Origin of the sequence: Pedobacter polysacchareus (genome assembly GCF_019802255.1) — a bacterium.
Classification (GTDB): domain Bacteria; phylum Bacteroidota; class Bacteroidia; order Sphingobacteriales; family Sphingobacteriaceae; genus Pedobacter; species Pedobacter polysacchareus.
The window spans coordinates 474,492-666,603 of the sequence record NZ_JAHYSS010000006.1 but is presented as its reverse complement, the minus strand read 5'-3'; the positions used below and the strand labels follow the sequence as shown (position 1 = coordinate 666,603).

General features: G+C 40.5%; 161 protein-coding genes (1 of these 161 running past the window's edge). 104 read left to right on the top strand and 57 right to left on the bottom strand.

Annotated elements, in window-relative coordinates; all coding sequences use genetic code 11:
• Positions 1 to 527: 527 nt before the first annotated feature.
• From K7X70_RS20335 to K7X70_RS20200, 27 genes are all read left to right on the top strand, one after another.
• Positions 528 to 1,568, top strand: a complete 1,041-nt coding sequence (locus K7X70_RS20335) for a DNA cytosine methyltransferase (protein WP_222538748.1) — start codon at positions 528 to 530, stop codon at positions 1,566 to 1,568.
• A 9-nt stretch (positions 1,569 to 1,577) separates the two neighbouring features.
• Positions 1,578 to 1,979, top strand: a complete 402-nt coding sequence (locus K7X70_RS20330; protein ID WP_068402283.1) for a ribbon-helix-helix domain-containing protein — start codon at positions 1,578 to 1,580, stop codon at positions 1,977 to 1,979.
• 2 nt (positions 1,980 to 1,981) lie between these two features.
• On the top strand, positions 1,982 to 3,250 hold the full coding sequence (locus K7X70_RS20325) for a relaxase/mobilization nuclease domain-containing protein (RefSeq protein WP_222538747.1): 1,269 nt from the start codon (positions 1,982 to 1,984) through the stop codon (positions 3,248 to 3,250).
• 68 nt (positions 3,251 to 3,318) lie between these two features.
• Positions 3,319 to 3,954 carry a ParA family protein gene (locus K7X70_RS20320; RefSeq protein ID WP_068402279.1) on the top strand — a complete coding sequence of 212 codons (636 nt, stop codon included), beginning with the start codon at positions 3,319 to 3,321 and terminating at the stop codon, positions 3,952 to 3,954.
• Positions 3,951 to 4,316, top strand: coding sequence for a hypothetical protein (locus K7X70_RS20315; protein WP_110829276.1), 366 nt, complete (start codon positions 3,951 to 3,953; stop codon positions 4,314 to 4,316). Before K7X70_RS20320 ends, K7X70_RS20315 begins: the two co-directional genes overlap by 4 nt.
• Complete coding sequence (locus K7X70_RS20310; RefSeq protein WP_110829278.1) at positions 4,313 to 4,618, top strand: hypothetical protein; 306 nt, start codon at positions 4,313 to 4,315, stop codon at positions 4,616 to 4,618. Before K7X70_RS20315 ends, K7X70_RS20310 begins: the two co-directional genes overlap by 4 nt.
• A 7-nt stretch (positions 4,619 to 4,625) precedes the next feature.
• A complete protein-coding gene (locus K7X70_RS20305; protein ID WP_068402273.1) occupies positions 4,626 to 4,946 on the top strand; it encodes a DUF4134 domain-containing protein in 321 nt (106 codons plus the stop codon).
• A gap of 43 nt (positions 4,947 to 4,989) precedes the next feature.
• The gene (locus K7X70_RS20300) at positions 4,990 to 5,301 is read left to right on the top strand and encodes a DUF4134 domain-containing protein (protein ID WP_068402271.1); all 312 of its coding nucleotides are present in this window, start codon (positions 4,990 to 4,992) and stop codon (positions 5,299 to 5,301) included.
• Positions 5,302 to 5,580: 279 nt separating this feature from the next.
• On the top strand, positions 5,581 to 8,322 hold the full coding sequence (locus tag K7X70_RS24480; RefSeq protein WP_073233020.1) for a TraG family conjugative transposon ATPase: 2,742 nt from the start codon (positions 5,581 to 5,583) through the stop codon (positions 8,320 to 8,322).
• Positions 8,319 to 8,981 (top strand): hypothetical protein, encoded by a 663-nt coding sequence (locus K7X70_RS20285; RefSeq protein ID WP_068402265.1) that lies wholly within the window; start codon positions 8,319 to 8,321, stop codon positions 8,979 to 8,981. Before K7X70_RS24480 ends, K7X70_RS20285 begins: the two co-directional genes overlap by 4 nt.
• A 5-nt stretch (positions 8,982 to 8,986) precedes the next feature.
• Positions 8,987 to 9,637 (top strand): hypothetical protein, encoded by a 651-nt coding sequence (locus K7X70_RS20280; RefSeq protein ID WP_124558629.1) that lies wholly within the window; start codon positions 8,987 to 8,989, stop codon positions 9,635 to 9,637.
• On the top strand, positions 9,634 to 10,305 hold the full coding sequence (locus K7X70_RS20275) for a hypothetical protein (RefSeq protein ID WP_073233019.1): 672 nt from the start codon (positions 9,634 to 9,636) through the stop codon (positions 10,303 to 10,305). The genes K7X70_RS20280 and K7X70_RS20275 overlap by 4 nt, the downstream gene beginning before the upstream one ends.
• A 3-nt stretch (positions 10,306 to 10,308) precedes the next feature.
• Positions 10,309 to 11,088 (top strand): hypothetical protein, encoded by a 780-nt coding sequence (locus tag K7X70_RS20270; RefSeq protein WP_073233018.1) that lies wholly within the window; start codon positions 10,309 to 10,311, stop codon positions 11,086 to 11,088.
• A 1-nt stretch (position 11,089) separates the two neighbouring features.
• On the top strand, positions 11,090 to 12,229 hold the full coding sequence (locus K7X70_RS20265; RefSeq protein ID WP_233603806.1) for a TraJ family protein: 1,140 nt from the start codon (positions 11,090 to 11,092) through the stop codon (positions 12,227 to 12,229).
• The gene (gene traK / locus K7X70_RS20260; protein WP_199748275.1) at positions 12,229 to 12,849 is read left to right on the top strand and encodes a conjugative transposon protein TraK; all 621 of its coding nucleotides are present in this window, start codon (positions 12,229 to 12,231) and stop codon (positions 12,847 to 12,849) included. Before K7X70_RS20265 ends, traK begins: the two co-directional genes overlap by 1 nt.
• 115 nt (positions 12,850 to 12,964) lie before the next feature.
• Positions 12,965 to 13,252 (top strand): hypothetical protein, encoded by a 288-nt coding sequence (locus K7X70_RS20255; protein ID WP_068402256.1) that lies wholly within the window; start codon positions 12,965 to 12,967, stop codon positions 13,250 to 13,252.
• Between the two features lie 2 nt (positions 13,253 to 13,254).
• Entirely contained in the window at positions 13,255 to 14,475 is a 1,221-nt protein-coding gene (traM, locus tag K7X70_RS20250; RefSeq protein ID WP_073233017.1) for a conjugative transposon protein TraM, read from the top strand.
• A 12-nt stretch (positions 14,476 to 14,487) separates the two neighbouring features.
• A complete protein-coding gene (gene traN, locus K7X70_RS20245) occupies positions 14,488 to 15,318 on the top strand; it encodes a conjugative transposon protein TraN (RefSeq protein ID WP_073233016.1) in 831 nt (276 codons plus the stop codon).
• Positions 15,319 to 15,381: 63 nt separating this feature from the next.
• A complete protein-coding gene (locus tag K7X70_RS20240; RefSeq protein ID WP_073233015.1) occupies positions 15,382 to 17,421 on the top strand; it encodes a TraM recognition domain-containing protein in 2,040 nt (679 codons plus the stop codon).
• 28 nt (positions 17,422 to 17,449) lie between these two features.
• Positions 17,450 to 17,875, top strand: a complete 426-nt coding sequence (locus K7X70_RS20235) for a hypothetical protein (RefSeq protein WP_073233014.1) — start codon at positions 17,450 to 17,452, stop codon at positions 17,873 to 17,875.
• Positions 17,847 to 18,305 (top strand): hypothetical protein, encoded by a 459-nt coding sequence (locus K7X70_RS20230; RefSeq protein WP_222538746.1) that lies wholly within the window; start codon positions 17,847 to 17,849, stop codon positions 18,303 to 18,305. Before K7X70_RS20235 ends, K7X70_RS20230 begins: the two co-directional genes overlap by 29 nt.
• A 116-nt stretch (positions 18,306 to 18,421) precedes the next feature.
• Positions 18,422 to 18,808, top strand: a complete 387-nt coding sequence (locus K7X70_RS20225; protein WP_159441139.1) for a M23 family metallopeptidase — start codon at positions 18,422 to 18,424, stop codon at positions 18,806 to 18,808.
• A gap of 6 nt (positions 18,809 to 18,814) precedes the next feature.
• Positions 18,815 to 18,976 carry a hypothetical protein gene (locus K7X70_RS20220; protein WP_158673985.1) on the top strand — a complete coding sequence of 54 codons (162 nt, stop codon included), beginning with the start codon at positions 18,815 to 18,817 and terminating at the stop codon, positions 18,974 to 18,976.
• Positions 18,966 to 20,192: an ArdC family protein gene (locus K7X70_RS20215; protein WP_073233011.1), complete on the top strand. Its 1,227-nt coding sequence runs from the start codon at positions 18,966 to 18,968 to the stop codon at positions 20,190 to 20,192. The genes K7X70_RS20220 and K7X70_RS20215 overlap by 11 nt, the downstream gene beginning before the upstream one ends.
• 28 nt (positions 20,193 to 20,220) lie before the next feature.
• A complete protein-coding gene (locus K7X70_RS20210; RefSeq protein ID WP_073233010.1) occupies positions 20,221 to 21,027 on the top strand; it encodes a DUF4099 domain-containing protein in 807 nt (268 codons plus the stop codon).
• Between the two features lie 47 nt (positions 21,028 to 21,074).
• Positions 21,075 to 21,662 carry a hypothetical protein gene (locus K7X70_RS20205; RefSeq protein WP_124558627.1) on the top strand — a complete coding sequence of 196 codons (588 nt, stop codon included), beginning with the start codon at positions 21,075 to 21,077 and terminating at the stop codon, positions 21,660 to 21,662.
• A gap of 147 nt (positions 21,663 to 21,809) precedes the next feature.
• Positions 21,810 to 22,469, top strand: coding sequence for a hypothetical protein (locus K7X70_RS20200; protein WP_068402237.1), 660 nt, complete (start codon positions 21,810 to 21,812; stop codon positions 22,467 to 22,469).
• 977 nt (positions 22,470 to 23,446) lie between these two features.
• Here K7X70_RS20200 and K7X70_RS20195 read toward each other — a convergent pair.
• From K7X70_RS20195 to K7X70_RS24585, 10 genes are all read right to left on the bottom strand, one after another.
• Entirely contained in the window at positions 23,447 to 24,241 is a 795-nt protein-coding gene (locus K7X70_RS20195; protein WP_068402233.1) for a phosphatase PAP2 family protein, read from the bottom strand.
• Positions 24,242 to 24,483: 242 nt separating this feature from the next.
• On the bottom strand, positions 24,484 to 24,966 hold the full coding sequence (locus tag K7X70_RS20190; RefSeq protein WP_198163530.1) for an MgtC/SapB family protein: 483 nt from the start codon (positions 24,964 to 24,966) through the stop codon (positions 24,484 to 24,486).
• A gap of 3 nt (positions 24,967 to 24,969) precedes the next feature.
• Entirely contained in the window at positions 24,970 to 25,146 is a 177-nt protein-coding gene (locus tag K7X70_RS20185; protein WP_170123288.1) for a DUF2188 domain-containing protein, read from the bottom strand.
• Positions 25,147 to 25,177: 31 nt separating this feature from the next.
• Positions 25,178 to 25,876 (bottom strand): DUF1345 domain-containing protein, encoded by a 699-nt coding sequence (locus K7X70_RS20180; protein ID WP_073233008.1) that lies wholly within the window; start codon positions 25,874 to 25,876, stop codon positions 25,178 to 25,180.
• Positions 25,870 to 26,529, bottom strand: coding sequence for a hypothetical protein (locus K7X70_RS20175; protein ID WP_124558626.1), 660 nt, complete (start codon positions 26,527 to 26,529; stop codon positions 25,870 to 25,872). The genes K7X70_RS20180 and K7X70_RS20175 overlap by 7 nt, the downstream gene beginning before the upstream one ends.
• Positions 26,530 to 26,665: 136 nt before the next feature.
• The gene (locus K7X70_RS20170; RefSeq protein ID WP_084359278.1) at positions 26,666 to 28,768 is read right to left on the bottom strand and encodes a heavy metal translocating P-type ATPase; all 2,103 of its coding nucleotides are present in this window, start codon (positions 28,766 to 28,768) and stop codon (positions 26,666 to 26,668) included.
• Between the two features lie 46 nt (positions 28,769 to 28,814).
• The gene (locus K7X70_RS20165; protein WP_068402227.1) at positions 28,815 to 30,773 is read right to left on the bottom strand and encodes an LTA synthase family protein; all 1,959 of its coding nucleotides are present in this window, start codon (positions 30,771 to 30,773) and stop codon (positions 28,815 to 28,817) included.
• A 94-nt stretch (positions 30,774 to 30,867) separates the two neighbouring features.
• Entirely contained in the window at positions 30,868 to 32,145 is a 1,278-nt protein-coding gene (locus tag K7X70_RS20160) for an efflux RND transporter periplasmic adaptor subunit (RefSeq protein ID WP_073233007.1), read from the bottom strand.
• A gap of 10 nt (positions 32,146 to 32,155) precedes the next feature.
• Entirely contained in the window at positions 32,156 to 36,529 is a 4,374-nt protein-coding gene (locus K7X70_RS20155) for a CusA/CzcA family heavy metal efflux RND transporter (RefSeq protein WP_068402223.1), read from the bottom strand.
• Between the two features lie 93 nt (positions 36,530 to 36,622).
• Positions 36,623 to 36,940 carry a DUF6660 family protein gene (locus K7X70_RS24585; RefSeq protein ID WP_368388870.1) on the bottom strand — a complete coding sequence of 106 codons (318 nt, stop codon included), beginning with the start codon at positions 36,938 to 36,940 and terminating at the stop codon, positions 36,623 to 36,625.
• Positions 36,941 to 37,211: 271 nt separating this feature from the next.
• Here K7X70_RS24585 and K7X70_RS24505 point away from each other — a divergent pair, with 271 nt between their 5' ends.
• Positions 37,212 to 37,427 carry a GDCCVxC domain-containing (seleno)protein gene (locus K7X70_RS24505; RefSeq protein WP_073233006.1) on the top strand — a complete coding sequence of 72 codons (216 nt, stop codon included), beginning with the start codon at positions 37,212 to 37,214 and terminating at the stop codon, positions 37,425 to 37,427.
• Positions 37,428 to 37,651: 224 nt separating this feature from the next.
• Here K7X70_RS24505 and K7X70_RS20150 read toward each other — a convergent pair whose 3' ends face one another.
• From K7X70_RS20150 to K7X70_RS20140, 3 genes are read right to left on the bottom strand one after another with little or no spacing between them, the layout of a single operon-like run.
• Positions 37,652 to 38,881: a hypothetical protein gene (locus tag K7X70_RS20150; protein ID WP_068402219.1), complete on the bottom strand. Its 1,230-nt coding sequence runs from the start codon at positions 38,879 to 38,881 to the stop codon at positions 37,652 to 37,654.
• Positions 38,878 to 39,321, bottom strand: coding sequence for a QcrA and Rieske domain-containing protein (locus K7X70_RS20145; protein WP_068402217.1), 444 nt, complete (start codon positions 39,319 to 39,321; stop codon positions 38,878 to 38,880). The genes K7X70_RS20150 and K7X70_RS20145 overlap by 4 nt, the downstream gene beginning before the upstream one ends.
• Positions 39,322 to 39,323: 2 nt before the next feature.
• Positions 39,324 to 40,523 (bottom strand): di-heme oxidoredictase family protein, encoded by a 1,200-nt coding sequence (locus tag K7X70_RS20140; protein WP_068402215.1) that lies wholly within the window; start codon positions 40,521 to 40,523, stop codon positions 39,324 to 39,326.
• A 121-nt stretch (positions 40,524 to 40,644) separates the two neighbouring features.
• Here K7X70_RS20140 and K7X70_RS20135 point away from each other — a divergent pair, with 121 nt between their 5' ends.
• The 15 genes from K7X70_RS20135 (at position 40,645) to K7X70_RS24605 (ending at position 58,979) form a co-directional block, all read left to right on the top strand.
• Positions 40,645 to 41,310: a metal-dependent transcriptional regulator gene (locus tag K7X70_RS20135; RefSeq protein ID WP_222538745.1), complete on the top strand. Its 666-nt coding sequence runs from the start codon at positions 40,645 to 40,647 to the stop codon at positions 41,308 to 41,310.
• 395 nt (positions 41,311 to 41,705) lie between these two features.
• A complete protein-coding gene (locus tag K7X70_RS20130) occupies positions 41,706 to 42,077 on the top strand; it encodes a hypothetical protein (protein ID WP_222538744.1) in 372 nt (123 codons plus the stop codon).
• Positions 42,078 to 42,162: 85 nt separating this feature from the next.
• The gene (locus tag K7X70_RS20125; RefSeq protein ID WP_222538743.1) at positions 42,163 to 46,548 is read left to right on the top strand and encodes a CusA/CzcA family heavy metal efflux RND transporter; all 4,386 of its coding nucleotides are present in this window, start codon (positions 42,163 to 42,165) and stop codon (positions 46,546 to 46,548) included.
• A gap of 17 nt (positions 46,549 to 46,565) precedes the next feature.
• Complete coding sequence (locus K7X70_RS20120) at positions 46,566 to 47,729, top strand: efflux RND transporter periplasmic adaptor subunit (protein ID WP_222538742.1); 1,164 nt, start codon at positions 46,566 to 46,568, stop codon at positions 47,727 to 47,729.
• Positions 47,730 to 48,962 carry an MFS transporter gene (locus K7X70_RS20115; protein WP_222538741.1) on the top strand — a complete coding sequence of 411 codons (1,233 nt, stop codon included), beginning with the start codon at positions 47,730 to 47,732 and terminating at the stop codon, positions 48,960 to 48,962.
• 33 nt (positions 48,963 to 48,995) lie between these two features.
• Positions 48,996 to 49,205 (top strand): hypothetical protein, encoded by a 210-nt coding sequence (locus K7X70_RS20110; RefSeq protein WP_068402203.1) that lies wholly within the window; start codon positions 48,996 to 48,998, stop codon positions 49,203 to 49,205.
• A 54-nt stretch (positions 49,206 to 49,259) separates the two neighbouring features.
• On the top strand, positions 49,260 to 49,958 hold the full coding sequence (locus K7X70_RS20105) for a HupE/UreJ family protein (RefSeq protein WP_255607461.1): 699 nt from the start codon (positions 49,260 to 49,262) through the stop codon (positions 49,956 to 49,958).
• A gap of 21 nt (positions 49,959 to 49,979) precedes the next feature.
• Entirely contained in the window at positions 49,980 to 50,600 is a 621-nt protein-coding gene (locus tag K7X70_RS20100; protein ID WP_255607460.1) for a hypothetical protein, read from the top strand.
• A gap of 200 nt (positions 50,601 to 50,800) precedes the next feature.
• Positions 50,801 to 51,238 carry a hypothetical protein gene (locus K7X70_RS20095; RefSeq protein WP_068402200.1) on the top strand — a complete coding sequence of 146 codons (438 nt, stop codon included), beginning with the start codon at positions 50,801 to 50,803 and terminating at the stop codon, positions 51,236 to 51,238.
• Between the two features lie 111 nt (positions 51,239 to 51,349).
• Entirely contained in the window at positions 51,350 to 51,838 is a 489-nt protein-coding gene (locus K7X70_RS20090) for a DUF3347 domain-containing protein (protein ID WP_068402198.1), read from the top strand.
• A gap of 157 nt (positions 51,839 to 51,995) precedes the next feature.
• Positions 51,996 to 52,568 carry a DUF3347 domain-containing protein gene (locus tag K7X70_RS20085; protein WP_068402196.1) on the top strand — a complete coding sequence of 191 codons (573 nt, stop codon included), beginning with the start codon at positions 51,996 to 51,998 and terminating at the stop codon, positions 52,566 to 52,568.
• A gap of 5 nt (positions 52,569 to 52,573) precedes the next feature.
• Positions 52,574 to 53,041 carry a heme-binding domain-containing protein gene (locus K7X70_RS20080; protein ID WP_068402194.1) on the top strand — a complete coding sequence of 156 codons (468 nt, stop codon included), beginning with the start codon at positions 52,574 to 52,576 and terminating at the stop codon, positions 53,039 to 53,041.
• Between the two features lie 22 nt (positions 53,042 to 53,063).
• Positions 53,064 to 55,859 carry a multicopper oxidase domain-containing protein gene (locus tag K7X70_RS20075; RefSeq protein ID WP_222538739.1) on the top strand — a complete coding sequence of 932 codons (2,796 nt, stop codon included), beginning with the start codon at positions 53,064 to 53,066 and terminating at the stop codon, positions 55,857 to 55,859.
• A gap of 20 nt (positions 55,860 to 55,879) precedes the next feature.
• Positions 55,880 to 58,432 (top strand): heavy metal translocating P-type ATPase, encoded by a 2,553-nt coding sequence (locus K7X70_RS20070; RefSeq protein WP_222538738.1) that lies wholly within the window; start codon positions 55,880 to 55,882, stop codon positions 58,430 to 58,432.
• A gap of 109 nt (positions 58,433 to 58,541) precedes the next feature.
• Entirely contained in the window at positions 58,542 to 58,979 is a 438-nt protein-coding gene (locus K7X70_RS24605; protein ID WP_432443868.1) for a DUF3945 domain-containing protein, read from the top strand.
• Between the two features lie 100 nt (positions 58,980 to 59,079).
• Here the strand turns inward: K7X70_RS24605 and merA are convergent, their stop codons facing one another.
• The 4 genes from merA to K7X70_RS20040 are packed head-to-tail and all read right to left on the bottom strand — an operon-like array spanning position 59,080 to position 62,117.
• Positions 59,080 to 60,735, bottom strand: coding sequence for a mercury(II) reductase (gene merA / locus K7X70_RS20055; RefSeq protein ID WP_222538737.1), 1,656 nt, complete (start codon positions 60,733 to 60,735; stop codon positions 59,080 to 59,082).
• Positions 60,736 to 60,793: 58 nt separating this feature from the next.
• Positions 60,794 to 61,090 carry a cation transporter gene (locus K7X70_RS20050; protein ID WP_232324601.1) on the bottom strand — a complete coding sequence of 99 codons (297 nt, stop codon included), beginning with the start codon at positions 61,088 to 61,090 and terminating at the stop codon, positions 60,794 to 60,796.
• Between the two features lie 47 nt (positions 61,091 to 61,137).
• Positions 61,138 to 61,743, bottom strand: a complete 606-nt coding sequence (gene merTP / locus K7X70_RS20045; protein WP_068402185.1) for a mercuric transport protein MerTP — start codon at positions 61,741 to 61,743, stop codon at positions 61,138 to 61,140.
• Positions 61,740 to 62,117: an ArsR/SmtB family transcription factor gene (locus K7X70_RS20040; RefSeq protein WP_068402182.1), complete on the bottom strand. Its 378-nt coding sequence runs from the start codon at positions 62,115 to 62,117 to the stop codon at positions 61,740 to 61,742. Before K7X70_RS20040 ends, merTP begins: the two co-directional genes overlap by 4 nt.
• Positions 62,118 to 62,749: 632 nt before the next feature.
• Here K7X70_RS20040 and K7X70_RS20035 point away from each other — a divergent pair.
• The 4 genes from K7X70_RS20035 to K7X70_RS20020 all read left to right on the top strand — a co-directional run bounded on the left by K7X70_RS20035 (position 62,750) and on the right by K7X70_RS20020 (position 65,779).
• Positions 62,750 to 63,268: a DUF4143 domain-containing protein gene (locus K7X70_RS20035; protein WP_255607459.1), complete on the top strand. Its 519-nt coding sequence runs from the start codon at positions 62,750 to 62,752 to the stop codon at positions 63,266 to 63,268.
• Between the two features lie 342 nt (positions 63,269 to 63,610).
• Positions 63,611 to 64,480 carry a helix-turn-helix domain-containing protein gene (locus tag K7X70_RS20030; RefSeq protein WP_222538736.1) on the top strand — a complete coding sequence of 290 codons (870 nt, stop codon included), beginning with the start codon at positions 63,611 to 63,613 and terminating at the stop codon, positions 64,478 to 64,480.
• Positions 64,481 to 64,529: 49 nt separating this feature from the next.
• The gene (locus tag K7X70_RS20025) at positions 64,530 to 65,096 is read left to right on the top strand and encodes a YbhB/YbcL family Raf kinase inhibitor-like protein (RefSeq protein WP_255607457.1); all 567 of its coding nucleotides are present in this window, start codon (positions 64,530 to 64,532) and stop codon (positions 65,094 to 65,096) included.
• Positions 65,097 to 65,101: 5 nt separating this feature from the next.
• Positions 65,102 to 65,779 (top strand): class I SAM-dependent methyltransferase, encoded by a 678-nt coding sequence (locus tag K7X70_RS20020; RefSeq protein ID WP_222538735.1) that lies wholly within the window; start codon positions 65,102 to 65,104, stop codon positions 65,777 to 65,779.
• A 21-nt stretch (positions 65,780 to 65,800) separates the two neighbouring features.
• Here K7X70_RS20020 and K7X70_RS20015 read toward each other — a convergent pair whose 3' ends face one another.
• Entirely contained in the window at positions 65,801 to 66,211 is a 411-nt protein-coding gene (locus K7X70_RS20015) for a VOC family protein (protein WP_222538734.1), read from the bottom strand.
• Between the two features lie 383 nt (positions 66,212 to 66,594).
• Between K7X70_RS20015 and K7X70_RS20010 the strand changes: the two genes are divergently transcribed.
• Together K7X70_RS20010 and K7X70_RS20005 are read left to right on the top strand one after the other, a co-directional pair.
• Positions 66,595 to 66,786, top strand: a complete 192-nt coding sequence (locus K7X70_RS20010; protein WP_048905418.1) for a cold-shock protein — start codon at positions 66,595 to 66,597, stop codon at positions 66,784 to 66,786.
• A gap of 283 nt (positions 66,787 to 67,069) precedes the next feature.
• Complete coding sequence (locus tag K7X70_RS20005; RefSeq protein ID WP_222538733.1) at positions 67,070 to 67,363, top strand: hypothetical protein; 294 nt, start codon at positions 67,070 to 67,072, stop codon at positions 67,361 to 67,363.
• A gap of 159 nt (positions 67,364 to 67,522) precedes the next feature.
• On the opposite strand, the gene K7X70_RS20000 is transcribed toward K7X70_RS20005, so the two are convergent.
• Positions 67,523 to 68,053 carry a putative antibiotic biosynthesis monooxygenase gene (locus K7X70_RS20000; RefSeq protein WP_222538732.1) on the bottom strand — a complete coding sequence of 177 codons (531 nt, stop codon included), beginning with the start codon at positions 68,051 to 68,053 and terminating at the stop codon, positions 67,523 to 67,525.
• A 60-nt stretch (positions 68,054 to 68,113) separates the two neighbouring features.
• Entirely contained in the window at positions 68,114 to 69,082 is a 969-nt protein-coding gene (locus tag K7X70_RS19995; RefSeq protein WP_222538731.1) for a hypothetical protein, read from the bottom strand.
• 295 nt (positions 69,083 to 69,377) lie between these two features.
• Here K7X70_RS19995 and K7X70_RS19990 point away from each other — a divergent pair, with 295 nt between their 5' ends.
• The 4 genes from K7X70_RS19990 to K7X70_RS19975 all read left to right on the top strand — a co-directional run bounded on the left by K7X70_RS19990 (position 69,378) and on the right by K7X70_RS19975 (position 73,452).
• A complete protein-coding gene (locus tag K7X70_RS19990) occupies positions 69,378 to 70,358 on the top strand; it encodes a PAS domain S-box protein (RefSeq protein WP_222538730.1) in 981 nt (326 codons plus the stop codon).
• A 423-nt stretch (positions 70,359 to 70,781) separates the two neighbouring features.
• Positions 70,782 to 71,519: a CPBP family intramembrane glutamic endopeptidase gene (locus K7X70_RS19985; RefSeq protein WP_222538729.1), complete on the top strand. Its 738-nt coding sequence runs from the start codon at positions 70,782 to 70,784 to the stop codon at positions 71,517 to 71,519.
• Positions 71,520 to 71,575: 56 nt separating this feature from the next.
• Positions 71,576 to 72,745: a sensor histidine kinase gene (locus K7X70_RS19980; RefSeq protein ID WP_222538728.1), complete on the top strand. Its 1,170-nt coding sequence runs from the start codon at positions 71,576 to 71,578 to the stop codon at positions 72,743 to 72,745.
• Positions 72,745 to 73,452: a LytR/AlgR family response regulator transcription factor gene (locus K7X70_RS19975; RefSeq protein WP_222538727.1), complete on the top strand. Its 708-nt coding sequence runs from the start codon at positions 72,745 to 72,747 to the stop codon at positions 73,450 to 73,452. Before K7X70_RS19980 ends, K7X70_RS19975 begins: the two co-directional genes overlap by 1 nt.
• A gap of 251 nt (positions 73,453 to 73,703) precedes the next feature.
• Here K7X70_RS19975 and K7X70_RS19970 read toward each other — a convergent pair whose 3' ends face one another.
• Positions 73,704 to 74,447, bottom strand: coding sequence for an SDR family oxidoreductase (locus K7X70_RS19970; protein WP_222538726.1), 744 nt, complete (start codon positions 74,445 to 74,447; stop codon positions 73,704 to 73,706).
• Between the two features lie 146 nt (positions 74,448 to 74,593).
• Here K7X70_RS19970 and K7X70_RS19965 point away from each other — a divergent pair, with 146 nt between their 5' ends.
• Positions 74,594 to 74,902: a winged helix-turn-helix transcriptional regulator gene (locus tag K7X70_RS19965; protein WP_255607454.1), complete on the top strand. Its 309-nt coding sequence runs from the start codon at positions 74,594 to 74,596 to the stop codon at positions 74,900 to 74,902.
• Between the two features lie 57 nt (positions 74,903 to 74,959).
• On the opposite strand, the gene K7X70_RS19960 is transcribed toward K7X70_RS19965, so the two are convergent.
• Positions 74,960 to 75,859, bottom strand: a complete 900-nt coding sequence (locus tag K7X70_RS19960; protein WP_222538724.1) for a winged helix-turn-helix domain-containing protein — start codon at positions 75,857 to 75,859, stop codon at positions 74,960 to 74,962.
• Positions 75,860 to 75,962: 103 nt separating this feature from the next.
• Here K7X70_RS19960 and K7X70_RS19955 point away from each other — a divergent pair, with 103 nt between their 5' ends.
• From K7X70_RS19955 to K7X70_RS19945, 3 genes are all read left to right on the top strand, one after another.
• Complete coding sequence (locus K7X70_RS19955; protein WP_222538723.1) at positions 75,963 to 77,072, top strand: ligand-binding sensor domain-containing protein; 1,110 nt, start codon at positions 75,963 to 75,965, stop codon at positions 77,070 to 77,072.
• Positions 77,073 to 77,270: 198 nt separating this feature from the next.
• Positions 77,271 to 77,903, top strand: a complete 633-nt coding sequence (locus K7X70_RS19950) for a TlpA family protein disulfide reductase (protein WP_255607451.1) — start codon at positions 77,271 to 77,273, stop codon at positions 77,901 to 77,903.
• 8 nt (positions 77,904 to 77,911) lie between these two features.
• Positions 77,912 to 80,158 carry a response regulator gene (locus K7X70_RS19945; protein ID WP_222538722.1) on the top strand — a complete coding sequence of 749 codons (2,247 nt, stop codon included), beginning with the start codon at positions 77,912 to 77,914 and terminating at the stop codon, positions 80,156 to 80,158.
• A gap of 17 nt (positions 80,159 to 80,175) precedes the next feature.
• Here K7X70_RS19945 and K7X70_RS19940 read toward each other — a convergent pair whose 3' ends face one another.
• Positions 80,176 to 80,535: a DUF4180 domain-containing protein gene (locus tag K7X70_RS19940; protein ID WP_222538721.1), complete on the bottom strand. Its 360-nt coding sequence runs from the start codon at positions 80,533 to 80,535 to the stop codon at positions 80,176 to 80,178.
• Positions 80,536 to 80,829: 294 nt separating this feature from the next.
• Between K7X70_RS19940 and K7X70_RS19935 the strand changes: the two genes are divergently transcribed.
• The 7 genes from K7X70_RS19935 to K7X70_RS19905 all read left to right on the top strand — a co-directional run bounded on the left by K7X70_RS19935 (position 80,830) and on the right by K7X70_RS19905 (position 85,164).
• Entirely contained in the window at positions 80,830 to 81,354 is a 525-nt protein-coding gene (locus tag K7X70_RS19935) for a DUF2199 domain-containing protein (protein WP_222538720.1), read from the top strand.
• 5 nt (positions 81,355 to 81,359) lie between these two features.
• Entirely contained in the window at positions 81,360 to 82,133 is a 774-nt protein-coding gene (locus tag K7X70_RS19930; protein ID WP_222538719.1) for a GDSL-type esterase/lipase family protein, read from the top strand.
• A 67-nt stretch (positions 82,134 to 82,200) separates the two neighbouring features.
• Positions 82,201 to 82,668, top strand: coding sequence for a nuclear transport factor 2 family protein (locus tag K7X70_RS19925; protein ID WP_255607450.1), 468 nt, complete (start codon positions 82,201 to 82,203; stop codon positions 82,666 to 82,668).
• A gap of 278 nt (positions 82,669 to 82,946) precedes the next feature.
• Positions 82,947 to 83,786 carry a class I SAM-dependent methyltransferase gene (locus tag K7X70_RS19920; protein WP_222538717.1) on the top strand — a complete coding sequence of 280 codons (840 nt, stop codon included), beginning with the start codon at positions 82,947 to 82,949 and terminating at the stop codon, positions 83,784 to 83,786.
• A complete protein-coding gene (locus K7X70_RS19915) occupies positions 83,776 to 83,991 on the top strand; it encodes a hypothetical protein (RefSeq protein WP_222538716.1) in 216 nt (71 codons plus the stop codon). Before K7X70_RS19920 ends, K7X70_RS19915 begins: the two co-directional genes overlap by 11 nt.
• 99 nt (positions 83,992 to 84,090) lie before the next feature.
• The gene (locus K7X70_RS19910; RefSeq protein ID WP_222538715.1) at positions 84,091 to 84,696 is read left to right on the top strand and encodes a Crp/Fnr family transcriptional regulator; all 606 of its coding nucleotides are present in this window, start codon (positions 84,091 to 84,093) and stop codon (positions 84,694 to 84,696) included.
• A 72-nt stretch (positions 84,697 to 84,768) separates the two neighbouring features.
• The gene (locus tag K7X70_RS19905; protein ID WP_222538714.1) at positions 84,769 to 85,164 is read left to right on the top strand and encodes a YybH family protein; all 396 of its coding nucleotides are present in this window, start codon (positions 84,769 to 84,771) and stop codon (positions 85,162 to 85,164) included.
• Between the two features lie 23 nt (positions 85,165 to 85,187).
• Here the strand turns inward: K7X70_RS19905 and K7X70_RS19900 are convergent, their stop codons facing one another.
• Positions 85,188 to 85,709, bottom strand: a complete 522-nt coding sequence (locus K7X70_RS19900) for a protease (RefSeq protein ID WP_222538713.1) — start codon at positions 85,707 to 85,709, stop codon at positions 85,188 to 85,190.
• A 164-nt stretch (positions 85,710 to 85,873) separates the two neighbouring features.
• On the opposite strand from K7X70_RS19900, the gene K7X70_RS19895 reads away from it, so the two are divergent.
• Positions 85,874 to 86,581 carry an RNA ligase family protein gene (locus K7X70_RS19895; RefSeq protein WP_222538712.1) on the top strand — a complete coding sequence of 236 codons (708 nt, stop codon included), beginning with the start codon at positions 85,874 to 85,876 and terminating at the stop codon, positions 86,579 to 86,581.
• Positions 86,553 to 87,671 (top strand): AAA family ATPase, encoded by a 1,119-nt coding sequence (locus K7X70_RS19890; protein WP_255607447.1) that lies wholly within the window; start codon positions 86,553 to 86,555, stop codon positions 87,669 to 87,671. The genes K7X70_RS19895 and K7X70_RS19890 overlap by 29 nt, the downstream gene beginning before the upstream one ends.
• 26 nt (positions 87,672 to 87,697) lie before the next feature.
• Here K7X70_RS19890 and K7X70_RS19885 read toward each other — a convergent pair whose 3' ends face one another.
• Positions 87,698 to 88,711 (bottom strand): LacI family DNA-binding transcriptional regulator, encoded by a 1,014-nt coding sequence (locus K7X70_RS19885; RefSeq protein ID WP_222538711.1) that lies wholly within the window; start codon positions 88,709 to 88,711, stop codon positions 87,698 to 87,700.
• 142 nt (positions 88,712 to 88,853) lie between these two features.
• Here K7X70_RS19885 and K7X70_RS19880 point away from each other — a divergent pair, with 142 nt between their 5' ends.
• From K7X70_RS19880 to K7X70_RS19830, 11 genes are all read left to right on the top strand, one after another.
• Complete coding sequence (locus K7X70_RS19880) at positions 88,854 to 91,130, top strand: FAD-dependent oxidoreductase (protein WP_222538710.1); 2,277 nt, start codon at positions 88,854 to 88,856, stop codon at positions 91,128 to 91,130.
• Between the two features lie 143 nt (positions 91,131 to 91,273).
• Positions 91,274 to 94,426, top strand: coding sequence for a SusC/RagA family TonB-linked outer membrane protein (locus tag K7X70_RS19875; RefSeq protein WP_222538709.1), 3,153 nt, complete (start codon positions 91,274 to 91,276; stop codon positions 94,424 to 94,426).
• A 48-nt stretch (positions 94,427 to 94,474) separates the two neighbouring features.
• Positions 94,475 to 96,040, top strand: a complete 1,566-nt coding sequence (locus tag K7X70_RS19870) for a RagB/SusD family nutrient uptake outer membrane protein (protein ID WP_222538708.1) — start codon at positions 94,475 to 94,477, stop codon at positions 96,038 to 96,040.
• The gene (locus tag K7X70_RS19865; protein ID WP_255607445.1) at positions 96,030 to 98,633 is read left to right on the top strand and encodes a glycoside hydrolase family protein; all 2,604 of its coding nucleotides are present in this window, start codon (positions 96,030 to 96,032) and stop codon (positions 98,631 to 98,633) included. The genes K7X70_RS19870 and K7X70_RS19865 overlap by 11 nt, the downstream gene beginning before the upstream one ends.
• Positions 98,624 to 102,058, top strand: a complete 3,435-nt coding sequence (locus K7X70_RS19860; protein WP_438268967.1) for a hypothetical protein — start codon at positions 98,624 to 98,626, stop codon at positions 102,056 to 102,058. Before K7X70_RS19865 ends, K7X70_RS19860 begins: the two co-directional genes overlap by 10 nt.
• A gap of 47 nt (positions 102,059 to 102,105) precedes the next feature.
• Positions 102,106 to 103,008 (top strand): DUF4886 domain-containing protein, encoded by a 903-nt coding sequence (locus K7X70_RS19855; protein ID WP_222538706.1) that lies wholly within the window; start codon positions 102,106 to 102,108, stop codon positions 103,006 to 103,008.
• 15 nt (positions 103,009 to 103,023) lie between these two features.
• A complete protein-coding gene (locus K7X70_RS19850; RefSeq protein WP_255607444.1) occupies positions 103,024 to 104,709 on the top strand; it encodes a sodium:solute symporter family protein in 1,686 nt (561 codons plus the stop codon).
• Positions 104,710 to 104,972: 263 nt separating this feature from the next.
• Entirely contained in the window at positions 104,973 to 106,241 is a 1,269-nt protein-coding gene (locus K7X70_RS19845) for a glycoside hydrolase family 2 TIM barrel-domain containing protein (protein WP_222538705.1), read from the top strand.
• Entirely contained in the window at positions 106,238 to 110,047 is a 3,810-nt protein-coding gene (locus K7X70_RS19840; RefSeq protein WP_222538704.1) for a glycosyltransferase, read from the top strand. The genes K7X70_RS19845 and K7X70_RS19840 overlap by 4 nt, the downstream gene beginning before the upstream one ends.
• 159 nt (positions 110,048 to 110,206) lie before the next feature.
• A complete protein-coding gene (locus tag K7X70_RS19835) occupies positions 110,207 to 110,395 on the top strand; it encodes a hypothetical protein (RefSeq protein ID WP_222538703.1) in 189 nt (62 codons plus the stop codon).
• Between the two features lie 3 nt (positions 110,396 to 110,398).
• Positions 110,399 to 111,112 carry an SPFH domain-containing protein gene (locus K7X70_RS19830; RefSeq protein ID WP_222538702.1) on the top strand — a complete coding sequence of 238 codons (714 nt, stop codon included), beginning with the start codon at positions 110,399 to 110,401 and terminating at the stop codon, positions 111,110 to 111,112.
• A gap of 142 nt (positions 111,113 to 111,254) precedes the next feature.
• Here K7X70_RS19830 and K7X70_RS19825 read toward each other — a convergent pair whose 3' ends face one another.
• On the bottom strand, positions 111,255 to 112,565 hold the full coding sequence (locus K7X70_RS19825) for a glucosidase family protein (protein WP_255607443.1): 1,311 nt from the start codon (positions 112,563 to 112,565) through the stop codon (positions 111,255 to 111,257).
• A gap of 2 nt (positions 112,566 to 112,567) precedes the next feature.
• The gene (locus K7X70_RS19820; RefSeq protein WP_222538701.1) at positions 112,568 to 114,904 is read right to left on the bottom strand and encodes a glycoside hydrolase family 3 N-terminal domain-containing protein; all 2,337 of its coding nucleotides are present in this window, start codon (positions 114,902 to 114,904) and stop codon (positions 112,568 to 112,570) included.
• 313 nt (positions 114,905 to 115,217) lie between these two features.
• Between K7X70_RS19820 and K7X70_RS19815 the strand changes: the two genes are divergently transcribed.
• Positions 115,218 to 117,554, top strand: coding sequence for a GH92 family glycosyl hydrolase (locus K7X70_RS19815; RefSeq protein WP_222538700.1), 2,337 nt, complete (start codon positions 115,218 to 115,220; stop codon positions 117,552 to 117,554).
• Here the strand turns inward: K7X70_RS19815 and K7X70_RS19810 are convergent.
• Positions 117,523 to 118,278: a GntR family transcriptional regulator gene (locus K7X70_RS19810; RefSeq protein ID WP_255607441.1), complete on the bottom strand. Its 756-nt coding sequence runs from the start codon at positions 118,276 to 118,278 to the stop codon at positions 117,523 to 117,525. The genes K7X70_RS19815 and K7X70_RS19810 overlap by 32 nt on opposite strands.
• Before the next feature lie 217 nt (positions 118,279 to 118,495).
• On the opposite strand from K7X70_RS19810, the gene K7X70_RS19805 reads away from it, so the two are divergent.
• From K7X70_RS19805 to K7X70_RS19780, 6 genes are all read left to right on the top strand, one after another.
• On the top strand, positions 118,496 to 120,289 hold the full coding sequence (locus K7X70_RS19805) for a class I mannose-6-phosphate isomerase (protein ID WP_255607440.1): 1,794 nt from the start codon (positions 118,496 to 118,498) through the stop codon (positions 120,287 to 120,289).
• A complete protein-coding gene (locus tag K7X70_RS19800) occupies positions 120,289 to 121,674 on the top strand; it encodes a sugar porter family MFS transporter (protein WP_222538699.1) in 1,386 nt (461 codons plus the stop codon). The genes K7X70_RS19805 and K7X70_RS19800 overlap by 1 nt, the downstream gene beginning before the upstream one ends.
• Positions 121,675 to 121,795: 121 nt before the next feature.
• Positions 121,796 to 124,855 carry a SusC/RagA family TonB-linked outer membrane protein gene (locus tag K7X70_RS19795; protein ID WP_222538698.1) on the top strand — a complete coding sequence of 1,020 codons (3,060 nt, stop codon included), beginning with the start codon at positions 121,796 to 121,798 and terminating at the stop codon, positions 124,853 to 124,855.
• A 41-nt stretch (positions 124,856 to 124,896) separates the two neighbouring features.
• Positions 124,897 to 126,486 (top strand): RagB/SusD family nutrient uptake outer membrane protein, encoded by a 1,590-nt coding sequence (locus K7X70_RS19790; RefSeq protein WP_222538697.1) that lies wholly within the window; start codon positions 124,897 to 124,899, stop codon positions 126,484 to 126,486.
• A gap of 63 nt (positions 126,487 to 126,549) precedes the next feature.
• Complete coding sequence (locus tag K7X70_RS19785; protein ID WP_222538696.1) at positions 126,550 to 127,854, top strand: glucosidase family protein; 1,305 nt, start codon at positions 126,550 to 126,552, stop codon at positions 127,852 to 127,854.
• Between the two features lie 49 nt (positions 127,855 to 127,903).
• Positions 127,904 to 131,026: a GH92 family glycosyl hydrolase gene (locus K7X70_RS19780; RefSeq protein WP_255607439.1), complete on the top strand. Its 3,123-nt coding sequence runs from the start codon at positions 127,904 to 127,906 to the stop codon at positions 131,024 to 131,026.
• Between the two features lie 125 nt (positions 131,027 to 131,151).
• Here the strand turns inward: K7X70_RS19780 and K7X70_RS19775 are convergent, their stop codons facing one another.
• The 4 genes from K7X70_RS19775 to K7X70_RS19760 all read right to left on the bottom strand — a co-directional run bounded on the left by K7X70_RS19775 (position 131,152) and on the right by K7X70_RS19760 (position 134,918).
• Entirely contained in the window at positions 131,152 to 131,322 is a 171-nt protein-coding gene (locus K7X70_RS19775) for a hypothetical protein (protein ID WP_222538694.1), read from the bottom strand.
• Positions 131,323 to 131,372: 50 nt separating this feature from the next.
• Entirely contained in the window at positions 131,373 to 131,831 is a 459-nt protein-coding gene (locus tag K7X70_RS19770; RefSeq protein WP_222538693.1) for a VOC family protein, read from the bottom strand.
• A gap of 19 nt (positions 131,832 to 131,850) precedes the next feature.
• On the bottom strand, positions 131,851 to 132,264 hold the full coding sequence (locus K7X70_RS19765; RefSeq protein ID WP_222538692.1) for a VOC family protein: 414 nt from the start codon (positions 132,262 to 132,264) through the stop codon (positions 131,851 to 131,853).
• A 131-nt stretch (positions 132,265 to 132,395) separates the two neighbouring features.
• The gene (locus K7X70_RS19760) at positions 132,396 to 134,918 is read right to left on the bottom strand and encodes a beta-L-arabinofuranosidase domain-containing protein (protein WP_255607438.1); all 2,523 of its coding nucleotides are present in this window, start codon (positions 134,916 to 134,918) and stop codon (positions 132,396 to 132,398) included.
• Positions 134,919 to 135,109: 191 nt separating this feature from the next.
• On the opposite strand from K7X70_RS19760, the gene K7X70_RS19755 reads away from it, so the two are divergent.
• From K7X70_RS19755 to K7X70_RS19735, 5 genes are all read left to right on the top strand, one after another.
• On the top strand, positions 135,110 to 136,201 hold the full coding sequence (locus tag K7X70_RS19755) for a glycoside hydrolase family 76 protein (RefSeq protein ID WP_222538691.1): 1,092 nt from the start codon (positions 135,110 to 135,112) through the stop codon (positions 136,199 to 136,201).
• Between the two features lie 137 nt (positions 136,202 to 136,338).
• Positions 136,339 to 138,171, top strand: a complete 1,833-nt coding sequence (locus tag K7X70_RS19750) for a glycoside hydrolase family 2 protein (protein WP_222538690.1) — start codon at positions 136,339 to 136,341, stop codon at positions 138,169 to 138,171.
• Between the two features lie 197 nt (positions 138,172 to 138,368).
• Positions 138,369 to 140,831, top strand: coding sequence for a glutaminase family protein (locus K7X70_RS19745; RefSeq protein WP_222538689.1), 2,463 nt, complete (start codon positions 138,369 to 138,371; stop codon positions 140,829 to 140,831).
• A complete protein-coding gene (locus K7X70_RS19740; protein ID WP_255607436.1) occupies positions 140,831 to 142,024 on the top strand; it encodes an aldose epimerase family protein in 1,194 nt (397 codons plus the stop codon). The genes K7X70_RS19745 and K7X70_RS19740 overlap by 1 nt, the downstream gene beginning before the upstream one ends.
• A 58-nt stretch (positions 142,025 to 142,082) precedes the next feature.
• Positions 142,083 to 145,103, top strand: coding sequence for a GH92 family glycosyl hydrolase (locus K7X70_RS19735; protein ID WP_222538688.1), 3,021 nt, complete (start codon positions 142,083 to 142,085; stop codon positions 145,101 to 145,103).
• Positions 145,104 to 145,132: 29 nt separating this feature from the next.
• On the opposite strand, the gene K7X70_RS19730 is transcribed toward K7X70_RS19735, so the two are convergent.
• From K7X70_RS19730 to K7X70_RS19720, 3 genes are read right to left on the bottom strand one after another with little or no spacing between them, the layout of a single operon-like run.
• Positions 145,133 to 145,897, bottom strand: coding sequence for a response regulator transcription factor (locus K7X70_RS19730; protein ID WP_222538687.1), 765 nt, complete (start codon positions 145,895 to 145,897; stop codon positions 145,133 to 145,135).
• Positions 145,882 to 148,461 carry a ligand-binding sensor domain-containing protein gene (locus tag K7X70_RS19725; protein WP_222538686.1) on the bottom strand — a complete coding sequence of 860 codons (2,580 nt, stop codon included), beginning with the start codon at positions 148,459 to 148,461 and terminating at the stop codon, positions 145,882 to 145,884. Before K7X70_RS19725 ends, K7X70_RS19730 begins: the two co-directional genes overlap by 16 nt.
• Positions 148,458 to 149,051: a ligand-binding sensor domain-containing protein gene (locus K7X70_RS19720; RefSeq protein WP_222538685.1), complete on the bottom strand. Its 594-nt coding sequence runs from the start codon at positions 149,049 to 149,051 to the stop codon at positions 148,458 to 148,460. The genes K7X70_RS19725 and K7X70_RS19720 overlap by 4 nt, the downstream gene beginning before the upstream one ends.
• 306 nt (positions 149,052 to 149,357) lie before the next feature.
• Between K7X70_RS19720 and K7X70_RS19715 the strand changes: the two genes are divergently transcribed.
• Positions 149,358 to 150,080: a response regulator transcription factor gene (locus tag K7X70_RS19715; protein WP_222538684.1), complete on the top strand. Its 723-nt coding sequence runs from the start codon at positions 149,358 to 149,360 to the stop codon at positions 150,078 to 150,080.
• A gap of 5 nt (positions 150,081 to 150,085) precedes the next feature.
• Here the strand turns inward: K7X70_RS19715 and K7X70_RS19710 are convergent, their stop codons facing one another.
• Positions 150,086 to 151,531 carry a sensor histidine kinase gene (locus K7X70_RS19710; protein ID WP_222538683.1) on the bottom strand — a complete coding sequence of 482 codons (1,446 nt, stop codon included), beginning with the start codon at positions 151,529 to 151,531 and terminating at the stop codon, positions 150,086 to 150,088.
• 210 nt (positions 151,532 to 151,741) lie between these two features.
• Here K7X70_RS19710 and K7X70_RS19705 point away from each other — a divergent pair, with 210 nt between their 5' ends.
• The 5 genes from K7X70_RS19705 to K7X70_RS19685 all read left to right on the top strand — a co-directional run bounded on the left by K7X70_RS19705 (position 151,742) and on the right by K7X70_RS19685 (position 159,701).
• Entirely contained in the window at positions 151,742 to 152,305 is a 564-nt protein-coding gene (locus K7X70_RS19705) for a discoidin/SUN/FTP domain-containing protein (protein WP_222538682.1), read from the top strand.
• 46 nt (positions 152,306 to 152,351) lie between these two features.
• The gene (locus K7X70_RS19700; protein ID WP_222538681.1) at positions 152,352 to 155,558 is read left to right on the top strand and encodes a SusC/RagA family TonB-linked outer membrane protein; all 3,207 of its coding nucleotides are present in this window, start codon (positions 152,352 to 152,354) and stop codon (positions 155,556 to 155,558) included.
• A 5-nt stretch (positions 155,559 to 155,563) separates the two neighbouring features.
• The gene (locus K7X70_RS19695) at positions 155,564 to 157,390 is read left to right on the top strand and encodes a RagB/SusD family nutrient uptake outer membrane protein (RefSeq protein ID WP_222538680.1); all 1,827 of its coding nucleotides are present in this window, start codon (positions 155,564 to 155,566) and stop codon (positions 157,388 to 157,390) included.
• A gap of 70 nt (positions 157,391 to 157,460) precedes the next feature.
• Positions 157,461 to 158,432, top strand: coding sequence for a hypothetical protein (locus K7X70_RS19690; protein WP_222538679.1), 972 nt, complete (start codon positions 157,461 to 157,463; stop codon positions 158,430 to 158,432).
• An 87-nt stretch (positions 158,433 to 158,519) separates the two neighbouring features.
• The gene (locus K7X70_RS19685) at positions 158,520 to 159,701 is read left to right on the top strand and encodes a basic secretory protein-like protein (RefSeq protein ID WP_222538678.1); all 1,182 of its coding nucleotides are present in this window, start codon (positions 158,520 to 158,522) and stop codon (positions 159,699 to 159,701) included.
• A gap of 147 nt (positions 159,702 to 159,848) precedes the next feature.
• On the opposite strand, the gene K7X70_RS19680 is transcribed toward K7X70_RS19685, so the two are convergent.
• Positions 159,849 to 161,024, bottom strand: coding sequence for an MFS transporter (locus K7X70_RS19680; protein ID WP_222538677.1), 1,176 nt, complete (start codon positions 161,022 to 161,024; stop codon positions 159,849 to 159,851).
• Between the two features lie 173 nt (positions 161,025 to 161,197).
• On the opposite strand from K7X70_RS19680, the gene K7X70_RS19675 reads away from it, so the two are divergent.
• Positions 161,198 to 161,947: a DeoR/GlpR family DNA-binding transcription regulator gene (locus tag K7X70_RS19675; RefSeq protein WP_222538676.1), complete on the top strand. Its 750-nt coding sequence runs from the start codon at positions 161,198 to 161,200 to the stop codon at positions 161,945 to 161,947.
• 19 nt (positions 161,948 to 161,966) lie between these two features.
• On the opposite strand, the gene K7X70_RS19670 is transcribed toward K7X70_RS19675, so the two are convergent.
• The 6 genes from K7X70_RS19670 to K7X70_RS19645 all read right to left on the bottom strand — a co-directional run bounded on the left by K7X70_RS19670 (position 161,967) and on the right by K7X70_RS19645 (position 170,053).
• Positions 161,967 to 162,707 (bottom strand): 3-keto-disaccharide hydrolase, encoded by a 741-nt coding sequence (locus K7X70_RS19670; protein WP_222538675.1) that lies wholly within the window; start codon positions 162,705 to 162,707, stop codon positions 161,967 to 161,969.
• A 181-nt stretch (positions 162,708 to 162,888) separates the two neighbouring features.
• Positions 162,889 to 163,683 (bottom strand): hypothetical protein, encoded by a 795-nt coding sequence (locus K7X70_RS19665; RefSeq protein WP_222538674.1) that lies wholly within the window; start codon positions 163,681 to 163,683, stop codon positions 162,889 to 162,891.
• Positions 163,684 to 163,702: 19 nt separating this feature from the next.
• On the bottom strand, positions 163,703 to 165,019 hold the full coding sequence (locus K7X70_RS19660; protein WP_222538673.1) for a beta-barrel domain-containing protein: 1,317 nt from the start codon (positions 165,017 to 165,019) through the stop codon (positions 163,703 to 163,705).
• A gap of 1 nt (position 165,020) precedes the next feature.
• Positions 165,021 to 167,222, bottom strand: a complete 2,202-nt coding sequence (locus tag K7X70_RS19655) for a peptidase domain-containing ABC transporter (RefSeq protein ID WP_222538672.1) — start codon at positions 167,220 to 167,222, stop codon at positions 165,021 to 165,023.
• Positions 167,223 to 167,342: 120 nt separating this feature from the next.
• Positions 167,343 to 168,353 (bottom strand): lanthionine synthetase LanC family protein, encoded by a 1,011-nt coding sequence (locus K7X70_RS19650; protein WP_222538671.1) that lies wholly within the window; start codon positions 168,351 to 168,353, stop codon positions 167,343 to 167,345.
• Positions 168,338 to 170,053, bottom strand: coding sequence for a glycosyltransferase family protein (locus K7X70_RS19645; protein ID WP_222538670.1), 1,716 nt, complete (start codon positions 170,051 to 170,053; stop codon positions 168,338 to 168,340). Before K7X70_RS19645 ends, K7X70_RS19650 begins: the two co-directional genes overlap by 16 nt.
• Before the next feature lie 335 nt (positions 170,054 to 170,388).
• Between K7X70_RS19645 and K7X70_RS19640 the strand changes: the two genes are divergently transcribed.
• From K7X70_RS19640 to K7X70_RS19610, 7 genes are all read left to right on the top strand, one after another.
• A complete protein-coding gene (locus K7X70_RS19640) occupies positions 170,389 to 170,574 on the top strand; it encodes a class I lanthipeptide (protein WP_222538669.1) in 186 nt (61 codons plus the stop codon).
• Positions 170,575 to 170,692: 118 nt separating this feature from the next.
• On the top strand, positions 170,693 to 171,946 hold the full coding sequence (locus K7X70_RS19635) for a lanthionine synthetase LanC family protein (RefSeq protein WP_222538668.1): 1,254 nt from the start codon (positions 170,693 to 170,695) through the stop codon (positions 171,944 to 171,946).
• Positions 171,919 to 172,857 carry an LLM class flavin-dependent oxidoreductase gene (locus K7X70_RS19630; protein WP_222538667.1) on the top strand — a complete coding sequence of 313 codons (939 nt, stop codon included), beginning with the start codon at positions 171,919 to 171,921 and terminating at the stop codon, positions 172,855 to 172,857. Before K7X70_RS19635 ends, K7X70_RS19630 begins: the two co-directional genes overlap by 28 nt.
• On the top strand, positions 172,838 to 175,984 hold the full coding sequence (locus tag K7X70_RS19625) for a lantibiotic dehydratase (RefSeq protein ID WP_222538666.1): 3,147 nt from the start codon (positions 172,838 to 172,840) through the stop codon (positions 175,982 to 175,984). Before K7X70_RS19630 ends, K7X70_RS19625 begins: the two co-directional genes overlap by 20 nt.
• A 22-nt stretch (positions 175,985 to 176,006) precedes the next feature.
• Positions 176,007 to 177,074, top strand: coding sequence for a hypothetical protein (locus tag K7X70_RS19620; protein WP_222538665.1), 1,068 nt, complete (start codon positions 176,007 to 176,009; stop codon positions 177,072 to 177,074).
• 1 nt (position 177,075) lies between these two features.
• A complete protein-coding gene (locus K7X70_RS19615; RefSeq protein ID WP_222538664.1) occupies positions 177,076 to 177,801 on the top strand; it encodes a glycosyltransferase family 92 protein in 726 nt (241 codons plus the stop codon).
• Positions 177,802 to 177,936: 135 nt separating this feature from the next.
• Positions 177,937 to 178,398: a DinB family protein gene (locus K7X70_RS19610; protein WP_222538663.1), complete on the top strand. Its 462-nt coding sequence runs from the start codon at positions 177,937 to 177,939 to the stop codon at positions 178,396 to 178,398.
• Positions 178,399 to 178,421: 23 nt separating this feature from the next.
• On the opposite strand, the gene K7X70_RS19605 is transcribed toward K7X70_RS19610, so the two are convergent.
• The gene (locus K7X70_RS19605; protein ID WP_222538662.1) at positions 178,422 to 178,679 is read right to left on the bottom strand and encodes an NAD(P)H-dependent oxidoreductase; all 258 of its coding nucleotides are present in this window, start codon (positions 178,677 to 178,679) and stop codon (positions 178,422 to 178,424) included.
• Between the two features lie 281 nt (positions 178,680 to 178,960).
• Between K7X70_RS19605 and K7X70_RS19600 the strand changes: the two genes are divergently transcribed.
• Entirely contained in the window at positions 178,961 to 179,842 is an 882-nt protein-coding gene (locus K7X70_RS19600; protein WP_222538661.1) for a DUF808 domain-containing protein, read from the top strand.
• A 74-nt stretch (positions 179,843 to 179,916) separates the two neighbouring features.
• Here K7X70_RS19600 and K7X70_RS19595 read toward each other — a convergent pair whose 3' ends face one another.
• From K7X70_RS19595 to K7X70_RS19535, 13 genes are all read right to left on the bottom strand, one after another.
• Positions 179,917 to 182,361 (bottom strand): TonB-dependent receptor, encoded by a 2,445-nt coding sequence (locus tag K7X70_RS19595; protein WP_222538660.1) that lies wholly within the window; start codon positions 182,359 to 182,361, stop codon positions 179,917 to 179,919.
• Between the two features lie 306 nt (positions 182,362 to 182,667).
• Positions 182,668 to 183,075: a Dabb family protein gene (locus K7X70_RS19590; protein WP_222538659.1), complete on the bottom strand. Its 408-nt coding sequence runs from the start codon at positions 183,073 to 183,075 to the stop codon at positions 182,668 to 182,670.
• Between the two features lie 36 nt (positions 183,076 to 183,111).
• Positions 183,112 to 183,606, bottom strand: coding sequence for an SRPBCC family protein (locus tag K7X70_RS19585; protein WP_222538658.1), 495 nt, complete (start codon positions 183,604 to 183,606; stop codon positions 183,112 to 183,114).
• An 82-nt stretch (positions 183,607 to 183,688) separates the two neighbouring features.
• Positions 183,689 to 184,558 (bottom strand): ATP-grasp domain-containing protein, encoded by an 870-nt coding sequence (locus K7X70_RS19580; RefSeq protein WP_222538657.1) that lies wholly within the window; start codon positions 184,556 to 184,558, stop codon positions 183,689 to 183,691.
• 48 nt (positions 184,559 to 184,606) lie between these two features.
• Positions 184,607 to 185,542, bottom strand: a complete 936-nt coding sequence (locus K7X70_RS19575) for a glycosyltransferase family 2 protein (RefSeq protein WP_222538656.1) — start codon at positions 185,540 to 185,542, stop codon at positions 184,607 to 184,609.
• A gap of 157 nt (positions 185,543 to 185,699) precedes the next feature.
• Positions 185,700 to 186,479, bottom strand: a complete 780-nt coding sequence (locus K7X70_RS19570) for a hypothetical protein (RefSeq protein WP_222538655.1) — start codon at positions 186,477 to 186,479, stop codon at positions 185,700 to 185,702.
• Positions 186,480 to 186,733: 254 nt separating this feature from the next.
• Complete coding sequence (locus K7X70_RS19565) at positions 186,734 to 186,994, bottom strand: hypothetical protein (RefSeq protein WP_222538654.1); 261 nt, start codon at positions 186,992 to 186,994, stop codon at positions 186,734 to 186,736.
• A 4-nt stretch (positions 186,995 to 186,998) separates the two neighbouring features.
• Positions 186,999 to 187,742, bottom strand: a complete 744-nt coding sequence (locus K7X70_RS19560; RefSeq protein ID WP_062549774.1) for a ParA family protein — start codon at positions 187,740 to 187,742, stop codon at positions 186,999 to 187,001.
• Between the two features lie 210 nt (positions 187,743 to 187,952).
• Positions 187,953 to 189,482 (bottom strand): sensor histidine kinase, encoded by a 1,530-nt coding sequence (locus K7X70_RS19555; RefSeq protein WP_222538653.1) that lies wholly within the window; start codon positions 189,480 to 189,482, stop codon positions 187,953 to 187,955.
• 43 nt (positions 189,483 to 189,525) lie between these two features.
• Entirely contained in the window at positions 189,526 to 189,966 is a 441-nt protein-coding gene (locus K7X70_RS19550) for a response regulator (protein WP_222538652.1), read from the bottom strand.
• 11 nt (positions 189,967 to 189,977) lie between these two features.
• A complete protein-coding gene (locus K7X70_RS19545) occupies positions 189,978 to 191,102 on the bottom strand; it encodes a sensor histidine kinase (RefSeq protein ID WP_222538651.1) in 1,125 nt (374 codons plus the stop codon).
• Positions 191,103 to 191,271: 169 nt separating this feature from the next.
• Complete coding sequence (locus K7X70_RS19540; RefSeq protein WP_222538650.1) at positions 191,272 to 191,748, bottom strand: tetratricopeptide repeat protein; 477 nt, start codon at positions 191,746 to 191,748, stop codon at positions 191,272 to 191,274.
• 18 nt (positions 191,749 to 191,766) lie between these two features.
• Positions 191,767 to 192,112, bottom strand: the 3' portion of a protein-coding gene (locus K7X70_RS19535) for a hypothetical protein (protein ID WP_222538649.1). Its footprint extends 2 nt past the window's final position; the window shows 346 of its 348 coding nt (coding positions 3-348); only part of the start codon is in view: it crosses the right edge, with 1 base visible at position 192,112; its stop codon occupies positions 191,767 to 191,769.

Below are 192,112 nucleotides of genomic sequence, written 5' to 3'. Positions count from 1 at the left end.
AATAACGGTTTACAATTTTCATAATTTAATTTATTTAAAATCATTCAAAAACTGTAAAGCTATTTCCGGACAAGACAGTATCCTTATATGTATCTAAACCAATATGCAACAATAAAGGGTTTTGTCTATACAACAATCTGTTTATACATCCTGGAATTACCCCCACATTTCATTGCATTCGTCCCAATTTTCATCGAAATGGTATAACTGCCTTTTTTTGTTTGTTATTGGGCAAGTTGTGTTTTTGTCCGTACAGCCCGCCTTCGGCTGGTCTGTGGACAAAAACGAACTTGCCTTAACTGCCTAACCCCTTTGGGGAAAGGTAGTTAAGGAAGAAAAAAGGTCGCAACTCCCTTTTTTTCCGGCAAAGCGTTCATACCACCGCACTAAGACAATCGCCCAAATCCAATTTCTAACCCTAAATATTTAGCCTATGCTGTTAAGCAATTCTATCATGACGAAGGTCGTCAGGGCTTCACCGTGCCCACTTCTCCCAACGCTTAGCCACAAATTTAAAGTAGCCGCTTATGTTTAGACATGGCAGCCTTTTTAGTGGAATCGGCGGTTTTGATATCGCCGCTACATGGCTTGGATGGCAGAATGTTTTTTCCTGCGAAAGGAATCCTTTTTGCCAGACCATTTTAAAACATTACTGGCCAAACACCCATCATTATGACGACATCTTTCAATTCAGCGCAGCTCAGTATAGAGGACACATTGACATCATCTCCGGGGGATTTCCCTGCCAGCCATTCAGTCAGGCCGGAAAGCGAAAGGGCAAAGCGGATGACCGTTATCTCTTCCCAGAGGCTTGCAGAATTATTAAAGAATCACGACCCAAGTGGATTGTTCTTGAAAACGTTGCTGGCCTCTTCAGCATTCTCGAACCAGACAGTCTTTCTGAAATGGAAATTAAAGCGGTTGAGCTTTTTTGTCAGGACAGTAACTTGCAAGCGGACAGTACCATTATCAGACTCCAGCGAAGAGTTATCGGAAGCATTATTTCAGAAATCAGCGCAGCAGGATATGTATTACCGCAGCTTAAAGATGGCACACCAGTCGTTTGTTGTATTCCGGCTGCTGCCCTTAACGCCCCGCACCAGAGAGACCGGGTCTGGTTTGTTGCCCACACCAACAGCTACAGAGATCAGCAATATGGGAGTTACACTGGCGCAGGTAAAAGAAGGCAGACAATTGGCGAACCGCAAAAACGCGAAGGGAAACGGAGGTCAAGTATCTTTGACAGATTTTCTGGTCTACTACACACTTCAAACCCAATCGAAACGGTACAAACAGAAACCGGGGAATTTGCCAGCCTCCATATTGGAACGCCTGATCCGAATTTTACCCACCGCAGCACAGATTGGCAACACCAAATTCCCAGCTGGGAGGCATGGCCAGTTGAACCCCCGTTTTGTGGCGGCGATGATGGGCTTCCCAGCGAATTGGACGGAATTACCTTTTCAGCATGGAGAGCCGAAAGTGTAAAAGCTTACGGTAATGCAATTGTACCACAAGTCGCACTAGAAATATTCCGCGCTATCCAGTCCATTGAGCAAAAGCCTTAATTATTAACTATGGGGAACAGCAAGAAGCCTACTGACAAGGGGTTTGTACTTAAAACCCGCCGTTTTGAATTAAGATTAAGCGAGCAGGAATTGCAGCAACTCATAGAGTTAGAAAAATCACTAGGTATCAGTCGTGCCGATATAGTTCGCATTCGGGTACTACAAAATGCAACCAAAATGCTTGTGAACAGTAAAGAACTGATGAAACAACTGGATGACATCGGAACAGAACTTGGCCGATCAGGTAATAATATAAATCAATTAGCCAGGCACGCTAATATACTTCACAAACAGGGCATGCTAAGTCAAAGTATTTCTACTGAATTTAATAGTCTTTTAGGCAAATACATCCACGTACAGCAGGAGCTCGAAAAAAGTATTCGCCAAGTTATCCGCTTAATGAAAGGTTAACCATGATTGTAAAAATCCTTCTGCCCTCTGCTACGTTTAGAGGCGTAAGTTACAACACAACCAAAATAGAAAACGATAAAGGAGAATTAATGAAGGTGGAAAATTTCGGTGCCTTGCAAGCCCTGGAACATCTCAAACCAAAAGATTATATTAATTACCTCGAAGCTCGATCGAAAACAAGCGCAAGGATTAAATTTCCGCAGTTCCACGCGGTCATTTCCTGTAAAGGAAAATCACATAGCAAGGAACAACTCACTGAAATTGCTACTGCTTGGTTAAAAGGGATGGGTTATGAAAATCAGCCTTACTTATTGGTCTTTCATAAAGACACGGACAATAATCATATTCATATTGTCTCTACCCGCGTAGATGAAAATGGAAAAAAGATAAATGACAGCTACGAAAAAATCCGCGCTTACCAGGTTTTAAATCAAGTAATGGGACTCGATGAAAAAGAGACAGTAAACAAAGACCTGGAAAAGGCAATGAGTTACAATTTTTCAACCCGTCCCCAGTTTATGATGCTATTGGAATGCCAAGGTTACTCCCTGAAATTGACGGGAGGGCAATATCAGCTTTTTAAGTATGGTAAGTTGCAGGGAAACATTGATGTTTCTGAAGTTGATGCTAAGATTAGTCTTTACAATCAAAACATCGATCGCTTAGCGCAGCTAAGAGCAATAACTGAAAAATACCGACTAAGTCATAGTCCAGTTGCTGTTCCATTAATAACACCACTCCCCGGAGGCAATGCAGCCAAACCGACAGGATATACTTCAGAGCTCGCAGAAGTACTTTCTTCAAAGTTTGGTTTACAGATCCTTTATCATGGAAAGCCGGGATTGCCTCCCTACGGTTACACTGTAATAGACCATGCAAGAACGACCGTTTACAAAGGCGGCGAACTGATGCCAATTGCCGAATTTCTTAAGCCATCAAGCGATCTTCAGCAAGAAAATGAGTCACCTGTCGAAAGTGAAACTGTCAAACCGGATAATTCTGATTTCTATGTTGCACCAGATCAGTCGGCCGGGGATTTCAATAATAATGATATAATCCCAACCCTACAAAGCGAAACGGTCAAACAAGATGATACCGATTCTTCAATTCCCCCAGACAAGTCTTCAGAGGTTTCAGGATTTACAGAAGAACCAGCACCTACAACCTGGTTCCCAGAAATCAATTTGGATATTGCCGATGACATCGACGATGAAGCTATACTTGGTCGTAACAGGCAGCGTAAGCGCAAAGCCAGAACCAATACCCGATAACTTAACGCGACCTGGTTCTTTAACCTTTCTAAAATAACACCCCTAAAAAAACTTAAAAAACTATTATTATGCTAATACTATTAGGCAATCAAAAAGGTGGTGCGGGCAAAAGTACGCTTACGCTACTTTTGGCCAATTACCTTACTCAAATCAAAAAGCGTAACGTCACTGTCTTGGATATGGATTATCAACAGTCGTTGGCCACAAAAGCTCAAAAGGCAAAAATTTTGGAAAATGAGCCACTTTATGAAATTGTTCCAGCTGATCTTAAACATTTTCCATCCCTACACAATGCACTGAGCAACCGATCTGGCGAAATCATATTGATCGACCTCCCCGGAAAAATGGATGATGACGGATTGCTGCCTTTGTTTGCTGCATGTGACCTTATCCTTTGTCCTTTCGCCTATGATGAATTTTCTGTGGATTCGACCTTACTGTTTGCAATGGTGCTACGGAAGATCAATGATAAGGCCCCATTCATATTTATTCCTAACCGTGTTAAAAATACAGTGAAATATGAAACAAAGACTGAAATTGAAAATGTACTGCGGCGTTTTGGGGTGGTTGCTCCAAGCCTTGCTGACCGCGTGGATTTTCAGCGGATCAGCACTTTCCAAACACCACTGATTTTATACCCGGTCGTATTGCCATTGCTTGATCTTATCTATAACCAGTATCTAGATTGGGAGGACCATACATGAGCCAGATAAAATCATTAGCCGACGAGCTAAGAGAAACGATTAAAAAAGATGGACATCCCGACAAGGAAATAGAGGACGGCGAGATATCTTTTAAACTGAAACCTATAAATAAATTAACTAAAAAGCCTCCTGACATAAAGCTCGACACCCTGTTTGAAAGTATCCTGACTTTTGAACTGATAGGAACGGAAAAACTGCTGATCCGCCTGGATGACCGCACAGTATTTCTATTGAAGCAACTGAAAATTGCCAAGGCAATTGATATGAACAAACTAATCGCATTCAGCTTGCAACATTTTCTTCTTACCCACCCTGAACTTATAGAATACGTCAAAGAAAACATTAAAACCATCAAATTATGAATTGGACACAATTTCTACTCAGCATTGCCGCTGTCTATTCCCTTTATTACCTGTTTAACATCCTCTTTGACATGATAAAGTCACGAGGCCAACCGATCACAGGCACGAGCCAGGACGAACTCGTATTCTCTGAAGAAACACAACCCAAACAGGTCGGCTCTGATGAAGTAGCACCCGAACCCAAAAGCCGGCAGGTTATATCTTCTGGCCCACTTATTAGCACTGGAGGAGTAAGACTTCAACAACTTTTCGCTCTGGCCCAGTCCGAGGTCATCGAGTACACCAAAGCCATACCTTATTAAGGCAACGATGAAATTCAAGTATCCACTTTTAAAGACAACTCCGGTTGTCTTTTTTTTTGCCCTGCCTTTTTTGGCAACGGCCCAGTCACCGCCAGGTATCAGTGAATTTTATGAGGTCAGTGGAGAAATGCATCGTTGGTATTTCAGCCTTTCTGACTTAGTACTTGTCCTCGGTGCCATCAGTGGCATACTGGGCGGTCTTCGGGTATATGCCAATTGGCAATCCGGCAAACATCATATAGACGCCCAAGTGATGGGTTGGTTCTTTTCCTGCCTCTTCCTTTCTATCATCGGGGCAGCCCTCAAAGCCCTGTTCGGGGTGCATTAAACAGCCTTTTCAATTTTTCATTCACCATTTAATTTCTCAATTCATGACAGTAAACAACAAAAAACTGTTTGCAATCGCTGCATTTTCAATGCTTGCAGCTCAATCTTCGTTTGCCCAAGGCGGAGGTTCCATCGGTATAAACGCCGCCACTTCTTCGCTGACGAGTTACGTAGATCCAGTATCTACGCTGATTTTGGCTATCGGTGCGGTAGTTGGATTGATCGGTGGGGTTCGCGTGTACATCAAATGGAACGCGGGGGACCAGGACATCAACAAGGAACTTATGTCTTGGGGCGGTTCCTGTTTATTCCTGGTACTCGTATCGGTGGTAATCAAAGCATTTTTCGGCGTATAATGATCGCCAAGTATGCAATCTATAAGGGGCTTCAAAAGCCCCTTATTTACCGGGGGTTCAAAGGAAAATTCATTTATTGGGGATTAGGTTCCTTAGTTGGAGGTCTGATAATCGGAGGCCTTATTGGAGCCCTCACCAGTATGTACTTAGGTGGTTTTTTGACCATTGCCCTGATCTCAGCTGGGCTCACCTATACCTTTTTTCGACAGAAAGACGGCCTCCACTCCAAAACCCGAAACACAGGGATTTTTATCCATCCAGTCCACTTAAAACTAAACTATGCAGCGAGAAAGAAAAACAGGATTTAAAATTCCTTTTGCTGGGATCGATACCTATAATGGCTTACAGCTATTGTACGGCGAGAATGGTGATTTCTCCATGATCCTGCACATTAGTAACCCGGTGCCGCAATACGGCGCCGACCCTGATGCTTACAATGCTTATCAAAGTGTATTGCTAAACATCATTAAGATTCTAGGCGAAGGACACATAATACAAAAGCAGGATGTTTTCATCCGCAGGAAATATAAGGGTGTAAATCAGAGCGAATTTTTACAACAGAAGTATCACGCACATTTTGAAGGACGAGAATATACAGACATTAAATCCTACCTGATTATTACCAAGCAGGTTAAACGCGGTGCTTTCTATACTTATGATAAAAAAGTATTGTCAGATTTCTTTCAGAACGTGATTAAAATTTCAGATTTGCTAGCCAATGCCGGATTCAACCCAAGCTTTTTGAATGAGGTTGAAATCAACCGATACATAAGTAAGGTGCTTAGCATGGAGTTTGCCTCGCCCCATACCACTCTTAATAATATGCGTTGTGGGGATGAACAATTGAATTTGGGTAATCTGGCCATCCGTTGTATCAGCATGGTCAATACCGATTCGGTGGATCTACCGGAAAAGTTAGGCCCCTACACCGAAAAGCAGGATAACAAAGGAATGCGGGATTTTCCGGTAGATAACCTTTCTTTTTTACATCAGGTTCCTGGATATCGTGTTATCATTTATAACCAATTGTTAGAGATACCACCACAACAGCTAACACTCAATAAACTAGAGCTGAAACGTAAACGCCATTCAGGCGTTCCCGATCCGGCCAACCTCATCTGCGTTGAGGATATAGATATGTTGCTGGTTGATGTAGCAAGAGAAAATCAAATGCTCGTCAATGCCCATTATTCCATGATCGTATGTGCAGAGGAAGAACAAATCAGGAAGGCTGTTAATTATATTGATGCAGCACTTTTTCAGCAGGGAATTATCCCATCACGAAACGCCTATAATCAGTTAGAACTTTTCCGCTGCGCATTGCCTGGCAATGGTGTAGAACTAAAAAAATACGACTGGTTTTTGACAACCGCCGATGCTGCCCTCTGCTTCTTTTTTAAGGAATCTCTGTTAAAAGATGAACCCTCGGACTTCCTGGTTCGCTTTACCGACCGCCAAGGTATTCCCGTGGGGATAGACCCCGCAGACCTGCCCATGCGCACCAACCGGATCAATAACCGAAATAAATTTGTGCTCGGCCCATCAGGCAGCGGGAAGAGTTTTTTTATGAACGCCTTGATTGAGCAGTATATGCTCTATAACATGGATGTGGTGATCGTGGATACCGGGCATTCCTATTCCGGGATGTGCGATTATTTCCGGGGCAAGTACATTACCTGGTCGGACAGCAAGCCGATTACGATGAACCCCTTTGCCATTGCTGAAAGTGAATACAATATAGAAAAAAAGGATTTTCTGATTACCCTGGTCAGCCTGTTGTGGAAGGGTGCCGAAGGGACCATAAGCTCGGTTGAGCGTGATGTCATTTCCAATGTAATCTCCGCCTACTATAGCCGATATTTCAATCCGGGGTATCCCGGCCTATCCCATAAACAGCTTTTCAGCATACGCAAACGTGTCTTTGAAAGCATGAAGGAGAACCCTCTTTTTGATATGGACTTCGATGTGATCGATGATAATCTGCTTAACCTGGAAATCAGTGATTTAGATGAAGTCCTGCTGGCAGAAGATCCTGATACGACTCCGTTTAAGGCTGCTTTCAATCAAAAATATTTTTCCGCAGTAAACGAGGAAAAGAAACTGGGCAGTATCAGGCATGAACGGACGGGAATTACCGCTCTTGATTTTAATAGTTTTTATGAGTTCGCACTCGGGAAAATACCGGAGATCAAAATCGAGGAAAGGATTGCGTTCGACCTGGACGAGTTCAGGTACGTGTTAAAGAAATTTTACCGTGGCGGAGAGTTTGAAAGTATCCTCAACGAGCCTGCCGACGCATCCCTTTTTTCCGAGCGGTTCATTGTCTTTGAAATTGATGCCATTAAGGAGAACCGTATTCTGTTTCCCATAGTGACACTGATCATTATGGATGTGTTCATCCAGAAGATGAGACATCGTAAGGATCAGCGAAAGGCCCTCATAATTGAAGAGGCGTGGAAGGCAATCGCCTCACCTTTAATGGCAGGGTACATTTTGTACCTCTATAAGACTGTCCGTAAATTTTGGGGCGAGGCCATCGTGGTCACCCAGGAATTGGGGGATATTATCGGCAATGCAGTGGTCAAGGATAGTATACTGAACAATTCGGATACCATTTGCCTGCTAGACCAGAGCAAGTTCAAAGAGAATTACAAGGAGATCGGCAAACTCCTGGCCATTACTGAAATCGAGCAAAAGAAGATATTTACCATTAATAAACTGGGCAACACCGATAACAGGGGGCGCTTTAAAGAGGTATATATCCGAAGGGGTGCTTCGGGGGAAGTGTACGGCGTGGAGGTCTCTATTTTTCAGTATTTGGCCTATACTACCGAAAAACCGGAAAAAAGTGCGGTGGAAATCTATACCCGCACCTACGGGACCTATCAAAGCGGATTGGAAGCTTTTGTCTCCGATATGGAAAAAAGCGGATTGCCTTTGGATGCCTTTATCCGCCAGATTAATAAGGATGGTATACCCATCCCAAGTTCAACTGAATATTTTAAACCCGATTTTGTATGAAACGATCACTTCTAATTGCAGGACTTTTTATTACAGCCTGTCCTGTTTTTGCCCAGATTTATGTGGACCCAACCACGGCGGGTGCTATGGCTGCACACTCAGGAATTATCAACGGGCAGCTCAATAGAACGAATGATAACCTTACATTGATCCAACGTGGTCAATTGGCAGTAACTGGCCAGCTGGTCATCGTAAATGATTTGCAGCAACAAATCTACCGAGGGTTAAGTGAGGTATCTGCCGCCGTACGATCCTTGTTGGCCATTCAGGATATTGCCGACATCAGCATGGATATTGTTTCCGATGTAAACAAGGCTATTTCAATTGCTCAAAGTAACCCGGTTCTGCTGCTCTTTGCTGAAGGTGGTGCTCGCGAGTTCAAACGAAGGGGAACGGCATTGGCTGCGGAAGTCAGCTCCTTTGTATTGCAGGGTGGCATAAACAACCTGATGGATTCTGGCGAAAGAGCAAAATTATTAAACCGCATCAGGACCGAACTGATGATCTTACGGGGTGTTGCTTATGGAATGCATCGCACGATGTTTTGGGCGAAACAGCGCGGTATTCTTAATTCTCTTAATCCTTATTCCGGTTATATAAATATTGATGTAAGGATTGCTAATGATATCATCAGAAACGCTAAATACCTAAAAAAATGAAAGGAATGATTATCCTAATCTTCCTGCTTTTCGGGATACTACAACATGCTTTTTGCCAGCTCAATGTAGAACTAATTCACCAGTTGGTAGCCGAAAGTAAAAGCGAAAATAGCAGACAGGAAGAAGCTAAAAATAAACAGGCAGTTACTTCTGCAAACGAAGAGGTAAATAAAACACAAATGAGCAAACTTAAGACGAAGTACAGGGAATTACAAAGCCGTTTTCATACTGTGGGACTGGCTATTGATGCCGCACAGATCGGACTGGAAGCCAGCCCAGTTGTTTCAGAGATCATCCGACAGCAAAATATAATCTACCAGCTGGCTAGTGATAATCCTATTCTGATTTCACTAGCGTTCCAGACTGAAAAAGACCTTGCAGACAGAGCGAGAATGTTGGTGAATTATATTATTGGTCTGGCCCTAAGTATCGGCGACATCAACCAGATGAAAGCAAGCGACCGCAAAATTCTTTTTTCACATGCATTAACTGAACTCCGCTTGATAGAAGGGGCTAGTAAAGGTTTGGCCACGGCCATGTTCCATGCTAACCGAAAACGCTCGTTGAACCCCTTTGCCAATTTTATTGAGCAAGATAAACAGCTTGTTGATAATATATTACGTAATGCCTCTATTCTTAAAGCAACAACGCCATGAGGTGCCAACTATTTATCGCAGGTTTTTTGCTGCTCGTTTGTACAGAAAGTTCAAATGCGCAAAAATTAGTTTTCGACCGCGGTCATTTTGCGATTGTTAATGAGAACGGCAGCGTGCGTTTGGCAGCAGAAAATACCCATAACAATTATCTAAGCACCATTAACAATCGTTTGGATGACATAAATCTGAATATCTCTTCAGTGGTGATGGTGCAGAACTTGATTTATAATTCACTTACCCAGGTCAATCAAGCATTGAGAAGCGGTATAGCCGCCACACAGATTGCTCGAATCAGTACAGAGATTATTAAGGAAAGCAATACCATGATCTCTATTGCAGGCAGCGAGCCCTATTTATTGCTGTTTGCCGAGGATGTTGCAAGGCAACTGAAATCCCGTGGAATTACCCTGGTTAGCGAAGTATCTGATTTTATTTTAAAAGAAGGCGGCAATGTGTTGATGGACTACGACAAACGAGATGCTTTACTACGTAAGGTCATCCTGGAATTAAAAGTCATGAGGGCACTATGTTATAGTATGGGTAGATCTATGTATTGGGCAAAAATGAACGGGGTGTTAAAAACGGCTAATCCTTATAGAGATTTTATAAATCAAGATACTCGGATGGCCAATGATATCATCCGTAATTATCAAATTTTAAAACAATAAACGATGAAACATTATATTCTAGCCATACTTATTTTGGGGATGGCCGCTTCTGCAGGAGCCCAGCGTATCATTCGAGACCAGTCTATTGTTAACCAGCAAGAACGTATGGTTTTCAAACAATGGGACAGGAAGAAATTTACCCCAACTAGCGGCTTTTTAGGACTTAATCCAAACTACTGGCTTACCTGGGCGTGGCACCCGAACTACCCTAAAAAAGACCTCCGTCCATTGGGACCTGTCGGACCACAAACTCAGCGTCTGGCTTTTGCCGCGGCCATGCAAAATACCGAAAACGCCTATAAACTGCATGCTGATACTTTAAGAAATACTGCAATAACCGAAGCGGTAAACTATTCAGCTGTTTTTTCTACTGCCGATCCATTGTGGATGCTATACTACCGTCATGAATTTGAACCTCTTTTAAACGAACAAGATGCAAATTTGATGTCTGGAATTCCCGCAAAAGAAATTGACTACCTGGTTCGCAACGGCGTTTACGAGTGGTATCGCGAAGAGTCCTCAGGAATTAAGGAACGCCTGGACGGTGCAATGACTACAACACTTGACCGTGGTTCAAGGCTACTGACCTACCACAGGCTGCTTTTGGAATATCGTCGGTTAAATACTTCCTGGGAGGCAAAAAAACAGTACGCCAGAAAATTCCTAGCTCTTAGTGAATCTACAAACAAAATGAAGTCCAGGGACCAGCCCATTGTAGAAAGGCAAGGTTTCAGAACCGATCAGCAAATCGCTGACGAAATTTTAAGGAAATCCAAACTCTAACATGATGAACATAACCAATTTACTGACCGGCACTGCCGGTTTTTTTATGCAATCAGGTTCCGGAAATGTGCCAGACTCATTTAAAAAAACTTTCAATTTTTTGCAAGGCAACGGGGTCTACGAAGAAGGTATGATGCATTTTTTAAAGGAAATGAAAAATACACTGTGGACGCACTATGATGCATTTATTGCAGATGCACAGGCACTATCGGCCATTTTCATGCTCATTTTTTTTGCCGTTAAGTCATATGAAATGATGTCGGGTGATAAAAAAATGGAAATTATGCCACTGCTTCGTCCGTTTGGTCTGGTCATGGTAATTCTTTGGTGGTCTCCTTTTACCAGAGTGGTCTCCTTTCCCACAGATATAATTGCAAATAAGACTGAGATTATGTTTAATAGCAGCCAAACAGAAGTCAATAACTTACGACTGGAAAGAGCCCAGCTGATGGTACAGGTAGCAGATAATCTGCTCACTGTGCAGGCCCAAACAGAAACAGCTAAACAGGAGGCAGATACCTGGTACCAAAATGCCTGGGAATCGGTGAAGTCTACTGTTAAGGAAGGTTTTGCTGAGGTTTGGAACCCAATTGTGGAGTTACGTAACCGTATGCAAGTCGGTCTGCAACTCCTTGCCACTTCCATTCTGGAAACATTGGCTTTATGGGTACTTCGGATCTGTGTATATCTCATCTTCATTATCCAGATTATCTTTTCTACGATACTGATTATACTGGGGCCATTCTCAGTCGCAATCAGCATCCTTCCTGCATTCAGGGACAGTTTTACTACATGGGTTGCAAGGTTCATTTCGGTTAATCTTTATACAGGTATCGGTTTTCTGGTTCTGTACGTCGCTTCTTTATTCCAGCATTATGCTATGGAAGCGGAGATAAGCCGCTACAAAGAGCTTGTCGGCACCTCTGCCGACCGCTTGGAAAAACTTGGGTGGCTTGCCGGAAATGGCCTGCTCTCTTTCGGGATGGTAATCGTAACCTTTTTGATTGGAGGTCTTACCATGTTAGCAGTTCCCAGCATTAGTACATGGATCGTGTCTACATCCGGTATAAGCTCTGCTGCTTCCACGATGGGTCGAGGTGCTTCAAATATGTCCAGAATCTTAAGCAAAATGATGAAATAATGATTGTAAAAAATATCGAAGCCAAAGTACGCCTTGCCACATTTTTGTCCGCAGGAAGTTTTATCCTGGCCGTTGTCATCGTCCTGATCGTTTCCCTGTTTGCTTACAAACAGGTTGCAGACGCTCGAAAAAGCGTCTACGTGCTAGATGCAAACAGCGTACCGCTGCTAGCCAGGCAAACTGATCTTCAAATGAACCGCGCTGCGGAATATCGTTCGCACGTCAACCTTTTCCACAGTCTTTTCTTTTCGCTTACGCCTGATGATAAGTATATCGAATATCAGATGAAAAGAGCGATGTACCTGGTCGATGAAAGTGGTGCACTTCAGTATAACAACCTTAAAGAAAAAGGATTTTTCAATTCAATTCTCTCCTCCAGTGCTGTGTTGACACTTCAGACCGATTCAATTTTTATTGATGAGGGTCTTAAGTATTTCCGTTACTACGGTCGCCAGAAAATAGACCGTCGCAGCTCCACGATTATTCGTTCGCTCGTCACTGAAGGTTATCTAAAAGACCTGAAAATCCGCTCTGATAACAATCCCCATGCGGTACTTATTACCCGTTGGAAAACATTGGAAAATAAAGACATTGAAAATGTACAGAAAAACTCATTTTAAACCCCGCCCAAATCTTTTATACGAGCTCAGAAAAGAGTTCGGAGGGTACTTTCTCCGCTTGTCGGCTCTTTGGAAACTCGTCAGCTCCAGATACCCAACGCAAATATTTGCCCTCATGCTGGCGTCTATACTGTTTTCAGGCGTATTCGCCTTTACGGTTATGAGGGTAAAAGAACCCAAGTCATTGCCATCGCTTTCCAGCTCAGGCACCAATGTAGCCCAGGGGTTCGGACAGATCATAGGTGCCGGGCAGGCATTTCAGAAAGTGCTTGATCTGCAAAATCAGATCAACACAGTACTGCACAAAGAAAAGCTGACTGCTGCCGATAGCCTTTTTGTCAAAGATGCAATTCAGCAGTTGGAAATCATCCATAATGAGCTAAATATTAAACCAACACCCTAATTATGAAGATCAATTTCAAGCAACCGCGATATGTGCTACCACTGATCCTACTTCCTTTCCTATGCTTATTTTTTTACGCATGGAAAAGCAGCTTTGGAAAAGATGCACCCGTACAACAAAATGGAAATACGCTACAGGAAACATTGGTGGATGTTTCCGAAGAGGTTAAAAACAAAGGTATTGAAGATAAGTTGGACGCTTACCGTAAGCAATACAAGGATGCCGATGGTTACACAGCAGTCGGTGGGATCGCAGACGAACAAACCAACAGGCAAAAAGTTCCAGACCTGTACAATCAAATGGAAAAAAGGATGTTGGATTCCATCGACCGGGAAATGAAAAGGAAATATGGTAACACAGCCGCCGAACCACGCACATCACATTCAACCTTTCCCAACGCAGTCCCTAAAACACAGCCACCAAAAACTTACGATACAGACCGAGACTTGGCAACTGCACTTTCCAAATTAAAGCAGCAACAATCGGCACCTACCACATCAGAGGTGCCTGGTAATAAGGGACAAACGGACCCCATGAAAATTTTTCGGGAACAAATGTCACTGATCGACAGCATGGGCAAAGCAAACGACCCCGATTACAAATCAGAACAAGCCAGAGAAAAAGAGATGGCCCTTGCTGAACGGGAGCTTAAAAATCAAAAAAAACTCAGCGTTTCTAAAACTTCGGCGTCCACGGCACTTTTCAATACCATTTCAGCTAATGGAGAAGATAGTTTTATCCGTGCCATAGTAGATCAGGACATCACTGGCTATGCAGGTTCTCGTCTACGTATCCGTCTGTTAGATGACATGACCGCAGGTCGGTTTTTAGTTAAAAAAGGTACATACCTATATGCCCAGATAACAGGCTTTAGCGGTCAACGGGTAAACCTATCAATTAGCTCCATTTTTCAAAATAACAATATACTACCTGTCCGACTTGACATCTACGATAATGACGGCCTGCCTGGGCTTTATGTCCCCGCATCTGCATTCCGTGAATTTTCAAAAGTACTTGGTAGCGATGCCAGCCAGGGTATGACGATTCAACAGCAAGCTGAAAACAATAACCAGCTAGTCATGAGCATGCTGCAAAAAATGTTTCAATCTACTACAACGGCGGTTAGCAAACTGATCCGTAGCAATAAAGCCAAACTGAAATATAACACCCAGGTCTATCTTATTGACCCGCAAGAACTCAAAAACACTCAGAACAAGTATTAACCCATATTTTTTATGAAAAAATTAATCTTTTTTTTAGTGGCCATCTTATGGGTGGCCCAGGGGCTTTATGCACAAATCCCAGCAGGAGTATACCGCAAAGATCTACCAGATATTCTGATCAGTCGGGATATTTCATTGCACTTTATTTCTCCCGAACCCATTCAATATGTTGACATATCCACCCACGCAGTTGCGGGCGATCTGCCTTTAAAGAATGTATTGCGCTTAAAGATAATTCCAGATGTCAAGATGCCCTTAGATGAGCCTGGTGTAGTAACCATTGTTGGCGAAAGTTTTATTGCTCAATATAACCTGCGCTATGTGGATGACCAATCACTTATCGTCCCCACACAAGTGAATATATTACCGGAACATACCCAGCCGCTGGACGTCCCTGGAATTTCACTAACAACCAGGCAGATGCAGGATTTTGCCATTCAGATTCTACAGAAACCATCTGGTAAGTCTGTGCGAAAGGCAAAGGCTTTCGGTTTAAAGGCCAAACTGAACCATGTGTATGCCGCAGGTGATCACATATTTCTTGATATCACATATTTTAACAATAGCAACTTGCCTTACGATGTGGACGAACAGCGCTTCAAAATCGAAGATAAAAAGATTACAAAAGCAACAAACGTACAATCTGTAGAAATTAAGCCCGTATGGCAACTGTATCCAAACAGCATATTTAAGAAGCAATACCGAAATATCTATGTCCTGAAAAAGGTAACCTTTCCGGGTAATAAGTTGCTAAATATTGAACTGACTGAAAAACAGATTTCCGGGAGGGTGCTTACCCTAGAAATGAAATACAGTGATATTCTGAAAGCAGACAGTTTATAAAATGTCCAAATAATGGGAGTCTCCATTGAGCTCCCTTTATCCATTAAAAGCAAAACTTGATATATGGAAGAAACCAAGGAACAGCAGAGCCTTTACAAGTTCCTGCAATTTGGTATCTATTTGTCCGTCTTGATCGAAGTTTTCCTGTTTTTTTACGCCAGTAAATTTTTAACACAGGATTATACGGACAAATTTAACCTACGCTTTTTTGTAATCAGGCTTGCCAGATTACCATTTTACCACCAGCTCATTTACAGCAAACTATTTACTCTACTGTTGATTTGCCTGGTTTCAGTAGGTACGCTCAGCAGAAAAAACAAAGACCTCAATCCCAAAAATCATATTGTTTATCCACTTGTAGCTGGTCTTATCGTTTTCTTTTCGGGAATCTTGTTTCAGGGAAAACATACACCGGCCATTTGGATGGGTGCTGGCTGGTCTGATCTGCTGTACATCGTCACCGCAATTTTCGGAACCTTACTGATCCATATCGCTATGGATAATGTATCGAAGATCATCAGTTCAAAACTTGGTAAAGATAAATGGAACATTGAGGGGGAATCCTTTATGCAACCCGTCAAACCGATTGAGACACCGTATTCGGTGAATATACCTATGTTATTCTATTATAAAAAGAAGGTACATAAAGGATTCATTCCGCTGGCAAATTTATTCAGAAGCCTGCTTTTAATATCAGTTCCCGGTGGGGGTAAAACTTTTTCAGTTATTATTCCAATAATAAAGCAATTCATCGCCAAATCTTTCACTTTATGCATTTATGATATAAAATATCCTGACTTGGCCAAGGTTGCCTATCACCATTATTTATTGGCAAAACAAAAAGGGAAATGCCTTGATTATAAATTCCACGTTATCAATCTAAATGAAGTTGAAAAAAGCGAACGAGTAAACCCCTGGAAAAGGCAATACCTCAATACTCTTGCCGATGCCTCTGAAACAGCAGAAGCCTTAGTTGAGGCCATGAAAAAAGGTGACCGTTCGGGGGGCAGTGACCAGTTCTTTACACAATCCGCTATCAATTTTCTGGCCGCATGCATTTATTTTTTCAGCAGCTACGAAGATGGTCGGTATTCAAGCCCTCCGCATGTGCTTTCTTTTTTAAACCTTTCCTATGATGACATTTTCAGCGCACTTTTTTCTGAACCGGAACTGGTACCACTACTTTCCCCATTTAAAAGTGCTTATCAGGCCAAAGCTTTCGATCAGTTAGAAGGACAAGTAGGTACCCTTAAAATCTTTATCAGCAGATTGGCTACAAAAGAAACTTTTTGGGTATTCAGCGGGGATGATTTCGAGCTAAAAATAAGTGATCCTAAAAACCCGTCAATTTTGGTGCTCGCCAACGATCCTTTGACACAAAGTACTAATTCAGCCTGCTATTCCCTTGTGCTAAATAGGGTAACTAAACTGGTAAACACTAAAGGCAATTTACCCGTTGGACTTGTCATAGATGAGGCCCCAAGTCTCTATATTTTTCGAATTGAGCAGGTTTTAAGTCAAGCAAGAAGCAATTTGGTTGCGTCTGTACTCGGAATCCAAAGCCTTCAACAATTTCAGCAGCAATATGGTAAAGAAACTGCTGCTACTATCACTTCTGTGGTCGGTAATGTGCTATCTGGATCTGTACAGAACAAGGATACGTTAGATTGGTTGGAACGACTATTTGGCAAGGTAAAACAGGAAGGTGAAAGTCTGAGTATCGACCGGACGAAAGTCTCTGTTTCCCTGAGTGAAAAACTTGAACCGCTGATTCCTGCTGGCAAGATTGCGAACCTCCGAGCTGGCGAAATGGTGGGTTTGATCGCGTCAGATGCCGTTGAAACCTATACAGGGAAATACCAGCCCTCGGCAGTAAACTGTCGGGTAAATCTGGATGTAGAGTCTATCAAAAAAGAAGAACAAAGCTATCGGTCCTTGCCAATCTATTACGATTTCAAAGGCAGAAAAGAGGAAATACTCCGGCAGAACTTTCAAAAGATTAATGAGGAAGTGCAGCAGGTTGTAAAACAGTTCAGAATTGCTCAGACATCAGTTGGTGTACCTCAGCCTAAAGGAATAATGAAGCAAACCTTTAACAAATAACAAATTAATCACCTAACAACTATATTTTATGGAACAACTTCTTGGCACTTATGCGCAGGTGCATCCATTACTAAACGACCCGGCAGGCAAGCAGGGTCAGATTGGTATGATAACAGATATAGATATTGAGGGAGACAATGTTTACATAAGCTTTGAAAAAGGACAACAGGCACTATATAGCAGTAATGCCTTATTTGTCTTGAAAAAATCTGATGAAATAAGCACAAATGCAATTTCAAATTTTCAAAAACTGTCAAAGGAAGATTTTAAAACGCTTTTAGAAATCAGTTTGAAGGCACAGTCAATCTTTCCAATAAACCACAAAACTGCTCTTGAAATGTCAACTACAAATAATGCAGTTAGAGCCCATAGCCAGAATTTACTTCAAGATAAATTGGGCTTAGTCAACAATAATCAGGTTGAAGTTGAACAACGTCCAATTCACAGGCGGTAATAATTTAGAAATGGAAGAACTTTTGAACAAATCAGTAATGGTACATCCATTAACTGATGATCCAATGCGTATGCAAGGTCAGGTCGGGTTAATTGCTCAAATCAACCTCAAAAATGATGAAGTGCATGTACAATTTCCTTACAATAATATTGGGGTTTATAGTACTAACGCCCTACTTTCCTTACAACCAAAAGAAATGGTTTTGGCAACTATACAGACAAAATTGCTCGAACTAGACCCCAAAGATGTAAGGATACTACTGGATATTTACAGACTGCAAAATATTGGACAAACAGGAGCAATTGAAGAAGCACTTCGGTGGGCCATCGGCTTTGAGGAAGTTGGCAAAAATTCCCTTGTTACCTTGGAGGATTTCATCAAATGTGGGCTAGCAGATGAAATCGAAATTCAATCTTCTCGTAGCCGATGAACCCTCGAATATTCGTGTTGCATGTCGTTGTCCATTTTTTACTGACTCATTCAGCTGTAGCTATAGCACAAATTAATGACCAATATCGTAGTAGCTTACCGTTAATAAATTTACGTGTGACCTCTGGTTTTGGATACCGCGTACATCCGGTGACTAATAAGTATGACCTGCATAGAGGCGTTGACTTTGCTGCCCGTTGTGATCCGGTACTAAATATTTTGGACGGAACTGTAACGGATACAGGTTTTAATCCAATCCTGGGCAAATATGTGAGAATTTCTCATGGAGACTTTCAAAGTATTTACGGACACCTTTCCCAGATCTTGGTCATACCAGGTGAGCCTGCAACAGCAGGTCAGGTCATAGGTGTCACCGGAACAACAGGCCGGGTGACCGGAGAACACCTGCATTTCAGCATCAGGTTTAAGGATAAATACATCAACCCATTACATTTTTTAAGGTCACTGTTACTGCCCGAACAGCTAGGCCAAACCATCAATTAATTACTTATGGAACAACATTTAAGAACCCTGCAAGATAAATTAAATACACTTGCAGCTGGCCAGGCTATTGGCCTTACAGCCGCAGAAGCGGCCATTTATGGCGTAGACTATGCAGACGAACTGCCAGAAGAAGATGCCCCTCAGGAGGTAGGAGAAGATGGCGAATGATAAGATTAAGGCCATGCACATACAGGTGGCCGAAAAACTCATTGAACAGCTGAAAGCCGGAACTGCTCCCTGGCAAAAACCTTGGAACAGCGATGATCTTCCATCTTTTGAGCTCCCTTACAATGCCGTCACTGGAAACCGCTATAAAGGTATTAATACCTTTTCCTTGTTGCTTAACGGTTACGAAGATCCTCGATGGATAACCTTTAACCAGGCATCCGCCAACCAGTGGAGTGTCAAGAAAGGTGAAAAGGCTTCTCTAATCCAGTTTGTTAAAACAACTGATTTAGTGGCCAAAAGGGATGAAAGTGGTAAACCTATGTTGAACGATGATGGTAAACCCATCAAGATTTCTATAAAACTGGATCGCCCAATCATTACCACCGCCTGGGTATTCAATGCTGCGCAGGTAAATGGGATTCCCATCCTACAAAAACCAGACATCCAAGAGTTAGGTTGGAAGCCATTAGAACGAGCAGAAAAACTGATTGCGAGTTCTGGCGCCGATATTATCCATCGGGCCGGAGACGATGCATTTTACAGCCCGTTCAAGGATCAGATTACTATGCCGCTGAAAGAGCAGTTTGATGCTCCAGACAAGTATTATGCAACGGCTCTTCATGAACTGGGCCATTGGACTGGACATAAGGACAGATTGGACCGTAGTATAATGAATCAGTTTGGCTCCGAAGCATATGCCCGTGAGGAATTACGTGCAGAAATCGCTTCTCTGCTGATCGGTCAGGAATTGCGGATCGGACATGACCCCAGACAGCACACCGCTTATGTGGATAGTTGGATTAAGGTCTTGCAGGACACACCCTTTGAAATACATGCCGCTGCTACTGACGCTGAGAAAATTCTCAATTACCTCACAGGTTTAGAACAAAAAAGGGAAGTTAAAACTGAGTTGCAAAATATACCGGAGTCGAAGGGATCAAGAAATCAGACAAACTCTAAATATCTGTCATCAGGTGACGAAATTGCTTATAACAATACAATTTACAAAGTAAATGGTCATCTGAAACAGGGTCGTCTACGCATGGAGGACTTGAACTCAGGACACAACTTTGTGCTTTCTAAAAATGATATGCTGTATGGTTCTTTGCTTCAGGTAAAACAGCAATCTCAGGACAAAACCCGCACAATTGATGGGACTGATACTTCCATTTCTCAGGAAGCTGACACAGCAATTGCTATTGTGGCAAGACGCTAAATCATCACAAAATTTCAATCTGTTAATTATGGAAACATTTATCAAGGAAAATGAGTTGCCTATTAAAGAACTCGAAAAGCTAGGACTTTACCAGGAAGGTAAGTTGAATCTAAGCAATGAAGATGTCGACGCATTGCTAGCGGGACGAAGAACAGACATGCGCAGCATGTTTCATTTGAAGATGGATGGTTTTGAAATCCGACAACTGGATGCCAAACTATCCCTTAATCGCAACCCTGATGGCACCGTCACGCTGAACCTGCACCCCATCTATAAGGAGGTCAAACCACATCCATTGCTCAGCGAGGAAGAAGCCAGGGTACTTCTGGACGGTAAACTACAATCGATACAGAAAGTTTATGAGCAGGCCGATAAAAAACTGGCGATGCTGATTATCGAATACGACAAGCAAACCAGAGAATTTGTCTCCTACCATCCTGAGCAGGTTGAAGCTCCTATAAAAATCAACGGGCAAGTGATGTCAGAGGAACAGCAGAAAGCATTTCAACGCGGAGATGTAATAGAATTGGACGAAGGCACTCGCATCCAGCACAGCGCGACCGACAGCAAGGGGATCAGGTCAGACAGAAAGGCATTGATACTTTCGGTATTAATGGACGGCGGTATTTCTTATTTACTGCTCCGTGGTATTCGCAACCTTGCCGGGAATAAGGACGGCCAAAAAGAAGAATACACCAAAGGTTATAATCAGGCCCTAGCTGATAGTATGGTAGGAAAACCTAAAAGAGAAAAGGAAATGACCGTGGGCGAGCATAAAGACTATGAAACAGGTTCACAATATAGTCGAGGATACGGGCGCACCTCATCTCGCTAATGGGTTTGTTAGCCGATCCGTGCCCACTTTCTATTAACCCGGAGACATTGGCTTTTTTTGTGAGCCGCATAACTGTTCAGGATGGCACTATCCTTTTTACCTATCAGGATAATCAACGGGATACAGCGATAGAATTTTGGTCGGACGAGAGGCACCTTGTACCTGTTTCTACTGGAATGTGGTTGGTGTATGAGGGATTACCCGCACAGGTCAGGCATTTGTTTTTAAGCCATTCAGCAACTGATATTCTTTGTTTCTGCCAAAAACGACCAGATTGGCTAAAGATTCCAGGCAGTGTTGCATTTGCTTCTTTAGGGTTGTTGGCCAGTGCGGATCAAATATCTTTTCTGAAACAACACTTTGTCAACGCAAAGGTGCATACGCTATTTGATGCCGAACTTACAGGCAGGGTCACAGATTGTAAAGTCGCATTGTGGAAGTCGGGGAAAGACGCTTTTTTCAAGGTCACCGACGATCTAATACAGATTACTTATCGCAAACGCAAATTCAATATCCCTGCCACTTCTTTTTCACTAAACCGTTTTGAAAAAGTTGTTGGCATACGCTCAGGTATACGCACCCACAAACCTAAAAACGGCTACTGTTCTTTTCGCGAACAGTTTAATCTGATTTAACCACTAAGTACTACGTGTAAGAATCTTAAAAGCAGATAACTAACAGCAATAGAGCCTGGTTCCTACGGACCAGGCTCTATTGCCGTGCTTAAAATTTAACCTAATAAAATCGATACCAAATAAAGAGAATCTTAAAACAACAGCACTATGAACATTGAACTAAAAAATATCAAGTACTACGAATCCTTTAGCGAAGAAACACTTGCTTTCCAGGCGAGTCTATACATCGAAGGCAAACGTGTAGGAACCGCAAAAAACGATGGTCGTGGAGGCCCGACCTATTACGATGGAGATAATAAAGAGGGACGAGAACTTATACATCAGGCAGAGCAATATGCGAAAGCACTTCCTGATAAACATTATCCTAAAGATGATTATATGGAGGCATTTTCTATACCTATGACACTTGAACACCACATTGATGACCTACTTAATGATTACTTAGGTAAAAAAGAGTTGGAAAAAATCCAGAAGAAGGTGGCAAAGGATATGGAAAAAGGTATTGTATTTGGCAAACCCAATGATAATTCATGGAGCGTCCAAACCTACAGTGTGCCACTTAAACAAGTGTTGTCTCATCCCAAAGGCCCCGAGAGCGTAACCAACACCATCGCAAAAAACATATTCAAAGAGCTAAAGGATGGGGTTAAGATCTTAAATACGAACATCCCTGAAAGCATTTTAAAAAACGCTGGACTTTTCGCAGACCAATATGTAAAACCATTGGTTCAGGATATTGGGCAACATGGTATAAATTCAGCGGAAAATACAAACGAACACAACAAGTCACAAGGCAGGTCGCTTTAGGACAAACTGGAATTCAATTATACCGACGTTCACCATCGCATAAAGATAAAGTTTTAAGGAGGCTATCTAGCCTTCTTTTTTGTGTAAAAAGATTATTATAACCAAAAGTAGCTAATAAAGAGTAGTTTACAAGAGTGGGAAACTTTATCGGTAGCGATTTAGTAATGGTGCTTACTGCACTTGATTACCTTGTAAATCAATACTGCAAATATAAAAAAGAAAGAGGGGTCATACCATTGAAAGTGATAAACGGCCTTATTTTATTTTTAATGCATTTTCTGCTTTTTCTACTTTTAGTGATCCTGAAAGTTTTAAATACCTTCTTTAGAGATAAAAAGTGATAAAAGCAGCCTTTTTAAGCTGCTTTCTTTCTTATGTTTTGTGCTATCGCTTAGGGGTTGGATATAGATCAGGTACATATTCATACAGATCTAGGAGATTGCAAAGTTATCTCGATGGCTTTTTCTTCTAACTTCATACATGGACAAAATAAAAAATTAGGAAATTATATAGAAGCCGTTTTTTTTCAAGCACACATTGAGCTTTCTAAGCTACTCTTCAACATGGAATTGATGTAACAGGATTAAATAATTACGGAAAAAAAGTTTGCTTTGAAGCAAGGGAGGGACGAGTTCCAAAGTTGGCTCAAGACGATACGGATTTCCTTTCAACGATAACCTGTGAGTTCGGAATGGCTTTTCCTTTAAACCACGAAATATTAATTTGCAGACTGCTAATTTTATATATCACTGATCATCTATTTCAAGTAATAAATTGAAATATGCGCATAGGCACCAAAGACAACGACCGACATGATCAGTATAAAGAAAAAATAAAATATAATATCCATTAAAGTGATCGCATATTTTTTTCTTTTCTTTTGTTCACGTTTTTTAGGTGCTTTACCTCCTTTCAATTTTGGAGGAACTTGTCTAATGACACCGAGTTTAGATTGACATGGCATATCACCTAATTGATTAAAATGTTTTCACCATCCCGAGTCCGAAAGTACCTGATCTGTAAGTCGGCATAATTAGTGCATTATTTTTAGGTTTGTTGGAGAATATTCTTTTGATTTTGGGGTATAACCAGTACGAGGCCTGGGTTGACAGTACACCAAGTCCAGCTCCCGCCACCACATCACTAAACCAGTGCCTATTGTTGTACATTCTCAAAATCCCTACTGTTGCAGCTGCGGTATAGCCTGAGATCGTGTACCAGACCGATTGGTCACCATATTCTCTGCGAAGAAATTCAGCCGAGGCAAATGCCTCCGCTGCGTGGCCGGAGGGAAATGCTCTCGGAGTTCCATCTGGCCTAGTGACAGCGGTGATCCCCTTAAGGCTTTGGGTAGTTGCATTTAAGATGATATTGGACAATAAATAAACCCCGCTTTGATCTAAGAGGCTATTTTTACCTTTAAGGCCTAATCCATTAAGTGCAAACACTGCTGCCCCAGGTGCAAATTGAAGGTAGTTGTCGACTATAAATTGCTTGTGGGGATGTTCGCTGTAAAATTCATGTTTTGCCTCAACGTCCAAATTTGTCAGCGCATTGTTTCCCAGCTTTACAAATCCATAAGCTAGCGCAACTGAAGGAATGATGATTGACGATACACGAACAGGGTTTTTAAAATTTTGTTGTTGATCTGCTTTCTTTTTACCTGATGTATCAGATATCGATTTGAAAACTACCGGAGGAGATTGACTGAATAAACTTGTAGTCCAAAACATCAAAAGGATTGAAATAGTATATGTAATGTGGTTTTTCATTTTTTAAATTATTTGATCTGATTTTACGACTACCAATGGGTGTTAAAAAAATGGATCATTTTCATGATAATAGCAGCTCCGAGTAAAACTGCCAGTATCCAGAAAAAAATCATCGAATAAAGCCCTGGCCTAATAGTCTTTTTTTTCTTTTTTGTTTTAGGTTTAAGTGAAGGTCTAGGCATATTTATTGTGTTTTTCACCGATTTATCCAGTTTATTTTTATGTGCATTCGACTTCATCCCTCAATCGTCTAAGTCTTCATTCTTATGATATTCCTGCATTTTCTTCTTCCACTTTAAATACCATTGCTGATGGTGAAGGATTAATAAAAAGAAAATCGCCGCCGATGAGGCAAATGCGATAATGAGCATATTCAACCCAACTGCAACACCGATCGCGGCTGTACACCAAATTGTAGCAGCGGTGGTCAACCCCTGAGACTGGTTCCTTTTATCATTTTTATAAATAATTCCTGCACCCAAAAAGCCAATGCCAACAATTACATTAGCTATTATCCTGGAGACAGCAGCCGTATCATTTAAATGCTGTCCAATGGCTGTAAATAAGGTTGCACCCAAACAAACAGCAGCATAGGTCCTTATGCCGGCACTACCTCCGTGTTTTTCCCGGTCGAATCCAATCCATGCACCAAGAAGAAGGGCGATCAAAAGTCGTAAAGCAATGCTTAATTCATTTTCCAAGTCCATTTTTCCAATTAAATCCATAGGTTATCCCTCAAGATTTAAAAACCATTCCTCAGCTTGTTTTATAGCTTCCTCAACAATGGCCAGTTCATTAACCGTTCTTTCCTGTTTTAGCTTGTTAGCGATCTCAATCGCTTTTTCCCTTATAATTGGTTTCAGATCCTGCATTTCGAGCGGAAAGTTTTCTAATGTCCACGTCATAAATATTTCTTTTTAGTATTAAAATTTTGATTTATTTCTGTGTAATGCCTGCGATAATATTAATTGTTAATGCGACAATAAACGTGTTAAAGGCAAAAGCTAAAATGCCGTGCATCCAGGCCAGCCGTCTTATTTTTCTAGAAGTAATCTGCACATCTGAAACCTGAAAGGTCATTCCAATAACAAAAGAGAAGTAAGTGAAATCCATATAGTCGGGTTCTTCTTCATCTGGAAATATTAAGCCTTCCGGTTTTATGTTTTTTCCTCCCTTATGATGGTCCAAATCGCAATAATAAAGATGGGCGTAGCGCAATGTAAATACGGTGTGTAGGAGCCACCAAGAGCCTGCAACGCAAGCAAGAGGGATTATAGCGGTTCCGGAAAATTCCTTTTCGGTTTGGGATGAGGCATTTTCCAAGAGTAAAAGCACAGCCAATAGACTGGCGAATGCCGCTGCGATTACAAAGAAAAAAATCACTGTCCGGCTGGAATCCTGAGCATGAGCCTCATGCTTTACATCGGCAGGATGGGAGCTTAGAATGGTGATCCATGCCAATATTAATGTACTCATAACATACGCTAGCCAAGTCAGCATGTAATGAATCGGATCTTTAAATTTACCTGTAGTAGCTACAAAAAACAGAACTGAAACTCCTATTGAAGTATACAACTTGTGATGTGCATCCACTTGGTTGATGTAATTGGCTATTTTTCTTAGACGGTCTACCATGTTAATTTTCCCCTTCTTAAATAATAGAGGTATAATTTAAAAGTAAAATGGGCAATAACGAGACTGATTACTACCCCAATGAGGATTTCGTGTGGGTAGTTCCAACCACTATGTAAATTAGTATACAAGTTGATAATTGCCCAGGCGACAACCATTGCTTTGAGCGGCCAGTAATGTTTCTTGAAATAAAGACAGCTGAAATAGGCAATTCCCGCTAAGCTTGAAGACATAGGAAGACAACCAAACTGTTTGCCAATCCCGACGGCTTTTACTTGCATGGAACCAGCCATAGTTTCCATATATAATGGACGCAGGTGTGCAAACAATAAGTTGACCGTGAAGATCATTCCATTGCAAACCACAACATACAACCCGATAAAAACTAGTACCTGCATAAATTTCATCTTATCATAAAAAAGTGTCATTAATACCAGGAAACCATAAAAGAGAATTAATAAATAGAAGTTTCCTGATTGTAGCATGAGCTTAGCAATAAATTGGTTATGGTTGTCGTTTGCCCAAAAAAGAATGGTTTCGTCAACTTCTACGATGTCGCTTAAAATGTGATGGTCTGCAAGGATAAATCCAATAAGCAGGGCAGAAAAAACCGTAACCGTCACCATAACGGGAAAATAGGTATCTAGTATTCTCATTGGATAATCAGGTTAAACTTTTGGATTCTTCATCTTTGTAGCGTTTGCTAGAATAGATCCGTTATTCCCAATTGGCCACCGTCGTATGCACGGAAAACGATGGCCAGCCATAAGGCTTTAGGGAATGATATTGTCTTTAAGCTTTCTTCTTTCTTCCAGACTTAATGGTTTGTTTTTGGTTGTTTTTATAGGCAAGGAGGCGAAGTGCATTCCCAACGACGACTAAGGTGGAACCTTCATGTGCCATCACTGCGGGCCCGATAGAGGTCACCCCCAGAATCGTAAGCGGTATCAAAACTGCCACTACACCCAGACTAATCCAAAGGTTTTGCTTAATGATACCCTTTGCCTTGCGGCTTAAGCCTATTGCAAAAGGCAGACTTTCCAGCTTGTCTCCCATTAGGGCAATATCTGCGGTTTCTAAAGCGACATCAGATCCGGCAGCTCCCATAGCAATACCTACCGTACTCTTGGCCATTGCCGGAGCATCATTAACACCATCACCAACCATAGCCACCATTTTTTCCGATTTATCCAGTTTTTGGACAGCTTTAACTTTATCCTCTGGCATGAGGTTACCCATCGCATCAGTGATGCCGATCTGTTTAGCAACAGCTTCAGCCACCTGCTGGTTATCCCCTGTCAGCATGATCATTTTTTTAATACCTAACGCAGAAAGTTCTTTCAGCACATTTTTAGCCTCTTTACGGGGTACATCCATCAGAGATAGAATACCTATGAAATCCTTATCCTGTTTGACCAGCATAGAGGTGTGACCACCCTTTTCCAGGTCTTCCACTTGTTTGATGATCTCCGCTGGTACATTGTCTTTTTCAAACAATGCCTTATTTCCAATGAGTATCTTTTTACCGCCAACTTCCGCTTGTACGCCCCGTCCTGTGATGCCTTTCACTTTACTGGCCTCTGGAATAGATTGCTTTTTAAGTTTTTCAAGACCTCCTTTGACGATAGCCTCTGCAAGGGGATGGTCACTTAGTTTCTCTACTGCAATGGCTACGACCAGTAAATCCTCCTCAGAAATCCCGTTTAACGGGATCACGTTGGTTAACTGAGGTTTTCCTTCAGTCAGCGTGCCGGTTTTATCAAAAGCAATAGCATTCAGAGATCCCAGGTCTTCTAGTGGTCTTCCGCCTTTAATCAAAACCCCACCTCTGGCAGCACGGGCGACACCGCTTAATACCGCACTTGGAGTGGAAATGGCAAGCGCACAAGGACTAGCGGCCACCAATACAGCCATCGCCCGGTAAAAGCTTTTGCTAAATGGTTCGTCGATCACCAGGAAAGCAAAACATAGCGCTGCCACCAGTACCAGTACAACTGGCACGAAGTACTTTTCGAATTTATCTGTAAACAACTGAGTTGGAGATTTTTGTTTCTCCGCCTCATTGACCATTTTTACCAGACGGGAAATGGTTGAATCTTTGGCTTCTTTGATCACCTTAACTTCCAGAACAGCTGCCCCGTTTATGGTACCTGCAAACACACGGTATTGGGGTTTAATGCTTTTTTCATTGGTGTAATCTTTATTTGGATCAGGAACAGGCGATTTGTCGACCGGTACACTTTCCCCGGTTATCGGTGCCTGATTTACGCTTCCTTCGCCTTTGATAACCACACCATCCGCCGGTATTTTACTGTTGGGTTTGATGACAATGAGATCCCCTAAAACCAATTCTTCAATACGAATTTCCTGTTGGCTGCCATCCCTAACCACCAATGCAGTTGGGGGAGCTAGGCTGGTCAGCGCCTCAATGGATTTACGTGCTTTACTCATTGCGTAATGTTCCAGTGCATGTCCCAAACTGAAAAGGAATAGCAACAGGGCACCTTCCATCCATGAACCCAATATGGCAGCCCCGATTGCAGCAACCAGCATCAGGAAATCAATCTCAAACCCGCCTTTCATTATGGTTTGAATTGCTTCCTTGGCCGTAAAGAAGCCCCCAAAGAAATAGGCAATTATATAAAGGATAAGACTGACCAGTTCAGGCATACCTGCCACATAAGATAATCCGAAGCCCGCTCCCAGAGCAGTTCCGCAAATCAATGAAAATATCAGCTCTGTATTTTTTCCGAAAACTCCGCTGTGTTCATGCCCTTTTTCTTCGACATGACTATCCGATTTACCAACGGCCCCGACTTTGGTGCTCGCTGATTTAGCCCCGTTTTTCACAGGTAGGGTTTTTGGTTGATTTCCATTTTTTTTGTCTGTTTTCATAACTATGGGATTGATGTTAGTGTTGAAACTTTGAGCGGCCGAGAGGTTACTCTTTTAGCCCTCCTTTACTATATAAATAATAGGCTGTCTGGTAATAGGCAATCGCCTCATTGATCAGTTGCTGAGAAACTTTTTCCTTCCTTTGTTCGTTTGTTGATCTGTTGTAAAAAGCGGATTCAACTTTCCTGCGAGGACTTAAAATGACCAAACTGTCATTCTTCATAAAACCCAACTTCTGATAAGTGGCAATCATTGTCCTGGGAACATAAGTACTGTCCAGTACATTTTTGCCATAATTATTATTGATGTATGACCAGTTCAGTAAGGAAAATAAAGTGGGATAAAGGTCTATCTGCGAACAGATCTTATCTATACGAGTTGGCCTACTATTCGGTATATTATAGACTAATGCGGGGATATGATATTTCGCTACATCGATCTCGTTCTTACCGGCACTACTTGCACAATGGTCCGCTATAAAAATAAATATGGTATTGGAGAACCATGGCTTTGATTTGGCCTGTTTTAGAAATTGACCAATTGCAAAATCAGTGTATTTTACCGCGCCGTCTCTGCCAGAACCAGAGGGAATGTCAATTTTTCTTTCAGGATAAGTGAACGGCCTATGGTTGGAGGTGGTCATTACAAAATTGTAAAATGACTGCTTAGCCGTAAATTTTGCATCGGCATCCTTAAGTACTGCACCAAATAAATCTTGATCGCAGATTCCCCAGGCATTTTCAAAATTGACCTCGTTGTCGGGTATCATCGTTCTTCTTGTTTTGTAATCATCACCAATGGCGAGTTTCCTGCCCCTGTCCACAATGTCAAACCCATTACTGCCAAAATATTGGTTCATGTTATCGAAATAACCGTCGCCTCCATAAAAGAACGTTGTTTGATAGCCTTTGGTTCTGAAAATGCTGCCAATAGTGCTCAATTGTTTATTCTTTTCCCTCCGGACTATACTGTTTCCGGGGGTTGGGGGTACAGCCAGTGTTAATGCCTCCATTCCCCGTACTGTCCTTGTGCCGGTGGCATACATATTCGTAAAGAATAAGCTATGATCTGCCAGAGAATCCAATACTGGGGTAATTTTCCGTTCATTCCCAAATTTCCCCATAAAATCTGCGCTAAAGCTTTCCAGTACAACCATGATTACATTAGGTAATTGTTGTTCACCGCCTAACGGTTTGATGTTTTTTCTAATCGACTGTAAGTTACCTGTATATCTGGAGCCTGACTCCTTAAGTAAACTCCGGGTAATGGCAAAAGCCTGCTCATTACTCAATAGTGAATAAAACTGTTCATAATTGAGTTCATTGTTTTTGAAAGCCGAAAAGAAGGAATAAATTCCCGCCTTAGATAGTTCATTCTGATATCGGTTTTCACTTTTTTCCGCCCAGCTATTGTTTATGTACAATGCGTAAACAGCAATCAATAAACCCATGATCAGCGAATGGATAAGTCGCCATTTGAACCTTGTGTTGGATTTGAAACTGTCACTAAAATTGTTGGTCCTGATCAGTAGAACCATAACTGCAATAGTAATGGCAACTACACCAGAAATTAGGTAGGGCAAAGGGTAAGATTCATTGATATTATTAACAACCTCATGCGTATAGATCAGATAGTCAACAGCAATAAAATTAAACCTACTTTCAAACTCTCCCCAAAAGGTGAACTCCGCAAAAAAGGAGAACACAGAGATTAAGATCATTAAAAAGACAATTATATAACTGACAACCTTATTAAAAGATGAGCGGTTTAACTTCTGAGGCAGTAATAATAGATAAATTGCATACAAGAGGCCAAAATATAAAACTACTCCAAAGTCAAAAATCAAACCTTTCGTAAATATACTTAAGGCGCTTTTTAAAGTCAATTCGGTATCTTTAAGCGAGACATAAATAAAAGCAATACGTAGCGATATCGATGCGGTTATGAAAAACACCGCAAACGCATAAAGTACCGCATACCGGCTTTTCAACGGGTTAAAAGTCATAAGCCATTTTTTAAATTAGGGTACATAGAAATTATGTGCGCAGATTTGCTGCACATAATTTCATTCTATTTACTTAGTTCTTTTTGAGTATTTTCTAATGCCCCTCATGTTCTTCGCTATTTTTCAATTTCGATAGCAGATCGTAAGCTCCCGTTAAAACAACCTTTCCTTTAAGATCCATACCTTTTGGCAATTCCAACTGTATATATCCGCCATCACTGGTTCCAGTAGTAACTTCCAGAATCTCAAAGTGAAAGGATTCTCCTTCAGCTTCTTTTTCATGCTCTGATTCCTTTGGATCATGCTTATGTCCCGTTTCATTTTTTTCTTTTGCATGGCCGGCCTCTTTTCCTGCCGCTTTTGCAATGAAAATGTATTTTTTATTCTGGAAATCAACTACAGCACTGAGTGGTAAGGCCATAGCTTGGGTGGTACCGGCCTCGATATAAGCTTTTAAATAAGTACCCGGAATAAAATTTTTGCTTCCTTTGGCAATTGCGTGTACAGTAACGGTTTTGTCTGTTGCAATTTCCTTTCCTACCAGCTGAACTACGGCCCGCTGTTGAATGGTATCGGGATCATTCGCTAAGATAAATCTTACGCCTTGTCCCGGTTTCACTTTGTCCACATCTTTTTCAAAGACCTTTAACTCAACGTGCAGGTTTGAATTGTCTACAATTTCAAACATGACATCATTAGGGTTTATGAATTTCCCGCTATTCACATTTACCTTGGTCACATAACCGCTGATTGGTGCGTAGATATTTATCTCACTTCTGATATTCGTAGGAGACAAGCTGCCGGGATTGATGTTGATCAGGCGTAGGCGTTGCTTTAATGCATTTTCTCTGGCCTGGATGATCTGATACTGGGATTTTGCCTGTTGCAGGGTTTTTTGTGAATTTACATTCTGACTTGCAAGCGTCTGCTGACGTTTGTACTCCGAATCGGCTAATTCCAGCTGGCTTTTGCTTTCCAGATAATCTTGCTGAAGCTGTACATATTCCTGGTTTTGAAGCACAGCTATCACTTGTCCTTTGCTAACGCTACTGCCTTGCAAAAGTGGTGTTGACCTTACTATGCCGCCCATTTGGGTGGTGATACTTACTAAATTCTGCGGTGGAACATCGATGTAACCATTAACTTTTAAAAGTCCGCTTAATGACTTCAATTCAGGTGAGCCTAAGGTCACACCAATTGCTTTATATTGTGATTGGGTAATCTCCACTGAATTCTCATTTTCCTCATGGGCTTCTTCTGCCGGGGCTGCTGTTGCCTCAGTTTCCTTCTTATTTCCACCACAAGAGGCGATTAAAATAGCCAAGAGCAGTACTGAAGTGATACGTGTGATATTATGAATTGTCTTTTTCATTTCTTATTGATTATATACCCATAAGGTATTGAAGTGTGTAAACTGATTGATTGTATTGATTGATGGCCTGCAGGTAATTAAACCGGATCTCTGAATAAGTACGTAAGGCCTGCAAGTATTCTACATAACCAATTTCACCATTTTGAAAAGCGATTTGTGATTGCTTTAGAATTAGATTCACATTGGGTAAAGCACTCTTTTTGTAATAGTCAATACTTCTTGCGTTTTTCTGTAAATCCTGATATGCCTGTTTATACTGCCCTTGAAGATTAGTTTCAAATAAGTTAAATTGGCTTTCCGCAACTTGCTTTTCTATTCTTGCTGCTTTGATACGTGATGAAAAAGGTTTAAAGAAAATTGGAAGGGAAATGCCGGCCTGAACGCCTTGAAACCTTTTACTGCCACTAAAATACTGGTCATTTCCGTTGACATTCTGCGTTCCGATAATTGACTGGTTAAAATAACCGACGGTAAAATCAGGGCCTGAACGTGCTTTTTCTAATGCAAGAGCCTTATCTGCGACAACAATCTGCTGTTTTTGCAACGCAAGCAGAGGATTAGCTGAAATTGCACTGTCTAATGCCAAGTTATTGTATTCGTCTTGCTTAAACTGGTCTTTCGCAATTTCAATAATATCCTGTGAATTGAGCAGTCTTTGCAGCTCAGCTGTGTAGGCGAGAATATCAGATCGGTTCTTACTCATCTGGTTTAACACTTCATTATATTGGGTTTCGGCAGTGGTACTTTCCAATAAATTGGTTTCACCTGCTTTGTAGCGCAATGATGCTGCCTTTGCAAAATTACTGTATACAGAATCCTGGCTTTTATATAAGTCCTGTAATGCAACAAAGTATGCCAGTTGCGTATATGCACTTTTCACTTGATAACTCAGTTCTTTTTGGGTAACAGCCAGATTAATTTCGGCACTTTTGATTCGGGCATCGTATAGACCTCTCTGGTTTTTGAATACCCCAGGGTTTGGGATACTTTGGGATACACTGAAATTATTGTCTTTTCGTATGCTGTTAAACTGGCCATATTGGATATCGAAACTTGTTTTGCCCAGGTCAGTTGAACTTCCTCTTAAGGCCTGTTGCTGGTTAATCTGCAATCCTGAAGATTTTACTGCCTGGTTGTTTTTAATGGCCGTTTCAATCGCCTGGGTCATGGTTAAAGTTTGTCCAGGTATCTGCGCTTTTGCAGTTGGGCTAAAGAACAACAGGCAACTGATGATGATTGCAATTGCAGTCGCAGGAATAGACTTTGTTTTGCCCTTCCAGCTTTCAAAATAAGTATATAACACGGGTAATACAATAAGGGTTAAAATTGTTGAGGTAAGCAGACCGCCAATCACAACTGTGGCAAGAGGCTTTTGTACTTCCGCACCTGCGGCTGTTGAAATGGCCATTGGCAGGAATCCAAGGGAAGCCACAGTGGCAGTCATTAGTACTGGCCTTAACCTCAGCTCTGTTCCTTTCAGTACAATTTCGTTCAAGGTATATTTTCCTATTTTTTTGAGCCTGTTAAATTCAGTGATCAGCACGATCCCGTTAAGTACAGCAACCCCAAAAAGTGCAATAAAACCAACACCCGCCGAAATACTGAACGGCATGCCTCTTAGCAGTAGAGCGAAGATGCCACCGATAGCGGCCATTGGGATGGCAGAAAAGATCAGCAAGGACTGTTTAATAGAACCAAAAGAAAAATACAATAACAACAGGATGAGTAACAAAGCTACGGGTACTGCTACTGATAATCTTTTGGTTGCTTCTCTAAGATTTTCAAACTGACCGCCATAGGTAATATAATAACCGGCCGGCAACTTAACCTGCTGCTCTATTTTAGTCTGTATTTCCTCAACCACACTGGCAATATCGCGACCGCGTACATTTAAACCGACAATAATACGTCGCTTGGTGTCCTCACGCTGGATCTGGTTCGGGCCAATTTTAAACTCTACATCAGCAAGTTGCTCCAATGGTACCTGATTGCCATTTGGTGCAGTAACAAATACATTCTTAACGTCATCAATACCCTGACGGTTTTCCTGAGACAGGCGAACTACCATGTCGTAACGCTGTTCTCCCTCGTAAACCAGCCCCGCTGATTGTCCGGCAAATGCTGCATTTAAAGCCTGGTTCACAGTCTCTACACTTAATCCGTATTGTGCAATTCGATCTCTGTTTATTTTAACTACTATCTGGGGAAGACCTTCGGCTTGCTCCAGGTATAAGTCTTTGGCACCTTCGACCGAAGAAACAATGCTCCCGATTTTTTTAGAAAAATCCGTTAATGCAGTCAAGTCATCACCAAATATTTTAATACCAATGTCCTGTCTGACACCAGATATAAGTTCATTGGAGCGTAACTGAATGGGCTGGGAGAAGCCAAAACTCACACCCGCCACCTCTTTGAGGGCGTCACTCATCATTTCAGTTAGTTCTTCGCGGGTCTTAGCACTTGTCCATTCCTTTTTGTCTTTTAGGATGATGGTCAAGTCACAAGCCTCCATCGGCATCGGATCCGTAGGAATCTCAGCAGCGCCAATCTTGCCAACCACTTCTTTTACTTCCGGAAACTTTTTCACTAGAATGGCTGATGCCTGGTTCACTTTATCAATCGTCTGGGATAGGGAACTTCCTGTTAGTAATCTGGTCTCAACTGCAAAATCACCTTCCTCCAGATTTGGGATAAATTCTCCACCCATTCGGCTAAAGACGAATAGACTGACAACCAATAATGCGATAGAGGTAATCGTCACAGCCATTCTGCGTTTTAATGCACCTTTGATCATTGGGTGATAGTATTTGTGGAAGAAATCCATCATACGATCAGAAAAGTTTCTTTTGTGGGTTGGGTTTTTGCTCAAAAATAATGCAGATACCATAGGGACATACGTCATAGAGAGTAAAAATGCACCCAGGATTGCAAAGGAAACCGTTTGGGCCATCGGGCCAAACATTTTACCTTCAATACCTACCAATGCAAGGATAGGGAGGTAAACGATCAAAATGATGATCTCCCCAAAAGCAGCAGCAGACCTGATTTTTACAGCAGATTCATATACTTCTTTGTCCATTTCCTCCTGAGTCATTCTGCCTGCTTTACGCATGCCTAGGTGGTGCATCGTGGCCTCTACAATAATTACGGCTCCATCAACGATCAGACCAAAGTCAATTGCACCCAGGCTCATTAGGTTTCCTGATACCCCGAACAGGTTCATCATGGAAATGGCAAACAGCATCGCCAGCGGAATCACTGAGGCAACGACCAGTCCGGCCCGGAAGTTTCCAAGGAACAGTACCAATACAAAGATTACAATTAACGCACCTTCAATCAGGTTCTTAGCGACTGTGCCCATTGCTCTATCTACCAAAGCGCTCCGGTCAAGGAATGGTTCTACGACCACCCCTTCAGGAAGTGTTTTGCTGATCCTCTCTATTTTGAGCTTAACTTGTTTTACTACGTTATTTGCATTGGCGCCTTTAAGCATCATTACGATACCACCAACCGCTTCTCCTTGTGCCTCAGGTGTAGCACGGGTAAGTGCCCCATAACGAATAGAATTGCCAATCTGGACGTTTGCAATATCCCTGATTAGTACTGGTATACCACTTGGACTATTTTTAACTACGATCTTGTTAATATCAGAGATACTGCCTACGAATCCTTCACTTCGGATGAAGTATGCATTAGGTTTTTTATCAATATAAGCGCCACCCGTGTTTTGATTATTCTGTTCTAATGAAGTGAAGACGTCATTAATACTTAAGTTAAAGCTTCTTAACTTATCAGGATCCAGCGCAATTTCATATTGTTTTAATAAGCCGCCGAAGCTGTTCACCTCTGCAATGCCGGGTGTGCCTAAAAGTTGCTTTCTTACAATCCAGTCCTGAATGCTTCTAAGTTCAAGTGCAGTATATTTTTTCTCAAATCCCGGCTTGGCATGGATCACGTATTGATATATCTCACCAAGACCAGTCGATATAGGTGAGATCTCAGGGTTTCCCAAACCGCCGGGAATATTATTTTTAGCCTCAGCTAACTTTTCATTAACCTGTTGACGTGCCCAGTAAATATCTACGTCATCGTGGAACACAATGGTCACTACGGATAATCCGAACCTTGATATGGAACGAACCTGCTGTATTTCAGGAATAGTAGACATGGACTGTTCTACCGGATAGGATATTAAGCGTTCTATTTCCTGGCTGGCCAGTGAAGGGCTTAAAGTAATAACTTGCACCTGATTGTTTGTAATATCAGGTACTGCATCTATAGGAAGCTGTTTAAGGGAATAAATACCCCAGGCAATTAATGCAAGGGTAAACAGTCCAATAACAAGCTTGTTCTGTATAGAAAACTGAATGATTTTTTTCAGCATCGAATTAAAATTATGTTAGATAAAAAACTAATTAATGCATAGTCGACAACACTTCATGAGAAATGAACCGCAAGCAATAACATGATGATTTAACTAACTTAATTGAGGCGGTTGCCAAATGGAAAGAGAAACGGAAGCTGCATTGGCCGAATATAAATCAACATATTCCTTTTTCAATATTAAGGATATGGTTTTTATATGCACAACTTGATTGATTGGTATAGGTGTATTGCAGCAGGAGCAAGAACAAAATGGAGAACAGGAATCAAGATCAGATTTTGAATGGCCGTCGTCTGCTATAGTTTTAGAAATTCTATTTGTTACAGTAGCTCTGGAATTGTTCATATCCTTACAAGGCACGAAATTCATGACAAGGATGATAATAACAATAAGCCAGTTAACTATTTTCACAAAAAAATATTTTTTCCAAATGTATAAAAATATAATTCAGTATTACAAGAGAAAAATAAAATTTTTGCATCTATTGTTGAAGGTAGGATAAATCGTGTAATTTGAAGACGTATTGAAGAGATCCGGATATTATTTGCTAGGAACTCCAAAAGCATTGCTTATGGGGAAGGACAAGCTGTTGTAAAATTTGATTCTACGCAGATTTCTTTAGCACAATTGGAAGAGGCAGTAGAGAAAGAAACAGGTTATAAAATCATAAATAAATCAACCAATGACAACTAAAGCAATAATACTAGAATCTACCATAACTTGCCCTGTTTGCCAACATCAAAAAATGGAGATAATGCCGACAGATTCTTGCCAGTACTTCTATGAATGCGAAAAATGCAAGACAAGATTAAAACCTCAAGATGGAGACTGCTGTGTGTTCTGTAGCTATGGGACAGTTCCATGTCCCCCAATACAAGAAAACAAATCGTGTTGCTGAAATTCTGTAGAGGTGTAACAAACTCGTAGGAAAAAACAACATGGCGGCGAAGTCAAATCGTGGGGACAAAAAGAAGAATTTAAAAATGTCAATTACTTTCTTAGACATTATTTTTTTATTCTTCTATACCATTTCGATTCAAGTATGGTTTTTGGCGCGTATGCGTACTTCGCCCTGTTAAATAATGTAAATTGATTTTGGCTATTTCATTTTCAAAGTTCCAATTAAAAATAAGTTGATACTCCAAATTGTATTGCGGCAGTTTTGGTTGGTGGGTTGCCTAACAAATCCTTTTGACTTTGAATTCTGTAATTAGCCCTTAGAACGGTTTGTGGTCTTGGTCTAAAGCTAATCCCAGGCATTATGCTCCATAATTCATCACCAATATTTTCGTCTGTTTCTTTGAATTTTCCAACATTCCAATCAACATATTCAAAGCGGCAGGCAAGATTGATGGTGGCATTTTGCCAACCCAGAATTTCTCTTTTTAATATTGGCTGTACAATGTCGGCATATCCTCCTTGTTGTTTATTACCAAATTGTTGCGAATATGTTGTGGGAACATCTATATTGATCCATGCCCATTCTGCGGTAATAAAAGTGTTAAGGTTAGGCAAAGTGGTGTTAAAATCAATAGCAAATATATTTAACCTTCTTTTGTCGTCTATTACAATCCCGTCATCTAGCCATTTGTTATATATCCCGCCCATATAGGATAATCCGATTTCTCCTATTTTATTATGTCGGACTGCAATTTTTCCTGTCAATAGCGGTTGACCGCTGGCCATTTCTTCAAACCTTTCAGTATTCTCTTTTGCAGCTGGTAAAAAGGTCTTATTCTCTTTGTTGGCAATAATCGAATTATCAAACCCACTGGATGCATAAATTTCATAACCAAACATCCAATTTGTATTATAGTGTTTTCCATAAATGCCAAATCCGGCGTTACTCCATGTTGCAGGTAACATTTGTGTCATCGCAATCGGACGATCCGTAAATTCCCATTTTGGCCCATCATGGTTTTGATTGAAGGCACCTATTGGGTTCATAATCATTCCACCTCTTAAATTCAATAGGGGATGAAGCTCAAGATCGAGGGCGGCAAATTCTATTGCAATTTCCTTTTCGGCTGGTTCAAATTCAATTTCAGATAAAAATTTAATGCGTTTGCTAATAGTGGAAGCAACAAATAGCGTCATTCTTCTAAACTGAAATTGATGTCCCTCGGAAACACCATCTGTACCTGAATGTTGCCAGTTTGCTTCCATATACCCCCCTAAAGAAACTGGTAATTTCCCCACAGTGATGAATGGTCGTTCGTAAACGGCATCCATATTTAAGGATTGTTTAGCTGTGTCTAATGTTGATCTTTTAAGAAGTTTCGGGTCAATTTGAGCTTCTGCTATGTAGTATCCAATTAATATAATTGTGAGTGTAGTAATTACTTTTTTCATATCGCTTTAAGGGAGATTTTTAGTTGATTCGTTTCGATAACGATTGCAAATGTTCGCAGGTTGGTATCAGCCGGGCCATTTTGCATTATTCCTTTGTTGTTAAATTCACTACCGTGGGCGGGACATTGCAGTTTGTCTCCAAATACTTGTAATTCTGCTCCTAAGTGAGTGCATTCCATCCATAAAGCGGAATACGTGTTTTCATTAAAGCGGTATATGCATATAGGAAATTTTAGCAGATCATTGGTCACAATGATATATTTCTTAAATTGTTTTTTATTAGACTTGATTATAAAATCTGATATAGGGACAACCAAATTATCATCAGCAATTTCTCCTGATAAAATCTGTAAAGAACTACAACTTTCTAGCAGGGTTGGAATTCCCAGCCCTGCTAAACAAGCATAACCACAGTTTTTTATAAAATCTTTTCTTTTCATGGCTACAGTGACTTTAAAAATTTGATGAGTGCATTTTTATCAGCCGCTGAAAGCTGGATATATTCATTTCTTGCATTAGCAGCCTCGCCACCATGTAAGGTTATAGCCTCTTCAATACTTTTTGCTCTCCCGTCATGTAATAGGTGATATTGTCCGCCTTGAGAGTTTGGTGAAAGACCTAAGCCCCAAAGTGGTGGTGTTCTCCACTCAAAAGTTTTTGCAGTCCCTTCTGTATAAGCATCATCAAGTCCTGCTCCCATGTCATGCAATAATAGATCAGTATAAGGATGGAAAGTTTTGTTAGACAGTGCCTTTGTAGTGGATATGCCTGTTTTTAAAGTGGGTTTATGACAACCTGAACAATTTATCCTGTCAAATATTACCCGACCATTTTTAACTTCAGAGTCATTTTGCTGACGTTGAATGGGGGCTTTAAGCGTTTGCAAATAAAACACAACATCATTTACGGTTTGGGTCGAAATCTCTGGATCAATGGTAAGATGAGTATAAACATCTACCGGATCGTAACTTGAAGTAATTCCTATATCTTGGTTATATGCATTTACAGTTTGATGTAACAGACTATAAGCAGCAGCCTTTTTACCAAATCGATGGATATATTTTCCATCTTTTTGAATTGCATTAGCAAAGGGAATTATATACTGCGGCAGGTTACCATAGTTTGGAACTCCGGAAATCCCATCGTTGTCATTGTCGTCTGGATCTGCCATTGCCAGAATGTCTGCATCAGAAACAAGTTCTAAAAGACCTAATCCAGTATTAGCAGGAGGTGTGAATTTAGAAAAGGTAGCTCCTAAGGGTATTTGTTCTGGCATATATCCAGGTATAGCTCTATTCTGTAATTGAGGGCCACCCTGATTTAGAAACTTGTTACCTGTTTCGTCAATTTGTCCGAAACGGGTAAGTGTGGTAAATGGATGTCCCTTGCCATCCCCTGCATGGCAACTTCCACAACTTGTAGCTACAAAAACTGGCCCTAAGCCTTTTTCAGGAGTAAAGATTTCGTCATTAAATGCTACATCTCCTGATAGAAACCTTCGGCTTTCCTCATAACTTAACCCTTCAACCGGCCCATCTAATAAGTTCTCGTCTTTAGGCGAAGCTGGTTCCAGCTTAGAACAGGATTGTATAATTGTGACAAGTCCAACTAAAATACATGTAACAAGTAAAGATTTTTTCATTGGTCTAATTTTAATATTTCAATATGCAAATATATAAAGTTAGATATCACTAACAAAATTAATTCGACTATTCGATTTTTTATTAGATGATTCGGAAAGGTTTTATGTTTAACTTTGTTCTATGATTTCCCAAACAGAAGAAAACTATCTAAAAGCGCTTTTCATTTTGGCTAATGAAAACGGAGAGACTGGTGTGAATGAATTGAGTAAGTTTTTAGGAATAAAGATGCCAACTGTGACTAGCATGATGAAGGGTCTAGCAGATAAAAATTTAGTTCGGTATATAACCTATAAGCCAGTAATCCTTACGGTGACAGGAAAGAAAGAAGCTGCATCAATTATCCGAAAACACCGTCTTACTGAAATGTATCTAGTGGAAAAAATGGGGTTTGGCTGGGATGAAGTGCATGAGATAGCAGAACAGGTTGAGCATGTAAAGTCAAATGCCTTATTTGATAAAATGGATGAAGCCCTCGATTTCCCAAAATTTGATCCTCATGGTGCGCCTATACCTGATAAAAATGGAAAAATAGATTTTCCTGATCAAAGAAAATTAAGTGAGTGCAAAGTTGGAGAAACTATTCAATTATCTGGTGTTATTCACTCTTCTGATGTTTTTTTGAAGTTTTTAAACAGTAAAAATTTAAAACTAGGAACCATACTTACTGTTCAATTAATAGAAGCATTTGATGGAACAAGGGAGCTTAGCTACGACGAAAGAACAGCAGAAATTCTAAGTGAAATTGCTTGTGAAAAACTATTGGTGCAGAACTTAAAGCATATATGATTAAAGACCTCAGTTGGGCAATTCGTTTGAAGCAAAAAAACATACAATGGAATTAAAATTTTGATATATTTGAAACCATGAAATGGTTCGTTTGCCTTTTTTCATTTTATGTACTCTTTTTAACTGGTGTTCCCTGCAACCTAGAGGATAATTGTTGTACTGATGAGATCTGCTTTGAACGAAATAATAATAAAGAACTAGAAGGTCAAAAGAATCAAGAAAATTGCCCATGACCTTTTTTTGCTTGTGGTGTTTGTTTTGGAGTGCTTCCAGTGACGGCTTTTATAGCATTTTTTTCAGGCCTCACCTGCAATGTCTGAGTTAAATTATTTCTATTTCGATAGCAATTTATACAATTGCACAGGATTTCTAACAGTTAAGTATATATTTGCAACATGAGATTATGGATTGCCCGTGTTTTTATTGGCTTTGCGTTCAGCCTTTTATTGGCTCATAACCTCATTTCGCACCACCATGATGAAGAAGCAATTGAGTATGCCGGAGATCACCACGATCATCAGGATCATCATGAAGACCGCTCAGCGACCCCTTTTGATAATGTAAAACTTGATGGTGACTTTGTTCAGAAACTAGATTTTCAGCACTTAGATGTCAGTGTACCTGTAAATTTGGTTTTGGTGCTATATAATTTTACACAGGAACCCATTGTAATTGTTCAACAGTATTGTACACCACCACCTGAGCATCCCCCGGCGCTATTTCATATAGATGCCGCCTTACTAAGAGGCCCCCCTGTTTATTGTTAATTACCGGAATTATTTGCTGTTGAAGTAAATGAACAGGATTGCCTATGCAATCTCTTTTTCTGATTTTTTACAATAAACTTTCAAAATGCTCAATAAGATCATAGAGTTTTCTATTAAGAATAAGCTTGTTATTGGTTTATTTACCCTTGCATTGATTGCATGGGGTACTTATTCCATTACCCGATTACCTATTGATGCCGTACCTGATATTACAGATAATCAGGTTATGGTCATCACTGTCACCCCAAGTCTGGCCGCCCAGGAAGCCGAAAGGTTAATTACTTTTCCGGTAGAGCAAACAATGGCCAGCATTCCTGGCATTAGTCAAATCCGTTCATTTTCCCGTTTTGGCCTGTCCATCGTTACTGTTGTTTTCAAAGAAGATGTAGATATCTATTGGGCACGTCAGCAGATTGGAGAACGTTTAAATGATGCCGCCAAACAAATTCCTGAAGGTGTGGGTAAACCTGAAATGGCCCCTCTTACCACAGGTCTGGGTGAAATATACCAGTATGTAATCCACCCTAAAAAAGGTTATGAAAAGAAATACGATGCCACTGAATTACGTACTATTCAGGACTGGATCGTTAAACGCCAGTTATTGGGTACTCCGGGAGTTGCCGAGGTCAGCGGCTTTGGTGGTTATGTCAAACAGTATGAAATTGCTGTAAATCCTGATCGCTTGCGTAGTGTAAATGTGAGTATTGCCGACATATTTAAAGCGCTGGAAACCAATAATCAAAATACTGGAGGTGCTTACATTAATAAATCACCAAATGCCTACTTTATCAGGAGTGAAGGCTTAGTGGGTGGTTTGGACGATATTGGAAAGATCGTGATCAAAATCAACAACAGAATCCCAGTACTAATCCGGGATGTGGCTACTGTTCAGTTTGGAAACAGTGTGCGTTATGGTGCTGCAACACGAAATGGAGAAGGTGAAACAGTTACAGGTATTGTGATGATGCTGAAAGGTGCCAACTCTTCTGAAGTGATCAATAACGTTAAGGAAAGAATTGAGCAGATCAAAAAGACCTTACCTGAAGGGGTAACCATTGAGCCTTTTTTAGACCGTAAAAAGTTGGTTGATAATGCGATTGGTACGGTATCCAAAAACCTGATTGAAGGAGCATTGATTGTGATCTTCATTTTAATCCTGTTTTTGGGGAACCTACGTGCTGGCTTGGTAGTGGCTTCTGTAATTCCATTATCTATGCTGTTTGCCATCTGTATGATGAACCTGTTCGGGGTTTCGGGCAATTTAATGAGCTTGGGGGCGATAGATTTTGGACTTATTGTGGATGGGGCAGTAATTATAGTGGAAAGTATCGTTCACCGTATTGCCATAGGAAGCTTTGCCGCAAAAGGAATTGCCCGGCTCAATCAGCAGCAAATGGATGAAGAGGTTTATCAGGCTTCCTCTAAGATCAGAACAAGTGCTGCATTTGGGGAAATCATAATCCTAATTGTATACCTGCCTTTATTGGTATTGGTGGGTATTGAGGGTAAGATGTTCAGGCCTATGGCGGAAACGGTGATGTTTGCAATTCTAGGTGCATTTATTCTGTCACTTACCTATGTGCCGATGATGGCTGCTTTAGGTTTAAGCAAGAACACTACCCATAAGCGTAATTTTTCAGATAAGATGATGGATTACTTCCAGAGATTATACAGTCCGCTAATCAAAAAGGCTATTCAGCACAAGGCAGTTGTGGTCATCACGGCAATTGTTCTTTTTGTGATCAGCGTAATAACTTTTAATCGTTTGGGCGGTGAGTTTATCCCTCAATTGGATGAAGGAGATTTTGCGGTGGAAACAAGGGTCCTGACCGGAAGTTCTATTGACCAGATGATCGAGGTATCCAGAAAGGCGCAAAAGATCATTCTTGGCTTTCCTGAAGTCAAACAGGTGGTGAATAAAATCGGATCAGGAGAGATCCCAACCGACCCTATGCCCATTGAAGCGGGTGATATGATGGTGATCCTGAAGGATAAAAGCGAGTGGACAAGTGCCAAGACCAGAGAGGAACTGGCCGATACGATGCAGAAGGCGCTTGCGGTAATACCAGGGGCTACCTTTGGCTTTCAGCAGCCTATCCAGATGCGTTTTAATGAGCTGATCACTGGTGCAAAACAGGATGTGGTGCTGAAGGTTTACGGAGAAGACCTGGATGTACTGACCGCTGAGGCAGGAAAGATCGGTAAACTGATCAAGCCTATTCAGGGGGTGTATGATACTTATGTAGAAGAAGTGACGGGTTTGCCTCAGATACAGGTGAAGTTTAACCGGGATAAAATTGCCCAATATGGATTAAATATCGAAGAGATCAACCGAACCATTAAAACCGCATTTGCAGGTGAAACCGCAGGTTTGGTTTACGAGGGGGAAAAACGGTTTGATATGGTTGTACGCTTAGACAAACAAGATAGACAGGATATTGGTAATGTTAGAGGACTATATATTTCTACACCAACAGGTCAGCAAATTCCTTTGGAGGAAGTCGCTTCAGTGGAATTTAAAAATGGCCCAAATCAAATTCAACGGGACGATACCAAGAGAAGGATCACCATTGGTTTTAATGTCCGTGACCGTGATGTGGCCAGCATTGTAGAAGAAATTCAATCTAAGATTGATCAGAAAATAAAGTTTCCTGCTGGTTACTATGTTACCTATGGCGGCCAATTTGAAAACCTTCAGGCAGCCAACAAACGATTGGCGTTTGCGCTTCCGGTGGCGTTGTTGCTCATCCTTTGCTTACTCTATTTTACTTTCAATTCAATCAAACAGACCTTGCTTATTTTTACCGCTATCCCGCTTTCTGCTATTGGTGGTGTCTTTGCCCTGTTGATCCGGGATATGCCTTTCAGTATTTCAGCAGGGGTTGGTTTTATTGCACTCTTTGGTGTTGCGGTATTAAATGGAATTGTATTGATCTCCGAGTTTAACCGCTTAAAAGAAGAAGGAATGACCGATATTAACGAACGTGTACTCATAGGAACTAAAATAAGGTTACGTCCGGTACTCATGACTGCGGCTGTTGCTTCATTGGGCTTTCTTCCTATGGCTATCTCTAATTCATCAGGAGCAGAAATTCAGCGTCCTTTGGCTACAGTGGTGATCGGTGGTCTGCTTACCGCTACATTGCTTACGCTGTTGGTACTCCCTGTGTTATATATCTTTTTTGAGAAAAAATTTAACAAACCAAAAACAGGTACTGCCTTGAACACACTTATTGTTCTGGCATTGTCATCTATTTTGTTCATGCCTTCTGGTGCTTTTGCCCAAGATGGCCCGGTAGAAAAGTTGAGCCTTCAACAAGCGATTGATCTAGCCTTGAAAAATAATAATGGTGTTAAGGCTGCGGCATTTGGAGTTGATTATCAAAAGGAACTAAAAAAAGGCAGCCTTACGCTTGAACGCACCAATGTGATCTTTCAGCAGGGACAGATCAATAGTAATACAAGGGACAACCACATTAGTGTCAGCCAAAAAATAGAATTTCCAACCGTTTATTCAGGACAGTCCAAGTTAGCATCAGAGAATGTAACAAAGGCACAGGGGCAATTTGATGTTCAGGCATTGATATTGATTAATAAGGTTAAAAGTGTTTACTATAAGCTGGTATATCTGGACGAAAAAAAGACCCTGATACATTATCAGGATAGCCTATATACCAATTTGCTAAAGGCGAGTGACCTGCGTTACCGTACAGGAGAAAGTAACCGATTGGAAAAGGTAACCTCGGAAACCCAATTAATGGAACTTAAAAATGCGGGTAGACAAGTTGAAGCAGATATTCATATTGCTCAAAAAGAACTGCAAACATTACTCAATACCGACCAGCAGATTATTGCCCTTGAAAATAAACTTCAGAGAAAGCCTGTTAAGGTTAATCAGGATAGCGCCATACTAGCGGGTAATCCTTACCTGAATTATTTGAAACAGGAATTGAGGGTTAAGCAACAGGAAACCCAGGTTCAAAAAGCAAAAGGATTGCCTGATTTTTCGGTTGGATATTTCAACCAGTCTTTTAATGGGCTGCAAAACTTTAACGGGATGACACAGAACTATACGGGCTCGGATCGGTTTAGTGGTTTTCAGGTAGGTATCGGTATTCCATTGTTGCCTGGGGGAAACAGGGCAAAGGTAAATGCGGCTAAAGTAAGTCAGCAGATTGCATCAGCAAATCTACAGTATCAGCGAAGTATTTTGCATGGCAATTTTAGTCAGCTTTTACAACAGAGTCAGAAACATGCCAGCACACTGGACTATTATGAACAAGGCGCGTTAAAACAAGCTGATCTGATCATTAAGAATGCAGAAGCAGGGTTTAAAGGAGGAGAAATTGCTTACCTGCAATACTTGCAAAGTTTAGCCTTAGCCATTAAAATTAAATCTGATTACCTGGATGAGCTGTTTGCTTATAACCAGAATCTATTGGATATAGAAAATATCACAGGTAAAAAGTAAAAATAGGAAATAGCAAAATGAAGACACTTAATTATATCGCAGCTTTCACGCTGTCACTTTTAACCATTACAGCCTGTAATCAGGCTTCCACAGAAGAAAAGAAAGAGGAGGCGGCCACCGCTAAATCTAGTGATGAAGTAACCTTGTCTAAAGACCAGTACAAGGTTGCCGCACTACAAATAGGTAAATTAGAAATGCGTTCATTGAGTGATGTCATTAAAGCAAATGGCGCTATTGATGTACCCCCAGAGAATATGGTTTCTATATCTGCTCCTTTAGGAGGGTATATCAAAAGCGCTGGTTTATTATTAGGTCAGCAAATCAGCAAAGGACAAGTGATTGCCACTATTGAAAATCCTGAATTTATTGATATTCAGCAGGAATATTTGGAAAGCAAAAGCCGTTTTGAGTTTTTGGCCCTGGAATACAAGAGGCAGGAACAACTTAGGCGAGAAGATGTAAACTCGGCAAAAACTTTTCAGCAGGTAAATTCTGAATATAAAATAATCCAGGCGCGAATGAATGGGTTGGAGCAGAAACTGTCGCTGATAGGGATTAATGCGAAAAGCCTTCAATCTGGAAAGATTTCTAAAACCAGTAATTTGTATTCACCTATTAACGGATATGTAACGCTCAACAACGCAACTACCGGAAAATATGTCAATCCAACGGACGTAATATTTGAATTGGCCAATAAAAGTCAAATGCACCTCGCATTGAATGTTTACGAAAGAGATGCTTCTAAAATTAAAGTAGGTCAATCAATTAAATTCGCATTGGCGAATGAAACCGGATACAATCGCAATGCGAGAGTTTTTCTGATTGGAAAATCGACTGGTAATGAGGGGACTGTACCTGTTCATTGCCGTTTGCTTAATACCGAAAACGCAGCTTTGTTCCCGGGTATGTATGCCAAAGCAATGATTGAAACTACAAATCAGTCTGTACCAGCCTTACCTCACGAAGCTATTGTGCAATCCGATGGTCTGGATTACATATTTATTCAGATTACCTCTTCAGATGCAAAAAGATCTACATTCAAAATGATCCCGGTGAAAAAAGGTATTGAACAGGAAGGATATACAGAGGTTATCCTGCCAGAGGATTTTGACCATAATTCTGCTGTTGTACTTAAAGGAGCTTACACCCTTCTTTCAGCAATGAAAAATGTAGAGGAATAAATGGCACAGGCAAAACTCATAACGGTGTTAAAGGAGCCTTTTCAGGCACTAAGACATAAAGCATTTGCTATCTTGTATTTCGCACAAACTATCAGTTTGTTAGGTGATGCATTTACCTGGGTAGGGCTTGCATTGTTATCCTATCAGTTTGGTAAGGAAAATTCAGCGGTAATTCTAGCCTCTGCATTAACTCTTAGAGTGGTTGCCTTCATCATTTTTTCCCCCTTTGCCGGAGTACTAGCGGATCGGGTTGACCGAAAAAATATATTGTATATCACACATTTTATCAGAATGGCAATTATCTGTTGTTTGCCTTTTGTAAATGCCGAATGGCAGATTTATGTGCTGGTTTTTCTTTTAAATGTGTTCAATGCTTTTTTTACGCCAACTTATAAATCCATAATTCCACAGGTTGTTGACCAACGGAATTACAGGCAGGCGATTGGTCTATCTACCGCAACATTTCAATTGTTAGGAGTACTTGGGCCAGGATTAGCCGGAATTATAGCCGTATGGTTTGGACCAAGGGATATATTCTTTGTTGATGCCGCATCGTTTATTCTTGCAGGTATATTGATCCTGATGCTTCCAGCTCAACTGATCAGTAGACCTGCTCATCCAATATCAGAGAAGCCTTTATCTGCATGGGCAGATGTAGTCAAAGGAGCAAAACTACTCTTTGGAAATAAGTTGATCCGATTTGCCCTGGCCATTGAATTTATTTCTGCAATTGCAGGGGCACAAATCTTAGTAAACACAGTTGGCCATATCAAAAGCGGGCTTTTACTCGGTGATAAACAATACGGTTGGGCTATGGCTGCCTTTGGTATCGGCGCAGCGGTAGCGGCTTTTGTTGCGGGCAATCTGGATAAGTCTAAAAGCAGACGTGTATCGCTGATCGTCGGTGTATTGCTACTTGGACTAGCTATAGCAGGAGCAAATTATGTCAGCTATACTGTTTTGTTAGTCCTTTGGCTGTTTGCCGGATTAGGTCAAAGTTTAGCAGAGATGCCTTCCGAAACGTTGATAGGAGAAAATATAGCCTCAGTGGAACAAGGGAAAGTATTCGGCTCTCATTTTGCCTTTTCCCACTTATGGTGGGCGATTGCCTACCCCATTGCTGGATTCACCGGAAGCTATTTCCCAGGAAATGACTTCCTTTATGGGGGCGTCATTTCATTGGGGATATTGGCGATTGCGCTTCTTCTTATATCAAAAACAAATAAACAATAAATTCTATAATCCATTAATCATTAAAAAAATCAAATGAAAAAAACACTAATTATTGCAGCCATGTCTTCGATGTTATTTGCGGCTTGTTCAAATGAAACTAAGAAAGAAGCAACTACAGATTCTTCAGCTACAGAAACGGCACCAGCAGTAGATACTACAGCTATTAAGACTGATAGTGCAACTGTAGCTAAAGATACGGTAGCAATGGATAGCGCAGAGGCCGCTCATGGTCACAAACACTAATTAATCACAAAATTGGTCTATCCTGATCTCAGATTAGGGTAGACCTGTTTTTAAATGGAAAATATGAATTTTAAAAAAATAATTACGCTTGCTGTACTATTCATTTTATGTGGTGTCAGCAACCAGCTTTTTGCGCATGGTGTAGACGGTGATACCCAAACCTTTTTAACAGGTAATAACGGCGTAGCCTTTGGCCCTTTTCTTTACATCGGAGCCAAACACATGCTTACCGGATATGATCACCTGCTTTTCCTGGTTGGGGTTATTTTCTTTCTATATAAACCAAAAGAAGTCCTGCTTTATGTCAGCTTCTTTACCATAGGTCACAGTATCACTTTGTTACTTGGAGTGATGTGTAATATTGCTATCAATGCTTATCTTATAGATGCAATTATCGCACTTTCTATTGTTTACAAGGGATTTGACAATCTTGGAGGTTTTCAACGTTTCTTTGGTAAACAGCCAAACACTAAAGCAGCAGTTCTGATCTTTGGTTTATTTCACGGTTTTGGTCTGGCGAGTAAGTTGCAGGACTTTAATTTCGGTAAGGAGGGTTTATTTACCAATTTACTAGGTTTCAATATTGGTGTGGAAATAGGTCAGTTTATTGCCCTCGCTCTGGTTCTTACGTTGATTACCGTGTGGCGTAAATACCCAAGCTTTATGAAATTTTCCACTTTTACAAATACCATGCTCATGGCAGCAGGGTTCCTATTATTAGGGTTTCAGTTAACAGGTTATTTTACATCTTAAATAAAACATACAATGGCAGAAATGAGTCATCAAATCATAGAAAAAAGTAAAATTATAAAGGCGGTATTGATAGCAATAGTAGTCGCCGCTATCTTATTGGTTACAGCAATCTTACCTGCTGAATACGGTCTTGACCCATTAGGAACAGGGAAGGCTTTTGGTTTTGGAAAACTATATGTTCCAGATAATGGTATGGGTGAAGAGTCTCAAATGACGGTAAAAAAAAACAACCCTGTTATCAAATTGGAAAAGGCCGGTTCAGGGCCAGATGTAAAAAGGCCAGCGGAGGCCGACCTACCTGCTCCGGTACAACAATATACACATAGGGAAGATACTGTTAGGGTAACCATTCCTGCCGGAAAGGGTATTGAATATAAGATACGGATGTTGAAATATGGGCAATTGAAATACGAGTGGTTAACTAGTAAAGGAGACCTTTATTTTGATTTTCATGGTGAACCAAAGGAGCTTAAACCAAGTAAGAATACTTATTTTGATAGCTATACCATTGCTTATTCAAATAACATGGTAGGTACTTTTCTATCCCCATTTGAAGGGAAACATGGATGGTATTTCAGAAATGAAGAAGGTAAAGATATCTTAGTTACCTTGAGATTAAAGGGAGAGTACGAGTTGCTATAAGATCATTTAACTAGTGAATATTTTTTATTCACTAGTTTCAAGCTTGATAGAAGTTATTTTTTACCTCAAAATAGATTATTATAAACCGTATATCACGATTTTTTTGCTTAGACGAACTTTAATGTGAAACCAATAGATGTAAAAAAAGCTCGGAATTATGTAAATTTATTTTTGCATCTTTATACTAGATTTGCCTAGTCATGAAAAGTAAAGCTATCTTTCTGTTAGTTATATTTTTGCTCAATACTGTTGTAGGTTTTGGCTGTGCTTTAGGAATGGAGGAGGATCATCATGAAGATCATTTTCATTCTGAATCTCCTCATCATGTTCATATGGCGAATAATCACCATCATTCAGATGGGCATGAACACAAAACTAGCCCAATATCTGGTCAGAATTTCTCAAAGGAAGATCCTTGTTGTAAAACTTTAGTAAATGATTTGGTTACTCAAAGCAAATTAGTTCCTGAAAATGGCAAGGTGCAAGTAGTTTTACCTATAATTTGGCTTCCTGATTATTCTTATGCCTTATTAGTTCCCGTAACGGATGTTGAACTTGATCAAAGCGTCTATGTAGACCATAGAGAAAGGCCGCCTAACGAGGACATTCGCATTGTCATTCAAAGTTTTCAGATATAAGATTTAATGTGAGTTGCTAAACAGCAAGCTTATTGCTGTTAGCGTCTACAAATACATTCACATAGCTATTGCTATGACTAAGAATAAGTATAAACATTAAATTATTACATCATGAAAAAGATATTTTTGGTAGTTGCTTTAATTGCAACTGCATGGATCAAACCTGGTTTTGCTCAAAGCAGCCAGACACAATCATTATTAACTTCTTACTACGACATCAAAAATGCGTTAGTAAACTCCGATGCAACAGCGGCTGCATCAAAAGCAAGTGAGTTTTCTAAAGCTTTAGCAAGTATAGATATGAAATCAATGCCAAAGGCAGAAATGACTGCTTTCATGGGATTTCAGGATAAACTTGCATTTGATGCCAAGCATATCTCGGAAACAAAAGAGATTTCCCATCAAAGAGAGCATTTCGCTAATTTTTCTACTAATCTTTTCAAGCTGGCCAAAGCTGTAAAGCTTACTAAAGACCCAGTCTATTATGACTATTGCCCAATGAAAAAGAGTTATTGGCTTTCTGATAACGCAGCGATTAAAAATCCTTATTTCGGTAAACAAATGTTAACCTGCGGGGAAGTAAAGGAAACTTTAAAGTAATTCTGTTTGTTGATTGTACAGCCTCACCTTTACTGGGGTCGTGACTGTACAATTGACTCTCAGATTTTATCAAATAATTCTACTAAAGGATAACGGAAATACGCTTTTGTCCTTAAGTAGGTAATCAACCATTTAAAAATATTTTAATTAAAATAAGATGAAAACATTAATTTATAGCATGGCTTTTTCTTTACTATTTCTAGCTGCTTGTTCTAATGGTAGTAATAAAACTGAAACTGCTGCTACTTCAGAGGCTACATCAACTAAGTCCGCTGTAACAGAATCTTCAGAAAAAGGCACTTCTACTGCCGCATTGTTAAGTTCATATCTAAAATTAAAAAATGCCTTTACAAATGATAATGATAAAGACGCAGCAGCAGCAGGAAATGAAATGGTTGCTGGCTTCGCTTCTTTTGATAAGAAATCTTTAACACCAGAACAAAGTAAAGCCTATACTGATATACAAGATGATGCTAAAGAGCATGCTGAACATATTGGTGCCAATACAGGAAACATAGCGCATCAGCGAGAACATTTTGATATGTTGAGTAAGGATATGTACGACCTTGTTAAACTACTTGGAACCAATCAACCTTTATATGTTGACCACTGTCCGATGTACAATAACAATAAGGGGGCAATCTGGTTGAGCGAAGTGAAGGATATTAAAAACCCTTATCTTGGAAAGGCTATGCCAACTTGCGGTACTGTTAAAGAAGAATTAAAATAATAGCCATGAACGGCATAAAGAAATTACCTCTTGGGTTATTGGTAATCCTTATAATTATCCAGTTTGTACACCCTGCCCGCAATAAAAGTGGGCAGGCTATGCCAAATGACATTTCCAAAATGGTTACCATGCCACCTGATGTACAGGGAATCTTGAAGAAAGCCTGCTATGATTGCCATAGTAATAATACCGACTATCCATGGTATACTTATGTGCAGCCCTTCCACTGGTTTATGGATTACCATATACAATCTGGTAAAGAAGAATTAAATTTTAATGAATTTGGCACCTATACTCCAAGAAGACAGCAGAGTAAATTACGCTCCATAGAGAACAGTTTAAAAGATGGCACTATGCCCTTGTCGTCATATACCTTGATCCATAGAAATGCCATTTTGAGCGAAGCGGAGAAATCGTTAATTATCAGCTGGGTTCAAAATTCAAAGGATAGTTTAAACAAAAAGAATCTTTAACTAACCCTTAATCACCAAAGAAATGAAAAACATATTAACGGCCTTTTTATTGATTCTATACTCTACGGTTTCTGCCCAGGAGATGAAAGGAATGAAAATGCCAAAAAAAGAAAGTAATAAGCAGGCAGAGACTATTTATACTTGTCCCATGCATCCGGAAATACAATCTAGTAAACCTGGAAATTGCCCAAAATGCGGTATGAAGCTAGTTGTTAAAAAAACAACAGCTCCTAAACAGAAGGTTTCTGTCCCAGATCAAAAGTCCCAACCTGTAAAGGCATCAGATATGGGTGATATGAATATGCCGATGAAAAAACAAGGAGACAATGAACCAACGCAAACGGTAACCTATACCTGTCCGATGCATCCTGAAATCCATGCGACAAAGCCCGGCAATTGCCCTAAGTGTGGAATGAAACTGGTGCCGGAAAAAGCTAAGGCGACTAAACCTAAGCATGACCAAATGGAAATGCCTGTAAAAGATCATTCCAAAAAGAATGACGGAATGGATGACATGGGGGGGATGGACATGGGAGATAATACTGCCACAATGGAAAACATCAAAAGGGCAAAGTTAAATTTAGGGCCAATTAAAACCATTTCAAATAGTGCGCCGCCTCGTACTGTTCGCTATGATCTTTACATTGCAGATACAACAGTAACTTATGGAAAGAAAACAAAGCGGGCAATTGCTGTAAATGGACAGATACCAATGCCAACTCTAACATTTACGCAAGGTGATACGGCATTGATATATGTGCATAATAATCTGAATGAGGAGACATCCCTGCACTGGCATGGTCTATTTTTACCAAACAAAATGGATGGGGTTCCTTTCCTTACGCAAATGCCTATTAAACCTCATTCAACCTATATCTATAAATTCCCCATCGTTCAGAATGGTACACACTGGTATCATAGTCATTTCGAACTCCAGGAGCAAATTGGAATGTACGGTGCTTTCATTATGAACAAAAGAAAAGAATGGGAGATTCCAACTCTTCCAGTGGTCATCAGTGAATGGACTGATATGAAACCAGAGGAAGTACACCGAAGTCTGAAGAATGCAAACGATTGGTTTGCAATTAAAAAAGGAACTACCCAAAGTTATGCGGAGGCGATCAGAACAGGACATTTCAAAACCAAAGTGACTAATGAGTGGAAGCGTATGAATGCGATGGATGTGAGTGATGTCTATTATGATACATTTTTGATCAACGGCAAGAATCAGAATGTCCAGCCACAGTTTAAAGGAGGTGATAAGGTAAGGCTACGAATTGCCAATGGTGGGGCATCTGATTATTTCTGGTTGACTTATTCTGGTGGTAAAATAACTGTTGTAGCTACGGATGGAAATGATGTAGAGCCTGTAGAAGTGGACAGATTAATTATAGCTGTGTCCGAAACGTATGATGTGGTAGTAACCATTCCAGAAAATAAGAGTTACGAATTTCTGGTGACACCTGAAGACCGTACAAAATCGGCATCACTCTGGTTGGGTAAAGGAGAAAAAGTCCCGGCTCAGAAACTACCAAAACTGAAATATTTTGCCGGAATGAAAATGATGAATGACATGATGGATATGAACGGTAACATGGTAGAAATGGAAGGCATGAAAATGCAGAATCAGGTCATGGACATGAATACTGTGATGTATCCGGAAGTAACAGGTGAAGAGAATTCTAAGGTAGAAAATAAAAAAGCAGCGATGTCAGGTATGCAAATGCCAAACGATAAAAGCATGGCAGGAATGAACATGGCCGCTGATAACCCCGACATCGTTACTTTAAATTATGGAATGCTCCGTGATCCAAAGAAAACAACTTTACCTAATGGCCCATGGAAAGAGTTAAAGTTTGATCTCACAGGGAATATGAATCGTTATGTATGGACTTTGGATAACAAAACGGTTTCAGAAAGTGATAAAATCCTGATTAAGAAAGGCGAAAATGTGAGGATCATCTTATTCAACAATAGTATGATGCGTCATCCTATGCACTTACATGGTCATGATTTCAGAGTAGTGAATGGACAAGGTGAAAATGCACCTATGAAAAACATCATAGACATTATGCCAATGGAGAGGGATACCATCGAATTTGCGGCTACAGAACCTGGAGGTGATTGGTTTTTTCATTGCCATATCCTTTACCACATGATCAGTGGAATGGGAAGGGTATTCAGTTATGAAAACTCGCCACCTAATCCCGAAATCCCTAACCCTAAATTAGCGCAACGCAAATTGTTCAGTGATGATAGGGAATTTCATCCAATGGCAAGAATTGGAATAGAAACAAATGGTAGTGATGGTGAGATTATGTTGGCTAACACACGCTACCGCTTTACAACCGAATGGAGAATTGGCTTTGATAAAGAAATGGGCTATGAAAGCGAAAGTCATTTTGGAAGGTACATCGGGCGAAATCAATGGCTCTTCCCTTATGTGGGATGGGATTTTCGTAAAAGAACGATTGATCTAATGGACAAAAATATTTTTGGACAATCATTATCACCCGGAGACAACCTTTTTGGACAAAAAAATACCAAAAACTTTAGACAGGTGTTTCATTTAGGGGTGCAATACACTTTGCCGATGTTAGTTGTAGCTGATGCTTCTGTTGATCATAAAGGTAATGTTAGATTTCAGTTGATGAGAGAAGATGTTCCTATCTCCAAAAGATTACGCTTTCAATTTATGGTTAACACAGATAAGGAATACATGGCAGGTTTTAGATATATAGTTACAAAATATTTTGGTCTATCTACCCACTATGATAGTGACATGGGCTATGGTGCCGGACTAACCTTAAACTATTAACTTATTAAAATCATCACCTTATGAAACATACTTATAAAATAACCGGAATGACCTGCCAAGGTTGTCAAACTAAAGTTGAGAATGCCTTGAATGCAATTGATGGGATTTCTGCTAAGGTTACTTTGGAGCCTGCTGAAGCAATAATCACAATGGATAAGCACATTCCAACCGAAAAGTTGCAGGAAGTTCTTTCGGTTGCTGGAAATTACAAGATTCACATGTCTGGATTCCATAAGACTGCGGAGGATAAACAAATACATAATCACGACCATCAGGAACATTCTGCTTCTGCTCATTCCCATCATGATAATGCCCCATTAAAGGCTCATAAAAATGAAACTGGTGGTGTATATTATTGCCCTATGCATTGTGAAGGGGATAAAACCTATGACAAACCAGGAAATTGTCCTGTTTGTGGGATGGATTTACTAAAACAGCCTGAATTAAAACAAACAACACAATTTACCTGCCCTATGCATCCCGAAATTATTAGAGATCAACCAGGTTCATGCCCAATATGTGGGATGGACTTGGTACCTACGGGCGTGAACTTGGAAGCGGAAGATAAAACTTATGACACCTTGTTGCGTAAATTTAAGATTGCTACAATTTTTACTATTCCCATTTTTACCATAGCAATGACGGAAATGATTCCAAATAATCCGTTGTTTAACTTGATGGAACTGAAATATTGGAACTGGGTTCAGTTTGCTTTTTCCATTCCGGTAGTTTTTTATGCAACATGGATGTTCTTTCAGCGTGCATGGCAATCGCTAATAACCTGGAAACTAAATATGTTTACGTTGATAGGAATTGGTGCGGGGGTGGCTTGGCTTTTTAGCCTTGTCGCCCTGCTTTTTCCTGATGTTTTTCCAGATCAGTTTAAAACCCACCATGGTACAGTCTACGTTTATTTTGAAGCTGCAACAGTTATTCTTACCCTGGTATTGCTTGGGCAGCTCTTAGAAGCACGAGCGCATGGTAAGACTAATAGTGCCATTAAAGAACTATTGAAATTAGCGCCTAATACGGCGACAAAGGTTGTGGGAGATAAAGAAATATCAGTTTCCATTGACGATATCCAAAAGGGAGATTTATTAAGGGTGAAACCTGGGGAAAAAATACCTGTTGATGGCAGTATTAAAACAGGAGAAGCCATAATTGATGAATCCATGATCTCTGGTGAACCTGTCCCGGTTGAAAAAAAGACGGGAGATAACGTAAGTTCAGGTACAATTAACGGTAATAAAACTTTTGTAATGCTTGCCGAAAAAGTGGGTTCGGAAACTTTGCTGTCCCAGATCATCGAAATGGTAAACTCGGCAAGCCGATCGAAAGCCCCCATTCAAAAGATGGCTGATAAGATTTCAGGATATTTTGTTCCTGTAGTGGTGTTGATTGCAATAGCTACATTTGTGGTATGGGCAATCTATGGGCCTGAACCATCTTATGTTTATGCATTCGTTAATTCTATTGCAGTATTGATCATTGCTTGCCCATGTGCGCTTGGTCTTGCTACGCCTATGTCGGTAATGGTAGGTGTAGGAAAAGGCGCACAATCTGGTGTGCTTATCAAAAATGCAGAATCCTTAGAGAAAATGAATGTCATTGATGTTGTCATCATTGATAAGACTGGAACGGTTACAGAGGGAAAGCCATCGGTTGAAAAGGTCGTTAGTGCAAATCCGGATTTTGATGAAAAGAAAGTCCTTGAAAGAATAGTAGCGTTAAATAGTAGCAGTGAACATCCTTTAGCACAGGCGACATTACGTTATGGGGAAGAAAACAAAGTAAAAGTTCAACCAATTTCAAATTTTGAAGCTGTAACAGGTAAAGGTGTAACGGGTACTTTAAAAGACGAAAAACTTGCTTTAGGTAACCAGAAACTAATGGAACACGTTAAAGCCAAGATTAATCCCGAATTGGAAGAACTAGTTAAGTCTGCGCAAAAACAAGGAAAGACAGTTTCTTATTTGGCCGTCGGGGATGAAGCTGTTGGTTTTGTGGTTATTTCAGATAAAATCAAGCCCTCTAGTGCAACCGCTATCAAAAAGCTTCAGGAAGAAGGTTTAAAAGTAATCATGTTCACTGGCGATAATGAAGATACAGCAAGAGCCGTTAGCCGAACCTTGAATTTAGATGGTTTTAAAGCAGGAATGCTTCCAGAGGACAAGCTAAATGAAATCAAAAAACTGCAGGCTGAAGGTAAAAAGGTTGCTATGGCAGGTGATGGTATAAATGATGCCCCTGCCTTGTCACAGGCAGATATTGGCATTGCTATGGGTACAGGAACAGATGTCGCCATTGAAAGTGCAGCAGTAACATTAGTGAAAGGAGACCTCAATGGAATTGCAAAAGCGAGGTTTTTGAGCCATAAAGTAATGGACAATATAAAGGGTAATCTATTTTTCGCTCTTGGTTATAATGTTTTAGGTATACCAGTTGCAGCAGGTCTTTTATATCCATTTTTTGGGATTTTATTATCACCAATGATAGCTGCGCTTGCCATGAGTTTCAGTTCAGTATCCGTTATTCTAAACTCTTTAAGACTTAGAAGTGCCAAGATCGACTAGTTTTTAATTAAAGACAATAAAATCACAGTATTATGGAACATAAAGATCATAAACAAATGGAAATGCGACAAAATCATGGTAATCATTACAATCTATTATCAGTGTGGACATGCTTACCAATGAACTTGTTGCATTACGGACAGATTTCATAAAAATTCCCGATGAAATTAAGGGCGTGAAATTAGAGGATGCCAAGAAACAAATCTTAATGGAAGGTAAACCGTTAAAGTTAGAGGGTATGATTTCCACGAAAGGAACTGAATTTTTGGCAATGGACGATGTTTTCAGAAATATGCCTGATTTAAAGGAAGAGGAAGAAGAATGGAACAGGTACGGAATATCCGGTGGCGATGATAGTCTTGCTCAAGGGGTTACCTATGACGAACCAAGCTCCGTAGGGGCGTTATTCCAAAATGGAAAATTTGGAGCAAGCCCAAAAGGAAATGGCGATTACGATAGTTCAAAGATTGCAGGGTGCCGAATTATTCAGCCTGCTGGAAAATTCCATCAAAGGTGCTTCCCGAAAAATTGCCGAGCTTTTGGATAGCACACTTTCATCTGAAACAGAAGCCAGTTCTTCCACTTTGATGAATAATGATTTGAGTGATTTTGATATTGTATAGGCAAACTTCCGTTATTGTTAAATATTAACTTGCACAGCAACTCAATTTCGATACGTCTTTACCAAAAGTTATTGCTGCTAATTTGATGCCTTCTCCCAAAGTCAGATAAGGGTAGAAACTGTCTGCCAAGTCTTTTACAGTTATTCCGTGTTTGATTGACATACTTAATAGTTGGATAAGTTCTCCGCCTTCAGGTGCAACTACTCTTGCACCTATCAATTTGTCAGTTTCGGTGTTGCGAATGAGTTTGATAAAACCCCTTGTGTCGTTTGCTGCTATGGCTCTCGGTACGTCTTTAAGTTCCAATTTTGAAATTTCAAACGGAATGCCTTTGGCTTCTGCCTGTACTTCGTCTAAACCTGCACCTGCAATTTGTGGGTCAGTAAAAACCACCCAAGGCAAGGAAGTATAATCTGCTTTATTTTCAGCTCCTGAAAAAGAATTTTCTACAGCAATTTTTCCTTCAAAGGCGGCTGTGTAAACAAATGCAGGTGTATTGGCAACATCGCCTACTGCATAGATGTTAGGTAAATTAGTTTCCATTTTTTCGTTCACCAAAACATGACCCCTTTTGTTCAATTCTATGCCTATGTTTTGCAATCCCAGCCTTTGTGTATTGGGTTTTGTTCCTGACGCAACTACTATTCTCCCTTTTTCTGTGATTTGCGTAAAAGAACCGTCCGGACATTTGCAATGAATGATTGTCTCACTTCCTTTTTTCTCGAATTTAACAGCACGGAAATTAGGGAGGAGCTCAATACCTTCTTTTCGCATTTGAGTTTCCAATACTTCACTAATGTCAGGGGTTTGTTTCCGCAATACTCGGTCTGTAAATTCTATAATACGTACCTTTACACCTAAACGATTATATGCCATAGCTATTTCCAAACCAATGTAACCTGCTCCCATAATAGTGATGCTTTCGAGTTTTTCTTCTAAATCAAAAAGCGAAACATTGGTCAGATAGCCAATTTCATTCAATCCTTCAATGCTTGGAATATTTGTAGTGGCACCAGTGGCAATGATAAATTTCAAAGCTGTATACTCTGTTTTATTATCAACAACAATTGTTTTGTTGTCTTTAAACTCCGCCCAACCTGTAATCATTTTTAAATTTATAAAATCGCTCACCACATCCATATATTTCTTTTCTTGAAGTACGGCAACCAATTTTTTCTTGTCTTTGATAACTTGTGGAAAATCAATATCAACACCTTTTGGTTTTATACCTGCAAAGTTGGAATGTGTAGCGTGATAAGCATTTTCTCCTGCACGGATTAAATTCTTAGATGGCACACAACCTACATTTACGCAAGTTCCGCCAAAATCCAATCCACCGTTTACCATTAAGGTTGATAATCCTAAACTTTCGGCTTTTATGGCTGCTGAAAATGCTGCCGAACCACCACCGATGATAATCAGGTCAAAATGGTTGTTGTTACAACTTCCTGTTTCTGAAATTTCACCTTTTACACGATAGTTTTTCATGCCGTTGATGGTGTTGATGATTTCTTCTTTGCTGGTTTTTGAAGGGTCATAAGAACATTCGCAACTGGCCTTCGGATAGTTTACCTTAGCTTCTGTTACTCCTTCATTTTTTGAAAGAAGTTTTTCAATGCCTGTGGCACAATGGTCGCAGGTCATACCTGTGATGTCAAGTTTTATGGTTTCTTTGTTCATTACGCTTTCTTTTTTTGAGTTTCTTTGATGATTTCAGCTTTATAGCCTGTTTTTTCAATTATCCTAATGATAGGATCAGGATTTGTTTTCTTCGGGTCGTATTGAATAGTTGCCAAATCGCCGGATATTCCACTTTGTGTTCATTAATGCCGTCCACTTTTTTAAGGGCATTTGAAATGTGGTTGGAACAACCTGCACAAGTCATCCCCGTAATTTTCAGTTTCACGGTCTTACCTACTTGTTGTGTTACATTTTCTGTTTGTGCTTTACTGTCATTCGGTTTGCAACATTGGGCTTTGACCTGAGTAATTCCAATTAGGAACAAAGCACTCAATAAAATCAAATTCTTTTTCATTGTGTAATTATTTAATAAGATTCTTAAATAAAAAAAACAAAAAAATACTATTTCTTGCCAACCACTTTGTAACCTGTACCGTTGATGGCTTCTTCAATTTGAGCCAAGCTCACTTTGGTTTGGTCAAATTCCACTTTGGTAGTTGCTTCTTCGTAACTCGCATCTATCTTAACAATACCCGGCAACTTATTTACGGCATTTTGTACGTGTGAAGCACATCCATTGCAAGTCATTCCTTTTAAATCAAAAGTTACGGTTTGGATGTCCGAGGCATTGACGATTACAACTTCTTTGTTGTCGTTTGAAGGATAGAAAATGTGTGAATAGTTTGGAAAAGCGAGCATCAAGCCTGCAAACACGGTTACAACTCCCAAAAATGTTTTGGTCTGCATAAAAGGTTTCTTTTCGTCTTCTTCGCAATCACACTGAATTTCTTCGGCTGTTCGTGGTTTGAGTTTCTGATACCAAGCAAAGCCCAATACCAAAACAGTAATACCTATAAGATAAGGTCTTGCTGGTTCCATCCACGAAAATGTAGATGCCACTCCTGATGCTCCTGAAATAAGAGCCAATACAGGTGTTATGCAGCAAAGTGATGCTGCTACTGCCGAAAGAACTCCCGCTCCAACAAGTCTGTTGTTTTTCTTGTTCATACTGTCTCCTTTTTTGAATTGTTTATGATGTGTTTAAAAAATGGACGAAGCAAGGTCAGTTGCTCTTGTTTCAAAGAGTAGAAAATGGTTTGTCCTTCTCTTCTCCCTTCAATAACGTTTCCGTCCTTTAGTTTTCTGAGATGTTGTGAAACGGCTGGGATACTCATTCCGAGAATGTCTGAAAGGTCGCAAGGACAGAGTTCGTTTTCTTCTTCTAAGAGAAATAAGATTTTCAGCCTTACTTCGTTTCCTGCCAATGCTAAAAGTCCGCTCAACTCGTTGAATGCTTTGTTGTTGTCTTGAAGTATTTCGCGACAATTGTCTATTTGAACCTTGTCGGCAAACACTCTGATACACGATTGATTGTTTTCCATAATTTCCTTTTTTAGGATTAAATAAAGTGATAAAGATACAAGTAGTTTTCTTATTTAAGCAAACACTTAAATGTGTTTTTCAATAACTCTTGATTTTTGAATATTTGAATTAACTATAGAAATCAAGAAGTGCTGTATATTTCAACAGGAGTATTTAACCACAAAAAGCAATTTAGTGTGTATCATAATTATTCATCTTTTCTGAATAAACCGTTACAAATACGTTACGGAGCAAAATTTTGAAGTTTTAAAAAAAGTGATTATATTGCTTCTGTAAGCTAGAAATGATGATTTTTGTCCTTTAATGGACGGTCAAAGTAGAAGACTCATAATCTTTTGGTCGATGGTTCGAGCCCATCATGGCCCACTGCTTAAAAAGCCGTTTTTCGAAAAGAAAAACGGCTTTTTTCGTTTCTAAGTATTATATGTCGGCTGCAAGATTTATGTTTTTCTATACCTAAAACCGTAACAAACATGTAACGGTATTTTAACTGAGCTTGGTTTGTTACAAAATATGATACAAAATGGGTTTGTTTTATTACATTGTTTAAGTAAATTTGGATTGGTTTTGTTACAAATTGAAAAATCATCCCGGTCATGTCATTTAAAAGAAACATGCAAAAATCATACGGTTGATTTATCCTACAACAGATTTGCAACCTCCTATAAAAACAGATCTAAAGAAGTCGCCACGTCTACAGTTTCTAGATACTGGTTTAGTCAATTATTCTCTTGGTATCCAATTAGAAATGCTCGCTATGGATGATTTGAATAGAGCTTACAAAGGTGCTGTTATACCTCATTTAGTAACACAGGAGCTTATATCTCTTCAAAGTATTTCAGCGCATAAGCCTAATTTTTGGGTTAGGGAAAAATCTCAATCGAATGCAGAAGTTGATTTACTTTTTACCCACCAGGATTTGGTTATTCCCATTGAAATAAAATCAGGGAGCACAGGGAGTCTGAAATCACTTCACCAGTTCATAGATGCTTCAGATCATCCTTATGCTATACGCATGTATTCTGGTACTTTCAACATTGAGAAAGCGATCACACCGAGCCAAAAACCATATTTACTCATGAATTTACCTTACTATGCCGGTACCTCTCTGCCACAGTATGTGGAGTGGTTTGTCCGGCAGGAACTTTAAATCCTATATATCATTTGCCAGCCAAATCGCTGATTAAACGCAAATCAGATAGAAAATGGTTCGAGAAACGCCCAGTTGGGTCCACTGCTTAAAAAGCCGTTTTTCTGAAAAGAAGAACGGCTTTTTTCGTTTATTATTGAGTTGGTTTTATATCAGTAGCGCATGTCTGAAAGTTTGGATTTAAATGTTTTTTTGTCGGACTTTTCGCTATTGTGTTCGATCATTCCTGTCACTTTATCATTTTAATACCTTAATCCAGAATAGATAGAACTCATTCTGTTTTTTAACTGTAAGTGTATATCTGCAATTCATTTTATCTTTGTTGAATTATAAAATGTAATAATGGTAAATATCCAAGTACCCGAAATTTTAGCTAGTCACCAGAAGTTGACCACAAAAGATATTTCTTTTGTGTATTACAATGAATTTAAACCTCTTGGAAGAAACCTGATAACCTTTAATAAGTGCGCTATAAGTTTTATCCTAAGTGGGCAAAAAGAACTGTACCGTGGGGCTGAATGTACCTTTATCGGTGAGCAGGAAGCTGTATTGATCCCAAATGGAAATGCGATTATAGCTGAAAGAAAACTAAATACTGAAAAATATAGCAGTTTAGTTGTATTCTTTCCTGCACAACTCGGACAAGCGTTCATAGAAAAACACCTAATTAAGGAGCTAGGTCCTCAACATCTGAATGGAACAGCCGGAAAAGATGCTTTTTTAAAATTTCAGCAAACATTATATATTACAGAATATATCAATGGATTAATTAAATTGATTAAGAAGGGGTTGCCAATATCTTCAGCTTTGTTATTGCATAAATTGGAAGAACTTTTTCTGGTTCTGATGGAAAGCTTTCCTAAGCAACTTTTCCAGATATTTATGTCAGGGGTATCAGACAATACAAACAGACTGAGAGAAATCGTGGAGACAAATATAATAAAAAATCTAACCCTGACTGAGTTGGCATTTCTCGCCAATCGCAGTCTTGCTACGTTTAAACGTGATTTTAAAAAAGAGTATAACGTTTCACCTGGAAAGTATATCAGAGAAAGAAAGCTGGATACTGCACAACATCAATTGAAAGGAGGGGCTTCTGTTAATGAGATTTACCTTCAATTGGGATACGATAATGCGTCAAATTTTGCAGCGGCTTTTAAAAAAAGGTTCGGTTTGTCTCCCACTATTTATCAGTCTAAAATTAGAAACTGAACTAAAAACACTATGCTTTGAGCTGAATTCACTATAGTATATCCTTATCATGGCAGATTTTTGTAAGATGATAAACAAAAAACTGATAACGACAATATGCTTGGTATTAGGCTCCTACCAAGTCTTTTCGCAAAACTTCACGCTTACAAGCAAGGATCTGGCCGGCCAATTCACAGGAAAGTTCATGGCCGGTACATTTGGTTGCAATGGGGAGAATACTTCTCCTGAATTATCCTGGAGCTTCGCACCTTCTGAAACAAAAAGCTTTGCGGTAACAATGTATGACCTTGATGCCCCAACAGGTAGCGGTTGGTGGCACTGGGTTGTTTTTGATATTCCAGCTAACGTAGCTGAGTTAAAACAAGGGGCAGGGAATCTGGAAAAGCAATTGGCGCCTAAAAAGGCAATACAAAGTTTAACTGATTTTGGAACTACTGGCTATGGAGGGCCTTGTCCACCTGAAAATGATAAGCCTCATTCCTACATGATCACTGTGTATGCATTGAATAAAGTAAATTTGGGTTTGGATAAAAATGCTAGTCCAGCATTAGTCGGATTTATAGCCAATCAAAATGTATTGGCCAAAGCATCAATAATCGTTTACAGCAAAAGGTAATTAGTATGGACAATATTAAAGAACAATTCAACAGTATATCTAAACAATATGACGAGCAGAGAAAACAACTGATTCCATGTTTCGATGATTTCTATACCAGTTGCTTGCCCATCATCGATACATTATCTACAGCAAAAAATGTCTTGGATATCGGGGCCGGAACTGGCCTTTTCTCACAGTTTATCTACGAGCAAAGAAACGATCTGCATTTCACCTTAATTGATATTTCCACAGAAATGCTTTCTGTTGCGAAAAAGCGCTTTAATGGGTTGAATAATTTTGAGTTCCTGGAATATGATTTTTCAATTGGGCCGATTTCTAAAAAGTATGACCTCATCATTTCAGCATTGGCTATTCACCATCTGGAAGATGAACAGAAAGCAACACTTTATCAATCTGTTTTTAAAGCACTTAATACTGGTGGGGTATTCATCAATGCGGATCAGGTTGAAGGACGTACCCCTTGGTTTGACAACTATTATAAATCAAACTGGAAAGAGACTGTGCTGAATTCTGGTCTTGATCGGCAGGCTATCGATAGGGCTTTTGAACGGATTAAACTGGATAAATTTTCCAAACTTGAAACACAATTGCAAATGCTTGAAAACGCAGGATTCTCACAAATAGACTGTATTTATAAGTACAATAATTTTGTAGTTATGTCTGCAATGAAAACAGCATAAAGATACATAGTGAAGCCCTACTTAATTTTCATTGAGCAGCATCCAGGAAGTCCCGAATTTATCGCGGAGCATGGCAAATCGGTTCGCGAAGAAAGTTTTCTCCATTTTCATAAACACTTCGCCTTCACTAGACAATAAGCTGTAGAGATGTTCCGCTTCTTCCGGTGTCTCAATAACCAGGGTCAGGTAGGCACTACGCATGGGTTCAGCATGAGGGATGTCCGCGCCTCTCACTTTGGTGCCACCTATTTCGATGACTGCGTGGAGGATCGGGTTCTTCCATTCCTTCGGAAAATTAGGTGGTGGTAGTTCGTGAGGCAGCATCATATGTATTTTCCCCCCTAAATGCTGCTCATAAAACTGGAATGCTTTTTCGCAATGCCCGGGGTAGTTGATATAAATATCGAGTTTGGCGGAAGGTTGGGTATTCATGATGCTATACTCTGGTTATACAATTGACTGATTTACCAGTAAAGATGGTTGTTGCTAAGGAAAATTACAGGGGGGATTTACGACAAAAAAACGTGTATTTTTACCTTAAGATATTGTATAGTAGGTTTTTATAGTAGTGGTGTTTGTAGGTGAACTTGCATTGTGAGACAAGTCATGCTGAACCTATTACCATAATAACATCGGCACAATTACAAAGGAGTCATTTAAGCATCTTAATCTGAAATCTGGATGCTTTTTTTGCCGAAAAAATATTTTGTTCCTGATTTATTTGGTAAAATAAAATTTTATAATTCTTTTATTTTTAAAATAAAATTCTTTTTGTCAAAAAAATAACTATCTTTGGGTAATTAAAATATAATATAATGCAACAAGGAACAGTAAAATTTTTCAATGAGACAAAAGGTTTTGGATTTATCGTGCCAGCTAATGGTGATAGCGAAATCTTTGTTCATTCTTCTGGTTTAATGGACAACATTCGTGAGAATGATTCAGTAAGCTATGACATCGAGCAAGGTAAAAAAGGCTTGAACGCAATTAATGTTAAAATCAGCTAATTAGATTTCCTTCATAATTGATGAATCACCTGCCTTTTGCAGGTGTTTTTTTTTGTCCTATATTTTGCGTGTGATTTCTGGATGAGCTGTATGGGGTTAAGCATTTTAAATATTTCTTCTTGAATAACGCGCTGTGTTTTATAGGATAAATACCTGCCACCTGAAATAGTTAGTCGAAATCGTACACTATTTTGGAAGCCGATAGCTATGATGTACCCCTGGTGGCTGAATGAACTGCTTTTGATTTCGGGGCACCATTATTGGAAGTCTTATAGAAAAACGTATGATAACAATAGACAATGTACAACCTTTAAATCCTGAAAGTTTATTTGACCTTTTAAAAACGGAATTTCCTGCTTACGTGAATGAGCAACTTGGCAGCAATCTGGCTGTGGAATTTGCCCATGTAGCTGATATTGTGAATATCAGTTTTCCCGAAATTATTGACGGAAATGCATACACGATTACAGTGGGTGACAATAACCTTGAGATTACAGACCATACTACAGACGGTACTTACAATACCGAATTGCTGGAACAGCACCTTATGGAATTTTTGACTTTAAAAGCAGGTTAATCTGGCTGCTTTTTTAGTTTATTCAGGTCGGACTTTGTGGTCGGGGCCATGTTCATAACAGCAGACAAATATTCCTCCCGGCTATCTTCTCATCTGCTATACCTTTCTTTGTTGATGATAGCCATTTATAGCGGAAATGAAGCATTGGATTATCGAAAATTAATGTGGATTACGAATAGTTAGCCAGGCTTTTAGAATTTTGGTAACCATTGGCATCACTATCCATGTCAATACCCCGACCATGAGTGTGGCGGTTATGAGTAATCTGAATGGAGCGGGTAAGTCCATTAGTAGCCAGCCAGTAGCGTAAAACAGGAAAAGGCTCGTTGGAAATACACCGCATAACGTTGCAATTGCCATCTTCCATCTTGGCGGTGGAGTTGAGGAACGAAACCATGCCTCCAAACCGGTTAGCTGCCTATAGACGGCTGGTTCAGTTAGGGTGGAAGCATAGGCTTCCCACCTGTTGAACTGCTCAGAATTATAAAATTCATCACGTTCTTTTTCGTCTTTAAAAGTTCTTAAGATTCCTATTTCGTTATTGTCTGCTCCTGGGAAAGAGGAAATGATTGCTGCCCCCTGTACGCCTTCGTGGATAAAAGATTGCCCTAGAAAATTCCGCAGGGATTCTTTGAATTCCTGTTCTTTCCCGGGAAGGATTCTGCGCGTAATTGCAACGTGTATGGCCATGGTTCCTGTAGGTTACTAATTTGAAAAATTGCTTTGATTGCGGCGGACTATAAGAGAATGTTACCGTATAGGTGTCAGTTCACTACTACCCGCCTTTTTATGAAGCATGAATGAAACCTGAATATCATCATCCTCGGTCTGGGCATGAATGGCAGAAAAGTAATCTTTGTACATTTCGCTCGTTGGTTGTAATGTAAGCACTTTTCCACCTGCGTATAACACCATTTTAAAATCTTTCAGCGGTAAAATATCTCTCTTTTCACGGACTTTACCGCTCATTTCTTCCCAGCGTTCTTTGGCATCTGCGGGAGTATTCCAGTAAAAAGCTTTTGCGAGTTCCACCTCTTTTTCATACATCAATGATGCATAAGCATTCACGTTTTTTTTTATCAGTATATTTCTGAAATTGTTATAAGCTGCAATCGCTTCTTTCAACAACTTATCCTGATCCTCTTTACTCAAGTCTTCGGAATTTCTCCAGCCCTTTAACTGATAAGGAACCTCTGCATCGAAATAACCTTTAAATTCAAAAACCTTTTGCCCACTGCCCAGGAATTTTTCTGTTCCCGGTTTATTAGCGGTACTGAATTCAAAAACCTGTTTATAGTTTTCTGTAGCATTATCAGCGCTGTGATGAATCACTTTAATCTTAAACTTAGAAGCATCCACAAGTGTTGGAGACCAGCGTTGGTCTGAAAGCTGAGGCGGAAACAGGCGTATGATCATCTCCTGTTTTCCACTCGTCAATATATGATCATTAATCGGAATGTGTTGCTCATTGGCGCTACCCAATAGTAAATAGCGGTGCAAGGGTAGGCCATTGATTATAATTTCATAGCCACAGGCATCCTGACTAAACACTACCTCGTACAATGGATTGTAATCGTATGTCTTCACCTGTTTGTAAATATCCAGCATTTTCTGATCCATCATTTCCTGACTTTTAGTAGTTGTACCTGGTGATTGTTTTTGCTGACAGGAAGCAAAGCTAGACAGTAATACTAAGCTTGATACAATTAATTTTCTCATTTTTGAATTGTTAATCCATTTGTTTTTTCGTCAACAGGAATAGTAAAGATAATTCTTTCTTGCGCTTAGTTGCCGAGCTGGTCAATTCTTAATTTCTCTGGGTCATCATCTACTACGTCTTTGCTGAGATTATTTCTGCTGGGTTTATACTAGAGAATTGAATTTATAGGGGTATCGGGAATATAGAAATCTTCCACATCGAACTTGAAGAACTGAACGATTCTTTGGAATTAATGAGCGATGCTTAAATGCTGTTTTTTTTACTAAATTGATTTCCCCTATCAACTATTAAACCATGGAGAATATCCCTACCCAGATTAGTTCAGATGATGCAGAGGCGGCCAATTTCAAACGAATTTTTGAGGAAAGCCCTGCCCCAATGTATATTTTCGATCTTCATACCTATGAATTTTTAGCGGTCAATGCTGCTGCATTAAACCAGTACGGATATCAAAGAGAAGAGTTTCTTACCATGAAAGCCTTACAAATCAGGTCGGCGGAAGAAGCCGAACGTTTCAAATCGGCCATTCAGCAGATCAAGACCACTTATTTCGATTATGGGGTATGGAAGCATATCAGAAAAAATGGAGAAGAATTTTATGTTCATATCTATGGACACAGCAATATTTTTCAGAACAGGGATGCCAGGATAGTAATGGCTATAGATATTGACCAGAAGGTAAAGGCTGAAAATGCATTAAAGGAAAAAAATATAGAGATCAACGATATCCTGGAAAGTATTACCGATGGATTTTATGCCATGAATCAACATTGGGAGATAACATATATCAACAAAGAGGCAGAGCGGATCTTAAACTGTAAAAGAGCCGATTTGTTGGGAAAAAACCTTTGGGAATTTTTTCCCCGATCAAGAGAGGGGAGGTTTTACCAGGAATATGAACGTGCGTTAAAGGAAAAAGTAAGTGTACATTTTGAAGAATGTTATACTGCCCTTGGCGTTTGGGGGTCAATGCATGTATATCCCAAAAAAGATGGCCTCGCCGTTTATTTTGTCGATATAACTGAGCAAAAAAAAATACAGGCTAAGCAAAACATGCAGATGAAGATGATTGAAAAGCAAAACGAGCAGCTTAAAAAAATATCATGGATACAATCTCATGAAGTAAGGGGGCCACTTGCCAATATACTGGGCCTTGTTAAGCTAGCCAAAGAAAACAAGGACGATCCGTCTTTTACTGGCATCATCGATCTGCTGGAACAAGCAGCTGTCAAACTCGATAATATCGTGCGTAAAATAACTGAACAAGCACAATAATTAGTTAATTTTTCTTTTCAAGAGGGTATAATGTTAGGCTGTTTTTTAGCCAAATTCGCGATTAGGCATCAATCAGATAAGAAATGGTTAAAGAACCGCCAAGTTCTGGCCACTGCCTAGAAACCCATTTTTCTAAAAAGAAGATGGGTTTTTCGTTGCTAATTATCAGTCACAATTTTTAGGTTAGTTCTTTACGAAAACTGTACCGTAGACGTAATGGTATGCTAATTGGGTTGGTTTTTTTGTGACAAGCTGGAGAACTGAGAGAAGATCCCGGATCTTTTCGAATTAATTGGTGGGTTTCGTCTGACTATTTCGCTCTAACCTTCCAATACTCGAGTTTCATCGGCAAAAGACTGGTTTTCATCGGTAGAATTTTAATCTGGTTTAAGGCTGTATAGTTTTGATAAAAATATAAAAGATATGTCACTACTAACACCACTTATTTGGATTCTAATCCTCCTGCCAATCATGCTTATCGCATTTATCAAATCAGAAAAAAGCCAGTTAAAGTATTTAGGCTTCTTTATCTTGTATTTTTTAGCAGACTGTTATATTCAGCAACTGTCCAGACAGTACATAAGCATGGAATTTATGGGACTTAAGTTTTCCTGGATTGGAAAGATCTTAAGTCTGGCCATGTCTTTAGCGATCATTTATGCTGTATCAAAATCCAACAGGCTGGAAATTGGTTTTACGACAAAAACGAATGCTAAAAAGCAGGTGATTATTGGTCTTTTGTTCTTCTTTGGGTTTTTATTTTTTGATTTCATTTTTAAGATGATTTTATTCCCAAAGGGAGGGGCTTTTGATTTGGAAACCTTTGCTTTTCAGGCAACACTACCTGGACTAACGGAAGAACTTGCATTTAGAGGGATCGGTTTATGGCTGCTGGAAAAAGCATTTCCACCAAAATGGACTTTTAAAGGGATAAAGTTTGGTTGGGGATTTATTATGGTCACTGTTTTATTTGGAGTGGCTCACGGAGTATTTTTAACAACGAATTACGAATTTAAATTTGATCTAATGACGATTGTTTATCTGGCTTTAATTTCATCATTAAGCGTTGGTGTACTTAGAAAATTCTCCGGTAATCTAATTTATCCTATTTTGGGACACAACACCATCAATATTATGAACGCTATCATCAGAATTTTATAATTGAAAAATAATCAGCAAACCAAAAAACTATCTTTGGTTTGCTTTAAAAGATACAAATGCAGAATAAACAGGTTTTCTCAGCATACTTTACAGACAGGATTGGAGCGTTTGATTTTGATGAATTCTATACTAAAAGGAAGCGGTTTTTGTTTCATAGTTTGATGTGGTTGAGCTTCGCAGCACTTTTATTCCTGAGTTACAGAATCGCCTATCACCTGACTTACTTTAACAGTTTTATATTAACGTTAAGGATGACCATTGTGAACATGGTTGTTTTTTATTTGTTTTTTTATGTTGCCTTACCCAAGATTTTTAAAGTGAGGTTAGGTACCGCTATTTTATTGATCATCATTACATTTCCAGTATTTGTTGTGATCTGGCTTTTAGTTACTTACTTTTTTTCCATTGCATACCATTCACTTGGTTTCGAAATTTTAGATGGCGAGTTGAAAGGGGCGATCGCAGGGGCTGCAAGTCAGACTTTTTTTCAGGCTATATCAGTAAAAAGAATGGTCTCCCAGGCCATTATTATTATTTCTATTTTGGCACCGTTTTTTATTGTCAAAATTCTCTTTGAGATCTCTAGGCTTTATAACAGAACGTTAAATGTCCAGAGACAAAAAGCAGCGTTGGAGATTCAGAATATCAATATTGAAAAGGACTTTCTGAAGGCCCAGCTCAACCCGCATTTTCTTTTTAATACGTTGAATAATCTGTACAGTTTAAGTCTTAAGAAGGATGATCTGGTTCCGGAAGTTGTTTTGAATCTTTCCGATATGATGAGCTATACCTTATATGAATCCAATACGGAAAAAGTTCCTTTCAGTAAGGAGCTGGAATTTATTAAAAATTATGTGGAGCTAGAGAAAATGAGGTATTCAGGAAGCAAAAATATTCGATTTGAGTTTCCTACTGAGGAGGAATGCTCAGGATTGTATATTGCACCGCTTTTAACTTTTACTTTTATAGAAAATGCTTTTAAATATGGGCTGAAGTCCAAAACTGGTTCCTTACTGAATCTATATATAAAGATTGAAGATGGATGTTTTTATTTTGATGTCGAAAATGATATTGATGATGCTAGGAATGCGGTAGATTTTGGTGGAATCGGTCTAGAGAATTCCCGGAAACGATTGCAGCTATTGTATCCGGATAAGTATGAATTGCAAATTCAAAATCTCGGAGGATGTTTTAAAGTATCACTAAAATTAGCGCTAAAAAATTAATGGAAAAATTAAATTGTGTCATTATTGACGATGAACCTCTGGCCAGGGATGTGGTGGAATCTTTTGTTAAAGCGGTTCCTTTTCTGAACGTTCTGGCCACGTTTGAAGATCCTGTTGATGCGCTTTTATTCGTAAAAGATCAGCCTGTTGATATCGTTTTCAGCGATATAGAAATGCCTAAGATGAATGGTTTAGAGCTTGTACGTGCGCTGGGTAATTCTATGGTGGTGATATTTATTACGGCTTACCGGGATTTTGCATTAGATGGTTTTGAGACAGGGGCAACTGATTATCTGGTTAAACCGGTGAGGTTTGATCGTTTTTTAAAAGCCGTTAATAGGGCTAAGGACTATTTGGAGTTAAAACGGTCATCTGCTCTGCAACAGATAAATAATGATCGAATCTTTATAAAATCAGAAGGGAAGCTAATTAAGATTTTATTGGAAGAAATCTTATACGTTGAAGCCCAGGGTGATTATTTAAAAATTGTTATTTCTTCAGGTATTTACAGCACACAAGCAACGCTCAAGTCTATGGAGGAAATCTTGTCTTTGCCAAAGTTTTTTAGAATTCAGCGTTCATTTATCCTGAATCTTGACTCAGTAAGCAGTGTGAATGGAAATATGGTAGAGCTTGTTAATGGCAAATCTATTTCTGTTGCATTAAACAAGAAAGAGGAACTATTTGATCTTTTAGGGATTAAGTAAGCCTGTTTCCTAGCTAGATCGGCGATTAAAACTAAATCAGATTGGAAATGGTTCAAGTACATCATGACCCAATGCTTAAAAAAGACGTTTTTCTGAAAAGAAAAACGTCTTTTTTCATTTTGATGTCTGCAATTGTCATGTGCCTTTGAGGAATCCCTTTAAAGCAGGTAGTAATGCTTCCTTTTTGTTTTGACTCACTTTAATTTTGTAGAATCATCAAGGGCAAAGTAAATGGATAATGATATTATGGATTATTTTAATGCGTAGTTCAGGTAACCACCATCTGCAATGATCTCTGTTCCTGTAATGAAACTTGCTGCATCGGAAGCCAGGAATAAAACTGTTTTTGCAATTTCATCAGGAGCACCAAGTCGTTGCAGAGCGGTTGCACTAGCCAAAAATTCTTTTGCTTCTGATGGTACAGCATTTTCTAAACCAGGGGTTAAAATAGGTCCAGGGCTAACGATGTTTACACGAATTTTTCTTCCCGCTAATTCATTGGCTGCAATCTGAGCAATTTTATTCAATGCTCCTTTGGTTGCTGAATACACGCTAGCTCCCGAATTTGCAGCTGTGGCAACCGTTGAGGAAGTAAATACTACTGCTGCTCCATCTGCTAGGTAGGGAAGTAATTTTTGCAATGTGAAGAAATGTCCCTTGACATTGGTGTTGAATTGTGCGTCAAAACTTGCCTCAGTTACTTTTTCTATTGGTTCAAACGCCGCAATACCTGCATTAAGGAAAAGTACGTCTAATTTGTTTTCATGATCTGCAACTGCTTTTTCCAGAATCAAAATATCCTCCAGTTTTGAAGTATCGGATACTACAGTAAACAATTTCTGGCTGTTTATTTCTGCAGCTGCTTTTTGTAGATTTTCGGTATTTCTGCCTGTGATCCAAACGTTTGCACCTGCGCTGATGAATGCTTTTGCCGTTGCTAAGCCTATTCCTGTAGTTCCACCTGTAATAACGACGTTTTTATTTGTAAAGTCCATGATTAGATTTTTAAATGTTTATGGAGCAAAGTTAGAATAGGTAAAATTATTTAGGTTACTTTGTAACGAAAAGTAACAGTAACTTTCGGGTAACAAAGTAACTTATGACTGAAAATGAATGCCAATTAGGGCACAAAAGAGAGATTATGGCTGTCCACGATGCAATGGACATCTTAAACGGGAAATGGAAAATCTCCATCATCTCGTCCATTTGCTATTATAACAAAAGAAGGTTTTCTGACATTCTGAATGATGTACCGGGCATATCAAACAAAATGTTGAGTAAAGAATTAAAAGAGCTGGAGGTCAATAAACTGATCACGCGAACTGTATTAGATACTCAGCCTATAGCTGTTCAATATCAATTAACAGCATATGGAATGACATTAAAGACCATTATCAATAACCTGGCAGAATGGGGAATCGCACACCGTAAAGTAATTATTGGTAAATAGAATAGACTAAAAAGAAAGATTTTAGGAGTTTGGTCCAGGGTGGATATAATCCTTTAATTATCCCACATTCGTGGTGATTTCAAGCTTATATCCTTTGCCACGTATCACAACAATGTTGATGTTCGGATCAAATTCCAGTTTTTTCCTAAGTTTTGAAATGAACATATCCAGACTGCGGCCTACAATAACACCTTCATCTTCCCAGATCTCTTTTTGTAAACGGCTTCTTTCTATAGTCTCATTAGGAGATAGCGCGAAAATGCGCAGTACACGTGTTTCAGTTCCTGTTAAGTCTATTGTTTTTCCGTTTATAATGAGCTTCCGATTTTTCGCATCGAACAATACCGCACCTAAAGTTAACATGTCTGTCTGCTGATGCTCAGTGAAGGCTTTTCCTGGCTTAAACGATCTCAAAAATATAAAACCAAAAATTGCTAAAAATGGGAGGCTGCCTAGAAGATACCCATTATTTGTCATATGTATGCCCGTTGATTTGAACTTAACATTGATCATGTAACATGCTCTGGGTTGCTTTCTCCCTAGGCATGCCACAATATCATCTTTTTTATTTTTGGATACAGCGTACCCATAGGCTACACTGGAGTTGCCGCAGTTCAGCACATTAACAACGTAGTCACCTGTGAAGGGGTCTTTTGCCAATAAACGCAGGGTCGTATTCACCAGAGAATCCGGTTGAAAAGTAAGCTCATCCTCAAACCGGATTTGGTATTCATTTTCTGCGATCTTTTTTACCGGGAGCACCCTTGATGTACTATCGCCCGATTGAAGAAGTAGCTCATGCCCGATCCTGCGTAGTAAAACTTCCCGCCTGGCGATATTGAAATCGTCATTGTCAGATATGGTGAAAGCCGCGCAGATTGCACAGATAAACAAGAGTAGTATCAATTCAAAAAGGTACTTGTGTTTTCCGGCGCTGAGATTTCTGCTAACATCCATATTGTCAATTTTTTATTTACAAAGGTTACATTTTTATTTACAATCCAGATCTCTCCAGCCGGAAAAGATCAAAGTAGATTCGCTGAATTAATTTTTATAGCATATGAAAAATCAAAGAAACGTTTTTTACAACCTGCTGATCATTCTGGCAGGAGTAATTCATTTCCCTGTACAGGCTCAGCAAAGAAAGGGCGCTAAAGATGTCGTTGAAACTAAAGATATATCCACTACTTCCTATGGACCTAGGAGTATTGTTCGTACGATCAAGCAAGATAGAAAGGGCAACATTTGGATGGCTTCATGGGAGGGAGTTTTTAAATACGATGGAAAGTCTTTTACCAATATTACAAATAAAGTGAGCCCAGCGCGCTTTTTTTCTGTTTTAGAAGATAGAAAGGGGAATTTTTGGTTCGCTTCTGTTGGCTCAGGTGTTTACTATTACGATGGACTATCTTTTCGCAATTTTACCACAAAGGATGGGCTTGCTAATGATCGTGTTACTCATATTTATAAGGATAAAATTGGTAATATTTGGTTCGGTACTGAAGGCGGAGCAAGCCGTTATGATGGGAAATCCTTTCGGAATTTTAAAATGCAAGAAGGAGTGGTCTCTGCTAATACGGATTCCACCCACGTGTCATTTTACCAACAACCGCTTCCAGAAGGTCATTGGACGCATAATGATGTCAATGCGATCATTGAAGACAAAACAGGAAAACTTTGGTTTGGTACAAGGGGCTATGCTCGCGTTTATGATGGAAAAAGATTGACTAAGATCCTCAATAAAGACGGAAAACCTTTTGAGAATGTTCGCTCGATCATCAAAGATAAAAATGGCAATATCTGGCTCGGGGGCAATGATGGCCTTTGGCACTATGACGGCAAAATATTCACCAATTTTACCAGGAAGTTTGTTGGTTATGTTTACGAAGATAAAAAAGGCAATATTTGGACCAGTTCAAAAAGCGCAAATGACATAAATAGCCTACTTTCCGATAATCGGGCTAATACCACAGAATGGGTACTTTCGCGTTATGATGAGAAATCCTTGTCCAGTAAAAAGCCAACTGTAACTGAAATAACAAATAAGCCAATGATCTTTGGGATTTTAGAAGCATATGACAGAAGTATCTGGTTTGGTGGTTTGAAGGGAGTGTATCGTTATGATGGAAAGACCATCACAGACTTTAAAAGTAAAGAAGGGCAGAAATAATATGTATAGCAACTAATTGTGTATTAATCCCAAGTGGATAAGGAGGCTAATGAGCCATGAATTTAACCTCTAGATATCCTAGAGGCTTTTTTATGTCCTTTAACTTTTGTGACTTACGATAGTATTGGAGGTGATTTTGAGCCTGAAACAGCAAATATGTTTGATATTTACTTCCGTTTAATATAATAAATGCCGTTATTGGACTTACAAATACAACCTAATATTATTTTGTATTTCAATATGAAAAAAGCGCTCGTATTTTTCTGGTTAATATTTTTGTTTACTCTCATTGGGTATCTATTCTGGTACAACGATATCATCTACCAATTGCCAACGCCAATTCCTAAAAACTATAAATCAATGGAGACAGGAAGTTTGATCGTTAACCAAGCTTTGAACAATAACCATGGTAAACCAATTTTTCTACATTTTTTTAATCCAGACTGCCCTTGTTCAAGATTTAATATGAAGCATTTTAAATCCCTGGTTAAAGAATATGGCAACCGTATTGATTTTAGAGTAGTGGTATTGAGTCCTAAATCTTTTACTCAAGAAACCATCCAAGATAAGTTTGGTCTCCAAATCCCTGTTTTATTTGATAAAAGCCTTGCCGAAACTTGTGGTGTGTATTCTACCCCTCAGGCAGTTTTACTAGATCCGGCTCAGCATTTATATTATAGAGGGAACTATAACACCACTCGTTATTGTACAGATGAAAAAACCAGTTTCGCAAAAATAGCACTGAATGGTTTATTGAAGAAACAAACTGGCTTGGTTTTCAGTCAGGCAGCACTAAAGTCCTATGGTTGCACCTTGCCAGACTGTAAATAATTTAAGTAATGATTTCTAACCCCCATATCACTAATTCTGATCGCCAAAACCGCTTGCTTTTTTTGGGAGTGAAGGAAAGAACGGATCATTTAATGAATTATTTTTTATGGGGATATTTTATACTTGGGCTAATCTTTGCGCAGTTTTATGATACCTGGTTAATTGCATTTGGAGTAGGTGGTCTTTCTTTACTGGCTTATTATTCCGTGAAGTATCTTTTACCATCATCTGATCTTTATCAATACGTTTTAAGCGCTGTGCTGGGTATTTTTATGGCCCAGTATATTTATCAGATGCATGGACTATTTGAAATGCATTTCTTTGCCTTTATTGGCAGCACACTGTTAATCACCTACGAGAAATGGAAATTACAGATACCTATGCTAATCGTGGTGATGGTTCATCATGCGTTATTTGGCTATTTGCAAAATAGCGGGGTAACCGGAATCTATTTTACACAGTTGGATTATTTTGATTTTCAAACTTTTGTAATTCATATATTGCTGTCCGCTATGATCTTTTTTATCTGTGGGTTATGGGCCTACTTACTAAGAAAATCAAATGAAAGGCAGATTGTCCAGACCTTAGGAATGGCTGAACTGCAAAAAGAAGCTCAACTATCATCAGTTCGGAAACAGAATGAAGAAGTATTGGAAAAAGCCAACGAAAAGCTTAAAGAAGCGAATTTAGAATTGGAAAAAGCCAGGGCAGAAGCCGATCGGGCCAATCAGGCCAAAAGTGTCTTTCTAGCTAATATGAGCCATGAGATCCGCACGCCAATGAATGGGGTAATGGGAATGGCGATGCTTTTAAAGGAAACTGATTTGAATAAAGAACAATATATGTTTACGGATGTGATTGCTAATTGTGGCGAATCATTGATAAATGTGATCAACGATATACTGGACTTCTCTAAAATAGAATCAGGAAATATGGAATTAGTGTCTGAAGATTTTAATTTGCGGAAGTGTATCGAAGATGTTCTTGACATATTTGCAATTAAATCTGCTGAACTTCAGTTGGATTTAATATATCATATCGACGAAGAAGTTCCCTCCCAGATTGTTGGTGATCAGCTGCGCCTGCGGCAGGTATTGATTAATTTGGTTGGAAACGCTATGAAATTTACTGAGCAGGGGGAGGTTTTTGTAACCGTTTCTATGGGGAGTATTTTACAGAATGGACAGTTCGAACTGAAATTTGTAGTACGTGATACAGGTATAGGAATAGCAGCGGATAAATTAGGTAATCTGTTTAACTCTTTTACACAAGTTGATTCTTCTACAACCCGTAAGTATGGTGGTACTGGATTAGGCCTTGCAATCTCAGAAAAGCTGGTCAAACTTATGGGTGGCGAAATTAATGTAGAGAGTGAGCTGGATCAGGGCTCGACCTTCTCATTTATGGTGCTGACGCCAACTGAAACTAAGTTACCCTTGCCATCCACCAATTACATCATGAATGACCATGCTGGCAAAAAGATAATGGTAGTTGATGATAATGCGACGAGTCTGAGCACCTTAAATAAGCAGCTTGAGTATTGGAAATTACAACCTATACCTGCTAGTTCGGCTAAACAGGCATTGACAATGCTGTCGCTTGATCCTGGAATTGATTTAATGATTACAGATCTGCAAATGCCTGGAATGGATGGTGTCATGTTGGCCAAGTTGATGAAGATGCGCTATCCATTAATTCCGATTCTTCTGCTCAGTTCTATTGGAGAAGACTTTGAAGAGCGTCAGTATGCGTTGTTTTGTTCAGTGATTACAAAGCCCATCCGTCAACATATCCTTGCTGAACAAGTCTCAAATGCATTGCAAATAAGAAAGCATGAAGAGGTAAAAGAACGGTTATCTCAAAACAAATTGTCGGCTGATTTTTCAGCAAACTTCCCTTGTTCATTGCTGATTGCCGAGGATAAATTACCAAACCAATTGGTAATCGTTAATATTCTTAATCGATTGGGTTATCAACCAGACCTGGTAAGAAATGGAGAAGAGGTTATTGAGGCTATTCATAAAAAAGATTATGACGTGGTTTTAATGGACGTGCATATGCCTGTGATGGACGGATTAGTAGCAACTCAACTGATCAGAAAAAAGCAATTTAAGCAGCCTGTTATTATTGCTTTAACTGCCAATGCCCTAAAAGGGGATGAACAAGATTGTTTAGATGTGGGGATGGACGATTATATGGCTAAACCTATTCGTCTGGAAGACTTAATGGCTAAACTAAAAAAATGGTGCAAATAGAGGCAAAGAAAAAGCGCTTATTTAGACAATCGTTCAATCGCTTCTTCAACTGTACCCAGAAAATTGACCTGCCTGCCTTTGTTGCTTTCGTAGATGAACTCCTGAATACGTTGTCCTGGATATTTAGTGAAATCACCAACTATGACCAATCGTACCCTGTAATTAGAAAACTTTTGCAGGATTTCTCCGGCGATTCCCGTTTTCAGATCAAAAAAAGCAGGGGTAATACTTTGCTCTGGAATGATGATTTTGTCAAAGTCCTGATAGTATAAATCAACCATCAATTGCAGACCTTCTTCGGCATTGGTCACTATAATAACATCCGAAATTACTTCCACAATTTTTACCGCGTCAGTTTGGTGAACTTCTATTTTCATAGGAACTAAACTAATCATAATTTTAACTTGTTTTGATCATAGGAATAATTAACTGCTGAGTGTTTATTTGGGGCGGAGCATCCAAGTGTTAACTTTATCTTTAATCAACAGAATGGTACAACGAATGCTGTTAAAGGCTGAAATAGAAAATTCTAAGAATGGAAGAAAATAAATCATCATCCTTAAAAATGGAGCGATAATCATTCATTAGGGATGTAAGAATTTTAAATAAGCGATGTAAAAAGAGCTCGGTTCTTTGGTATATAGACCGAAAAAATTAATTTTAAAGCGATTATGGATGCTTTAAATACTTTCATTTGCCAATCATGTAGCAAAGAACATTACGAATGGCCTGCTTTGGCTTTCCCATGCCCTTCCAGTTATGCTGAACTCAGCGAAGAGGAAAAACAATATGGACAAACTGAACTCAATGAAGATTTTTGCGTGATTGACCGCCCAGATCAGATTGATTTTTTTATAAGAGTTACGTTGACTCAAAAAGTAATAGGAGACTGTAATGGATTGGATTACGGCGTATGGGTTTCATTAAGTGAAACTAGTTTTCTGGATTACAGCGAGAATTTTAACAATGAAAATCATGAAGTGGTGTACTTTGGATGGTTGTCAAATTTTCTTCCTGACTACGAATTTAGCGGTTCAATTCCGATGAATGTGGAAACTAAAAAAGGCGATCAGCGTCCAGAAGTTATTCCTCACCAAAACCCTGATCATCCTTTTGTTCAGGACTATTATGCAGGGATTCCGTTGAAAGAAGCCGAACGCAGGATTGCAGCATTGTTTGGACAAATTAACTCATAAATAACATGATGAAACCTATATTAAACTATGCGTGTTTACTTTTGCTCGTTGTTTTGACTTCCTTTTCAGGAAAAAAGGAGCATCAAATCAATATTGTTTTTATAGGAGACAGCATCACAGAAGGCGGTGCTTTAGCAGATCCCAAAACTGAGGCTACACCACTACATGTTGCGGAGTTATTGAGGCAACGTAAAGACATTAGCGCTGTGAATATTAGTAATAAAGGGTTTAGTGGACATACTACGGTAGATTTTCTGCCTAAGAATAACATTGATTTCCCAAAAGTAGTGCAGGCAGCCAATAGTTTTGCACAAGATAAAACAGCACTCTTATTGTTCTCTATTATGCTGGGCACAAATGATAGCGCTATGTTCGGGCCAAACGGCGCCCCGGTCCAAGCCGCTCAATACAAAGATAATTTGAATAGGCTGATCAATGCTTTGATGGAGAAATATCCTCAGGCTAAATTTGTCCTGCAATATCCGCTTTGGTATAGCCCAAATACACACAATAATGCAGGATATATGCAGGAAGGACTTGATCGCTTAAACAGCTACTTTCCGCAAATAGAAACCTTATTTGCGGAGTACAAACTGAGCCACCCAAATAAGGTTTATCTAGGCAGTAAAGATGTTTTTAGCTTTTTTCAGCAGCACCATAAAAAAATGTTTAAACCGGAAGATGGAAAATATGGAGTCTTTTATTTGCATCCCAATGCTGAGGGTGCCAAAGCTTTAGCTGAGTTTTGGGTAAAAGGAATTATAAAATCATTTGTATGATATTCTAGCTACGGTATGGTCAAATAAAAAAACTTATATTAGGGTATTCATTAAAATTAGCATCCAAATGTTAAGGCCATCCAAAATCAATTCCATCCTATTTTTTATCGCACTAATAGCTATTAGTTCTAGCTGTTTCAGTCAGACAAAGCAAGATAGCGTAGCGATAAAAGTGGCTGTTCTAGACTATATTGAATCCCAGCATACCCCTAATGCAGCACAAATGGAGCGTGCATTGCACCCCAGAATGGTGAAGCGTACTTTTTGGAAAGATAAAGAGACAGGCAAAGATTACCTGAGGGAAACTAATGCTGAATCCATGACACTCTTAGCCGAAAGCTATAATAAGAAAAAAGATAAATTCCCTGAGATACCTAAAAAGGAAGTCCTGTTTCTTGACGTTTCTGACAAAACGGCCTCAATGAAACTCATCGCAGATGAATGGATTGACTACCTGCATCTCGTAAAATTGAATGGTTCATGGAAAATAATTAATGTGCTTTGGCAATATCATGACAGTGAGCGACATAAATAAGATACTGAACAGCTATGTTTGATCAATCTTAATTTCTACCTTTAAAATCTGTTATACGCTAGCTAACATATTATCAAACCTTCCATAAAGTGATATGCTTTATTTGAAGACTTAATGCATCAGAACCTCCTGGTTATAGATGTAATGTATAATATGTGCATCAATTTCAACCCAAAATTTTTAATAACACAAGGATTGATTTTCTAAATCAATTGCTTTATCACATTTGCAAAATGAATAATATTCCCTGCAATTTGATAAAGGTTAAAATATTCAAGATGAATAATAAACAGTTAATTAGTAGAGATATAGAAGTTTTTTATAATAAAGCATCCGAAGAAACCAGACTGAATAAAGGTATGGGCATATTTGAATTTGAAAGAATTAAAACACTTATTGAAAAATATGTTCCATCCCATCCTTCTAAAATAATTGATGTTGGTGGAGGTACAGGTAAATATTCAGAATGGCTAGCCAAAAAAGGCCATGAAGTATACTTAATTGAGCCGGTACCTAAACACATTCAAATAGCCAGGGATAGAGCTAGTAGATTAAAAAACAAATATGCGGTTCATTTGGGAGAAGCCAGGAACTTAGATTTCCCTGATAATTTTGCTGATATCGTAATTCTGCATGGTCCGCTTTATCATCTACAGAAAAAAATAGATAGAGAAAAAGCTATTCTTGAAGCCAGGCGGGTTGTAAAAAGGGGCGGCATTATTTTAGGATTTTCCATAAACTATACGGCATCAACGTTAGTTGGGCTTTTACAGGGATTAATCCATAAAAATACCTTTTTCAATATGTGTATAGAGGAACTCACAACCGGCATCCATAATCCTCCGGATGATTTTCCCTGGCTGCTGGCGGAAGCCTATTATCATAAACCTAATGAATTAAAAGATGAATTTATGAAACAGGATTTGACCTATATCAATACCTACGCTGTTGAGGGGATGATATGGCTGGATAAAGACTATTTTTTGAATATCCTGGATATGAAAAAAAGAAAACCCCTGTTGGAACTCATTCAGCTTACTGAAAACGATAGCAACCTTTTACCTTTTAGTCCGCACATGATGATCGCGGTAAAAAAACAATCAAATTATGAATCATAAAGATAAATACTTTAATGCCTTCAAGGAAAGTAATGGACGTTATAATGAAATAGAGCTTGGCGAGAAACTCGGCCTAAATGAAAATGATACCAGACAGATCATTACCCAACTCCTATCAGAATATAAAATTGAATATATTCAAAATGGATTAAGTGAGTACAGCATCATGAGAACTGTTAAAGGAAAAAATAAAAGCAGATCATAGCATAAATAAAAATATCGGTTTGGGCTTAGCCCGAACCGATTTTAATTAAATGAATTCCAGACCCTGAAAAGGAGAAAGAATTTTAACTTCGCTTCAGAAATGAAGCACGCAGAATTGATCAAACCACAGATCTCAACGGATCAGGATGAGTTATTATTAAAGTTATTTAAAAACCACCTGGATTTTACAATCCCTGATTTTTCAGCTATCAAAAAGCATTTTCATTTTTATAATAAAAAGAAAAAGGACTATCTGGTTAAAGAAGGAACAATTACCACCGATTATTTCTTCATCCTTGAGGGCTACGTACGTATCTTCTATAACACCGAAAGTGGAACGGAAGTCACCATCGATCTTTTAACACAAGGGGAGTTTGCATCCTCAATGTACAGTATATTGAAAGGGGCACCTTCTTTCGAGTGTATCCAATGCATTACTGATGGTCTCGTATGTAAAATATCTGAAGCGTCTTTTAAAGAATTGGCCTTGGAAGATCCAAAATGGATTGACCTGGGAATGAAATGTCTCAAGTCTGCCTTGTTGAAAAAAGAAGAAAGAATCCTGACTTTTGGCAAATTAAAAGGGAAAGCACGCTACGCAAAATTGATGTGCGAAAGACCAGACCTCATCAATCATGTACCAGTTCAGTACATCGCCTCATATATTGGTGTAAAGCCAGAATCTTTAAGCCGGATAAGAAGTTAATTTCCTAACAATTGTCATTTTTTTTGGCCCGGATTCCTCTGATTTTTGTGTCACAATTAATGAAATATAAAAATGGAAGAATTTAACAGAAAAACGCAGATTGGAGCAGTAGCTTTTTTTCGTAATTGCCTAAAAAATAGAGATGTGAAAGGGGCAATGAGCTGCTTTGATCCGGAAGGAGTTTATATCGATAGAGATGGTAAAGAAATAAGCGAGCGGACACAGATGGAAAAGGCAATGCAATACTTATGCGCATTGGGACCCGAAATTAAAGGAGCCAAACCGCATGTAACCACTATTGGAAACTTATCACTTTGGCTGGATGAATGGGAAATGATAGGTAAAACACCAGACAACCAAATCGTTAAGATGAACGGCCATACTGCCTGTATGATGAAAAGAAACACGGAAGGGATTTGGCTATGGTTAGTAGATAATCCCTTCGGTGCAGCAGTACTAAAACAGTAAATGATTCCTAAAGGTAATTGCTACTATTTCGTGTAAACAAAAGAAATACTGTCTTTAACCATCAATCCACTCATATTTTGCCCCACATAAGTAATCGTATACTGACCAGGTTTTGAAATGTCATATCCTTTTAAAAGATCAACTTTAGTAGAAACACTGTCTTTAGAATTCACAGCGATGTAACTGCTGGCCGGTGGCGGCATCATTCGTTTCGCCATCGCAGCTTTATAGTTTACTTCTTCACCAGAAGCTGATTTTACATCCAGGTATTTACTGATGAATGGCTCAAAAGGAGTGTGCCATTTGCAAAAACTTTGGGCAGTGTCGGCATTGTTGTACACTGTGAATTTCAGTTCTACCAGCTCGCCAGCCTTAACGGTGTCTTTCACTGACATCTTTGCAAATAAGCCTTTTTCAACTGTGCTGTCTGCAGCTACAGTAGTTAAAGTGGTGTCAGCACTGTTTTTTGTAGTATCGCTGTTCATCCCGCAAGATGAAAATGCCAATACAATCACGGTAGATGTTAAGATGCTTAAGTTTTTCATAGTGTAAAAATACTAGAAAAAAAGTCACATTAGTTTTTTACATTTGTCGATATATTAAAAGTTTAAGTCTTGAGCCATGTAATTTCATTTCGCATATCCTGTTAAATGACCTTTCCCATCAGGGGAGGGAGTAATTACTTTTTTAAAATTTTATTGATTACAATATGGCTATTTCACAAAAATATGGTCGTACTTTTCATTATCCGTTTTCGCCGGGAACAACTAGCGACGATCGGATACAGCACGATTATTGGAAATATTTACAACAAATACCGACACTGATACATACTGAAAAATTGGATGGAGAGAATAACTGTCTATCCAAATATGGCGTATTTGCCCGGTCACATGCAGCGCCAACCACCTCACGCTGGACAGAAAGTCTCCGTCGTTTTTGGCAGCTCGTTAAGCGTGATCTTGGAGAGCTGGAGTTCTTCATGGAAAACCTGTATGCAATCCATTCTATAGAATACCGTAATTTGGAGCATCATTTTTATGTGTTTGGTATTCGAGAACGGGAACGCTGGCTAAGCTGGGAAGAGACGGTGTTTTATGCCAGTCTACTAGATTTGCCCACGGTTCCAGTCCTCAAAATAGAGCATAAACCAGCAAATCAACAGCAGTTTGAAAAAGAGATGCTGGCATTGGTGAATGGTTCAGGTACCTTTAATCCTTACGATGTTCAAGACGAAGTAAAAACAACAATGGAAGGAGTGGTTAGTCGGAATGCTAATGGTTACGAGGTAAACGCTTTTGCTCAAAATGTATTTAAATATGTGCGGAAAGGACATGTTAAAACAAATGAACATTGGATAAAGAACTGGAAACGCGCATCACTAATAAATGAAGGAGGTGGTCATGTGGAGTTTTAGTAAAAACAAACAATGGGCAGAACTTGAAAAACGTTTTGACTGGGTATATAGAATGAAGGGTGTTCCACAGGATCCTCGTTATCATGCCGAGGGCGATGTTGCTATTCATACGCAGATGGTATTAGAAGCGCTGCAGAATGAACCCGCTTTTAAGCAGCTTTCTGCCCAGGATCAGGAAATTTTGTGGGCTGCGGCTTTGCTGCATGATGTAGAAAAATACAGCACTACAATTCATGAAAATGATGGCAGCATTACCTCAAAAGGACATGCGCGAAAAGGAGCACAGTTTGCCAGACAGCTGTTGTATGTTAATGAACCGGCACCTTTTGCGATTCGCGAACAAATTGTGGGCTTAGTCAAGTATCATGGCTTACCAATCTGGTTGTTTGAAAAACCAGATCCCTTAAAAGCAATGGTCAAAGCAAGCATGGAGGTTAATTTACAGTGGTTATGCTTGCTGGCAAAAGCGGATATGCTAGGGCGTATTTGCGAGGATCAGGAAGAAATGTTATACCGTATCGATTGTTTTGAAGAATACTGCAAAGAAAAGGAGTGCTGGGGAAGCCACAGGCAGTTTGAGTCAGATCAGGCACAAATGTACTACATGACAAATGATGATGCTTACCTGGATTACGTTCCCTTTGAAACGCCCACAGCAGAAGTGATTTTGATGTGCGGTTTGCCAGGGGCAGGAAAGGATACCCATGTGAAAAAGCATTACAAGGATTGGCCAATCATTTCATTAGATGACCTACGGGTGAAGAGGGGAATATTGCCTACGGATAAATCTGGGAATGGACGGATAATACAGGAAGCAAAGGAGCAGGCAAGAGTGTATTTGCGAAAAAAGGAATCTTTTGTTTGGAATGCAACCAACACCACCAGTCAGATGCGGATGCAGCTGATCGACCTGTTTCTTACTTACAAAGCTAAAATCAGCATAGTCTATATAGAAGTGCCCTATCAGTGTTTGCATGATCAAAATAAAAATAGAGAGGGTGTGGTTCCAGTCCCTGTGTTAAATAAATTGATCCGCAAACTGGAAATTCCTGCATTATGGGAAGCCCATAAAGTAGTTTATCAAATCTGATCATACTTATTTTTTCCGCTTTGATCTTAAGAAGATTTTCTGATGATTAATTTCGTTTTGAGCACCTTAACCGGCGTTTTCCATTGCGAAGAATCTTTCTTAATCTGATCGAACAACAGCTGCGCAGCCGTGATCCCAATCTCTTTCACTGGCTGGGCAACTGTGGTCAGCGGCGGTTCAATCAGTGCAGAAACATAGTCGTCGCTAAAGCCAACAACGGCGATGTCTTCAGGGACCCTTAAATTGTTCTTTTTAATGATCTGGATCGTATCAATCGCGGTAGGGTCATTGATGGCAAAGATCGCATCAGGCGGATTTTCAAGGTTAATCAAATGGTTCACATAAATGGCTATCTTTTCCTTACTAAAATCATAGGAGATGATCAGCTCCGGATCTGCTGGAATGTTGTGTTTCTTTAATGCCGCCAAATAACCATTTAATCTTTTTACGCTGATCGCCAAAGAAGCGGGCCCAGATAGGTGAGCAATTCTTTTCCTTCCCGACAAGATCAAGTGTTCTACGGCACTAAAAGCACCCTCGTAATCGTCAACAATCACCTTTGGTACCACCATCTCATTGCATACCCGGTTAAAAAATACAATTGGAATTCCTTTCTTTTGAAACACTTTCAAATGATCGTAGTTCAGTGTTTCTTTAGTAATAGAGACAATCACGCCGTCCACGCGGTTATCCAGCATGACTTTAGCATTTCTCACTTCCGTCTCATAAGATTCATTAGATTGGCTAATAATGACATTATACCCTTCATTATGCGCTTCCTCCTGAATAGCGGCAATGACATAGGGAAAATAAGAACTCAAAATCTCAGGAATGATGATCCCAATCGTCCGACTCTGCTGTGTTGCCAATTGTATGGCAATCATATTGCGCTGGTAATCTAATTTTTCCGCCAAATCCAAAACCCGTTTCCTGGTATCAGGATGTACGTTCGGATGTCCGGTCAATACCCTGGATACCGTTGATTTAGAGATGTTCAGCTCCCGGGCCAGGTCAAATATGGTGATCTGATGATTTTTCATGCAAATCAAATATATCATAAATTATGTTTCATGGGAGCGATCCCTAAAATTGGGAGCGCTCCCAATTTATTTTGCCTTCATTTTCAGTACTTAATTAGGATGTACCGAATACATTTGGATCCAATACCAAATATATTTCTAAATGATAAGGGAAGAATCTCAAAATAAAAGAGCTGTTAAATCAGTATCTGCCGGGTACGACCTGGTCGTTGTTGGAGGAGGGTTATCTGGGGTATGCTGTGCCATCACCGCCGCAAGAAAAGGCCTCAATGTGGTGCTTGTTCAGGATAGACCGGTTTTAGGAGGAAACTCCTCCTCTGAAGTTCGGCTGTGGATCCTTGGTGCAACATCTCACATGGGAAATAATAACCGCTGGGCCAGAGAAGGAGGAGTAGTTGATGAAATCTTAATAGAAAACATGCAGCGGAATCCCGAAGGTAATCCTGTTATTTTTGACACCGTCTTGCTGGATAAAATCTACCAGGAACCAAATATTAAACTGCTTTTAAATACAGCTGTATACGACCTCGAAAAATCTGATGCTGATGAAATTTCATCTGTGAAATGTTTTTGCAGTCAGAATTCAACGGAATATATCTTAACTGCCAATCTGTTTTGTGACGCCTCTGGCGATGGGATTCTAGGCTTTTTAGCCGGTGCTGCGTTTAGAATGGGCGCAGAGAATAAAGAAGAATTCGGAGAGAAGTTCGCCCCTGAAAAGGAATACGGAGAACTGCTTGGACACAGCATTTATTTTTATAGCAAAGATACAGGCAAGCCTGTCAAATATATCGCCCCTACATTTGCCTTAGCCGACATCACGAAAATTCCAAGGTTCAAAAGTTTTAATGCCAAGGAGTTTGGGTGTAAACTCTGGTGGCTGGAATATGGCGGCCGCATGGACACCGTTCACGAAAGTGAAAATATCAAACAGGAACTCTGGAAAGTGGTGTACGGCGTTTGGAACTACATCAAAAACTCAGGAGAATTTCCGGAAGCGGAAACCATGACCTTGGAATGGGTGGGCAGTATCCCTGGAAAAAGAGAAAGCAGAAGATTTGAAGGAGATTATATGCTCAATCAGCAGGACATCGTGGCGCAGCACCAGCATGAAGATGCCATCGGATTTGGAGGCTGGTCTATCGACCTGCATCCGGCAGATGGCGTGTTTAGCAATAAACCAGGATGTAACCAATGGCATAGTAAAGGTATTTATCAAATCCCATACAGATGCCTTTACAGCAGAAACATCAAAAACCTATTTCTGACTGGCAGGATTATCAGCGCAAGCCATGTGGCATTCGCCTCTTCAAGGGTAATGGCCACAGGAGCATACCTTGGACAAGCAGTAGGGATGGCAGCATTCATTGCAAAGAAAAATGGCCTCCAGCCAAAAGAACTGAACGAAAAAGAAATCATGAAATCCCTGCAGCTGGAATTAATGAAAAGCGGTCAGCACATTCCAGGCATGGCCCTTACAGATGCAGCAGATCTCGCACAATCGGCAACGATTACCGCTTCCAGCGAAATGAACCTGGAGGAAATCCCTTTTGATTTCATGAAAAACCTCGATATTTCCGCCGCACAAATGGTTCCTTTACAAGCCGGAAAAGTTCCTTCTTTTACTTTCACAGTAGAATCATCAGAAGAAACTACCCTGCAGGTGGAACTCAGGATCAGCTCTAAATCAGGAAACTTTAGTCCTGATGAACTATTGGAAATTCAGCAGATCCCACTGAAAACCGGTTCCCAGGTATTGAACACTAATTTTGGTGCCAAGCTAAACGAAAACGCCTATATATACCTTTGTTTCAGGAAGAATCCAGGAGTTAAACTCGGATTTTCCAATACCCGGATCACAGGCGTTTTATCAGTTTTCAACTCCGTAAATAAAGCAGTCTCAAATTTTGGCAGCCAAAAACCAACGGAAGATATCGGTGTGGATGAATTTGAGTTCTGGTGCCCGCAGCGCAGACCTGAAGGCCATAATATTGCCCTGAAAATAAACCCGCCATTAAATCCTTTTATAGTGGAACAGCTGAAAAATGGAATCGGCAGACCCGTAAATGAACCAAATGCCTGGGTGTCCTCCATCACTGATCAAAATCCGGAACTCTCTTTAAAGTGGAAGGACCAAACCAGCATTAAGAGAATAGAGCTTTGTTTTGATACAGATTACGATCATCCGATGGAATCTGTGTTGATGACGCATCCAGAAAGAACAATGCCCTTCTGTATTAGAAATTATACCATAACAGATGGGAATGGGAAGGAGCTCTTCGTTAAAAAAGACAATTACCAATCTATCAATGTTATCGAATTGCCAAAGACTCTGATAACCAATGAATTGACCCTAAAGTTTGAACACCCATCAGCGGAAATTCCAGCTGCATTATTTGCAATCCGTTGTTATAGTTAAGTTTTATTAACCAAAGCAACGCATTTGTTATCATTTAGGTAACCTTGTTTTGCTATTTTCGGCACAAACCGCCACAAGATCCGGGGAAGATAAAACCCTGGATCTAATGATCCTGAACCAAATAACCAAATATAAACTATTGCATGAGAAAAATTTACCCGATTTTTGGAACATGGCTATTGCTATCCATAGTCCTCTGTATGTCCCAGCAATTGCTCTACGGACAGTCAAGTTTACCGGTCAAATTGATTACCGGAAAAGTATCCGATGCCGAAGGAAAACCGCTTATCGGTGTTAGCGTCCAGTTAAAAGAGACAAAAACAGTAGTTTCCTCCGGTACTGAAGGTAGCTATAAGATTAACGTTCCCGGAGGGAAAGGAACGCTGGTATTCTCCTATATCGGCTTCCTGACAAAGGAGCTGCCCCTGGCCGCAGGAAGTATCTACAATGTGAAGCTGGAGGAAGATCTTAAAGGATTGAATGAAGTGATTGTGATTGGATACGGGAGCACCACTAAGGGCGACCTGACCGGCTCTGTCGGTTCAGCCAATATCAAAGACATGAGCAAAGCACCTGTGGGGACTTTTACCGAGGCTTTAGCAGGTAGAGTTGCCGGAGTTCAGGTTTCTTCAACTGATGGCCAGCCAGGAAATGAACTGAATATCATCGTTAGGGGAGCCAATTCTGTGACACAGGATAATGCACCTTTATACGTAATTGATGGTTTTCCGATGGAAGCTTCAGCAGCGAATAGCATCAATAATGAAGAAATTGAGTCCATTGAAGTATTGAAAGATGCTTCTGCAACTGCCATATATGGCGCCCGTGGTGCAAATGGAGTCGTATTGATCACTACAAAAAAAGGGAAAGTCGGCGCGCCGCAAATCAATTATGATGGCTGGGCAGGCATGAATTCTATCATCAAAAAACAAGAGGTATTGAGCCCTTATGAGTTTGTGAAATACCAGCTGGAATTAAACCCTGATCTCTATGGCCCTATCTATCTTAAAGACGGGCAAACGCTGGAAAGCTATAGGGATCGCAAAGGCATAAACTGGCAGGACGAAATTTTCCGAAACGCCTATGTGCAGAACCATAGCCTTTCTCTGCGCGGAGGAACTGAGCAAACTAGATATGCAATCTCCGGATCACTGTTAGACCAACCGGGAATTATTATTAATAGCGGTTTTAAACGGTATCAAGGACGTATTGTACTGGATCAGAACATCAATAAAAAACTGAAAGTCGGCGTAAACCTCAACTATGTATCCTCAAAGAAATTTGGAACAGTAGTCGCCGAATCACAAACCAGTCCTACTGCCAGTTTAATGTACAGCGCCTGGGGATACCGTCCGGTAACCGGAAATGTTGATTTCGACGACAATATGATCGATGAGCTGTATGATCCGGATTTGAACATGACTGCTGATTACCGGATCAACCCGCGACTGGCGGCACAAAACGAATATAAGCCAGTCTTCAATAGTACATTGGCAATCAATTCCTATTTAGATTATAAAGTATTGAAAAACCTTTCCCTGCGAATTACCGGAGGAATGAACAAGGCAAACATCAGACAGGAAATTTTCAATAATTCATCCTCCCGCCTTGGAAATCCAAACAACAATAACAAGGTGAATGGGGCGGTAAATAATATCGATAACACCAACTTTTTGAATGAAAATACGCTGACCTATCAGACCAAATTTAAAGGAGGACATTCCTTAAAAGTACTTGCTGGCTTAACCATGCAGGACGTTAGAAGTTACTCAAATGGTTTTTCTTCTATTCAAATTCCTAATGAGTCCTTGGGTATGAAAGGAATAGGTGAGGGCCAGATTATAGTCGCACCAACTTCAGACCTAAGGAACGGTTTGCTATCCTATCTGGGAAGAATAGATTACAATTATAAATCAAAATATCTCATCACCGTTTCCTTCCGTACGGATGGATCGTCAAGATTTCCTAAAGACAACAGATGGGCATCTTTCCCTTCCGGAGCCTTTGCATGGCGCTTCAGCGACGAATCATTTATGAAAGAACTCCGCTTTTTAAGTGATGGGAAATTGAGAATAGGGTATGGACATACCGGCAACAACCGTGTGGATGACTATGCCGCCCTTACTGCCTTGAAAATGTTGCCCTCATCCGGATATTCAACTGGAAATGTTCCGGGGAAAGGAATCGTACCAGTAAATCTTGGAAATACAAAATTGAAATGGGAAACTACCGTACAGTCTAATATTGGGCTCGACCTGAGTTTCTTTAAAAACAGAGTTGCAGTAACAGCGGATTATTACCACAAGAAAACACGTGACCTCCTGCTGAATGCCACCCTGCCACCAAGTATGGGTTTCTTAACCGCATTTAAAAATGTAGGAAAAGTATCCAATAGTGGCATCGAGCTGAGCATCAATACAAATAATATTAAAGGGAAAATGTTCTCCTGGAATTCCAATTTCAACATCGCATTTAACCGAAACAAAGTGCTGGCACTGAACGACGATGAACCAAACCTGCTTTCGAGGGTAACCTGGGGAAATTTTAACAATGCTTTCCCGTATATCGCCGTTCCTGGAAAACCTATTGCCCAGTTTTATGGGATGAGGTTCGATGGGGTATACCAGTATAGCGATTTTGATGTGCAGCCAAATGGTACTTATGTATTGAAAGCCAATGTACCGAACAATGGAAATCCGCGTGCCAATATCCTTCCTGGCGATATCAAATTTAAAGACCTGAATAATGACGGCCAGATCGACGACAACGACCGTACGGTGATTGGAGATCCTAACCCAGTTCATATCGGTGGCTTTAGCAACGATTTCAGCTATGGTAATTTCGACCTGAATATTTTCTTTCAATGGAGCTATGGCAATGACATCTTAAATGCCAACCGTATAGAGTTTGAAGGTGGAGATCCTACACAAAGAAACCTCTTGAATATGTTTGCCTCTTTTGCGAACAGATGGACCCCTGAAAATCAAACCAATGATTTATACCGGATCGGTGGACAAGGCCCTGCTTATTATTCTTCGCGTACCATCGAAGATGGCTCTTACATCCGATTAAAAACGGTGTCTATTGGCTACAGGTTACCTGCTTCAGTGTTAAAGACCTTGAAAATGAAAAGTCTGAGGTTCTCCCTGTCCGCTCAAAATCTGATCACCTGGACCAAATATTCCGGTTTGGATCCAGAGGTGTCAACCAGACATACGGCCTTGACTCCTGGATTTGACTGGTCGCCATATCCGAGACCGCGGACAATCGCGATCGGATTGAATGCTAATTTTTAAATCTTTAATCAGTGATAGGAATGAACTATCCTAAAAAAACATAGAGGTATGAAAACGAAAATATTAATACTGCTGATGGGCATCATGATGCTTTCCTGCTCCAAACTGTTGAATAAAGATCCTGATTTTGTAACGCCAGATACTTATTTTAACACAGAAGAAGACCTGAAAAACGGCCTGAATGGAGTATATAATAGATTGATTGACCCTAATGGACGCGTGTATGGCCGTGGATTATTCAGCTATTTTGTAGTGAGTGATGAAGCGTTTTTTAAAGGAATTTCAATCAACAACATCCGTGTCATGGTGATGGATGCCAGCCATCTGGATATAGGAAGGCTTTGGGAAGTACTATATGAAGGTGTGAACCGTGCAAACTTGTTGTTGGAACAGGTAGATCAGGTGAATATGGATAAAACGCAGCGCGATGCCATCAAAGGAGAAACCTTGTTTTTACGTGGTTATTACTATTACCTGCTCGCAGATCTTTTTGGTCCCGTTCCTTTGAAATTGAGTTCCACCAAATCGCCAAATGATCCTTATCTGCCACGTGCCCCTCTACCAGAAGTATATGCTTCAATCGTAAAGGACATGCAGGAGGCAGAAAAACTGGTGAACGATATTGACTACTTCTCTTACAATGAGCGCATCTCCAAAACTGGGGTGCAGGCGATATTGGCAAGGGTTTTTCTAAAGATGGCAGGCGCACCTTTAAAGGATGTAGCCCGCTATAAAGATGCTTTGGAATACGCAGATAAGGTGATCTTATCGAACAAACACGCGCTTAACCCGAATTACAAACAGATTTTTATCAACCATACTCAGGACATCAATGAAAAGAAAGAATGTATCTGGGAAATTGGCATGTATGGCAATAAAGTAGGAACGGTAGACCTTGCCGGATCCATGGGCGTTGAAAACGGAATTGAATGTCCAAGTGAGGCCATCGGTTATTCCGGAGGCGCGATGAAGATCACCGCTAAACTGTATGAGCTTTTTGGTACCGCAGATACCGCGAGGAGAAACTGGAGCATCGCGCCATATCGCTTTGTAACGACTGCCGGCAGTACCCTAAAGTCTAATTTTACCGATAAACAAATTTACGACCGAAACCCTGGAAAATGGAGAAGAGAGTACGAAAACGGATCCAAAGCAAGGAGTTTTACCTCCACTAATTTTCCGGTGATCCGGTATTCAGATGTCTTATTGATGAAAGCAGAGGCTGAAAATGAAGTTAATGGAGGACCAACACCAGCCGCTTACGATGCGATCAATAAAGTGAGAAGAAGGGCCTTTAATAAACCACTGGGCACTGCAAATGCCATTTGCGATATTCCAGCAGGTTTAGGTAAAACCCAGTTCTTAGCAACGCTGCAAGATGAACGCGCAAGGGAATTGTGTTTCGAAGGAATCCGCAAACACGACCTGATCCGCTGGGATATTTATGTAAAAACGATGAATGACTTAGGTAAAAACATTACGGCAACAGCACCTTCCACCTATAAATATGCAGCGAATGCTGGCAACAACACGACGGATAGAGATGTGTTCTTCCCAATACCTACAACAGAATTAACCGTGAATAAACTTATAAAACAAAATAATGGTTGGTAGATTAATAGGACTGATATGTCTTTTCCCATATTTCGTTTTCGCACAGTCTAAAGTACCATCAATGTCTAAAGGGCCTTCCATGGCCAATGGACAGTTGAATTTAGAATGGGTAAATTCGGCGAAAGGATATCACCTGAATAAGATATCAGTCCTCAATAAAGGATCATGGATAAAGCTGTCAGCAAAACCATCCGGGGAGTTTTCTGTCCTGTATGCTGCGGATAGCTCATCTCTACAGGAGAGCAGAGGTACAGATAAGGGGCTTGATTTTCCGGAATCTATTTACCGTTACATCATACCAATATGGAAGCAAGGCACATCTTTGGTCCAAATGAATAAAGCCGGAAAAGCCTTTGGTTTTTATCCCGATAGGAAAAAAGAAACCCCTGATCAACTGATATTTCAGAAGGAACTTGATCAGTTCTCCCTCAGCTCTTCCTGGGAGTTTGATGCACAGCATCCAAACGACCTGAAAGTGACGCTGAAATTAACAGCGAAAAAACCAGGGTATTATTCGATTGCTTCACCAGAACTGGCCTTGTTTGATAAAAACAATTTCAAATGGGCAACCGTTCCAGGCGTCTTTCAAGGGAATCAATTAAATGCCAATTTCGTTAATGCTTATGCCTATGGGCAGGGGATTCCGGATGTGCCAGTGATGGTGAGGGAGCGCACCGCATCCACCCTTTCACCTTTAGTTCAAAACAGTCAAAACATCACCTTAGCGGTTATTCCAGAGCCAGGGACAGGACGAGATCCCTGGGCATCTGATACCAAAACGCAAGGAACCTGGAACCTTGGGTTGTCAGTATTGAACAGAAAGGGCAATATGATGCCAACCGTATATCACCCGGTGCTGGGACAAGCCAATTCTTATCTGGCAAAAAATGAATCAGTCAGCTTTTCTTTCCGCTATACCATCATGGCGGAGGATTGGTTTACAGTTATGAAACATGCTGCGAATGACATATATCAGTTTAAAGAGGTGCTGGCGCTGAAAAAGACAGCAACTTCCCTTACGGATCGCGTATTTAAAATGACAAAATATGTGACTGACGATAGCCTTTCTATGTGGCAACTGTCTCCCTATAAAAATATGGAGATCGGTGCACAGAAATACCTGGGTGGAGTATATGGCTCCGAAAAAGATGCAATCAAAAATTCAGATTATGGAGCGATGTGGATGCTCGCGAAGTTAACCAGTAATCAAAAGCTGATCAATAACCGCCTTCCTTATGCCCGAAACTTCAAAATCGCACAGCAGCATTCCGAAAAAGATTTCTTCTATGGCGCTTCCGAAGGACAATATTTCTTACAAAACAGTAAGAAATTTACAGAAGAGTGGGGGCCATATACAGAACCTATCGGGAGCACCTATTACCTGATGATGGACATTGGAAACATGCTCTTGTTCAGCCCTGATGATGCGAAATTGCGTGCGGAATTAAAACTAGCCGCTGAGAAATTATGGTCCTGGATGAAACCTGATGGAAGCTGGGAAGTGGCTTACGACAATAAAACAAATGAGGCCATGTTTAAAGATATTTTAGACCTAAGGCCTACATTTTATGGCTTGTTCATCGCTTACAAATTATTAGGAGATGAAAAGTATCTACATGCGGCCAAAAAAGGGGCCGATTGGTACATCGCACAGGCGATCAATAATGGCGCATTTATCGGTGTTTGCGGTGACACCAGGTTCGCACCTGATTTTGCAACGGCACAGAGCGTACAAGCCTTATTAGATCTTTACGAAGTCACTAAAGACCCGAAATATCAAAATGCCGCAATCGCTGCGGCTAAAATTTATACCGCATCTGTCTACACACATCCCATTCCTTCTGCACAGGAAAAACTGGTCAATGGAGTGAAAAGAGCAGATTGGGAAATCAGTCAGGCCGGATTAAGTTTTGAGCATGGCGGGATACTTGGATCTGCAAACCACCATGGACCAATTCTACTGGCTAGCCACGCGGGAATGTTCCTCCGGATGTTCTCCATCACCAAAGACTCCCTGTTTCTAACGATGTCCAGGGCTGCAGCATGGGGCAGAGATGCTTTTGTAGATCAAAAAACAGGCGTTGCTTCTTATTATTGGGATGCAATGGATAAAGGAGCAGGCCCATTTCCTCACCATGCCTGGTGGCAGATTGGCTGGATCATGGATTACTTGATTTCAGAAGCAGACCTTCGCTCAGAGGGACAGATTTCATTTCCACGAGGTTTTATTACGCCTAAAGTTGGTCCGCATCAAACTTATGGCTTTGCAGCAGGCAAAGTGTATGGTACAGCTGCTTCCTTAATTTTAGAACAAGGACTAGTTAAGGCCGAAAGTCCATACCTGGAGTATGTAACGGCATTGAATGCTGATCAACGTAAGTGTTTTGTGGTACTCATGAACAATTCAGATCAAAAGCTGAACACACAGGTACAGCTTAACCCCAGAAAAATTCCAGGTCATTCAGTGGCGGTATCAAAACAACTTGCGCTGATCGATAAAGATGGTAAGCGCAGCTTACTGTCCGGCAATTCCAATTCCCTAAACATTGAACTGGCCCCCTTTAGCTTAAAAGTAATAGAACTATGCTATTGAAAAAGATAATATTGTGTTTGGTATTCAGCTGCTGTGTCTTTGCCTCTGGTAAAATATATGGGCAAAATACTTATTTTATTGAAGTTGAAGACTTCCAGTTTCCTGCAGGCTGGGTATTTAGTAAAGAAGCAGGAACAAATGTCTCCGGAAAAGGTGCCTTATATTCGGCGGCTTCGAAAGAGTCGATTCCTGATGCACTCACTGTGATCAGCCTAAAAACAAAAGGCAGCTTTTTCATCTGGACCAGATCCAGAGCCTATGCAGACCAAAAGCCGGGAACGAGAAGATTTCTTTTATCGGTAAATGAACAGGACATGAGCCAGGAATCCGGCCATCATATCGGAGAAGGTTATGCCTGGGAAAAAGTAGGCCGCGCGGATCTTGATGCCGGAGAAAATGTGTTAAGGTTAAAAAATACCAGTAAGTATTTTGTACGCTGTGATGCCATTTTGCTGACCACTGAGGAGGCTTTTAATCCGAATAAGGAAAGCATTGCCCTTGCTGGTTATGCCTTAAAACCAAGTCTGGTGAAAGAAAGGCCAGCGGTGTTACCGATTTCCGAACCCATCGCCTTTACAAAAAAGGCAAATACGCTCGCTTCGCTGTCTAATGATAAATTGAAGCTGAGTTTTGAAGAAGTAATAAATGATAAAACGGGGAAACAACAGATCGCTGCTACTACGGCTATCTTTCAGGATAAACGTTGGACCACATTAAAAGCGCAGGTAGAGGAACACCGGATATTCCTGCTGACTGCCAAAAAAGCTAAAGTAGAATTTGGTGCTTACTTTACCTCATGGAAGAATGCTCAGAGCTTAACCGAGTTCGTGGTAAAAGGAAAGACCTATCATCCGATGGACCAGAATGCGGCCAAAAATCCTTTCCTGGCCGGAGAACTTTCCGCATGTCTGCCCTCCGCTGTAAAGCAGGTTTCCCCGGAAGAACTCTGGGTAACGTATCTGACCGATAAAGGTCAGGAGGTGAAAGGCGTCTGGAAACTTAAACCCGGAGCCTCCCATTATGAGCTGAGTTTAACGTATGTAGCCAAAGACGCAGGCTATTACAGTTTTGTGCTGTCAGCATTCCAGGATGTTTCTGAGCAGGAGGTGAAAAATGTACAGCTTCCTCCAATGTTTAATTATAAACGTTTGCCCGCAGAGCGGATAATGGTTCCAGGAGCGATGACGCCACAGCCACTGGCCATCGTGGAGCTTGGTCAAAATAACAAGCAACTGAGTTTCTTTGTAACAGGCTCACTAAATGATTTTCCATTAGACTGGGGAAAAGACAATACCTCCAGAATCGGTTTCTCCCTTAAAAATGCATTCAATAAGGTGCAGCCGGTAGCATTCGCACCAGTCTTAGGGCTGGATGATTCCAAACTTCTGGCTGGACAACCTTTAAAAAGAACATTCAACCTTGGCGCAGTACCAGACAACTGGAATGGCGCATTAGAATATATTTCGAATGCGATTTATCAGGTCAAAGATTACCGTGCTCAGGATTCCAGCTCCCTCACTAATGCTGCATTTAACATGATCGACCTGATCAAGAATGACGATGCTTCAGGCTGGAACCCAGAATTGAAAGGCTTTTATGATATCGAAGCCGATCCAAAAATAGCACCAACAGTAGCACAATCTGCCCCATTGGCAGTGATTTCTGCAGCGATTATGGGCCGGGATGAAGCACTTTACCTCAGCCGTGCTTTGCCAACCATCGAATATACTTTATCAAGGAGCGCATTCAGATGGGCTAAAGCTGCAGGTGCACCATACAACCTGAAAGAAGAATCATTGGTGTTGGATCCTTATAAAAACGTACAGTTTAATACCGCTTATTTTGATGCACTGAACCAGCTGTTAGAACAAAAGAACCCCTGGCTGGTACAGGTAGGGATGCCAGATCAGCAACCCAGAAAACTGTCTGGCTATAGCGTAAATCTTCCGGCATGGACGCAGGAATTAGCAGCCTACCGACTCACAAAAGACAATCAATGGCTCGATAAAGCAGTATTGCATGCAAAGGAATTTGTACAAAAAGAAGTTTATGGCCAAAAGACGCAGTTACTGACTGCACAGCCATTTTACAATACCTCATTTTATCCATATTGGTGGGATTTGATGGACCTGTATGAGCTCAATAAAGACAAGGTCTTTCTGGAGGCCGCTAAATATTCCTCATTTTTTACCATGGCAGGGATCCGTTCCTATCCTTTTGTTCAAAATAAACCTCAGCTGATCCATGAAGGAGGTAATTATGAGGGCAATACAAATTTGTGGTGGAAAGATGGAAAGAAATTCCGTTTAGGGTTTCCCCGTATCCCAGGAGATATAACCGAGAAAGAAGTTCCTGAATCGCTGATCTCCCCTGTAGGATTGGGCCTGGAACAGCCCATTACTTTCTTCCTTCCCAATAAAAATGTACGTCATATCTTTATGTCTACCTGGGCACCGCATCTACTGCGCCTTTCTGCAGAAAGCAACAAGGATATTTTTGAGATTTACGCGAGGAACTCTATTATAGGCCGTTTTTCTAACTATCCAGGTTACTATGCAACCGGTTTTACCGACCTTACTTACCGGGCAGATTATCCTTACAAAGGACCGGATGTCAACTCGATCTATTACCATCATATCTCGCCGCACCTGGCCTTTACCCTTGATTTTCTGGTTACAGAAGCCATTCAAAGGTCTAAAGGTAATATCACTTTCCCATGGGGAAAGCAAGAGGGTTTTGTTTGGTTTAATAACCGGATTTATGGTGCGGGAAAAGGAACTATTTTTGACGATAATCGCGTAAAACTTTGGCTAAAGAAAGGCTTGGTGACGATTGATAATCCTGCGATTAATTACATTACAGGAATTTCTGATGATCGTTTCTGGCTGGTCTTGTTAAATGAGGCACCGCAGGAACAGCAGTTAGAAATTGGCCTGGACCTGGATCAGTTGTCGGTTAAAAATACCGGCGTTAAATTTTATAATGGTGCCGCTGCCAAACCAGAAAATATAGCGCTTACCGGAAAGAAAATGAAGGCGGTGATTGCAGGAAAAGGGCTAAGGGCTTATTCATTCCCACTAGCAAAACCGATAGCTGAAAAAGTAATTCCTCCAGTTAAAAATGGGATGCAGGAAATAAATATAGGCGCTCCCTGGGGCAAGCTTCACGCTTTTCGGATTCGTTCGCCCTTTGGCTGGGATTCTATTTATGCGTACCTGAGCACCGCACCTTTAGCAGGAGCAGAGGCGGAGATGGAATTGAATGAGGATTCAGCCAGTATTGTGAAACGCGTGGGTTATCCTTTTGAATGGTCTTTCAGTCGGATTGACCCGGAAAAGCCAGCATCTATCAGCTTAAAATTGAAAAGTAAGGGCAGTAAAGAGGTCCTTCAAGTAGAGGTGCTATTTGGAAATAATGATAAATAATCGGAAATAATGATAAATAATGAATTTTTAAACTAGAACATATACAGATGAAATACCTAAAAAACACCTTATTGCTCTGCTTGCTGCTGATCAGCCATGTTTCATTCGGACAAGCTGCAGAGAAAACATTGCGATTGTTTATTATTGGCAACAGCTTCTCCAAAAATGCAACAGCCTACCTGCCGAATTTTGCAAAGGAAAACAACCAGCAATTGGAGGTTGGCAGAGCAGAACTTGGCGGTTGCTCCCTACAGCAGCATTGGGAATATGCAGCAGCTGCAGAAGCCAATCCTGAAGACCCGAAAGGCAAGCCATATAACGGTAAATCACTGCGCATGCTTTTAGCGGAAGGGACCTGGGATGTGGTCACCATGCAGCAGTTTTCTTATTTATCGGCAGATCTGGAAAGCTATAGCCCTTATGCTCAAAAGCTTTACGACTACATTAAGTCACTGCAGCCAAATGCAAAAATTCTTTTACATCAAAGCTGGGCATACCGTTCGGATGCAAAGAAATTTGGGCGCGTAGCTCCTGAGCAGCCCGCTAAAAATCAGCAGGAAATGTGGCAGAAATCCAGGGCTGCCTACCATGCAATAGCCAGGCAATTGAACACAGGAATCATTCCTGTGGGAGATGCCTTTAACACAGTTGCTTCGGGGCCGGAATTTCGCTTTACAAAAGATATAAAATTTGATGCTGACCATGCGGTTGCACCAAACCTGCCCATTCAGACCAATTCATTGAATATGGGCTATTATTGGAAAGACAATGCATTGGTATTCGATCCTAACCATGCCAATGAAGCCGGAAGATACCTGGGTTCTTTAATCTGGTACGCCATTTTATTTAAGGTGTCGCCGGAAAAATTAAAATATCAGCCAAAAGAAGTTCCCGCTGATTTTGCCGCCTATTTAAGAAGTGTTGCCGCAAAAACAGTGAAGAATTTATAATTTTAAACAAACTATATGAACTCCATAATAGACACCACAGTTATCGTTGTATTTTCAGTATTCATTATGATTATAGGTTTACTGTTTTCACGTACAGGCAGAAACCTAAAATCTTTTTTTGCAGGTGGTGAGGCTGTACCCTGGTTTATTGGAGGTTTATCGCTGTTTATGAGTTTCTTCTCAGCCGGTACTTTTGTGGCCTGGGGATCCATTGCCTACAAATACGGCTGGGTAGCAGTAACCATTCAGTGGACGATGTGTATTGGCGGTTTAGTAACCGGATTATACATTGCCCCTAAATGGAAAGCTACAGGGAACCTGACCGCGGCCGAATTTATAAAGGATAGGCTAGGGGAGAATGTGCAGAAGAGTTTCATCTATATTTTCATGCTGGTATCCCTGTTCATTAAGGGCTCAGTATTGTATTCTGTCTCTAAATTGGTGGGTTCCTCACTGGAATTTCCACTGATCCCAGTCACATTGGTGCTGGGGATATTTATGATTGCCTATACCGCCGTGGGTGGTTTATGGGCAGTAATGGTGACCGATATTTTGCAGTTTGTGATATTAACCACCGCAGTATTGCTGATCATTCCATTGGCCTTTACAGAAGCCGGCGGAGTACATGCCTTTGTTTCCAAGGTTCCTGATCACTTTTTTGAAGCTGTAAACGGAGAATATACCTGGGGTTTCATTGCTGCCTTTGCCCTTTATCACATCTTTTATATTGGCGGAAACTGGACTTTTGTACAACGGTACACGAGCGTGGATACCCCAAAATCTGCGTCTAAAGTAGCCTTCCTTTTTGCTGGATTGTACATTGTCAGTCCGGTTTTATGGATGCTGCCTCCGATGATCTATCAAACCATTAATCCTGGATTAACCGGGCTGGAAACTGAAAACGCTTATTTAATGGTGTGTAAGCAAGTACTTCCGGCAGGGCTCATGGGCTTGATCTTAACGGGAATGTATTTTTCTACTTCAGCTTCTGCAAACACAGCCTTAAACGTAGTTTCCGCAGTGTTTACCAATGATGTTTATAAAGGAACGATCAATCCAGGAGCATCTGATGATAAATTAATGAAGGTAGCTCGTACCTCTTCCTGGTGCTTTGGTTTCGGAATGATTTTGATTGCACTGATTGTGCCTTATATCGGTGGAATTGTAGAATTTACATTAAGTGTTGGTGCCATCACTGGTGGTCCTTTACTGGCGCCGCCAATCTGGGCTTTGTTCTCGAAACGAATCACAGGTAAGGCGACTATTTTCATTACCATGATCAGTTTGGCAGTAAACCTCATATTTAAGATCGTACTGCCGCTGCTGACAGATGACAAGCTAAGCCGCGCAAATGAAATGCTGCTGGGCGTATTGCTGCCTTTTGCCCTGTTATTGGCCTATGAAATATATGCTGCTGCAAAAGGTAAGGTGAGTACTGAATACCTGGATTTGCAGCTGCGTAAAGCAGTAAGAGACGCAAAGGTGATTGTCATTGACGAAAAAGAAGCCGCAGAAATCAAAAGGCAAAATAAGTTTGGATTGCAGGTCATCTCATTTTCATTGGGCTTTATTGCCCTCATGTTGTATATACTTTGTGCTTTTACGGCCAAAGGAACAGTGATGGTGGCGGTGATTGCAACGCTCATATTGTTGAGCGCATGGATTCCATACCATGCCTCCAGAAAGACACCTGAAATTTGAACAAATCTATTTTCTTTTTTTACCTAAAACATGGCTGCACCTCTTAATGGAGGTGCAGCTTTCTATAAATGTTGTATCAGGAAAAATGATTTGTTAATTGGTCACGAATATTATGTGGTTGTAAAGCAGAGCTGTACTGAGAACCGAAGGTTGTAGGATATTAAATTGGGAGTTATTGATTACATTCACCTAATTAATCATTAGGTATGTCAATTTTTGATAGAAAGAATCCCTTTATTAAGTTTAGCGTTTTAAGCTTGTTGATGGTATTATTTTTTTTAGGTTGTCATCAGCCGAAAGATGCTACTCCAAAAAAAGTACAGATAAAAGAAATCGATGGCAATTATAAATTGTATAAAGATGGCAAACCTTATTCGATCAAAGGGGTCGCTGGTGATGCCCACTTTCATACTTTAAAGGAAATGGGTGGGAATACGATTAGGATTTGGGATACCACCCGTTTGTCTGTGATTCTGGATAGTGCCAAAGCTCATCATTTAGCGGTAATCGTGGGATTGCCAATCTTTAATAGTGATTATACCAGTTTTTATGCGGATTCCGCAAAAGTAGCGCGTCAGTACCGGGCATTTAAATCCATCGTAAATCAGTATAAAAACCATCCCTCAATATTGATGTGGTGTATAGGTAATGAGCTCGATTTCCCCTTTAAACTATCCTACCATAGTTTCTATAAAGCTTTTAACCAGCTTACTGACATGATTCATCAGGATGATCCGGATCATCCCATTACCACAACCCTCTTAAATTTCAATAAGAAATACATTTTTAATCTCATTACACGCTGTAATATCGACCTTATTTCATTTAATATTTTTGGTAGAATAACCTACCTGCGTGATGACCTTAAAAGTGTTTCCTGGTTTTGGAATGGTCCATTTATGGTCACGGAATGGGGAATTGATGGCCCTTGGGAAGGAACAGTACAAACAGCATGGGGCGCTTATATTGAGGATACCAGTACCAAGAAGGCGGAGCTGTATCAGGATCGTTTTATAAATTATATGCCCAGGGAAGATGCTGGGTTTTTAGGCGCCTTTGCATTTTTCTGGGGTAATAAACAGGAGGGAACCCAATCCTGGTTTAGCATGTTTGATGAACATAATGGGAAATCACAGGTTGTTGATGCCATGAAATACTTGTGGACAGGCAAACATCTGGAATTTCCATTCCCTCAGGTGAAATACATGCTCTTAAATGAGCGGGGCGCAAGGGATAACATCCTTTTGTCGGCCGGACAAACTTTTTCAGCTAAGGTACTCCTGTTGAATCCGTATAAAATTAAATATGTAAAATGGGAGGTGTATCCTGAAGATTGGTATAAAAAAAACAACCTTCATAATGATAAAAAGCTCCAGCCTTTAATGTCACAAATCAAAGCAGATCAACTTTTAGCGTATAATTTTGTAGCACCTGTGTCAGAAGGTCCATATCGGGTTTTTGCTACGATTTATGATGACCATGGAAACTTCTCTACCTGCAATACACCTTTTTATGTTGTAACTGATAAATGAAAGCAGTTGAAATCCCCTCTCCCCCAACAAGAAAAGAGCGGTTTACGCTCAGACTGATGATTGTTGCCGGACTAATTTGCATTGTTTACTTTCTGCGTAACATGTTGAATCCGTCCATTGTTGGCGCTCCATTATTGTATGGACTGCTGCTCACGACATTCATTTTTATGAGTCTTAAAACGATTCATGAATGGATCCATTATTTCTTTATTACCATTCCAAAAACACCTGAAACCACCAGGATTTATACGGTAGATATCTTCACTACATTTTGTGCAGGCGAACCCTATGAAATGATTGAAGAGACGCTGATCGCAATTAAAGCCATCACTTATCCTCATGAAACCTATTTATGCGACGAAGCAAATGATCCCTATTTGAAGAATTTCTGCGACGAACACGGAATTCATCATGTAACCCGAACAAAGAAGATCAACGCAAAAGCGGGAAATATAAACAATGCTTTAAGTTTATCGTCTGGCGAGCTTTGTGTAGTTTTAGACCCGGATCATGTTCCTATGCCCAATTTTCTGGATCCTATTGTCACGCATTTTAATGATCCTGGAATTGGCTTTGTTCAAATTGTACAGGCCTACAGTAATAACGATGAAAACCTGATTGCTAAAGGTGCTGCACAGCAAACTTATCAGTTCTATGGACCGATGATGATGACAATGAACAAATATGGAACCGTTCTTGCCATTGGTGCCAACTGTACTTTCAGACGCACAGCACTGGAGTCTATCGGCGGTCATGCTGCGGGTCTTGCAGAAGATATGCATACGGCCATGAAGCTCCATTCTAAAGGATGGAAGTCCGTCTATGTGCCTCGTGTATTGGCTAGAGGTTTGGTTCCCTCCACTTTATCCGCTTACTATAAGCAGCAGCTAAAATGGTCCAGGGGTGTTTTCGATCTATTAGTCACCGCCTATCCGAAACTTTTTAAAGGCTTTACCTGGCAGCAAAAGTTGCATTATGCAGTCATCCCCCTGCATTATTTCTCTGGGGTCATTTATTTGATTAACTTCCTGATCCCTATAGTTTCTTTGTTTTTTGATGTAAGCCCTATCAAAATGAGCATGACTACTTTTGGACTCACGATACTACCATTGGTAACCATGACACTTTTAATTCGGCATTTCGTGCAATTGTGGGTCATGGAAGACGAAGAACGTGGTTTTCATGTAGTGGGTGGACTATTGATGATCGGTACCTGGTGGATCTTCATTTTAGGATTGGCTTATACTATTGTTGGAAAAAAAGTACCTTATGTTCCAACCCCTAAAGATGGTAATGAAGCGAATAATTGGCCATTAAATGTCCCCAATCTCATCGTACTTATTTTGTCTTTGGCTGCAATTGTTTACGGCTTATATTATGATTGGAATCCCTATAATATCATTATGGCAGGTTTTGCTGGTTTAAATAGTTTGATTATGTGTTTCAATATTGCTGCCAGCAGACAGCAGCAATTCAGGGCATATAAGGCTGGGCATGCTCGTGTGAATGGTTTTATGAATGGGCTTAAACAATTAAAAATCAAATTCTGGTTTTTAAGAAGGCGAATTTACGCAGGAGTACGCAGTAACGCATTGATGATTACACTCGTGCTTTGTTCTTCAGTACTTTATTTTGCAAATTCCGGTGCGGAAACAAATGTGGGTTTGCCGGTTTTAAATCATAAAATGGATTATTTTCTTACTGGAATATTTGCACCTGGAAATGGCAATGGAATATCTTCACTAAAAAAAGTGAAGGAGCGTCAACATGCATTTAATACTCATTTTGACCTGGTTTCAGTTTATGTTCCCTGGGGAGATCAATCGCAATGTTACCTCCCTCAACAAACTATAGATTCGATCTACTACAATGGCTCCATTCCTATGGTAACCTGGGAACCGTGGCAGAATTTGTTCGTTCAAAATAAGAGGAATGGAGCGGGTTTTCGAGACCTGAAAGTCTTTAAGAACATCATTAATGGAGATTATGATGCTTACCTTAAAAAATTCTCAGAGGAGATTAAAGCATTAAATAGACCGATTTATGTAAGGTTTGCCCATGAAATGGACAACCCATCTTATCCCTGGTCCCCGGTTGGTCACAATACGCCAGATGAATATAAGACAGCTTGGAAATATATACATCAGTACTTTTCAAAAAATGAGGTTTACAACGTGATTTGGGTCTGGAATCCATGGAAATCAGAAACCATTGATGCTTATTTTCCAGGAAGGGAATATGTAGACTGGATAGGAGTTACAAACCTGAATTATGGTCAACTAAATTCATCAGCCGGATGGCAGTCCATGGAGGATTTATATAGGCCTTTTCACCAAAATCCGATTTTTCGTTCTGGATTGCCAGTGATGTTGGCGGAAATGGGTTCATTGGTATCTGCCGGCCGACAGGCAGAATGGTTTAAATTAGCTTTCAAATCAAAAAGTAATTTCCCGGAAATTAAGGGCTTTCTGTTTTTTGATTCAGGCTATGATAAAAATGTGCCAATAGGCGAAAAGGAAGGTGTGTTGAACTGGAGCATACAGCAAACCGGGGAAATGAAGTTACTGTTGAAAGCCTATCGTAAGAACCTCGATCATAAGCCATTGGCCAAGACTCCTCCTTTATTAACAAACACAAGCAGTAGCACACGAGTGGATTCGTCCAATACAAATTACCCTCAGCTATTTGAATCGATAAAAGGAATAAACTATAATCGAGGACAGGATTGGACAAATAACTATGAAACATTGACCATGTCTGATATGATTGCTGATTTTGAGGAGATGAAGCAGATTGGGATCAATACGATTAAGCGATATGGGCCGGATATTTATGATGGCAATGTATTGAAACTGGCTAAAAAAACAAATATGAACATCCATTATGGATATTGGGTGAATGATGAACTTAATTTTGTAGCCGATGCTAAAGGGCTTAATTTGCTGAGCGATAAAATTCTAGCCTCTATTCAGGCCTTGAAAAATGAAGAAAGTATCAAATCCTGGAATATAGGAAATGCGGTGCTGCAGAAACTCGATATCTACTATTATAAACCAGAATTAATATACCAACAGGATGCCTATCTGTTTTGGCTTAAAAAGCTAGTCATTAATATCAAGAAAATAGATCCTAAAAGACCAGTTAGTGTGGATATTGAACTTTCGCAGAACATGAATTCTACAATTGAAAGGTATAGAAAGGTGGTTCCTGAAATTGATTTATACGGTCTTGTAGTTAGTCCTATTTCGGTAGTTCCAGAGTTATTGAAGGATTTACAAGTGCCATACTTTTACAGTGACATTGCATTTTCGTCTTACAATAGTCTTAAGGATAAGCAGGCTGGTACATTTATCTCAAACTGGCAAGATGAGAAAAGAACAAACCAGGTCACACTGGATGGAATAAAAGATGAACAAGGCAGAAAGAAGTTGGCATTTACTGAACTTTTTTATGCCTGGAACAAAGGCCCCTTGCCAGCAAAGAAACCTGCTGTCAAGATCCTGAAGCCGGCATTGGGAACTTTTCCTGGAAAGCAGCTTGATTATCATGTCATTCTTAAAAATAACAACCAATGGACATTAGCAGATGGGGCAGCGCACTTAAATTTTGAATGGAAGCTGGCTAAAGTGGATCGCTTTAATAAGCCAATATCAATGACAGCCATTGGCAATGGAGTAAGTGTTAAAGTGACCATTCCTGAGTATCCAATGAGTTATAGACTGTATTTGTATGTGATTAGTGATAAAGTAGTCTTAGATGTGATCGAGTCTAAGCTCAATACACCACTATCGAAGACTGGCTCGTAAGTTTAAAAGCCGTTTTCTGAAAAGAAGAACGGCTTTTTTATGAATGTATGTCTATGTATCTATATGTCTTAATATATAGATATAATGAATGATTGGATATATCATGATTATTCTTGTTTATCTAAATCAAGAATCAAACGAAAATTATATTTTAGCTGAATGAAATTAGCACTCTACATTTTGATAGCTGCAATAGCTGTCATCCTGATCAATTTCTGGTATCAGGTCTATGTGACCGGTAGGTATTACGCCAGTGCCGGCTCATTTTTTACCATCATTGGCGCATTGATTCCTATTGCCCTGATCTACATTTCCTTCTTATTAATCAAACGAATAAAAAATAGCTAAACCATGAAAAACTTATTGACTACCAGCTTATGTTTCGGCCTGATGGCTGTTGCTTTAACTTCCTGCGATCGCGCGCAATCAAACGTACAGACTTTATATACCAGTAACTGCGGAGTAAGTTGGGAGTTGATTAAAGCAGGGGAAACCGTTCCAAAAGGAGTGGGTATGTGCTCTTATAAAATCACTGTGCCGGATTATCCAATGCAAGGGGAGAGCGTTTTCAAAAGTGCCTTCAAAAATCGGGTCATGGCAAAGATTGAAGTCACCTATGATTACTCGATAACTGATGCTAAATTGTATATCGGAGAAGCAAAATATCTTGGGAAAATGAATAGCGACAGTGATAGTGAGGTGAACAGTTCAAAAGCCTATGAGACTGCTGAAAATTCGGTGATCGATAAAAGGATTAAAGAAATCGCCAGAGATCTTTTGCTGACGGAGGATATTGTTGATTTCAACCAGAATGAGTTTGAAGCCGAACTGCTAAAGAATGTAAATGATTTATTGAAAACAAAAGGAGTAACTATAAACTTCCTTTCCTTCGTTCCAATTCCTGAAGAGCAAACCAGACAGGCAATTGATGTGGTGACTGCCATGAAGATTTATGAATCAAAAGGGCTGACTGAAATCGGAAAAGCGGTATCGGCTGCCAGAGCAGGAGCGACTAAAGTTGAAGTGACTGTGAAGAAAGATGATCAGCCAGTAAAAGAGGACTAAACTCAAAAATTAGAACTTATTTTCCAGTATAAAAGAAAAGGGAAATTATCCGAAGACAATTTCCCTTTATCTAAATTAACGCTCTCACATACAAAGACGCTGGAACGAAGAAATTATTGTGTAACCTGAATAATTTCTTCGTTTATTTTTGATTTGCCACTGCCCATTCCCTGAATTGTAAAATCGCTTTGCTCAATACTCCGGCAGATCCTTTAAATTTACCAGACCCATCAGGAACATCCCCTTTGCCATACCATTCATAAAAGCCTTGATTTTTAACGACGCGATTGATCATCGGGCGGACTTCTTCGTAGGCCTCCTTTACAAATCCATTCGCAATCAGCTGCTGGATCATTCTTCCACCGAACCAAGTCCAGTCGCCACCATTTTGATAGTGATAAGCTTTCGCCATGCCTCCTTTAAAAAAGCCATCAGGATAGGTTGGATATAAAGTCAGGCCAATGCTCGGCATGCCGGAAAGCTTTACGTTTTCCACCATCTGCTTGTTTACTATGGCGATTTCTTTCTTGGAAAGTAAGCCGGCCTCTATGGCAACCGCAGTTCCACCATGATAATGAATGGTGTTTTCATCAAATCCGGCAGGGATAGGTGATTTCCCGGGGTAGATATGTGGTATGAATTTTTGTTTTTTTGAGTCCCATAGGTGTTTTCTCACATTTTCATGAATGCCTTTCTTCATTTTTGCCCATTGTGCCGCTTTTTGTGCGTCTGGTACCACTTCAATTAAATATTGCAAGGCGATCATGAACATGGCATTGTCGTATACATCAATGGCTTCATCAGACAGTTCATTCCAATCACAGCCAAAGCTGTCATTGGGCTGTACATCACCCCAATCCGCAGTCATGGCGCCCCATAACAATCCGTATTTCTTGTTATAGCGCTCACGCAGCAGGTAATCAATCATCTTTTCCATTCGGACGAGCACAGTTGTGCCAGCGACCTTTTCCTGTAACAGCTCAACATCTCCTGTCTTTTTAATGTATTTGCCTACCAATTGGATTAAGGAAGTCTCCTGATCAGTTTCAACCGTATTTTTAAAGCCTACATGGCCTGGAGCGGCATCGGAATAGTATGGGGTATCGTCATTCCAGGTGAAATCCTTTTTGACCACATAACCGTCTACCATCTCATCATTTTTTTGCTGCAGCGCAAAAAACATCAGGATGGCCCCCCGAACATTTTCTTTGGAATGTACCGCTAAGGAAGTCTCAATGAGGGTGTTGAAATCACGTGCCCAGACTTGAGAGTAACCGCTTCCGGCATTGAATCCTTCTTTAATGACGGCTTTTGCCAGGTGATCGACCATAGTTAAGGACGAATCGGCTAGAATTTGAGCCGCAAGCTGCTGTTGCTGCTGCGCCTTTCCCCCAGAAAAGCATCCGAATACAAAAAATGCGCCGGATAAGATGTATAGTGTATATTTTCTCATGTTTAATTTAGTTGCTTTTGTAGTTTAATTTGATCCGAACCTGATCCAATCAGGACAGTAAATGTGCTGCCTGGCTCAAATGCCTTTTTCATATCGCGATTGATGATCGAAAGGTCATCCTTTGTGAGTGTAAATTCCAGCAGCTTTGAGGCTCCGGATTTAAGATGAACACGCTCGAAATTCTTCAGTTGCCTGACTGGTTGCGAGGTAGAGGCAAATTGATTTTTCAGGTAAAGCTGCACCACCTCGTCGCCATCATAGGAGCCGTTATTCAGTAAGGTAAAAGACACCTTATAGTTGCCATTTGCATCTGCTGGGCTAATGTTCAGTTGATCGTAAACAAAAGTGGTATAACTTCTGCCATAGCCAAATGCATAGAGCGGAGTCGCTTCTTCTTCTACATAGCGATGGTCTAATGGGCTTTTTCGGTTATAATGAACAGGGATTTGTCCCACACTGCGAGGTATAGAAATTGGAAGTCTGCCTGCCGGATTATAGTCTCCGAACAATACATCCGCAACCGCGGATCCTCCTTCTTGTCCGGGGTACCAGGCACACAATAAAGCATCCGCATTCTCTTTAGCCCAGTTCATGTTAAGCGGCCTGCCTTGTATATAAATGACAATTAATGGTTTTCCGGTTTTCTTTAAGGCTTGCAATAGCTCCATTTGTTTGCCTAGTAAATCCAGTGTAGAACGATCAAAACCTTCTCCACTTTCCATATCCGAAACCGTTTCAACAGAGGTTATTGCGGCCCCTGTTGCAGCATATGAGGTCTTAAAATCACGTGCACTGGAACCGCCTACCACGGCAATGACCACATCTGAAGCCGCTGCGGCAGCCACTGCCTGAGGAATATTGCTGTCTATGGTATCGCGGATGGAACAGCCTTTTGCATAAGTTACCATGGAAGGGGAGAGCTTCGAATGAAGTCCCTGTAATACGGTGACTACATTTCCCTCAGCCTGCGGCGCAGTATAATCGCCCAGCATATTGTATATATTGTCGGCATTAGGACCCACAACAGCAAGTTTGAGTCCTCTTTTCAAGGGAAGCAGACTGTTTTTATTTTCTAACAGGACGATTGATTCTCTTGCCACCTGACGGGAAAGCTGGATACTTTCCTTCGTTTTAATTTCTTTTTTAGCCTTCTGGGCATTTACAAAAGGGTGTTCAAATAATCCCATCTCAAATTTTAGACGGAGTACCCGAGATACGGCGGTATCAATAAAACGCGCTTCAACTTTCCCCTGCTCCACTGCGACAATCAGATTGGGATAGGCATTCCCTCCCAAATCTGCATCTAAGCCTGCAGTAAGGGCAAGTGTCGCTGCCTGCGTGTAATCTCTGGCAATGCGATGACTGCCTTTGATACCCTCAATACTGCCCAAATCAGAAACCGTAAAACCTTTAAATCCCCATTCCTTGATTAAAATATCTGTCAATAAAAAGCTGTTGGAACTGCATGGAATACCATCAATGGAATTATAAGCGGCCATGATAGACCGGGCGCCTGCTTTTACCGCAGATTGGAAAGGGGGTAGGAAGTACTCCCGGAGTTCGCGTTCTCCAACACTGGCAGCGGCGCCATTGTGCCCGCCTTCAGGTATAGCATAGGCTACAAAATGCTTTAACGTAGCGATAGTGCTGTACGGATTGGATATTTTTCCTGCGCCTAAACCTGTAATAATAGCGCTGGCGAGTTTTCCTGTTAATTCCGGGTCTTCTCCATAACTTTCTTCCACGCGGGACCAGCGCGGATCACGTGATAAATCTAATACCGGTCCATAACTGATGTGAGCGCCCTGCAGACGAACCTCTTTGGCAACAGTCTCCGACATACGGGTTAATAAAGCCTGGTTCCAGGTCGAAGCCTGACCAATGCCAGTTGGAAAGACCGTAGTGCCAATAGCCATGTGTCCATGCGGTGCTTCTTCCGCTAAAAATATAGGAATGCCAAGACGGGTATTCTTGATCATGTATCGCTGTAATTCGTTCGCTGCGTCGGCCGACATTTCTGGATTAAGACCGTTGGCCAGCGTTTTTTGCGTCCAGGGATCAGCCCTGAAGGTTGCCCAGAGCATCCCGATCTGTTTTTCGGCAACAAGATGCTTGAATTTTTTAGACACACTCACCTTGTTTCCCTGCCGTTCGTACATTTCCCATCCCAGCGGACTCAATAACTGGCCTACTTTTTCTTTAAGTGTCATTCTATTGATCAAATCTTTGGTCCTGATTGCTATAGGCTGACTGGCATCCTTATATAAGGGATGCTGGCAAATAGCACCCAGTGGAAGGAAAAAAAAAGTACAGCAGGTCAAAAGTTTAAGCTTATTCATGGTTTGGTTAGATTGTATGTACATACAAGTATAGTAAAATTTAAATATTACTGGTAAATAATTGAATTTTTATCTTTTGATTCTTTTTTTAGTTGTTTAACTGTTTATTGCATAATAAATTTTAAAGTATTGGAGATTTAAAATATATTTGAAAACTATGTATGTACATTTGGCTTTATTGCTGCTTTTGTTAGTTCATACTGGTGATTTTATTTGTCCCGGATGAGCCTTCATTTGCGGATCTGAAGTTTTCATTTTTCAGATCGCAGCCTTTATAGGTCATTACACGATAAAACCTAAACCTTAAACCACGATGAAAAGGATTCTTTTAATCTCATTAATTAGTATACAAGCCACCTTACTTTACGCACAAGAAGCGAGGAATCTGATTCAATATGTGAAACCAAACATCGGATCTGCGCATAGCCGGTATTTTTTCTATACCCCGGCAGCAGTCCCTTTTGGGATGGCTAAATTAGCACCGAGTACCAATGGAACTGAAGGTAACGCCTCAGGATGGGAGGCTGTGGGTTACGACGATCGCCATCGCTCGATAGAAGGTTTTGCAAATTTTCATGAATTTCAGATTGGAGGGATTTTATTTGCACCAACTGTAGGAACCTTAAAAACAGTCCCAGGTAAAGAAAATGAAAAGAATTCCGGATACAGGTCTTCTTTTGATAAGGCAGACGAGTATGCAACTGCTGGATATTATCGCGTATTATTAAAAGATTATCAGATCAAAGCTGAGCTAACGGCTACAGAAAGGGTGGGCTTTCATCAGTATACTTTCCCAGAAACAGACTCCGCCAATGTTATTTTTGATATCGGTCATAAGATGGGAGAGAGCGGACCCGTATTAGATGCTCAAGTGACTTACGATGACCGTCATGTTTGGGGCTATGTAGTGACAAAGCCAGTGTATGTGCAGAAATATCAGGAAGCGGCAAATGTAACCATGTATTTTTATGCAGAACTGGATAAAACACCTGTCGCTTATGGTACATTCATTGATCAGAACCAGTCTGAAGGGCAAAAAACCATACAAGGAAAGGGGGCCGGCATTTACCTGAGGTTTAAAACCAGGGCTGCTGAGCAAATTGGCATCAAAACCGGACTTTCTTATACTTCTGTAGAAAATGCTAAACTCAACCTACAGAAAGAAGCCTCCGGACTAAGTTTTGCAAAAGCAAAAAATAAAGCTGCAGAAAACTGGAACAGCGCATTGGGCAGAATTGAGGTAAAAGGTGGCTTATTAGACGATAGAATCAAGTTTTACACCGGACTCTTTCATGCACTTTTGGGCAGGGGTCTGGCAGATGATGTGAATGGGGCTTATCCTAAAAATGACGGAAGCATTGGTCAGATTCCTTTATTAAAAAATGGCAGCCCTGTGCATCATCACTACAATACAGATGCCATTTGGGGTGCATTCTGGAACCTGACTCAGCTATGGGCAATTGCCTATCCAGAATATTATAACGATTGGATACAAAGTCAGTTATTGGTGTATAAAGATGCAGGATGGCTTGGTGATGGGATCGCAAATAGTAAATATGTATCCGGTGTTGGAACGAATTTCACCGGACTGGCGATTGCAGCAGCTTATAATGTAGGCATTCGGAATTATGATATCCCATTGGCCTATGAAGCAGTGAGAAAAAATGAACTGGAAGCAAAAGGCCGCATTCCTGGAGCTGGAAAACTAGATGTCGGCATTTTCGTGAAAAAGGGCTATTCTCCCTATATAAAGGATTCAAGTGGTAACCCGGAATTAAATACTGAGGGTTCTCCTTTTGGTGCTTCGCATACCTTAGAGTATTCTTTTTCTTCTTTTGCCGCAGCGCAATTTGCGAAATCTCTGGGTAAGAAAGCGGATGCGGTACAGCTGTCTAAACTTGCAGAAGGCTGGAAATTACTCTATGATCCTGCGACTAAATTTGTCAGACCGAAGGATGCGGAAGGTAAATTCCTGGACCGCTTTAATCCTTATGAATCATGGCGCGGTTTCCAGGAAGGCAATGCCTGGCAGTATACTTTTTATGTGCCTCATGCTCCGGAAGAGCTGGTCAACTTCGTTGGAAAAACTACTTTCAGTAATCGCTTAGACAGTATTTTTACCATTTCCCAGAAGAACTTATTTGGTGGAGGAAAACATATTGATGCCTTTGCAGGAATTGAAAGTTTGTACAATCACGGAAATCAGCCAAACCTGCATATTTCCTGGTTGTTCCATTATGCCGGAAGGCCGGATCTGAGTCAGAAATGGGTGAGGGCCATCTGCAATGAGTTCTATGGAACTGACGGTATCCATGGTTATGGATATGGACAGGATGAAGATCAAGGACAGCTTGGTGCCTGGTATGTATTGTCCGCAATGGGGCTTTTTGATGTAAAAGCACTGACAGCAGCTGAACCTTCTTTCCTGATTGGTGCGCCATTGTTTGAAAGCTTGAGGATTAAACTGCCTAAGAAAATACGTAAAAATGATTTCCTGATTAAAGTGAATCAGCAGGATCCAAATCATCCCTATATCCAGCGCGGAACACTCAATGGTAAGCCATTAGCCGACTTGGAGATTAAATTTGAAGACCTGGAAAAAGGTGGAGTGCTGGAACTTACTCTCTCTCGCTCTCCACAGTATAAATGAAACTATCAGCCTTATAAAAACCCAAGTTATACTCAATAGGTCTTTCCATTTTATCAAAAACAAACCTTTTTCTCAGCAGCACAGGACTGCCCACTTCGTACTCTAGTTTTCCGGCAATGAATTTATCCGCCAAGATAGCACTGATCTCTTCTTTAGAGATCGTGGCAATTACGGAATGTTCATTTTCCAGCATTTCATACAAGGGACGGGTATAGTCTTCTTCTCCGGTAAGCCCTACTCTAGGGTGAAAATAAGATTCAAAATAAACGAAAGGCCCATCCGGTTTGCCTCTCAAACGAACCAGCTTTAAAATCCTTTTGTCTGTTTTTATGCCAAAAAATGAAGCGAGTCTCTCGTCTGGATAAACCCAGCTGACATGAAGCTCAAAATTCCTGGTCACAATACCTCTCGCCTGCATTTCCTGAGAGAAGCTCAGCCAGTTTTTAGATTTTGAACTGACAGATTTCTGCTCTACCACCTTAGTGCCCACGCCTTTCTTGCGGATCAGCAATCCTTCATAGACTAGTTTGTTCAATGCCTGACGCAAAGTAGTTCTGGAGATGCCCAGCTGCTGTGCCAGCTGAACTTCTATAGGAAGTAATTTTCCTCCCTGATAATCAGGTGATTCGATCAGTTTTCGGAGCAAATCTTCAGCCTGTACATGTAAAGGAACCGGACTTTTGTGATCTATCGACAATTTCATGTAGGTGTTTTCTTCAAACATATACAAAATCATTCATTTGGGGAAAGTATAGCGTGTTTTTAATGTCTCAAAAATTCATTTAAAATAAGTTTATAATTATTGCAATGTTTTTGTATGTTTATACATACTAACATATGTATGTATATATGTATGGTTGTTTGTGGTTTTTTTGACTAAATTAAATTGAATAAACATGCTTACTGTTTGTATGTAGGTACATAATTTTAAACACGCACTAATGAAGGTTGAAGTACAAGAATCTATTAGGAAGGCAAGCCAGAAACCCTTGCCTTCAAATATTAATGAACTAGTTGAAAAAAGCCAGGACTACGGCATGTATCCTTTTCATTCCATCGGAGATGATCAGGTATTTAAAGGGTATTCTTCTTTGGCAGATTATATCTGCAGTCAAAAAACAGTGTTGATTGATGGATATGCCGGAACACTTTGGAACCATATAGCTGCCGCATTGGAGAAGGAGTTTAAAAAAAGAAACCTGGAGGTCAACTGGCTAAAAACGGCAGATTTCCTGAAACCGGAGACCGATATTGACCGATTGGTTGATTCCTTCTTAGGAACTGCTGACGCTGTTTGGGGGACAAAAACCACCCTGGTATTGGAAGATTTTTTCCAGATGGAAAGTTTGTCGGCACAGCAGCCTGATCAAACGGTAGCAATTAATATAGGGATCGGAACAGGCGCTGCTTTCTTAAACTGGGAAGCTCCAATCATCTATTTTGACCTGCCCAAGAACGAAGTAAAGTACCGCATGCGCGGAGGATCTGTCAGCAATCTTGGAAAAACAGACCTGGCCAATGAAGAACAAATGTACAAGCGCTTTTACTTTGTCGATTGGGTAGTACTGAACCATCATAAGCAAAATATCAAAGATCAGTTGACGGTAATTGCAGATGGACAAATCCTGCCAGAACCAAACTGGGCCATGTTCGAAGCCATCAAAAAAGGCCTTTGTAAATTGTCAACCTCAGTATTCAGAGCATTACCCTGGTTTGAAGCAGGAGCTTGGGGCGGACAATGGTTAAAGCAGCACCTTCCGGAAATAAACAAGGAGGAAGTGAATTACGCCTGGTCTTTCGAACTCATCACTCCAGAAAACGGGCTGGTATTTGAAAGCAGCGGTAACCTGCTCGAAATCTCTTTCGACTTCCTGATGTTCCAGGAAAATGAAGCTGTGCTGGGTAAACATGCCGAGCAGTTTAAATTCGAATTTCCAATCCGCTTTGATTTCCTGGATACTTTTGATGGAGGCAACCTCTCTATTCAATGCCATCCTAGTCTGAAATACATTCAGGAAGAATTTGGAGAAACCATTACCCAGGATGAGACCTATTATATTCTTGATTGCAAAGAAGATGCTGCTGTTTATATCGGATTTCAGGAAGACATTCAGCCGGAAGCTTTCAGAGCAGAACTGGAACACAGCTTCCATTCTGGAGAAGCAGTCGACATAGAAAAATACGTACAAAAACTGCCCGCCCATCAGCATGATTTCTTTTTAATCCCTAATGGTACGGTACATAGTGCTGGTACCAATAATCTGGTACTGGAAATCAGTGCAACCCCCTATATTTTTACTTTTAAAATGTACGATTGGGTTCGTCCAGATTTAAATGGAAATCCTAGGCCAATCAATATTGAACACGCTTTTAACAACTTAAACTTTGAAAGAAAAGGGGAGAAAGTTAGAGAAGAGCTGGTGTCAAAACCCAAATTAATAAGCTCAGGCGCAGACTGGCAAGTCATTCATCTGCCTACACATGCAGCTCATTTTTATGATGTGGAGCGCCTGGAGTTTTCAACCGAAATTCAGGTAACAACAGAAGAACGCTGTCATGTATTGATGCTGGTAGAAGGTGATAGCCTGGCCATAGAAACCGCAGATGGAACCGAGGCCGCATTCAATTTCGCAGAAACATTTGTGGTGCCTGCAGCGGCCAATTCCTATAAACTGATCAATAAAGGAAAAAATAAGGCAAAAGTGGTCAAAGCATTCCTAAAAACTAAAGATTGATGGAACCGATCGTATATAAAAGAAATCTTCTCCTAATGGTCTGCTGCATTGCAGCATTAGGAGGAGTACTGTTTGGCTTTGACATGGCGGTAATTTCCGGTGTATTGCCTTTCGTGCAAAAACAATTCAGCCTGACAGCCGTTCAGGAAGGCTGGTTTGTATCCTCGGCCTTAGTAGGCTGTATCATTGGCGTGGCCATTTCTGGTGAATTGGGAGACCGACTCGGGCGTAAAAAGTTATTGATGGTTTCTGCCATTTTATTTTTAATAGGCGCGGTAGGCTGTACCTGGGCGCCTACATTTTCCTTGATGGTGATGGCCAGGATACTAGCAGGAATCGGGATCGGTATTGCCTCTAATATTGTTCCGCTTTATATCTCGGAAATCGCACCCACTAAGATCAGAGGGCGATTAGTGACCTGCTATCAGCTTGCAGTGACTTTCGGTATTTTGGTGGCTTATTTAAGTAACGCTGCGATTTTAAAACATGCGCTGGCCATGTCAGCTGAGGGCAGCAGTTCCGCATTTCATTTTCTTTTTATAGCAGAAGCCTGGAGAGGGATGTTCAGTATAGGTATCCTACCCGCAGTGCTATTTATGGCGGGTTTATTTTTCGTGCCAGAAAGTCCTAGATGGCTGATTCAAAACGGCAGAGAAGTAGAAGGTTTGCAATTGCTGACAGAATTAGTTGGTGAAAAAGAGGCCGTTGAGGATGCTGATAAACTCAAGAAAAACCAGGGAACAGGTAAAGGTTCCTACAAAGAATTATGGTCGCCACGTTTGCGCCGCTCATTAATTCTGGGCTTATTCTTACCCCTGTTCTCTCAATTCAGCGGGATCAATGCCATTATTTACTATGGCCCAAGTATCCTAACCAGCGCAGGAATCAGCTTGAGCAACTCCTTCCAGAGTCAGGTGATTTTTGGGCTGGCAAACATGCTATTTACTTTAATTGCTGTATGGAAAGTTGATGCCTTAGGTCGCAGACCACTGTATATGATTGGTACCGTAGGAGCTACCATCAGCTTATTTGTAGCAGGATTATGCTTTTATAATAATGCCACGCACAGTGTATTTCTATTGATCGCAGTACTTGCTTTTCTAGCCAGTTTCGCCTTTTCCATTGGCCCTTTAAAATTCGTTGTGGCTTCTGAAATCTTTCCAGCAAGGATCCGCGGCCGGGCTATGGCTTTAAGCATTATGGTAATGTGGATTGCAGATACCATCGTAGGTCAATTGACACCCATTTTTCTTCAGGAGTTAGGTACTGCCTACACTTTCTGGATATTCTCCGCTTTTTGCCTCGTTGCATTTGTTACCGTTTACTTTTTACTGCCCGAAACCAAAGGGAAATCACTGGAAGACATAGAAAATAATATGGTCTGAACTGAATCACAACCTAAAAAACTAATAATAACCTGAATAAAACCCCGAATCATACCTGAGTACCAAATCATAACCGAATAACAAACAACCAACCAAATACCAATCACTAAATCTGTATGAAATGAAAAGAATGTTTATTTTTTTAATGTCCTTCCTGATCTATTTAGGAGGAGGCAGCCCTGGCTATGCGCAAACTCCGCAGGGCATCGTCGTAAAAGGAGTAGTTTATGAGGCGGCCAACCGTTCTGTAACTTTACCCGGAGTAGGGGTCATGCTAAAAGGCGGCAATAAAAAAACCGTTACTAATGCCAATGGAACGTTTCAAATCGAAGTGCCCTCTGCAAATTCCACCTTGATATTCAGCTATATCGGGATGCAGAATCAGGAAGTCAAAGTTCCTGAAAGCGGACAGTTAAACGTATACCTGACGGCTGATAATCAGGCATTAGATGAAGTTGTCGTAACCGGTTATGGTACGCAGCGAAAATCTGATGTGACCGGATCAGTAGCCGTGATTTCTGGAAAAGACCTCCTGAATGCACCTGTAAATAATGCCCTGCAAGGTTTAAAAGGTAAGGTCGCAGGGGTAAATGTATTCCTGAATTCAGGATCTCCAACTGGCAGTCCAAAAGTGCTGATCAGAGGTCTGGGAACCATCAATTCCTCTTCGAGCCCTTTGTATGTGGTGGATGGAGTAGTCATGGAGGATGTACAATTCCTGAATCCAAACGATATTGACCGTATGGAAGTGCTGAAAGACGCTTCTTCAACTGCAATTTATGGTGCCCGTGGTGCGAACGGAGTGATCCTGGTGACCACCAAGCGGGGGGCCACCAATGAAGGCGTAACCGTGGGTTATGATGGCTACCTCAGCATCGGCGTATTGCCTAAAAAACTCGCAGTATTGAACTCAGCAGAGTTTTTACAAGTGATCCAAAAAGGTTTCGAAAACTACAGTAAATACAACCCAACAGGAACAGCACCAGTGTTTTCGAAATCTGATCCACGATTATTTGATGCAAATGGCAACCCATTGTATGATACGGATTGGCAAGAGGAAGCGACACGTACGGCATTCTCCAATAATCACCAGCTGAGCATATTAGGGAAATCTGAAAAATCTTCCTTTGGCGCATTTATGAACTATGGCAGAACCGAAGGCATCATGCTCAACAGCTGGCTGGACAGGATCAACTCCAAAATTGTTTACGATGCGAAACCAAAGAAATGGCTTTCCCTGGGTTTAAATTTATTGGTCAACAGTACCAAAGCGAATGAAACTCAGGAAGACGGCGGAGATCAGTCGCCAAGACGGTCGATGCTGGAAATGCCTCCTATATTCCCGGTGAAATTCCCTGATGGTGGCTGGTCAAACAGCAGCATGATCTCAGATCCTTATTCTCTGGAGTCGATTGCGAATCCAGTACACGTATTAACCACACAAGACCGACTGAGAAAAAGGAACCAATTGTTCGGGAATACCTACCTGACTTTCCACATCATCCCAGGTCTGGATTTAAGGACCCAATTTGGATTTGACAAAAGAGATAACTTATTCCAAAACTACAGTCCGACGGATTTAATCAATATTTCTGCTCCTTTAGGTTCTGCATCTATCGACAATCAACATTCCTTTTACTGGCAGGAAGAGACTTATTTAAATTACAACAAACAATTAGGAGATCACAGGATCAATGCGGTGCTGGGACTAAGCTGGCAGGAAAGAACGGCAGACAATACCGCCGTTTCTGCTCAGGGTTTTTCTGATGACTTTTTTAGGTTCAACAGCATACAATCCGCTAGTCAGCCAGGAGCGCCAACTTCTTCTTTTGACCGCTGGAGTATGAATTCCTACTTCCTGAGAGGTAGTTACAGCTATAAAGACAAGTATCTGCTGACGGTTACCGGTCGTGTGGATGGCTCTTCCCGTTTTGGAAAAAACAATAAGTACGGGGTATTCCCATCCTTAGGATTAGGCTGGATCGTGTCCAAAGAAAATTTCCTTAGCGGAGTGGACTCTATTGATGAATTAAAACTGCGTGCAAGTTATGGGGTAACCGGAAATACCGAAATCCCAACTTATCAATCCTTAGGAACGATTTCATCAGAAACTACCTTGCTCAATGGGACCAGGGTATCTCGAAGCTTCGTAAACCGACTACCAAATCCAAATTTGGAATGGGAGAAAACGAAGCAGTTTGATGCGGGATTCGACCTTTCGTTATTTAAAAGCAGGCTGAGGTTCAGCGCTGATTACTACCATAAACTTACCACTGATTTATTGTTAGACCGACCAGTGCCTACCTCTACCGGATTTGCTGCGGTTCGAGATAATATCGGCTCCGTATTGAATACAGGAGTAGAGGTGCTGTTGAGTGGTAGCCCTGTAGTGACACCAGATTTCAGATGGGAAACCACATTGAATTTTAGTTACAACAAAAATAGAATTGAGGCATTAGGTGCAAATAATGAAGATATATTTCCAGGGCCAGGCTTTGTTTCCGGCAGTCAGACCATCCTGCGCGTTGGCGAAAGTCTGAGCTCATTTTATGGCTACAAACGACTGGGCATCTGGGGTACAGATGAGGCCGCAGAAGCTGCACTGGTAGGTGCTGTTCCAGGCACCGCTAAACGCAGTACCGAACGCGGTGTAATTGGAAAAGGTTTGCCGGATTGGACTGGAAGTTTCATCAACACCTTCCGCTACAAAAACCTGGATTTAAATATTGAAATGCAGTTTGTGGCTGGCGTAGATATCTTACAGCAGTTTCTGCACTCTACAGAGGATAGAACTGGGTATTCAAATGGTTTCAAATCGACGCTGTATGACAGCTGGACACCACAAAACCAGAATACTATGATTCAGCAGATCCGCAATGGTCCTTATTCTGGTCAGAGCAGTGAAGTAGACGACCATTGGGTGGCCAATGGCTCATACATCCGCGCCAGCGCCATTACTTTAGGCTATAACCTTAGCCCAGAGCAAATGGGCAGACTTAAATTAAAAAGCATGCGCTTTTATGTAAGTGTTCAAAACGCATTTTTAATTAAATCGAAATCCTTTAAAGGATATGACCCGGAAGCGACTTCCTATGGTGACAACCAATGGGGGCAAAATATCTATTTCCACCAATATCCAAAACCTCGAACTTTTACATTGGGCGCTAGTTTCCAGTTTTAAGCAGCGCAAATTGAATATTAACTGAACTCAAAAAAACGATTATGAAACCTACAATCATAAGTTTATTATTAGTCATGATGCTCAGTACATCATGTAAAAAGTTCCTGGATGAAGTGCCAAGGGATGAGATTTCCAGTGGCCAGTATTTTCAGAATCCTAAGCATGCCGAAAATGCGGTGAATGCGCTATACAGAAGTGGGGCTCCGCAAATGTATGAATCAAATCTGGGCGCCTACTCGGGCTCAAGAATGATGTTTGGCCCGTATATGTCGGGTTATATCGACAATGAATATAAAGGGCAGGAGATCCACGTTCAGTATGCACAGAACATGACTTTAAACGGAACCAACCTTTCTTCTTACTTACAGGGAATATGGAGCAGTTTGTATACTGGAATTTCCAGAGCCAATAATGCCATTAAATACATTCCTGTAACGCCAGGCCTGCCAGCGGAAAAAGCAAAGCAGCTTTCTGCTGAAGCCAGGTTCTTCAGGGCCTATGGTTACTTTCAATTGGTACGTATGTATGGAGGAGTTCCTTTAATCACGGAACCTTACGAAAATATCAGCAATATGGACGTAGCGAAAAGCACGGTAGAACAGGTTTACAATTTAATTACTTCTGATCTGGAATATGCAGTAAATGAAGGCGGGCTGCCGGATGTGGCGATGGTCAATAATGCTGCGCGGATTACTAAAGGGGCCGCAGCTACTTTATTAGCAGATGTGTATTTGACAATGAGTGGTTTTCCTTTGAAAAAAGACATGTCTGCAAAGGCCGCATTAAACGCCAGACTGGTTATTAATTCAAATAAATACAGTCTGACTACACATAATGTGGATGCCAATGGGAATGTCATCCCTACTGGTTCTGCCTATAATAAGCTGCGATTAGCCGATAATTCAGCCAATGAATACATTTATTACTATGAATTTGCAGTTGGAATCTCTACTTCAGCTTATGCTTCCTGGTCCTTGCCAGCCACAGCAACCTCAGAAACTAAATTTGCAATTACCGTCAATACCTACGGGCCAACGGCCAAATTTTTACTAGGTTACAATAAAAACCAGGACTTGAGAATTCAGGAAAAACAGTTCTTTCATTCTTCCCTGATCAAAAGCAACGGAACCACTTTGAACTTCGCAACAGCCCCTTATATTTGGCAGGATGAAGAAGCCACTTTTAAGACGGCAACTTCTGGGAAAGATCAGCCTATTTACACTTATTCAGACCCATTGCTGATCGCAGCAGAAGCCATTGCAATGGCTGAGGGCGTAACTAGCGAAGCGGTAGGCTACCTCGCGCAGGTAAGAGGCAGGGCGTATTGGAAAGATGATGTAACCGCAATTAAAACACAGCTTTCCCAGCTTTCTAAAGATGACTTCATCAAGGAAGTTTGGAAGGAACGTTACAGGGAATTGGTATTTGAAGGCAGGATCTGGTTTGATATCCAGCGGACCAGGTTATTCCCTGTTCCGGCAAGTGATGGCTCTGGAAATATTTTGTTTGAACCGGTGATTGGTCATGCAAATAGTTTTGGTGCGACCATTCAGGAGAAAAACCTCCTCTTTCCAATTGCTACAGATGAATTACAAAGAAACGGAAACCTGACTCAAAACCCAGGCTACTAACCCCGAAATGGGTCTCCTTCATGGAGGCCCATTTATATTTTTTATTTTAAACCCTTTTGATTTATGAAATCAGCTACTATTTATGTATTTATCGCCGCGTTTTTTCTTTCTTTTTCTGCCCAGGCACAAAAGCAAGACCGGAAAACATTGGCGAAAACAATCCTTGCAGATGCCCGTTTAGACACCGTTCAGAAGAAAGCTTTAAAACTATTAGACCGCTTTTCAGCAGGAACATCCTATAGTGAAATCTGGATCAGAGATTTTAACACTTTTCTAAAAGGCTCGCTAAAAGTCAGACCAAAAGAAGAGGTGAAAAATGCCCTATTGATGTTTTTTAAAATACAAGGACAAGACGGTAATATCGTCGATGGTGTGGTAGAAGCTACAAAGGCAACAGGAGGATATGATTATCGTCATTCTGACTTATTGCCGGGTTGGGCTGCACATAAAAACACCGTGGAAACGGATCAGGAATCCTCATTGGTACAGGCTGTAAAGAAATATATTGAAGTCACCAATGACCGCAGCATTCTGACTGAAGTAATTGCTGGAAAATCTGTTCTGCAGCGTATGGAAGATGCTTTTAGCTATATCAGGAAAGAAAGATGGTCAGAGAAACATGGTTTAGTAACAGGTGCAACCACCGTAGATTGGGGAGATGTACAGCCAGAAACCGGTTGGGGAGTTTCCATCAATGACAAAACCAAAATGGCGATCGATATTTATGATAACGCCATGTATGTAATCGCAATTCATGACTTTTTAGCCATGGCTCCTAAAGGATACAAGGCCGTAGAGAATTGGAAAAATGTAGCTGATCAGATTAAAAAGAATGTCCGCATTCATTTATGGATGAAAGATGCCCAAAAATACAGACCACACCTGTACTTAAACGGCAGTCCGTTTTCAAAGAATTTTGACGAAGATAAAATCTTGTATATCGGTGGTTCCATCTGTGCGATCCTGGCAGATTTCAATACCCCTGCAGAGGTTGCAGCAATCAATAAGCAAATCGTAGCCGCTGCCAAAAAAGAGAAACATGCCACCATTGGAATCACGGTTTATCCGCCATATCCTGTAGAAGAATTTCCTAATATGCCCGCTTATCACTATCAAAATGGTGGCGACTGGACCTGGTTTGGCGGACGAATGATGCCTGCTTTAATGAACTACGGTATGGTCAGTGAAGCTTATCAGGAATTGCTGCCAATGGTAGACCGCACACTTGCCAAAAAAGGCTTTTTTGAATGGTATGATGTTAGAAACGGGGAACCTAAAGGATCTGGAGAATTTAGAGGGGAAGCAGGGGTTTTATACGATGCAATTGCCTTGTTGAAACAATGGGCTGCGACTGAAATTAAAAAGTAATATTGAAAGTTTGAGGGCTGTCATCATGATAAAGAAAAGCGCAATATTGATGTTTGTTTGCTGTTGGATCACCGCTATGGTTTCCGCACAGCAAAAAACGATCTGGGAAATAGGGAAGTCTGATCATAGCAGTGCTGGTATGGCGCTTGCACCCTCAGGTTATGCTCATTTTTTAGCATCAGATTTTGGATGGGAAGATCGTTTTTACCTGGTTGGTTATTCGGATGCAGCAAAGGATTGGCCCTATGCCATGCCAGGACCTGCAGATGAATGGGGCGGAACAGGAAATACTTCCGGCATCCGCTCGCAGGTTTTGAACATCTTGTTTGGTTTGGGAAATGTCGCTGGAAACAGCAAAGGAACTCTGATTGTTGAGCTATTGGATTATAAAGGCAATTTGCCACCACTGGTTAAGGTAACGGTAAATGGAAAAGCCAGCACAAGCCAGCTGCCGGTAAGACCGTATAAAGAAGGTTCCCTGAAGGGTGATTTAACCAACGCTAAATCCTACAAACTATCGATTCCAGTTGAAAGCCTGAGGAATGGAGGAAACGAAATCCAGCTGACTTCACTTTCTGGTTCCTGGCTGATTTTTGATCAGGTAAAGCTGGAAGGGCCTTCAGGTTTGCAGGTGGTAAAACCCGGCGAGGTTTATATTCGTCAGGTAAAAGCGGCAAACTATCTGGTCGAGAAAAATAAGCAATATTTTCAGCCATTGTTGTTGGATGTAGCTCATTTGCAGGGAAAACCGGTGCTTGTAGTGAAACTTGACAAGAAACAGGTCTTTAGCACGCAGCTGGATACCTCAAGATACGAGTTTGAAGTGCCTATGCCTGCGGTTACTAAGCCCACAAATAGTGAGTATGAAATTCTCGTAAATGGTCGTGTAGTTCAGAAAGGGAAAATCAAGCGTTCTCCTCAAAAAATAGCTAGCCCCGCTGATTATGTAGATACGAAACTAGGCTCGGCACATTCCAGGTGGATGATTGCCCCTGGGCCCTGGATGCCCTTTGGGATGGTGAAATTAAGTCCAGATAACCAGAATTCTGGTTGGATGGGTGGCTATGATCCTACTTTCGAAAGCATTGGTACTTTTAGTCACATTCATGAATGGACGATGGCCGGTCTGGGCATGATGCCTACCAGCGGAGCCTTGCAGATCAAAATGGGCGATCAGCACAATACCTCCGGCGGATACCGATCTGCAATTGATAAAAGCACGGAAGAGACGCCTCTTGGGGTGTATAAAGTGATGCTGAAAGATTATCAGATTCAAGCAGAACTTACGGCAACCACCAGGGCCAGTTTCCAGCGCTACACTTATCCTAAGGGAGAAAATTCCAGGTTAATGATCGACCTAATGATCCCTGCCGAATATAGCTATGAATTGAAAGAGGTGACGCTTAAAAAAGTAAGTGATTACCGCATAGAAGGTTCCAGCAAGCAGTTTACAAAAGACGCCTGGTCTGGCGGTGTAAATCAGGATTATACGGTTCATTTTGTAATGGAATTTGACCGCCCGATTAAAAAATATGGAACCTGGACAAATGGCAGTATTGCCAAAACCGACATTATCGGGATAAAAGATTTAAAAGATGCGGGTGCCTTCGTCGAATTTGATACGAGGGAAAACCAGGCCGTACAGGTAAGAACAGGGATTTCTTTGGTCAGCGTAGAAAATGCAGCGAAGAATTTATCAGAAGAAATCACGAAGCCCTTTGGCTGGAGCTTCGCCAAAGTGGTCGCCGCTCAGAAAGCAACCTGGAACAACTGGTTTAGCCGATTGGAAATCAGTAGCAATGACCGGAGGGAAAAGATGCGCTTTTATAGCAATATGTTCCGGGCTTTAGCCAGCCGGAATACATGGAGTGATGTAGATGGAAGCTGGGTAGATGCCTCAAAGCGCGTGCAGCAGTTAAAAGATCCGGAAGCATTAGCGCTGGGCTGCGATGCCTTCTGGAATACTTTCTGGAACCTGAATCAGTTCTGGAACCTGGCTACCCCAGAATGGTCCTCCAAATGGGTAAAATCGCAATTGGCGATGTATGATGCCAATGGCTGGCTTTCTAAAGGCCCTGCCGGGATGAATTATGTTCCGGTCATGGTGGCTGAACATGAGATTCCTTTAATAGTAGGTGCATACCAAATGGGGATTCGTGATTTTGACGCGCAGAAGGCTTTTAAAGCGGTCTATAAAATGCAGACGACCCCCGCTCAAAAGGTTGGGACTGCTGGTTTTGCAGGTAATGAAGACCTGGAACCTTACCTGAAATATAAATTTGTGCCTTACGACAAAGGTCGTTTTTCCAATACGTTAGAATATGCCTATGACGATTGGACAGTTGGACAATTTGCGAAGGCACTAGGAAAAGATAAAGAATACAAAGAGTTCCAGGACCGTTCCGGATATTGGAAAAATGTGCTCGATCCAACAACAGGATATGCACGTCTGAAGAAATCTGATGGCAGCTGGTTTCCGGGTTTCGATCCATTTAAATCAGGTGCCAACGAGCATTATGTGGAAGGCAACGCTTGGCAGCTGACCTATTTTGTGCCGCAGGATATTCCTGGATTGATCCATAAAATAGGGAAAGAGCGTTTCACAGACCGATTGTCATGGGGATTCGGAGAAAGCCATAAGCTTCGCTTTAATGCGCCAGGGGATCAATATTGGGATTATCCGGTGATCCAGGGCAACCAGCAATCGATGCATTTTGCTTACCTGTTTAATTGGGCAGAAAAGCCATGGTTAACCCAAAAGTGGAGCCGTTCTATTCTGGACCGTTTCTATGGATACGGACCGGCAAATGCTTATCTGGGCGACGAAGATCAGGGGCAAATGAGTGCCTGGTTTATCATGAATGCCATTGGCCTCTTTCAAACAGATGGGGGAGCCAGTGTCAATCCGATCTATGAAATCGGAAGCCCGATCTTCCCGAAAGTCACCATTCACTTGAATGAATTGTATGGCAGAGGGAAAAGCTTTACCATTGAAGCCGCCAATGCCTCCAGAGCTAATAAATATGTGCAATCTGCTACATTAAATGGCAAAGCCCTAAATTCCTTCTGGTTTCCTGCTACAGAATTACTAAAAGGAGGGAAACTGACCTTGGAAATGGGGGAACATCCTAATGAAAACTGGGGGATTCAGCATCCTCCAGCAGCACAATAAAATGAGATAAGGATTTTAAAATAATATCCTGAAGAACATAGGTCAACTTCAAAATTGACTTATGTTCTTTAAGTTTAAATTCCATAGTATTCCTGATCTCATCGGGAATGAAAGATGGCTGTTGCTTAACCTGGCTTTCCGGGTAAGTGTTTCAATTGATTTTTAAGTGTATCATATTCTTTTTCCAAAAATTTAAAGGCTTTAGTCCTTGGAGGATTGCCGTAATGTGCCTCCATTTGAGCGGAATAATTGACTGCTACCTGGTCAAACCTTGTTTTTACCTGCTGGTATTTCACTTCTTCTTGTTTTTGTGCATCATTTTTACCCTGACCGTTATAAAGTTATTCTAATCCTTATTTAGGGCTATTTGTTCTGCCAGACCAATCAAAATACCTTCTGCTCCACGAATATAACACAGTCGGTAGGAGTCTTGATACTGAACGATTTCTCCGACGAGCTGAGCACCAATTTTGATGAGCCTGGCTACCAGCTCATCGATATCTTCAACGGTGAACATGACACGTAAATAACCGAGTGTATTTACAGGGGATATACGATGGTCTGAAACAGGAGCAGGGTGGAGAAATTTGGAAAGCTCCAGACGGCTGTGGCCATCAGGGGTAACCATCATGGCAATCTCTACGTGTTGATCGCCTAAGCCGGTTACACGACCGGCCCATTCTCCTTCAATTATGGCCCGCCCTTCAAGTTTTAAACCAATCTCCGTAAAAAAAAGGATGGCATTATCGAGCGATTCCACAACGATGCCGACATTGTCCATCCTTATTAATTTATTTTCTGCCATAATTTATCCTCCTTTAAAATTATTCCTGGTGTTCAGGTGCGCCGTTAGGATCCATCCATACAAATTCCCAGTGGTGACCATCAAGATCTGCAAAGCTGTGCTGGTACATAAAGCCGTAGTCGGTGGCCGGATTTGGTATGGTGGCACCTGCCGCTACTGCTTTATCTACCATTTCATTAACCGCATCCTTACTGTCAGCTGATATGCAAATTGAACACTCCAAAGACTTGTGAGCATCAATAATTTCTTTTTTAGTGAAAGTCTGAAAGAAAGGACGGGTCAGCAGCATAATGTAAATGGTATCACTGATGATCATGCAGGTTGCTTTCTCGTCGCTGAATTTCGGATTAAAGCTGTAACCAAGTTTGGTAAAAAACGCTATAGATTTGTTGAGGTCGTTAACGGCTAGGTTAACAAAAATTTGAGTTGCCATGAGTTTTTTCTAATTAGTTTATTCAAATTTAAAGGAATACCGAGCACCTTAGGATGTGTAAAAGTGACAAGTTAAGGGGGGAAATGCGACTAGTTAAAATCATATGATGAACAATTCAGGGGGAATGCCTGTCATTTAATTGCTTGTGCTTGTAAATCGGTGATACTAGCCAGTGCATCAAATGCCCTGACGCCAATAGCTCCGGTGCTAAATTCCCCATCGGTCACAGAAAATATAGGCTTTATTCCATTGTTAAAGTATACTTTGATGTCAGCTCCATTCGCTTCTATTCTAATTGGATAGTATTTGCCAATTTCCAGCTGCTGCTGTGCAGATGCCAGCAGGAGCCATTTTTGATGGGAAGACTTACCCAATTGTATCTGTCCAGACTCGGCATTGATGCCTAGATAGTAGCCATTATAAGCATCAGCTCCGATCACATGATCTGTTACTCTAAACATTAGCCCTGCATCACCTGTGGAGCTCAGCTTTACCTTTGCTTCATAACTGAGGTCCTTAAAATTGGTGTTGCTGGCGATGGCTTTAGAACCATGTATGCCATATCCCCAGGATCCTTTGTTAGAGGCGGCATGGATGGCGCCATCTTTAATAAACCAGCTGCCACCATAGAGGAGCCAATCTTTTAGAGTGGCTTTGCTGAAGTTTTCTTTATAGGTTTTTCCTCCAGTTTCTGGTACACCGATCACCGGGAAATTACTGATTCTGATGTTTTCTGATCCGAATGGTGTCAGGGTGATTTCTTCTGTCCGTTCGGAGGAGGCCACCGGGCTTCGCGGAACTTCCAGGGAATGCATCTTGTTATAGGCCATAGTCCAGGAAGGAATTCTCTTTGCTTTGACCCTTAATTTTACCGGCGTACTGGCTTGTATAAAAGGGTTTTCGGGCATGGCAGTACGCTGAACTTTGATGCTTTTTTTAAGATCCTTGCCTGAGCGCACCAATCCATAATTCCAGGGGGAACCGGAAGCGACTTCATAATCGAAAAAGCCATCAACAGGATTTTTTTTGCTGATGCCATATTTGGCATCCATCTGCAGTCCGTAAACGATTGGCCCGCGTTCTACAGTCACGGAATGATTGACCTGATTGCTCAATTTTACTTCCATTGGGAACTTCAGGCTAACCAGGTCATTGCTGTTCCATATCCTGCTGACGGTATAAATCTGACCGGTTTTAACCCCTGGCAAGATTTTGCCATTCACAGTAATTAAGGGGTTTTTGCACCATGCCGGAATGCGGAGCTTTAAAGGAAATTGGGCTGACTTTTCCAGTCTTACTTTTATGTTGATCTCTTCTTCGAAAGGGTAATCGGTCATCACCTGGAGTTTTACCGGAATGCCATCAGCGACGAAAGCATTGACTTCAACTGGTGCATAAGCAATTACAGCCAGACCTTTGTCTGGGGTAGCGGCCCAGCTGTTTTTAACGAAATACGGCCAGCCCATGTGCATGTTGTACCTGCAGCAGCCCATTCCTGAGTAGGGGCTCAATAGCAAAGCGCCATCATAATCTTCATCAAAGCCGGAATTGCCATGCTTGCAAAGCACCTGATTCGGTTGTGTATAGTACAGATGGGATTTGATGTCTCTGCTAAACTGCGCTGGTAAAGTGTTAAAAGCAATCTTTTCCAGTCGGTCTCCAAGTGGAGCATCATGGATGATCCTTGCTGCGGTTTCGAGGCTCTGCATCCATTCTACTACGGTACAGGTTTCGGTTCCCTGAAAGGAGCTTCTTCCGGCAAGGAATTCTGTACCGGAGGCGATGCCGGTGGATTGTCCGTGGTCTCTCATTAAATGATCGATCCCTTTCTGAGTCGCTTCCCTGTAAAATGGGCTGTTGTTCAGTTGTGAATACACGGATGGAAATTTAAGCGCCTGCCCGACACTCACACTATGTTTCGTATGGAAATCATCTCCATAATGGTAAAATTGGTTGTTTGTAAAAATGGCTGCCCATGGATAGGCTTGTGATTTCAGCTTTTCTGCCAATACTAAAAGCGATTTTTCTCCGGTTCTGTTATAGAGCCAAAGGACGATTTCTATGTTGTCGGCAGTTCTGGATTTACTCCATTCATATAAAGGTTTTTGGTCGAGCTGGTCCAGCTGGTATTTAAAATATTTGCTGAAAAAGGGAATGACCCGCTTGTCGCCAGTTGCTTCATAATAACTTTGAATCGCGTACATCATGGGCATCCTTGGCCACCAGTCATTCATTTTAAGGGGGCCAAAAGCACCGTTAGGCTGTTGGTGATCTAATGTCCAGTTGATCCATTTTTCTGATTTTGCTATTAATTCGGGATCTCCAAGGGTGTAAGCCAATGCCACCAGTCCTTTTACATAATAGGGGGCGCGCTCCCAGCTTTCGCCGGTACCACCTAGCCAGTCGGAATCAGCACCCAAATTGCCGCTTTCCGGATAAAGTGCTTCCGCATTTCCTGTGGCACCATCTTTTTGCAGCTGAAGTTGTTTTAGCAGCCAACCTTTGGCTTTGATACTGCCCAATGGCAGTTGTACGTAAGCCGCTGTATTTAGCGGACTTCGGTTAAAAATGTATTGCCCGTTGGATTCATTTTGAGCAAATAGCCATGATGGAGTCATAACCAGCATCAACAGCATGGATTTCCTGAGGTTCATAATTTATAAATGGTTTCTGTGTGTGTAAAAAGCAAGTTTATTATAAAATGCCAGATATCAGTCACTTGTACTTTCAGAATGATTCCTTTTGTTGAAACATTGATCTATTTTGCTGAATAAAGGCTGGTCAAAAGCCCTTAGCTTACGTAAAGCTTTAAACCATTTAACCAGCTCGTCAAAATAAACGATTTATGAGAAGAACATTTACATTTTTTGCCTGCATCGCTTGTACGATAAATTCCGCTGCCTTTGCCCAATCTTCCGTTTCTAAAGAAAAGACAGCTAATTTAAAAGATTATACTTCAACGATTCATAAAAACATCAACCTCCTTTTGAGGGACCAGAAGACCGGTCTGTATTTTGAAACTACGGATTCCATACAAAAAGAAAACCCACACTCCTGGTTATGGCCGCTTTGTGCATTGGTTCAGGCAGCAAATGAAATGGAGGCATTAGATGCAGGGCAGGAATACCTGAAACCTGTAAATAAAGCGATTGATCAATATTATAGTGAGAAATCGCCTGTGGCATACCAGGATTATGTAACGGCCGAACGGTTGAGCTCCCGTTTTTATGACGATAACCAGTGGATCGCTATTGCTTACCTAGATGCGTATAACCGTAGCCGGGAGGCCGGATACCTGAAAAAGGCGATCATGGTCTACGATTATATGATGACAGGAATAGATGAGAAAGCTGGTGGAGGCTTATACTGGAAGGAAGGAGATTTCAGTACCAAAAATACATGTTCCAATGCACCTGCTATATTAGTCGCTTTGCAGTTATATAAGATTACCAAAGAGAAAAAATACATGGAGACTGCTTTAGCAGTGTACCACTGGACCAATAAAACCCTTCGTGCTCCGGAAGGACTATTTTATGACGCGATAAAGCTACCTTCCGGGGAGATCGACCGCAAGTTCTATACCTATAATACGGGGGCAATGCTTCAAGCCAATGCCTTACTGTTTGGTATCACTGCTGAAAAGAAATATTTAACAGAGGCACAGCAGATCTCGAAAGCGGCGAAAAGTTATTTTTTTAAAGACCATCGTTTACCCGGACATTATTGGTTTAATGCGGTCTTGTTGCGTGGGAATATCGAACTTTATAAAATTGACAAGAATCCTGACTGGATCCATATTTTCAGAAATGAGGCGCAGCGGATCTGGACCGAAGAACGGGATGCCGCAAACCTGCTTGGCGGGCGTAAAGAGAAAACTTTAATTGATCAGGCTGCAATGATGGAGATCTATGCCCGACTCAGACAATTAGAAGAGTAATAAGCGGCATAAATGCCTTTAAACCCTTATCCGCTCATTTTTAATTAAATAGAGACGAAATGAGGAAATTATGATACAAAACTGTAGGACGATCTAAAGAGTAAATTCCAATATTTGATTACCAAATATTGAAATTTATGAAGAGACTACTATCCGGCGCACTGCTTTTGGTGCTGAGCTATTCCTCCTTGCCCGCGCAAGAAAAAAATTGGACATTAATTAAAGATAGAATCACAAGCCCTTGGGCGGAAAAGGTGAATCCGAAAGCCCCACTGCCGGATTATCCCCGCCCTCAATTGGTTCGCTTAGAAAACTGGAAAAACCTGAATGGCCTTTGGAGTTATGCGATAACGCCAAAAGATCAGAATGAACCGGTTAAATATCAAGGCAGCATCCTTGTCCCTTTTGCGGTAGAATCAGCATTGTCAGGAGTAGGAAAAACAGTAGGTAAAGACAGTGTATTGTGGTATAAAAATACCATTACCATCCCTGCTGCTATGAAAAATAAAGAAGTGTTATTGCATTTCGGTGCGGTAGACTGGCAGGCTGAGGTTTTTGTGAACGGCAAAAGCGCAGGAAAGCATGAAGGTGGTTTCGACCCATTTACTTTTAACATCAGCAGTCTGCTTAAAAAAAGCGGCACACAGGAGATCAAAGTACGTGTTTGGGACCCTACAGATGAAGGGCCGCAGCCAAGAGGGAAGCAGGTGAGGAAGCCAGAAGGAATCTGGTATACCCCGGTTACCGGTATCTGGCAGACCGTTTGGCTGGAAAGCGTTCCAAAAACACATCTGATTTCTACAAAACATACGCCGGATATTGATGCAAAAACACTTTCTGTAAATGTAACTGTTGCAGCTGCCCAAGCGGGTGATCAGGTCAGAATCACCGCATTTGATGGTAAAAATGAAGTAGCTAAAAAAGAAGCCTACATTAAGGAAGAGGTGGTTTTAGCCATTGAAAACCCAAAATTATGGTCTACAACAAGCCCTTTCTTATATGATTTAAAAATTGAATTGCTCCGTAAAGGAAAAGTGATTGATCAGGCAGGCAGTTATTTCGCCATGCGTAAATCATCCATGGCGAAGGATCAGCATGGCATTGAAAGAATGCTGATCAATAATGAATTTGTATTCCAATATGGTCCGTTAGATCAGGGTTGGTGGCCAGATGGTTTATATACTGCGCCTACAGAAGAAGCTTTGATTTTCGACATCATAAAAACCAAAGAAATGGGCTTTAACATGATTCGCAAGCACATTAAAGTAGAACCGGCAAGGTGGTATTACGAATGCGATAAGCTGGGCATGCTGGTATGGCAAGATATGCCGAGTGGCGATCTGGGGAACCACTGGGAGCCGAATCTAGGCACAATGGGAGGAACCGATAAAAACCGGACTCCGGAATCAGAAGCCATGTACCGCAAAGAATGGAGTAAAATCATGGACGACCTTCATAATTTTCCTTCAATTATAGTGTGGACACCATTCAATGAAGCATGGGGGCAATTTAAAACGAAGGAAATTGCAGAATGGACCAAGAAAAAAGATCCTTCCAGATTGGTGAATAGTGCTAGCGGCGGCAATCACGTCATCACTGGTGATATCGTCGATTTACACCATTATCCAGAACCAAAAATGCCAAGACCGGATCTTTTTGGGACTACACATGCGATTGTTCTTGGAGAATTTGGCGGGTTAGGCTTGCCAGTCGCAGGACATACCTGGAAGGATAAAGACAACTGGGGATACCAGTCATTTAAAACTGCAGATGAACTTTTCGAAAAGTATAATTCCTTTATCCGAAGCCTGGAAGGTTTAATCAAAAAAGGTTTGTCGGCTGCGGTATATACACAGACTACCGATGTGGAGCAGGAAACAAATGGGTTGATGACCTACGACAGGATCTTAAAACTCCCTGAAGCAAAAATCAAAGGGGCAAATGACAGGTTGTATTTGGTAAAGCCTTAATTTTTAACCAAAGCCAAAACGTAGGAAACAGAGGTTAGAACGTAGAAATACTACGTAAAGGGCTGAAATATGAACACAGGATTGCCGATCAAGATAGCTTGTATTTATATCTCAATGTATCTAAATGTCTAGATACATTGAGATATAGAATACGAAAAATATAAAACACACAAACACAGAAACACACCACAAAATATATGAAACGAATATTGATGACTTTAGGTTTATCGGCTATGCTGTGGAATGCTTCCGCTCAGGAACGCATTGCGCCGTCATATCCTTTAATTACACACGATCCTTATTTTAGCGTCTGGTCTGCCACGGATCAGGTCAATTCCTCTGTTACCAAACATTGGACAGGTACAGAACAATCCTTAACAGGCATTATTAAGGTTGACGGCGTTCCTTACAGTTTTTTGGGTGCAGCGTCTAAACCTTATACCAATGTGCTGGCTACCTCTGATGATGCAGATTATCAGTTCAGCTATACGGAATCTGCACCGGCAGCAAATTGGAAAAGTATTGATTTTAATGCTTCCGGTTGGAAAACTGCCGGAGCACCATTTGGTGATTTGAGGAACGGTGCAAAGACCGCATGGACCACCAAAGAATTATGGGTAAGGAGAACTTTTGAACTCAAAGATCCTGCCTTAAAAGAACTGACTTTAAAACTGAACCACGATGATAACGTGGAAGTTTTCCTGAATGGTGATTTGATTTATAGCTTTATTGGATGGACCAGCAACCGCTTTTCTTATATCCCTTTAAAAGACGCGGTATTGAAAAACCTTAAAAAAGGTAAAAATGTACTGGCTGTTCATATTAAGAATACCATTGGTGACGCATGGCTGGATGCCGGATTGATTTCCTCTGCTCCAGCGGTAAAACCACTTGCCCAGGCGAGTCAAAAAAAGGTAGACATCACTGCTACGCAAACGCGTTATGAGTTCAAAGCAGGAGGGGTAGACCTGTTATTAACCTTCACTTCTCCTTTACTGATGGACGATTTGAACCTGATTTCAAGACCAATCTCTTACCTGACTTATCGCGTAAAATCCAATGATCAGAAACCGCATCAGGTAGCCATACTTTTCAATGCTTCCACCAATCTTGCCGTGAATACTGGCGGACAAAAGGTAAAAGTATCCAAAGCAAATGCAAAAGGCCTTTCTGTACTGAAAGCAGGAACTGTGGATCAGAAGATCATGAGCAGAGCTGGTGATGACCTTAGAATAGATTGGGGTTATTTATATGTAGCTACGCCGGCTGGAGCTTCGAGCGTTCAATATGTGCTGCCTTTAAAAGATGCGGTTGATGCCTTTGTGAAACCTGATCAAGCGGCTAAATCAACTTCTGCTATCGGCACCAAATTATCATTGAGTACTGAGCTTTCTTTCGGACAGGTAGGAAGTACCCCAAAAGACCAATATGTGATGCTTGGTTATGACGACCTGGAATCGGTCCAGTTTTTTGGGAAAAACCTGAAAGCCTACTGGAATACCGATGGAGATAAGACTTTCGAAAATGAATTGGTCATTGCTGCCGACAGTTACAAACAACTCCTGAAAAGATGTGATGAATTTGATGCTTCGATGTATAAAAGTGTATTGGATGCCGGAGGCGAAAAATATGCGAAACTTTGTGTATTGGCTTATAGACAGGCGATTTCTGCTCATAAATTAGTGAAAAGCCCGGATGGGAAATTGCTTTTTCTTTCGAAAGAGAACTTTAGTAACGGCTCTATCAATACGGTAGATATCACGTATCCTTCTGCACCATTATTCCTAGTTTATAATCCAGAATTGCTGAAAGGCATGATGAATGGTATCTTTTATTATAGTGAAAGTGGCCGATGGAAAAAGCCTTATGCAGCGCATGATATCGGTACTTATCCATTAGGAAACGGACAAACTTACGGCGAAGATATGCCGGTAGAAGAGTCTGGAAACATGATCATTTTAACTGCTGCCCTTGCCAAAGTGGAAGGCAATGCGGAGTACGCAAAAAGACACTGGGAAACGCTGAGCATCTGGGCAGATTACCTGAGTAAAGAAGGATTTGATCCAGCCAACCAGCTTTGTACGGATGATTTTGCGGGTCACCTGGCGCGTAATGCCAATTTATCGGTTAAAGCGATCGTTGCCCTGGGCAGTTATGGTATGCTTGCGGAACAATTAGGAAAAACGGAGATCGCAGCGAAGTATAAAAATATGGCCAAAGAAATGGCGCAAAAATGGATGCAGATGGCTGATGCCGGAGACCATTATGCCTTGACTTTCGACAACAAAGACAGCTGGAGCCAAAAATACAACCTGGTATGGGATAAAGTGCTGAAGCTGGATATTTTTCCTAAGGCTGTTTATGACAAAGAAATCAAGTTTTACCTGAAACAGCAAAAAGCTTACGGCTTGCCTTTGGATAGTCGCAGGACCTATACCAAATCCGACTGGATCATCTGGACGGCAACATTGACGGACAACAAAGCAGACTTCGATCAGCTGGTCAATCCGATATACAAGTTTGCAGTAGAAACTACAGACAGGGTGCCTATGAGCGACTGGCATGAGACTACCGACGGAAAACAAGTTGGCTTCCAGGCACGTAGTGTAGTGGGTGGATATTCTATGAAATTATTGGACGATAAGTTAAATAAAAGGTAATGAAAGCATATTTAAATAAAACTATTCCAGCTTTAGCGGTAGGCACGATGCTCTTCGCAGCGGCCTGTACATCGACTTCGGAAAAGTCTGCAGGAAATCAAGGTGTTTCAGATAGCACAAGTCAAGGCCTTTCAGCTACGACGAGTATCGCAGCAGAAAACTTTGAAAAAGAAATTGACGGTAAACCGGTTCGCCTGTACAGTCTTAAAAATAAGTTTGGTTCAAAAGCGCTGGTCACCAATTTTGGTGGCCGGCTGGTTGGACTATTTGTTCCGGATAAAGAAGGGAAATTGGTAGATGTAGTGGCTGGATTTGACAGTATTGATGGCTACCAGAATTCTACAGAACCTTATTTTGGCGCTACCATCGGTCGCTATGGCAACCGGATTGCGAAAGGACAGTTTAACCTGGATGGGAAAGCCTACCAGATTTTTACCAATAACGGGCCGAATACCTTACATGGCGGAAAAAAAGGCTATCAGGATGTAGTTTGGGAAGCCAGACAGCCGGACCCACAAACTTTAGAACTTCAGTACTTATCAAAAGATATGGAAGAAGGCTTCCCTGGAAACCTGAAGGTGACCGTAACTTATACTTTAACTGACGACAATGCCCTTAAAATCAATTACCAAGCGACAACCGATAAAAACACGATTGTCAATTTAACCAACCACGCTTTTTTCAATTTGAATGGCTCAGCGAGCGGAAGTATATTGAATCATTTGCTGGAAATCAATGCAGACAAATATACCCCGGTTGATGCCACGTTAATTCCATCTGGAAAAATGGAGGGTGTAAAAGCTACGCCCTTTGATTTCACAAAACCTAAAACTATAGGGAAGGATATTGAGGTTAAAAACCTTCAATTGGAGAATGGAAAAGGATATGACCATAATTTTGTGTTGAATCCACATGGCGCGAATGATGCTGTCGCTGTAGTGACCGGTGATAAAACCGGGATTATGATGCGCGTATATACCGATCAGCCGGGCCTGCAGTTTTACAGCGGGAATTTTATGCAAAGTAAAAATGCCATGAAAGGCAATCATAAAGATGATTTCAGAACGGCATTTGCTTTGGAAACGCAGCATTTTCCAGATAGCCCAAATCAGCCGTCCTTTCCGACAACGGTATTGAAACCAGGCGAAACTTATCAGAGCCAGTCCATTTATCAATTCTCGGTAGCTAAATAACATTCCGTACCCAATTAACTTTCCTTTTCCAATCAAATTGAAAAGATTCCCCATTAATATGATTCGTCAAATTTTAACATTTATTACGGTAGGACTTACGCTGGTATCTGCTCAGGCACAGCAGAGTAAGGCCCCGGCATATCCTTTAATTACCCACGATCCTTATTTCAGTATCTGGTCTACTACCGATCAGCTGACCCAATCCGCAACTTCACACTGGACAGGTGCGGAACAAGCATTGAGCGGGCTGATTCAGGTGGATGGAAAGTCCTATAATTTCATGGGGCATGCGGAAAGGACTTATAAAACCATATTGGCCGCTGCAGATGAAAAGCCTTATACCCTCCGTTATACGGAAACTGCGCCAAAATCGAATTGGAATGACCTTAACTTTGACGCTTCCAGCTGGAAATCAGGTGCGGCGCCTTTTGGCGACCGTCCTCATGAGGCAGGAACGGAATGGAAAAGCAAACACCTTTGGGTAGTCAGGGATTTTCAGCTTGGTGCCGAGATTCCAAAAGTATTATACCTGAAAATCAACCATGATGACAATGTGGAAGTGTATTTAAACGGGCAGGAGGTCTTTAAAAAAGCAGGTTTCACGGAAGGTAAGTATGTATATGTCCCTATAAAAGGAGTTGCACTGAAAAGCCTGAAAAAAGGAAACAATGTTTTGGCAGTGCACATTGAAAATACAGCTGGTGGACAATGGCTGGATGTTGGGCTCTCCACAGATGATCCTGCAAATAACCCTAAAATTGCCTTGGCCACACAGACCAGCAGAATGGTAAAAGCTACCCAGACTACTTATTCATTTAAAGCCGGCGGTGTGGATTTAGAGCTTGCTTTTACTTCTCCATTGTTGATGGATAATCTGGACTTGATCTCCAGACCTGTTTCTTACCTGACTTACCGCGTTAAATCCAATGATAAAAAGAAGCATCAGGTGAAAATTCTTTTTGCTGCTTCCTCGGATCTGGCAGTACACACACCTGCTCAGGAAATTGAAGCCCAATTGTTAAAGGTTCCTGGAGATAAGATCAGGGGATTTCAACAGGCACATCAATGCAGTTCCTGGTCCAGGGATTATGCGGTGTTTTCTTTGATGCCTATGACAGACCGTTTGGTGCTGGATGAAAATGATCGGGAAGCGAAGTTCAGCCACAATGATGAGGTGGCGAAGCCCAATTATTATAAAGTGAAGTTCGAAAACCAGATTACTACTGAGATTTCGCCTGCTGAGCGTGGTGCTCATCTGCGGTTCAGCTATCCCTCAGGGAAGAAAAGCTTCCTGGTTTTAGATGGGTATACGGGCATCAGCGGGGTTAAAATCTATCCGGAGGAACACAAGATCACTGGTTTTATAAACAATGGAGAGGGTTTTAAGGAAGGTTTCAAAAGTTTTTTTGTGCTCTATTTTGACCAGCCTTTTAAAGCTTATGGCACCTGGGAAAATAAAAAGAACACCATCAATGCTGGAGAGAAAATCGCTGAAGGTTCAGGTAAAGGGGCTTATGTTCAGTTCAAAGATGGGCTAAAAGTACAGGTAAAAACGGCTTCTTCTTACATCAGTATGGAGCAGGCAGAATTGAACCTGAGCAGAGAGCTGGGCGCGGATAAAAACCTGGAAGTAACCAAGGCCAAGGCTGCGGAGGTCTGGAACAAATCATTGTCGAAAGTAGTGGTGGAGGGTGGAACAGAAGCCGATAAAGCAACTTTCTATTCTTGTTTCTTTAGAGCGAGTATTTTCTCCAGGAAGTTTTATGAAATCGATGCCAATGGAAACCCTTATTATTTTAGTCCGTATGATGGGAAAGTACATCCCGGTTATATGTTCACTGATACTGGTTTCTGGGATACTTTTCGCGCTCAATTTCCTTTAAATACTTTAATGCATCCGGAAATGCATGGCCGTTATATGCAGGCCTTAATTGACGCCTACAAGCAATGCGGCTGGCTTCCTTCCTGGTCTTTTCCAAGTGAGGCAGGCAGTATGATCGGTAACCACGCGATTTCGCTGCTGGCAGATGCCTGGGCAAAAGGGATCAGAACATTTGATCCTAAAGAAGCCCTGGCGGCTTACCTGCATGAATCGACAAATAAAGGGCCATGGGGGCCTGCAAATGGCAGGGATGGCTGGAAAGAATACTTCGAACTGGGTTATGTGCCTTATCCTAAATACAGGGAGGCCACAGCAAAAACATTGGAATATGCTTATGATGATTATTGTGGTTGGACTTTGGCAAAAATGACCGGTAACGATTTCTACGCCGGTATTTTTGAAAGACAGATGTACAACTATAAAAATGTGTATGACCCTTCCACTAAATTCATGAGAGGGAGAGATGCGAATGGTCAATGGACGCCGAAATTTGATCCTTTTGAATGGGGAGGACCTTACACGGAAGGGAATGCCTGGCATTATCAGTGGTCTGTCTTCCAGGATGTGAAGGGTTTGATTGATTTAATGGAAGGTGAGCAGAATTTCAGGGCGAAACTGGACTCGGTATTTTCTGAACCAAATACGGTGAATGTGGGTACTTATGTTGGAATGATCCATGAGATGACGGAAATGGTGATGGCAAATATGGGGCAGTATGCACACGGCAATCAGCCGATTCAGCACATGGTATACCTTTATAATTATGCGGGACAGCCCTGGAAATCGCAGTTTCATGCGAGGAATGTGATGTCTAAACTTTATGATGCGACGGAAAACGGCTATCCTGGAGATGAAGATCAAGGGCAGACTTCTTCCTGGTATGTGTTGAGTGCTTTAGGGATTTACAGCGTGACGCCTGGTACGGATCAGTATGTGATGGGCAGTCCGATGTTTAAGAAAACGACGATTAACCTGGAAAATGGAAAGCAGTTTGTGATTGAGGCTCCGGAAAATAGCGCTAAAAATGTCTATATCAAATCTGCCACGTTGAACGGGAAGCCGTATACAGCTAATTATATCCGACATAGTGACCTCCTGAATGGTGGGGTGTTAAAGCTGGAAATGTCAGATCAGCCATCGCTGACCAGAGGTCTTGCAGCAGCTGATCGACCATTTTCTTTAAGTGCAGGGAAATAAAAGAATCAGCTATTAACATAGGCATCAACTTATGGTTTGTGGTTTGCATATTCTGTAGGAGACATTCCGAATTGTTTGGAGAAAACTCGTCCAAAATGAGTTTGAGAGCTGTATCCAACCAATTCGGAAATCTCATATATCTTCAAGTCGTTCTGTTTGAGAAGTTCTGCACCTTTTTTTAGACGAGAAATATTGATCAGTTCATTGGGACTGAGGTTTGAAATAGATTTGATTTTCCTATACAAGGTGGGCCTGCTCATGTTCATGTGGTTGGCCAGGTGTTCAACATCCAGCTCAGGGTTGCTGATGTCTTTATCAATAATGTATTGGATTTTTTCCAGGAATTGCTCATCCGCTTTGGAATGGGCAATTCCTTTCAGGTGTAAGAGTGGTGAACTGGAAAAATAAGCTTTGATTTTATTTCTATTGGCGATCAGGCTGGAGATCTGTACTTGCAGGAATTCTGGTGAGAATGGTTTTTCTACATACACATCGGCTCCCAGTTCCAATCCTTGTATTTTGGAATCCAGGGTGTCTTTTGCGGTCAGCAGAATTAAAGGAATATGGCTGAATTCAATGCTGGATTTTAGTTTTTTGCAGAACTCAAAACCATCCATTTCAGGCATCATGACATCAGAAACGACCAGATGAACGGTTTCTGTTTCCAGAATGGCAAGGGCTTCCAGGCCGTTCATAGCAGTCAGGACTTGATATTTTTCGCTTAAATCATCTGCGATGAATTCTAAGATTTCTTCGTTGTCGTCTATAAGTAGGATGGTTATCTCTTTTTCCATTTTCCGTCTAAGTTAAATCCCATTGCCTGATGAATGGGGAGTACTACTACAAATACATTGCCCTCCGGTCCACTTTCTTCCAGGTACAAGCTCCCTTGATGCAGCTCTGCGAGCGATCTTGATATGGACAGTCCGATACCTGTTCCCCTTTGCATTTCTGTTTCCCTGGCCCTGAAAAAAGGTTCAAAGATTTTGTTCTTGATCTCCGGCGAAATTTTAGGTCCATCACTATATACGCGAATACTGAACTGGTCTTCTTTCTGGTTGATGTCCAGTACGATTTTCACTTTCGATTTTCCATACTTCAAGGCATTGTCCACTAAGTTACTCATGATTTTGTACAATGCTTCTGTATCCACATAAGCAAAAAAATGGGAGGGAGGGAGCAAGGTTTCAAACCTGATCTTTTTACTTTCAGCGGCATCCTGAAACTGCAGCTTGATAGCTTCAATAAGTTCTGAGATGTCTACTTTTACAAAGTTTAAGGAATAGCCCTTTACCTCGGTTTTTCTGAAGTCCAGCAGCTGATTGGTGAGTTCCAGTAAGCGGTTGGTATTTCGGTTCATGGTATTCAGGTTCTTCTCAATGGCCGGCACCTCTTTTGAAAGTTTCATCATCTTTTCCATAGGCCCTTTGATCAAGGTAAGTGGGGTACGGATCTCATGTGCTACATTGGTGAAGAATTCGATTTTGGCCTGGTAGATTTCCTTTTCTTTTTGATGTTCAAAAAGCTTCATGCGCCTTTTGTTTTTAAGGTCTGTTCTCTTATGGTACTCGAGGATGATGGCGGTGAGCAGTCCCAGAAATAAAATCGAATAGCCGACATAGGCTAAGGAGGTTTTCCAGAATGGGAGTAATACAATGATGCGTAATTTAACGTTGTCTTTACTCCATTCCTTACTGCCGTTAATCATTGCCTTGGCTTCAAATATATAGGTTCCAGGGGCTAGCTTTGTGAAATATACCTTTCTGTTGGTTTTCAAATATTCCCAGCTATTGTATAGTCCAGTCATCTTGTACGCATATTCTGTGGTGGCAGGCGAGGCATAGCTGAGTGCGGCGAAGTCTATGCTAAAAGACGATTGGTTGTGTTCCAGGGTAATCTCGTTGGTGTAAGTAACGGATTTGGTCAGGATCTTATCTGCATTGGGATCCGTACGGTCTGTATTGTCGATCTGGAAGCCGGTTAGAAATACAGGGGCTGTTTTAGCGGTAGTGTTGAGCTGGTCTGGCAAGAAACTCACCATGCCTTTCAAGCTGCCAAAATACATTCTGCCCTCTGTATCTTTGAAGGAAGAGTTGTAATTAAACTGGTCGGTCAGCAGGCCATCTGCTTTGGTATATATTTTTACTTCTGCGGTTTGTGGATCAAAGCGAAATAGTCCGCGGGTACTGCTGATCCATAATTTATGGTGCTGATCTTCCAGAATCCTGAAGAGGAAATTACTTGGGAGCCCATCGTTCGTCTGGTAAGATTTGAAGGTTGATTTTTTCTTATCCAGCAAGGACAACCCGCCGCCATCGGTGACTACCCAGATGTTCTTTTTACTGTCTTCGAATATCCCGTTGATGGTGTTGTTGCTCAGGCTGTTTTTATCGCCATATTCGTTTTTAAAATTGGTATAACCTTTTTCTCCCAATCTGAAACGCAGCAATCCTTTATCATAAGTTCCAGCCCATATATTGCCTTCACTGTCTTCCATGATGTTGTTGAAGAAATAAAATGGGATATCCGGTATGGCATCAAAATCATCTTTTTTGCGGTTGTATTTATAGAGCCCTACAGTTGTGGCCAGGAGGATATCTCCAGCTTTAGTTTTAAACATGCTCAATACAAAACTAGAGCGTAGAGAATTTCCTATCCCCGGTACGTAATGTTTAATGACCATACCGGTATTGATGTCCATCACATCTAAGCCGTGCTCAAAAGTACCGATCCATAATTGATCACCATCGGTTACTAAGCCATGGATATTAGAATGTGCAATGGTGCTCTCTTTTCCGGTAGGAAAAAAAGAGGTAAAGCGGCCTGTTTTAGGGTCCATTTTATTCAGGCCGGCATCCTCGGTGCCGATCCAGAAATTGCCATTTTTATCTTTACAGATTTCGCGGACGTCGCTGCCGCTAATGGCGTTTGGCTGTTGTTCGGGAAAATATTTGCTGAAGATGGAAGAAGAGGGGGCGTAATAATTGGTTCCACCAAAATAGGTGCCCATCCATAGGCCACCATCTCTGTCTTTGCATACCGAGTAAATGGCATTGTCTGAAAGGGTGTATGGATTGCTGTATTTCTTTTGCTGGTGGATAACGCGGCCATTTTTATGGTTATAGATGTATAAGCCGGATTCGGTACCGATCCAGAATTCATCTTCATTTCTGGCCTGCATATCCCTCACATAAATGTGTGTTTTGTCTTTATTCTGGGTAATGATGTTTTTTAACTCATTTGTTTTGGGGTTGAATAATTTGATTCCCTGACTGCTGGAACCCAGCAGCAGCTGATGGTCGCTGGTTTCTGTAAATACGGTTATCCAGCCGATATTCACAGCCCCTTTTTTATTCATTTGATAACGGGTTTTAAAAGAGTTGCGTTGGGCATCATATATCGCAATCCTGCCATCAGGACTGGTGATGAGTATTTCTCCGTCGAATGGCAGTAAATAGAGCCAACTTCAAATGAGTCCGCTACCTTGATGGCTGAAAGCTCTTTTTTTGTTGGGTTGTAACGATATGGTTTGCTGTTCGAAAGGAGCCAAAGGTTGCCTTTTTTGTCGACATGTATGCTGCGGATACCAATATGAAGGGTTTCTTTGACAGCGCTGAAAGTTTCCTTCTCCGGGTTGTATTTATATAGGCCGAGATCTGTGCCCACCCATAGACCTACAGCTTTATCGCTGAATAAGGAATAAATCTTGTCGTTTCCTAAGCTGGCTGGATCTGTAGGATCATGGCGGTAAGTTTTGAAGGAATAGCCATCGAATCTGTTTAAACCATCCTTTGTACCAAACCACATAAATCCTTTATCATCTTGAACACCGGCAAATACACTGTTGTTGGACAGCCCATTTTCTACCTGATAGTGTTTAAAATAGTAGGGTTGCGCGTGTAATATTTTCGCGAATAGCAGCAAAAAAATGAAGGTGGTTATTCTCAATGTAGTTTGGCTCGTTCATCAAATATAGCATTGCTTTTAGTATCTCCTAGAGATTGAGACAAAATGCTGAATTGTTGAAACAAGATGCTGAGATGTTGAGCTTAAAATAGATAGCCTTAAAAGACCTAAAAACTGTTTTAAGGATTTAGTTTGGAGTGCTAAAACGTAATAGTTTTCTCATTTCATGCCATTGCTCATGTAAAATTTATCTATATCGACTGTAAATGAATTGTTTTTTTTGAATATGTTTACTTCTGTGTAGTTCCGCTATGAACTGAAGTCAGTTAATCTTATTCTTATGAAGCAATGAAACAACATGTACTTTTTGTAGAAGATGAAAGGGATCTGGGTAATGTGGTAAAGCAGTATTTGGAGCTGGTAGGATTTGAAGTGACCTGGTGTTTAAATGCCCAGGATGCGCTGAATATCTACCAAACCACCAAATTTCACATCCTGATCCTTGACATTCAACTGGCAGATTATGATGGTTTTGAATTGGTAGAAAAGATCAAATCACTGAATAAAAATCAGAGTTTTATTTTCGTTACGGCGAGGAATGAAAAGAATGACCGGCTTCGGGGTTTGAAAATTGGTGCTGACGATTACATTGTAAAACCTTTTGATATTGATGAGCTGGTGCTCAGGATCAAAAACATTTTAAAAAGGAATGAACCGCTTGAGCTGAATGAAGCGCAGGTATCGATCATCAACGAAACTGAGCTGGCCATTGGAGATTTAACTTTTAAAAAGGATTTGTTGAAGTTGTTTTTACCTAATCATTCCGTGATTTCTTTAACCCTTCGTGAAGCCCAGCTGCTGGAATATATGTTTTTGCATCAAAACCGCATTTTAAAAAGGGCGGATATCCTGCTGGAGCTCTGGGGAGAGAATGATTATTTTCTGGGCAGGAGCCTGGATGTATTCATTTCCAGATTACGTAAGGCTTTAAATCATTCTTCAGAGGTGAGCATCCAGAACGTATATGGTGTGGGCTATATATTCAGCATTGCGGAACTCTCAAAAAAGTAAGGCGGTTATTTCTCTTTTTCAATCGGCATAGTAATACAAAATGTACTGTGCTGGTCTGGTTCACTGCTTAAATTTAATTCCCATTGGTGCGCTTCTACAGTTTGTTTCACATAAAACAAACCTAATCCTAAGCCCCGGGTTTTTACTACATTTTTACCACGGTAAAATTTATCGAATATAGATTTCATGAGCTTTTTATTCATGCCAACTCCATTATCCCGGATGCAGAGTGTTAAACTTTGGCCATGGGAGATCAGCTCCAGCTTAATTTCTTTAACGTCTTTCGTGTTATATTTCAGTGCATTGTCGAAAATATTATAAAGCATGGTGGTCAGTAAAAACCGGTTCAATAACACCAAAGCATGAATGCCTTCAAAGTTGTAGCTGATATTTACATTTTCGGTGATTTTAAGTTTATAGTCGTTGATGAGTTCTTCTAGAAGAGAAGCCATGTCATAAAGTTCTTTTTCTATCTCATTTTTATTCATCTGGCTAATGTCCAGTGCCTGGTTGATTAAGGTTTGAAGCCGCTGTGTTTGCCTTTTGATGACTTCTGTGAGTGGATAAACCTTGGCAGGATCAGTAATCATTTCCTTGTTCTGGATGCTGGAGTTGGCAACTAAAATTGTAGCAATAGGCGTGTTAAATTCATGAGTAATGCTGTTTAGAAAATCCGTTTTCATATCTGCCAGTTTCTTTTGTCTGAGCCAATTTCTATACGTGAAGTAATAGATGCTGATGACCAGCAGAATAAAGGAGATGGAAAGCAATAGGGTGAAGGACATTGATTTCAGGATAATCATTTTCCTGTTGTCGTAATCTACATGGATTGCAAAACCCATATAATAGCTTCTTGGAGTTGGGGAGCTGACCATCAAACCCGCGGTATGGTTTTGGTTTGTAGGATTTTGGAGGTTGCCATCTATGGCGATTCCGTACTTGTTTTGAATGTTTGGATCCAGATAAGTAAGCTTTTCTTTTTCCGGTTTGTACAATGAAATGTAATTGACACCATTAAAGGTGATGGCAAGGTCATTCATGACCAATAGATATTTAAGGTCCCGATCCAGGCTATCCTTTGTCAAAATCGCCGTAAAAACACTGTCCATGTTGCTGTTTAAGCGGAGATTCCGGACGATACTGTCGCAAACTCTTTCTTTAAGGCGTTCAAAAGCAGCAGGATTAAGGTAATAAGTATCTTCCATCGCCTGCATATTCCTATAAATGACGGAATCTACAATTTTCTGTCCCCCAGGATATAACTTGTCATTGCGAACCACTTCTTTGTAGCTATTCTCGATAGAACGGCTTTCCTTTAATATATATTGTTTGTCTTTTAATTTATAGGTGGTATATATCAGATTGAATTGTAAATAAGAAAGGATAACCAGACTGATCAGCGCAATGATCTTGTGTGTTCGAGGGGATGCTTGTATTTTATTCAGGGTCATTAACGCTAAAATAATCGTTTTATCACAACAAATGATTTTAAAATAAGCATTAACATTTCATTAAGATTTCCTTAACAACTTCAAGAAGTGGCAAAGCCTATTTTTATTGAAATGTTTTTCCTAAAACCTTTTAATAGTATCCAGGAGAAGAAAACGAAAGCATTAATGACCAATTCAATAACAAACTAAAAACCAATTAACCAAATTTGTATGGACCTATTAAAATTGCCCAGGAAAGCATCACCAGTGCTTTTCCTAGTCGCCGCATTATGTTCCAGCTGTGAAAAGCAGGACTATCCAAAAACCGAACTATTTACCTGGAAGGCGAAGGTAGATGTGACCTCAAAAGGTAAGCTGAGTGTAAACATAGAGAACAGAGATGGGATCGATAGTGGCGAAGGCTCGAAGAAAGTTGTGGATGACGACCTCAGCACCAAATTCTTAATTTTTTCTTATGCACCTAGTTTTTACATGCAGCTGGAGTTCCCCCAAGCTCAGCAAGTGGCTTCTTACTCACTAACCTCTGGAGGGGATGCCCCATTGAGAGATCCAAAGAACTGGACATTTAACGGATCTAATGACGGCAGCACCTGGACGGTATTGGATACCAGGACAGATGAAGCCTTTGCCGGACGTACACAAACCAGGTTCTTTAGTTTCAAAAACCTGAATGCGTATAAGTATTACCGCATTAGTATTTCTTCCATAGGCTCCGGCGATTTATTTCAGCTGAGTGAGTGGAGAGTAATTGAAGTTCCTGAAGATCAACAATAACAGATCAAAAAAAACAACCAACAAATTAGATACAATCAAATTGATTATGAGAAAAAAATTACGAATGTTAATTGGAAGAGAGCTGCTATCGAGGGATATTGCCCTTCGGGTGCTGGCCTTTTCTGTGGCTGCAGGAACCTGCAGCACTGCCTCAGCATCGGTATCTGCAATTAGAGCAGCTACTTTTGTCACCACAACGCAGCCAAACACGGACATTACGATCCGTGGTATTATAAAGGATGAAAAAGGATTGCCATTACCAGGAGCTGGGATCAGGGTTAAAGGTACCACGATTACTGCAGCAGCAGATGTGAATGGTGCTTTTAGCATCGGAATACCAAATGAAAATGCGGTCTTAATTGTAAGTTATGTAAGTTATGAAACTCAGGAAGTTGCTGTCGGAAAACAAACGACTTTAACGATTGAGATGAAACCAAAAAGTGGTGAGGATCTGAAAGAGATCGCTATTGTAGGTTTTGGTACACAGAAGAAAGAAAGTCTGGTAGGGGCACAGTCGTCGGTCAGCGTAGAAGATTTAAAACAACCGGTATCCAGCTTAAGTCAGATGTTGGCTGGGCGTATTCCAGGGGTGATTAACGTGAGCAGAAACGGAGAGCCTGGTGCTACAGGTTCAGATATTTTTATCCGTGGTATTACTTCACAATCGGCAGGAGACAGAAGTCCTTTGATTATCATTGATGGTGTTCCGGGTAGAAACCTGAATGACATTAGTGTTTATGACGTAGAGAACTTTACCGTGCTTAAAGATGCTGCGGCGACTGCGGTATACGGTATTCGTGGGGCAAACGGGGTAATCCTGATCAACACCAAACAAGGTAAAACTGGTGTACCAACGATCTCTGTAGATTTTTACCAGGGGATCAGCAAGTTTACCCGTAAACCACAGCTGATTGATGGTATCGATTATATGAACCTGGCCAATGAGGCAAAATATACTGAATACCTGAGGGGTGGTGCTGCGGGAGCATTTAATCCTGCATTTAGTTTAGATGCGATTCAAAAAACAGCCAGTGGTTCAGATCCGATCTTATATCCAAATGTAAATTGGTTTGATGCCATTTATAATGATTTCGGACAAAACAGAACGGCTACTGCTAATTTATCTGGTGGGGTGAGCAATGCGAGATACTATGTGTCTTTAGGCTATTATGGTGAAAGCGGATTGTTTAAAACCAATGATGCAGACAATAAGAAAATCAACCAAAGTTATGACCGCTTTAATGTGAGTACCAATTTAAACTGGGACATCACCGGAACTACTAAATTGGATCTGGGGATTAAGGGTGTTTTATCCCAGACCAACTTCCCAAGTAACTTTAATGCACAGGATATTTTTAGTCAGGCTTTCCTGATCAATCCTACTTCATTTCCAATCTTATATCCAAACGGAAGCTTGCCTGGAATTAGTCCGCAGGCGGATCAGCGTAATCCTTATGGTGACATTACCAGAAATGGATACCGCATTGGATATGATACTCAGCTGTATTCCAACCTTCGTTTAACACAGGATTTAAAAGAGATTACACCTGGTTTGTCCATCACTGGAATGTTCTCTTTCGATGTTAAAAATGAAAACCGCATCAATAGAATAAGAAGAGAATCCTTATATAGGATTAATCCTAATGATCCTTACAATACTCCTAACGATCCAAATTCAGGCTATAAATATGGACTGGTATTACAAGGACAGGATTTCTTAAACTATGCCAATGGTAATGGTGGAGACAAGAAGGTATATGCCGAAGTAGGGATCAATTACAACCGTACTTTTGGTAAACATGCCGTAAGTGGTTTGGTACTTTATAATCAGAATGACAACAGTAACCCATTTGCGGGTAATTTAACACTTTCTATACCTTATAGGTTACAGGGTGTGGCTACACGTGCTACTTATGCTTTTGATAACAAGTATTTTGCAGAGTTTAACCTGGGTTATAATGGTTCAGAGAATTTTGCACCAAGCAAGCGTTACGGCGCATTCCCTGCATTTGGTGTAGGATGGTTGGTGTCTAATGAACGCTTTTTTGAGAAGTTAAAAAACACATTCCAGATGGTGAAGTTCCGTTATTCTGATGGTATCGTGGGATCCGGAGGAAGTACGGCTAATTATGCACAGAATGAAGCGGATCGTTTCTTCTATCTAACCAAGATCAGCAATACAGACATTCCGGGTTATACTTTTGGACAGACTGGCCAGAACAGCTTTGGAGGTTTAGGGATTACTGCTTACGGAGTGGATGTAACCTGGGCAGAAACGCGCAAGCAAGATTTAGGTTTCGAGTTGAAGACCTTAAATAACAACCTTTCCCTGATTGTTGACGTGTTTAAAGAACATAGAACCGGGACGTTTATTAGTCGTGGTGTAGTGCCAAATTATATCGGCCTTGCCAATACACCACTAGGTAACCTTGGTGAAGTGAAAAACAAAGGTATTGATGGTACGATAGAGTACAATGCTCAGTTCAGCCAGGATTTGTCTATCAATTTCAGAGCGAATTATACTTACAACAAGGATAAAGTGATTGAAAATGACCAGGCACCTAAAGCTTATCCATGGATGGAGCAAAGAGGATATAATATCTTAGCTGCGACTCGTTTTGGATTTATTGCAGAGAAATTATTCGATAGCCAGGCAGAGATTGATGCTAGTCCGAAGCAATTTGGTACGCTAATGCCAGGTGATATTAAGTACAGGGATTTAAATGGTGATGGTGAAATCAACGATTTCGACAAGTCCATCATTGGTAGGGGTGATATGCCAACGACCACTTATGGTTTTGGCTTCTCTGTCAGCTATAAGAATTTTGATTTTGGTGCCTTTTTCCAAGGACAAAGCAATGCGGATATCTTAATTGACATTCCTTCATTCGCTTACTCTGGAGGACAGGGAAATATGCTGGCTGTGGCTACAGACCGCTGGACGGTAGCTAACCCGAGTCAGAATGTCACTTACCCTAGACTATCTTATAATACCAACAACAATAACTATCAGTCAAGTACCTGGTGGAAACGTGATGTCAGCTTCCTGAGATTGAAAAATGTTGATTTGGGTTATACACTTAAAGAAGGAATTAAGTCCATCGGTGTGAAACGTCTGAGGATTTATGCAACGGGTTATAACATGTATACTTTCAGCAAGTTTAAGCTATGGGATCCGGAACTGTTAACCAGTAATGGTACCCGTTATCCGCTGACTTCAAATTATTCCCTGGGTTTCACCGCTAATTTTTAAACATAATGAAAAGAATATTTATATATACCACAGCCTTCCTGTTCATTGCTGGAAATTACGGTTGTAAGAAATTTTTAGACCAGGTACCTGACGACCGATTGACTTTTACGCAGGCTTTTGAAAAGAAAGCTACTGTAGATCAAGCCCTGGCAAACGTATATTCAACCATACCTAGCCAGAATTCGGATCGTTTTCCAAGTCAGTCAGGAAATATTGGTCCCTGGACAGCTGCTTCTGATGAAGCAGATTATACCCTGGCCAATTTCTCAGAGAACGTGAATACCGGTGCATGGGATGCCACCAGGGGAGAAGTGAATTACCATTGGCAGAATTTCTATAAGGGGATACAGGCTGCCAGTACTTTCATGGCGAATGTAAACAGATGTACAGACTGTAACCTTGGAGGGATTGATTTTGTAGGCCGTTATTACAATGAGGCAAGAGCGTTGAGGGCGATTTATTACTATTATTTAGTGCGTCAATACGGTCCGGTAGTCTTATTGGGTAATGAACCTATTGCTTCTGATGCGCCATTAGCTGCGATCAGTAAACCCCGTAGTTCATTTGATGAATGCATCGATTATATTGTGGCGGAGCTGGATGCAGCAACTGCTGGTCTTCCACCTATTCCTCAGTCATCTGAAGATTATGGACATATTAATGGATCAGTTGCTCAGGCTTATAAAATAAAAGCATTGCTTAGTGCAGCAAGACCTTTGTTTAACGGCAATACTGATTATGCCAATCTTAAAAACCAAGATGGTAAACAATTGATCAATCAGACGAGCAGTCCGGCGAAATGGACAAGACTGGCTACCGCTGCCAGAGAGTTTTTAAACAATCCCAATTACTCAGGTTACAGTTTATATTCAGTGAGCAGCACGCCTACCGGACTTCCAAACACGGCATTCAACAGGGCTTTCCTGGCTACCAGAGATGTAGTCTTGAATGGCTGGAATTCTGAAATGATCTTTGGAAGAGCAGGAGATGTAACCAATTATCAATATTCTTTAGCGCCGAATCATAATGGTGCTTCCGGAGGTGATAAAGGTGGTTCATTCCTGTCTGTTTCTCAGCAAATGGTGGATGCGTTTTTTACTGTAAATGGATTGTCTATTAACAACGACCCAAGTTATAGTGCTACTGGTTTCTCTAACTATCAGGCACCAGATCCGAATGATCAGAATGCGGTTCGTTCGATCAGTAATATGTACGTGAACCGGGAGCCTCGTTTTTATGCGAATATCACGTATTCAGGGCGTAAATGGATTAATCCACAGTCGAATATCATTACCGATTTCACCAATACGGGGAATGCTGGTAAAGCTGGTATTGCGAATTCCGATTATACCAAAACAGGTTATACCTCTAGAAAACACCTAACGGTAGCAGGATGGACCACCAGTCGTACTTTGTTCTCGATGATCCGTCTGGCAGAGATCTACCTGGATTATGCAGAGGCATTGCAGGAGTCAGATCCCACCAATCCTGATCTGTTACTTTACCTGAACAGAATCCGTGAACGTGCAGGTATTCCAAAATATGGTGCTGGCGGATTGCCTGTACCTGCTGATATGAGAGCTGCGATCGGTAAAGAAAGAAGGGTAGAACTTGCTTTTGAACTGGATCGTTACTTCTATACCAGAGAATGGAAGATCGCGGAGACTACTGATAATATTATCCGTGGACTAGACATTACGAAGAATAGCCCAGCATTCTATACGGTGGTGACTACAGAAAACAGAGTATTCCAAAAAAGACATTATTTGTGGCCTATCCCAAATGGTGAAATACAAAAGGTACCCCAAATTGTACAAAACACAGGTTGGTAAATAAGGGCAGTATAACATCGGGCGGGGCATGATCGTCCGGTGTTATTTATTGCCTGTTAAATTAAATTTTATGAAGAATAGTGTATATACAGTAATTTTTTTAGCCGGTTTAAGTGTTGGATGTAATTCCAAAAAAGAAATCATAAAACCCATCCCACCAGCCCCTCCAATTGTAGAAGTTCAGGATCCACCAGGTGCACCACCTAAAACGTGGAAAGAACATTGGTTTGATCATGTTCAGGTTGTAAATCGGGTGTATTATGATAACAATGTGGCGGTGTACTATGATGGTGATGTGAAAGGAACCATTACCTGGCCATTTCAATACATGGCTGAGGCCTGGGATTATACCAAAAAGACTTATGGGAATTTTGGGGATGATGGTCGTTTGTTTGTGATTTATCATGCAGGAAAATATGGCGGCGGTCATCCTTCCACTTATATGGATGCCAGTCATGATTATCGCAATGTGACCGATTGTGGTTCAGGTGATTTCAATGCATGGATGTCGGGTAAAGAGAATGATATTGACATTTCTACGCATGAGATCGGACATATTGTTGAAGGTGCCGTAAAAGGGGTGAAAGGTTCACCAGCATGGGACATCTGGCATGATAGTAAATGGATGGAAATCTATCAATATGATGTTTATCTGGGCTTGAACAGAACTGATGATGCCAAACGCTGGTATAACTTGATGATCAACACCACTGATACTTATCCTAGAACCGGAACAAAATGGTTTAAAGACTGGTTCTTTCCGATTTATGATCAGTTTGGTAAAACGCGCGTATTAAATGCCTTTTTTACCAAGTTATCGGAGCATTTTCCAAAACACCAGATCGTAGTTAATGGGAAACCATATATGGAGTACGACCGTAGAATGAACTTCGGTGAATTTGTCCATTTCTGGAGCGGAGCGGCGGGAGCCAATCTTGAAAACCAGGCGATGATCGCCTTTGGAGATAAAGATGAAAAAGGAAATGATTGGAAAGCTCAATTGGTTAAAGCTAAAATTGATTTTCCAGGTATTACCTATTAATAAACTAAGGCAATCTTTTAAGGTTGCTTTTTCTATGCTATAAACACACACAAATAAACTATTGATATGTTAAAATTTTCATGCCTTATGGCCCCTCTTTTTTGCGTGCTTGTGGCGCATTCATCCTGTAATAAAGGAACGGGAGCACAAAATAATACCACAGATCCTACCTCAATAATTAAAGAGCAGGACCTGACTGCATCAGGTACACTTACGGTAAGTACTGAGAATACTTCAGGTGCCAATGGAAAAGAAGGTTCCTCGAAATTAGTAGACAATATCACTACGACGAAATTCCTGACTTATTCTTTTGATGCTGCCTCCTATATGCAGCTGTCTTTTCCAAAAGAACAAGTGGTTGCTGCATATACTCTTACTTCTGGAGATGATGCTCAGGAAAGAGATCCCCGCGACTGGAAAATAACGGCATCAAATGATGGTACAACCTGGGTTCAATTGGATACAAGACAATATGAAGCTTTTGGTTTTAGAACGCAGACGAAGCGGTTTAACTTTAAAAATATGAAAGGCTATAAGCATTATCGTTTGAATGTTAGCGGGACTTCTCAAAACAGAACAGGGGCAAACGTTTTGTTTCAACTTGCAGAATGGCGTTTGTTTGAGGTTCCAGAAAAAGAACAAACCGTAACTCCAGCATCAGCGACCGTAGAAACGATCAAAGAAGGTAAATACACGCTTACTTATGTAGACCGCAATACCGATGTATTGCCTTCAGTGAAAGCAGGACTGATTGATGCTTTCAAAAAGAACTATGGTAAATCCGTGGATACCTACAATCCAAATGCGTTGACCAGTATTACCTTTATTATGGATCCTGATTATAAAGGTGTTGCCGCAACTTATGGTGGTGGGGTAGTGCGTTATGACCCAGCATATTTTAAGGCTATCCCATTGGATTTAGATGTAGCTACTCATGAAATGATGCACATTGTACAGGCATATTCTGGCGGTGCTCCGGGTTGGGTTACAGAAGGTTTAGCAGATTATGAACGTAACCGTATTGGCCTCAGCAATGCTACTGCTAAATGGAGCTTGCCTAATTATCAAGCTGGACAAAACTACACGGACGCTTACAGAATTACAGCGCGTTTCTTTGTTTGGCTGGAGATCAGAAACCCTAAACTTATGGTTAAATTGAATACCGCAGCACGTACGAATACTTATAACAATGGTGCTTTCTGGCAATCAGAAACAGGTAAAAATGTGGATCAGCTCTGGAGCGATTATACACAAAATCCAGTTTTATAACAGCGGTTTGTACTACTGATGTGTTTCCTAAAAAAGCCGTTCCTCGTATTAGAGGAACGGCTTTTTTAGCATTAAATCTGGATTGTCAGCCTGATGGAATGAATGCCTTCTTAAGGTTGACCATCTGCTGGATGCTGTATTTCTCCTTTACACATTAGCTTTCCTGAATGCATAAGCCAGGGCAACGCTTAAAAGTAAAACTCCTGTGAAGGTGAGCGCAATGGTTAGTGAGAAATGGTAAGCGATAAATCCTAGCAATGCTGGTCCGGCGAGCTGACCTGCATACCCCATCGTGCTGATGGCAGGAATGGCCACTGATGCTGGGATGCCTTTCAGTTTTCCACCCTCGCTAAAGAATACAGGAACTAGGTTTGCAGCGCCTATGCCTAAGAGCACAAATCCCAGCAGTGTGGTTGGGATCCATGGCGTTGATACGGCAAGGAATATCCCCAGTGCAGCGATAAGGCCACCGGCAACTACTACGGTTTTCCCACTAAATCGCTCTACAATGCGATCTCCCAAAAGACGCATGGCTGCCATTGCAATTGAAAAAGTGGCATATCCAACCCCGGCAAGTTCTGCAGTTACCCCTCTGTTTTCCTTTAAGAAAAGCGCAGCCCAATCCAGCATTGCCCCTTCGGAAAGAAACACGGCAAAACATGCAGCGCCAAGAAAAAGTATGCTTGCACTGAACCAGCCAGCTGTCGTTTTAGCTTGATGTGCTTCTGGGGTATGGTGTTCAGGTTCCTCAATTTCCTGTTCTTTGGAGAACAATGATTTGAATTTCCATACCAGAATGAACAGGAGCAGTGTCGAAATCGAAATTGCAGCAGTTAGTGGATGGAGTCCTGCTTTCATCAATAATCCTAGTCCTAAGGCACCACATAAGCCACCTACACTAAAAAGACCATGGAGGGAGGACATGATTGGGCGGCCATATCGGTTCTGCACATGGATGCCATGAGAGTTCATGGCTACATCAATCACTCCAATTCCACCTCCAAAAATAAAGACGGCGGCTCCCATCAGCCAGGGATTTGGCATCAATAATAAGATGGGAAGGAAGATTGCAGCGATTAGTCCTGAAAACAAAATCACAATGCGAGTTCCATAACGTTTAGAGAGGTATCCGCTGATTGGCATCATCGAGATCGCCCCAGCACCAAAGAATAGGAGCAATAAGCCAAGGCTGCCATCATTGAGCTGCAGTTTTTCTTTTACGATAGGCACCATGGGCGCCCAGCTGGAAAGTGCAAAGCCGCAGACCAGGAATATATATTGTGTTGCTTTTTTTGCTTCATTTACCATCAGATTGCTATTCATGTTGTAAATTAATGCAAAATCATGCAAATTTGCAAATAATGGATCTGACTGTCTTTTCTAAAAAAAGCACTATTGGATCATTTTAATGGCATCGTAGCTTGCATTTTTACAAATCCACTCTAATAGGGTAAGGATTTTAGGCATCGGGAGGAAAGAATTATATTTGTCGCGAAATGATCAGAGAAAAACGGTTTGAGCATATAATCTCAAGTTTGAAGCACACTGGTGCGGTTACTTATAGCGGAATGTCTATGGACTTATCAGTTTCTGAAGACACTATCCGAAGGGATATCGACTACCTGCAGGAGAATGGTCTTTTGTCTAAAGTTAGGGGAGGAGCCATATCCCGTGATAAGAATCCGCTTTCTTTTCAGGACCGCACTGATTTTCATGCTACAGAAAAAGAGATCATCGCGTTCAAGGTTCAGCCTTTGCTTAAGGCGGGGATGACTGTATTTATGGATGGTGGAACCACCGTCTGTGCGGTTGCGGAATGTTTGACAACGAATGCTTCGTTGAGGGTGATCACCAATAATATAGCCCTGGTTCCCTTGTTAGGGCGCTTCAAGAATATCGAAGTGATGGTGCTAGGTGGGAATTATGACAGGGATACACAAACAAACATCGGGGCAAAAACCTGTGAAGAGGCCGCTGAGTTTGTTGTCGATCTTTACTTGATGGGCACTTGTGCCATTTCCAAGGATTTCGGTATTACCGCTGCAGTAAGAGAGGATGGTGCGGTGAAGAAGGCCATGCTGAAAGGCTCAAAATCCGTGGTTGTGCTCAGCAACAGCAAAAAAATCGGTGTCAACGAACCTTTTATAGTTTGTGATTTGCAGCGAATTAATGTGCTGGTTACTGAGCTCCCAAGTGATGATCCTAAGCTAGACGAGCTTCGTTTTAAGAACCTTAAGATTGTCTGATTATTTTACTGCCGCCGGTTTATAGCGCTGCGGTCTTTTCCAGCTTTCTTATTTTTAGGTTTTTAAAGGACACACCTTTATTCCAATCCTGTAAGGCAATACGACCTTTGATTTGCGTACCGAATGCTGGAAAATGCTTGAAACTGCTATTGGCAACCGCTGTTTTCCATTCAGGGGTATTGAAGTGTTGTTTTGCAGTTGCGATACCGTTGAGCATAAATTCCATCTTTCCATCCTGTTGTCTGATCACCGAATGGTTCCATTCGTTTGAGGGCTTAACCTCTGCTGGGTTCAACTGGGCAGAGAAATTGTAAAGACAGCCTGGGCGTTTCATTTCCTTGTGGTAATCCTGATGCTCTTTGTCGAGGAGTTGGTATTCCGGGCCTGAGGTCCATGCAGTAGGGATATCTTCCCGTTCCAGCACATTGATGAATACTCCGCTGTTTCCTTCTTTGGAGATTTTCCAATCGAATTGGAATTCATAATTGTCAAACTCCTGATCAGTTACAAGGTCTCCATGTCTGGCATCTGTACCAGGTAGACAGGTTAATTCTCCATCCTGAGCCACCCAGGAAGAGGTAATTTTGCCCTGATTGTAAACATGCCAGCCATTTAAAGTTTTACCATCGAATAGCAGTTCATAGCCTTGCGCTTTCTCTTCCTTGGAGAGTTCATTGTCTTTCAGTTTCGTTGAGCTGCAGGAACTCAGGACTACACTGAGGAGTGTTGCGGCACAGAGAAATATCTTGGTTTTTTTCATAAAATGAGTATAATATTAGTTTGGAGTTGGAAAGGTTCGAGTTAAAGATGTTGTATTGTAAATTAAAAATCTTTATGCAATTATAAGCAATGTTGCATATAATTGCAATCGCTGGTAAGGTATATTCTAGGGCATCATTGTTTCGGCTGGGTAAAAGTTAATGCTGAAACGCTGTGATGCTTTAACCGTACTCAGGGGGAGATTGGAGCATTTTTTTTACCTTATGGATTCCTTTTGTCAGGTAATGCTCCCCATCCGGCCATAACGTTTGTCCTTTTGTAATCCATGAAAAGCCAAATGCTACGACCGCTAAAGCTTCAAAAGCAAATACTATAGGGATTTGACCAAGGTCAGGCTTTATCAGAAAGTACAAACCTAAGATGAGGAGGGAGCCGATAATGATCCAGCCGGATACTTTATAAACGACATTTCTTTTTGCCTTTTGAGTAAAATTACCGCCGGCTTGCTGATAGTAATCCTCCTCCCTGCCTTTAGTGAAAAATACCAGCGACATGATGGCCAGGCATAGGAGGAATATTGCTGCAAATGAAAAATGCCAGGCTGTTCCGGCCATAAAGCTAAAGATTCCGCCATTTCCAGTATGTATGCTCAGCTTGCATTCCAGGCAATTCATTTTTGTGGGTACCAATGCGATACCAATGCTGCAGATGCCAGCGATGAAAGTTAATAACTGTTCTTTCCAGGTGTATCCTTTGTAGGTGATTAGAAAAGCACCCAGAATGCAGAGTACCGCAACAAGGATATCTCCGCGATCCGTATAAAAGTAATCGCTTATCGAGGGTTCAATGCCGTAATAATCGGAGGGTCTTTTTGGCGCTATTGCTAAAACCAAAGGAAGGAGAATTCCGCTGAAACCAATCAGATTTCGGAGTGTCAGGTAGGAAAACACGAGTTCATTGTTCTCTTCCTTACTTTTGTCCGTCTTAATACCAGCTGCAATTTTTGAATTTGCCATGGTCGATTAGTTTTTTAAATCAATTACTATTCAACATTTTAGTGATGTTCCTCAAAAATCTTTGCAAAAGAGAGCTTTCTTCTGTAATGATCTCGGCATCGGCCTGCATTCCGTTTTTCAACACAATTTTATGCTCCGGATCTTTGTTTTCAAATTGTTCGAGGCTAATCTTAGCAATAAATACACTGTCTTTAAAAGCGACATCAGAAATATAGTTCAGTTTACCTCTGATGAGTCCATACTGCTCAAATGGAAAACTTCTCATTTTAACCAAGGTACGCTGACCGATCCGTATTTTCCCCATGTTGTACTGAGGAATATAGACTTCCCCAAAGAAATCTGTATTTGAGGGGTTGATCATGAATAACTCCTGTCCGCTGTTGACCATTTGATTTTCCTGTACGATACCTGCATAGCTTACTTTTCCTGCTACTGGTGCCCTTAAAATATGTTGGTTGATCCAGCCATCGGTCTCGGTTAACATATTGTTTAGTGACTGCACAAATTTGACCCGTTCTTCCTGTATCGTGTGTTCCAGTTCGAGGATTTCTTTTTGTTTGGCTGCATAGTTTGTGTTGTTGTTCAATAAAGCCGTTGCGCTCTGCTGCAATGGATATTTGCCCGACAAATATTTATTCTCTTGTTGTTTGTATTCGCTGGTAGAAACCACCCCTTTTTGGTACAGCTTTTTGTAGGATTCAAATTCATGTTCCACATTAGCATATTCCATTTCCTGTATTTTTTGCTGGCTAATGATCTGCTGTTTTATTTTCTCGATTTCTTTCAGGTCCTGTTCCAGATAAATCCTCCTGTTCAGGTAGTAACCGCCATTTTGTGCGGAAACATATTGCAGGTATTGCTGATAAAAGTTTTGATAAGCAGCCTGCAATTCACCAAGGTTCAAATTCGTTAAATTCAGGTTTACAAATGTTCCGTTATTATTTAGGGCAGTACTTCGGGCTGATAGTTCTTTGTGCAGCTGCAGCACATCGTTATGGCTCGCTGTACTTTCCATAAAAGCTAAAGGTTGATATTGACTGACTACTGCGCCCTCCTTAACCAATAGCGCAACGATTTTTCCGGTCTGTTTTACCATTACGGACTTCGGAGCATTTAGTGAATTTATCTTGAGGTTGGTCTTGATTACATCAGGGTATTGGATAAAGGCAGAGGCTAAAACGATGGACAAAAGGATTCCAAAGACCAGCGTAATGCCCCATCTGAGTATCCAGGAAGGAACAGCTGTAATGATCTCGTGTATTTCTTCACTGTTCAGCTCTAACTCACCGAACTGAGCATCCTTGTTTGTTAATGTCTCTTCTTCTTTCTTTTCCATGTTATACCCCTAATTCCAATTGATTTTTGACTAGTTGGTAGTATTCCCCATTAGAATTTACTAATTCCTGATGTGTACCCTGCTCTATGATGATTCCCTTGTCCAGTACAATGATGTTGTCAGCATTTTTTACAGTGCTCAGTCGGTGGGCTACCACGACTACCGTTTTTCCTTTAAAAAAGGCATCAAGATTTTCCATGATCACCTTTTCATTATTGGCATCCAAAGCATTAGTTGCCTCATCAAAGAAGATGTATTCCGGGTCTTTGTAGACGGCTCTGGCAATCAGTATCCGCTGTCGCTGGCCCTGACTAATGCCGTTTCCCGCTGCTCCGATTTTTGTATTTAAGCCTAATGGTAATTCTTCTATGAAATCTCTGATGTTGGCCACTTCAATGGCGTGCATCAGTTTCAGCATGTCAGGGTATTCATCTCCCACAGCAATGTTTCTGGCAATGGTGTCGGAAAAGATAAAACCATCCTGCATCACTATTCCGCATTTGCCGCGCCAAAATCGGTAGCCGATTTGTGTTAGGTGACTACTGCCGACTCTAATTTCTCCTTTTTGAGGTTCATAGAATCGGAGTAATAGCTTTAAAATCGTGGTCTTTCCACTGCCGCTCATGCCTACTATCGCAGTGGTTTTACCTTCAGGAATGACCATGTTGATGTGTTCCAGAACCGGTTCATTTCCTGCACCTGGATAGGTGAAACTCATATTATGCAGACAAATGGTTTTACTTAGAGGGAGCTCGGTGATGAAAGTTTTTTCCAATGGTTCTTCATCCTGCATTTCATGGATCTCATTGAGTCGCTCTAAACTGATTTTTGCATCCTGGAATTGTTGCAGGAAACTAAGAAGCTGCTCTATAGGACTATTCAGCTGGCCCACAATATACTGGATGGCCATCATTGCACCAAGAGTGAGCTGTCCGTCTATGACCAATTTTGCCACCATAAAAGTGATCAGGATATTTTTACCTTCGTTGATGAAGAAAGTGCCAAACTGCTGGTATTGCCCAAGTGCTAGGCTTTTCATACTGAGCTTGAAAAGACCTGCCTGGATTCTTTCCCATTCCCATCGTTTCTGTTGCTCACAATTGTTGAGTTTGATCTCCTGCATCCCGCCAATCAACTGTACAATATTACTTTGGTTTTCTGAGGAGATATCGAAACGTTTGAAATCCAGTTCACGACGCTTCTTTAAAAAGAAGATCACCCAAAGGCTATATAAGACACTGCTGACCAGGAATACCATGAAAATACTCATGTTGTAATAGGCCAGTACAAAGGCAAAAACGATAAGGTTAAACAAAGAGAAGACCGTGTTTAGTGAGGAGCCCGTCAGAAAAGTCTGGATTCTACCCTGGTCATTCATTCGCTGCATGATATCACCGGTCATTTTGGTCTCAAAGAAACTCATCGGTAACTTCATCATCTTGATGAGGAAGTCGGTCAGGATGGAGATGTTGATCCGTGTGGTGATGTGGAGTAAAATCCAGCCCCGAATAAAGTCTACACTCATTCTGCCTAGAAAAAGCATGGTCTGGGCAATGAGTATTATGTATACGAAGTTCAGGTTGCGGGTGTTGATTCCAATGTCAACCACCGATTGTGTTAAAAATGGAACGATCAACTGAAGTAAGCTTCCTACCGCCAGTCCAACAAAAAGTTGAAGGATCAGTTTTTTGTAGTTGAACAGGTAACGAAGCATGTAGGTCAGGTCAAGTCCTTTATTAGGATCTCCTCCCTGGTCATAAAATTCTGGCGCAGGAGATAGCAATAAAGCAATGCCTTCGGAATAGCCGTTATTTTGTGTGCTGGTCCAATTTTTTAAAAATTCAGTCTCCGTATATTCAATCAGTCCTTTTTCAGGGTCTGAAATGTGATAGATTTTTTTGGAAGAGGATTTTGCGCTGATTTTATATAGGACTACAAAATGCCTTTGCTGCCAGTGAAGGATACAGGGGAGTTCTACTTGCTGTAACATGTTTACGCTAAGCCTTGCCCCGTTGGTGCGGAATCCAATCTTTTCGGCAGCTTCACTGATCCCCAAAAGGGAAACGCCCTCCCGGTTTAATCCAGAAATCTCTCTCAAACGCTGTAAGGAATAGTTACGGCCGTAATATTTAGCGATCATTCGGATGCAGGTTGGTCCGCAGTCCATTTGATCGTGTTGTTTATAATGAGGGAATTTTTTCAAAGTTATGATATAGTGTCTTTAGTGTTTATCTAACATACTATTTAAAATTCAAGATATTTTTTATAATTAAAGGTATATGATTAGAAAGTTCGATTAAAAAAACGCTAATAACCAAATATTTTATTTTAGCATAAAGGCCTCGTAACCATAACTTGTATTCTTTATTGAATTGATGTTTTGCAGGATTTCCAAAAATCTACTGCCAGCTATTGTTGCCTGCTGTGCAGTGCTGCCATTGGCATTTCTGAAACTTTTCTCGGAAATGAGATTGATAATGGTATCTGAAGTAAAACCGGCATGTGCTAAATATTCTTTAACGGAAATGGATTGGCTGCTGAAAGTTGTTTTTTCAAGAATTTCAGCGGATAACTGATAAGCAAGGATCAGGGATAAAAAGCCAGGTCCTTTAGGTAAGGAAGGATCCTCCTGGGCATGCAGGAGCATGTATTTTTCAAGAAATAATAGGATAGCCTTTATTGTTTCCATCGTAGTTTCGGTATTGATTTTTTTGTCTTTAAGGCGTAGCATCAGTATCAAACCTTGTGCAATTTCCCTCAGTTCAGCATCCATCATCTGAGCGGGATTTTTTTGTGTGATCCCTGTATTTTTATCTGTTAATTTTTCTGAGATCTCATCGGATAAGAGAATCAGGCATTCCAGATTACAGACAAATCTATACCTGTTATTTTGGGGGTTATTTGCTTGCATTCTGTATAGAAAATAGAGTGCTTTTCCGATACTGCCATCTGCGAGAGATGGGGAGGTATCTTTTGAATAGACTACTGATCCATAAAGGACATCGTCCAGATCTTCTAATACCAGGTCTGTGTTGGTTTTTATGAATTTGTTCTGAACCAGCCACTCTACTCCCCAGCCAATTCCTGCCAGGCCTTCTGCAAAACCAAAGTCGTCTATATTGGGTATGGATTGCTGAATTTTTGCAAGCAGTTTCTTTGCTTGTTTAGTGTATTTCTGCTCAGCAGTGACTTCTGATAAAATGAAGTAGCATATACAGGCTCCCATTAGTCCTTCATATAATCCGGACCCTTTTGCATTGCTTAAATATTCTTTTAAATCGGATAGAATTTCGACTAAATCTTTTTGTTTCAGCTTGTTTAATTCTTTGTCCATTCCCAATTTTCTATATGATTCAATAATTCATTTTTGTTTAGTCCTGAAACATGAAGATATTCCATCATCAGGTTCTCATAATCCGTCATATTGTTGTACTTACTGTCGGTTTTTCTTTCGTGATGAAGGTGAAAGAGGTTTCCTTTAAGACGTATGGTTTTATGCCCCAGAATTTGCATTCTTTTGACTCTTTCAATGTCGTCTGGTCCCCATGAAGTTAAATTTTCATTTTCCATGCCCGCTGCGATATAAGCAGCTTTATCCAGTAATATACAGCCTCCGAATGAACGTTTACTAGATGCTCCGCCTTTATATTTATTGACTTCCAGAAAGGCATCGTCCTGGAATTTCAGGAACATTTCTTTCAGCAAAAGGTCCATGTTTAAAAAGCTTCCATCATAGGGTGAAACAATTTTATGATGGCCTTCCCTGAGAATTTTTACGGCTTTGTTCATTTGCTTTACTGGAATGATCACATCAGCATCGTAAAGGGCTATAAATTTGGAGTTTGACATTTTTATCATTTCATTATTCACCTGAGTTCTGAATAATCTAGGATTGTCAGTTTTTTTAAAAATATAAACAACGGCCTCAGGCAGGTCTTTAGGATCAATTTTTTGCGTCTGGTCTACTTCCATGACGATGATATTGGTCTTGAAGTTTTTACTAAGAAATGAAGTGGAGGCATAGATGTTTTTCAGTCGGTCAGGGGAGTCAATTTTTATAGGAATTAAAAAGGAAACATCTTTAAGGTTTATCTTTTTAACTAAATTCTCCCTGGCGAAGCTCCTGATCATTTGTACTAGTGGGTAACTGCAGTTGTCTTTGGCTATCGTATCAAATTTCTCATGAAAAGGGGCGTATAAAAGATAATCTCCTTTTCTAAAAGTAGCTCCATTTTGCAGCTTCGAACTTCCTGTGTAATGCAGGATGTTTGTGTTGTGCCATTCTGCTATCGGGCTGTTTGCCCAGCAAAATCTCATTTCGTGATGAATCTCAAATTTCTTGTTGTAAAGCAGCGCATTCCACCAAATCGCCCACATATCTGTACACCATTTTTGAATGAATGGTTTTTCCTCGAAACCCTCTCTATTTAGCTTTTTTTCAGCATCGGACAACAAGTCGTATATTTTTTCGCAGTCAAGTTCCAGTTTGCTCCAGAAGTGGGCTGTAGGATTTTTGATGACATATTGTGCGCCTCCAGCATGGCTGTCATTCTCCTTCACTGTTTGGGGAGCGATGCCCACGATATTGCACATTTCCAGAAATAGCTTTTCACCAGCTGTTTCTAAAATGTAATTGCTGTCCAGGTAGGCTCTGGTATCAGAAACATACCAAGTGTCCCCTTTGATCAAGGAATTGAAATCGGGTAGGCGTGAAAATATGATGTCAGAATCGTGATAGAAGAATACCTCATTTGATAACCATGGAAATAGCTCAAAATGTTTGGTCAGTATATGCGGCCTTAGAGAAGATAAGTAGTTTTTATTCTCTCTAGTATCTGGGTAGGCATAAATTTTAAGCTTTTTGTATTTCTTTTTAAAGGCTTGAAAATCCAGACTTAGTTGTTTTTCTTCATGGTATCCAATTAAGATATGGACATTGTTCAGATCGATGTTCAGGTTTTTAAAATTGAAAATCTGTAATTCCAATTGCCATAGAAAATAATATTCATCAGGTTGAGCGCTTATAAAAATCATTCTGCGTAAGAATTAAAAATAGCTATGTTTTATTTGAAATTTCAAAATAAGGCAGATCACCTTAAGTTAAATATCTTCTGTATGTGGTTAAATACTTGTTTGTTTTTATAATTAACTAACATTTGGTGTCCTTTTAGCAATCAATGTGACGAAAGTTACAAATTGTAATTGTAAATAAGTTTGTTTAGAGAAATAAATTTGTTGATTATCAAATTTTATCGTCAACAAGGTTATTATTGGATGTTTTTTTAAATTATTTGAAATTTTTTATTCAAATAATTCTTTAATAAATAAAAATTGCTAATTTGGAGTAATTAAATATAAACCCTATAAGTATGAAAAAGTTCAAAAAACTAACCTTCAAAAAGGAAGAGATTGCGAATCTTGACAGAAAGTCATTGTCAAAAGTTTTAGGTGGTATCGCTGCTCCAGCAACAACAACTAAACCTTACGAAAACTCATCAGGCATTACTTTATGTTCCGCTAACCCATTTGGTTGCGGTGGTTATTCAGGTTGCTAATTTAACCGGACCGTCTTCAATTTGAAGACGGTCTTCTAATTTTATCTGGTCTGTTCTAGTGCCAACAGCAGTACTGAGATTCAGTTAATGCCGCTCTAATGAATTCTTAATAACATTTATGGATAAAATAATTGATTCTATATACGCTGGGATTGTAAAAGGATACAAAAAGTCATTTGACATATCAATTTTAACAGGTTCCTCGGGTAAAATTCTTTTTTTAGCTTATTTGTATAATTCGACAAGAAACGAGGAGGTAAAACAAGATCTGGAATGTCTTATAGAGCATACTATAGAATTAATTATTAACCAAAACCCAGATCAGCTCGACTTCAGTTATGGTAGGGGGGTGACTGGTTTCTATTGGGTGATCAATCATTTATATCGAAATAAAATTCTTTTTAAAGATTCGGTCATGTTAAAAGATATTTTAACAAAAGAAATTGACAATAGAATTGTTGAATCACTGCGTAAAGATTTTTCAGTGTCAAAATATGATCCATTGTACGGCTATATAGGTAAAGGGCTGTATTTTATAGCTAAACCTGAAAGTAAATTTACAACTGGAATCATAGGAGAGATTTTAGCTACTTTAACCAGGGATAGGGTCAGAATCGATAACGAAAGTATCACATGGGTTGATGTTCGTTTGAAATATGAGCAGCATGAGCCAAATAACGAACGGCTTGTTTTGAGTGATTGCGGACAGGCTCATGGCGTTACCGGGATCATTTCTTTCTTATGTACAGTCCTGGAGAAGTTTGAATCGAAAGAGATCAAGGCACAGGCGGAATCCTTACTAAGACCAGCAGTCAATTGGTTGCTTTCTCAAGAAATTCCCAAGGAATGGAGAGGTGTATTTATGTTTCCTCCGGCAGTAAATTTATTACAGGATGATCGTGCCCGGTTAAAAAAAATGGGTCGATTGGGCTGGTGCTATGGTGACAATGTGATTGCCTATACTTTGTATAAGGCTTCTTCTATTCTAAATGAAGAAAGATATCGTAAAAAGGCGGATGAAATTACTTTGAATTGCTGCCAGGTTTCAATTGAACAATCAGGTGTCTTGGATCTTAATCATAAGAAGATCTTCGATCCTTCACTTTGCCATGGTTCCGCTGGAATCGCGCATTTATATCAGCAGATTTATCATTACAATAAGTCTCCTCTAGTTTTGGAAGCAATTAGTTCCTGGAAGGAATTAACTAAAACTTATACCAGAACCTATCTTGAATCTGGGCAGCTCCGAAGCCTTACTGAAGTGCAGGAGGAGGCTTTCGATTTTCTATATGGTTATTCAGGTATTGGCCTGCATTTAATTTCTGATTTCTATTCAAATCATGGATGGGAAAGTTGCATGATGATAGATTAGAAAATTTTATGGTTTTAAAAGAAGAAATAGAATTATCTGTTCTTGATTTTGGAGAAACGATCAATCCGAACGAGTCTGTTCATGAGGTCCTTAATTATGCGGTAATAGCGGAAGAATTGGGGTTTAAAAGATTTTGGCTGGGTGAACATTATCTTAATCATACGCTATTTAGCAATCCTGAGCCTTTAATTCCTACAATTGCCCTGAAAACAAAGCGGATTGCTGTAGGAGTGGCGGGGATATTAATCAGGCAGCATTCTACGCATCGCGTATCTTATTCTTTCAATTTACTAGCGCGTATGTTTCCTGATCGAATTGATTTGGGCTTGGTTGCGCCAAGCATAAAAGCTGATGTTTTGCAGCAGCTTTCCTCAAATGATAGAAGAGGGGCACAAGAGATATTTCAAGAATTTATAGACCTTTTTAATGGAACAGCTAAGGCCCCGGGAATTCATATCAATTCTTCTCCAAATTTATGGCACCTAACTTCATCAATTAAAACTTACGTTTCCTGTCAGCATCACCAAGCGGTAAATGTTTCAAAAACGCTGTTTCATCATAATGCCAATTTTGACCCCGAAATCGATGTAATGAACAGATTGAAAGATAGGAATGAGAACGGCCATATCCCTAAAATTAACATTGCAATTGGATGTTTTGTCAGTTACGATCACAAGAAAGTAAGCGAATGTAGAAAGTTCTATAAATCCATATTGTCCAAAGAAGTTTATGATATGAGTGTGATAGAAACACCCAATTCTTTTCTGGAAAAAATAAAGAGCATAAGCCATAAATACCAAACCAATGATATTGTTATTTTAAATCTTGGTCGATCTTATCAGGATAAGGCTGAATGTTTAACGGCCGTATCGGACATATTAAATTTAAAAGATGCATACAAATTTAGATAAAGCTGTAATCAGAGTCCCATTACTTGGAATAAATAACCTGCAAGATCTGAGATTAACAGATCTTTCGGGTATTCACATCATTGAACGCCTGAAACTGCTGTGTAATCCTGTAATCATAGAAGCTTTATATATTTCGTCTCCAGCGTTCACAAAAACATTGAAATATATTATTGATAAAAATGAAAAAGGCCTGGAATATTCAAAGTTACTGGAGGTTTGGTTAACATTTGTGAAGTACTATACCAGAATGTGTTCAAGAGGGACACCTTATGGCTTGATGGCAAGTGTAGGTACTATTTCTTTAAATAAGGAAACTGAAAGTGCAGGTGGTTTTGAAGGAGGGATTCACGTTCAATTGGACAATGGTATTGTAGCAGATCTTTCTTATAACCTGCAGCAATCTGATGATTTGCTGAGCAATCTGATTTATTATCCGAATCCAAGTATCTACTTGCATGCTAATAAATTAAAATATATAGAGGTTGTAAAAAGGGAAGGGGATAAGAAGTTTGCTGTATCTAAAGTGGAGCATAATCCGGTAATAGAAAAAGTGCTGAATTATTCTGTTGAAGGAAAGTGTAAGCATGACATCGTCGATTATATAAAAAATGAGTTTGCGGATATTTATGATCCAGAGGATATTGAGACATTAATTTCCAGCTTAATTTCGAACCAGATTCTTTTAAATAACTATAGTTCATCTTCCACAAAAAAAACACTTTTTTCCTATATAGCGGATCATCTTGGTAGATCAGGAGCTACTGAGGATAAACCAGGTATGGTCTCTTTTATAGATCAGGAAATTAATAAAATTCGTAAACAGGATTGGAACAATAACGAACGTACATTACGTGCCATTGAAGATCATCTGGAACGTTTGGGTTGCCAAGTTAACGGTGCTTCAGTTTTTCATGTTAATTTCATACGCTCTTTCTCCGATAGCTCCATTGGTGCGAATGTCATTGATAAAATTCGATCGGCTGTTGAGCTGACTGCCTCCATTAATGAAAATTATAGGTCCAGGAATTTTGAAACTTTCAAATCTGTTTTTGCTCAACGGTACGAGAACAGATTTGTTCCCCTTACCGAAGTCCTGGATGAAGAGATTGGCCTCGGTTTTCCTGTAGGCAATATCTTAGATCCTCAAGTGGATGGAAGCTACGACGGAATTTATATACCAAATCCAGGCTCCAGTCCATTCGAAGACCATCAATTTAATGACTTTTCTATCTTTTTGTTCAATAAAATAGCAGCATTAAGTGCTGTTAATGGAAAAGTACTGGAATTAACTATTAAGGAAATGAAGGAGTTTGCAGTGCATGATATCAAGCTCCCACCTACTTATTCGGTTTTCTGCAGTTTGTTAGGGAAAAGTACGGAGGCCATTAATCAGGGTAATTTTGAAGTCGTGCTTTCTAATACGGCGTACAATACTGCAAGTGGTCCCATCAATCGTTTTTCTGTCTCTGATGTAGAGATTGAAACGCTTTGCAGAGAGATTTTTGAGCATGAAAAGGAGCTGATGAAGGATAAGATTGTTGCTGAAGTATTGCATACTCCCAATTCTAGAATCGAAAATATTAACTTCAGAACGGTGACAAGGGATTTTGAGATACCAATTGAATCGTTGTCCAGCCACGGGCCGGATCAGCAGATTAAGATGGATGAAATTTTAGTAAATGTTGTAAATAACAATGTCAAGCTGATCTGCAGAAAAAGTAAAAAAGAGATTATTCCTAAAATTTCCAATAACCATCATTTTAATAACTCCCATGCACATCCTGCTTATCGCTTTTTTGGGGAAGTACAGCTTCAAGAACAGCAAAATAATTTGCTTTGGCATTGGGGACCTCTTGTAAAATTGAATTTTTTGCCAAGGGTAGTGTTGGATCAGCAAATCATTTGTAGTCTGGCTACCTGGAGAGTTCAGTTGGATAAGTCGTTCTTTGATCAAACCGACCAGCCGACAGATAAGCTCAGGGACAAGCTTTTTGCATTAGGACTCCCAAAATGGATTTCAGTTCGGCAAAATAGTGACAATCTATTGGTGCTTGATATAGAGGATCCTGCCTGTTTATTGATATTGATGAAGCAATTTAAGAAATATCCCTATTTAATACTTCATGAGTACCTATCTACACCGGAAAATTCCTTTTTAAAAGATTCAGAAGGTAATTCTTTTATTAATGAACTGGTGATTCCATATTTAGCAAAAAAGAAAGAACCAGAACGCTCAGGCACAGGGAGTATTGGTTATAAAGCGCCAAAGATTAAGGATAAAAGATCATTTTTTCCTGGCGGCGAGTTTTTATACCTGAAGATTTATTGTAGTAGAAAAATTGGGCAGCAGCTGTTGCTGGGATCGATTTATCCCATGTTATTCGGATCAAAAAGTGATGGTGATCCTACATTTTTTGTACGCTATGAAGATCCTGAATTTCATATTAGACTAAGGGTACGTAAGGAAGGGAATGAGTTGCTGATGCCGAAGATTCACCAGCGTCTGGATAGCTACCTTAAAAATAAATTTATATATAAAATACAGTACGATACTTACCATCGGGAACTGGATCGCTACGCCCAGATTCCCTACGATAAAACGGAAATGATATTCGCTTTCGATAGTAAGGCTATTTTAGAATTGTTGAAGCATTTGAATAAAAAGGGTTTAGACTCCATCACCTGGATCGTCGCCATAAAAAACATACATGCCTATTTAATGGGTTTTGGAATGGAGCTGGAGGAAATGCTGACTTTTTGCAAGGCCATCAGGACGGGTTTCTTTGTGGAATTTGGATTGGAGAATAAGGATTTTCTGAAGTCGATGAATGTAAAATTGAAGAATGAGTATACCTTGATCAATAGTATAATCACTGAAAATGATCCTGCTTATCAGGCCTTGTATACTATTTTTTCCGCCAGACAGGCCAGCTTTGCTGCTTTGCTCAAGCCTACTGAAAGTAAAAAAATCAGTAGTCACTATGGCCAGCTGTCTAGTTACATCCATATGTCTACCAATAGGCTTTTTTCATCGGATCAGCGGTTAAAAGAAGCGATGTCTTACGACTTACTCTACAATTATCTCCTCGCCCAAAAAAAGGGTTATCACAAATCATTAATTAAATAGGTAATCAAGAGAAAACTATACTATGAAAAATCAATCAATTGATCATCTTTTGAAAGAAGAAGCTGCTGTATTGATGGAGAAATCATTGGATCAGACGATTTCAGCACATCAACTTCTGGAAATTAGTATTTTTCTTTATCACTACAGCAAATACACAAATAGTGATTTTTTTAAAGCGGCAGCAGATCAGGTTTTAGAGCAAGCCCTTTCTAATCCATTAGATAGAAACGATACGCAGCTGGGTGGCATCACTGCCTATGGCTTAGTTTTGGAGCATTTAAAGAACTATCATTTTATCACAGAAGATATTGACGAAATACTGGAAGACCTGGACGAGGGTATTTATGCTGATATTTTAAAATTGAAGCTGATTGACCGGTCGAATAAGGATGATGTTTTAAGTAAGTTAAATTATCACCTGAAGCGAAGCAAATTGTCTGATCGTTCTGCGGAAATAGACCAAAAATTCATCTCTCTATTTACTAACTATTACCACGATAATTATAAAGGGTTTTTATTTGGTAATAATTCGAGCAGCATATTTATTGAGCTAGCCTGTTTAAATGTATTGTCAGATTTTCAAAGGAGGACCAATAGCATTGAATTATTAGACTTAATGGATTGGATCATAAATAGCATCCTTTATTATATTTTTATGGGGCAAAACCATATCAATGTATATAACGCCAAGCTGCTTTATGCGCTGCTCAATGCCAATCAGACGGTAAATAATTCCGCTCATAAAGAACGGATTGAGCTCTGCCTGAACAATTATCTGGATTTCCTGCACAAAGAGAGTCATACGATTTCCTATCAAAAGCACCTTAATATTTGTAATGGCTTAGGGAGTTTGCTTTTTGATCATCTCCTTTTGAAGTCTATCTTTAAAGAAAGCAAAGGTTTAGATCAATTCATTGAAAAAATACGGAATAGGATTGAAGATATTGAGGTTAAAAATCAGCATAGATTTGTAGAAAGAGATTATAGTCACATTTCTTTCCTCCATTCTGAGCTCAGTTCTGGTTTGATTTATCTTGAGCTTCAAAAACCAGATTTCTTATTAAAATTAAAACCTTTATTTATGTTGTAATATGAAGATCACATTATTTACGCTGGCTAGAAATACAGGACATCGATTGGAAGAATGGATTCATTTTCATAATAAAATAGGGGTTGATGAATTTTTAATATACCTCGATTATCCTACGGATGATTCAGAAGAGCGGTTGGAGTCTTTGCAAAAAAGATACAATGTCAGCTACGAGGTGCTGCCAAAGGATGGGAATTATTATGATGGTGGCCTTTCAAAATGGGAAGAAGAACATGGTTCTTTACATCCCATTATGAGTACGCTAATACCAAGGCAATTAAAGGCTGCGAATAAAGCCTTGGATTTTTTAAAACTCAAATATAAAGGTGTTGACCACTGGACTGCATTTCATGATGTGGATGAGTTTTTAGTTCCCCAAAAGGAGATGAGTTTAAAAAATATTGTAAAGAAGTATCAGGGCTTTTATGATAGAATCGTAGCTTATGATTATAGATTCGATCAGCCTAGTGATTTGTTTGGTTCTTATTTAGAGCACAGTACTATTCGGCGTCCCGTAACGAATATCGTGAGTCATTGGCCAACAAGAAAATCCCTGGTTAAAACAAGATATTGCGGGAAAATAAAATGCCAGCACGATATGGATCAGTCTCCGTATTTAATTATTGATGACGAGTTAAAGCTGAATCATTACAGGGAAGAAGCGTCCTTCCCTAAAGAAAGCTACTTTATAGAAGATACGCGTGCTTTGGAAATATTAAAGTCTTAGGTGGTAGCTGGAGTTCCAATATACTGATCACTGCTTGTCTCAGGAACATGGGTGCTGGATCGGGAAACTTTAGTCCTGATGAATTGTATTATTACTAATGGTTTAATAATTACATCAGTTATTTAGATTTATAAAATGGATCCATTAGTTAAAGAACTCAAAAAATTATTAGCAGGTGGAGGCGCCCATGTGGGATTAAAAGATGCTGCGGCAAAGATCCCTTTTGAATTGCTTGGCGAAAGACCGCATGATCTGCCCTATAGTATCTGGCAATTGGTGGAGCACATTAGAATTGCACAATGGGACATGCTGGAATTTAGCAGAGACGCCCATCATAAATCACCAAAATGGCCAGAAGGATATTGGCCAAAAGAGGCTGCTCCCTCAGATGAAGCGCATTGGAATCAAACACTGCTCCAATATGAGGCCGATTTAGAATCATTTGTTGAATTGATTCAGACGAGTGACTTATATAAGCCCATCCCGCATGGGACAGGACAAACCCTGCTGCGGGAAGCGCTTCAAATTGCTGATCACACCGCCTACCACGTTGCTGAAATTGTCGTCATCCGACGTTTGTTAGGAATCTGGGAATAGGCACTTTGTTTTTTGGTCACCTATTAAAAAACAGTGTAGTTTTTATTACAGGGGCGGATGGTGGAATCGGAAAGGCAAAATGCGATGTGTAATACCTGATCCAGCCATTTTTTGAAAAGCGGTGGTGAATTAAACCAATAAAATGGAAATTGGAAGATAATTTTATCGTGTGTTTCTACCCAACTCTGTTCTTCTTTCACATCGATTTTTTCATCTGGATATAAATCGTACAGGTGACGTAAGGTATATTTTTCAGGGTGTTTCTTTAAGGCTGTCGGCAACTGGGGGTTAGAGTTTGCACCTCAATTGAAAACTATCTTAGAAAAAGAGGAGTTCGCAGAAAAAATCTAACCTGGAAAGATTTTTTACTAAGGGGATCTGGAGTAAAAGAATTCTTTGATCATCGCCTGTACGATCAATTCTTTTAAACAATACTGTCTTTTAAAATGTTCCCTGTAGCAATCACCGTACTATTTATAAATATATACAGCTGTTTTAGCCGAAGTTTGAGATCCTATTTATAATTTGCGAAGAAATTAACTAACTAAATTAAGATATAAATATGGCCTCAGGTATTTTTGCGATTTTGGACGATATAGCTGCTTTAATGGATGATGTTTCAGTCGCAGCTAAGATAGCGACGAAAAAAACCGCAGGAATTTTAGGGGATGACTTAGCTGTGAATGCAGAAAAAGCAACCGGTTTCCTGTCTTCACGTGAATTACCTGTGCTTTGGGCAATTACCAAAGGCTCCTTGCTGAACAAGCTGATCATTGTTCCCATCGCCTTGTTGTTAAATGCGTTTTTTCCGGTGGCGATTAAATTCATCCTTGTTTTAGGTGGTTTTTACCTCGCTTATGAAGGGGTAGAAAAGATCGTGGAATACCTTTTTCATCGTCCAAAGAAAGGTCACGAGGTCATTCAAGAGATCCAACAAGACGGTAACGAAGCTGAAAAAGCGAAGATCAAATCTGCAGTAACCACGGATTTCATTCTTTCTGTGGAAATCGTAATTATTGCTTTGGGCACCGTTTTAACAGAAGCATTACCGATACAGATTCTGACTGTTTCGGTGGTTGCTATATTGGCAACTGTGGGCGTCTATGGAATCGTTGCAGTGATCGTAAGAATGGACGATGTAGGCCATAACTTAATCAAACGTTCCAATAACAAAGGTTTATTTACGGGTTTAGGGAAAATGTTGGTAAAAGCATTACCATTGATCATCAGGTTTCTAAGTGTGGTTGGTACCATTGCGCTGATCCTGGTTTCTGGTGGGATTTTTGTCCATAATATCGAATTTTTACATCACTTACTTCCGACCTGGCCATCAATGATTAAAGAGGCCCTGATTGGATTAGTTGCCGGATTAGTTGTCGTGGCAGCGATCACTGGAACTAAAAAAGTCATCTTCTTATTTAAGCGATCATCTTCAGCTATATAGGACGACTAAAGGACGTGATATTGATCTTTTGCGGAATACAGTTTTTGTATTCCGCAGAAATTAATTCCCGTCTGTTACAACCTTTGTGATTCATTTTCTAAGCCCGACTCGCGGCTGTCTTTCGTCTTGATTTTGTGATTACCAAAGCGGTAACTGAAATTTAATCGGATCTGACGGCTTTCTCCGACGTAAGTGGTATGCAGCAATAAATTGTTCAGCTGCGTATCAGTTCTGATTTTGTTGGACCTGAATACATCAGTAGCCGCCAATCTTAGGGTGGCTTTATCCTTCATTAAATTCTTTTGAAAACCAAGATCGACCTGTGAATTTCCCCGGATGCAAGTATTCAAACCACTGATGTTTTTAGAATTAACCACACTGGCTAGTTCTCCTGTAATGCCAGCTGGCAGGTTAAAGGTTTGCTGAACATTAAGTGTGCCTGCAAAACGACTGCGGTTAAAATTTCCATATTCAGTGGTACCAACTTTATTCTCCAGGCGGTATCCTATACCAGTTAAGGTCAGGTTCCACCATTTTGCCAAGGCGAGTTGCTGTGTTATGGTCAGGTTCAGGTTGTTTTGTAAGCCAATATTTCTAGGCACCATATAAATCAGGTTGTCCTCAAAAACTTCTGTAATTGAGCTGCTGATGTCATTGGTACGGGTATAACTGGTCGAAATCGTTGTTTTTTTATGACTATACTGGAGTGCCAGTGTGTTGGCATATTGTGGCTTCAGAAATGGATTTCCTTTCCAATAGGAAAGTTCATCCACCGGGTAGGAAAAGGGATTGAGGTTATTGTAAGCAGGACGGTCAATGCGACGGGCAAAACTTAAATTAAAAGTACTGGATCCGGTGGTTTTATAGGTGAAAGCAGCTGTTGGGAAAGCGTCCAGGTAATTTCTAACTACCGATGTAGGCAATACGCTGCTGCCTGCTGAGGGTTGTAAATCGCCTTCGGAATGCGTGTTTTCCAGCCTCAAGCCCAGATCAAAACTGAATTGATCACCAATAGGCCTTTCATATTTCAAATATCCTGCGGTGATTTGCTCTTTATAATTGAAAGTATTGGATAAGTTGATGTCCAGTACCGGAAGCTCCTTGTTCATATCATACTGGTTAAAGACATTATCGGCGCTCACCTCAGAATATTTTGCACCTGCTAACACTTTTCCTTTCCCTATTGGGAAGCCATAATCCGCTTTAACAGCGTATAATTTGATGTCTCTGCTGTTGGCTACCAGAAAATTATTGTTGGATAGCAAGGTGCCATCCGGGGAATACAAGGAATTGGTGCTCAGGTTTTTTGTGGCTGCATCAAAAATCCCATAGTCTGCATCTATATCCAGGCTGGTACCCTTACTGCCTTTATAACGGTAATTTAAGTTGGCATTGTATCGGTTTGCGCGCTGAGCAGGGTAGCTACTCTCGCTTCTCAGCTGCTGTAAAAGCTGGTTGGTAGCCTGATCGTAGATATCTGTGGTCGGGAAAATTATTCCTCCGCCATTAGAAAAATTAGCATTCATGACGATGCCAAGCGTTTTTGTGGTATCTATTTCATAATCGGCACCAACTGTGGAACCGATGTTGCGGCGTTTATCAATGTCATGATTGGCATTTAAATAAATTTTCCCATTGGTGGTTCTGTCGTTGTCATAGTCCATCGCAAAATGTCCTAAATTATGATTGTATCCACCAAACAGATTCCATTTTCCCTTGCGGAAGTTGAGGTTCAGATTGGTGTTTTGCTTTAAACTCCTTCCGTAAGCAATCCCGTTATTGATGCTGCCATTGAAGCCTTCAGCCACTGACTTTTTAAGCACAAGATTCACAATACCACCAGTTCCGGCAGCATCGTATTCTGCTGAAGGGTTTTTAATGACTTCAATTGATTTTAAGTCGGAGGCCGACATCGTTTTTAGCAATTGCGCCAGCTCTTCTGACTGTAGGTAAGTTTGTCGGCCATTGATCATCACCAAGGCAGCACTAGATCCATTCAAGGTGATCGAGTTGTCTTGATTCACAATAATTCCTGGTGTCTTTTTTAAAGCCTCTAGTGCATTAGTCCCTTGTCCGGTGATGCTTTTCTCTATATTATAGATCATTTTCCGTCCATCGATTTTAATCAAGGGTTTACTGCTGGAATTTTGAATGACTACCTCTTTTAAACTACGTGGACTTGTTTCTATCTTAATCATTCCCAAGTCCAAGTTGCCTGATAATTTCAACAATTCACTCTGGTAAGCAAGTGCCGCTAAATAGCTAATTGAAAGTATATAGCTTCCCGGAACAAGTTCAAAGGAGAAGCTGCCGTCCGGATTACTCCATCCTTGTTTAACCAGCTGACCATTATTGTGGTTCTTTAATAGCAATGTTGCCCCATCAATTCCCTCATTTTTTGTATTCTTAAGGGTGCCTTTTAAGGTGATGCCTGGATTGTTTTGCGCAAATGTCTTTGAAAATAAACAGGCAATGAAAAAAACTAAAAGGTAAGAGCACTTAAATGGAGCGTTGGTCATAAGATATACGGGAATGGCTGGTTAATTTGGTTGTTTCAAAAATATATCTTTTATCTATTCTTAAGGGTTTTAAATCATCATCAGTTAAAGGACTGTTTCAAGAATACTTAAATCGTAGAAAGTAAATCCCACGAACTGAAGAACCGTTGGTCTCGATAGACAAAGGACTGGAAAGATAGACTGCAAGATTCGCTATTGCTGAAGCATCAATAAATTTTCTTTTGTGTTCTGCCCTTGATGATTACTTTGGCGCCTTCAGCAAGTAGTTGTAGTTCTTTTTTCCACCTTTAAACTGCATTTCCTGATTTAGGCCTCCATGATATCATAGACAAGTACTTTCTCCCAAAGATGACTGCAATTTTTGATAAATTCCAGATGTATTGGGTGCGTCTGGTAGGTTGCCTGTCCTTCAAGATCAGAAAAAAACATCAGTTCTGATACGCTCCAGCTGCTGTCGATGACATCACGTTTTTCTGTACTAGCGGTAACACCAACATGGATTTTGCGTACGGTTGGTATTTTAGAAAGTGTTTTTACGCCTGCAATCAATTGATCACGGTCTGCTTTTGAGTCTGGGTTTTTCAACCAGAAAAATACATGATGTACCACTGGATAATCATCTTTTGTAGGGGTTAAGGGCATTGCGCTTGCCATTGTTCCGAGGGAAAGAACAGCTGCGGTCCCAATAAATTTTCTTCTGTTAGCCTTATTCATATTTCCTAAATCTATGAAAAATAAAGGTTTCAATTACTAATTATTGATCATTGGTTGTAAATGTTCATCTTTATTTCTAAGATCCAGGCCACCTTCATAAAGGGATTTTAGGTTAAGCAGGTAAAAAGCCCAGCCGCTTGCACATCCAAGCCTGATGAACTGTTTAGATTGATCGTCTTCAGGAATGTGGTGCTGCTTGAGCTCAACAATGGTGTAATTGTCTTTCTCAGATAAATTCACATCTACCAGACAATCTCCTTCAAAACTGAACTGAAGAAAGTCTTTACCATTTGCTTTTTTAATTAGTCCTTGCATGGCATCCTGGTATAAATACCAAAGCCATTCATAAGTGCATCCAGCGGCCACGTTTAGCGTTTTGTCCAGCGTTTTTCCGCGCTCATCAGTAAAAATTACGCATTTTAGAAACCACTTTTCCAGTTCTTCAGCTTGCGTCCAGGCATTATAAATAGTTGATAAAGGAGCTTTAATGGCGATGGTTTTAGTAAAGGAAGTCCAATCAAAGTTTTTCATAAACGAATAATGATATGGTTTAATTAATAGAATTTAATGAGTTAATTGTTCATTTACAGTATTCTAATTTATAAAGTTAATCCTAAAGATGAGCCGATAAAGCCTGATAATAATTTTCAAAAGATTCAGGTTGTGTACTCAGGAAAAGATAGGGTTCAATCAGTTCCAGTTCCATGAGGTTTAATTGACTATTCACAATAAGACCGTCGACTCTCGCATAAAGACATCCTTCCGCAAATTGAGTTACATAAGCCTGGGCTGCGGGAATGTATTTGTCTGCGGTATGTGCTACATTCACGCTGCCGCCATAGTAATGCTGCACTCTAAACTCCCCAGCTTTGGGTACTTTTAAAAGGCAATGACTATATTTTCCGTTAAAGAATAGAAAAGACCACTCGCCCTCAAAAACTTCTTTCATAAAAGGCTGAACAATAAAAGCTTCTTGCTGGAGTAAGCTATTGATGAGTTCCTGCTGGCTGGAAAAGTTTTCTGCGGTAAGGATAAATGTATTCCTGGCTCCGGCACTAACACAGGGTTTAATAATCAATTTATCGACATTAAATGAGCTCAGTAAGGCTTGTAGATCAGTCAGCGCACTCTCTTTTTCGAGATATGATGAAGGGATCACTGGCAAGCCGGAGTCGGTAATTTCCTGCAGGTAATGCTTGTCCATATTCCATCTCACGCGGTCATAAGGATTCAGTAGTTGAATACCTAAAGTTTCGAGCTGATGCAGCCAGTTCTTAAAATCAGTCAGGTGTTCCGTGTAATCCCATGGTGATTTAAGAATAGCAAGCTGATAATTTTCCCATTTAACTAATGGGTCATTCCAGATGACACGCTCAATGGATAGGCCTTTATCTAAAAGGAAATTTAAAAGTGTAGACTCTTCATCTTCGGTAGTGGGGGTATATATTTCCTGAACGTGGTAAGAAACGTAAGCGATTTTCATGATGTAATTTTTTGGTGCATAAAAATGCAATTAATAGTAAAAGGATAATTAAATCGCTTTAAACAGTTTTTTAATGGTGTCTTTTAACTTTTTAAAAGACCTGGATAGGATTCCTTTTGCTGGTCGTGTTTGGTCGGCCGACAGTTTTTTGAAAAAGTCTGAAAATGCGAGAAAGGCCTCCGGATCTGGGATAGTCTCTGTTTCAACAGATAAAGGGGATTGGGCAAGAACCACATCATAATTTGTGTTTGGCCCGCAATGCGTTCCAGTTGCATCATGGCCAATATTAGCCACCAATGACTGGCCAGGATAAAGTGTCAATTTTCCTGCTAAAAAAGCCGAAGCATACCACCTGATGTCCCAAACTGTACATTTGCCATTCGCCTGGTCTTCTAATGATTTGAAGAATGGAGCTGTGTGGTCAAAATCAAATTCTTTTTGAAGATCACGCGCTATCATTTTATCCAGGAGTATTTTTCCATTTGGTTCAAACATATCCCATCCTCTTTTCCAGGTCGCCCAACCCCAGCAATCAGCCCCTTTTAAGAAGAAAACCTCTTTCAATTTTCGCTGAATAGGAAAGACGTAACCATGTATGGAAATTACTTCTTCCTTATTTTCATAAAAATCAAGGGCATCATTCATGTATTTTAAGAACCAGGGAGAAGTCACCAAATCATCTTCCAGCACAATGGCCTTACCATGTTTATGGATGACTTCCGTTACTCCCAAAATCACATTTTCATCTACTCCAAGATTTTGATCGCGCAGGCAGATGTGGAGATCTTTAAATCCGGTTATGCTGGGTAAATAAGCTCTGATTTCATTCACCTTATCCAACGCTGCCTCATTTTTTGCTGCATCCGAATAAATATATAACTCAGAATCTTTTGCTAACAGATTTTCTTTTAAAGCGGCAATCACCTGCTGCGTATGCGATAAACGGTTGTATACAAAAAGAATGATGGGTGCTGTAGTTTTCATTACGCTAAAAATAGGAGGTTTTTCCTGGATTGTGATCAAGGCAATCCCTTTTTAACCGGATTATTTTAACTAAAAATGCCCCCAAAAATTTTAAATGATTCATGGGGGCATTGAACTTGAATCAACTAGTCAGCTTCTAGTTGTATTTTATAATGGATCACCTTAACTGCCTGTTATAGGCATCGACTGCATTTTCAATGTTTCCGGTACCAGCAGATTGTACTGCGTATCCGCATACTGCCATTCCCACACCAATACCCATTAATACATAACTGGCGGTGAAATTTGGACTTTTTAGACTAGAACGATTGTCAAAACCAAAGCCAGATGGCATATCATTATGACTAGTTCCTGTAGCCAGAAAAGAAACAAAACCAGCAATAATTGATGCACCTGCAGTAACGTACATGATTTTACTACGGCTGGCACTTTTTCTATACTTGTTTAGAAATTTCATGCTCTCTGGGTTGTCAGCCATATCAGATTTGAGGTTGTTGTAATTTACTTTTTTGAGGTCAGCATAACCTTTGTTGTAATACATAGACATGTCTACAGCCGGATACCGACCGGGTCTGTATCCATAGCCATGTCTATAGTTCCTGTCATAGCTGAATGGATCATAAGGTCTTTCCTGATAAAGGTTGATTTTTCCTTCAATAATCCTTTCAGAAAATTGACTGGTTCTGGCAAAAGTCAGCTTTTTGGTATTCGCAAAAAAGCCATCTTCATTGTTAAAAAACTTCACCTGATCTACAGGAATGCGGCGGGAATCTACTCTCAGCTGCCAATAGCCCGAGAAATCAGGTCTCAGCTGAATTCTATTGGCGTAAACGATGGAATCAGAATAGAGGTATAGATAGTTTTTGTTGTCGGGCACCTCTTGGGCACCAGCGTTCAGGGCATAGCATGCCATCACGCTTAAGAGTAATTTTTTCATAACAGTTTACATTTGTGTGTATGTGGTTAACACAAAATATAACCCAAAAATCCATTTGTAAGGAATAAAATACATAAAGTTAATTTTATAATTCCTGCAATTGTATGCTGCCAAAATAAATGGTACTCCGTCTATAGCTACAATATAGACTTAAGATTTTTCAGCGAGATGGATATGAAAAAATCCAATGAGTAATTATACCAAGATATCTTCATATAATCACTCATCAGCATCTATAGAAACTATGCTTAATATTATAAATTGTATTCTTTTTCCACCACTTTTAAGATCAGGTCTTTAACGGTTATTCCTTGCTGTGCACCCAGGATTTTCAACGCTTTTAAAGCACTCTTTTTAAGTCTCAATGGATAAGTAACGGTTTCATCGTCCGGCAGGGGAGCTTGTTTTTCTCCTTTTACAGGAACCGTCTCTTTTGAAGGAGAATTGAACAATGCGGATACACCGCCTAAATTTTTATTATTGTCCTCTATGCCACCCAGGTTTTTCTTTGCCATAATATTATAATTTAACTAAAATTTCTTCCGTAAGGTTTTCATAATCTACAGCACCATTTGATAAAGGTGCATATTCAAAGACATCTACGCCTTTCAGCTGTGCTTCTATCAAGGCTACGTTTACCCGGATAGAAGTATCAAATAACTTATCGCTGAAATATTTTTTGATACTGTCTGTGATTTGCTCGGTAATCACCCTTCTCGGGTTTATTTTGGTAATAAATACCCCACCGATCGTCAGGTTTTCATTGTAGTGTGTGCGAACATCAGAAATAATAGAAACCAGGCGGTCAATACCTCTGTAAGCAAAATATTCTGCTTCCAATGGGATCAATACGGTATCTGCAGCAACCAACGCGTTTACTGTCAACATGCCTAAAGCAGGCGCACAATCGATCAAAACATAGTCGTATTTTCCATCCACTGCTTTCAGCAATCTTTTTACAATGGTTTCTCTGCCCAATCTGGAAACCAGTTCAATCTCTGCACCCAATAAATCCAGTGAGGAAGGGACGATGTCTAAATATTCTGAAATGTTTTCTATAGGAAGAGGCGTGTCACTTTTGATACTGTCATAAATCGACACCTTCACATCTCTGAATCCTAAACCTTCCGTTAAGTTAGATTGTGGGTCAATATCAATTAGTAATGTTCTCTTTTTCGCACGAGCTAAACCGGCGCCAATATTTAAGGTAGAAGTTGTTTTTCCTGTACCACCTTTATGATTTATAACAGCTATAATCTTCATGTCAATATATCCTTTATACGAATACGCAATGATACTAAGATATATTGATGTGGAGATATCTTCAAAGTGATTATTAATCGGTAATTTTTATTTCAATGCCTTAATGGCTGATTTTGAGCTTAATAATTTTTCGTGATTGAGGTGTACTTAAAGATATCTAGATGTCTTTAAGTACGCTAATGCTTTTGCAGCTGGAATGGGGACTGTAATTTAATTGGCCATTGGTATGGTAAACCAGAATTTACTGCCTTCATCCACTACACTTTCTACACCAATTTGCCCATTGTGCTGTTTAATGATTTCTGCACAGATGTATAGGCCGAGGCCCAATCCGGTATACTGACTGCCGGAATTATCTGCACGATAATAGCGGTCAAATATGTAACGCAATTTTTCTGGTGGTATCCCCGGACCCCGGTCAATGACAGAGACTTTAGCCATGTCATTTTTCTTCTCAATACGAATCCAGATTTCTTTAGATTGGCTCGCATATTTTATCGCATTATTGAGGAAGTTGATCACAATCTGTTCCACCCGAATGGCATCAGCATAAACGGAAATATCCAGGTCACCTTCTGTTTTAATGGAGTAAATTCCATCAGTGGTTAAATCATGGTAAGAGTCTTTAATAATACGGGACAACACAAAATTCTCCTGATTGATGTGAAGTTGTCCTTGATTGGCTCTGCTGGAGTTCAATAGGTCTTCAATCAACGCATTGACTTTTCCTAGACTTTTATTGGATTGCACAATCAGCTTAGCCAGGATACCATTAGCCGGTGGATTGTCTTTTATTCGGTCTAAGAGTTGTAAAGATGCCTTTAAACTGGTAATGGGAGTTTTGAGTTCATGACTCGCAATGATGATAAAATCATCTTTATGCTGCTGCAATAAGCGAAGCTCCTGGATGTCAGTGGCGGTGCCCACCCAAAGCTCCAATTGACCAGCCTCGTTTTTAACGGGCATTAAGCGAATCAGGTGCCATCTGTAAAGTTCATCCACTCGCTTGAGGCGAATTTGAAATTCACCGCCTTCCTCATTTTCCAGGATAGAACGGAATTGGTCAATGGCCGCATGACGATCCTCCTCATGTATCACCGATTTAAATGCGATCATTCTGTTTATTGTTTGATCTAAACCGGTATAATCCGAGCATCGCTGGTTGTAAAATACGATTTCTCCTTTTGTTGTATTTGTCCAGGCAAGTTGTGGTATGGTTTCCATCATGCTGCGAAAACGACTTTCACTTTCAGCCAAAGCCCTGGTGCGGTTGATCACACGGTCTTCCAGCTCCTGATTCAGCAGTGAAAGTTCCTCATTGATCTGCTTTAACTTTTCATCCGCCAGCAACTTTTCCTTCCTGATCTGACTGTCATTCAGGGCCCTGTTGATTTTCGTAGATAAGGTGAAAAGACTGTTTTTTGACACATAATCAGTGACTCCAGCCTTAATCAGTTTAACCGCATTTTCCTCTCCAATAATACCGGAGACAATGATAAATGGGATTTCTGAATGGTGTTCCTGTTTAATGTGAAAAGCACTTTCCGCATCAAATGATGGAAGCGAATAGTCTGATAATATCAGGTCAGGACTGAAACTATCGAGCGCTTTTTCAAATTCTACACGTGTTTGAACCACTACTGCTGTAAAACTCAGGTCAGATTTTTTCAGTTCACGCAACAGTAAGTCAGCGTCACTTTCATTGTCTTCAACAATGAGTATTCTAAGCGTTATTGCCATTATATATACGACCTAATTTTACCTATAAAGTGCTGAATATTTATTAATGTGCGGGCTGGCTTAATACCAACCAGTATAAACCTATTTCTTTTACAGTTTTGAAAAAGTTATCGCTATCTACCGGCTTAACGATATAGCTATTTGCACCTAATGCAAAGCACTTTTCTATATCCGGGCCTTCATTGGAGGAAGTCAGCATCACTACTGGAATAGACTTCATGTTGGGATCAGATTTAATCTTTTCCAACACCTGCAGTCCAGAAACCTTAGGCATTTTTAAATCCAATAGGATTAATTTAGGAAACTCCTGATTGCTTCTCGAAGAAAATTCCCCTTTGCAGTAGAGAAAGTCGAGTGCTTCAGCTCCATTGATTACATGATGTAATTTATTGGTCACCCCACCTTTTTTTAACGCGCGGATGGTCAATGCAGCGTCGTCAGCACTGTCTTCTACAAATAAAATTTCAATGTTATGGTAGTTCATGTCTTTTAATGTTAATGTGTTACGTTGAGTAAGCTAAAATAAAAGCAAGATCCCTCGTTTAATGTGGATTCGGCCCAAACTTTTCCCAGATGTCTTTGCACAATTCTATGGACGATAGCGAGGCCGATACCTGTACCTTCAAATTCTTCCTGGGAGTGTAATCGTTGAAAAACCCCGAAGAGCTTATCGTAATATTGCATGTCAAAACCAGCACCACCATCTTTTACAAAGTATACAATATGATCGTCCTCCTGGTAAGAACCAATCTCTATGGTTGTCTTTTCTTTGTGCCGGGAGTATTTAATGGCATTGGAAATCAGGTTAATCCAAACCTGCTTAATCAATGATTTGTCGGCTATAGCATTTGGCAGTTTTGCGATATTAAACTCTGGTAAGTTTTTATGCTGCTCCAATAATACCTCTTCCTTTACCTGATCGACAAGATCGAGCATATCTACTGTTGAAACCGTTACCTGTTTTCTTCCCAATTTTGAAAAGGCTAGCAAGTCATCGATTAATTCACCCATTTTCTTAGAGTTGTTAATGATCGATTGCAGGATCTTTACTCCATCTTCATCAATTACCGCCTCATAGTCCTCTACTAATATTTTAGTATAACCATTAATTGCCCTGATCGGTGCACGTAAATCATGAGAGACGGAGTAGGAGAAGGACTCTAATTCTTTGTTAACAGACTCTAATTGTGCGGTACGTTCTGCTACTTTTTGCTCTAATTCGTCATTGAGCTGACGAACTTCGTCTTCTGCATTCTTCAGCTCCCTATTGGCAATGATTAATTCTTCTGCTCTTTTTTCCTTTTCTTCATTCTGAAAAGCAAGCTCTTTATTGGCGATGACTAGTTCTGCCGCTCGACGTTCTTTTTCTTCATTTTGAAAAATCAGCTTTTTGTTCGCAATCACGAGCTTTGCTGCTATTTTCTCCTTCTCTTCATTTTGAAAGAGGAGTTCTTTATTGGCAATCGCTAGCTCTGCAGCATAGTTCTCTCTCTCTTCATTTTGAAAAAGAAGCTCTTTATTGGCGATGAGTAAAGCTGCTGAGAGGTTCTCTTTTTCCTGATGTTGAAAAGCAATCTTTTTATTCGGAATCATCAATTCATCGGAATCGTCTTCTTTCATGTCCTTAGTAAAAGGGTAGTGGTTGATATTAATGGAAAAAAGAAAAGAATGCGGGAAAGATTAGCTTTTCTTCGTATTTTCTAAAGTTAACATAATAAACTGGGACCTGATGATAATCAGGGATAAATCGTCATAACAATCGTATAACGATAGTAGAAAGATGAGTTGTTTAAAGCTTTTGCTGAACCGCAGCACGTTCTATTTTCATCTGCTCATGTTCAGGTGCAAATTTCAGACCGTCATTATATGCATTCAAGGCTTCTTTAAAGGCACCCAGTCCTGCCATCACATAGCCAAATCCATGGTAGGCTTCCGCATTCTTTGGATCGAGTAACCAGGCTTGATTTAAACGGTACATCGCTGTTTTAGGATCACCTTTTTTTGCATATTCCATTCCCCATCTGGAATAAACATAGGAAGCACGTTCTTTTGTGCCAAATTGTTCCGTTGCCTCTTTTATGAATTGCTGATCTATTTCTAAGTACTTTTGCGATTTTACCAGGCCACCGTATTTAGGCAGTAACCTCATGTCCGTTTTAGCACGCGCTTTCCAATCTTCATCAGCGCTTTTTGAGTTACAGGATGCGCTAAATAAAGTAATGGCCGACAGGAGGAGGATGCTCAATAGGTTTTGGAATGATTTCATGTAAAGCTTATCATAAGATTATGCGCTTAGTACCAATTCTTCAGCGGTTAAACAGAAATAAAGGTTTTGTAACTGGTGTACGTATAATAATTTATAGTCCAGCATGGCGATTTCACCATCCATAGGCTGAAAGTCATCACTTAAAACAAATTGATGGCCATTTTTTTTCTCTAGTACATAAGTGATCTCATCACCTTCTTCATATTCAAAAACGAATTTTTCAAATCCAAATTTCATCAACCAATCTACCGTTAATTTAATAGGCTCCATTAATCCGGCTGAGTCAATATCAGATCCATAAGGGATTTGCTCAGGATGGCCATGATCTAATGTGTAATTTCCTATTCTTAATTCGCTTGATTCC

Coding starts and splice junctions, on each gene's coding strand:
- K7X70_RS19750 (WP_222538690.1), top strand. CDS start 136,339: ATGAAGAGACTACTATCCGGCGCACTGCTTTTGGTGCTGAGCTATTCC.
- K7X70_RS19795 (WP_222538698.1), top strand. CDS start 121,796: ATGAAAAGAATGTTTATTTTTTTAATGTCCTTCCTGATCTATTTAGGA.
- K7X70_RS19860 (WP_438268967.1), top strand. CDS start 98,624: ATGCTATTGAAAAAGATAATATTGTGTTTGGTATTCAGCTGCTGTGTC.
- K7X70_RS19690 (WP_222538679.1), top strand. CDS start 157,461: ATGAAGAATAGTGTATATACAGTAATTTTTTTAGCCGGTTTAAGTGTT.
- K7X70_RS19870 (WP_222538708.1), top strand. CDS start 94,475: ATGAAAACGAAAATATTAATACTGCTGATGGGCATCATGATGCTTTCC.
- K7X70_RS20210 (WP_073233010.1), top strand. CDS start 20,221: ATGGAAACATTTATCAAGGAAAATGAGTTGCCTATTAAAGAACTCGAA.
- K7X70_RS20140 (WP_068402215.1), bottom strand. CDS start 40,523: ATGAAAAAATCTTTACTTGTTACATGTATTTTAGTTGGACTTGTCACA.
- K7X70_RS20025 (WP_255607457.1), top strand. CDS start 64,530: ATGGCAGATTTTTGTAAGATGATAAACAAAAAACTGATAACGACAATA.
- K7X70_RS20215 (WP_073233011.1), top strand. CDS start 18,966: ATGGCGAATGATAAGATTAAGGCCATGCACATACAGGTGGCCGAAAAA.
- K7X70_RS19760 (WP_255607438.1), bottom strand. CDS start 134,918: ATGAACCTCAGGAAATCCATGCTGTTGATGCTGGTTATGACTCCATCA.
- K7X70_RS19580 (WP_222538657.1), bottom strand. CDS start 184,558: ATGAAAATCGCTTACGTTTCTTACCACGTTCAGGAAATATATACCCCC.
- K7X70_RS19550 (WP_222538652.1), bottom strand. CDS start 189,966: ATGAACTACCATAACATTGAAATTTTATTTGTAGAAGACAGTGCTGAC.
- K7X70_RS24480 (WP_073233020.1), top strand. CDS start 5,581: ATGCAGCGAGAAAGAAAAACAGGATTTAAAATTCCTTTTGCTGGGATC.
- K7X70_RS19630 (WP_222538667.1), top strand. CDS start 171,919: ATGGGAAAGTTGCATGATGATAGATTAGAAAATTTTATGGTTTTAAAA.
- K7X70_RS19930 (WP_222538719.1), top strand. CDS start 81,360: ATGATGAAACCTATATTAAACTATGCGTGTTTACTTTTGCTCGTTGTT.
- K7X70_RS20130 (WP_222538744.1), top strand. CDS start 41,706: ATGAGATTATGGATTGCCCGTGTTTTTATTGGCTTTGCGTTCAGCCTT.
- K7X70_RS19925 (WP_255607450.1), top strand. CDS start 82,201: ATGTTAAGGCCATCCAAAATCAATTCCATCCTATTTTTTATCGCACTA.
- K7X70_RS19710 (WP_222538683.1), bottom strand. CDS start 151,531: ATGACCCTGAATAAAATACAAGCATCCCCTCGAACACACAAGATCATT.
- K7X70_RS19940 (WP_222538721.1), bottom strand. CDS start 80,535: ATGAAAATAGAAGTTCACCAAACTGACGCGGTAAAAATTGTGGAAGTA.
- K7X70_RS19980 (WP_222538728.1), top strand. CDS start 71,576: ATGCAGAATAAACAGGTTTTCTCAGCATACTTTACAGACAGGATTGGA.
- K7X70_RS20200 (WP_068402237.1), top strand. CDS start 21,810: ATGAACATTGAACTAAAAAATATCAAGTACTACGAATCCTTTAGCGAA.
- K7X70_RS20275 (WP_073233019.1), top strand. CDS start 9,634: ATGAGGTGCCAACTATTTATCGCAGGTTTTTTGCTGCTCGTTTGTACA.
- K7X70_RS19970 (WP_222538726.1), bottom strand. CDS start 74,447: ATGGACTTTACAAATAAAAACGTCGTTATTACAGGTGGAACTACAGGA.
- K7X70_RS20220 (WP_158673985.1), top strand. CDS start 18,815: ATGGAACAACATTTAAGAACCCTGCAAGATAAATTAAATACACTTGCA.
- traK (WP_199748275.1), top strand. CDS start 12,229: ATGATTGTAAAAAATATCGAAGCCAAAGTACGCCTTGCCACATTTTTG.
- K7X70_RS20125 (WP_222538743.1), top strand. CDS start 42,163: ATGCTCAATAAGATCATAGAGTTTTCTATTAAGAATAAGCTTGTTATT.
- K7X70_RS19910 (WP_222538715.1), top strand. CDS start 84,091: ATGAAGCACGCAGAATTGATCAAACCACAGATCTCAACGGATCAGGAT.
- K7X70_RS20165 (WP_068402227.1), bottom strand. CDS start 30,773: ATGACTTTTAACCCGTTGAAAAGCCGGTATGCGGTACTTTATGCGTTT.
- K7X70_RS19830 (WP_222538702.1), top strand. CDS start 110,399: ATGAAAAACTTATTGACTACCAGCTTATGTTTCGGCCTGATGGCTGTT.
- K7X70_RS19765 (WP_222538692.1), bottom strand. CDS start 132,264: ATGGCAACTCAAATTTTTGTTAACCTAGCCGTTAACGACCTCAACAAA.
- K7X70_RS19985 (WP_222538729.1), top strand. CDS start 70,782: ATGTCACTACTAACACCACTTATTTGGATTCTAATCCTCCTGCCAATC.
- K7X70_RS19705 (WP_222538682.1), top strand. CDS start 151,742: ATGGACCTATTAAAATTGCCCAGGAAAGCATCACCAGTGCTTTTCCTA.
- K7X70_RS19540 (WP_222538650.1), bottom strand. CDS start 191,748: ATGAAATCATTCCAAAACCTATTGAGCATCCTCCTCCTGTCGGCCATT.
- K7X70_RS19595 (WP_222538660.1), bottom strand. CDS start 182,361: ATGACCAACGCTCCATTTAAGTGCTCTTACCTTTTAGTTTTTTTCATT.
- K7X70_RS19800 (WP_222538699.1), top strand. CDS start 120,289: ATGGAACCGATCGTATATAAAAGAAATCTTCTCCTAATGGTCTGCTGC.
- K7X70_RS20240 (WP_073233015.1), top strand. CDS start 15,382: ATGGAAGAAACCAAGGAACAGCAGAGCCTTTACAAGTTCCTGCAATTT.
- K7X70_RS19600 (WP_222538661.1), top strand. CDS start 178,961: ATGGCCTCAGGTATTTTTGCGATTTTGGACGATATAGCTGCTTTAATG.
- K7X70_RS20300 (WP_068402271.1), top strand. CDS start 4,990: ATGACAGTAAACAACAAAAAACTGTTTGCAATCGCTGCATTTTCAATG.
- K7X70_RS20330 (WP_068402283.1), top strand. CDS start 1,578: ATGGGGAACAGCAAGAAGCCTACTGACAAGGGGTTTGTACTTAAAACC.
- K7X70_RS20090 (WP_068402198.1), top strand. CDS start 51,350: ATGAAAAAGATATTTTTGGTAGTTGCTTTAATTGCAACTGCATGGATC.
- K7X70_RS19560 (WP_062549774.1), bottom strand. CDS start 187,742: ATGAAGATTATAGCTGTTATAAATCATAAAGGTGGTACAGGAAAAACA.
- K7X70_RS19815 (WP_222538700.1), top strand. CDS start 115,218: ATGAAAAGGATTCTTTTAATCTCATTAATTAGTATACAAGCCACCTTA.
- K7X70_RS19755 (WP_222538691.1), top strand. CDS start 135,110: ATGAGAAGAACATTTACATTTTTTGCCTGCATCGCTTGTACGATAAAT.
- K7X70_RS20080 (WP_068402194.1), top strand. CDS start 52,574: ATGAACGGCATAAAGAAATTACCTCTTGGGTTATTGGTAATCCTTATA.
- K7X70_RS19715 (WP_222538684.1), top strand. CDS start 149,358: ATGAAACAACATGTACTTTTTGTAGAAGATGAAAGGGATCTGGGTAAT.
- K7X70_RS19890 (WP_255607447.1), top strand. CDS start 86,553: ATGAAGGAGGTGGTCATGTGGAGTTTTAGTAAAAACAAACAATGGGCA.
- K7X70_RS19635 (WP_222538668.1), top strand. CDS start 170,693: ATGGATAAAATAATTGATTCTATATACGCTGGGATTGTAAAAGGATAC.
- K7X70_RS19905 (WP_222538714.1), top strand. CDS start 84,769: ATGGAAGAATTTAACAGAAAAACGCAGATTGGAGCAGTAGCTTTTTTT.
- K7X70_RS19920 (WP_222538717.1), top strand. CDS start 82,947: ATGAATAATAAACAGTTAATTAGTAGAGATATAGAAGTTTTTTATAAT.
- merTP (WP_068402185.1), bottom strand. CDS start 61,743: ATGAACAAGAAAAACAACAGACTTGTTGGAGCGGGAGTTCTTTCGGCA.
- K7X70_RS19880 (WP_222538710.1), top strand. CDS start 88,854: ATGATAAGGGAAGAATCTCAAAATAAAAGAGCTGTTAAATCAGTATCT.
- K7X70_RS20160 (WP_073233007.1), bottom strand. CDS start 32,145: ATGAAAAAGACAATTCATAATATCACACGTATCACTTCAGTACTGCTC.
- K7X70_RS19565 (WP_222538654.1), bottom strand. CDS start 186,994: ATGGCAAAGAAAAACCTGGGTGGCATAGAGGACAATAATAAAAATTTA.
- K7X70_RS19700 (WP_222538681.1), top strand. CDS start 152,352: ATGAGAAAAAAATTACGAATGTTAATTGGAAGAGAGCTGCTATCGAGG.
- K7X70_RS20155 (WP_068402223.1), bottom strand. CDS start 36,529: ATGCTGAAAAAAATCATTCAGTTTTCTATACAGAACAAGCTTGTTATT.
- K7X70_RS19820 (WP_222538701.1), bottom strand. CDS start 114,904: ATGAATAAGCTTAAACTTTTGACCTGCTGTACTTTTTTTTTCCTTCCA.
- K7X70_RS20235 (WP_073233014.1), top strand. CDS start 17,450: ATGGAACAACTTCTTGGCACTTATGCGCAGGTGCATCCATTACTAAAC.
- K7X70_RS20150 (WP_068402219.1), bottom strand. CDS start 38,881: ATGAAAAAAGTAATTACTACACTCACAATTATATTAATTGGATACTAC.
- K7X70_RS20310 (WP_110829278.1), top strand. CDS start 4,313: ATGAATTGGACACAATTTCTACTCAGCATTGCCGCTGTCTATTCCCTT.
- K7X70_RS19590 (WP_222538659.1), bottom strand. CDS start 183,075: ATGAATAAGGCTAACAGAAGAAAATTTATTGGGACCGCAGCTGTTCTT.
- K7X70_RS19770 (WP_222538693.1), bottom strand. CDS start 131,831: ATGGCAGAAAATAAATTAATAAGGATGGACAATGTCGGCATCGTTGTG.
- K7X70_RS20195 (WP_068402233.1), bottom strand. CDS start 24,241: ATGAAAAACCACATTACATATACTATTTCAATCCTTTTGATGTTTTGG.
- K7X70_RS19680 (WP_222538677.1), bottom strand. CDS start 161,024: ATGAATAGCAATCTGATGGTAAATGAAGCAAAAAAAGCAACACAATAT.
- K7X70_RS19790 (WP_222538697.1), top strand. CDS start 124,897: ATGAAACCTACAATCATAAGTTTATTATTAGTCATGATGCTCAGTACA.
- K7X70_RS19745 (WP_222538689.1), top strand. CDS start 138,369: ATGAAACGAATATTGATGACTTTAGGTTTATCGGCTATGCTGTGGAAT.
- K7X70_RS20135 (WP_222538745.1), top strand. CDS start 40,645: ATGATTTCCCAAACAGAAGAAAACTATCTAAAAGCGCTTTTCATTTTG.
- K7X70_RS19570 (WP_222538655.1), bottom strand. CDS start 186,479: ATGAAAAAATTACTCTTAAGCGTGATGGCATGCTATGCCCTGAACGCT.
- K7X70_RS19995 (WP_222538731.1), bottom strand. CDS start 69,082: ATGAGAAAATTAATTGTATCAAGCTTAGTATTACTGTCTAGCTTTGCT.
- K7X70_RS20040 (WP_068402182.1), bottom strand. CDS start 62,117: ATGGAAAACAATCAATCGTGTATCAGAGTGTTTGCCGACAAGGTTCAA.
- K7X70_RS20335 (WP_222538748.1), top strand. CDS start 528: ATGTTTAGACATGGCAGCCTTTTTAGTGGAATCGGCGGTTTTGATATC.
- K7X70_RS20320 (WP_068402279.1), top strand. CDS start 3,319: ATGCTAATACTATTAGGCAATCAAAAAGGTGGTGCGGGCAAAAGTACG.
- K7X70_RS20030 (WP_222538736.1), top strand. CDS start 63,611: ATGGTAAATATCCAAGTACCCGAAATTTTAGCTAGTCACCAGAAGTTG.
- K7X70_RS19885 (WP_222538711.1), bottom strand. CDS start 88,711: ATGAAAAATCATCAGATCACCATATTTGACCTGGCCCGGGAGCTGAAC.
- K7X70_RS20170 (WP_084359278.1), bottom strand. CDS start 28,768: ATGAAAACAGACAAAAAAAATGGAAATCAACCAAAAACCCTACCTGTG.
- K7X70_RS19640 (WP_222538669.1), top strand. CDS start 170,389: ATGAAAAAGTTCAAAAAACTAACCTTCAAAAAGGAAGAGATTGCGAAT.
- K7X70_RS24505 (WP_073233006.1), top strand. CDS start 37,212: ATGACAACTAAAGCAATAATACTAGAATCTACCATAACTTGCCCTGTT.
- K7X70_RS19730 (WP_222538687.1), bottom strand. CDS start 145,897: ATGGAAAAAGAGATAACCATCCTACTTATAGACGACAACGAAGAAATC.
- K7X70_RS24605 (WP_432443868.1), top strand. CDS start 58,542: ATGCTTACCAATGAACTTGTTGCATTACGGACAGATTTCATAAAAATT.
- K7X70_RS19840 (WP_222538704.1), top strand. CDS start 106,238: ATGAAAGCAGTTGAAATCCCCTCTCCCCCAACAAGAAAAGAGCGGTTT.
- K7X70_RS20285 (WP_068402265.1), top strand. CDS start 8,319: ATGAAACGATCACTTCTAATTGCAGGACTTTTTATTACAGCCTGTCCT.
- K7X70_RS19865 (WP_255607445.1), top strand. CDS start 96,030: ATGGTTGGTAGATTAATAGGACTGATATGTCTTTTCCCATATTTCGTT.
- K7X70_RS20120 (WP_222538742.1), top strand. CDS start 46,566: ATGAAGACACTTAATTATATCGCAGCTTTCACGCTGTCACTTTTAACC.
- K7X70_RS19735 (WP_222538688.1), top strand. CDS start 142,083: ATGATTCGTCAAATTTTAACATTTATTACGGTAGGACTTACGCTGGTA.
- K7X70_RS19850 (WP_255607444.1), top strand. CDS start 103,024: ATGAACTCCATAATAGACACCACAGTTATCGTTGTATTTTCAGTATTC.
- K7X70_RS20280 (WP_124558629.1), top strand. CDS start 8,987: ATGATTATCCTAATCTTCCTGCTTTTCGGGATACTACAACATGCTTTT.
- K7X70_RS19620 (WP_222538665.1), top strand. CDS start 176,007: ATGAAAAATCAATCAATTGATCATCTTTTGAAAGAAGAAGCTGCTGTA.
- K7X70_RS19805 (WP_255607440.1), top strand. CDS start 118,496: ATGAAGGTTGAAGTACAAGAATCTATTAGGAAGGCAAGCCAGAAACCC.
- K7X70_RS19665 (WP_222538674.1), bottom strand. CDS start 163,683: ATGGCAAATTCAAAAATTGCAGCTGGTATTAAGACGGACAAAAGTAAG.
- K7X70_RS19915 (WP_222538716.1), top strand. CDS start 83,776: ATGAATCATAAAGATAAATACTTTAATGCCTTCAAGGAAAGTAATGGA.
- K7X70_RS20070 (WP_222538738.1), top strand. CDS start 55,880: ATGAAACATACTTATAAAATAACCGGAATGACCTGCCAAGGTTGTCAA.
- K7X70_RS19650 (WP_222538671.1), bottom strand. CDS start 168,353: ATGGACAAAGAATTAAACAAGCTGAAACAAAAAGATTTAGTCGAAATT.
- merA (WP_222538737.1), bottom strand. CDS start 60,735: ATGAACAAAGAAACCATAAAACTTGACATCACAGGTATGACCTGCGAC.
- K7X70_RS20110 (WP_068402203.1), top strand. CDS start 48,996: ATGAAAAAAACACTAATTATTGCAGCCATGTCTTCGATGTTATTTGCG.
- K7X70_RS19670 (WP_222538675.1), bottom strand. CDS start 162,707: ATGAAAAAAACCAAGATATTTCTCTGTGCCGCAACACTCCTCAGTGTA.
- K7X70_RS19585 (WP_222538658.1), bottom strand. CDS start 183,606: ATGAAAAACTTTGATTGGACTTCCTTTACTAAAACCATCGCCATTAAA.
- K7X70_RS19740 (WP_255607436.1), top strand. CDS start 140,831: ATGAAAGCATATTTAAATAAAACTATTCCAGCTTTAGCGGTAGGCACG.
- K7X70_RS19625 (WP_222538666.1), top strand. CDS start 172,838: ATGCATACAAATTTAGATAAAGCTGTAATCAGAGTCCCATTACTTGGA.
- K7X70_RS19810 (WP_255607441.1), bottom strand. CDS start 118,278: ATGTTTGAAGAAAACACCTACATGAAATTGTCGATAGATCACAAAAGT.
- K7X70_RS20015 (WP_222538734.1), bottom strand. CDS start 66,211: ATGAATACCCAACCTTCCGCCAAACTCGATATTTATATCAACTACCCC.
- K7X70_RS19575 (WP_222538656.1), bottom strand. CDS start 185,542: ATGAAAACTACAGCACCCATCATTCTTTTTGTATACAACCGTTTATCG.
- K7X70_RS19615 (WP_222538664.1), top strand. CDS start 177,076: ATGAAGATCACATTATTTACGCTGGCTAGAAATACAGGACATCGATTG.
- K7X70_RS19990 (WP_222538730.1), top strand. CDS start 69,378: ATGGAGAATATCCCTACCCAGATTAGTTCAGATGATGCAGAGGCGGCC.
- K7X70_RS19935 (WP_222538720.1), top strand. CDS start 80,830: ATGGATGCTTTAAATACTTTCATTTGCCAATCATGTAGCAAAGAACAT.
- K7X70_RS20050 (WP_232324601.1), bottom strand. CDS start 61,090: ATGAAAAAGAATTTGATTTTATTGAGTGCTTTGTTCCTAATTGGAATT.
- traN (WP_073233016.1), top strand. CDS start 14,488: ATGAAAAAATTAATCTTTTTTTTAGTGGCCATCTTATGGGTGGCCCAG.
- K7X70_RS19725 (WP_222538686.1), bottom strand. CDS start 148,461: ATGAATAAAAAAGGGGCTGTGAATATCGGCTGGATAACCGTATTTACA.
- K7X70_RS20315 (WP_110829276.1), top strand. CDS start 3,951: ATGAGCCAGATAAAATCATTAGCCGACGAGCTAAGAGAAACGATTAAA.
- K7X70_RS19545 (WP_222538651.1), bottom strand. CDS start 191,102: ATGAAAGAAGACGATTCCGATGAATTGATGATTCCGAATAAAAAGATT.
- K7X70_RS20010 (WP_048905418.1), top strand. CDS start 66,595: ATGCAACAAGGAACAGTAAAATTTTTCAATGAGACAAAAGGTTTTGGA.
- K7X70_RS20005 (WP_222538733.1), top strand. CDS start 67,070: ATGATAACAATAGACAATGTACAACCTTTAAATCCTGAAAGTTTATTT.
- K7X70_RS20000 (WP_222538732.1), bottom strand. CDS start 68,053: ATGGCCATACACGTTGCAATTACGCGCAGAATCCTTCCCGGGAAAGAA.
- K7X70_RS20175 (WP_124558626.1), bottom strand. CDS start 26,529: ATGAGAATACTAGATACCTATTTTCCCGTTATGGTGACGGTTACGGTT.
- K7X70_RS19555 (WP_222538653.1), bottom strand. CDS start 189,482: ATGGCAATAACGCTTAGAATACTCATTGTTGAAGACAATGAAAGTGAC.
- K7X70_RS19685 (WP_222538678.1), top strand. CDS start 158,520: ATGGCCCCTCTTTTTTGCGTGCTTGTGGCGCATTCATCCTGTAATAAA.
- K7X70_RS19955 (WP_222538723.1), top strand. CDS start 75,963: ATGAAAAATCAAAGAAACGTTTTTTACAACCTGCTGATCATTCTGGCA.
- K7X70_RS20020 (WP_222538735.1), top strand. CDS start 65,102: ATGGACAATATTAAAGAACAATTCAACAGTATATCTAAACAATATGAC.
- K7X70_RS19610 (WP_222538663.1), top strand. CDS start 177,937: ATGGATCCATTAGTTAAAGAACTCAAAAAATTATTAGCAGGTGGAGGC.
- K7X70_RS20325 (WP_222538747.1), top strand. CDS start 1,982: ATGATTGTAAAAATCCTTCTGCCCTCTGCTACGTTTAGAGGCGTAAGT.
- K7X70_RS19645 (WP_222538670.1), bottom strand. CDS start 170,053: ATGATTTTTATAAGCGCTCAACCTGATGAATATTATTTTCTATGGCAA.
- K7X70_RS19675 (WP_222538676.1), top strand. CDS start 161,198: ATGATCAGAGAAAAACGGTTTGAGCATATAATCTCAAGTTTGAAGCAC.
- K7X70_RS19695 (WP_222538680.1), top strand. CDS start 155,564: ATGAAAAGAATATTTATATATACCACAGCCTTCCTGTTCATTGCTGGA.
- K7X70_RS19660 (WP_222538673.1), bottom strand. CDS start 165,019: ATGGAAAAGAAAGAAGAAGAGACATTAACAAACAAGGATGCTCAGTTC.
- K7X70_RS19835 (WP_222538703.1), top strand. CDS start 110,207: ATGAAATTAGCACTCTACATTTTGATAGCTGCAATAGCTGTCATCCTG.
- K7X70_RS20305 (WP_068402273.1), top strand. CDS start 4,626: ATGAAATTCAAGTATCCACTTTTAAAGACAACTCCGGTTGTCTTTTTT.
- K7X70_RS20190 (WP_198163530.1), bottom strand. CDS start 24,966: ATGGATTTAATTGGAAAAATGGACTTGGAAAATGAATTAAGCATTGCT.
- K7X70_RS19960 (WP_222538724.1), bottom strand. CDS start 75,859: ATGGATGTTAGCAGAAATCTCAGCGCCGGAAAACACAAGTACCTTTTT.
- K7X70_RS20255 (WP_068402256.1), top strand. CDS start 12,965: ATGCTGGCGTCTATACTGTTTTCAGGCGTATTCGCCTTTACGGTTATG.
- K7X70_RS19845 (WP_222538705.1), top strand. CDS start 104,973: ATGGTATTATTTTTTTTAGGTTGTCATCAGCCGAAAGATGCTACTCCA.
- K7X70_RS19785 (WP_222538696.1), top strand. CDS start 126,550: ATGAAATCAGCTACTATTTATGTATTTATCGCCGCGTTTTTTCTTTCT.
- K7X70_RS20100 (WP_255607460.1), top strand. CDS start 49,980: ATGAGTCATCAAATCATAGAAAAAAGTAAAATTATAAAGGCGGTATTG.
- K7X70_RS19900 (WP_222538713.1), bottom strand. CDS start 85,709: ATGAAAAACTTAAGCATCTTAACATCTACCGTGATTGTATTGGCATTT.
- K7X70_RS19895 (WP_222538712.1), top strand. CDS start 85,874: ATGGCTATTTCACAAAAATATGGTCGTACTTTTCATTATCCGTTTTCG.
- K7X70_RS20180 (WP_073233008.1), bottom strand. CDS start 25,876: ATGGTAGACCGTCTAAGAAAAATAGCCAATTACATCAACCAAGTGGAT.
- K7X70_RS19945 (WP_222538722.1), top strand. CDS start 77,912: ATGATTTCTAACCCCCATATCACTAATTCTGATCGCCAAAACCGCTTG.
- K7X70_RS19965 (WP_255607454.1), top strand. CDS start 74,594: ATGGCTGTCCACGATGCAATGGACATCTTAAACGGGAAATGGAAAATC.
- K7X70_RS19975 (WP_222538727.1), top strand. CDS start 72,745: ATGGAAAAATTAAATTGTGTCATTATTGACGATGAACCTCTGGCCAGG.
- K7X70_RS20075 (WP_222538739.1), top strand. CDS start 53,064: ATGAAAAACATATTAACGGCCTTTTTATTGATTCTATACTCTACGGTT.
- K7X70_RS20105 (WP_255607461.1), top strand. CDS start 49,260: ATGGAAAATATGAATTTTAAAAAAATAATTACGCTTGCTGTACTATTC.
- K7X70_RS20270 (WP_073233018.1), top strand. CDS start 10,309: ATGAAACATTATATTCTAGCCATACTTATTTTGGGGATGGCCGCTTCT.
- K7X70_RS20265 (WP_233603806.1), top strand. CDS start 11,090: ATGATGAACATAACCAATTTACTGACCGGCACTGCCGGTTTTTTTATG.
- K7X70_RS19855 (WP_222538706.1), top strand. CDS start 102,106: ATGAAATACCTAAAAAACACCTTATTGCTCTGCTTGCTGCTGATCAGC.
- K7X70_RS20115 (WP_222538741.1), top strand. CDS start 47,730: ATGGCACAGGCAAAACTCATAACGGTGTTAAAGGAGCCTTTTCAGGCA.
- K7X70_RS19825 (WP_255607443.1), bottom strand. CDS start 112,565: ATGAGAAAATATACACTATACATCTTATCCGGCGCATTTTTTGTATTC.
- traM (WP_073233017.1), top strand. CDS start 13,255: ATGAAGATCAATTTCAAGCAACCGCGATATGTGCTACCACTGATCCTA.
- K7X70_RS20095 (WP_068402200.1), top strand. CDS start 50,801: ATGAAAAGTAAAGCTATCTTTCTGTTAGTTATATTTTTGCTCAATACT.
- K7X70_RS19780 (WP_255607439.1), top strand. CDS start 127,904: ATGTTTGTTTGCTGTTGGATCACCGCTATGGTTTCCGCACAGCAAAAA.
- K7X70_RS20145 (WP_068402217.1), bottom strand. CDS start 39,321: ATGAAAAGAAAAGATTTTATAAAAAACTGTGGTTATGCTTGTTTAGCA.
- K7X70_RS19875 (WP_222538709.1), top strand. CDS start 91,274: ATGAGAAAAATTTACCCGATTTTTGGAACATGGCTATTGCTATCCATA.
- K7X70_RS20085 (WP_068402196.1), top strand. CDS start 51,996: ATGAAAACATTAATTTATAGCATGGCTTTTTCTTTACTATTTCTAGCT.
- K7X70_RS20185 (WP_170123288.1), bottom strand. CDS start 25,146: ATGACGTGGACATTAGAAAACTTTCCGCTCGAAATGCAGGATCTGAAA.